This window comes from Cellulomonas sp. P2_B4 (assembly GCF_056404795.1).
In genome coordinates, this window is the sequence record NZ_JBFUDI010000001.1 from 112,649 (window position 1) to 337,454 (window position 224,806).

Consider the following 224,806-nt stretch of genomic DNA (forward strand, 5'->3'; position numbering starts at 1 on the left):
GGAGTGGATGACGTACCAGTCACCCAGCTGGCTGCGGAGCTGGGACTTGAACGTGGCGACGGGGTCCTCGTCGACGTCGGGCTCGGCCTCGTCCTCGTCGACCTCGAGCTCAGCGTCAGCCTCGACCTCGCCGTCGGCGTCGCTCTCGGTGGCGTCGACGAGATCGACACCCTCGGTGTCCCCGGCGGACGCCTCGACGGCCTCGACCGACGCGATGGCGTCGTCGAGCTCGATCTCGGCGCCCGTGGGCTCCTGCGACTCCTGCGACACGTGCAACCTGCCTTCTCTAGCGAGTGCGCCCCGGCGTGCCGGAGCGGTGAGCGCCCCACCGGAGCGGGGCGACTGAGGGACGAGCGGGCGTCAGCCGCCGAAGACCCAGAACGTGAGCTTGCCGACCGCCAGGTCCACCACGGTCACGAACGCCATGATCACCGCGACGAACACGAGCACGACGCTGGTGTAGGTGATCAGATCCGATCGCGTCGGCCGGACGACCTTCTTGAGCTCGCCCTTGACCTGACGGAAGAACAGAGCGATCCGGGCGAACAGTCCGGGACGCTCCTTGCCCTTCGCGGGCTTCGCCGGGCGCGCCGCCGAACCCTCGGCGTCGGACGCCGCAGCCGGTGCTGTTTCGCTCACGTCTGGCCCCTACGTCTCGTGGTGGTCGGGCTCCGTACGGAACCCGACGATCGGACGGGCCGACGCGTCGCGCCGGACCGACCGGCGGTCCTGCTCACCGCCCTGCCCCGGGAGGGGCCGAGCAGATGCGCAGGGTAGACAGGACTCGAACCTGCAACCTGCGGTTTTGGAGACCGCTGCGCTACCAATTGCGCCACTACCCTTCGGCGGCCTCGGCCTCCACGACGGTCCGTGCGCCCGAGGGCGCGCACCGACGGACACCACCCGCAGGGGGGTCCGTGCAGGCTCCCGGTGCACTGCTGCGCTGCAGTCGTTCTAGGCAGGCACAGCTCGCCGGGGCACGGCTCATCATGGCGGATGTCAACCGCCGGGGGTCCACTGTACGCGACGCGAGGGGCTGGGTCGAACTGCCCGATCCGTGAAATGTGTGGGCGCTCCCCCACGTGACCTCTGCCACTATGGGGGCCGTGAGCGAGCAGACGTCCTCCCCCCGTCCCCGCGTGTCCGCCCGACTGGCTGCGATCGCCGAGTCGGCGACGCTCGCGGTCGACGCCAAGGCCAAGGCCCTCAAGGCCGCCGGACGTCCGGTCATCGGCTTCGGCGCCGGTGAGCCCGACTTCCCGACGCCCGGGTACATCGTCGACGCGGCCATCGCGGCCGCGAAGGACCCGGTCAACCACCGCTACACGCCGGCCGCCGGGCTGCCCGCGATGCGCGAGGCGGTGGCGGCCAAGACGCTGCGCGACTCCGGCTACGAGGTCAAGCCGTCGCAGGTGCTCGTCACCAACGGCGGCAAGCAGGCCGTCTACCAGGCGTTCGCGGCGATCGTGGACCCGGGCGACGAGGTGCTGCTGCCCGCGCCGTACTGGACCACGTACCCCGAGGCCATCCGCCTCGCGGGCGGGGTGCCCGTCGAGGTCTTCGCCGGCGCCGACCAGGGCTACCTCGTCACGGTCGAGCAGCTCGAGGCCGCTCGCACCCCCAAGACCAAGGCGCTCCTGTTCTGCTCGCCCTCCAACCCCACCGGCGCGGTCTACTCCCCCGAGCAGACGGCGGCCATCGGACAGTGGGCGCTCGAGCACGGGATCTGGGTCATCACCGACGAGATCTACGAGCACCTGACGTACGACCACGCCGTGTTCACGCCCATCGTGCGCGTGGTGCCGGAGCTCGCCGACACGACGATCGTGCTGAACGGCGTCGCGAAGACCTACGCCATGACCGGCTGGCGCGTGGGCTGGATGATCGGCCCCGCCGACGTCATCACGGCCGCGACCAACCTGCAGTCGCACCTGACGTCCAACGTGGCCAACGTGTCGCAGCGCGCCGCGATCGCCGCGCTCACCGACGACCTGGCCGCCGTCGAGGAGATGCGGTACGCGTTCGACCGTCGTCGGCGCCTGATCGTGGAGATGCTCAGCGTCATCGACGGCTTCGAGGTCCCGGTCCCCCAGGGCGCGTTCTACGTGTACCCGTCGGTGCAGGGCGTGCTCGGCCGCACCATCCGCGGCGTCACGCCGACCACGTCGGCCGAGCTGGCCACCCTCATCCTCGAGGAGGCCGAGGTCGCGGTCGTCCCCGGCGAGGCCTTCGGGCCCAGCGGCTACCTGCGCCTGTCGTACGCCCTCGGCGACGACGACCTCGTCGAAGGCATCAGCCGCATCCAGGCGCTGCTCGCGTAGGGCCGGCCGGTCGCCGTGGACGCGCGCGGCCTGGACGCTCCGGCCGACGGGTGGATGTGGACCCAGCCGACGAACCACGGCTGACACACTGACCCCGTGCGAGACCTTGCCACCCTCCCCAAGGCCCACCTGCACCTCCACTTCACCGGGTCGATGCGGGTCTCGACGCTGGCTTCGCTGGCGCAGCAGCACGGCCTGCACCTGCCGGACGCGCTGCTCGACGACGACCCGCTGCGCGTGCCGGCCGACGAGCGCGGCTGGTTCCGGTTCCAGCGGCTCTACGACGCCGCACGGGCCTGCGTCCGGTCCGAGGCGGACATGCGTCGGATCGTCGACGAGGCCGCGGCCGACGACGCCTCGGAGGGCTCTGGCCGGCTCGAGATCCAGGTGGACCCGACCTCGTACGCACCGTTCGTCGGCGGCATCACGCCGGCGCTGGAGATCGTGATCGACGCCGCCCGCTCGGCATCGCTCGCCCACGGCATCGACATCGGGGTCATCGTCGCGGCATCCCGGATGCGGCACCCGCTCGACGCCCGGATCCTCGCGCGCCTCGCCGCGCACCACGCCGGCGACGGTCCCGGGCAGGTGGTCGGGTTCGGCCTGTCCAACGACGAGCGCCGCGGCGAGACCGCCGAGTTCGCGCACGCCTTCGGCATCGCCCGCGACGCCGGCCTGGCGTCCGTGCCGCACGGCGGCGAGCTGCTCGGGCCCGCGCACGTCGAGGCCGTCGTCGACCATCTGCTCCCCGACCGGCTCGGGCACGGCGTGCGGTCCGGCGAGGACCCCCGGGTGCTCGACCGGGTGGTGTCGTCCGGGATCGCGCTCGAGCTGTGCCCCGCGTCCAACGTCTCGCTCGGCGTCTACCCGACCGCCGCCGACGTGCCGCTGCGCGCGCTCGTCGAAGCCGGGGCGACGGTCGCTCTGGGCGCGGACGACCCCTTGCTGTTCCGGTCGCGTCTCGTCGACCAGTACGAGCTCGCACGGTCGGTGCACGGCTTCTCCGACGACGAGCTCGCCTCGCTGGCGCGTGCGTCGATCAACGCCAGCCGCGCGTCCTCGGCGGTCAAGGCCCGTCTGCTCGCCGGCGTCGACGGGTGGCTGGCCTCCTGAAGCGTGCGCGTGACCGCGAGGATGAGACTGTCCATCCACAGACCCAGGGGAGCCATCGATGACCACGCAGCTGGAGGTCGACGTCCGCTCAGAGGTGCCCGCGTTCGAGCAGATCCGGGAGCAGGTCGTCGCACACGTGGCCGCCGGGCGGATGGTGGCCGGGGACCGGTTGCCGACGATCCGCGCGCTGGCCACCGACCTCGGCCTCGCACCCGGCACCGTGGCCCGCGCGTTCCGCGAGCTGGAGGCCGAGGGGATCGTGGAGACACGTCGTCGTGCCGGGACCGTGATCGCGGCGGGGGCGTCGGTGCCCGCGGACGTCGCCCGGCGGGCGGCCGAGGTCTATGTCGCGGCGGTCCGCGCGGCCGGGCTCGCCGACGACGAGGCGCTCGACGTGGTGCGCGGTGCGCTGCTGGGCGAGGCGGCGTCCGAGCGGGTCTGAACGCGAGGGCGCTCGTCGAGATCGGCCTCTCGGCGCGAGATCGGCGGTGCGACCTGACGATCTCGCGGCGACAGGTCGATCTCGTGCCGCGTCAGGTGCCCGGCGGTGAGGCTAGAGGCTGACGCCGACCAGGACCGGCTCCGGCTCGAGGGTGAGGCCGAAGGTGGAGACCACGCCCGCGCGCACCTTGCGCGCGACCGCCAGCAGGTCCTCGGCCGTCGCGCTCCCCCGGTTCGTCAGGGCGAGCGTGTGCTTGGTCGAGACGGTCGCCGGGCCGGGGGCTCCGAAGCCGCGGGAGAAGCCCGCCTTCTCGATGAGCCAGGCGGCGCTCGTCTTGACCAGGCCGTCGCCGCCCGGGAAACGGGGAGCGTCGGACGGCAGGTCGTCGGCCTGCGACGGCGTGAGCAGCGGGTTGGTGAAGAACGAGCCTGCGCTCCAGGTGTCGTGGTCGGCGGGGTCCAGGACCATGCCCTTGCCGGCGCGCAGTCCCAGGACCGCCTCCCGGACCTCCGCGAGCGGCGCGCGCTGGCCCACCTCGATGCCCAGCGTCCGCGCGAGCTCGGGGTAGACGACCGGGCGGGACAGGTCGCCGGGGCGCAGCTGGAACGTCACGTCGAGCACCACGTACCGCGGGGTCGGCGACCAGGGCGCCTGCGGGTCGTCGGCCGAGGGTCCGTGCATCGACCGCTTGAGCAGGGAGGTGCGGTAGCCGAACGCGAGCGTCACCAGCGGGAGCGTCCGGACGCGAGCGCGGCCACGGTCCCAGACGCGGACGAGCGAGATGCTCTGGGACACCTCCTGGCCGTACGCGCCGACGTTCTGCACGGGCGTCGCACCGGTCGAGCCGGGGATGCCCGACAGCGCCTCGAGGCCGGTGAGCTCCTGCTCGACCGCGTACCGCACGACCTTGTCCCACGGGGTGCCGGCCGGGACGGTGAGCGTGGCGCCGGCGCACGCGGAGGCGTCGGGCACGTCGATGCCGGACCGGACGTCCCGCACGACGACCCCGTCGAAGCCCGCGTCCGCGACGAGCAGGTTGGATCCTCCGCCGACGACGAGCAGCGGCTCACCGTCCGCGTCCGCGGCGCGGACCGCGTCGAGCAGCTCGGCCTCGGTGGTCGTCTCGACGTACCGGGTCGCGGGCCCGCCGACGCGCAGGGTCGTGAGGTCCGCGAGCGTGGTCCCGCCGGCACGGACGGACGGCCACACGATCGTCGGGGGGACGCTCGCGGGGGAACAGTCGTCGGTGCTCAGCTCGATCTGCACACGTCCAGGTTAGTCCTGAGCCGCGACCTTCAAGGGCGCGGCGGCGCTCACGACGCACAGGCCGAGCACGATCGGCACGATCACGACGAGCAGCGCGTGCCGGTAGCCGACGTGCTGGGCGAGCAGCCCGATGAGCGGCGGGCCGGCGAGGAACGCGCTGTAGCCGATGGTCGCGACGACGCTGACCCGGGCCGGCGCGCGCTTGGGGTCGTCCGCCGCGGCGCTGAGGCCGACCGGGAACCCGAAGGCCGCACCGGCACCCCAGGCCACGACGCCGACGAGCGCGAGCCACAGCGGCCCGGCGAGCGCGAACACGACCAGGCCCACCAGGGACAGCAGGGCGCACAGCCGCAGGACGACGACGCGACCGCGCCGGTCGAGCAGCGCTCCCCCGAACCAGCGCATGGTCGTCATGGCCGCGACGAACACGCCGAACGCCAGCGCGCCGAGCGCCTCGGCGGTGCTGAAGCCGTCGACGACCGCGAGGCTGACCCAGTCGTTCGCCGAGCCCTCGGTGAGCCCGGCGGCCAGCACGATCAGCCCGATCAGCAGCGTGCGCGGCTCGAGCCATGCGGCGAGCGCCCCGCGCGCACCCTTCTCCGGTGCGTCCTCGTGCGCGACCGCGGCCTCGTCGGCCGGGGCCAGGAACCTGCGCACCGCGAAGCCGACGACGACCACGGACGCGATCACGGCGATCGGGACGTGCACGACCACGGGCACGTGCAGGGCGGCGAGGACCGCCGCGAGACCGGCCGCGGCGACCGTGCCGAACGAGAACCCCGCGTGGTACCGCGGCATGATCGTGCGCCCGAGGTGCTGCTCGACGGCAGCGCCCTCGAGGTTCATCGCGGCGTCCCAGACGCCGGTGCCGATGCCGAACAGGACGAGGCCGAACCCGACGACGAGCACCTGGCCGAGCGCCACCCCGACGGACGCGATGACGAGGCCGGTCGCGTTGAGCACCGCGAACGCGAACACGGTCCGGCGGGCACCGAGTCGTTCGACAACCATGCCCGACAGCGGCAGCGACACCAGCGACCCGACCGCGCCGACGAGCAGGAGGGCACCCATCTGCGCGGGCGAGAAGTCGAGGCCGTCGCGGATGGCGGGCAGGCGCGCCGCCCACGTCGCGAAGTTGAAGCCGTTGAGGAAGAAGACGACGAAGACCGCCACCGAGGCGCGCTCGACGAGGCGCGCGTGCGAGACCGTCACGGGTCGATCGTCCTGCACAGGTCCACTCACGGCACACGCACCAGGCGACGGCGACGTGTGCGCTGCGTCGGGACGACGTGGCGCGACGCCGCGACCGGGTCGGGGTCGGCGTCCGCGAGCATGGCGACCGGGAGCTGCTCGGGCTCGGTCGGCTCGCCCGGTGTCTCGGGAGCCACCCGAGCCGCCAGCACGACGCTGGCCACCATCGCGACCGTGATGAGCACGAGCGCGTGCCGGGCGCCCGTGGCGGCGGCCGCGATGCCCAGCAGCGGCGGCGCGGCGATCGAGGCGACGGACGCGAACGACGACACGACGGCGACGCGGCCGGCGGCGCGCATCGGGTCGTCCGACGCCGCCGCGATGCCGATGGGCACCGCGAGCGCTGCGCCGAAGCCCCACAGGACCACGCCGACCCCGGCGAGCACCAGCGTGGGCGCGAAGCCGAAGAGCAGCAGCCCGACGATGGCGACCGAGCCGGAGGTGCGCAGGACGACGACGCGACCGAACCGGTCGATCAGGCGCGTGCCGAGCAGGCGGACCAGCGTCATCGCGCCGACGAACACGCCGAGCATCGCGGCGCCGACGGCCTCAGGCTTCTCGAACCCGTCGACGACCGCGAGCGAGAGCCAGTCGTTCGCCGACCCCTCGGACAGGGCGGCAGCCATGACGACGACGCCGATCAGGAGCGTGCGCCGCTCCCGCCACGAGTCGAGCGACGAGGCGATCTTGCGACGACGCCCGGCGGCCACGGCCGACGCAACGGGACCGTCGGTCACAGGGACGGTCCCGTTGCGCGGACGGTCGCCGGGGGCGGCGTCGAGGACGACGCCCCGAAGCGAACCGAGCCGCCACGCGACCGCCACGGCCGCGATGACGGAGAACTGCAGCGCCACGGAGATGTCGTAGTGCGAGGCGAGCGCACCGATCGCGGATCCCGCGACGGCACCGATGGAGAACGCCGCGTGGAACTGCGGGATGACGGTGCGCCCCATCGCCCGCTCGATCCGGGCCGACTCGACGTTCAGCGGGACGTTGCCGAGCGCGATGGCCACGCCGTTGAGGAAGATGCCGACGCCGAGCAGCGGGACGGACCCGACCGTCGGGCCGACGCCCATGAGGACGTACCCGACCGCGAGCACCGCCGTCGACAGGAGCAGCGAGGTGCGGCTGCCGAACCGCTGCACGATCATCCCGGCGAACGTCACGGTCAGCAGCGCGCCCAGCGAGCCGATCAGGAGCATCAGCCCCAGCTCGCTGGTCGAGAGGTCCAGCAGGTCGCGGACGGTCGGGATCCGCGCGAGCCAGCTGGAGAAGATGATGCCGGTCAGACCGAACAGGCCCATGAGGAGCCAGCGGGCTCGACTCACGGCAGGGGGCAGCCCGGGGCGGGCGGGGTGACTCACGAAAGGCTCCGAGACGGTGGTGGGCGGTCTGTCCTGGTTCGACATCGAATCGATTCGACCTCGCGACGAACGGGCGGTCGAATCGATTTGAGGGACGCCGACATTCTGCGGGTACGCTTGCCGCTGCGTCAAACAGATTCGCGCTCTGCATGCCGGAAGACCTGCTGCAACGTCGCACCCCGGAGGTCCCGCCCTGTCCCCGTCCCGCCCCACGCTGGCCGACGTCGCTGCCGCGGCGGGGGTCTCGGTGTCGACGGCCTCGCTCGCGTTCTCCGGTGCCGGACCGATCGCGCCGACCACCCGGCAGAAGGTCCTGGACGCGGCCGTCCGGCTGGACTACTCCGGCCCGAACCCCCTGGGACAGCAGCTCCGTCGCGGCCGGTCGGGCATCGTCGGGGTCGTCGTCGGCGACTCCCTGGGCCGCTCGTTCCGCGACCCCGTCTCCATCCAGGTGCTCGACGGCCTGGTCAGCACGCTCGGCCCGCTCGACCTCGGCGTCCTGCTCATCCCCGGCTCGAGCGAGCCCACGGGCCCCGCGGTCGACCCGCTGATCGAGACCGCCGCCATGGACGTCGCGGTGCTCATGTGGGGCGGCACCACGGACGACCCCATGCTGAGCGCGCTGCGCCGGCGCGGGATCCCCGCGGTCATCGTCGAGGGCAAGAAGTCCGACGACGTGGCGTCCGTGGGCATCGACGACCGCGGCGGGATCCGGCAGGTGACCGAGCACCTCGTGGCCCTCGGCCACACCCGGATCGCCACCGTCACGCTGCCGTTCAACCGGCTGCGCAACGAGGGGCTCGTCGACGAGGACCGCATGGCCCACCTCGAGTGGGAGATCACGATCCGGCGGATGGCGGGCGTCACCGACGCGGGCGTCACCCCGGTCGCGATCTACGAGACCCCGGCGTCGCTGGTCGAGCACGGGCGTTCGGCGGGACTGGCGCTGCTCGCGGGCCCGGACCGGCCGACCGCGGTCGCCTGCCAGTCCGACCTGCTCGCGTCGGGCGTCGTGCTCGCCGCGCGCGAGCTGGGGCTGCGCGTCCCCGAGGATGTCTCCGTCAGCGGCTTCGACGGGCTCGACCTGCCCTGGCTGGGGCCCGACGTGCTGACGACCGTCAGCCAGCCGCTCGCCGAGAAGGGTGCGGCGATCGGGCACGCGGTGGAGGACCTGCTGGCCGGCGAGCCGGCCTCGTCGCGCGAGCTGCCCGTGCGGCTGCGGATCGGCACCACGAGCGGACCGGCCCCCGCGTAGTCACCAGCGTCGGCGGACCGTGGCCTTCGGGCCGGTCACCAGGCTCGCCGCGGGGACGTCCTCGGCCACGACGGCCCCGGCGGCGACCACCGCGTCCCGCCCGATGCTGACACCGGGCAGGATCGTCGCGCCTGCGCCGATCCACACGTTCTCCGCGACGTCGATGGGCGCACCCGTCAGGTAGAGCCGACGCTCGGCGGGGTCGACGGGATGGCCGCTGGTGATGAACGTGACCTTGGGTCCGACCATCGTTCCCGCGCCGAGCCGGATCCCCGCGTAGTCCAGGAACGTGCAGCCCTGGTTGACGAACACCCGCTCGGCGAGGTCCAGGTGCAGCCCGTGGTCGGTGTAGAAGGGCGGGTAGATCGTCACGCGGTCCGGCAGCGGCCGACCGAGGATCTGCTCCAGCAGCGCGGCCTTGCCCTGCTCGTCGTCAAACGGCAGGACGTTGAGCCGCGACGTGAGCTCGGTGACCTGCAGGACCCTCGCGGCCATGGCCGCGAACTCGGGGCCGTGGATGAGCATGAGGCGGTCGGCGGGCACCCCTAGAGCTTCACGACCGCCTGGGCCTTGCCCAGGACCCGGGCACCCTCGACGCTCACGGTCAGGTCGATGCGGGCCGTCCCTGCCTCGGGGTCCAGCGCTCCGACGACGGCGACGACCTCGATGGTCGCGGCTCCGGGGTCGGGGACCGGGACGGGGCGCGTGAAGCGCACCTGGTAGTCGACGACCTTGCCGGGGTCGCCGGCCCAGTCGGCGACGACGCTCGCCGCGGCGCCCATGGTCCACATGCCGTGCGCGATGACGTCGGGCAGGCCGACGGACGTGGCGACACGCGCGTTCCAGTGGATCGGGTTGAAGTCGCCGCTCGCGCCCGCGTAGCGGACCAGACGTGCGCGGTCGACGGTGACCTCGCGACGTGCGACCTCGGTGCCCACGACCAGCTCGCCGGTGTCGGTCATGACTCCTCCGGGCGGACGGCCAGGGTGGAGACGACGGTCGCGACGGCCGAACCGCCCTCGTCGGCGATCTCCGCACGTGTCGTGATCATGGCCAGCCCGGCGCGCACGGTGATGGCGTCGACGTGCAGCACCGTGACCAGCCGGTCACCCGCGTGGATGGGCCGGTGGTGGGTGAACCGCTCGTCGGCGTGCACGACGCGGCTGAAGTCGATGCCCGCGGCGGGGTCCTCGAACAGCTGCGCCTCGGCACGCTGGGCGACCACGACGGCGAACGTCGGGGGCGCGATCACGTCGGGGTAGCCCAGCGCGCGCGCCGCCGACGGATCCGTGTGGGCGGGGTGGGAGGAGCCGACGGCGTCGGCGAACTCCCGGAGCTTCTCGCGGCCTACCTCGTAGACCGCGTTCGGCGGGTACTCGCGTCCCGCGTAGCTCGTGTCGACCTGCATCTCGGGTTCAGAGAACCGAGATCAGCGGGTCTCGCGGTGCAGGGTGTGACGGTTGTCGCGGGGGCAGAACTTCTTCATCTCGAGACGGTCGGGGTCGTTCCGACGGTTCTTCTTCGTGATGTAGTTCCGCTCCTTGCACTCAGTGCACGCGAGCGTGATCTTCGGACGGACGTCCGAGCTCTTGCTGGCCATGGTCTTGCCACCTCTCGCACCCGTACGGGTACCGCGATCTCGTCATTGCGCGCCGGCCGACGCGCTGTTGTGTCACTTGGCGGTAGCGGGAGCGGGACTCGAACCCGCGACACCACGATTATGAGCCGTGTGCTCTAACCACCTGAGCTACCCCGCCACTGTCGATCTGTCCGACGAACGGGCCGCACGCAGATCTCCTACGCAGCAGCACTTCCTTCGAACACACCACAGAGCCCCGAAAGGGAATCGAACCCTTGACCTTCTCCTTACCATGGAGACGCTCTGCCGACTGAGCTATCGGGGCAGCGCGAGCAAGGTTACACGGGCCCTGGGCTGGTCGCGAAATCGGATCCAGCCGCCGGCACGCGCCGGCTGGTGAGCCGGCCCTGCACGCAGCAGCCCGGACCGGTGAAGGTCCGGGCTGCGTCCGTGGCGGGTGAGGGATTCGAACCCCCGTAGGCGTTGCCAGCTGATTTACAGTCAGCCCCCTTTGGCCACTCGGGTAACCCGCCAGGGTCGTGCCCGCCGTCCGACGTCCGTCCAGCCTCGACTGGCCGGCCGCGCGAGCAGCGTGCGGGTGGAAGGATAGCAACACCCGGGCAGTGCTAGCGAAACGGTCAGGCGCGCCCGCGTCCAGCAGTCGAGTCAGCAGGAGGAGTGTCATGGCGAGCGAAGCGTCGTTCGACGTCGTCAGCAAGGTCGACCGCCAGGAGGTGGACAACGCGCTGAACCAGGCCTCGAAGGAGATCGCCCAGCGGTACGACTTCAAGGGCGTCGGCGCATCGATCGCGTGGAGCGGCGAGAAGATCCTGATGATCGCGAACTCGTCGGAACGCGTCCTCGCCGTCCTGGACGTCTTCGAGACGAAGCTCATCCGCCGCGGCATCTCCCTCAAGTCGCTGGACACCGGGGGCGACGACGGCCCCGAGCCCAAGCCGTCCGGCAAGGAGTACCGGCTCGAGGCCCTCATCAAGGAAGGCCTCTCCAGCGAGACCGCCAAGAAGGTGGCCAAGATCATCCGCGACGAGGGCCCCAAGGGCATCAAGACGCAGATCCAGGGCGACGAGCTGCGCGTGACCGGCAAGAGTCGCGACGACCTGCAGAGCGTCATCGCGCTGCTCAAGGGCGCCGACGTCGACGCCGACCTGCAGTTCACGAACTACCGCTGAGGCGCGCCGCCGCGTCAGGACTGCGGCTGCGGACGTCACCCGGCAGGCCTGGTTGAGCGTCGTCTGCGGCTGAGCCGGCGCGCGAGAACAATCTGAACGACGTCATGGAACGGCTTGGCGTCCACCAGGTTGTTCTGGAGCGTGCCGGACCTCAGCCGGGAGGCCGGATCAGGAAGCTGACCTCCCAGTCCTCGCTGGTCTCGCCGTCCAGGGAGAGGCGCCACTCGTAGCGCTGGCCGGCCGTCAGGTTGATGCCGGGGCCGATCCCGAATGCGAGCGGGACGTCGATCGGGGTGCCGGCGGGGATGCCCGACGGGCGGCCCGCCTCGACGTTGCCCTCGATGCGCAGCGGACCGAGGCCGTTCACGCCGTTGACGAGCACCGGCTGGCCGTCGGCGTCGAGCAGCTCGACCACCAGGGCGCGGCTCGTGTTGGTCTCGTCCCAGCCGAACTGGAGCAGGATGATGATCGCGGCCGGCGGGGTCGGGCTGGTCGTCGTCGACCAGCCGAGGCCCAGCGCGTCGACCTTCCCCTCCGAGACCTTGGCGGCGTCGGCGAGCAGGAGCTTGGCCCTCACAGGACCGGGGACGTGCGGGACATCGGGGTTCTCCTGTCGGCGGTGCTCAGTAGCGGGTGATCCCGCCCTGCTGGTTGGCCTGGGCCTCCAGGCGGGCGATGCGGTCGGCCATCGGCGGGTGCGTCGCGAAGAGCTTGCCCATGCCGGCGCCCTTGAACGGGTTGGCGATCATCAGGTGCGACACGTCCACCAGCTCGCGGTCCTGCGGCAGCGGGCGGGCCTGGGTGCCCTGCTCGAGCTTGCGCAGCGCGGAGGCCAGGGCGAGCGGGTCGCCCGTCAGGGTGGCCCCGTCCTCGTCGGCGTCGTACTCGCGGGTGCGGCTGATGGCCAGCTGGACGAGCATCGCGGCGACCGGCGCGAGCAGCGCGAGGAGCAGGCCCGCGATCGGGTTGCCGCGGTCGCGGTCGTCGCCTCCCCCGCCGAAGAACAGGGCGAACTGCGCGAGCGACGTGATGACGCCCGCGACGGCGGCGGCCACCGACGAGGTGAGGATGTCGCGGTTGTAGACGTGCATGAGCTCGTGCCCGAGGACGCCGCGCAGCTCGCGCTCGTCGAGGAGGCCGAGGATGCCCTCGGTGCAGCACACCGCCGCGTTGGCGGGGTTGCGACCGGTCGCGAACGCGTTCGGGGCGGCCGTCGGCGAGATGTACAGGCGCGGCATCGGCTGGCGGGCCTGCGTCGAGAGCTCGCGCACGATGCGGTACATCGCCGGCGCCTCGAGCTCGCTGACCGGACGCGCCCTCATGGCACGGATCGCGATCTTGTCGGAGTTCCAGTAGCTGTACGCCGTCATCAGCAGGCCGAGGGCGGTGAACAGCACCAGGAACTTCGGTGTCCCGCCGCCCAGCAGCCATCCGATCCCCAGCAGGATCGCCCACATCGCGCCGAACAGCGCTGCGGTCTTCAACCCGTTGAAGTGCTGGTGGCCCATCGTCTCCCCGTCTCTCGTCTGCACCCCTGAAACGCTTACCGACGGGCAAGCGTTCCCGGACGCACGAAGGCCCCCGCGAACACGTCGCGGGGGCCTTCGTGGAGTGCTCAGTCCTGCGGCAGCGGCTGGCCCAGCGCGACGGCGACCATGTGGTCGCGCGGGACGAGCTTGATGCGCTCGCGCCCGTGCGGCTCGCCCAGCCCGCGCTCGTACGCGTCCAGGAGCTCCCAGCCGGTCCACTGGATGACGTCGACGCTGCGGCCGGTGAGGAAGTCGACGATCGCCGACGGGTCGCGGTCCGTGGCCGTGTAGAACGCGTCGCCGCCCGAGGCGACGTCCTCGCCGAGGTGGCGGATGGTCTCCGACGCGTCGGACTTGGTGTGCCCGATGAGGCCGACGGGGCCGCGCTTGATCCAGCCCGTCGCGTACACGCCCGGGAGGTGCTCGCCGTCGACGTCGACCACGCGACCCTCGCGGTTCGGGATCACGCCGGCGACGTCGTCGAACGGGATGTCCACGAGCGGCGACCCGAAGTACCCGACGGCGCGGTACACGGCGCCGACCGCCCAGTCCTGCGTCTGGCCGGTGCCGGTGACGTTGCCGTCGCCGTTCAGCGCGGTGCGCTCCGTGCGCAGCCCGACGACCCGGCCGTCCTCGCCGAGGATCTCGACGGGCTTGTGCAGGAAGTGCAGGTGGATGCGCCGGCTCGCGGTGTTCTCCTCCGGCTCCTTCAGCGTCCAGTCCGTGAGGGTCTTGACCACCTGCTTGGTCTGGTTCGAGGAGTGGATCGCGGCCATCGAGCCCTCGTCGAAGTCGAAGTCCTCGGGGTAGACGATGACGTCGACGTCCGGCACGTGGCCGAGCTCGCGCAGCTCCAGCGGGGAGAACTTGACCTGGGCCGGACCGCGGCGCGCGAACACGTGCACGTCGGTGACCGGGGAGGCCTTGAGGATCTCGTAGACGTTGCCCGGCAGCTCGGTGGGCAGCAGGTCGTCGGCGTGCTTGGCCAGGATGCGGGCCACGTCGAGCGCGACGTTGCCGGCCCCGAGCACGGCGACGTGCTGCGCCTCGAGCGGCCAGGTGCGCGCGACGTCCGGGTGGCCGTCGTACCAGGACACGAAGTCGGCGGCGCCGTAGGAGCCCTCGAGCTCGATGCCCGGGACCGGCAGCTCGGCGTCGCGGATGGAGCCGGTGGAGAAGATGACCGCGTCGTAGAACTGGCGCAGGTCGTCGAGCTTGAGGTCCGTGCCGTAGTCGACGTTGGCCAGCAGGCGGATGTCGCCGCGGCTCAGCACGTTCTGCAGCGCGACGATGATCTGCTTGATGCGGGGATGGTCGGGCGCGACGCCGTAGCGGACCAGGCCGAAAGGCGCGGGCAGGCGCTCGAAGAGGTCGATGCTGACGTCGAGGTCCGTCTTCGACAGGATGTCGGCGGCGTAGATGCCGGCCGGTCCTGCGCCGACGATGGCCACTCGCAGAGTGCTCACGGGCGCTGCTTGCCTTCCGATCTGGGGGGTGCCTGGCCAGTCCACAGTGCGAGAACATCGGCATCTGCAGGGCTGTGCAGGGGCCAGTCTAGGGCGCACGGTGAGGTCACCCTGAGTCGCCCGCCAGAATGCGGACAGGCCTGAGACGGCGTGTCGCGACGACGACCTAGGGTGGGCGGGTGCCGCAGCCCCCCTCCCGCCTCGACGGTCTCGGTCTCGCGGCGGGCGTCGGCGCCTACACCGCCTGGGGCATCCTGCCCCTCTACTTCCCGCTCCTTGAGCCCGCGACACCGGTCGAGATCATCGCCCACCGGGTCGTCTGGTCGCTGCTGTTCTGCATGATCCTGCTGTTCGCGACGCGCGGCTGGGCGGGCTTCTGGCGCGCCTTGCGGACGCGCCGGATCCTCGGGCTGCTCTCGATCGCGGCGGTCCTGCTGGCGATCAACTGGGTCACCTACGTCTTCGGCGTGCTGACCGACCGGGTCGTCGACGCGTCACTGGGGTACTTCATCAACCCGCTCGTCACCGTGACGCTGGCCGTCGTCGTGCTGCGCGAGCGCCTGAGGCTGGCCCAGTGGGTGGCGCTCGGCTTCGGCGCGGCCGCCGTCGTCGTCATCACCGTCGGGTACGGGCAGCTGCCGTGGATCGCGCTCGTCCTCGCGCTCTCGTTCGGGTTCTACGGCTTCATCAAGAACCGCGTCGGGCGCACCGTCGAGGCGATCCCGGGCCTGGCCGTCGAGACGCTCGTGCTCGGCCCGTTCGCGCTCGGCTACCTGCTCTGGCTGGGCTGGGCGGGCGACGGGACGTTCGCGGCACAGGGCGTCGGGCACGCGTTCGTCGTGGCGGCGGCGGGCATCATCACCTCCGTACCGCTGCTCCTGTTCGGCTCGGCCGCCCGGCGGCTGCCGCTGAGCATGATGGGGCTCCTGCAGTACATCGCGCCGACCCTGCAGTTCCTCATCGGCGTCGCGGTGCTGCACGAGGAGATGCCGCTGGCGCGGTGGTGCGGCTTCGCGCTCGTCTGGGTCGCCATCGTGATCCTCACGGTCGACGGCGTGCGCACCAGCCGCGCCAACCGGCTGGGGCGTCGGGCTATGGAGCAGGCCGTCGCATGAGGGCCGCGTCCACGACGATGACCGTCACGTTGTCCTTGCCGCCCGCGGCGAGCGCCGCAGCGACGAGCCGGTCCGCCGCGTCCTGAGGGTCGTCCTCGGCGCGCAGCTCGGCCTCGATCCGGGCGTCGGACAGCGGGTCCGTCAGGCCGTCCGAGCACACGAGCATGCGGTCGCCGGGACTCACGGGCAGCAGCCACACGTCCGGCTCGACCTCGCGCGCCCCGCCCCCGAGCACCCGCGTGACGACGTTGCGACGCGGGTGCCGCGGCGCGTCCTGCGCGGGCACCACCCCCGCGGCGACGAGCTCTGCGACCTCCGAGTGGTCGTGGGTGACCTGCTCCAGCACCGCCCCGGCCATCCGGTAGGTGCGCGAGTCCCCCACGTTCAGGACGAGCCAGCAGGGCACGTCGTCGTGCTCGGTGAGCACCACCCCGGTGGCCGTGGTGCCCGGGCGGCGACCCACACCCTTGGGAAGCCGGCGCACCGCGGCGTGGGCGTCGCGGACGATCCGGCGGGCGTCGTCGGGCTCGGGAGTCCCTTGGGCCAGTGCGCGCAGCACCTCGATCGCCGTCCGGCTGGCCACCTCGCCCCGGTCGTGACCGCCCATACCGTCCGCGACGAGGAACGCCCCGTCCTGCGTCCAGACCGAGTCCTCGTTGCGGGCGCGCTCGGCGCGTGCGGTGGCGACGCCCACCCGGAGGCGTACCCGGGCGTCGTTCATGGGGTGCCGACGAGCCGCGCGGTCGCAGGATTCATCGCGTCCTCGTCCCGCTCGCCGTTCATGGGGTGCCGACGAGCCGCGCGGTCCCACGGATCATCGCGTCCTCGTCCCGCTCGCAGGCATCGCGCGGGACCGCTCCCCGACCCCTGCGCCCGATCGTCGGCCAGCATAACGACGGCCGGTCGGCGGTGCACCGGAGCATCACGGTCCGGCTCCCTCGGCTCGGCCGAAAGGACCAGGCCACGGGCAACCGTTCGGCCGTTCGGCCGGAGGCGCCCCGCACTGCGCGGCCGATGTGACGGCCCACCACGCGTCGGGACGATCGGAGCCACCCACCTTGGAGGCTTCCGATGTTGTCGCAGACCTTGTTCCGCCTGGGCCGCACGGCGGCCCGCCGCCCCTGGGCCGTGATCTCGGCGTGGCTGGTGCTCGCCGTGCTCGTCGTCGGGGCGTCCAGCGCCTTCGGCGAGAAGCTCGAGGACTCGTTCCGCGTGCCCGGCCTCGACTCGCAGCAGGCCAACGACCTGCTCGAGTCCGCAGGGTCCGGCCAGGCGGGGCTCACGGCGCAGGTCGTGGTCACGCCGGCCGACGGCGGCTCGTTCGCCGACGACCCCGCGGCCCGGACCGCGCTCGCGCAGCTGCAGTCGGACGCCGCCGAGCTGCCGCACGTGCTGGGCACCACCGACCCGACGGCCGTGCTGGCCGGCTCGAGCCAGGAGTCCGGGGTGGTGTCCCCCGACGGACGCGTCGCGCTGCTGCGCATCCAGTACCCGACGATCGACCAGCTCTCCGCGGCAGACCTCGACAACCTCGAGGCTCTCGACGGCGGCCCGGACCTGCGCGTGGAGAAGGGCGGCGACCTCTACTTCGCCTACGAGGAGTCCGCCGGGAACGTCGGGGAGCTCGTCGGCATCCTCGCCGCGCTCGTCATCCTGTTCCTCGCGTTCGGGTCGTTCACGGCGGCGTTCCTGCCGATCGGCATGGCGGTTCTCGGGCTCGCGGTCGGGACCGGCGCGATGGCGCTGCTGGCCAACCTCATCGTCGTCCCCAGCTACGCGCCGGTGCTCGGGGCGATGGTCGGGCTCGGGGTCGGCATCGACTACGCGCTGTTCGTCACCACCCGGCACCGGGAGTACCTCGCGCGCGGGCTGGTGATGCAGGACTCGATCGCCCGGTCGATCGCGACGGCCGGACGGCCCGTCGTGTTCGCGGGCGGCATCGTCGTCGTGTCGATCCTCGGGCTGGCCGTCGCGGGGGTGCCGTTCATGACGGCGGGCGGGATCGCGATCTCGATGGTCGTGCTGATCATGGTCGTCGCGTCCGTGACCCTCCTGCCCGCCCTCCTCGCCCTCGCCGGGCGCCGCGTCGTCGGGCGTCGGCCCGTGCACGCCACGAGCCCGGGCTGGGCGCGCTGGACCCGGCACGTCACCCGGCACCCGCGCGTCTACCTGGTCGGCGTCGTCGCTCTGCTGCTCGCGCTCGCGGCACCCGTGCTGGGCCTGCGCGTCGGCATCCCCGACGACGGCGCGCTGCCGCCGAGCTTCACGCAGCGCCAGGCGTACGACCTGGTGGCCGAGGGCTTCGGGCCGGGCCGCAACGGTCCCCTCGTCGTGGCCGTCGCGCTCAACGGCGACGCCGCGTCCCTCGCTCCCCTGGCGTCCGCGATCGCCGACGACCCCGGGATCGCCGGCGTGGAGGCACCCGTCGTACGCGGCGACGTCGGCACGATCGTCGCCTACGCCACGACCGGACCGCAGGACGCGGCGACGACCGAGACGGTCGAGAGGCTGCGCCACGACGTGTTCCCCGCCGCCCTCGAGGGCAGCCCGGCGCGGGCGCACGTGGGCGGGCAGACTGCGAACTTCGCGGACGTCGGCGTCCGCGTCAACGACCGGCTGCCGGTGTTCGTCCTCGCCGTGCTCGGCATGTCGTTCCTGCTGCTCATGCTCGTGTTCCGCTCGGTGCTCGTCCCGCTCAAGGCCGTGCTGCTGAACCTCCTGAGCATCGGGGCGTCCTACGGCGTGATGGTCATGGTGTTCCAGTGGGGCTGGGGCGCCGACCTGATCGGCCTCGAGTCCACGGTGCCGATCGTGTCGTTCATCCCGATGTTCATGTTCGCCATCCTGTTCGGGCTCTCCATGGACTACGAGGTGTTCCTGCTCAGCCGGGTGCGCGAGGAGTACGTGTCCACGGGCTCGAACGACCAGGCCGTCGTCAACGGGGTGGCCAAGACCGGTCGGGTCATCACGTCGGCCGCGCTGATCATGGTCTGCGTGTTCCTGGCCTTCGTGCTCGGTGCGGACGCGGCGACCAAGATGTTCGGCGTCGGTCTGTCGACCGCGATCCTCATCGACGCCACCCTGGTCCGGATGGTGCTGGTGCCCGCGACCATGAAGCTGCTCGGCCGCGCCAACTGGTGGGTGCCGCGCTGGCTGGACCGGATCCTGCCGCGGGTGGACGTGGACGCCGAGGAGCGGCTGCCCGAGCCCAAGGTCCTCGTGCCGGCCTAGCCGGTGCCGTCGGTCGGGGCCGGCCAGTCCAGCTCCGACCGGCTGCGGATCTCGATCGTGCGCTTGCCGAACCGCACGATCCATCCCGCCTCGACCCTCGCCCTCTTCCCGGGGGCGAGGGAGAGCTCGGTGCCGTCGGGGCGCACCAGGACCGTCCCGTTGGTCGAGCCGCGGTCGACGACCCAGAGCCGGTTCCCCCGGCGCTCGCGGCCGAACGCCAGGTGGACGCGGGAGATCGAGCCGTCGGGGTCGTCGATCGCGACGAGGTGCGTCAGACCCGGCTCGTCGTCGGGGGCCCGGCCGACCAGGCCGTCACCCTCGACCTCGAGACGCATCCCCGTGTCGAACAGGAGCACCAGCCCGGGCGCGGTCACCCGAGCCGGGGGCTCGTCGGGCCGCAGCCGGGCGTGCTCCAGCTCGGGCAGGCCGGGGTCGGCGGGACGGATCTCGGGCTCGACCAGGCCGTCGGGCCGGCGCTTCGACGTGCCGCCGATCCGCGGCAGTCGGGGGATGCGTCGCGGCGACTTGGCGACGATCGAGATCGCCACGGTCGGGGGCGCCCCGATGATCGGTCCCGGTGCGACGGGTGTCGGCAGCCCGGAGACGAGCCGGTTGGGCACGTCGATCAGCGGGGCGTCCGATCCAGAGCCCGGCGCGGTGACCTTCGAGGGGCGCGGTCCGGGCGGACCCGTGATGACCTCGACCGGTTCCACGGCGGGCGATGCGGTGATCGGCTTCCAGGGCGCCGGACGGATGAGCCCGGGTGCCGTGGAGATGACCGGGCCGTCGCTCGCGGGAGCCTCCCGCGGCGGCGGTACGACCCCCGGGACCGGCCGCACCAGGCCGAGCACGGGCTGCGCGCCGAGCGCCCGCACGACGGCCGGCGCGGTGCCCGGGCCCTCGACGCCGGCCTCCCGCACGGAGCGCGCCCGCAGCACCAGCGTCCGGGCCGCCTTGTCGTGCCAGCCGCGGCGTGCGGGCGAGTGGTCCCAGGCGCCGGACGCGGCGACGACCCAGGCACCGACCAGTGCGACGAGCGCTCCGGCGACCTCCACCAGCACGCGCACCCCGATGGCCGGCAGACCGGCCGGCCGGTGCGTCCGCGAGCCCATCGTGCGGATCCCGGTCAGCCCGTTGCCCACCGTCGCACCCGTGCCCGCCTCGACGAGCCACTGCGTCAGGGCCGCGACGACCAGCAGGCCGGGGACCGCGAGAGCCGACGAGGTCCACGCGCCGGCGGCGTCCCGCGGACCGCCGGAGGCCACCGCGACCAGGTAGCCGAGGCCCACCGCGACCACGAGGACCAGGACGTCGATCGTGAAGGCCAGCACCCGCAGGCCGACGGGCGCCACCGTCTGCGGCGTGATCTCGGCGACCGCGTCGAGCACCGGCCGCACCGGGACCCGACGGGCGACCGGCCCGGGGGGCGCGCCGCACGCGGCACATCGCCTCGCGCCGGGCGCGAGCGACGCACCGCAGACCGCGCACGGTGTGCTCACGTCGGACCTCCCGGAGTCGGCCCCTCGGCGGGCCGCTGCCACATGGTGCCAGAACGCGCGCCGCGTGGATCAGGACGCGCGGTCGACCAGCGCATCCGCGAAGGAGACGAGCGCGTCCTTGACCGGTCCGTCGTCGAGCGCGTCGAGCTCGCGCACCGCGGACCGGGCCAGCGCCACCGCGCGCTCGCGCGTCTCGCCGACGACCGGGTGCACCCGCAGCGCCGCCACCGCACGGGCGAGGGCCTCGTCGTCGGTGAGGTCGGAGTCGAGCAGCGCGAGCACCTCGTGGTCCTGCGCGGTGGCCTCGGGCGAGGCGGCCCGGGCGCGGAGCAGCAGCGCGGGCATGGTGGGCACCCGCTCGCGCAGGTCGGTGCCCGGCGTCTTGCCCGTCGTCGCACCGTCGGAGGTCAGGTCGATGACGTCGTCGGCCAGCTGGAACGCGACGCCGATCTTCTCGCCGAAGGCGGTCACGATGGCCACGACGTCGGGGCGGCAGCCGGAGAACATCGCGCCGAACCGGGCCGACGTGGCGATCAGCGAGGCCGTCTTGTCGGCCAGCACCTGCAGGTAGTGCGCCACGTGGTCGTCGTCGGGACGCGGCCCGACGGTCTCGTGCAGCTGGCCCAGGCAGAGCCGCTCGAACGTGGCCGCCTGGATGCGCACGGCGTCCGGACCGAGCCCGGCGACCGTCGCGGACGCCCGGGCGAACAGCAGGTCGCCCGTGAGGATGGCCACCGAGTTGCCCCAGACCTCGTGCGCGGCGGGCGCACCGCGACGCAGCGGCGCGGAGTCCATGACGTCGTCGTGGTACAGCGTGGCCAGGTGCGTGAGCTCCACCACCACCGCGGCGTCGATGACCTCGAGCCGCGAGCCGTCACCGAGCTCGGCGGCCAGGAGCGTCAGGAGCGGGCGCAGCCGCTTGCCCCCGGCGTTGACGAGGTGGCGCGAGGCGTCGTCGGCCAGCGGGTCGACGTTGGTGACGGCGTCGCGCAGCCTCTCCTCGACGATCTCCAGCCGAGCGGACAGGCGCTCACCGAGCGCAGCATCGGCCAGCGGGAAGGCCGTCATCGAGGTCACGGCACGAACCTATCTTCCCGACGGCCCGTTCTTGGCAACGGGCCCAGCCGCCGGGAGCCTCTCGACGTCACGGCAGGAACGATGCCACGCCCTGGATCGCCTCGATGACCGGGGACGGCGCGATGCCCAGCCCGATCGTGATCAGCGCGCAGATCGCGATCGCGGCGACGGCCAGGCCCTCGGTCTTCACGACTGTCGTGGAGATCGTGGAGCGGGCCTCGACCCGCGTCTCGACGGCCACGGCCGAGTCACCGGCGATGCTCGACGTGCCCGACGCCGCGTAGACGTCGGCCGCCGGCTCGTCGTCGGCACCCGCGGGGCTGGTGAAGAACATCAGGACGATGATCCGCACGTAGAAGAACGCCGCCGCCGACGACGCGAGCACGCCGATGAGGGCGAGCGGCCACGCGCCAGCGTCGACCGCGGCCGAGAACACGCCGAACTTCCCGATGAAGCCCGCGGTCAGCGGGATGCCCGCGAACGAGAGCAGGAACAGGGCGAACGTCACGGCGAGCACCGGGTTGGTCCGCCCCAGGCCGGCCCACTGCGACAGGTGCGTGGCCTCGCCGAGGATCGGGCCGGGGGTGCCGTCGGCCGCCTTCCCCGTCCGCTCCCGCACGAGCCAGACGATGCCGAACGCACCGACCGTCGCCGCGCCGTAGACGAGCAGGTAGAACAGGACCGCGGTGATGCCGGCCTGGTTCAGGGCGATGATGCCGGTCAGGATGAAGCCGGAGTGCGCGATCGAGGAGTACCCGAGGATGCGCTTCATGTCGCTCTGCACCAGGGCGCCGACGGTGCCCACGACCATCGTGAGGATCGCGACCGTCCAGAGCACCACGCCGAGGTCCCAGCTCAGGCCCGGGAACACGGTGTAGACGATGCGCAGCAGCGCGCCGAACGCGGCGACCTTGGTGCACGCGCCCATGAAGCCGGTGATCGGGGTCGGGGCACCCTGGTAGACGTCGGGCGTCCAGGTGTGGAACGGCACCGCGCCGACCTTGAACAGCAGACCCGCGAGGATGAGCACGGCCCCGACGAGCAGCAGGCTCTCCATGCCGGTGGGCGTGCTGATGGCCTTCGCGATGTCCGAGTACCGCAGCGAGCCGCTGTATCCGTAGATCAGGGCGATGCCGAACAGGAACAGCGCGGACGCGAACGCACCGAGCAGGAAGTACTTCATCGACGCCTCCTGCGAGAGCAGGCGACGACGACGCGCCATGCCCGCCAGCAGGTACAGCGGCAGCGAGAGGACCTCGAGCGCGACGAAGAGCGTCAGCAGGTCGCCGGCGGCCGGGAATATCAGCATGCCGCCCGTGGCGAAGAGCACCAGCGGGTAGATCTCGGTCTGGCGGACGCCCTTGCGCCGGGCGACCTCCTCGTAGTCCGACCCGGGCACGGCCGCGGCGTTGGGCGCGAACGCGTCCTCGCCGGTCTCCGTACGGTCGGCGATGATCAGCAGCGAGACCACCGCGAGCAGCGCGATCGTTGCCCACAGGACCAGCGTCGGTCCGTCGACGAGCAGCGAGCCGCCGAGCACCGTCGTGCCGCCGGTGTCCTCCACGCCTGGCCACAGCAGCACCACGGCGACGAACGCGCCGATCGTGGCGGTCAGCGCCAGCGCGAGCTGCGTGGTCCGTCGTGCCCTGGCCGGGACGAACGCCTCGACGAGGACGCCGATGATCGCGGCGCCCAGCACGATGAGGACGGGGCTCAGGGCCCCCCAGTCGATCGTGGGTGGGGTGAACATCAGTTGCTCCCCTCATCGGCGGGGAGGTCGGACACGCCGACCTGCTCCAGGGTGACGGTCGCCGGCGGGCTGACCAGGTCGAGCGCCGGCCGCGGCACGAAGCCGAAGACCAGCATGAGCAGCAGCAGCGGCGCGATGGCCCAGCGCTCGCGCGAGCGCAGGTCCGGGGTGCCCTCGAGGTCGGCCGGGGCCGGACCGGTGAACACCCGCTGGTAGAGCCACAGGATGTAGATCGCGGCCAGCACCACGCCGACCGTCGAGACGATCGCCGCGGCCGGGTGCCGCGCGAACGTGCCCACGATGACCAGGAACTCGCTGATGAACGTGGACAGGCCCGGCAGCGACAGGACGCTGAGCCCGGCGACGAGGAAGAAGCCGGCGAACACCGGCACGATCTTCTGCAGGCCGCCGAACGCCGAGATCTCCTGCGAGCCGCGCCGCGCGACCAGGAACCCGGCGAGCAGGAACATCGCCCCGGTCGAGAGCCCGTGGTTGACCATGTAGAACGACGAGCCCGCGATCGACGTCGACGTGAACGCGAAGATGCCCAGCACGATGAAGCCGAAGTGCGACACCGACGTGTAGGCGATCAGCCGCATGATGTCCTTCTGGCCGATGGCCAGGGCGGCGCCGTAGATGATCGAGATGAGCGCCAGCACGATGATCACCGGGGCCGCCCACTGCGAGGCGTTCGGGAACAGCGGCAGGCACAGCGTGAGCATCCCGAAGGTGCCCACCTTGTCGAGCACGCCGACCAGCAGCGTCGACGTGCCCGCCGGCGCCTGCTGCGCCGCGTCGGGCAGCCAGGTGTGCACCGGGAACATCGGCGCCTTGATCGCGAAGGCCAGGAAGAACGCCAGGAACAGCAGCTTCTCGGTGGTGGGCGCGATGTCGAGGCCGGTGAGGTTGGCCGTCAGGAAGCCCTCCGGGCCGCCCGGTCCCTGCAGGTACAGCGCGATGACGGCGACGAGCATGATCAGGCCGCCGGCCAGCGAGTAGAGCAGGAACTTGACGGCCGCGAACCGTCGCAGCGCCCCGCCGAACATGCCGATCATGAAGTAGACCGGGATCAGCATGGCCTCGAACAGGACGTAGAACAGGAACACGTCCCGGGCCGAGAACACGGCGACGATGAACGCCTCGAGCAGCAGGACGAGCGCGAGGTAGCGGCGCAGCTTGTCGGTCGGGACCGTGAGCGAGCCCTGCTCTCGCCAGGCGGCCAGGATCACCAGCGGCACGAGCACGATCGACATGAGCACCAGCGCGAGGCCGACGCCGTCGACGCCGACGGCGTACGACACCCCGAGCGCGGGGATCCACGGCTGCTGCTCGTAGAGCTGGACGGTCTGCGAGGCGCCGGTGTCGAACGCGAGGAGCGCGCCGACGCCGAGGGCGAGCACGAGGAGCGACACGGCGAGCGTGATGGACCGCGTGTGCTTGCGGAGTCCGGCCGGGAGCGCCCAGAGCAGCACGGCGCCGAGCACCGGCACCACGATGAGGGCGGTCAGCCAGGGGAAGGAGGACGACATCGGTGTGAGCTCCATCAGTTCTGGATGACCAGGACGACGACGACGAGGGCGACGAGACCGAGCAGCATCGACGCGGCGTAGGACCGGACGTAGCCGGTCTGCACGCGGCGCGCGATCTCGCCCAGGCCGACCGTGACCCGACCGACGCTCGCCACGGTGCCGTCGATCGCGGTGCGGTCGACGTAGACGAGGGAGCGGGTCAGGGCCTGGCCCGGCTCGACCAGCAGGACGTCGTTCACGGTGTCCTGGTAGAGGTCGACACGGGCCGCGCGGGTCAGCGAGGTGCCGACCGGCGGGACCACGGGGACGTGCGAGGCGGCGTAGCGGCGGTAGGCGATGACGATGCCGACCGCGACGAGCGCGAGCGTGACGACCTTCAGCACGAGCGCGTTGACCACCGGATCGTCCTCGTGCGGGGCGCCGAGCACCGGCGAGAGCCAGTCGACGAACTTGCTGCCCGCGTTGAGGTACCAGCCCAGACCGACCGACCCGACGGCCAGCACGATCATCGGCCAGGTCATGAGCCTCGGGGACTCGTGCGGGTGCTGGTGCTCGCCGTCGGCCTTGTTCGTCCAGCGCTTCTCGCCCTCGAACGTCATGAAGAACAGGCGGGACATGTAGAACGCGGTGATCGCGGCGCCCAGGAGCGCCACCGACCCGAACACCCAGGCCCGCCAGGGCGCACCCTCCACGGGCACGAAGGCCGCCTCGATGATGTGGTCCTTGCTGAAGAAGCCGGAGAACGGCGGCACGCCCATGATCGCGAGCCAGCCGCACCCGAACGTGATGTACGTGATCTTCATGTACCGCGCCAGGCCGCCGAAGTGGCGCATGTTCACCTGGTCGTCCATGCCGTGCATGACGGAGCCGGCGCCGAGGAACATGCCGGCCTTGAAGAAGCCGTGCGTCAGCAGGTGGAAGATCGCGAACGCGTAGCCGACGGGACCGAGCCCGGCGGCCAGCACCATGTAGCCGATCTGCGACATCGTCGAGGCGGCGAGCGCCTTCTTGATGTCGTCCTTGGCGCAGCCGACGATCGCCCCGAAGACCAGCGTGATCGCACCGACGCAGACGACGACGAGCTGCGCGTCGGGGGCGGCGTTGAACAGCGGCGCGGACCGGACGATGAGGTAGACGCCCGCGGTCACCATGGTCGCGGCGTGGATGAGCGCCGACACCGGTGTCGGGCCGGCCATCGCGTCGCCGAGCCAGGACTGCAGCGGGAACTGCGCGGACTTACCGCAGGCGGCCAGCAGAAGCATGATCGCGATGCCGTTGAGCGTCGCCTGGCTGGTGCCGGGGGCGATCCCGTTCAGCACCTGGTCGAAGCTGACGCTGCCGAAGGTCGCAAACATCAGGCCCATCGCGATGATGAGCCCGAGGTCGCCGATGCGGTTGGCGACGAACGCCTTCTTCGCCGCCACCGCGTAGTCGAGCCGGTGGTTCCAGAAGCCGATCAGCAGGTACGACGCCAGACCGACGCCCTCCCAGCCGAAGAAGAGCAGCAGGTAGCTGTTGGCCAGCACGAGCGTGAGCATCGCGGCGATGAAGAGGTTGAGGTACGCGAAGAACCGGCGCCGGTCCGCGTCGTGCTCCATGTAGGCGACGGCGTAGACGTGGATGAGCGTCCCGACGAACGTCACCAGCAGCACGAACGTCATCGACAGCGGGTCGAGCCGCATCCCGGCGTTCAGGTGGAACGAGCCCGCATCGATCCAGGTGCCGAGGTCCACGTCGAAGACCCGCGAGTCCTCGGGCCGCTGGAGCATCTTGACGAAGACGATCGCGCCGACGACGAACGCGGCCGACGAGGCCAGCACGCCGAGCCAGTGGCCCCAGCGGTCCGTCCGCCGCCCGAGCAGCAGCAGCACGGCGGCGCTGAGCAGCGGGATGCCGACGAGCAGAGGTGCGACGAGCAGGATGCCCGCCTTCACGGTCTCGGTCGCCGGTCCGATCGTGTCTGATGGCAGGCTCGCCACCAGGGCTGTCAGGGTGTGCACGTCCCCGCCCCTCAGTTCTTCAACAGGTTGACGTCATCGACCGAGGCCGAGCGTCGGGTTCGGAAGATGGCCACGATGATGGACAGGCCCACGACGACCTCCGCGGCCGCGACGACCATCACGAAGAAGGCCATCACCTGCCCGGTGAGGTCCCCGTGGATGCGCGAGAACGTGACGAGCGTGAGGTTGGTGGCGTTGAGCATGAGCTCGACCCCCATGAACACGATGATCGCGTTGCGCCGCAGCAGGACGGTCGTCGCACCCAGCGAGAAGAGGATCGCCGCCAGCACGAGGTAGTTGGACAGGCTCACTGGTTGTCCTCCGTCGCTGCAGTGCCCGAGACGCTCTCGCTGGCGCCGAACGTCTTGCCCGCCACGACCGAACCACCCGCGAGCACGCGGTCGATGCGGGCCGCGAACTCCTCGGCGTCGGCCTCCTGACCGCGGATGCGCAGCACGCGCGGCACCGAGATGTCGAGCGGCTGCCCGTCCGGGCCGAGCGCCGGGACGTCCATGGCGTTGTGCCGGGCGTAGACACCGGGTGCGGGCAGAGGCGTGAGGATCGCACCGGCCGCCACGCGGGCGTCGGCCCGCTCCTTCTGGCCGAGACGCGGGGTGAGCCGCTGCCGGTGCGTGAGCACCAGCGCGCCGAGCGCCGCCGTGACCAGCAGGGCGCCGACCACCTCGAACGCGAACACGTACTGCCCGAACAGGATCGTCGCGATGCCCTTGGGGTTGTCGTTGACCGCGGCCGGCGTGAAGCCCTTCGGGCTGTAGACCGCGGTGACGACGACGCCCACCAGCACGCAGGCGAGACCGATGCCGGCCAGCAGCGCGATCCAGCGCTGCCCCCGGATCGTCTCCACCAGCGAGTCCGACCCGTCGACGCCGACGAGCATGAGGACGAACAGGAAGAGCATCATCACGGCGCCGGTGTAGACGACCACCTGCACCATCCCGAGGAACACCGCGCCCTGGGCGATGTACAGGATGGCCAGCGAGATCATGATCGTGATCACCAGCAGGGCGGCGTGCACGGCCTTCTTGACGACGAGCAGACCGATGCCGGCCAGCACCATGATCGGCGCGAGGCACCAGAACAGGACCGCCTCGCCGGTGGACGTCTTGCCCGTCTCGGCGAGGGCCTGGATCAGGGCCGCACTCGTCTGGCTCATCGGGTGCCCTGCCTCGTCGCGGCCGCGACCGTGGCGGCCATGACGGCGGCGGTCGGCCCCGGCACGTTGGCGGCCTCGAGACCGGCACCGCCGGGCAGCGTCGGGTCGTCGGGACGGTGCTCCTTGACCCACGCGACCTGCGCCGGCGTGGAGCCGGTGACCTCACCGCGGTAGTACTCGGTATCCGTGGTGCCCTCGACCATCGGGTGCGGCGCCTGCAGCATGCCGCTGCGCAGCGGCGCCAGCAGGTCCTGCTTCTCCCAGATCATGCCCGCGCGCGTCGGACCGGCGAGCTCGTACTCGTTGGTCATGGTCAGCGCCCGGGTGGGGCACGCCTCGATGCACAGGCCGCAGAAGATGCAGCGCAGGTAGTTGATCTGGTAGACGGAGCCGTACCGCTCGCCGGGCGAGTGCTGGGCCTCGGGCGTGTTGTCGCCGCCCTCGACGTAGATCGCGTCCGCGGGGCACGCCCAGGCGCACAGCTCGCAGCCGATGCACTTCTCGAGGCCGTCGGCGTACCGGTTCAGCTGGTGACGCCCGTGGTAGCGCGGCTTGGCCGGCACCTTCTCCGACGGGTACTGCTCGGTCACCGTCGGCCGGAACATGTTCGAGAGCGTCACGCCGAAACCGCCGACGGGCGCGAAGAAGTCCGAGACCGCGTTCCGCGGCTCGATCATCGACTGGTAGCCCTCGGGCCGGGCCACCTCGCCGGAAGGCTTGCGCGGAGCGACGGACTTCCCGGGCGCCGGTGCGGGCTTGCGGGCAGCGGGCTGCGCCGGCTTGCGGGCCGGCTGCTTGCCGGACCCTGCGGGTGTGGGCTTGGGCTTGTCAGCCACCGTTGACCCCTCCTTCGTCGCTCTCGTCGGCACTCGACGGGGCGGGCCTGTCCGCCACGGACACAGTTGCCTTGGCTGCGGCCATGCGCTGCTTGCGCGGCGACGGCGGCAGCACCTGACCGGGCAGGGGCGGCACGGGGTAGCCGCCCGCGTACGGGTCGTAGACCTCGGACGCCTTGGGTCCCTTGGGTGGATCGGGCTTCTTCTCGGGGATGAACGCCCAGATCAGCGCGCCGACCAGGACCACGACGGCGACCGCGATCAGCACCTTCTGCAGCGGGACGTCGGTGAACTGGTGCACGCCCTGGTAGACGCCGACGACCACGACGAACGCGAGCGCGGCGGGGATCAGGATCTTCCAGCCGATCTTCATGAACTGGTCGTACCGGAAGCGCAGCACCGAGCCGCGGACCCAGACGAAGAAGAACATGAAGATCCAGATCTTGGCGATGAACCACAGGATCGGCCACCAGCCCTCGTTGAGGGCGCCGCCCAGGAAGTTCTCCGGCACCGGCAGCCGCCAGCCGCCGAGGAACAGCGTCGTCGCGATCGCCGAGACGTTGAGCATGTTGATGTACTCCGCGAGGAAGAACCACGCGAACTTCATCGACGAGTACTCGGTCATGTAGCCCGAGACGAGCTCGCCCTCGGCCTCGGGGAGGTCGAACGGGAGCCGGTTGGTCTCGCCGACCATCGAGACGATGTAGATGACGAAGGCCGGGATCAGCGGGATGAACCACCAGAGCCGGTGCTGCGACTCGACGATCTGCGACGTCGACATCGACCCCGCGACGATGAACACCGTCACCAGCGACAGGCCCATCGCGAGCTCGTAGCTGATCACCTGGGCGGTCGAGCGGACCGAGCCCAGCAGCGGGTACGTCGAGCCGGAGGACCAGCCGCCGAGCACGATGCCGTACACGCCCACGGACGCGCACGCCAGGATGTAGAGCACGGCCACCGGGAAGTCGGTCAGCTGCAGAGGCGTCTCGATGCCGAACATGTCGACCATCGGCCCGAACGGGATGACCGCGAACACGAGCAGCGAGCAGAACACCGCGATCATCGGCGCGATGATGTAGACCATCTTGTCGGCGGCCTTGACGGTCATGTCCTCCTTGACCAGGAGCTTCATGGCGTCGGCCAGCGACTGGAGCAGGCCGAACGGGCCGTGCACGTTGGGTCCGGGCCGCTGCTGCATCCGGCCGACGACCTTGCGCTCGAACCAGATCGCGAACAGCACGCTGACCAGCAGGAACACGACGATCGCGACCGCCTTGATCAGGACGATCCACCAGGTGTCGTTGCTGAAGTTCGCGACGACGGGCGGGAGCGCGTCGGTGATCATGCGCTGGCCTCCTCGTTCTGCGGCTCGACCGCCCGCGGACCGGGTGCCAGGCGCACCACGTCCCCCGCGTCGGCGTGCAGGGTGTCTCGCACGGCGCTGCCGAGCGAGTTCGTCGGCAGCCAGACCACGTGGTCCGGCATGTCGGTGACGACGACCGGCAGCGTGATCGTGCCGGCGTCGGTGCCCACCGCGATCGAGCCGCCGTCGACGACGCCGACACCCTGCGCGGTGCCGAGCGAGATCCGCGCGACCGCCCGCTTGGCGGTGCCGGCCAGGAACGGCTCGCCCGACTGCAGCCGACCCGTGTCGAGCAGCTGGTGCCAGGTGGCGAGCACCGCGGTGCCCGGGCTGACGGCCGGCGGTTCGGCCGGAGCGACCGACGGGGCGGCGATGCGCGCACCGTCCCAGCCGCCCAGCTGGTCGAGCTCGGCGTGCACGGCCTCCAGCGACGGCAGGCCCAGGTCGGCGCCGAGGGCGTCGGCCAGCTGGTCGAGCACGCGGTGGTCGGCCAGCGCGTGCGACACGAGCGCCTGCGGGAACGGACGCGGGCGTCCCTCCCACGTGACGAACGTGCCGGACTTCTCGCTGGGCGGCGCGACCGGGAGGACCACGTCCGCGCGGTCGGTGACCTCCGAGCGACGCACCTCGAGCGAGACGAGGAACGGGATGACGTCCAGGGCCTCGCGGGCGATCGCCGGGTCGGGCAGGTCGCCCGGCTCGAGGCCGCCGACGACGAGCGCGCCGAGCAGGCCCGCACGAGCCGCGGCGATGATCTCGCCGGTCGAGCGGCCCTCCGCGGAGGGCAGGCTGTCGACGCCCCACACCGCGGCGAGGTCGACGCGGGCCGCGGAGTCCGCGACCGGCCGGCCGCCGGGCAGCAGCGTCGGGAGCAGACCCGCCTCGACGTTGGACCGCTCGCCGACACGACGCGGGATCCACGCCAGGCGGGCACCGGTGCGCTCGGCGAKCCGCAGGGCGGCCGAGTAGCCGCCGGGCACGCTCGCGAGCCGCTCACCCACCAGGATGAGCGCGCCGTCCGCACGGAGCCCGTCGAGGACCTCGTCGGCAAGCCCGTCCAGCACCTCGGCCTCGATGCCCGGGGCCGACGGGATGAGCGTGCCGCTCAGGCGCTGCAGGCCACGGCTCTCCAGGGCGGCGACCGACAGGACCGTGGTCTTGTGGTCCAGGACCGCGGAGCGCAGGCGCAGGAACGCGATCCCGGCCTCCTCCTCGAGCTCCAGGCCGACCAGCAGCACGGTGGGCGCCCGGTCCAGGTCCGCGAACGTGACCTCGAGCGTGCGGCCGGCCACGTGGTGACCGAGGAAGGCCTCCTCCTCGGCGGAGTGCGGGCGGGCCCGCCCGTCCACGTCGTTGGTGCCGAGCGCGACGCGGGCGAACTTGCCGTACGCGTAGGCGTCCTCGAGCGTCAGGCGACCGCCGGCCAGGACGGCCCAGCCGGTCGCGGGCTCGCGCGGGTCGGTCGGGTGGGCCGCCGCACGCAGACCCGCGGCGGCGGCGTCGAGCGCCTCGACCCAGCTGGCCGGCTCGAGCTCGCCGTCGGCGTTGCGCACGAGCGGGGTGGTGATGCGGTCCGGGGCCGACTGCCACGTGAACGCGAAGCGGTCCTTGTCGGTGATCCACTCCTGGTTGACGGTCGGGTCCTCGCCCGCGAGCCGCCGGAGCACGACGCCGCGGCGGTGGTCGACGCGGATGGCCGACCCCTGGGAGTCGTGCTCGCCGACGCCGGGCGTGCTCACCAGGTCGAACGGGCGCGAACGGAAGCGGTACGCCGCGCTGGTCAGGGCGCCGACCGGGCAGATCTGCACCGTGTTGCCCGAGAAGTAGCTGGCGAACGGCCGGCCGGAGGTGTCCTCGGCCGACGCGCCGATCGGCGTCTCCCCCTCGAACCCGAGGATCTGCGTGTCGAACCGGCCGATCTGCTGGTTGGCGCCGCGCTTCTGCAGGTCGATGAACACGTCGCCGGCGATCTCCTCGGAGAACCGCGTGCAGCGCTGGCACAGGATGCAGCGCTCCCGGTCCAGGAGCACCTGCGTCGAGATGGCGATCGGCTTGGGGAACGTGCGCTTGACGTCGACGAACCGGGTGCTCCCCCGGCCGTTGCTCATCGCCTGGTTCTGCAGGGGGCACTCGCCGCCCTTGTCGCAGACCGGGCAGTCGAGCGGGTGGTTGATGAGCAGCAGCTCCATGACGCCGTGCTGCGCCTTGTCGGCCTCGGCGGACGTGTGCTGCGTCTTGACCTGCATGCCGGGGCTGGCCTCGAGCGTGCAGGAGGCCTGGGGCTTGGGCATCTTGGACAGGGCACCGTCGCGACCGGGCGCCCACACCTCGACCAGGCACTGGCGGCACGCGCCGGCGGGCGCGAGCAGCGGGTGGTCGCAGAACCGCGGGATCTGGATGCCCAGCTCCTCGGCGGCGCGGATGACCAGCGTGCCCTTCGGCACCTCGGTCTCGATGCCGTCGATGGTGAAGGTGACCGTGGCGGCCGGTTCCGCGGGCTTCTCGGGGGGAGCCGACGGGACCAGCTTCGTGTTCGCGCCGGAGGACAGGATCGTCATGCGTGGACCCCCGCGAGGACGCCGGTCTGGCGCGGCGTGTAGGTGAACAGCGAGCTGTCCTCGGGCGGGAAGAGCACGTCGGCCGGCGTGTGCGTGCCGGCCTCGAACTCCTCCCGGAAGTACTGCACGGCCGACGTGATCGGGCTCGTCGCGCCGTCGCCCAGGGCGCAGAACGCGCGGCCCAGGATGTTGTCGCAGAGGTCGAGGAGCAGGTCGATGTCCGCCGACGTCCCCTGACCGGCCTCGATGCGCTGCAGCACCTGCGTGAGCCAGTAGGTGCCCTCACGGCACGGCGTGCACTTGCCGCAGGACTCGTGCTTGTAGAACTCCGTCCAGCGCGTCACCGCGCGGACCACCGAGGTGGTCTCGTCGAAGATCTGCAGCGCGCGCGTGCCGAGCATCGAGCCGGCCGCACCGACCGACTCGTAGTCCAGCGGCACGTCGAGGTGCTCGGCCGTGAAGATCGGCGTCGAGGACCCGCCGGGCGTCCAGAACTTCAGCTCGTGACCCTCGCGGACCCCGCCGGCCATCTCCAGCAGCTCGCGCAGCGTGATGCCGAGCGGCGCCTCGTACTGGCCGGGCCGCGTGACGTGGCCGGACAGCGAGAACAGCCCGTGGCCGGTCGACTTCTCCGTGCCCATCGACTTGAACCAGTCGGAGCCGCCGACGACGATGCCGGGCACCGACGCGATCGACTCCACGTTGTTCACCACCGTGGGGCGCGCGTACAGGCCGGCGACCGCGGGGAACGGGGGCTTGAGCCGCGGCTGGCCGCGCAGGCCCTCGAGCGAGTCGAGCAGCGCCGTCTCCTCGCCGCAGATGTACGCGCCCGCGCCCGCGTGCAGCGTGATCTCCAGGTTGTAGCCGGAGCCGAGGATGTCCGTGCCCAGGTAGCCGGCCGCGCGGGCCTCCTGGATCGCGTTCAGGAGCCGCCGGTACACGTGCAGGACCTCGCCGCGCACGTAGAGGAACGCGTGGTCGCAGCCGATCGCGTAGCTCGTGATGATCATGCCCTCGATCAGGTGTTGCGGGCTGGCCATCATGAGCGGGATGTCCTTGCAGGTCCCCGGCTCGGACTCGTCGGCGTTGACGACGAGGTAGCGGGGTCCGCCATCGGGCGCGGGCAGGAAGCCCCACTTCATGCCCGTCGGGAAGCCGGCGCCGCCACGGCCGCGCAGCCCGGAGTCCTTGACCATCGTGACGACGTCGGCCGCCTGCATCGTCAGGGCGCGACGCAGGCCCTTGTAGCCGCCCGCCGCCTCGTAGGTCGACAGGGCCCACGAGCGGTCGGCGTCCCACGTGTCCGTGAGGACCGGGGTCAGCGTGGTCGCCATCAGGACTCCTTCGCGTCGTCGGAGGTCTGCTTCTTCTGCTCGCCCGAGGGCGACACGTCGCCGGCCGTCGTCGCGGGCCGCTCGGCGCTCGACTGCTCGCCGCCGACCCTCGGCTGGCTGGGCGCCGCGGGAGCGGCGGAACCGCTGGCCTCGAGCGGCGGGGCCGTCCAGCCCTCGGCGCGGGCCAGCTCGATGCCGCGCAGCGTCGGGACGCCGGCGCCCACACCCTCGTCGGCGCGGCCGTCGTCGAACCCGGCGAGCACGCGGGACATCTCCCGGAAGGTCACCACCGTGTCGGCACCGCGGGTGGGGACCACGGGCTTGCCCGCGCTGATCGTGTCGACGAGGTCGCGCGCGGTGTCGGGGGTCTGGTTGTCGAAGAACTCCCAGTTGACCATCACGACCGGCGCGTAGTCGCAGGCCGCGTTGCACTCGACGCGCTCGAGGGTGATCCGGCCGTCGTCGGTGGTCTCGTCGTGCCCGACCCCGAGGTAGTCGGACAGCTCCTCCCAGATGGCGTCGCCGCCCATGACCGCGCAGAGCGTGTTGATGCAGACGCCGACCGTGTACTCGCCGTTGTGGTGGCGCTTGTACTGCGTGTAGAACGTCGCGACCGCGGACACCTCGGCCGTGGTCAGGCCCAGGTGCGACGCGCAGAACGCGATCCCGCGCGGGCTGACGTAGCCGTCCTCGGCCTGCACCAGGTGCAGCATCGGCAGCAGCGCGGAACGCGCCTGCGGGTAGCGGGCGACGATCAGGTCCGAGTCCGCGGTGAGGCGCGCGTGCGTCTCCGCGTCGTAGGACGTCCGGTGCGTCTGCCCGGGCGTCCGCCCAGCTTCCACCGACATCAGCGGTCCACCCCTCCGAGCACAGGGTCGAGGGACGCGACGGCGACGACGACGTCGGCCACCTGCCCGCCCTCGCACATGATCGACGTCGCCTGCAGGTTGTTGAACGACGGGTCCCGGAAGTGCGCCCGGTACGGCCGCGTGCCTCCGTCGGACACCAGGTGCACGCCCAGCTCGCCGCGCGGGTGCTCCACGGTCTGGAACACCTGCCCGGCCGGCACGCGGAAGCCCTCGGTGACCAGCTTGAAGTGGTGGATCAGGGCCTCCATCGAGGTGCCCATGATCTCGCGGATGTGGTCGAGCGAGTTGCCCATGCCGTCGGCGCCGATGGCCATCTGCGCAGGCCAGGCCACCTTCTTGTCCGCGACCATGACCGGGCCGGGGCCCATCTTCTGGAGGCGGTCGAGGGTCTGCTCGACGATCTTCATCGACTGGTAGCACTCCTCGACCCGGATGACGAGGCGGCCCCACGAGTCGCCGGTCTGCTCGACCGGCACGTCGAAGTCGTACGTCTCGTACCCGCAGTACGGGGTGGCCTTGCGCACGTCGTACGGCAGGCCCGCGCTGCGGAGCACCGGTCCCGTCATGCCGAGCGCCATGCAGCCCGACAGACCCAGGTAGCCGACGTTCTTGAGGCGCAGGTGCAGGATCGGGTTGGCCATCATCAGGTCTTCGAGCTGCTTGAAGAACTTGCGGACGACCACCAGCGACTCGCGGATCGTGTCGATCGCACCCGGGGGGATGTCCTGCGCGACGCCGCCGGGGCGGATGAACGCGTGGTTCATGCGCAGCCCGGTGATCAGCTCGAAGATCTTCAGGATCTCCTCGCGGGCGGTGAAGCCCACGGTCATGATCGTCGTCGCGCCGAGCTCGTTGCCGCCCGTGGCCAGGCAGACCAGGTGGCTCGTGATGCGGTTGAGCTCCATGAGCAGCACGCGGATGACCGTCGCCCGCTCGGGCACGTCGTCCGTGATGCCCAGCAGCTTCTCGACCGCCAGGCAGTACGCGGCCTCCTGGAAGAGCGGGGCCACGTAGTCCATGCGCGTGCAGAAGGTCACGCCCTGGGTCCAGGTGCGGAACTCCATGTTCTTCTCGATGCCGGTGTGCAGGTAGCCGATGCCCGCGCGGGCCTCGGTCACCGTCTCGCCGTCGATCTCGAGCATGAGCCGGAGCACGCCGTGGGTCGACGGGTGCTGCGGGCCCATGTTGACGACGATCCGCTCCTCGCCGAGGCGGGCGGCCTCCTCGGCGATGTCGGACCAGTCGCCGCCGGACGCCTCGAAGGAGGGGATGCCCTCGGTGTCGCCGTCGACGACCCGTGGGGTAGAGCGGGGTGCTGCAGTTCGGGCGTTGGGTGTGGTCATCGGTACGACCTCCGCTGGTCCGGGGGCGGCACGGTGGCGCCCTTGTACTCGACCGGGATGCCCCCGAGGGGGTAGTCCTTGCGCTGCGGGTGGCCCGGCCAGTCGTCGGGCATCTCGATGCGGGCCAGGGCGGGATGCCCGTCGAAGATGATCCCGAAGAAGTCGTAGGTCTCGCGCTCGTGCCAGTCGTTGGCCGGGTACACCGGGACCGTCGACGGGATGTGCGGGTCGTCGTCCGACACCGCGACCTCGAAGCGCAGGCGGCGCGAGTGCGTCACCGAGACCACGTGGTAGACCGCGTGCAGCTCGCGGCCGGCGTCGTGCGGGTAGTGCACGCCCGAGACGCCGAGGCTGAGCTCGAAGCGCAGGTCCTGGTCGTCGCGCAGCACCTGCGCCACCTCGACCACGTGCTCGCGCCGCACGTGCAGCGTGATCTCCTCGCGGTCGATCACGACGGACTCGACCGCGTTCGCGTAGCCCGTGCCGGACTCGTCGAGCACCTCGGTCAGGATGTCGACGGCCTCGTCGAACCAGCCGCCGTAGGGGCGCTCGCTCGGGCCGGGCAGCGCGATCGGGGCGACGAGGCCGCCGTAGCCCGACGTGTCGCCCGAGCCCGTCGTACCGAACATGCCCTTGCGGACCTCGACGATGTCGATCGGGGTGCGCGTGGTGTTCTGCGCGCCCGCCTCGAGGGCCGCCTCGGTCGTCGCCTGCGCCTCGGTGCCGGCGGCACCGGGCTTCACCGCGGCAGCGGCATCGTTCTTCTCGGTCACTTCAGCAGCCCCGTCATGTGCGACGTCGGCGTCGCGGCCAGCGCGGCGGCCTCGGCGGCGGCGGCCGCGTTCTTGCGGTTCACGCCGAGGGGCTCGTTCTCGATCTGCTCGTGCAGGGCCAGGATCGCGTTGATGAGCATCTCGGGCCGCGGCGGGCAGCCCGGCAGGTAGATGTCGACCGGGATGATGTGGTCGACGCCCTGCACGATCGCGTAGTTGTTGAACATGCCGCCGCTGCTGGCGCAGACCCCCATCGAGAGCACCCACTTGGGCTCCGACATCTGGTCGTAGACCTGGCGCACGACCGGTGCCATCTTCTGGCTCACGCGGCCGGCGACGATCATCAGGTCGGCCTGGCGCGGCGAGGCGCGGAAGACCTCCATGCCGAAGCGGGAGATGTCGAACCGGCTCGCGCCCGCGGCCATCATCTCGATGGCGCAACACGCGAGGCCGAACGTCACGGGCCACAGCGACGACTTGCGGAAGTAGCCGACGAGATCCTCGACCGTCGTGAGCAGGAAGCCTGACGGCGCCTCTTCGATCCCCATCTCACACCTCCGGATGTGCAGTGATAGCTGTGGTCATGACCGCTGTCAGTCCCACTCGAAGCCCCCGCGACGCCACTCGTAGACGAACGGGACCGTGATGATCAGCAGGAAGCCGATCATCGCGACGAGCCCGAACATCGCGAGCGTGCTGAAGCTGACGGCCCACGGGTAGAGGAACACCACCTCGATGTCGAAGACGATGAACGTCATCGCGACGAGGTAGTACTTGATCGGGAAGCGGCCGCCGCCGATGGCGTGCGGGGTGGGCTCGATGCCGCACTCGTACGCCTCGAGCTTGGCGCGGTTGTACCGCTTCGGGCCGAGCATGACGCTGGAGCCAACGCCACCGAGCGCCATGAGGGCAGCGATGCCCATCAGGAACAGCAGCGGCACGTACGGGTTGCTCATCGTGCGTCACTCCTCAACGGCGAGGTCGGTGCGGGGGGTCGGGTACAGCGTGGTGCGGTCAGGCTGCCGGTGCGAGCCGACTGAGTCCGGAGATGACCCGGTCGACCAGGTCACCGCCGCGGGGTTCGTAGCAGTCGGACAAGAGCTTGAGGACGAACTTCATGACGAGCGGCTGGGGCAGGCCGTACCGCGTGCACACCCGCATGATCTCCGGGTGCTCGATGAGCCGGACGAAGACCCGGCCGAGCGTGTAGTAGCCGCCGAGGTCATCCTTCATCCGGCGCTGGTAGGTGGCGAACGCGCGCTCCCGGCCGGCGGCGGTGCCCCGCGCCAGGCCCTGGGCGATCGCGTCGGCGGCGACCCGGCCCGCCTGCAGGCCGTACGCGATGCCCTCGCCGTTGAACGGGCTGATCATCCCGGCGGAGTCGCCGACGAGCATCAGGCCGTTGCCGTACAGCGGCCCGCGGTTGAACCCCATCGGGAGCGCCGCGCCACGGACCGGGCCGACCTGGTTGTCGGGCGTGAACTCCCACTCGGCCGGCGCGTTGGCCATCCACTTGGCGAAGAGCGCCTTGTAGTCGACCTTCGTCGCGGCCGCTGTGCTCGACACCGAGCCGAGGCCGACGTTGGCGGTGCCGTCGCCGAGGGCGAAGATCCAGCCGTAGCCGGGCATGAGGTTCGACCTGCGTGGCTCGCCGTCCCAGAGCTCGAGGTGGCTCTCCATCCACGCGTCGTCGTGCCGCGGGGTGCGGAAGTAGGTGCGGACCGCGACGCCCATCGGGCGGTCCATGCGCTTCTCCAGACCCATGCCGGTGGCGAGCCGTGCGGAGACGCCGTCGGCGGCGATGACGATCGGGGCGCGGTACTCCGCGGCGCCTTCGGCGGTCTTGGCGGTGACGCCCACGACGCGGCCTGAGCGCTCGTCCCGCACCGCGCCCGTGACGTTCGTGCGCTCCTGCAGCTTGGCGCCCGCGGAGCGCGCGTGGTCGGCGAGCGTGTGGTCCAGGGACATGCGCGACTTGGCCAGCCCGTACGACGGGTAGCTCGACAGCTCGGGCCACTCCAGCTCGAGCCGGTGCCCGCCGCCGATGACGCGCAGACCCTTGTTCCGGATCCACCCGTCCTGCTCGCGGATCGGCAGGCCCATGCGCACCATCTCGGCGACCGCGCGGGGCGTCAGGCCGTCGCCGCAGACCTTGTCGCGGGGGAACTCGGACTTCTCCAGGAGCAGCACGTCCAGGCCCGCGGAGGCGCAGTGAAACGCGGCGGCGGACCCTGCCGGGCCCGCGCCCACGACGATGACGTCTGCGTCATCGTGCGCTGCATCCACCACCAGTGACCCCACTTGTGACGTTGTTCACGTACTGATTCGGCGAGTGTAACCACGGCCAGAAACGCTGTCTGCGAAGGCTTGGCTTACTTGCGACGACAGGGTGCGGAACGGCCCTGATCTGCGCGGAAACTCGTGGTCGAACATCCCGCAGACGACGCCCCGCCGGTGCAGTTCGAGGCGTTGCGCACCCCATTGTTCACCCCGGCGGGCGACGAGTCCCGGCATTCGCTGATCGGGCTTCGCGCGGGACCCGCCGGCGCGGGTCTCCGGCACGGTCCCCGGTGGTCGTCGACCTCCTCGTGCCCTCGTCGCAGAGCGGCCGTGCGAATCTGCCGGCTGACCTGCGGGTGGGGGCGGCCGGGGCGGGCAGGAGTCCTCGCGCGGCCCGGCAGCGTCGGGACGGGCCGAACCGACGCGACCTGGCGCCACCTGGGACTGGAGTGGCCCGTGAGACGCCTGAGATGCCCCAGGAGTCACTCGAACACCACGCGTCCCAAGTGGCGCTAGGCAAGGCCGGATGGCGCCGCCGGGTGGGCGACCGGCGATGGCCGCCGAGGAAGTCCGTCGCCGGACGCGAGCGCGGCGCCTACTCCGGGCGGGTGGCGCGGTGGAGGGCGACGACGCCGCCGGTGAGGTTGCGGAACGCGACCTGGGTCCAGCCGGTGCCCTTGATGAGGCGGCCGAGGGCCGCCTGGTCAGGCCACGCGCGGATCGACTCGGCCAGGTAGACGTACGCGTCGGGCTCCTTGGACACGGCCCGCGCGACGGGCGGCAGGGCCCGCATGAGGTAGTTGGTGTAGACCGTGCGGAACGGCGCGAACGTGGGTCGCGAGAACTCGCAGACGACGAGCCGGCCACCGGGCTTGGTGACGCGGTAGAGCTCGTCCAGGGCGCCCTCGACGTCGGACACGTTGCGCAGCCCGAACGACATCGTCACCGCGTCGAAGGACTCGTCGGCGAACGGCAGGTGCAGCGCGTCCCCGGCCACGAACGCCAGGTCGGGCCGGCGCCGCTTGCCCACCTCGAGCATCCCGACGGACAGGTCGCACGCGATGACGCGCACGCCGGCGTCGGCCATGGGTTCCGACGAGGTCCCGGTGCCGGCGGCGAGGTCGAGGACCGTCTGGCCGGGCTGGGCGTCGACGGCCTTGATGGTGGCGCGCCGCCAGGCCCGGTCCTGCCCGAGCGACAGGACGTCGTTCGTGCGGTCGTATCGGGCGGCCACGGCGTCGAACATCACGGCGACGTCGTGCGGGTCCTTCTCGAGGCTGGCGCGCGGCATGGTCCCCATCGTCGCAGGTCCGCCGCGCCCGGGACGAACGCACGCACGGGGTCACACTGTGCTGAGCGCCACCTGAGGGTCGGCACGGCGTGCGCTCGGTGCAGGCTTACGCTGGCCCTGATGAGCCAGCAGCCCACCGCCCCGGGGTCCGCCGGGACCCCGGTCCCGCACCCCCTCGTGGTGCGCACCGTCGCTCTCGACGACCTGGCGCAGCAGCGGTCCGCCGCCGACCTGTTGGACCTCCTGCCCTCGACCGGGTCACCGCTCGCGTGGGTGCGCCGCGGCGACGGGCTGGTCGGCTGGGGCGAGACCTTGCGCGTCGAGGTCGCGGGACCGGACCGGTTCGCCGACGCGGAGCGGGCGTGGCAGAAGCTGCTCGCGCACGCGATCGTGCGCGACGAGGTGGGAGTCCCCGGGTCCGGACCGGTCGCGTTCGGCTCGTTCGCGTTCGACGACGACTCCCCGGCCGGCGGCGTGGTCGTCGTGCCCAGCGTCGTGGTCGGTCGTCGCGGGGGACGGACGTGGCTGACGAGCATCACGACCGGCGCCCGGATCGGCAGGGCACCCCGGCTCAGCGACGTGATCGGTCCGCGCGTGGCACCGACCGACCCCGGCATCGTGGCCTACTCCGACGACGAGGCCGGCGACTGGCGCGACATCGTGGCGCAGGGCATCGCGGCCATCCGTTCCGGTGCGGTGGAGAAGGTCGTCCTCGCCCGCGACGTGCACGCCGTCACCGAGCACCCCGTCGACGCGCGGTGGGCGCTCGAACGCCTCGCCGACGCGTACGAGTCCTGCTGGACGTTCAGCGTGGACGGCCTGGTCGGCGCGACCCCCGAGCTGCTGGTCCGCTCCGAGAAGGGGCTGGTCACCTCCCGCGTGCTGGCCGGCACGATCCGGCGCACCGGCGACGACAACGCCGACCTGGCCCGCGCCGCGATCCTCGCGCACTCCTCGAAGGACCTCGAGGAGCACGAGTACGCGGTGCAGTCGGTCGCGCACGCGCTCGACCCGTTCTGCTCGTCGACGAACGTCCCCGACGTGCCGTTCGTGCTGCACCTGCCGAACGTGCTGCACCTCGCGTCCGACGTCACGGGCGTCCTCGCACCGACCGAGGGCGCGCACCCTTCGTCGCTCGCGCTCGCCGCCGCGCTGCACCCGACGGCGGCCGTCTGCGGCACCCCGACGGTCGCCGCCCGCGAGCTGATCCGCGGTATCGAGGGCATGGACCGCGCCCGGTACGCCGGACCGGTGGGCTGGTTCGGGGCCGACGGCGACGGCGAGTGGGGCATCGCCCTGCGTTCGGCGCACATCGACTCCGACGACCCGCGACGCGTGCGACTGTTCGCGGGCTGCGGCATCGTCGCCGCGTCCGACCCGGCAGCCGAGCTCGCCGAGTCCGAGGCCAAGCTCGAGCCGATGCGCTACGCGCTCGGCCGCGACGCCTGAACCGCGCAAGCACGCCGACGGCGCCCGCTGACGGCGAGGGCCCCCACTGCACCGGGCGCCCTCGCTGCTGACGGGCGCCGTGGACGCCTGGGACCCCGACGAACGCCCAAGTCCCGGACCGCGGCGTGTGCGGTCCGGGACTGGTGGCGGTCCGTGTCGGACCGCGGTGGCGCGGCTCAGGGGGTGTGAGCCGCAGGAGGCTGACCGTCCGGGAAGGAGCCCGGGGCCGGCGGCCGGATCCCCGATGGGGGGGTGCGGGGACCGGCGGCCGCCGGCGGTCAGCGAGAGATCAGCCCTGCTGCTGGCTCTGGAACCACTTCCACAGCTCGTCGGGGCTCATGCCGTTCGGGAGGCCGTTGGCGCCGCCCTGGTCGCTGCCGTCGCCCTGCTGGCCCTGGTCGGGGGCCTGCTGGTCGGGCGCCTGCTGGCTGCCGTCACCCTGCTGGTCCGGCGCCTGCTGGCTGCCGTTGTCCGACGAGGCCGCCTGCTCCGGGCGGACCGCGAGCGTGACGTCGATGTCCGACGCCTTGCCGTCGCGGACGACCGTCAGCGTGACCTTGGTGTCGGCCGGGAGGGCCCGGACGTAGGCGGTGAGCGACTCGGCACCGGCGACGGCCTTGCCGTCGATCGCGACGATCGTGTCGTCGACCTTGATGTCACCCTTCGCGGCGGGCGAGCCGTCGCTCACCGACTTGACCACCGCGCCGCGGCGGGTCACGCCGTCGGCGGTGGCGGTGCCGTCGTCGAGCGTCACACCGAGGAAGGCGTGCTCGGCAGAGCCGTCCTCGACGAGCTGGGCGGCGATGTTCTTGACCAGGTCGACCGGGATGGCGAAGCCGAGACCGATCGAGCCCGACTCCTGCGACAGCGTCGCGATCGAGGAGTTGATCCCGATCACGCGGCCGGAGGCGTCGAACAGCGGGCCACCGGAGTTGCCGGGGTTGACCGCGGCGTCCACCTGGATGGCGTTGGTGACCGTGGTCTCCGTGCTGCCCTCGCCCGAGGTCGAGACCGGACGGTCGACCGCGGAGACGATGCCCGTGGTGACGGTGCTGGCCAGGCCGAGCGGGTTGCCGACGGCCATGACGGGCTGGCCGACGACGACCTTGGACGAGTCGCCGAACGCGGCGGCCTTGAGGTCCTTGGGCGGGTCGGTGAGCTTGATGACGGCCAGGTCGGTGGTCGGGTCGGTGCCGACGACGGTGGCCTTGAAGATGCGGCCGTCGTTCAGCGTGACCGAGATGCTGTCCTTGTCCGCGTCACCGACGACGTGGTTGTTGGTCACGATGTGACCGGCGTCGTCGACGACGACCCCGGAGCCCTCGGCGCCGGAGCTGCCGCCGCCGATGGTCACGGAGATGGCGACGACCGAGGCTTGGACGGCCTTGGAGACGGCCTCCCAGTCGGGGGCGTCGGACGTGGAGCCGGAGACCGGGACGGTGTCGTTGGTGTCCTGGCCGATGGTGGCGAGCGAGGCCGGACGACCGGCGGACGCGTCGTCGTCGTGCGACAGGCCGGTCACGACGCCGCCGGTGGCGACGGCAGCGACGATGGCTGCGGCGGCCGCGGCCGAGACGACAGGGATCCACGTGCGGCGCTTGCGCTGCGTCGGGACACCCGTCGGCGCCTGCGGGTTCTGCGGGGCCTGGGGGGCGTACTGGGCGGCGGGCACCTGGTACGGGGCGGCGGCCTGGTGCACGACGGGCTGCTCGATCTGCGCCTGGCGGATCTGCTGCTGGACGAGCGCCGGGTCCTGCACCGAGGCGCGCTGCGCGGCGTCCCACTGGGCGCGGCGGACGGCCTCGGCCTGCGCGGCGGCGGCGGCCTGGGCGGCGGCGGCGGCCTGGGCGGCCTCGTACGCGGCACGCTGGTCGGCCGGGGCGGCCGGGTGCGGCGGGGTGAACGGGTTGGTCGGGTGCCCCGCGGGGGCGACCGGCAGCGGCTGCGTCGCGTGGAGGGGCGGAAGCGGCTGGGTMGCGGCGACGGCGGGCTGGGCCGGGGCGACGGGCGCGATCGGCTGCGTCTGCTCGACGGGCGTGATCGGCTCGGTCGGCTGGTTCTGGGACTGGTCGCCAGCGTCGGCGCCCTGGTTCGGGGTCGTGGTCATGTCTGTGGCCTCCTTGGTATGCGACAACTACACAAGGCCGCGCTGGAGGCACCCTTCGCAGAACCTGGGAATTGTCTGCGAGTTTCGAATGGATCTGGGACTTCAGTCCTGCAACGCGTGGGAGACCGCGGCCGCGACCTCGCTGGCCAGCCGCTCGCCGAGGGCTCGTCGGCCCGTGCGGTCCACGCGGACCTCCACGACGCTCAGCCCTGGTCCCGGGGCGGCGAGGGCGGGCAGCAGTCCGTCGACGTCGCCCACGCGCGTGTGCCGCACCCCGTACCCCGCACAGAGGGCAGCGATGTCCGCGCCGTGCGGGGTGGCGAACACGCGCTCGAACGCGTCGGCGCGCTCGGGCTCGCCGGGTTCGAGCGTCGCGAAGATCGAGCCCCCGTCGTCGTTGGCGACGACGAGCTGCAGGTGCGCCGTCTGCTCGAGCGGCCCGCGCAGGAGCCCACCGACGTCGTGCAGGAAGGTGAGGTCGCCCAGGAGAGCGCGGACGCGGCGGTCGGGCAGGCCGAGGGCGACCCCGACCGCGGTGCTCACGGTGCCGTCGATGCCGGCCAGGCCGCGGTTGGCGACGACGACCGGGGGCGTCGACCAGCGGGCCACCAGGTCGAGGTCGCGCACGGGGTTCGACGACCCGATCACCAGCACGTCGCCGGGGGCGCTGACCTGGGCGACGGCGCGCGCGAGCGCCGGCCCGGTGACGCGGGTGCCGCTGCGCGACCGCGAACGCCGGGCGTCGTCGGCGGAGTCCAGAACGCCGTCGATGGCTGCGGCCGCGGCCTTGTCGGCGGTGTGCCACGCCTCGAGCCATCCCTCCGGCGCCCGCATCCGGCCGTTGCGCATCCGCGCCGGCGCGTCCAGGAGCACCTCGCTCGCGTTGCGGGTCGCGTCCGGCCAGTCGGCGCCCCGCTGACCGATGACGACGACCTCGACGTCGGACCGCCCGAGCAGCCGCTGCACGGGTCGGGACAGCGTGGGGCGGCCCACGACGACCGCACGTCGCACGGAGCCGCCGAGCAGCGGGTGCGCGAGCAGGTGCACGTAGGCCGCGATCGCGTTGGCGCCGCCGCGCGCACCGGAGGACGGCTCCGCGAGCAGCGGCCAGCCGTTCGCCTCGGCCAGCCGGCGCGCGAGCGGTCCGGCGTCGTCCCCGGCCACGACGACCGTCGGTGCCCCACCGCGACGGCCGCCGGCGGTCGGCTCGGCGGCGGGCGCGACCGTCGCGACCGGACGCGCCTGGACGTGGGTGAGCCCGACCGTGGACGGCTCGGGCCACTCCTGCCCGCCCGGCACGAGCGGCTCGCGGAACGCGACGTTCAGGTGGACGGGTCCGGGGTCGCCGCTGCGCGCACCGGTGGCCGCCGCGAGCGCGCGCGCGACGGTCCGGCGCAGGTCGCGCGCCTCGTCGCGAAGCCCCTCGGGTGCCGGCAGGTCCAGGCCGAGGCGGACGACGGGACCGAACAGACCGACCTGCTCGGTGGTCTGGTTGGCGCCCGTGCCGCGCAGCTCGTGCGGGCGGTCGGCGGTCAGGACGACGAGCGGCAGGCCGCTGTGGTGCGCCTCGAGGACGGCCGGGTGCAGGTTGGCGGCCGCGGTCCCGGAGGTGGTGACCACGACGACCGGGCGCGGCGGGACGGGAGCACCGTCGGGGCCGACCGCGGACGCGCGCACGAGGCCGAGGGCCACGAACGCGGCGGAGCGCTCGTCGATCCGGACGTGCAGCCGCAGCTCCGGTGCGCCCTCGGGACGGTCGGGCCGCGCGGCGTCGGCGAACGCGTACGCCAGCGGCGCGCTGCGGGAGCCCGGGGCGAGCACGACGTCCTCGACGCCCAGCGCCGCGAGCGCCTGGACGAGAACCCGGGCGGCGGAGGTTGCGGGATCAGCCCCGGCGCCCGTCGTGGTCACGCCTGCCATCATGCCCGAGCCTCGACGGCCCCGACCCGTCGGCGCCACCGTTCGGCCAGCTCGTCGTCGGCCGCGGACGCCTCGAGCAGGGCGGGGTCCGGCTCCGGGCGGCGGACCGGGATCGCGCCGTCGACCGGCAGGAGCGGTTCGGCGACGAGGTCGGCGGTGAACAGCTGCGCGGTCGCGAGCCCGCACGCGTACGGGAGCTCGGGCAGCGCGGCCGCGAGGGCGATCCCCGCGGCCAGCCCGACCGACGACTCCAGGGCGCTCGACACGACGACGGGCAGCCCGACAACCTCGGCGAGCTCCAGGCACGCCCGGACGCCGCCGAGCGGCTGCACCTTGAGCACCACCACGTCGGCGGCGTGCGCGCGGGCCACGGCCAGCGGGTCCTGCGCGCGCCGGATCGACTCGTCGGCGGCGATCGGCACGTGGGTGCGCCGGCGCAGGGCCGCGAGGTCGTCGACGGTCGGTACGGGCTGCTCGGCGTACTCGAGCCCGCCCGCGGCGCGGTCGAGCGCGAACAGCCGGGCGACGGCCGTGTCGACGTCCCACGCGGCGTTCGCGTCGATGCGGATCGCACCCGTCGGCCCGAGCGCGTCGCGCACGGCTTCGAGGCGGGCGATCTCGTCGGCCAGCGACTGGCCCGGCTCGGCGACCTTGACCTTGGCGGTCCGGCACCCGCCCGAGACGGTCACGAGGCGGTGCGCGGTGGCGGCGTCCACCGCCGGGATCGTGACGTTGACCGGGATGCTGTCGCGCACCGGCTCCGGGAACCCCACGTCAGCCGCCTCGCGCGCGGCCCGCCACCAGGCCAGGGACTCCTCGACGTCGTAGTCCCAGAACGGGCTGAACTCGCCCCAGCCCGCCTCCCCGCGGACCAGGACGCCGTCGCGGACCGTCAACCCGCGGAACCTGGTCCGCAGCGGGACGGCCCAGACGTGCAGGTCAGCGGGCATGCCTCAACCCTACGACCGCTCCCAGGCCGCCACGAGCAGGGCGTACGCGGTCGCCCGGACCGGGCGGTGCTCGGTCAGGGCACTCACCACGGCCCCGTCCACGATCGCGACGGTCACCGGGCCGCTGGTCGGTGCGCCGACGAGGGCCACGAGCCGCTCGACGGCGTCGTCCACCTCGCCTCGTCGGGCCGCGAACGCGCGGGCCAGTGCCGGGTCCCGCCCGGCGCCGAGCAGGTGCTCGTAGTGGCTGCGCACCTCGACGTCGTCGCCGGGCGGCAGGACGGCGTCGGCGACGAGAACGGCGGCGCGGTGCGGATCGTCGTCGACCGACTCCCCGCGGTGCTCCGCCGAGAGCGCGTGGGCGGCCCAGGCCTGCGCCAGCGCGCCACCCGCGGCCTCCGCGAGCTCGTCGAGACTCCCGAAGTAGTAGGTCGTGGCCGAGACCGAAGCGTCGGCCTCCTGCGCGACCCGGCGGTGGGTGAGCGCGCCGGGACCCTCGCGGAGCATGAGCGTCGCCGCGGCGCTCGCGAGGTCGGCCCGTCGGCGCGCGCCCTTGCCCGTCGTCCCGGCCGTCGTCGGCACCGTCATCAATGGCCCCCGCCCGAGAGGTTGAGCCCCACCACGCCGGCGACGATGAGGACGAGCGAGACGATCTTGAGCACGGACACGGACTCGCCCATGATCACGATCGCGAGGACCGCGGTCAGCGACGCGCCGATGCCGACCCAGACGCCGTAGGCGATGCCGACGGGCAGCGACTTGAGCGCCCAGGCGAGCCCGCCCATCGAGGCGACGAGCATGACGACGAAGAACACGCTCGGCCAGAGCTTGGTGAAGCCGTCGGACGCCTTGAGGCTCAGCGCCCAGCCTGCCTCGAGCATGCCGGACAGGATGAGAACGACCCAGGCCATGGTGATGCACCTCCGTGGGCCTGGCGTGGTCACAGGCCGCGAGCGTGTGCGCCGGGTGGCAGTCTCCGCCGTCGCGCCGCACGTTCTGGTACAAGTGTACCAAACAGTTAGGGTGGGTGCCGTGAACCTTCCGGCATCCGTCAGCGACACCTTCGACCCGACCCGGTGGCGGACCGTCGCGGGGTTCGATGACCTCACCGACCTGACCTACCACCGCGGCGTCGCGCGCGGGCCCGAGGGCGCCGAGGGCGACCTCCCCGTCGTCCGCGTCGCGTTCGACCGGCCCGAGGTGCGCAACGCGTTCCGGCCGCACACCGTCGACGAGCTCTACCGGGTCCTCGACCACGCGCGCACCACGTCGACCGTCGGGACCGTGCTCCTGACCGGCAACGGACCGGCACCGAAGGACGGCGTCTGGTCGTTCTGCTCCGGCGGCGACCAGCGCATCCGCGGCCGCGACGGCTACCGCTACGCCGAGGGCGAGACCTCCGAGGGCATCGACCCCGCACGCGCCGGCCGCCTGCACATCCTCGAGGTGCAGCGCCTGATCCGGACGATGCCCAAGGTCGTCGTGGCCCTGGTCAACGGCTGGGCCGCGGGCGGCGGGCACTCCCTGCACGTCGTCGCGGACCTGTCGATCGCGAGCCGCGAGCACGCCCGGTTCATGCAGACGGACGCGAACGTCGGGTCGTTCGACGGCGGGTACGGGTCAGCGCTGCTGGCCCGGCAGGTCGGCCAGAAGCGGGCCCGCGAGATCTTCTTCCTCGCCCGCGAGTACTCGGCCGAGCAGGCCCTGGCCTGGGGCGCGATCAACGACGTGGTCGCCCACGACGAGCTCGAGGAGGCCGGGCTCGAGTACGCACGGATCATCGCGACCAAGTCGCCGCAGGCCATCAGGATGCTGAAGTTCGCGTTCAACCTCGCCGACGACGGCCTGGCCGGCCAGCAGGTGTTCGCCGGCGAGGCCACGCGGCTGGCGTACATGACCGACGAGGCGGTCGAGGGGCGAGACGCGTTCCTCCAGCGCCGCGAGCCCGACTGGTCGGGCTTCCCGTACGCCTACTGACGCCACGTCCGAGCGAGCGGTCGCCGGGCGACCGGGGACTCGGGCGCAGGCGAGCGAGCGGTCGCCTGGGCGACCCGGGACTCGGCCGCGGCGGGTCAGTGACCGCTGACGGCCCAGCCGGCGAGGTCGACGACCGCGCCGAGGACGCCGGCCGCGGCCACGAGCAGGCCGACGAGGACGACGCCCGCGACGACGACCGCGCCCATCGACCGGACGTCGTGCTCGCGAGCCGAGGAGTGCGTGAGATCTGCCATGCCCCCAGGCTCGCCGCCGGGCAGGGGTCAGCACATCGGCCCGAGGTCGCGGACGGGAGGCCCCGGGGTCATCCCGCAGGCGGAGTCAGCTGGTGGCGACGGTCCCCGTGCCGAAGGGCACGAGCTCGACCCAGGTGTTCCCGGGGGCGAGCTCGGCGGGCGCACCGTTCTCGAGGAACACCCTCATCGGTGCCGCCTGGTTGTCCTTCTTCCAGGTCACCGGCACGATCTTGCCGCCGGTCGCGACGAACCCCTGGCCCGACCCGCTGAGCTCGTAGGTGGGCACCGGCACACCGCCCTGGGCCGCGTACCCGGTGGGTGGGTGACCGGCGACGATCGAGACGACGTTGACCGCCGACAGCCGGGCACCGCTGCGCGCGGAGGACGGCGTCGCACCCTCGGAGCGGAGCCAGGTGCCGCTGGCGGCGTCCCAGGTCCAGGTCGGGCTCGACGCGGGCGAGAGGTTGAACGACAGCGTGCCGGCCGGGGTCCCGACGAGGGCCGCGGCGGCGCGGTCGGCGCTCCGGGCGATGTCGAACTGCTCGGCGGGCGAGGCCTGGTGGTCGGCGTCCGCCTGGGCCCAGAACGTCGTCGGGGTGCCGTAGACGTTGTGCGGGGCCGCCCGGTCCTTGGTGCGGTACATGCCGGGGGCGCCGGCGTCGTGGCTGATCATCTGGATGCCGCTCTCGGCCACGAGCTGCAGGATGCCCGGCTGGCCGCCCGAGAACGCCAGCAGCCCGTGCATGGGCGCGAGGATCTGCGGGTCCATCGGGCGCACCGACCGGATCGGCCCGACCTCGGCGGGCACCTGCGAGTGGAACACCGCGACCAGCCGGGACACGTCGAACTCGACGATGGTCTCCCAGACCACGTCGGCCTGCTCGAGGCCGGACTGCGGCCGCGCGACCAGGGTGTTCTCGATCTTCACGGCGAGTGCGGGCCGGACGGCGGGATCGCCGGGGATCCCGGTCAGCGGCCAGCGCGCCACGACGACCGGGGCGGGTGCGGCGGCCTTGGCCGGCGGGATCGTCGGACGGACCGTCACGGTGGTCGGGCTGGGCGCCGGTTCCTCCGGTGCCGGCGAGCTGCACGCCATGAGCGCGAGCAGTGCGCCGAGCGCCACGCCGACCGAACCGATACGCGTCCTGGACCTCATCCGACTCCCCCTGTCGCCGCCGTGCTCATGCTCAGGTTGCCACGCGCGCACGGCGCGACGCGGGAGCACAGGCCGGGGTCAGCTCATCGTGACCGAACCCGTGCTCGAGGGCACCAGCTCGATCCAGGTCACGCCGGGGGCCAGGGTCGCGGGCGAGCCGTCGGGCGCCGTCAGCGTGAGCACCTCGCCGATCGAGTTCTTGGTCCAGGTCACGGCGACGAACTTGCCGCCGCTGGACAGCGTGCCCTCGCCGGTGCCCTCCATCACGGTCTCGGGTACCGGGTTGCCCGCCGGGTCGACCGTGCCGGAGTTCACCAGCCGGACCGAGAGGGTGACGACGTTCGTCGCGCCGAGCCGCGCCCCGGAACGGACGACCGCCGGGGTGGCGCCCTCGGAGCGCAGGTAGGTGCCCGAGCCCGCGTCCCACGACCAGGTGGGCTTGGCGTAGCCGGACAGCTTCACGCTGATGGTCCCGGCCGGCGCGCCCGTGGCGATCGCCGTCGCGGACTCGGGCCTCTTGGCGAAGACGAACTGGGCCGGCGGTGCGGCGCTGTGCTCGGCGTTGGCCTGGTCCCAGAACGTCTGCGGGGTGCCGTAGACGTTGTGCGGGGCCGGGGCCACGCCCTTCTTGCGGTAGAAGCCGGCCGCACCGGCGTCCATGCTGATCGTCTGGATCCCGGCGGCCTGCAGCGCGTTCACGAAGCCCGCCTGGCCGCCGGAGAACGCGATGAGGCCGTGCATGGGCGCGATGATCGCGGGGTCCATCGGACGCACGGAGCGGATCGGTCCGACCTCCGTGGGCACCTTCGAGTGGTAGACGGCGACGAACCGGCTGATGCCGCCCTCGACGACCTCTTCCCAGACGTTGTCCGCCTCGTCCAGGCCGGTCTGCGGGCGGGCCTCGCCGGAGTTCTCGATCTTCACGGCGAGCGCGGGGCGCACCGGCATGTCGGTGGCGGCGACACCGGTCAGCGGCCAGCGCGGCGGCACGACCGGCGCCGGCGGCGCGACCTTGGCGGGCTCGATGACGGCGCCCTGGGTGACGTCGGGGACCGGGGTGGGCGTGTCGGTCGACCCGCCGCTGCACGCGGCGAGGAGCGAGACCGTGCCCGCGAGCACGACGAGCAGCGCGGGCAGCCGGCGCGCGCGGATGGTGGCAGTGAACACGGGGAGCTCCTTCGGATCGGACCGCGGACACTCTACGGGCCAATTCCGGGCCGGTCCGGGACCCAGGGCCCACGGGCGGGGCGCCTAGGCTGGACCGGTGAGCCGCCCCCTGCGCGACGTCCCCGCGCGGGCCGATCTCCTGCTGCCGGCGCTCGCCGCGGCCCTCGACGGCTCCGGCCCCGCCGTGGGAACGGGCCCCGACGAGGTGTCCGACGAGGTCGCCCTGGTGGTCAGCACCTCGGGCTCGACGGGGGACCCGCGTGCCGTCCTGCTCTCGGCGGCCGCGCTGCGCGCCTCGGCCGCGGCCACCGCCGACCGCCTGGCCGGCCCGGGGCAGTGGCTCCTCGCGCTCCCGCTGCAGCACATCGCCGGGCTGCAGGTCCTGGTCCGCTCGGTGCTCGCCGGCACGTCGCCCGTCGTCGTCCCCGACGGACCGTTCCGTCCCCCCTCCTTCGTCGCGACGACCTCCAGGCTCGGCCCCGGCCCCCGCTACACCTCGCTCGTGCCGACACAGCTGGTCCGCCTCCTCGACGACGCCGCGGGCACCGACGCCCTGCGCACGTTCGACGCGGTCCTCGTCGGCGGGGCCGCGACCGGCGCCGACCTGCTCGGGCGGGCACGCGCGGCGGGTGTCCGGGTGGTCACCACGTACGGCATGTCCGAGACGTGCGGGGGCTGCGTGTACGACGGCGTCCCGCTGGACGGGGTCACCGTGCGGCTCGACGACGACGGTCGCGTGCTGGTGTCCGGCCCGGTGCTCGCGCTCGGCTATGCCGACGGCGTCCAGGAGCCGTTCGTGCACCTCGACGGCCGCCGCTGGATGCGCACCTCCGACCTCGGCACCTGGGTCGACGGCCGGCTGACGATCCTCGGCCGAGCCGACGACGTGCTGGTCAGCGGCGGCGCCAAGGTGTCGCCGCAGGCGGTCGAGGCGGCGCTCGAACCCCTGGGCGAGGTGGTCGTGGTCGGGCTGCCCGACGACGAGTGGGGGCAGGTGGTCGTCGCCGTCGTCGTGCCTCGTCCTGGCACCACCCCGACCCTCGCGCAGGCCCGCGCCGCGGTCACCGAACGCCTGGGCGCGGCCCACGCCCCGCGCCACCTCGTGGTCACGGGTTCGCTCCCGCTGCGCGGGCCGGGCAAGATCGACCGTCGAGCCGCACAGCAGCTCGCACACGAGCTGATCGAGAGGAACGACACGTGACCACTGCCAGCGACTGGGTGCAGGGCGCTCGACTGCGCACGCTGCCCGCCGCCGCCGCCCCGGTCCTGGTCGGCAGCGGCGCCGCGGCCCAGCTCGGCTCGTTCGACCTCGGGCGCGCCGCCCTGGCCCTGGGGGTGGCGCTGGCCCTGCAGGTGGGCGTCAACTACGCCAACGACTACTCCGACGGCATCCGCGGCACGGACGTGGACCGCGTCGGCCCGATGCGCCTGACCGCGTCGGGGACGGCCAGCCCCCGCTCGGTGAAGGCCGCGGCGTTCACCGCGTTCGGCGTCGCGGCGCTCCTCGGCCTCTGGCTCGTCTCGCTCACCGGCCAGTGGTGGCTGCTCGCCGTCGGCGCCGTCGCGATCCTGGCGGCGTGGGGGTACACGGGCGGTCGCCGGCCGTACGGCTACCGCGGGCTCGGCGAGGTCGGCGTCTTCACGTTCTTCGGGCTCGTCGCGGTGCTGGGCACCACCTACACGCAGGCCGACGAGCTGTCGTGGCCCGCGTGGGTCGGGGCGGTGGCCGTCGGCATGCTCGCGTGCGCGCTGCTCATGGCCAACAACCTGCGTGACGTGCCCACCGACGCGCTCGTCGGGAAGCGGACCCTGGCGGTGCGCCTGGGCGAGCACCGGTCCCGCCGCGTGTACGCCGCGCTCGTCGTGCTGCCCGTGCTGCTGGGCGGGATCGTCTGCGCGTTCGCCAACCCGTGGACGCTGATCGTCCTGCTGCTGCTCGCCCCGGCCGTCGCGCTGGCCGTGACGGTGCTGCTGGGCGCCCGCGGCCGGGCACTGGTCCCGGTGCTCATGTTCACCGGACTGCTCGAGCTGGCGTTCGGCGTCCTGCTGGGCGTCGGCCTCGCGCTCTAGGGCTCGCGCCGGGCGGCGTCGTCCGCCGCGTCCTCGACGAGCGCGTCCTCGTCCGGGCGCCGTCCCCGCTCCACCCGCGCCGCGATGTGCCGGGCGGCGGCGTCGCGCTGCCGGGTGAGCAGCACGTAGGAGAGGCCCCACGCCAGGACCGCCGCGACGATGGCCGCGAGCCAGGAGCGCATGCCGATCCACCACAGCGCGACGAAGCAGACGGCGAACAGCGCGAGGCGCAGGAGCGAGAAGACGACGACGGGCACGGGTACCAGGGTAGGCCGGTCCGGGCAGCGGCCCGCCCCAGGGCGTCTAGGCTGGTGCGATGCGCAACCTCGTCGCCCTGGCGCTCATCGGCCTGGCGATCTACTGCCTCTTCGACATCCTGCGCAGCAACCGGGACGAGCGGGTCGGGGTGCACCCGCTGCTCTGGATCGTGCTCGTGCTGTTCGTCCCGCTGCTCGGCTCCCTCGTGTGGCTGGGCGTCCGCTGGTCCCGTCGCACCGCCTACGCGGAGATCTCCGACGCACCGCCGGCCAAGCGCACCGAGCGCCTGCGCTCCCCCGCGCCCGACGACGACCCGGACTTCCTGCGCCGGCTCGACGAGGAGCGGCGTCGCAACGACGGGCCCCCGGCCACCAGCTGAACCCCTCAGCACACATCAGGTCGCGCGTCCTGGTTCGAGAGAGCGCTCCCTGGCGTTCGTGCTACGTCTTGACAGGCGAATTGTCCGGGTCAAGGGTGATCCCTCAGAGAGCGCTCCCTCGCGTTCTCCAGCCCGATCCCACCCTGTCAATGACGACCCTTGGGGGAAGCATGGCTCCCGTTCCGCACCCCGTTGCAGGTGGCCGCTCTGTCGGCCGCCTCCTGATCGCCACCCTGGCCGCGCTCGCCGTGGTCCTCGGGCTGGCGGCCGTCCGCGCCGACCAGGCGCACGCCCTCAGTCCCGGCGTCGTCGTCCTGTCCCAGGGCAAGCCGACGACCGCGTCCTCCACCGAGAACGGCGGGACGCCCGCCGGCGCCGCGACCGACGGGAACACCGGCACCCGCTGGTCCAGCTCGTCCGCCGACAACCAGTGGATCCAGGTGGACCTCGGCTCCACGCAGTCGTTCTTCGAGATCGACCTCACCTGGGAGGCCGCCTACGCCTCCGCGTACACGATCCAGGTCTCCGACAACGGCACGACGTGGACCACCGTGCGCAACGGCACGGCGACCTCGGCCGCCAAGCAGTCGCTCGCGATCAACGGCTCCGGTCGCTACGTGCGCCTGACCGGCACGCAGCGGGCAACCGGCTACGGCATCTCGCTGTTCGAGCTCGAGGTCCTGGGCACCACCACGCCGCCGGCCAACCCGGTCCTGCTGTCGAAGGGCAGGCCCACGACGGCCTCGTCCGCCGAGTCCGCCGGCACGCCCGCGAGCGCCGCCACCGACGGCAACCTCGGCACCCGCTGGTCGAGCGCCTTCTCGGTCCCGCAGTGGATCCAGGTCGACCTCGGGGCGCCCAGCGCGCTGAGCCGGATCGACCTCACGTGGGAGGCGGCATACGCCACCGCCTTCCAGATCCAGTCCTCGCAGGACGGTTCGGCGTGGACCACGCTGTCGTCGCAGACCGCGACGAGCAGCGCCAAGCAGTCGGTGCCGCTCTCGGGCACGGCTCGGTACGTGCGTCTGAACGCGACCGGACGAGCCACGGGCTACGGCGTCTCGCTGTGGGAGCTCGAGGTGTTCGGCACGACCGACGGCACCACGCCGCCCGTCGACCCCGGCACGCCAGTGCTGCTCAGCTACAAGAAGCCCGGGGCCGCGTCGTCCAGCCAGGACGACGGCACCTGCTACCAGTGCACCCCGGACAAGGCGCTCGACTACGACGCCGCCTCGCGCTGGGCGTCCGCCAACCCGGCCGGCTGGGTCGACCCGGGCTGGATCCAGGTCGACCTCGGCGCGACGGCGCACGTCTCGAAGGTCGTCCTGCAGTGGGACCCCGCGTACGCGACGGGCTACCAGGTGCAGGTCTCGGCCAACGGAACCGCGTGGACGACGATCTACACGACGACCACGGGCAAGGGCCTCAAGGAGACGCTGAACGTCTCCGGTGACGGCCGCTACGTGCGGCTCAACCTCACCAAGCGCAGCGGCCCCTACGGCTACTCGCTGTACGGCTTCGACGTCTACGGCACCGGCGGCAACCCCGTCCAGCCGCCCACGTCGAACGTCCCGCCGCCCAACTTCACGCGCCTCGCGTTCAGCGACGACTTCTCGGGTGCGGCCGGCAGCGCGCCGGACGCGTCGAAGTGGACGATCGACCCCGGCACCGGGCAGAACGGTGAGCAGCAGTACTACACGCCGACCGGCAACCTGAACATGGACGGTCAGGGCCACCTGGTCATCCAGGCGCGCAAGGAGACGGCGGGCGGCCGCAGCTACACGTCGGGTCGCATGAACACGACCAACAAGTTCATGTTCACCTACGGCCGCGTCGAGGCGCGGATCAAGGTGCCGACGGGCCAGGGCTACTGGCCGGCGTTCTGGATGATGGGCGCCGACTTCCTCACGGGCCGCCCGTGGCCGTACAACGGCGAGGTCGACATCATGGAGGTCCTCGGCAAGGACACCACGACGTCGTACTCGACGCTGCACGCCCCGGCGTACAACGGCGCCGGCGGCTACGGCGGCTCGTACAAGCTGCCCGACGGGTCGCCGCTGTCCAACGACTTCCACACCTGGGCGGCGGAGTGGGACGCGAGCGGCATCCGCTACTTCCTCGACAACCGCCTGGTGTTCACGGCCGACAAGGCCACCGTGGAGTCGACCCGAGGACCGTGGATCTACGACCACGACTTCTACATGATCCTCAACCTCGCGGTGGGCGGTGACTGGCCCGGTCCGGTCGACGCGACCACGCCGTTCCCCGCGCAGATGCTCGTGGACTACGTGCGGGTGTACCGCTGACGTCCTGCGGCGGGGCCGGTCACGGCCCCGCCGCAGCCAGTGCTAGGAATGGACCCATGACCAGCAGGCCGGGCCCCTCCACCATCGAGGAGGTGGCCCGTCGGGCCGGGGTCTCGCGCTCGACGGTGTCCCGGGTGCTCAACGGCGTCGCGACGGTCGACCCCAAGATGCGGCGCGCGGTCGACGAGGCCGTCCGGGTCACCGGCTACGTGCCCAACCTGGCGGCTCGGTCGCTGGTCACCCGTCGCACCAACTCGGTGGCCCTGGTGATCTCCGAGCCGGCCTCGGGGATCGCCGGCGCCGAGTTCCTGCAGCGGATCTTCTCCGACCCCTACTTCGGCCGCGTCACGGCCGGGGCCCAGCAGGTCCTGCGCGCCACGGGCGTCCACCTGGTCGTCGTCCCGGCCGACCGCGAGGCGCACGACTTCGTGCTCAGCTACCTGCGCCAGGGGCACGTCGACGGGGTGCTGTTCCTGTCGGGTGGCGACGAGACCGGGCTGCCGTCCGCGCTCTACGAGATGAACGTCCCCGTCGTGCTCTCCCACCAGCCCACGGCCGCGCTCCCCGTGAGCTGGGTGGACGCCGACCAGACGATCGGCGGGCGGCTGGCCGCGGAGCACCTCGCCCGCCTGGGCCGGCGTCGGGCAGTGGTGCTCGCCGGCCCGGCGGAGCTGGCAGCCGCACGCGAGCGGCTCACCGGGTTCCGGGAGGCGGCCGCCGCGCGGGGGATCGCCGTCACGGTGGTGCCCGGCGACTTCTCCGCCCGCAGCGGCACCGCGGGCGGGCGCACGATCCTGGCCGAGCACCCAGGCACCGACGCGGTCTTCGCGGCGAACGACCTGGTGGCGGAGGCCCTCGTGCGGGTGCTGGTGGACGCGGGCCGCCGGGTGCCGCAGGACGTCGCCGTCATCGGGTTCGACGACAGCACGACGGCCACCGACGCGGTCCCCGCCCTAACGACGGTCCGTCAGCCGGTGGAGGACATGGCCGGCGAGATGGCCCGCCTGCTCCTGGACCGCATCCGCACGCCGGACCAGCCTCCGCGCGGCGTCATGTTCACGCCGACCCTCGTCGCGCGAGAGACGGCCTGAGGGCTCAGAGCCCCGAGTACGAGTGCTTGCCGGTGACCACGAGGTTCACGACGGTGAAGTTCATGAGCACCACGGCATAGCCGACGAAGACGAAGTACGACGCCCGACGCCCGCTCCAGCCGCGCGTCGTCCGCGCGTGCAGGTAGGACGCGTAGACCACCCAGGCGACGAACGTGCCGACCTCCTTGGGGTCCCACCCCCAGTACCGGCCCCAGGCGTGCTCGGCCCAGACGGCCCCGCCGATGAGCGTGAAGGTCCACAGGACGAACGCGACGGCGTTGAGCCGGAAGGACATCGCCTCGAGGTCGCGGCCGCTGGGCACCTGCTCCAGCCAGCTGAACCGCCGACCCGTGAGCGTCGTCCGCACGCGGCCCGCGTTCTCGACGCGGCCCTCCTCGCGGTAGCTCTTGAGCACCTGGAGCACCGACGTGCCGAACGCGACCGTGAAGATGCCGGTCGCCGCGATCGCGACGCCGACGTGCAGCACGAGCCAGTAGCTCTGCAGGGCGGGCTGGACCTGGTCGGCCTGGATGTAGAACCAGTTCAGCGCGACGACGAGCGCCACGACCGACAGCCCCATGACGAGCACGGACAGGAACGCGATGATCCGGCGACGCTGGACGACCGCGAGGATCAGGGTGGCCCAGAACACCGCGACGAGCGTGAACTCGTACATGTTCGCGGTGGGCCAGCGGCCGGCCGCGATGCCCCGCAGCACGATGGCGCCGAGCAGGACCGCGATGCCGAGCCAGTGCGTCGAGCGGGCGATGCCCTCGGCGCGGACGGACCGCCCGGGTGCGCGCTGGTCGGCGGAGCCGGCGGCCGCGGAGACCGGGCCCCCACCCGCGGCGACGAGGGCCGGCTGGGCGACGCGCTGCGACCGGTCGGCGATGCGCGCGAGGTCCACCGAGTACGCGACGAGCGCCACGGTGAAGGCGGTGGCGGCGGCCCAGACGAGCAAGGTGCTCAGGTCACCGGTGTCCATGGTTTCCCTCTCGGTCGGAAGGTGTCGCCAGCGTCGCCGCGAGCACCCGGTCCAGCTCGGGCTGCAGCCCGACGTCGTCTCCGCGCGCGAGGCCCGCGGCGGTCACTACTGTACGGCCGGAGTCCTCGTCATGGCCGGGCGCGAACCTCAGCCAGACCCGGCGACGGGGCGCGAACAGCGAGGTCGCGAGCCCGGCGAACGCCAGCAGCGCGAACACCAGGACGAACACGAGCGCGGGGTCGTGCCGCAGGTCGAGCGCCACGAACCGCTTGATCCCGTTGAACGTCAGCGTGCCCAGTCCGTCGGGCAGCTCCACGGTCTCGCCGGGCTTCACCACGAGGATCACCGGGTCGCCGGACGCGTCCGTGACCTGCGTCATGCGGGCCTCGTCGAGCTCGTACACGTTCTGCGGGACCCCGGTGTCGAGCCCGAGGTTCCCCTTCCAGACGTTCAGCACGAGGATCGGGTCGTTCGGCTCCGGGAACTGCGAGACGTAGGCGGGCCCGTTGGGGGTCTGCACCGTCTTCTTCGTCGGCAGCAGGAACCCGATGAGGCCGATCTGGTCCTGCCCGTTCGTGACGTCCGGGACCTTGATGACGCCCTTGGACGTGTACACCTGGTCCTGCGGGAGGAACGGCGTCGGACCGTCGCTGACCACCGCGCCGGCGGCGTCGTGGATCGTGATGTCCGGCGCGTAGCCGTTGCCCTGCAGGTAGACCTTCGCGCCGCCCGCGTCGAGCGGGTGGTTGACCTTGATCGTCTTGGCCTGCGGATCCTCGCCGGGCTCCGTCAGGGTCACGTGGGCGGTGAAGTCGCGCGACGCGAGCGTCTGCGGGTCGAACCGGGACTCGAAGTCGTCGAGCTTGAGCGTGAACGGGACCAGGCTGCTCGGCGAGTACGCGGTGCCGCGCTCGAACGTGTCGTAGGCGCCCTGCGAGTTGGCGAAGCCGGAGCCCTGCACCACGATCATCTGCCCGCGGTAGTGCAGCACCTGGCCGGTGGCCACCGAGATGAGCAGGCCGACGAGGGCCAGGTGGAACACGAGGTTGCCGGTCTCGCGCAGGTACCCGCGCTCCCCCGCCACCGACCACGTGCCGTCGCCCTCGTCGCGCGCCTCGACCCGGTAGGTGGGCACGAACGGCAGCCAGCGCCAGCCGCTGCGCAGCACGGTGGTCGCCGTGCTCGACAGCGCCTGCGGGGTCTCGTCGGAAAGGCCCGTGCCCTGGGCCGGGAACCGCCCGAACCGGCGGGGCGCGCGCGGTGGCCGGCCCCGCACGCCCGCCAGGTGCACCTTGGTGCGCGGCAGGATGCAGCCGACCAGCGAGACGAACAGCAGCAGGTAGATCGCGCTGAACCAGACCGAGGAGTAGACGTTGAACGCGCCGAGGCGGTCGAGGACCGGGCCGAGCGTCGGGTGGTTCGTCAGGTAGGCGACGACCTTCTCGGGGCTCTGCGCGCGCTGCGGCCAGACGGTGCCGGGCACCGCCGCGACCGCGAGCAGCATGAGCAGCAGCAGGGCCACGCGCATGCTGGTGAGCTGCCGCCAGGCCCAGCGCAGCCAGCCGGTCAGGCCGATGCCCTGCACGACCGGCTTCTGCTCGGCCGGCTCGGTGGGCTCGGTGAAGACGTCGGAGATGCCCTCGGGGCGGTACTGGCTCACGTCACACCACCGGCACGAACGGGTCGTTGCCGGACACGAGCCCCTGCAGCCACGCAGCCCAATGGCCCCAGACGCCGGTCACGAGCGCGATGCCGAGCACGATGAGCATCCCGCCGCCGAGGCGCATGATCGCCAGGCGGTGCCGGCGCAGGAACGCCAGGGCCTTGGCGCTGCGCTCGACGCTGAACGCGACGAGGAGGAACGGCAGCCCGAGCCCCAGGCAGAACGCGACCGCCAGCACCCCGCCGCGGCCCGCGGTGCCGCCGTCGAGCGACAGGGCGATGATCGCGGCGAGCGTCGGGCCGATGCAGGGCGCCCAGCCGAGGCCGAACGTGATGCCCAGCAGCGGCGCGCCCCACAGGCCGGCGCGCGGGGCGAGGTGGACGCGGCGCTCGTTCTGCAGGAACGGGATGAACCCGAGGAACGCCAGGCCCATGACGATGACGACGACCCCGAGCACCCGCATGATCGTGTCCTGGTACTCCAGGAGGAACCCGCCGAGCGACCCCGCGAGCACGCCGAGCACCACGTACACGGCCGTGAACCCCGCGATGAACAGCGAGACGCCGAGCATCAGGCGGCTGCGCTGGGGCGTGGGCACCGGCGCGCCGATCGGGCGGCTCCCGGCGGCGCCGGTCATCCCCCCGAGGTAGCCCAGGTACGCCGGGACGAGCGGCAGGACGCACGGCGACGCGAACGAGACCAGCCCGGCGAGCAGCGCGACCGGGATCGCGAGCAGCAGCGACCCGGAGATGATCGCCTGGCCGAAGGCGTCACCGGCGTCCGCGACGACGCTCACGGGGGCGTCGCGGCCGGCTCGGCCACCAGCTCGTCGATCATCGAGCGCAGGGTCGAGGGGTCGACGACGCCCAGGATCCGGCCGGCCACCAGGCCGTTGCGGTCCAGCACGACCGTCGTCGGCACGGCGTTGATCGGGACGACCCCCTCGAGCGCGGCGACGGCAGAGCCGTCCTCGTCGTGGATGCTCGGGTAGGGCACGTCGTGGGCGGCCTGGAAGGCCTGCGCGGTGCCGGTGGCGTCGGTGTGGTTGATGCCGAGGACGTGCACGCCCTTCGAGGCGTAGTCGTCGGCGACGGCGGCCAGGTCCGGCGCCTCGGCGCGGCACGGCGGGCAGTTGGCGTACCAGGTGTTGAGCACGACGACGTCGCCGAGCCAGCTGGTGACGTCCTGCGTGGCGCCCTCGTAGTCGGTGCCGCTGAGCGTCACGGGGCCCTCGCGGTCGGCGGCGACCCAGGTGCGGGTGCTGCCGTCGCCGGACTGGTAGCCCTGCTGCGCGACGTCGCTGTCGTTGGTCGCGGGACCGCACCCCGCGAGGAGGAGCAGTCCCGCCGCCAGGGCGCCCGCGAGCCGTACGCGCACGTCAGGCCCCCGCGACGGTCTTGGTCCCGGGCAGCAGCGCGGCGGCGGGCTCGCTGTAGCCGATGCCGACGAGGGTGTCGCCCTCGTAGCGCAGGCTGGTCAGGGACGCGACGGAGCACTGACGCCGGCGGGGGTCGTGCCACAGGCGGCGGTTCTCGAGCGCGAGGCGCGTGACCCAGACCGGCAGCTGGTGGCTGACGAGCACGGCTTCGTGCCCGCGCGCGAGCACGAGCGCGTCCGCGACGGCACCGAGCATGCGCTCGACCTGCTCGGCGTACGGCTCGCCCCAGGACGGGCGGAACGGGTTGCGCAGGTACGGCCAGTGCTCGGGGTGGCGCAGCGAGCCGTCGCCGACCCCGAACTTCATGCCCTCGAAGTGGTTGCCCGCCTCGATGATGCGGGGCTCGGTCGAGAGGTCGACCCCGAACGCCTCGGCGATCGGGGTCGCCGTCTCCTGCGCGCGCTGCAGCGGCGAGGCGATGACGGCGACGACGTCGCGGCGCGGCGGAGGGGCGGCCGCGGTCGCGCCCTTGAGCCGGCGCTCACCCCCGGGGGCACCGCTCGCCGTGCCCGCGAGGTGCGCGGCGACCGTCTCGGCCATGGCGACGCCGCGCTCGGACAGGCGGTAGCCGGGCAGCCGGCCGTAGAGCACACCCTCGGGGTTGTGCACCTCGCCGTGCCTCATCAGGTGGATCGTGGTGGCGACCATGGGGTCAGTCTCGCAAACACTCCTGTGCACTCAGCACGCGTCGAGGCTCTCCACGGCGTGACACGCGCCACCCGTCAGGTGCAGGCGCACCGTCTCCATGGCGTCACCGAGTGCTGCGAACTGCTCCGGGGTGAGCACGTCGACCAGGTGGTCGCGCACCGACTGGACGTGCCCGGGGGCCGCCGCGACGAGCGTCTCCCACCCCTTGTCGGTCATCGTCGCGTTCACGCCGCGGGCGTCGGACTCGCACGGGACGCGGGCGACGAGGCCCGACTCCTCCATGCGGCGGATCGTGTGCGTGAGCCGGCTGCGGGAGTGCGCGACGTTGTCGGCGAGCTGCGCCATCCGCAGCGTGCGCCCGGGCGCCTCGGAGAGCCGCACGAGCACCTCGTACTCGTGCGTGGACAGGCCGGACTGCGCGTCGAGCTCGTGCTCGAGCGCTCCGAGCAGTCGGGCGACGCCCTGGCGGAACGAGCGCCAGTGCTCCTGCTGCTCTGCGGTCAGCCAGACGACGGTCTCAGCCGTCGCCGTCACAGGCTCTGTGCTCGTGCTCACAACACGCTTCCTCGTCTCGGGGTTGCAGGGGGAACGCAAGTGTAGTACAACTTTGAACTAACGGATTAGTTGATCGTTCAACATCTTGAGGAGCACGTCATGAGCGCCACCACCACGACCGCACTGCCCACGGGCCTGACCGCCGGCACCTGGGCCATCGACCTCTCCCACACCGAGGCGAGCTTCACCGTCCGCCACGCGGGCATCTCCAAGGTCCGCGGCACCGTCGCGGTGACCGAGGGCACCATCACGGTCGGCGAGCACCTCGAGGCCACCTCGGTCTCGGTCACGCTCGACCCCTCCACCGTGTCCACGGGCGACGCCAACCGCGACGGCCACCTCAAGAGCGGCGACTTCTTCGACGTCGAGCAGTTCGGCCTGTGGACCTTCGTCTCCACCGGCGTCCGCGAAGAGGGCAAGAAGCACGTCATCGTCGGCGACCTGACCATCCACGGCGTCACGCAGTCCGTCGAGCTCGACACCGAGTTCAACGGCACCGCGGTGGACCCGTTCGGCAACACGCGTGCGGGCTTCGAGGCCACCGTCGCGATCTCGCGCAAGGACTTCGGCCTGACCTGGAACGCGGCCCTCGAGGCCGGCGGCGTCCTGGTCGGCGACAAGGTCACCATCGCGCTCGACGTGTCGGCCATCAAGGGCTGACCTCCTCCCGCGCACGACGACAGCCGGTGTCCCCCTCGGGGGGCACCGGCTGTTCTCATGCCGAGTCCCCCAGGCCCGCGCGGCGGCGGTCGTGGAACGCGAGGATCTGCAGCTCGGAGGCGACGTCGACGGCGCGCAGGTCCACGTGGTCCGGCACCCGCAGCGCCCGCGGTGCGAACGTGAGGATCCCGACCACGCCGGCCTCCACCAGGGCGTCGCACACCGCCTGCGCACTGGCCGCCGGGGTCGCGATGATGCCGATGGTCGCGTCCGTGCTCCGGACCAGGTCCGCCAGGCCCTCCCAGGGCTGCACGACGAGCCCCGACACGGACGTGCCGACGACACCCGGGTCGGTGTCCACCAGCCCGACGACCGCGAAGCCGCGCTCCGCGAACACCGAGTAGCTGGCCAGCGCGTGCCCCAGGTTCCCGATGCCGACGATGACCACGCGCCGCTGCGTCGTCAGGCCCAGCACCACGCCGATCTGCTCGGACAGGTGCGCCACGTTGTACCCCACCCCCCGCCGACCGTAGGAGCCGAGGAACGACAGGTCCTTGCGCAGCTGGGCCGGGGTGACACCGGCCGCGCCCGCGAGCTCGTCCGACGAGGTCGTGACGACGCCCTCGAGCCCCTGCAGCGCCCGCAGGTACCCGGGCAGCCGCGCGACGGTCGCCGGCGGCACCTCCCGGGCAGCACCCGTCGCGCGGACTCTCGGCGTCGTCCGAGGCTCCGTCCGTTGCGTGTCCACATCGACCCCCGCGACAGCACTGTCGACCCGTCAGGGCCTGATCCTGTCCGTCAGGGTAGGGGTCAGGACGCGGCTGCCGTAAGGGTTCGCCGCAGACGCGCGGCATCGATCCGCCAGTACCCCTGCTGGACGCCGTCGACCTCGACCACCGGGATCAGCTCGCCCAGCTCGTCGACCAGGTCCCGGCCCTCGTACGGACCGGCCTCGATGTCGACCTCCGCCCACGCCGTCCCGGTCTCCTCGCACACCGCGCGGACCACCTCGCGGGCGTCGTCGCAGAGGTGGCAGCCGGTACGGCCGTAGAGGAGGACCCTCGTGTTCGCCATGCGTTCACGGTACCGACCTGGGTCGTGCGCACCGGCACAGGGTCCGTCGTTAGAGTGGAAGCGTGCGTCCGGCCCCCGAGAGCCCCGTCGCCCCGGCCCCCGTCCCGCGGGAGCCCGGGGCCAGCCCGGACGGACCACGCACCGGCGCGTTCTTCGACGTGGACAACACGATCATCCGCGGGGCGAGCGCGTTCCACCTGGCCAAGGGCCTGTACCTGCGGGGGTTCTTCCGCAAGCGCGACCTGCTGCGGTTCGGCCTGCACCAGTTCCGCTACCTGACGTTCGGCGAGAACAAGCAGCAGATCGACGAGGTCCGCCAGCGCGCGCTCGAGATCATGACCGGCCACTCGGTCGCCGAGGTCACAGCCATCGCCGAGGACGTCTACGACGAGGTCCTGCTGCTGCGCATCTACCCCGGCACCCAGAAGCTTCTCGACGAGCACATCGCGGCGGGCCACTCCGTCTGGCTCGTCACGGCCACCCCGCGCGAGATCGGCGACATCATCGCCCGGCGCCTCGGCGCGACCGGCGCCCTCGGCACCATCGCCGAGCACAAGGACGGCTACTACACCGGCCGCCTGGTCGGGGACATGCTCCACGGCCGCGCCAAGGCCGAGGCGGTCCGGGCGCTCGCGTCGAGCAACGGCATCGACCTGGCCGAGTCCTACGCCTACGGCGACTCCACCAACGACGTGCCGATCCTGTCCGAGGTCGGGTTCCCCTGCGCGATCAACCCGGACCGTCGTCTGCGTCGGCACGCCGCGCTCGTCGGCTGGCCCGTCCGCGAGTTCCGCACGCGGCGTCGCAACACCCGGCGCGGCACCGCCGTCGTCAGCGCCGCCGGCCTGGCCTGGGCGTTCGGGCTCGTCGCGCGCAACGTCCTGCGCACCTGGCGGGGGTCGCACGACTCATGATCGTCCGCCCCGCGCGTCCGCACGACGTCCCCCCGCTCTCCGCCCTCGCGGCCCTGACGTTCCCGCTCGCCTGCCCGCCGGGCTCCACGGCGCAGGACCAGCAGGCGTTCATCGACGCCGTGCTCTCCCCCGCGCAGTTCACGTCGTACCTGGCCGCGCCGGACCGTGCCGTCCTGGTGGCCGACGACGACGGTGAGCTCGTCGGCTACACGATGCTCGTCTTCACCGCGCCCACCGACCCGGAGGTCGTGGCATCCCTGACCCTCGTGCCGAGCGTCGAGCTGTCGAAGTGCTACGTCCACCCCTCGCACCACGGCGCGGGCATAGCGCACGCCCTCATGGCGTCGTCGCTCGACGTCGCCCGTGCTCGCGACGCCGCCGGCATGTGGCTCGGCGTCAACCAGCAGAACGGTCGGGCACGCGCGTTCTACGAGCGGTCCGGCTTCGCCGTCGTCGGCACCAAGCACTTCACGGTCGGTACCCGCGTCGAGGACGACTACGTCCTCGAGCGCGCCGTCTGAGCGCCGCCCACACCCTCGTCGCGCCACCCGGTCCACCGGCCACGCCGCCCGCACCCGTGCGCACCCCGCGCCGCCCGCCCCCGCCCTCGCCCTCGCCGTCGCCCTCCACCCGACGAGGTAGTGAGTTTCCGGCGACGTAGTGAGTCGCAACTGACGACCTCGTCGGAAACGCACTACCTCGCGCGAGTGAGGGGGCGCGCGGGAGCGAGGGCTGCCGGCGCGCGCGGGGGCGAGGGCTGCGGGGCGCGCGAGAGAGGGGCGGCGCGAGCGAAGGGGGCGGGCCTGCGCACCGGGTCGTGGCGCACCGTGTCCGGGCACAACAAAACGGGCCCGGCGTCGGCCGAGCCCGTCGTGCTGCGTCCTACGCCGGGTCGCCCCGGCGCGGGGTCACTTCTTGTTGCGGCGCTGGTGACGCGTCTTGCGAAGAAGCTTGCGGTGCTTCTTCTTGGCCATCCGCTTGCGGCGCTTCTTGATGACGGAACCCATGGGTCCTCACTTCGCTTCCGGGTGGAGGCCCGGCGGACGGGCCGTGCCTGCTGGTGGTCGATCGATGCGCGTGCAATGCCGGTGCAACCGAGTCGTCCACGCACGCAGAAAGTCCGAGGCTCTACCTTACGCGATCTTCAGGGCCCACCGCGACGCGCGGTCGAACTCAGGAGCTGCGACGGTCCTCGTCGGCGACAGGAGCCTCGACCGGGAGCGACGTGGCCAGGTAGTGGTCGAGGGCGTCCTGCGGGACGCGGAAGGACCGGCCGACGCGGACGCCGGGCATCTCGCCCGAGTGCAGCAGGCGGTAGACGGTCATCTTGGAGACGCGCATGATCTCGGCCACCTCGAGCACCGTCAGGTACCGGGTGCGGGCCGGCTGCTCGCTCATGCGGTCATGTCTCCTTCTAGGCCCTGCGACGTGCGCGGTCGCACGTCCACCGGAGGACGCCTGGTCAGCGTAGTGGCGCGTGGGACTGGAGTGAAAGGGGGGACGCGTGGGACTCGCTCGTGCAGCCCAGCGCCTCAGTCGTGCTCGGGATCGAGACCCAGGAGCGGGAAGACGGCCGCCCGGGTGGCGCGGATGGCGCGGTCGACGTCGTCGCCGGGGTCGTAGCCCGACGACCAGGGGCTGAACCGGGCGTCGCGGCCGTCCGTCATGACGTCCGGCCCCTGTCGGCCGTACCGCTCCTGGACGAGCGCGCGCCAGCTCGCCGGCACCACCGTGGCCGGGTCGATCGGCTGGTGGGTGGCGATGCCGAGCAGGTGGGTCCACGACCGCGGCACCACGTCGACGACGGCGTACCCGCCGCCGCCGAGCGCGACCCACCGACCGCCGGCAACCTCGTGCGCGAGCCCGTGCAGGATCTCCGCGGCCCGGCGCTGGCCGTCGAGGCTGACCCGAAGATGGGTCAGCGGGTCGAGCACGTGCGTGTCGCAGCCGTGCTGGGTGACCAGGACGTCGGGGGCGAACGCGCGCACGACCGCGGGGACCACGGCGTCGATCGCGCGCAGCCAGCCCGCGTCGCCCGTGCCGGAGGGCAGCGCGATGTTCACCGCCGTGCCCTCGGCGCCGCCCGTCTCACGCGGATGGCCCGTGCCCGGGAAGAGCGCCTGGCCCGTCTCGTGGATGGAGACCGTGAGCACGCGCGGCTCGTCCCAGAACACCTGCTGGACGCCGTCGCCGTGGTGCGCGTCGACGTCGACGTACGCGACCCGCTCGGCGCCCGCGTCGAGGAGGGCGCGGATCGCGACCGCGGCGTCGTTGTAGACGCAGAAGCCCGACGCGGCGGCGGGCATGGCGTGGTGCAGCCCGCCCGTGACGTTGACCGCGTGGACCGCGCGGCCCTCCCAGACGGCCAGCGCCGAGTCGACCGAGCCCTGCACGACGCGCGCCGTGGCCGCGTGCATGTCCGGGAAGATCGGGTCGTCCGTGGTGCCCAGCCCGCGGTCGAGGTCGACCACGCCGTCGGTCGCGGCCAGGTGCACCGCGGCGATGTAGGCGCGGTCGTGCACGGTCGCGAGCAGGTCGTCGGTGGCGACGGCCGCGTCGGCCAGCTCGACGTCGGGTGCGTCGAACAGGCCGAGGTCCTGGGCCAGCCGGATCGTCAGGTCCAGCCGCTCGGACGTCATCGGGTGCCCCTGCCCGAAGTCGTACGCGAGCATGTCCCGCGACCAGACCACGCGCACCGGACCGGTGAGGGGCTGCTCCGTCATGCGCCCACCGTCGCACCCGTCCGGGCCGGTGTCGATTCCGCCGGAGGCTGTGTCGGCTCGGTCCCGGCGGCGCGCGCGTGCCAGAGTGAGCCCGTTCGGGTGCGGAGCGGGAGGTTCGATGGCGCGGGGTGGACCCGGCGTGGCGTGGCGGGCGCGCGAGTACGTCGACCGCTCGGCTCGTCATTCCCCGGCTCGGCTCGCGCTCGGCGTGTTCGCGCTGGTCATCTCCATCTTCACGGTCCTGCTCTCGACGCCGTGGGCGACCGCGGGCGGTCGGCGCGCTCCGTTCGTCGACGCGTTCTTCACCGCGACCTCGGCCAGCACCGTCACGGGACTGGTGGTCGTCCCGACGGGCTCGTACTGGTCGACCACGGGCCAGGTCGTGATCCTCGTCGCGATCCAGGTGGGTGGCCTCGGCGTCATGACCCTGGCCTCGCTGCTCGGCATGGCCGTCTCGCGTCGCATCGGCCTGACGCAGCGGCTCCTCGTGTCGTCGGAGACCAAGGAGACCCGTCTCGGCGAGGTCGGCTCCCTGATCCGCACCGTCATCATCACGTCGCTGACGCTCGAGGCGTTCATCGCGGTCGTCCTGTTCCCGCGGTTCCTCATCTACGACGAGTCGGTGGGGCAGGCCGCGTGGCACTCGGTCTTCTACGCGATCTCGTCGTTCAACAACGCCGGCTTCATCCCGACGACGTACGGCCTGGACCCGTTCGTGTCCGACTGGTGGGTCCTGCTGCCGATCATCATCGGCGTGTTCATCGGCTCGCTCGGGTTCCCGGTGATCCTCAACGTCGCCCGGCACCTGCGCGAGCCGCGGCGCTGGAGCCTGCACTCCAAGCTCACGATCACGACGAGCCTCGCGCTGGTCGTCGTCGGGGCTCTCCTCATCGCCGCGTTCGAGTGGACCAACCCCGAGACCTTCAAGCCGTTGGACTTCAGCGGGACGACCCTCGCGGCGCTGTTCGCCGGGGTCATGCCACGCTCCGGCGGCTTCTCGACGGTCAACGTCGGCGACATGCACGAGGCCACCTGGCTGGTCAACGACGCCCTCATGTTCGTCGGTGGAGGCTCGGCCTCGACCGCCGGCGGCATCAAGGTGACCACGCTGGCCGTCATGCTCCTGGCGATCCTCGCCGAGGGGCGCGGCGACAAGGACGTCGAGGCGTACGGTCGGCGCATCCCGCGCGAGGCGCTCCAGGTCGCCATCGCGGTCACCATGGTCTCGGCGACGTTCGTGCTCGTCGCGTCGCTGCTCCTGCTCTCCATGACCAACCTCGCGCTCGACCAGGTGCTCTTCGAGGTGATCTCCGCGTTCGCGACCTGCGGGTTGTCCACCGGGATCACACCTGACCTGCCCGATCAGGCCAAGTACGTGCTCGCTGTGCTCATGTTCATCGGCCGAACGGGCACGATGACGCTTGCGGCCGCGCTCGCGCTGCGCAACCGTCGTCGGGTCATCCGGCTACCGGAAGAGAGGCCGATCATTGGCTGACAGATTCGGCGACCTGTCCAAGGGGTCGCAGAACGCACCGCGCGCGCCGAAGAAGGACTCGGGCGTGCTCGTCATCGGGCTCGGCCGGTTCGGGTCCGCCATCGCCGCGACCCTCGACCGGCTCGGGCAGGACGTCCTCGCCGTCGAGCGCAACCCCGAGCTCGTCGCGCAGTGGGCCGGCCGGATCGCGCTCGTCGAGGCGGACGCCGCCAACCCGGACGCGCTCGAGCAGCTCGGTGCCCGCGAGTTCCCGGTGGCCGTCGTCGGTGTCGGGTCCTACCTCGAGGCGTCCGTGCTCATCACGGGCAACCTCGTCGACATCGGGGTGCCGCAGATCTGGGCCAAGGCCGTCAGCAACGAGCACGCCCGCATCCTGCAGCGGATCGGCGCCCACCACGTGGTGCTGCCCGAGGCCGACGCCGGCGCACGCGTGGCCCACCTGGTGTCCGGCAAGCTGCTCGACTACATCGAGGTCGAGGACGGGTTCACCATCGTGAAGATGCGGCCGCCCAAGGAGACCCAGGGGTTCACGCTCGCGCAGTCCAAGGTGCGCGAGCGGTACGGCGTGACGGTGGTCGGCGTGAAGAGCCCCGGGCTCGACTTCGTCTACGCGACGCCGCAGACGCGCCTCTCGTCGAACGACCTGATCATCGTCTCGGGCCACGCCGACCTGCTGGAGCGCTTCGCCGCCCGGCCGTGACGGCCGCTCGTCCGGCCGGCTACTGCGTGGACTCGACGATCACCGCGCGCAGCCGCTCACAGACCGCCTGCTCGCCGGTGAGGTCCACCGCGCCCTCGGACGCACGGCCCCACAGCCAGAGGTCGAGGTCCCACGCGGTCCCGCTCACGGTCGCGGCGACGTCGCCGGCGTCCGCGACCAGCTCGGCGCACTCGTCGTCGTAGGTCTTGCCCGTCTTCGGCGACGTGCCCGTGAACCTGCCGAACGCGAGCACCCAGTCGCGGGTGGCGTCGGTCGCGCGCAGCCGCACCCGGGACCCGTCCGGCGTGAAGACGGCCCACGGCGGGAGGCCGCTGACCATCACGCCCCAGCATCTCGTCGACCCCGTCGGTCGCGAGGGTGACCCCGGGATCGCTCACCGCCAGACCGGCGGTCTGCTCGGCGTCCACCCGGTGCACCAGCGCCTCGTGCGCCTGCCGGCGGTACACCCAGCCGACCGTCCCGCCGGCGGGCGACCAGGACCAGCACGCATCGGCGGGGTCGTGGGCCGCGAGGGCGTCGAGCAGCGCGGTGGTGCGGGTCCGCAGGAACGGCACGAGCTCGGCGTCCGCGCGTCTCTCGGTCTCCTCGAGGTCGTCCGGTCCCGTGGGCGCCTGCGCGACGAGGCTCGACCAGAAGTCCTGCACCTCGCCGAGGTGGTAGGCGAGGTCGGCGACGTCCCACCCGTCGCACGCGGGAACGGCCGCGCCGGGACGCGCCGCGGCCATCGCGTCCGCCGCGCGCGCCGACTCCCGCGCGATCACGTCGGCGTAGTCCGCGGGCGTCAGCGCTGCGTCGGCTTCCGGTGGCTGGTCCATGCGGGCACGCTAGCGGCGGTCACCGACATGCACACCCGGTCCGCCCGATCTACGGTGACGCGTGCTCACCGATACGCTCCGCCGGCACGGTCCCGCGCTCGGGCTGGCCGCCCTGCTGGGGACCTCCGGCGCGATCCACCTGGTCCGGCCGCGCGTGTTCCACAGGCTCATCCCGCGCGTGCTCGGCGACCCCGGGCCATGGGTGCTGGGCAGCGGCGTGGTCGAGCTGGGGTGCGCCGCGACGCTCGTCGTCCCGCGCACCCGACGGGCCGGCGGGCTGGCCTCGGCGGTCCTGCTGGTCGGGGTGTTCCCGGGCAACGTCACGATGGCCGTGCGGTCGCCGCGACGCCTCACGACCCGGACCGCCGTGGCCTGGGCGCGCCTGCCGGTGCAGGTCCCGCTGGTCGCGTGGGCCTGGAGCGTCTACAGGGGTGCCGCGAGGTAGTGCTGGAGTGTCGGCGCGACCAGCTCGACGACGCGCTCCCTGGGCAGCGACGAGATCGGCTGCAGGTGGGCGACGTTGCGCGAGAAGAGGACGCCGGCCACGTGGGCCACCACGAGCGAGACCCGCAGCTCTCCGTCCGGGCCCGGCAACAGGCGCGCGACCTCGTCGTAGACCTCGCGTCCCACGTACCCCAGCAGGGCCTCGGCGTGCACCTCGCTCGAGCTCAGGCCCGCGAACGCGACCCGGATCGCCGCACCGCCGTCGGCCTCCCACAGCTCGAGGACCACCCGCAGCAGCCGCTCGCCGAGCCCGTCGATCCCGCCCGCGATCACCTGGGTGACGAGGTCCTCGGGGTCCACGTGGGCCGGGACCATCCCCGCGGCGAACAGCTCCGCCTTGTCCTGGAAGTAGTGCCGCACGAGCGCCGGGTCGACGTCCGCGCGGCGCGCGACCGATCGGATGCTGGCGCCGTCGTAGCCCCGCTCGGCGAACTCGTCGCGGGCGGCGGCCAGGATGGTGCTGCGCGTGTCGCCACCCGAAGGGCGTCGGCCGCGCGGGCGGACCGACTCCGCCGGACGGGCTTCGGACGTCGACATGCACCGAGCCTAGGACGGGTTCGTCAGGTCTTCACGACGAGTACTGGGCACCCAGCTCGCGCGACCGGTCCCGTGCCGCCTCGGCCGCCGCGACGATGCCTGCGCGCACGCCGCGGGCGTCGAGCACCTGGACCGCCGCGACGGTCGTCCCGCCCGGAGACGACACCCGCTCGCGCAGCACCGCCGGGTGGTCGCCGGACTGTGCCGCGAGCGCCGCGGAGCCCTCGACGGTGGCCACGGCGAGCCTCGTCGCGACGTCCCGACTGAGGCCGAGCAGCACGCCCGCCTCCGCCATCGCGTCGATCACGTAGAACGCGTACGCCGGCCCGGACCCCGAGATCGCGGTGACCGCGTCCAGGTCCTTCTCCTCCACCCGGAGCACCAGCCCGGTGGCGGCGAGCATCTTCTCGACGAGGACCAGGTGGCCGGCGCTCGCGTGGGTGCCGGCCGCGATCGCGCTGGCGCCCTTGCCGACGACCGCGGGGGTGTTCGGCATGACCCGGACCACGGGCGTGCCCTGGGCGAGCCTCTTCTCGTAGCTCGCGATCGGCAGGCCCGCGGCGACGCTGACCACGAGCGCACCGCCGCGCAGCACGGGCCGGATCTCGTCGAGCACCGACCCGACGACGTTCGGCTTCACCGCGATCAGGACCACGTCGGCGCGTCCGGCGGCCTGCGCGTTCGACGCGCCCGTCCGCACGCCGTAGGTCTTGGCCAGCTCGCCCGCGCGCTCGACGGCCCGCTCGGTGACCTCGACCTGAGCGGCGCCCCAACCCGCGGTGAGCAGCGCGCTGAGCAGGGTCTCCCCCATCACGCCGCCGCCCAGGACCGCGACCTGCGGGGTGCCCTGCTGGCTGGACTGCTCCGTCATCGTCGTCCTCCGTCCGTGCCGCGCCCGCGACGCGCAGAGCCTACCCAGCGGCCGTGCACGGGCGTCACGTCCGAGCAGATGTGGCCCTTGGGGCGCATCTGCTCGGACGTCGCGGGTCAGCCGCCCGCCGGGCCGCCGTCCGTGAAGCCTGCCGGTGGGCCACCGGCAGGGCCACCCTCGAACACGAAGCTCTGCGGGCCCTGGTCGTCTCCGCCCAGCCCGGACAGGCCGCCGTTCGACGAGGACGACGTGCCGGTGTCGATGGCCTGGTCGAGGTCGGCCAGCACCACCTCCTGGCCGAGCGAGAGGCCGTCGGTGATCTCCGTACGCTCGGCGCCGACCGCTCCGACCGTGACGGTGACGTCGGTCGGGGTGCCGTTCTTCAGCACCTGGACCGTCGTCGCGGTGCCGTCCACGTGGACCGCGGACGTGGGGACCGTGAGCACCTGGTCGGCGCCGGCGACCTGGATCCGGACCGTCGCCGACGCGCCGTCGTACAGCTGCACGTCGGTCGGGTCCACGGCCAGGACGACCGTGTAGGCCGGCTCGCTGGTCTGCGACGCGTCGAGGATCCCGATGCTGGAGACCGTGCCGGTGAGCGACGCGTCCGTGCTCGGTGTCGTGAGGGTCGCGCTCTGGCCGAGCTGGACGATGTCGATCTTGTTCAGCGGAACCGTCGTGGTGACCGTGTAGCCGTTGGTCCCGATGACCGTGACGACGGCCGTGGTCGACGACGCCTCGACCGAGTCGCCGGCGGCCAGCGAGACCGCCGCGACCGTGCCCGCGATCGGGCTGGTCAGCGTCGCGAACGGCAGCTTGCTCTGCGCGAGCGCGACGTTCGCCTCGGCCAGGTCGATCGCGGCCTGGTCGGCCAGGATCGTCGCCGCGGACGCGACGGCGGTCGAGCCGCTGGGACCGCTGCTCGCGGCAGGGGTCGTGGCCTGCGCCGACGGGGACGCCGAGGGCTTCGACTGGTCGGTCGGCGTGGACGCGTCCGTCGGCGTGGACGGGGTGGTCGGCGTGGTCGGGGTGTCGCCGGACGCCGACGAGGCGATCGCCTTCTGCAGCGCGACGACCGAGTCGTCGAGCGCCTTCGCCAGCGTCTGGAGAGCCTGCTGCTGGGCGTCCGTGGCAGTCTGCGCGTCGAGGGCGCCGGACAGCGCCGCCTGGCAGTCCGCGAGCGCCTGGGCGACGGCTGTCGTGTCGGGCGCGGTCGGGTCGGCAGGGTCGGCGGGATCGGCCGGGTCCGTGGGATCGGCCGGATCAGCGGGGTCCGACGCGTCCGCGGGGTCCGTCGCGTCGTCGTCGGATCCCGTGACGTCCGTGGGGACGACGGCCAGGAACGCCGCGCACGACGCCTGCGACGCCGTCACGCTGTCGCCGCTCGCGGCGAGCGCGTCGGCCGCGACCTGGTACTGGTCGAGCAGCGCCTGCTGGGCGTTCTGGACGTCCTCGACGGCCTTCGCCACGGCCGGGTCGGTCGCGTCGCCGCCGTGGTCGGTGTCCCCGGTCGGCGGGGTGGACGCGCTCGGCTCGGCCGACGGGGTCGACGAGCCGGTGTCGCCCGACGAGCCGGTGTCGCTGGTCGAGCCCGTGTCGCCGGCGGAGCTCGACGAGTCCGAGGAGTCCGAGCTCGACGACGACTGCGAGGCGAGGTCGTCGCTGAGCTGCTGCTGCGCCGTGGCCAGGTCGGCCTGCGCCTTGTCGACCGCGTCCTGCAAGGACTCGGTGTCCAGGGTCGCCAGCCTGTCACCGGCGGCGACCACCTGGCCGACGCTGACGTTCACGCTCGCGACCGTGCCGGAGACCGAGAACGACGCGTCGCGGCGCGTGGCCGAGGCGATCGTGCCGACCGAGTCGATGAGCTGCTCGACGCTGGACCTCTCGGCCGCGACTGTCCGGTACCGGGAGCCCTCGCCGCCGGTCACCGCGAGCGCGACCCCTCCGCCGGCCGCGACCAGCACGACCGCGCCGGCGGTGCCGAGCACGATGATCCGGCGACGGCGTGCCCGCCGCCGGGCCGCCAGGGACGGCCGGACCTCGGCGGTCTCGGGGGCGGAGCCGCGGTCACGCATCGGTGCCGCCCTGGCTGTCGTCGGAACCCTGCTGCCCGCCGGGACCGCCGCCGGTGAAGCCGCCGGGGCCGCCGTTCATGACGAACCCGGTGGTGCACGAGCCGTCGGTCGGCGCGGAGATGCTGACCGTCGTCGCGGTGACCTTGCCGCTGTCGTCGGCCTCGCCGCGCGCGGTGGCGCACTGACCGACGACGACCGCGGTCGCGTCCGCCGCCTGGGTGCGCGTGTACGCGGTGTCGGCCGAGACGGTGACGGTCCGGGAGGTCGTCGTGGTGTCGTCGGAACCCGGTCTCATCGAGACCGCGTCGAGCGTGATCGTCCCGCCGTCGACCGCGGTGACCTTGCCGCTCGCGCCGCCGCCGAACATCCGCAGCTGTCCGGGAGCACCCGAGGGCGCGCCCGACGGGGCCGTGCCGTCGGCGGGCGGGTTCGGCGCGTCGGTCGGTGCGCCGTCGGGAAGGTCGCCGCCCCCACCGCCGGGTCCGCCGCGGAAGTCGCCGCCCCCGAGGGTGCAGGTGCCGTCGTCGGCCGGCTCGGTGATCCGGATGCTCGTCGCGGCGATCGGCGACGAGGTGTCGGTGCCCGTCGAGCCGCCCGAAGAGCCGGACGACGTGCTCGGTGCCGCGGCTGCCACGACGCACGCACCGACCGAGACGTCCGAGAGCGTGCCGGCCACCTGGGCCGTGAACGTGGTGGTGTCCGTCCAGGTCACGGCGGTCTGGGAGTCGGTGCTGCGCAGCTGCATCACGCTCCCGGTGACGGAGGCGATCTCGCCGGACGCGCCGCCGCGGCCGGGGCCGCCGTCCTGCTGCTGCGCACGCGCAGGACCGTCGGTTGCGGCGGCGGACGGTGCCGCGGCAGCCGGCTCGGTGCCGCCGCTGCAGGCGCTCAGCACCAGGACGGTGGCCGCCGCGAGGGCGGGAAGCACCAGCGCGGTGCGACGTCGGGTGTTCATGGGAGCTCCTTGCTATTCCGCGCGCAGCGCGTCGATGGGGGCCAGTCGCGCGGCGCGCGTGGCGGGGTAGACGCCGAAGACGAGTCCGATGCCCATGGCGACCACCACGGCACCGGCCACCGCGGCGCCGGACACGACGACCGAGGTGTCGAGCAGGTCGGGCAGGACCTGGGCAGCGACGATGCCGAGCGCGGCGCCGAGGATCCCGCCGGAGAGGCCGAGCACCGTGGCCTCGACAAGGAACTGCCGCCGGATGGCCCACGGCGGGGCGCCGAGCGCCTTGCGCAGTCCGATCTCGCGGGTCCGCTCGGTGACCGAGACGAGCATGATGTTCATGACCCCGATCCCGCCGACGAGCAGCGACAGGGCCGCGATCCCGGTGAGCAGGACGGTGAGGGTCTTGTAGACCGCGGTCGCGGTGGACACCAGCGCGTCCTGGCTGTTGATCGTGAAGTCGGCGCTGTCGGCGCTGGTGATCCCGTGCAGGTTGAGCAGCAGGGTCTGCGCCTCCTGGTAGGCGGCGTTCAGCTGGTCGGTCGAGGCGGCCTGGACGTAGATCGTCGAGACCGCGTTGCGGCTCAGCCCGCCCGTCACGGTGTCCGCCGCGGTCGACATCGGGAGCACGGCGACGTCGTCGAGGTCGCTGTCCCCGGACGCGCCCTCGGCCTCGAGCACACCGACCACGCGGAGCTCCGTGCCGTTCACGGTGACGGTCTGCCCCACGACGCGCGTCGTGCCGAACAGCTCCTGCGCCGTCTCGGGTCCGAGCACGACGACCGCCGCGCGCTTCGCCTCGTCGTCGGCGGTGAAGAACGCGCCGCTCGCGACGGTCCGCCCGCGCACGTCGAGCCAGTCGGTCGTCGTGCCCGTGACCGTGGTGCTCCAGTTGGTGTCGTTGGCCTCCAGCGACGCGCTCGACGTCTTCTCGGCGGCGACGGCGCCGATGTCGGGCGCGTTCACCGACGACGCGAGCGCCTCGGCGTCTGCGGTGGTCAGCGTTGTCCGCGAGCCGAAGCCGCCGCGGACGCCGTCGGTCCCGGTGCTGCTGCCCGGCCGGACGATGAGCAGGTTGCTGCCGAGCTCGCTGATCTGCGCGCTGACGTCCTTCTGCGTGCCCAGACCCAGCCCGACCGTGAGGATCACCGCGGCGATCCCGATGAGAATGCCGAGCACGGTGAGGATCGAGCGCAGCGCGTGCGTGTGCACGGCGGCCCACCCGGTGCGGAAGGTCTCCATCCAGGTCATCGGGCACCGTCCAAGGTGCCGTCCGTGGTGATCTGACCGTCCATGACGCGCACCACCCGCTCGGCCCGCTCAGCCACGTCGGCCTCGTGCGTGATGAGCACGATGGTCCGGCCCTGCGCGTGCAGCTCGTCGAAGAGCCCGAGGATCTCGTGGGTCGACGACGAGTCGAGGTTGCCGGTCGGCTCGTCGGCGAGCAGCAGGGCGGGTTCGCCGACGAGGGCGCGGGCCACCGCGACGCGCTGCTGCTGGCCTCCCGACAGCTCGCCGGGCCGGTTGGCCAGGCGGTCGCCGAGGCCGACGCGCTCGAGGGCCGCGGTGGCCCTGCGGTGACGCTCGGAGCCGTGCACCCGGCCGTAGACCAGGGGCAGCTCGACGTTGCGCAGCGCCGACAGCGACGGCAGGAGGTTGAACTGCTGGAACACGAAGCCGATGCGGCGGTTGCGGATGTCGGCAAGGTCGATCTCGTCGAGCTCGCTCACGTCCTCGCCGGCCAGCCGGTACGAGCCGCGGCTCAGCGTGTCCAGGCAGCCGAGGATGTTCATCAGCGTCGACTTGCCGGACCCCGACGGGCCCATGACGGCCACGTACTCGCCCTGCTCGATCCGCAGGTCCACGCCCTTCAGCGCCTCGAACTCGATGCTCCCGGACGTGTACGTCTTGCCGACGTCCACGAGGTCGATGACCGGGAAGGTGTCGGTCGCCGTCGCCTCGTCGAAGAACGGCAGCGTCAGCTCAGCCATTCGCCGGACCGCCGCCCTGCTCGCTGAGCTGGGGGCCGACGACCGTGCCGCCACCGGGGTCGCCCTGGAAGAACTGGCCGCCGCCGGGCAGCTGCCCGCCCTGCTGCTGGTTGTCCCGCCCGGTCCCGCCGGTGCCCGGCGTGAACACCGCGAGCACGACCTCGTCGCCCTCGGCCAGGCCGTCGGTGATCTCGGTGAGGTTCCCGGACGTCTCGCCGACCGTCACGTCGACGGTCGTCGTCTTGCCGTCGGCATCCTGCACGTCGACCGTCGACTTCCCGTCGGTCGTGGTGACCGCCAGGCTCGGGACGGTGAGCACGTCGGTGCGGCGTTCGTAGATGAGCTTCACGTCCGCGGAGACCCCGTCGTGCAGGCCCTCCTGGTCGCCCGTCACCGCGACGGTCACCGGGTAGGCCGCGACGCCCGTGTCGCTGGTGGACAGCAGGCCGATCGCGCTGATCGTGCCGAAGACGGGCGTCGTATCTCCGTCGAGGGTGACCTCCGCCTGGTCACCGACCGCGACGAGCGCGATGTCGGCGTCCGAGACCGAGACCTCGACCTCCCAGCTGTCGGTCGAGACGATCGTGAACTGCGCGGCCGTGTCCCCGGTCGCGCCCTGACCCTGCGCCGACCCGACGACGTCCCCGACCTCGAGGGTGGCCGCGGTGAGCAGCCCGGCGACCGGCGCGACGAGCGTCGCCCCGTTCATCGCCGTCTGCGCGGTGTCGACGCCCGACTGCGCGACGTCGACCTGGGCCTGTGCGGCCGCGATCTGCGCGTTGCTCGACGTCGTCCCCGTGCCCGCGTCCTTGGCGTCCGAGAGCTTGGCCTGCGCGCTCGCCAGCGTCGCCTTGGCCTGTAGCAGGTCGGCCTGCAGCTCCAGCGTGTCGACCGTCGCGAGCGTCTGCCCGGCGGTGACCGTCTGCCCGACCGCGACCGGCACCGAGGTGACGGTCCCGCTCACCTCGAAGCTCACGTCCTGCTGCACGGACGGCGTCAGCGTCCCCGTGCCGCTGACCGACTTCTCCATGGTCGTCAGGCTCGCGGCGACCGTCCGGGTGATCTGCTGGGCCGTCGCCGCCGACGCATCCCGGATCCCGAACCACCAGACGGCCCCGCCGGCGAGCGCCACGACGACCACCAGCCCGAGCGTCCGCGTGAGCGGACTCGTACGCGTCCATACGCGCTGCATCTTGTTCCTCACGTCTGTGACCAGGCCGAACTGCCTGGGCCGAACGTAGGAACACCCCCTGGGCCACGCGTAGCACCGGCCTGTGGCTGACCTGTGAGAAGCACGCGACGTCCGCACTCGTCGGCGCCCTGGGGCACACGAGTGCGGACGCTCGGTGGAGCTTTACGACGAGGGGAGCAGCAGGCCGTCGCGGATCAGGCCTCGGGTCGACGGCAGGACGTCGGCGGCGACGGCGTCGGCGCCCACGTCGAGCAGGGCACCGAGGGCGGCGACGATCTGGCCGACCGACAGGTCGCCGTCGCACGCGCCGACGAACCCGGCGAGCGCGGTGCCCGCCTGGACGGCGCGGCCGAAGCCGCCTCCCTGGCGCAGCAGGACCACCTGCGGGTCGGCGTCGCCGGGCGTCAGGTAGCGCTCCTCGGTGACGTCCGGCGCGACGACCAGGTGCGAGGCCAGCAGGCCGTCGTCGTCGTGGAACTCGAGCCAGTCGTGAGCCTCGAGGGACGCGGCGATCGCCGGTCCGAGCGGCTGACGCACCGTGCCGGTGACCTCCTCGAGCCGGCGCAGCGACGGCGCCCCGGACAGCGGCCGGCGCAGCGTGAGGACGCCGAACCCGATCGCCTCGACGTCGCGGGACGCGAAGTCGTCGAGCCATGCCCCGTAGCGGGAGGCCCAGGCCGCGCGGTCGCGGTCGGGCGTCGTGCCGCCGTCGCGGATCCACGTCTCGGCGTACTGGGCGGGGTCCTGCAGCTCGCGCTGGATCACCCAGCCGTCGAGCCCGGACGCGTCCAGCCAGCTGCCCACGCGCTCGTGCCACTGCTCGCCGCGGCGGACCTCCCAGTTGCCCAGCAGCTGCGCGACGCCGCCCGGCGCCAGCACCGCACCGACGCCCTCGACCAGCTCCTGCACGATCGCGTCGCCGGCGCGGCCGCCGTCCCGGTACTCGTACGCGGGCATGCCGGGGGTGCGGGGCGTGATGACGAAGGGCGGGTTGCTGACGACGAGGTCGAAGCGCTCGTCGGCGACGGGCTCCAGCATCGAGCCCACGCGGAGCTCCAGGTCGACGCCCGCGAGCAGCGCGTTGAACCGCGCGAACTCCAGCGCGCGCAGGGAGATGTCGGTGCCGACGACCCGCCGGGAGTGGCGCGACGCGTGCAGCGCCTGGATGCCGCAGCCCGTCCCGAGGTCGAGGACGAGCCCGCGGGGGTCGCGGACCGTGACCTGGGCCAGCGTCGTCGAGGCGCCGCCGACGCCGAGCACGTGGTCGGTGCGCAGCGCGTGCCCGGTGGCCAGCTCGCCCAGGTCGGACGCGATCCACCAGTCGACCTCGCCGCGCCCGTCGACCGCCGCGTACGGGCGCAGGTCCACGAGCGCGCGCACCTGGTCGGCTCCCGTCTCGACGAGCCCGAGGGCGACCGCACCGTCGATGCCGAGCGTGGGGAACGCGGCGCCGATCAGCCGCGCCGGGACGACCGCGCCCAGCAGGAACGCGCGCACCAGCACCGCGACGGGCTCGTCGGAACCCGCGGTAGCGCGCAGCGCAGGGACGGGCTCCTCGCGGTGCAGGGCGTCGGCAGCGACCGCCCCGAGGACCTCCTCGACGCCGGCGACGCCGTAGCCGGAGGTGGTCAGGTCGCTGCGCAGCAGGTCGATCAGGGCGGGGTCGTGTTCCACGACGCCAGTGTCTCAGTGCAGGTCGACGACGATCGGCCGGTGGTCGCTGCCCGCCTCGACCGCCGGGCCGTCGGGCACGGACACCCCGGTGACGAGCACGTCGGGCGTCACGACGACGGCGTCGATCCGCTGCCGCGCACCCGCCGACGGGAACGTCGGGCCTGTCGGCACGGGTGCCGAGCCCAGGTGCGTGGCCAGCCGCGCCCACGCGGGGCCGTCGGGCTGCTCGTTGATGTCGCCGAGCACGACGGTCCGGCTCGTCGGCACGACGGTCGTCAGGATCCGGTCGAGGTGCGCGGCCCGCTCGGCCCGCACGAGCGAGAGGTGGACGACGACGACCGTGATCCCGTCGACGACCGCGACCGAGACGCCGCGCCGCGTCCGTCCCGGCCGCCACGACAGCCGGACCGCGCGACCGCCGTGCGCCGAACCGTCCCGCACCAGCAGCGCCGTCGTGCGGGCGCCCCGGCCGCTGACCACCGGGACCAGCCCGACCGCCGCCCCGAACCGGCGCATGCGACGCCGGCCGAACAGTCCGCGGGGCGGCTCCTGGACGGCGAGCACGTCGGGCTCCGCGGACCGGACGACGGACGCGGCCGCCTGGGCCGACATGTGCAACCCCTTGAGGTTGTAGGTCATGACCCTCATGCGCCGAGCAGTGCCAGCAGCCGGGCGAGCTCGACCAGGTCGCCGTCGGACAGGGCCGCGAACGCGGAGTCCTCGCCGAGCGCGCCCGCGGTCACGGTGCGCGTCGCCCGGCCCGCCGGCGTGAGCGTGACGACCTTCGAGCGCCGGTCCAGCGGGTCCTCCGACCGGTTCACCAGCCCGAGCGCACCGAGGCGCTCGACCAGCGTGGTGACGTTGGACCGGTCGCAGCGCATCGTCAGCGCGAGGTCCTTCATCGCGGGCGGGTCGGTCTCCGGGTCCAGGTTCCACAGGAGCTCGGCGAGCGGGGCGGTCAGCCGGCTCGGCCGCACGAGCTCGTCGACGTCGTTGCCCACCACGCGCGTGCACGCCGCGAACGCGACCGCCACCTCCCGCACCAGGTCGTTGCGCTGCACGCTGGACACCATAGCGACGCCCCCGGTCGCAGCAGCGGCCGGGGGCGTCACGTGCGGACCTCAGCGGGCGAGCAGCTTCTCCGCCTCGCGGGTCAGGTCGCCCTTGTCGTCGCGCGCCGCACGCAGGCGGGACGCGATGACGGCACCGAACGCGATGGCCGCGGCCACGGCCGCGATCCCGATGCGCAGCGCCGTGTTCGCGTCGTCGCCCACCGAGACGGCCACGACGGCCGGGGCGATGAGCAGCGCGACCAGGTTCATGACCTTGATCAGCGGGTTGATGGCCGGGCCGGCGGTGTCCTTGAACGGGTCGCCGACGGTGTCGCCGATGACCGCGGCCGCGTGGGCGTCGGAGCCCTTGCCGCCGAAGTTGCCGTCCTCGACGATCTTCTTCGCGTTGTCCCAGGCGCCGCCCGAGTTGGCGAGGAACACGGCCATGAGGACGCCGGCCGCGATGGCCCCACCGAGGAACCCGGCGAGCGGGCCGACGCCCAGACCGAAGCCGACGGCGATCGGCGCGAACGCCGCGAGGAGGCCCGGGGTGGACAGCTCGCGCAGCGAGTCGCGCGTGCAGATGTCGACGACGCGGCCGTACTCGGGGCGCTCCTCGTACGTCATGATCCCCGGGTGCTCGCGGAACTGGCGGCGGACCTCGAACACGATGGCACCGGCCGCGCGGGTGACCGCGTCGATGGCCAGGCCCGAGAAGAGGAACACCGTCGCGCCGCCGAGGATCACGCCGACGAGGGTGACCGGGCTGATGATCTGGTAGTTGAGCATCGCGGCCTGGAGGTCGCTGCCGACCGAGCCCGTGACGTCGCTGACGGCGGTCTGCACCGCATCCGCGTACGAGCCGAACAGCGCGGTCGCGGCGAGCACGGCCGTCGCGATCGCGATTCCCTTGGTGACGGCCTTGGTGGTGTTGCCCACGGCGTCGAGGTCCGTGAGGATCTGCGCGCCCTCGGGGGTGACGTCGCCCGACATCTCGGCGATGCCCTGCGCGTTGTCGCTCACCGGGCCGAACGTGTCCATCGCCACGATGACGCCGACGGTGGTCAGCAGGCCGCAGCCGGCCAGGGCGATGAGGAACAGGGCCAGGCCGATCGATCCGCCGGCCAGCAGGAAGACCCCGCAGATCGCGGCGGCGATGATGCCGGCGGTGTAGACGGCCGACTCGAAGCCGACGCCGATGCCCGACAGGACGACCGTGGCCGCGCCCGTGAGCGTGGTGCGCGCGACGTGGAGCGTCGGCTTGCTCGTCGTCCCGGTGAAGTAGCCCGTGACCCACAGGATGATGCCGGCCAGGACGACGCCGATGGCGACCGCGACCGACGCGATGAGACGCGGGTCGCCCGCGTGGTCGGCGAGGCCGGACGCGACGCCGTCGATCTCGGCGAACGTCGACGGCAGGTAGATGAACGCGGCGATCGCGGAGAGCAGGACGCCGACCAGCGCGGCGATGTAGAAGCCGCGGTTGATCGCGGTCAGGCCCGACTCGGCGCCGCGGACGCGCGTGATCGCCACACCGAGGACGGCGACGATCGCCCCCATCGCCGTGACGATGAGCGGGAACACGAGACCCTGCTCGCCGAACGCGGCCTTGCCCAGGATGAGCGCCGCGACGAGCGTCACGGCGTAGGACTCGAACAGGTCCGCCGCCATGCCGGCGCAGTCGCCGACGTTGTCGCCCACGTTGTCGGCGATCGTCGCCGCGTTGCGCGGGTCGTCCTCGGGGATGCCCTGCTCGACCTTGCCGACGAGGTCGGCGCCGACGTCCGCGGCCTTGGTGAAGATGCCGCCGCCGACGCGCATGAACATGGCGAGCAGCGCGGCACCGAAGCCGAAGCCCTCGAGGACCGCGGGCGCCTCGCCCTTGTAGATGAGGACGACCGCGGAGGCACCGAGCAGGCCCAGGCCCACCACGCTCATGCCCACGAAGCCGCCGGTCTTGAACGCGATGCGCGAACCCTCGGCACGCCCGCCCGGCTGGGACGCGGCCGCGGCGACCCGGACGTTCGCCCGCGTCGCGAGCCACATGCCCAGGTACCCGATCGTCGCCGAGAACACGGCGCCGACGAGGAAGAAGACGGACCGCCCGACCTTGACGCCGCCGTCGCCGGGGAGCAGGAAGAGCAGGGCGCACACGACGACCGCGAACAGCGCCAGGGTGCGGAACTGCCTGCTCAGGTAGGCCGAGGCCCCCTCCTGCACCGCCTTGGCGATGTCTTGCATCTTCTCGGTGCCCTCGCCCGCCGCGAGCACCTGGCGGCGTAGTACGACAGCGAAGATCAGTGACACGACGGCGATCGCCGCGATGACACCGACGATCGTGAGGCTCGTGGACCCGAGCTCGACCATGCATCCTCCTCGACACCGGCGCGGACCCCCCGGACCGCGGCCTGCCATCCAGCCCCGTTGCTGTGTGACCGGGCGAGTCTAGCCATGAGATGTGACCTGGATCGCACCACGACGCGTCCATCGTGTGACGGGCGCCCGAGCGCGGCGCGAACGGCGGGCGTTCACCTGATCGTGGGCGCGCTGCCACGGTGGCGTCCGGGTCGCAACCTGATCGTGATCGTGTCGCGCCCCTGTCGTGTCGATCCTGCGTCAGGGTGGCGCCATGGCCGGACGCGCCGGCACGAGGGGGCGATGCAGTGGGCAGCGAGTCGAGCACGGATCCGGAGCACGGGGGGCATCGCCGTCGCGTCGTCTGGACCACGGCGGGGATCACGACGGTTGCGCTCCTGCTCGCCGGTGTCGCCTACGCCGTCCAGCGCGAGAGCGCGGCGGCGCCCGTCGCGGAACCCACCGCGAGCCGGACGACGGCCCCCACGCCGACCCCGGCCGCGCCGCCCGCGGTCGTGCTTCCGACCGGCGACCCCGCGCTGCCGTTCGGGACGTGCGGGGCGCTGGCCGACGCCGCGCCCGCCGCCCCGGTCGAGACCATCGGCTTCTCCGCCGACCTGCGCCTCGACGCCTCGACCGTCACCGCCGGCGAGCCCCTCGGGCTGCAGACCCACTGGCAGGTGACGGGCGAAGCCGCGCCGCCCTACGTCTTCGTCCCCTCCGCCGGCCCGCGGCTCGCCGTGCTGCGTGACGGCGTCGTCGTCGCTGCCGGCGACCTGTACGAGGGCCGTGACATCGGCGACGACCTCATCTACCCGTACACGGACGCGGGCGTCGTGAACTACCGCGGAGCTCTCGACCTGGCCGTGTGCGACGACGGCACCTCGACGGCGGGCGCGCCCCTTCCTGCCGGTTCGTACTCGCTCGTCACCTGGGACGTGTTCACGACGGCGACCGAGGACGATGACGCGGCCCAGAAGCTGAACGCGGGCGAGATCACGATCGAGCAGGCCGCCGACCTCGCGGCCGCGACCGCTCGGACGTCGATCGGCGAGCCGGTGCTGTTCACCGTGACCGGCGAGGCGACGCAGGCGCGCGCCACGCCGTGGACCGACATCCCGCTCGTGCCGAGCCCGAACACCGCGTCGGTCCAGACCTGTGGCAAACCGGCGCCGGCCGCTCCGGCGACCTCGTGGATGTTCGAGCTGCAGGTCGTCCCCGGTCCGACGACGATCCCCGCCGGCAGCCCGTTGCGCGTCGACGGCACGTTGCGGTACTCGGGCCCCGACCGCGTCAGTGTCGGCGTCGCGTACACGGTGGACTACGTCGTCGTGCGCGACGGCGTCGTGGTCGGCTCCACGCTCCAGCCGATGGACGGGTGGATGAGCGGCGAGGACCTCGGCCACGGCGTCACGATGCCCGTCGCCGAGGAAAGCCCGCTCCTGGCGTGCGACGAGGAGTGGGGGGACTCGACCGGCGAGCCGCTACCCGCAGGCACCTACACCGTCTACCCGGCGCAGTACCTCGGCGGCATCCACCACAACGGCGTCTCGATGGCCAGCGACGACCTCGAGTGGCTCGAGGGGACGGTCTACGGCACACCGTTCGAGGTGACCCTCACGTGACCGGCGGCGGGGTGGCCGACCTCGGCGCCCCGTCCGCGACCGGACCGTGGAGCGTGGAGCTGCGGGAGATCACGCGCTGAGCGCGGCCTCGAGGGTGTCGTGGACGGTGAACACCTGCAGCAGCGCGGTGAGGCGCAGGACCTTGAGCAGCCGCTCGTTGTCGATCACGAGCTGCAGGGTGCCGCCCTGGGTCCRCACCTTCTTCAGGGTCCCGACGAGGACACCGAGGCCCGTCGAGTCCATGAACTGGACCGCCCGCAGGTCGATGACGAGGTCGGTGCGCTCCCGGCCCAGCACGTTCGAGAGCTCGTCGCGCAGGGCGTCGGCGGACGACACGTCGATCTCGCCGGCGACCTCGACGACGGTGCGGGGACCGACGTCCCGACTGGTCACGCGAATGTCCACGTATCCCTCCCTTGGAGGGCATTCAAACAGACTCACCCCACCGGCGTGACCGCGAGGTCGTCGAACCGCACCGCCGTGGCCGCCGCCGTCGAGCTCAGGTAGGTCTGCAGGTGGACCGCTCCCGCGCTCTGCAGGCCGGCGGTCGAGTCGGTCGCCGTGTACTGCCAGGTCGCGGGCTCGGGCGCCCCGACCTTCCACGCGCGGATCCGCAGCGTCGTCGGCGAGACGCCCTGCACCTGCACCCTGACCCGGAGCCGTTCGCCGCCCGCGAGCGTCAGGCCCGGCAGCGTCCCGCCGGACATCGCCGCGCCGCTGCGGTCGGTGTACAGCTGGACGCCACCGGTGCTCAGCAGCTTCACGCGGGCCCCGTAGACGGCCGTGCCGACCACGCGACCGGCGACGACCAGCTGGATCGTGCCCGTCGGGACGGCGTCGAGCCCCAGCGTGACCTGCGTGTCGGTGGACGTGGCCGCGACGCCCGCGAGCTTCGCGGTGACCGTGCCGCCCGGCGCCGGTGCCTCCAGGCCCACGCCGCCGCTCACCGAGAACCGCGTGTTGCCGCCGGTGAGCGTCCACGCGCCGCCCAGGTCGGCGCTCCCCCAGCCGCCCGTCACGGTGCGGCCGAACGCGTCGACGGCGAGCGCCGTCTGCACCGGTGGCGCGGTCACGGTCACCGGGCTGGTCGTCGTCGCGGACGCGCCGTCGTCGTCCGTCACCGTCAGGCCGACGGTGTAGGTGCCGGCCGCCGCGTACGTGTGGCTGGCGGCCGCCGTCGTGGCCGTCGCACCGTCGCCGAACGTCCAGGCGCGCGACACGATCGTGCCGTCCGGGTCGCTCGAGGTGGCCGAGTCCACCGCGACCGTCAGGTCCGTGGGTGTCGCGACGATCCGCGGCGTGGGCGCGACGTTGGCCGGCGGGGCCGTGACCGTCACGGGAGTCGTGGTGGTCGCCGACGCACCGTCGTCGTCCGTCACGGTCAGGCCGACGGTGTACGTCCCTGCCGCGGCGTACGTGTGGCTGGCGGCGGCCGTCGTGGCCGTCGCACCGTCGCCGAACGTCCAGGCGCGCGACACGATCGTGCCGTCCGGGTCGCTCGAGGTGGCCGAGTCCACCGCGACCGTCAGGTCCGTGGGTGTCGCGACGATCCGCGGCGTGGGCGCGACGTTGGCCGGCGGGGCCGTGACCGTGACGGGAGTCGTGGTGGTCGCCGACGCACCGTCGTCGTCCGTCACCGTCAGGCCCACGGTGTAGGTGCCTGCCGCGGCGTACGTGTGGTTCGCGGCGGGCGTCGTCGCGGTGGCGCCGTCGCCGAACGTCCAGGCGCGCGACACGATCGTGCCGTCCGGGTCGCTCGAGGTGCCCGAGTCCACGGCGACGCTCAGACCGGTCGGGGTCGCGACGATCCGCGGCGTGGGCGCGACGTTGGCCGGCGGCGGTGTGGTGCCGACGCCCGTCGCCAGGACGTCGTCGAACGACACGAGGAGCGCGCCGCCCGTGATCGCCGAGCCGATGTAGCTGGTGAGCCTGACTGCCCCGGGCACCTGCAGGCCCGCGGTGCCGTCGGTCGTCGTGTACTGCCAGGTGCTCGGCTCGGCGGCGCCGGCCTTCCAGGTGCGAGCGCGGATCGTCGTCGGACCGGTGCCCTCGACCTGCACGCGGACGCGCAGCCTCTCCCCGGGGGCCAGGACCAGGCCGGGGACCGTGTTGCCGACGAGGGCCGTCCCCGAGCGCATGAGGTGCAGCTGCACGATGCCGCCGGGCAGCTCCTTGATGCGCGCGCCGTAATCGGCGGTGCCGACGAGCCGGGCCGACGCCGTGAGGTAGAGCGCCGTGTCCGGCACCCGGTCGGTGCCGACCGTGAACGACAGGTCCGTGCTCGTCGACGAGACCCCCGCGAGCGCCGACGTCACCGTGTAGCCGGGCGGGATCGTCTCTCGGCCCACCCCCGACGCCACGGAGAACTTGGGATTGCCACCCGTGTGCGTCCACGCGCCGCCGACCTCTGCGGTGCCCCAGCCGCTGGCCACCGTACGGCCGAACCCGTCGCTGCCCAGCACGGTCGGTCCGGCGCCCGCCGCCGTGTACGACCAGGTAGGCCCGCGGGTGACCGTCGTGCCGTCGTCGACCGTCGCGTACCAGTCCACGACCGTGCCCAGGGGCAGGTCGGGTACGGCGACCGACGCCACCGCGCCCGCGGCCACGTTCGCGGTCCCGACGACCGGCAGCGGCGCGGGCGTGGTCATGTCGTACGGCACCGTGAACGCGCTGTCGGCGTCCGTCTCGAACTGGCCGAGGAACGGTGAGTACGTCGTCGCGCGGATCTGGTCCGCCGCCGGGTCGAACGTCAGGTACCGCAGCCAGCCGTTCCCGCCGCGGTCGCGGTCCTGGTAGTCGGTGAGCATCGACTGCACGGGCTTGCCGCACGCGTTGGTGTCGGTGCGCCGGGCCTCGGCCGTGACGTCGTCGGAGAAGTGCCCGTTCACGACGAGGAACACCGAGCAGCTCGGCTGGACGAGCTTGTTCCACAGGTCGACGCCGCTGTTGCCGCCGTCCAGACGCGCGACCTGGGTGGTCAGCTCGCCCGTCATCCAGATGTAGCTGTGGGTCGCGATGATCGCGCGCCGGTCCGGGTACGCCGCGAGCACGCGCTTGGCCCAGTCGACCACGTAGTCCGGTGCGTTGAACTCGAGGCTGAGCAGCAGGAAGTCCATGCCGTCCGCGCTGAACAGCGAGTAGCTGTCGAGGTTCTGCCGGTCGACGGGGTCGTCGCCGAACTGGTCCTGCCCGAGGTAGCCGCCGTAGGACGCGGTCGGCGAGTTCCACCCCGCGCTCGCGTACCGGCTGACCGGGAAGTACTGCTGGTAGAGCGGCGCCTCACCCGTCGTCAGGTTCATGTCGTGGTTGCCCGGCAGCACCGCGCTCGGGATGTTCGCGGCGTCGAGGATGCCCATGTACTGCGAGGCGCGCTGCCACTGCGTGACCGAGGTGTCGACGCCGACGATGTCGCCGAGATGAGCCACGAACACCGTGTTCAGCTGGTTCTTGGTGTCGGCGATCCACTGCGCCTGCTGCCGCATGATGTCCGTGTTCGCCGACGTGCTCACGTAGTTCTGCGTGTCCGGCATCAGCATCAACGTGAACGGCGCTCCGGCACCGGGGGTGCCCGCCGTGCGTGCTGCTGCGTGGAACGTGACGTCGACGCGCGCGTCGTCCGGGTCATTGGCCCGGACCTGCAGCTGACCACCGGTCGGGACGGTCGAGCCCGCGGCAGGCGCGACGAGCTGCGGCAGTCCCGGTGCGACGCCGCTCGCGGCGGCAGGGGAGACGAGTCCGACGACGAACGCGCCCACCGCGAGCGCGACGACACCCTTGCGAGCACGCATCGGTGGCTCCCCGGTGAGCGGGAGCGGACGCCGCGGCGCCGGCGGCCAGTCGTCCCGCTGCCGAGTTCACGCCCTCGGGGGAACCGTGTCAATATCTGACAAACCGGACACGGCAGGTTTCACCCTGCCGGGTGCGTGTCGGTGGGAGTCGCTACGGTCGCGGGCGTGACGTTGGAAGGGAAGGTCGCGCTCGTCGCCGGGGCGACGCGTGGTGCGGGTCGTGGGATCGCCGTGGCGCTCGGCGAGGCGGGCGCGACGGTGTACTGCACCGGGCGCAGCAGCGCGGCGCGCTCGTCGTCGTCCTCCGATTCGTCGTCCTCCTCTTCGTCGTTCTCATCTTCGTCGTACGACCGCTCCGAGACGATCGAGGAGACCGCCGCGCGGGTGTCGGCCGCGGGCGGGACGGGCATCCCGGTGCGGGTGGACCACGCGGTTCCCGACGAGGTCGCGGCGCTCGTGCAGCGGATCGACGCCGACCACGGGCGCCTCGACGTGCTGGTCAACGACGTGTGGGGCGGCGAGAACCTCATCGAGTGGGACGTGCCGGTCTGGGAGCACGACCTTGCGGGCGGCCTGCGGATGCTCGACAACGTGACGCGGACGCACCTCGTCACCAACCACTTCGCGCTCGCGCTGCTGTCGCGCGCCCCGGGCGGGCTCGTCGTCGAGATGACCGACGGGACGCGCGAGTACAACGAGGCGACCTATCGGGTCTCGTCGTTCTACGACCTGGCCAAGGCCGTCCCCGTGCGGCTCGCGTTCACGCTGGGCCACGAGCTCGCCCCGGTCGGCGGCACCGCGGTCGCCCTGACCCCGGGCTGGCTGCGCTCCGAGATGATGCTCGAGCACATGGGCGTGACCGAGGAGAACTGGCAGAACGCGTCCGACCGGCACTTCGCCGCGATCTCCGAGAGCCCGCTGTTCGTGGGACGGGCCGTCGCCGCGCTCGCCGCCGACCCGGACCTGCACCGCCACAACGGCGGCTCGTTCTCGTCGGGCGGGCTGGCCCAGGAGTACGGGTTCACCGACGTCGACGGCTCGCGGCCCGACTGCTGGCGCTACCTCGCGGAGGTGCAGGGGGCCGGTCTGCCCGCGGACGCGTCGGGGTACCGCTGACGGTCCGACCGGTTCTGGGGTTGTCGCGCCCTCAGCCGACGACGAACCGGACCGCCTCCCCGGGCCGCACCTGGGCGAGCAGGTCGATGGCTCGGTGGCGGACGACGGCGAGCACCGGGTAGCCGCCCGTCACCGGATGGTCGACGCCGAAGACGACGGGCTGACCGTCCGGCGGGATCTGCACGGCCCCGGGTACCAGCCCGGCGGACGGCAGCTCGGCCGAGTCGCGCCGCTGGACCGCCCGTCCCGCAAGGCGCAGCGCAACTCGGTTCGTCGCCGGCGTCACCGTGTACTCGTCTCCGCACAACACCGCGAGCCCGTCGTCGAACCAGTCGACCTGCGGGCCGGCGGTCACCGGCAGCACGACGTGGGTCGGCCACGGGCGCTCCGGGGCGAGCTCGACGAACGGCCACTCCTGCGGTGGCGCCCCGACCGGGAGCACGTCGCCGGCACGCAGCGGGGCCGGGCCGATGCCGGCCAGCTGGTCGGTGGACCTCGAGCCCAGGACCGGAGGCACGTCGATCCCGCCGCGCACCGCGACGTAGGACCGCAGTCCGTGCGGCGACGTGCCGACCCGGAGCTCGGCACCGGCGACCAGCTCGAGCACCGCGTTGTGCGCGACGGGCGTCCCGGCCACCCACACCGGTCCGGGCGCACCCGTGACCGCCACGGTCAGCGCGGTGGTGGCCCGGACCCGCAGCCCTCCGAGCAGCACCTCGAGGCCTGCGGCGCCCTCGTCGTTGGCGACGAGCCGGTTGCCGAGCCGCAGCGACCCCGCGTCGGCCGCACCCGATCGACCCACGCCGATGTGCGCCCAGCCCGGCCGGCCGAGGTCCTGGACGAGCGTGAGGACACCGGGGTCGAGGACCTCGATCATCGCGTCTCCACGAACCGGACCCGGGTGCCCGGCGGCAGGACCGCGGGCGGGTCGCGGTCGACGTCGAACAGCCTGGTGCTGCACGTCCCGAGCAGCCGCCAGCCGCCCGGGGTAGCCGCCGGGTAGACCGCGCTGAACTCGTCGGCGATCGCGACCGACCCGGCCGGGACCTTCTGCCGCGGGGACGCCAGCCGCGGGACGCGCAGCACCGGGTCGAGGCCGGTCAGATAGGCGAAGCCGGGCATGAAGCCGCCGAACGCGACCGTGTACTCCGCGCCGGTGTGGCGGGCGACGACCTCGGCGACCGACAGCCCGGTCAGCTCGGCGACACCGTCGAGGTCCTCGCCGTCGTAGGCGACCTCGAGCGTGACCAGCTCGCCCGCCTCGGACCTGGCGACGGCAGCCGTGCGGTGCGCCCACGCCTCGGCCACCACGGGCTCCAGCGCGACGGGGTCCGCGCCGGGGGCAACCCGCAGCAGGAGCGTGCGCGCCGCGGGAACCTGGTCGACGATCGTCGCGACGACCGCCGAGCGCCCTGCGCCGGGCGCCTCGCCCTCGTCGGCCTCCCTCTCGGGGACCACCGCCTCGCGGGCCGCACGGATCGCGTCATCCAGGGCCCGGACGGCCGTGAGGTCGGCGAGCTCGACGAGCACCGCGTCGTCACCGAACGGCACCACGCGGAACTCGTCGGGCTCGACGCCCACGGCCCCGCTCATGTCGTCGCGAAGGGCTGGACCACGACGCCGGACTCCTCCAGGGCGCGCCGGACCGACCGCGCGAGCACGACGGCGCCGGGGGTGTCGGAGTGGACGCACACGGACTCGGCGCGCACCTCGACGTCCGTGCCGTCGACGGAGGTCACCAGCCCCTCGTCGGCGATCCGGACCACCCGGGCCGCGACCTGCGCGGCATCGGTGACCAGCGCACCGTCCTGCGAGCGGGGCACGAGAGTCCCGTCGGCGCGGTAGCCGCGGTCGGCGAACGCCTCGGTCACGGTGCGCAGACCCCGCTGCTCCGCGAGCGCCAGCACCGCGGAGCCCGGCAGCCCGACGATCGGCAGGTCGACGGCCTCGACGACGGCGCGCGCGTGCCCCTCGTCGTGCACCACGGTGTTGTAGAGCGCGCCGTGGGGCTTCACGTAGGCGACCGTGGCGCCGACCGTGCGCGCGACGGCCTGCAGGGCGCCCAGCTGGTAGGCCACCTGCGCGCGCAGCACGTCCGGCGGCACGTCGAGGACACGGCGTCCGAAGTGCTCGCGGTCCAGGTAGGAGACGTGCGCACCGATCGACACGCCGCGGACCGCTGCGGCCCGGCAGACCGCCGCCATCACGCGCGCATCGCCAGCGTGGAACCCGCAGGCCACGTTCGCGCTGGTCACGACGTCAAGCAGCAGCGTGTCCAGACCGTCGACCCCCGGCGCCCACGGGTCGACGTCCTCTCCGAGGTCGCAGTTGAGGTCGATGCGGGCCGCCATGCTCCGATCCTGCCAGCGCGGGCGTCACCCGGTGCGAGGATGACCCGGTGGTGGGATCCGGCGAGCTGCTCGACGTCTTGCTCGCCGGGGGCCGACGAGCCGACCGGATGACCCACGTCCGGCACCTGCCTGCCCGGGAGGGCACCCAGGCGGACTGGCCCTCGTGGGCCGACGTCGACCTGGTGCGCGGGTACCGGGCGCTCGGCGTCGAGCGGCCGTGGACCCACCAGGCGACGGCGGCGGATGCGGCCTGGTCCGGCCGGCACACGGTCCTGGCGACGTCCACCGGCTCCGGCAAGTCCCTCGCGTTCTGGCTGCCCGCGCTCTCCCGCGTCCGCGCGGCCGCGGCCCGGTCGACGCTCGACCCTGGCCGGATCGAGTCGCTGGCCCGACGTGCCACCACCTTGTACCTCTGCCCGACCAAGGCCCTGGCCGCCGACCAGCTCGTCGCCCTCGACCGGCTGCTCGTCGCGTCGCGGACGCAGGACACCCGGATCGCGACCTGCGACGGCGACACCTCGCTCGAGGAGCGGCGCTGGGTGCAGGAGTACGCCGACGTCGTGCTCACCAACCCCGACTTCCTGCACTTCGCGCTCCTGCCGCAGCACCGGCGGTGGGCCCGGCTGCTCGGCTCGCTGCAGTTCGTGGTGCTCGACGAGTGCCACGCCTTCCGCGGCGTCTTCGGTGCGCACGTCGGGCTGGTCCTGCGACGGCTGCGGCGGCTGGCCGAGTCCTACGGCGCGACGCCGACGTTCCTGCTCGCGTCCGCGACGACCTCCGACCCGGCGGTCAGCGCCGCCCGGCTGATCGGCGTCGACCCGTCCGAGGTCACCGCCGTGACCACCGACGCCTCCCCCGCCGGTCGCAAGACGTTCGTGCTGTGGCAGCCCCCGGAGCTGCCCGGCGTCGCCTACCCCGTGTCCGACGACGACCCCTGGGCCACCGACCTGCCGCTGCCGGACCTGGCGCGCGCACCGGACGACCTCGGCCCGCCCAAGCCCGACGACGTCTGGGGGTCCTCGACGACGAGCGACCCGAGCGTCGCGCCCGGCGACCCAGGCGTGGGCTCCGCGGGTTCGGCGACCACCGCGCTGTCCGCGCTGGCCATCGCGCGCGAGGGCTCCGGGCCTGTCGGCACGGGCGAGCGCGTCGTCAGCGAACCCGCCGACCGGCCCCGCCGCACCGCGACCGCCGAGATCGCGGACCTGCTGGCCGACCTGACCATCGCGGGCGCGCGCACCCTCGCGTTCACGCGGTCGCGTCGCGGCGCCGAGTCCGTCGCGGCCTCGACCCGCGGACACCTCGAGGAGGTCGACCCGTCGCTCGGCCGCAAGGTGTCGGCGTACCGCGGCGGCTACCTGCCCGAGGAGCGGCGCGCGCTGGAGCACGCGATCCGCACGGGGTCGCTGCTCTCCCTGGCGACGACGAACGCCCTGGAGCTGGGCGTCGACATCTCGGGGCTCGACGCGGTGCTGATCGCGGGCTGGCCCGGCACGCGCGTCTCGCTGTGGCAGCAGGCGGGCCGCGCCGGGCGGGCCGGTGCGGACGGTCTGGTCGCCCTCGTCGCGCGCGAGGACCCGCTCGACACGTTCCTGGTGCACCACCCCGAGGCGATCTTCGACACCCCGGTCGAGGCCACGGTCTTCGACACGACCAACCCCTATGTCCTCGCTCCCCACCTCTGCGCCGCGGCCGCCGAGCTGCCGCTGCGGTTCGAGGAGCTGGACCGCTTCGGCCCGCGCACGTTCGAGCTGCTGGGCGAGCTGGTCGAGCGCGGTGCCCTGCGCCGGCGGCCGTCGGGCTGGTACTGGACGCGCAACGAGGTGGCCAGCCGGCTGACCGACCTGCGCGGCTCGGGCGGCGACCCCGTCCGGGTCGTGGAGTCCGTGACCGGCCGCCTGCTCGGCACGGTCGATGCGGGGTCCGCCGACTCGACCGTGCACACCGGCGCGGTCTACGTGCACCAGGGGCTGACCTTCGTCGTCGACGAGCTGCGCCTGGAGGACGGCGTCGCCCTGGTCACGCGGCGGGACGTCGACTACGGCACCTGGTCCCGGCACGCGACGAGCACCGAGATCCGCTCGGTCGACGCGCAGGTCCCGTGGGGACCGGTCACCTGGGGGTTCGGCGCGGTCGACGTCACCACCCAGGTCACCGGCTACCAGCGCAAACGCATCCCCGACCTGCAGATCCTCGGCAACGAGACGCTGGACCTGCCCGAGCGCACGCTGCGCACGACCGCCGTCTGGTGGACCGCGCCCGCCTCCGTCCTGGAGGCCGCCGGGGTCGACGCCGAGACAGCCCCGGGCGCCCTGCACGCCGCCGAGCACGCGTCGATCGGGCTCCTCCCGCTCCTCGCCACGTGTGACCGCTGGGACCTCGGCGGCCTGTCCACAGCACTGCACGCGGACACGGGCATGGCCACGGTCTTCGTGCACGACGGCTACCCCGGCGGTGCCGGCTTCGCGGAGCGCGGGTTCACCCTGGGCGCGACCTGGCTGAGGGCCACCCGCGACGCGATCGCCGCCTGCCGCTGCGTCTCGGGCTGCCCCGCGTGCGTCCAGTCGCCCAAGTGCGGCAATGCCAACAACCCGCTGGAGAAGGCCGCCGCCGTCCGCCTGCTCGACGCGGTCCTCGCCCACGCCCCCGCCTGAGCGTGCCGGTCGGCAGAAACCCGCCCGCCGATCGAGCKCCGGTCGTCAGCCACGCGCGGATGCCGGGCCGGCCCTGGCTTCGGCGGACGCGGCACCGACCTGCGTCGACACGACGACCCGCACGCGCACCACCCCGCCGCCCTCGTCCTCGCAGACCGCCAGCCGTCCGCCGTTGCGTGACGCGGTCTGGCCCGCGATACCGCACGGGTCCCCGGCCCCGAGCGGCAGGAGCCGCGACGCCGCCGCGAGCGCCGCGAGGTCGGCGGCCGCCTGAGCGCGTGCCCGTGCCGACTGTGCCGAGGCGAGCAGCCCGAGGAACGCGGCCATGACGATCACGACGCACACGAGCCCGATCAGGATCACGGTCCCCGACCCCTCGTCGTTCACGGACGGACGCCACGGCCGTCGAGCCCGGGGTCCGTGGCGGCCGCGAGCAACGGTCCGCCAGCGACGGAACGCGCTCACGGCTCGTCCCGCGCCACGGACGTCGACGACGCGCGCAGCGGGACGCCCCGCCAGGGACCGACGGCATCCGACACCGTGACGCTCGCCCAGCCGTCGGAGCGCGACACGCTCACCTCCGCACCTGCGCCGGCCACCCGGCGCGCGGTCGCCACGACCGCCGCATCGTCCTCACCGAGCGCCGCCGACCGCGCGCCGGCCCGCGCGCCGTCGGCGCACCTCGTCTGGGCGATCGCCGCCGACGACACCGCGAGCAGCGCGACGAGCACGAGCACCACGGCGGGCAGCCCGACCGCCAGCTCCGCCGTGACGCTCCCCCGATCTCGGGCGCCGGCGACGCGCCGGGCGAGGCGTCGACCCGTCACTGCCCCAGCGCCTGCCGGATGATCGCGAGCAGGAACCCCCGCACCTCGTTGCCGCGCAGGATCACCACCAGCAGCCCCGCGAACCCGACCGCCGCGAGCGTCGCGATCGCGTACTCGGCGGTCGCCATCCCCGCCTCGGCGAGCTCGTCGCCGACGTGCCGGCCACGGTCCCGCACGGTCGCGACGAAGGTCGGCAGGACGGCTCGTCGACGGCGCGCCGCGAGCCGGGGCTCGAGGAAGTGCACCGACCGGTCCGCCGACATCGGCTCCTGCCACGGCGGCGCCCCCCGCTCGGTGGTCCCGGCGGTCGCGTTCCCCTCGTCCTCTTTCATGGCCTTCACCTCTCCTTCGGGACGACGCCACTGCGGCGTCCCACCCAGCCTGCGGCGGTGCACGACCGCCGAACCGGCCCACCGACGATTGGTGCGCGCGACCGACACGGAGCGGGCTGTGGATGCGTCACCCGAACAGCCCGGTCGCGAGGCTGAGGACCATCGGCACCAGGCCGAGCAGGACGAACGCGGGCAGAAAGCAGAGCCCGAGCGGCAGGACGAGTCGCACGCCGAGCGCCCCGGCCGCGGCCCGGGCACGCGCGCGACGCCGACGACGGAGCTGGTCCGCGCGTGCGCGCAGCGCGGGTCCCGGCGCGGAGCCGCTGGTCCAGCTCGCCTCCAGAACGTCGGCGACGTGCTGGAGTGCCGGCGGCGACCCCGCCCACGCGGATCGCCAGGACGCCCCGAGCAGGAGCGACGCCGACGCCCGCGCGAGGCCCTCGCCGGACGGACCACCGACCGCCGAGCCGACGGCTTCCAGCGCGCGCGGCACCGACGCGCCGGTCGAGAGCGCGACCTCGACGAGGTCGAGGAGCAGCACCGGGTCCGACGCGACCGGCGCTGCGGCTGCCGTGCCCCGTGGCCGCGACGCGCGGACCGGTCGACGGCACCACCACGGGCTCGTCGCACCCAGGACCGCGAGGACCACGACAACACCGGTCATGCCGCCCGCCGCGGGATGACGCCGCCGGCCTGCCGACCTGGCGGCGCGTCGAGGCCACCCGGGCGCCGGCCCGTCGACGCTCCGGCGTCGCGTTCCGCACGCGCCAGCAGCGCCTTCGTCCACCACCGCCCGAGCAGCACCAGCCCGACACCGCACACGGCCGCCGCGGTCCCCACCCCGCCATCGAGCACCACCGCGACCGGGTCGGCGCCGAGCGCGACGCCCAGCAAGAGCCCGAGCAGGGGCAGCCACGCCAGGACCTGAGCGGTGGCGCGGGGACCGGCGAGCGCCGCTATCCGCTCGCCCTCGCACTCCTCGTCGGCCGCCAGTCCCACACCGACCCGGTCGAGGACCGCGGCGAGCGGGGCTCCGAGCTCGTCGGACAACCGCGCCGCTGCGGCGACGGCCGCTGCCCGCTGAACGTGGCCCGAAACCCGGCGCGAGACCGGTCCGGTCAGGTCGACGACGGACGGCACCCGGCCCACACGACGGCCCAGCGCCCGCGCCCAGGCCTCCGCGGGCGGGGCACCGGCCCGCAGGTGCGCAGCGGCCGCCGCCAGGACCGCGGACAGCTCGGGCGCGTCGAGCGACGACCGCCCTCGTCGCCTGCTCCCACGCCGCCTCGAGGGCGAGGCGACCACGCGACGCGGGACCCGCGAGCCGAGCACCAGGATCGCCGCGGCGACCGCGAGACCGGCCACGACCGTCATCGCAGCCCGAGCCGCTCCGCGAGCGCGGACCACCCCGGCCCGCGGACGCACGCTCCGCCGGGGTCCGCCCGGACGGCGTCGAGCACCTCCAGCGCGCCCGCGGACGACCGACGGACCACCCCGACCTCGGCCACGTGCCGCAGACCACGGTCGGCACCGGCCCGGCGCAGGTGCAGCACGGCGTCGACGGCGCTCGACGCCTGGGCGGCGACGGCGTCGCGGGACATGCCGGCCAGCGCTGCCAGGGCCTCCAGCCGCGCCGGCACGTCGGCCGCCGCGTTCGCGTGGAGGGTCGCGAAGCCGCCGTCGTGCCCGGTGTTCAGGGCGGCCAGCACCTCGCGGACCTCGGCGCCCCGGCACTCCCCGAGCACGATCCGGTCCGGCCGCATGCGCAGCGCGTTCCGGACGAGCTCGCTGAGCCCGACCGCACCGGCACCGTCGACGTTGGGCTGTCGCGCGACGAGCCGGACGAGGTGCGGGTGCCGCGGCTGCAGCTCACCGGCCTCCTCGATCACGACGATGCGCTCGTCGTCGGGGACCAGCGAGAGCAGTGCGGCGAGCAGCGTGGTCTTGCCCGAGCCGGTGCGGCCCGAGACCAGCACGTTCGCCCGCGCCGCGACGAGCGCGCGGACCACCGGGACCAGCGACGGCGCGAGCGTCCCCGAGAGGACCAGCTCGTCGACCGTGAAGGCCCGCGAGCGCACGACGCGCAGGCTCAGCAGCACCCCGCCACCGGCGACCGGCGGCAGGACGGCGTGCAGTCGGGTGCCGTCGGGCAGGCGCGCGTCGACCGCGGGCGCGGCGTCGTCGAGCCGTTGTCCTCCGGCGGCCGCGAGCCGGACGGCGAGAGCCCTGACGTCGTGCTCGGAGCCGAGGTCGAGCGGCACGTGGGCCAGCCGCCCGCACCGCTCGACCCAGACGTCCTGCGGACCGTTGACCAGGACGTCGGTCACGTCGGGATCCTCGAGCAGCGCCTGGAGCGGACCGGCGCCGAACAGCTCGCCGCGCACGTCTCGTGCCGTGGTGAGCAGCGCGCTCGACCCGAGCACCACGCCCGACGACCGCGCGGCCGCCTCGACCGCGACCTCGAGCGCCTCGCCGGTGCCGACCCTCGCGCGCACCCGATCCAGGAAGGCGGCATCGAGGCTCACAGGAGACCACCGACCAGCCGCGCGGCGGTCCGTGCCGTCCGCCCGCGCGGCGGGACGCCGTCGCCGCCCAGCCGTCGGTCGCGGGGCAGCGTGCCCAGCACCGGCAGCGCGACGGCCGAGGCGACCTCGGACGCCCCGAGCACCCCGGGCCCCCGGACGACCAGCCCGACGCCGGCTCCGTCGAGCATCGGCCGCATCGCCAGGACTCCCGCGACGGCGACGAGGTCTCGGGGCGCGACGACGAGCACCGCGTCGCACGCGGCCACCAACGACTCCCCTGCGACGACGTCGGAGCGATCCAGGTCCAGCACGACGGCACCGACCTCCGCGCAGAGCCCGTGCAGGACGTCGACGACCACCGCGGGCTCCGGAGGGCCGGGCCGGAACCGGTCGGCACTGAGCACCGCGCACGACCCCCACCGCGGCAGCAGCGCGACGACCTCCGCACCGGCCACGTCCCCGCGCGCGTCGCGCAGGTCCGGCCAGCGCATGCCGTCGACACCCTCGAGGCCGAGCAGCACGTCGATCCCGCCCGAGCCGCGGTCGAGGTCGACCAGCACGGTCGCGGTCCGCCGGGCTAGCTGGCGCGCGAGCGCGGCGGCGAGCGTCGAGGCACCCGCGCCTCCGCACGCTCCCACGACGCCGAGCACCAGTGCAGCCACGTCCACCCACTTCCGGCCGGACGGTCGCCGGCTCCGGCCCAGCCTGCGCCGACGAGGTGCGGCGGAGGCGGTGAAGGTGGCCCACCCACCCGGCGGCCGGGCTGTGGACGGCTCAGTCGGCCCCGTCGGCGCCGGTCATCCATCACGTGTCGGTGAGTCCCGTTAGGCTCGCGGGAGCACGCAGCCGCCGACCCCCGGAGCACCATGGACGACCAGCAGACGTCGCAGTCGGCTGTGCCCCGGACCGCCGCGTTCTTCGACCTCGACAAGACGATCATCGCGACGTCGTCGGCCACCGCGTTCTCCCGGCCGTTCCTGGCCGAGGGCCTGCTGACCCGGCGCGCGGTCATGCGCAGCGCCTACGCGCAGCTCCTCTACCTGGTGGGGGGTGCCGACGAGGACCAGACCGAGCGCCTGCGTGCCCAGCTGAGCCGGATGGTCACCGGGTGGGACGTCGCACAGGTCTCCTCGATCGTCGCCGAGACCCTGCACGAGTCGATCGACCCCTCGGTGTACCTGGAGGCGGTCGCGCTCATCGACGAGCACCACGCGGCCGGCCGGGACGTCGTGGTGGTGTCGGCGTCCGGCTCCGAGGTGGTGGAGCCGATCGCGGCCGCACTCGGCGCGGACCACGTGATCGCGACGCGCATGAACGTGGTCGACGGCCGGTACACCGGCGACATCGACTTCTACGCGTACGGCGAGAACAAGGCGTCCGCGATCGAGGCGCTCGCCGCCGAGCAGGGGTACGACCTGGCGGACTGCTACGCGTACTCCGACTCGATCACCGACGCGCCGATGCTGGGCGTGGTCGGCCACGCGTTCGCCGTGAACCCGGACCGTGCCCTGCGCCGGCTCGCCGCGGAGAACGACTGGGGCTCGCTCACGTTCGAGCGCCCGGTCCCGCTGTTCTCGTTCCCCCGCCCGCCGGCCCGCGTCATCACGTCGGGCGCCCTGGTCCTCGCGGCGGCGGCGGCACTCGTCGTCTGGCTCGTCCTGCGGCACCGTCGCACACGCCCCTGACGAACGACAGCGCCCCCGAGAGGGCGCCGTCGCCAACGATGACCGGAGGGTGATCATGCGTGCACCGTCGTCGGTCGCTACGGGACCAGCCCGGTCGACCTGCCCATAGGTGGGCTCTCCTGCGCGTGGGTGCCCTCGCGGGTCATGCTGTTGTGACTCCTTGCTACTCCGGTGTGCGACATATGGGAACCCCCACCGGTCCGACCGCAGGCCAGGACGGTCGGGCCGACGCATGCTGGGACAGCCGTCCGCTGGGTGGGACGAATTCGGCCTGCACCTGAGACGCGGCCGGACGTCCGGACGGACGTCGGGTCAGTCGTCCGGGAGGGACCCGGCGAGCACGCCGTCGGCCACCCGACGCGCCCGTGCGGCGCCCTCGACCGTGGCCAGCGAGCAGGCCTCGATCCAGGCCGCCACACCGGTGGGCGTCCCCGTCGCGAACCCCGCCGCCGCGCCGAGGTAGGGGTTCAGCGACCACGACTCGACGACCGATCCCGTCGGGTCCAGCCCGCGGGTCGTCGCGATCAGCCGGGCCGTCGCACGCGCGACGACGCCGTTGCCCGCGCGGAACGGCCGCAGCGTGAGCAGCTCGGCATGCACCACCGCGGCGACGACGAGCGCGGGCGCGTCCGACGAGCCCACCGTCGAGGCGAGCAGGTCCACCCGAGCGGCGAGCGCATCCCCCGCGAGCGCCGGCCCGAGCCCGGTCAGGTCCGCCGGTGGGAGGTCCCCGCGGAGCCGACCGACGTGCTCGTCCGGCAGCCACCCGCCGGTCGCGGCGGCATGCACCCGCGCGAGCAGCTGTCCGAACGGCGGCAGCGCGGCCGCTCCGCGAGCGCCGAGGGCCGGCATCAGCTCTTCCACGACGACCGTCGCGCGCAGCGCACCGGCCACGACGGGTTCGTCGTCGGAAGAACCCCCGGTGGCCAGCGAGCGCACGACGGCCAACGGGACGCGCGCACCCTCCAGGGCGGCCGACTCACGCGTCGAGCGCAGCCCGGCCTCGGCGCGCACCTCGCGCCAGCGCCGCCGGTAGGCCTCGTGCCAGCGCAGCTCCTCGCACGCGACGCGCGCACGCTCGACGGCGTCGCGGACTCCGGGCAGGTGCATCAGGGGCTCGAGGCTCACGCGCGCCACCCTACGAGCGGGAAAGCGACACAATGGCCGGATGGTGTCACCCAGCGTCTCCTCGTCCATCACGGCACGGCTGGAGGTGCAGGCCCGGCCGACGGCGGTCAGCGAGCTCACCACCGCCATCGAGAAGGCCGGCGGCATCGTCACGGCCCTCGACGTCACGGCCTCGGGCCACGAGCAGATGACGGTCGACGTCACCTGCGCGACGCGCGGCGAGCAGCACGCCTCGGAGATCGTCGACGCCCTGCGGGTCCTGACCGGCGTCGTCGTCGACCGCGTCAGCGACCGCACGTTCCTCATGCACCTCGGCGGCAAGCTGTCGATCGAGTCCAAGGTCCCGCTGCGCAACCGCGACGACCTCTCGATGGCGTACACGCCCGGCGTCGCGCGCGTCTGCGAGGCCATCGCGGCCCACCCCGAGGACGCCCGCCGCCTGACCATCAAGCGCAACACGATCGCCGTGGTCACTGACGGCACCGCGGTCCTCGGGCTCGGCAACATCGGCCCGCTCGCGTCGCTGCCGGTCATGGAGGGCAAGGCGGTGCTCTTCAAGCGGTTCGCGGGGATCGATGCCTTCCCGATCGCGCTCGACACCCAGGACGTGGACCAGATCGTCGAGACGATCTGCGCGATCGCCCCCGTGTTCGCCGGGATCAACCTCGAGGACTTCTCGGCGCCGCGGTGCTTCGAGATCGAGGCTCGCCTGCGCGAGCGCCTCGACATCCCAGTCTTCCACGACGACCAGCACGGCACGGCGATCGTCGTCGTCGCGGCCCTGACCAACGCGCTGAAGGTCGTCGGCAAGCAGCTCGACACCGTCCGCATCGTGCTCTCGGGCGCGGGCGCGGCGGGCACGGCGGTGCTCAAGCTCCTGCTCGCCGCGGGTGCGCGCGACGTCGTCGTCGCCGACATCGAGGGCGTCATCCGGCACGACCGCCCGGGCCTGGCCGAGTCGCTCGTGTGGACCGCGGCCGTCACCAACCCGCGCGGGATCACGGGCTCGATCCCGGACGCCCTGAAGGACGCCGACGTGTTCATCGGCGTCTCGGCGCCCGACGTCATCACCGGCGATGACGTCGCGACGATGGCCAAGGACTCGATCGTGTTCGCGCTCGCCAACCCCCGCCCCGAGGTCGACCCGGACGACGCGGCCCTGCACGCGGCCGTCGTCGGGACCGGCCGCTCGGACTTCGCCAACCAGATCAACAACGTGCTGGCGTTCCCGGGCGTCTTCCGCGGCCTGCTCGACTCGCAGTCGCACCGGATCACGGACCAGATGCTGCTCGCGGCCGCCTACGCGCTGGCCTCGGTGGTCACCGACGCCGAGCTCAACCCCACGTACATCGTGCCGAGCGTCTTCAACCCGGAGGTCACGACGAGGGTCGCCGCCGCGGTCTCGCGCGCCGCGGAGTACACGCCACCCGCCCAGGCGACCTACGCGATCTGATCCGGCTCGTCCCCGACGGCGTCAGGCCCAGGTGCCGCGCACGTACGGCGCCTGCCAGCCCGTCGCCGACGTGCCCTCGACGACGTCGGCCGAGCCCGGCTCGACGGGCAGCGCGCCGGTCGCGACCCCGAGCTCGTGCGCGGCGCGCAGTGGCCAGAACGGGTCGCGCAGACCCTCCCGGCCGAGCAGGACCGCGTCAGCGGACCCGTCCGCCAGCACAGCCTCGGCCTGCTGGGCGTCGGTGATCAGGCCGACCGCCGCGACGGGCAGCCCGGACGTCTCGCGCACCTCGCGGGCCGCGGGCACCTGGTAGCCGGGGCCGACGGGGATCGACGCCGGCGCGTTCCCGCCGGTGGACACGTCCACGAGGTCGACGCCGTGGGTGCCCAGCTCCTTGGCGACGAGGGCGACCTCGTCCACGGTCAGCCCGCCCTCGACCCAGTCCGTGGCGGAGAGCCGCACGAACAGGGGCTTGTCGGCCGGCCAGATCGCACGGACGGCGTCGGCCGTCTCGACGAGCAGGCGCGAGCGGTTCTCGAGCGGGCCGCCGTACTCGTCGGTGCGGTCGTTGGACAGCGGCGAGAGGAACTGGTGGAGCAGGTACCCGTGCGCCGCGTGCAGCTCGACGACGTCGAAGCCGGCGTGGTCGGCGCGCATGGCCGCGGCCGCGAAGGCCCTGGGGATCCCGGCGATCTGCTCGAGCGTCATCGCCCGCGGCGCCGCGTAGCCGGGGAACGCCGAGTCCGAGGGACCGACGGTCTGCCAGCCGCCCTCGCCCGACGGGACCGAGCCGCGCGGGCCGTCGAACCCGCGGTAGGTGGACGCCTTGCGACCGGCGTGCGCCAGCTGGACCCCGACCTTGGCGCCGCGTGCGTGCACGAAGTCGGTGATGCGTCGCCACTCCGCGATGTGCAGGTCGTGCCACAGGCCGGTGTCCTGCGGGGAGATCCGGCCCTCGGGGACCACGGCGGTCGCCTCGGCGATCACGAGCCCGAACCCACCCGAGGCCCGAGCCCCCAGATGGACCAGGTGCCAGTCGTTCGGGCTGCCGTTGGTCGCGGAGTACTGGCACATCGGCGCGAGCCAGGCGCGGTTGGCGAAGGTGATGCCCCGGATGGTGAGCGGGGTGAAGAGGTGGGTCACACCGCTGGGCAACCCTCGACCGCGCGACGCCATTCCCCGTGTCCACCAGGCGGGCAGCGCGCCGCACGCGCGGGGCCAGGTCCCGACCTCTGCGAGCAGCGCGCCGCACGGCGCGAGCCCCGACGCGGCAATACGGTGATCAGGACAGCGGCGCCTCTCGACGCCGCACCCGCGCCCTGCCCCGAGGAGCATGCATGAGCACCTCCGACCCCGACCGTCCGGCCGACGACACCACCCCTGCCCCCGTCGAGCGGAGCACCCCCGCCGACGAGACAGCGTCGACCCCCGGCACCCCCGCCGAGCCGGCGCCCGCGGCCCCCTCGGACCCCGAGCTCGTCCCGCCGACCGAGCCGGTCGCCGCCGAGCCGACCGTCGCCGAGCCGGTTGCCGAGCCGGTTGCCGAGCCGACCGTGGCCAAGCCCGCCGCGGCAGAGCCGGTGGTCGAGGAACCGACCACCGCGGAGCCCGTCGCCGCAGAGCCCGTCGCCACGGCGCCGGTCGTGGCAGCGCCCGTCGTCGGCGAGACCGCCGCGCCGGTCACCGAGCCCGTCAGCCTGGACACGGGCCGCCACGCGGTCGTCCGCCCGACCCCCGTCCCGCCCGACGACCCGACGCCGGACCCCGTCGTCGCGACGGCTCCGCGGACGGCCGCCACGCCTGTCGATCCGGAGGTCGCAGCGGTCGCCGCGGCGTCCGTCGCGAACGAACCGGCCACCGAGGCACCCGCCACCACGCCGGTCGCGGCCTACGGGGCCATCACACCGGAGCCCGAGGACGACGGACGCCTGTTCCCGGACCCGAACGCGCCGAGCAGCCCGTCGGCGGGCTCGCGCATCCTCGGGGTTCTGGTCGGCCTGATCCTGACGCCGATCGCGGTCGGGGTCCTGCTGCTGGGCGAGTCGCAGATCCTCGAGGCACAGGTCGACGGCTGGGACGCGACCACGTCGGTCTTCGGCATCGTGCTGGTCACGCTCGGCCTCCTGCTGCTCGGCTGCGTGCTGCTGCTGGGCGTCTGGACGGCGGCGGTCCCGATCACGGGCGGCGTGATCATCAGCGCGGTGGGCGCCGTGTATCTCTACGCCCCGTCGCTCGCCCGCGAGCAGACGCTGACGCTCCTCTCGTCGAAGGGCTGGGAGCTGACGATCAAGCAGGTGACCGTGTCGGCGACGTCCGGCATGGCGCTCGCGGCAGGCTTCCTGCTGCTGCTCGCCGGCCTCGTCATCGCGTCGGCCCGCAAGCGTGGCGTGCACCTCGGCGAGTTCCGCGAGCGTCACAAGGCCTGAGCAGCAGGTCCTGCGGGGTCCGGCTAGAGTTTCCGACCGGACCCCGGTCCACCTGCACCGACGTAGCTGCACAGGAAGGTGGTCTCCGTGACCGCGAACGAGCCCACCCACGAGCCCGGTCTCGAGAACCTGCTCACCGAGGAACGCCGTTTCCCGCCGAGCGCCGAGTTCGCCGCGCAGGCCAACGCGCAGCACGACCTGTACGCGTGGGCCAACGCCGACCGCCCGAGCTTCTGGGCGGACCAGGCCCGAGAGCTGCTCAGCTGGGAGAAGCCGTTCGAGGAGGTCCTCGACTGGTCCGGCGCTCCGTTCGCCCGGTGGTTCGCCGACGGCACCCTGAACGCGGCGTACAACGCGGTCGACCGGCACGTCGAGGCGGGCAACGGCGACCGGGTCGCCCTGCACTTCGAGGGTGAGGGCGGCGACATTCGCACGATCACCTACGCCGACCTGCAGCGCGAGGTGTCCAAGGCCGCCAACGCGTTCACCGCGCTCGGCGTGGGCACGGGCGACCGCGTCGCCATCTACCTCCCGCTGATCCCCGAGGCCGTCGTCACGATGCTCGCCTGCGCGCGCATCGGCGCACCGCACTCGGTCGTGTTCGGCGGCTTCTCGGCGGAGGCCCTGGCCAGCCGCATCAACGACGCCGAGGCCAAGCTCGTGGTCACCGCGGACGGCGGCTACCGCCGCGGCGCGGCCAGCGCGCTGAAGCCCGCGGTGGACGACGCGATCGCCAAGGGCACGCCGTCGGTGGAGCACGTCCTCGTCGTGAAGCGCACGAACCAGGACGTCACCTGGAACGACCGCGACGTCTGGTGGTCCGACGTCGTCGACACGGCCAGCGACCAGCACACGCCCGTCGCGGTGGAGGCCGAGCACCCGCTGTTCATCCTCTACACGTCGGGCACCACGGGGAAGCCGAAGGGCATCTTCCACACGACCGGCGGCTACCTGACGCAGGCGGCGTACACCCACCGCAACGTCTTCGACCTCAAGGCCGAGACGGACGTCTACTGGTGCACGGCCGACGTCGGCTGGATCACCGGCCACACCTACGTCGTCTACGGGCCCCTGATCAACGGCGCCACGCAGGTCATCTACGAGGGCACGCCCGACACCCCGCACCGCGGGCGCTGGTGGGAGATCATCGAGAAGTACAAGGTCACCATCCTGTACACCGCCCCCACAGCCATCCGTACGTGCATGAAGTGGGGCGAGGAGATCCCGGGCAAGTTCGACCTCTCGAGCCTGCGGGTGCTCGGGTCGGTGGGCGAGCCCATCAACCCCGAGGCGTGGATCTGGTACCGGCGTGTCATCGGTGGCGACAAGGCCCCGATCGTCGACACGTGGTGGCAGACCGAGACCGGCGCGATCATGATCAGCCCGCTGCCGGGCGTCACCGAGACCAAGCCGGGGAGCGCGCAGGTCGCGCTGCCGGGCATCGCGGCGGACGTCGTCGACGACGAGGCGCACTCCGTGCCGGACGGCTCGGGCGGCTACCTGGTGATCACCGAGCCGTGGCCCTCCATGCTGCGCGGCATCTGGGGCGACCCGGACCGCTACAAGGAGACCTACTGGTCGCGGTTCCAGAACCTCTACTTCGCGGGCGACGGCGCCAAGAAGGACGACGACGGCGACATCTGGCTGCTCGGCCGCGTGGACGACGTGATGAACGTGTCCGGCCACCGGCTGTCGACCACGGAGATCGAGTCCGCGCTGGTCAGCCACCCGTGGGTCGCGGAGGCGGCCGTCGTCGGCGCCAACGACGAGACCACGGGCCAGGCGGTCGTCGCGTTCGTCATCCTGCGCGGCGACGCCGCCGGCAAGGACCAGGAGGCGGACGCGGTCCAGACCGAGCTGCGCAACCACGTGGCCAAGGCGATCGGCCCGATCGCCAAGCCGCGCCAGATCCTCGTCGTCGCGGAGCTGCCCAAGACGCGCTCCGGCAAGATCATGCGCCGTCTGCTGCGCGACGTCGCCGAGAACCGTCAGGTGGGCGACGCGACGACCCTGGCGGACTCGTCGGTCATGGACCTGATCGCGCAGGGCTTGGCGGCGCCGGGGGCGAAGCAGGAGGACTGATCCGGAGCGAAGCGGAAGGTGGGGGCGCGCCAGCGCACCCGCCTGCAGCGCAGCGCAGGATCAGTGCGACCATCAAGCAGGAGGACTGATCCGGAGCGAAGCGGAAGGTGGGGGCGCGCCAGCGCACCCGCCTGCAGCGCAGCGCAGGATCAGTGCGACCATCAAGCAGGAGGACTGATCCGGAGCGAAGCGGAAGGTGGGGGCGCGCCAGCGCACCCGCCTGCAGCGCAGCGCAGGATCAGTCCGACCATCACGCAGGAGGACTGATCCGGAGCGCAGGATCAGTCCGACCATCAAGCAGGAGGACTGACCTCGCGGGCCTCGGCGGACGCCTCTGCGGCGGCGTTCGCCGGGCTCAGGGCCAGGGCCACGCAGCCGACGAGGGCGAGCGCGATGCCGAACGCGGCGGCCGGGTCCCAGCCGTCGCGGATCCGGTCGCCGAGCACCCAGATGCCGACGACCCCCGGCACCACGACCTCGAGCACGGAGACGACGGCGGCCGCGGTCCCCACGGACCCGCGCTCGAGGGCGCGCAGGTAGGCCAGGGCACCGGCGACGGCGCACAACGCGATCGCGACGGCCAACGGCTGGAAGATCGTCGCCCAGAACCCCTCCGACTCCGTCGCGGCGCGGGCGGCGATCGCGGCGCCCGAGTACCCGAGCCCGCCGATCACCGCGAGGACGACGGGCCGCCCGTTCCGGTAGAACACCACGAGCAGCACGACGAGCCCGGCCGAGGCCGCGATCAAGATCGCGACGAAGCCCCGCGGCGCCGGCACCGCGGGCTGCTCCCCACCCGCGAGCGACACGATCACCAGGGCGACGACGACCGCGACCACGGCGGCCACGTCGACGGGCCGCATGCGGGTGCCCAGCACGAACCGCGCCAGCACGACGACGACCACGAGCGACGCGGCGATGATGGCCTGCACGACGAACAGGGGCAGCTTGTCCAGCGCGACGAGCGAGAGCACCCAGGCGAGGCCGTCGACGACGAACGCGGCGATCACCAGAGGCTGCTTGATGACGGCGAGCCCGGCGGCGCGACGCGTGGCCACGGCCTGCATGATCGTGCTCACGCCGTAGGCGGTCGACGACACGATCGCCGCCAGCAGCGCCCAGATCACGCCGGCGCCCCGATGCTGCCCAGGAACCGGCCGATCACGGGGATCTCGGTGACGCCCTCGGCGCCGGCCAGGACGAGCGCCTGCGTCGCGACGAACTCGACGGAGTCGAGGAGCACGTACCGCGGCACCCAGCCCGGGTCGAACTTCTCGTTGAACGTGCTGAGGGTGCCCATCTGCGTCCCCTCCGACATCCTCTGCAGCAGCGGACGCGTGATGGCGTCGATCCGGGAGCCGGACTCCTCGCCCTCGAGCACCTCGCGCATCATCGCGAAGTTCAGGCCCAGACCCCGCTCACCGCGCCCGGCGAGCTCGGCGATCGTGGCGACGATGTTCGCGTCGATCAATCCGTTGGGCAGGCCCTCGACATCCGTGCGACGGCGCATCACGTCGAGCGACCAGCCGCCGATCGCCGTCGCCGGGACCCACTGGCAGAAGGCGTCCACCCGCCCCTCCGACGAACGCGTCACGGAGAGCATCAGCCCGGTGTCCTCCGGCTGGAACAGCCGCGACAGGGTCATCGAGAAGCCGCGCTCGACGTCGCCCTGCCGCGACTCCTCGCTCATCGACATGATCTCGGAGCGCAGCCGCGGGTCGAGCGCCGACGGGTCGTGGAACGTCGTCGTGTACCCGGCGCGCTCGATCCGGTTGACCGCCTGCCGCAGCGACTTGTGCGCGCGTCCTTCCAGGCTGAACGTCGGGCAGTCGACGATCGCCTCGTCACCCAGGTAGACGGTGCGCAGCCCGCTCGACTCGTAGGTGGGCAGCCAGTCCTGTGCCGCCCCGATCACGCTCACCGACCAGCCGAACTCCTGCGCGTAGCCGAGGAACTCCGCCCAGACGAGCACCCGCTCCTCGACCGGTCCGACGGGGTCGGGCGAGACGAGGCAGACCCCGGCGCGCACCGAGTGCGCGACCACCGACGACCCCGAGAAGAACCAGTCCTTGTCGTCGCGCAGCGCGAAGTAGTCGAGCGTGCCCGAGCCGTACCGCTGCACGACGAGCCGTGCCCGTTCGCGCTCGTCGTGGTGGTCGGCCGGGCTGAGTCGGACCGGCCGGCGGGGCGAGAGGAGCGACCAGAGCATGGCGACGACGAAGACGAGGGTGAGCACGAACGTGACGGGCTGGATGATCCCGGCGTAGCGCTCGACGTCGTCGGCGGACGCATCGGTGGCGACGAAGTACACGACCAGCCCGACGAAGAACACGACCACGAACACGACCGCCGCGACCGACCAGAGGACGGCTCGGCGCACGGCCCGCGCGGTCGGCAGGACCGGGAACGACCGCGCCTGCGTGGCCAGCCAGACGATCCCGGCGCCGAGCAGGAGCGCCGAGAAGACGTCGAGCCCCTTGGCGAGGTGGACCACGACGGAGACCGACAGCATCGCGAGCGTGGCGACCCACGCGAGCCGGTGCCCGCGGCGCAGCCCGCGCGCGGTGAGCATCAGGGCCAGCGAGACGATCACCAGGGTCGGGCGGGCGGTGTGCACGACGAGCCCCGGGACGGTGTCGCGGACGAGTCCCATGTCCTTCCACAAGGGGTGGACCGCCGCCGAGACGAGCCCCAGGATCGCCAGCACGAGCACGACCCGCGACGCCAGCACCCGGACGCGCACACGGCGTCGCTGCTCGTCCAGTGCCGTCCGCGCGACCCGCGGGACCAGCACGCTGCCCGCGGCCGTCATGGGTGCAGTCTGCCGAAGGACTCGTCGGGGTGCGAGGCTGTCGCGCATGCTGCAGGCCGACGACCAGCCAGGCGAACACCTGCCGCAGGACGTGCTGCGCGAGCTCGGCAGCGGCAGCGACTGGATCAGCTCGTGGTGGACCGTCGCCGTCGTCGGTGTCCTCGCGGCCCTCACGATCGCCTGGGCGGTGCGGCGGCGTCGGCGCGAGCGCCGCTCCTGGCCCCTGTGGATCTGCGCCGGCCTGGCCGTCCTGCTCGGGCTCGGCGTCGCGACCAACGCCTATGTCGGCTACATGCCCAACGTCGCCGCGGCCCGGGTGACGCTCGCCAGCTGGGGCATCGGGACGGTGCACGGGATGAAGCACGGCCACCCGTCGGAGCGGACGGGGAACGCCGACGAGGGCACGGTCGAGTCGGTCCACGTCGCCGCTCCGGCAGCCGACCGCATGCCGGGCGACTCGCTGACCTGGATCTACACGCCCCCGGGGTTCGACGACTCGGGAAAGACCCGCTACCCCGTCGTGTACCTCGTGCACGGCAGCCCGGGTGCGAGCGGCGACTGGTTCGCGGCCGGCGCGCTCCCGCACACGATGGACGTGCTGCTCGCGCACCGGCTGGTGCAGCCCATGATCGTCGTCGCGATGGACGTCAACGGCACCGGCCCGAGCGCGGTCGACACCGAGTGCCTGGACTCGACGACCGGGGGCTCGCAGGTGTCCACCTACATCAACGACACCGTGGTGCCGTGGGTGGACCGCACCTACCCGACGAAGGCCGACTGGAAGCACCGGACCGTCGGGGGCTTCTCGTCGGGCGGCTTCTGCGCTCTCGACCTGGGCCTGCAACCGCCGACCCAGTTCGGCGTGATCATGGCGATCGAGCCGTACGGCGACCCGGGCACGGGCGGGACGGCGATGCTCGCGACGAAGGCGGAGTGGGAGGAGCACGACCTCACGAAGCGCTCCAGGACCATGCCTCTGCCGCACGAGGTCGCGCTCTACGTCGCGCTGGCGAGCCTCGACCACGGCGCCCCGTCACACAACGGTCCCGAGATCGCCACGAACCTCGAGGGCCGCGGCGACACGACGCTCGTMATGACGTTCGAGGGTCAGCGACACACCTGGAACATGGCCCGCTCCGCGCTCCCGCACGGCCTGGTCTTCGCGTCGGCCCACATGCCACCGCCGACGTGACGCGTCAGCGCGACCAGAGCGTGCGCAGGTTGTGGACCGCCTCGCGGCCGGCGCGGTTGGCGCCGACGGTCGACGCGCTCGGGCCGTAGCCGACGAGCTGGATCCGCGGGTCCGCGACCACCTGCGTGCCGTCCATGACGATCCCGCCGCCCGGCGCGCGCAGGCGCAGCGGGATGAGGTGGTCCAGCGATGCCCGGAACCCTGTGCACCACAGCAGCGTGCGCGCCGCGACGAACGCTGGACCGTCCACCCAGCCGTCGGCGGGCGGCTCGTGCGGGTCCCACGTCACGCCGTCGGGGGTGATCCGGGAGAACATCGGCCGCGCCGTGAGGATGCCGGCCGTGATGCCCAGGCGGTACTCGGGCGTCAGGGGCAGGCCGGTGACCGAGACGATGCTCGACGGCGGCAGCCCGGCCCGGGTGCGGGCGTCCACCTGGGCGACCGCCTCGCGGCCCAGCTCGGGCGTGAACTGGACGTCGCGCCAGGCGGGCGGGCGCCGGGTGACCCAGGTGGTCGTCGTGACGCGGGAGAGCGCGAGGGTCAGCTGGACCGCGGATGTCCCGCCACCGATGACCACGACGTGCCCCTCGGAGAGGTCCTCGGGGAGCCGGAAGTCCCGGGCGTGCAGCTGGCGTCCGCCGAACGTCGCGACCCCTGGGTAGGTGGGCCAGAACGGCTTGCCCCAGGTGCCCGACGCGTTGATCAGCCCGCGGGCGCTCCACTCGACCACCTCGTCGGGACGCGTCACGCTCTGGCTGCGCACCAGCAGGCGGCCGTCGTCGGTCGACGACACGCGCGACACCCGCACGGGCCGCTGCACGCGCAGGTCGAACGCCTCCTCGTACTGCGCGAAGTAGTACGGGACCGCGAACGCCGCGGGCTCGGACGGGTCGGGCGCGACGAGCGGCATCCCCGGCAGGTCGTGCACGCCGTGCGCGTCGGCCATGGTCAGGCCGGGCCATCGGTACTGCCACGCACCGCCCGCCTGGGGCGCGTCGTCGAGGACGACGAACGTCTCCTCGGCGCTCGCCCAGCCGGGCTCGCCGACGGCGACGAGGCCGCTCTTGCGCAGGTGGTACGCCGCGGAGAGGCCGGCCTGTCCGGCACCGATCACCACGACGGTCACCTCGACCGGCCCGGAGGGCGCGGACGTCCGGGCGCGCCGGGACCGGCGGGTCTCCGGGGGGCTCTGGGACGGGTCCATGGCCCGCCCAACCTACCCGCTCGCCCCGGACGACCCCGAGCGGATCCGACCCCCTTCACCGGAACGCGCGCAATTGTTGGACAGCCGTCCGGTTCCACCCGTGGTGGGATGGCCTCATGGTCGACACGTCCACGCAGGTCGTCGTCACGGCGACAGCCGGTCCCCTGTCCACGACGGCCGCCGACGACGTCCGTGCCCTCGCGCACCGCGCCGCCGGTGCCGACGGCGTCGCCCCGCTCTCGGAGCAGCCCCTGCTGTGGCTCACCGAGCCGGAGGCGCCCGCGGTCCACCTCAAGGCCGCGCTGGGCGACGTGCTCGTCGGCTACGCACAGCTCGACGTCGGGTCGCAGACCAGCGTCAAGGCCGAGCTCGTGGTCGACCCGGCCCACCGCCGCTCCGGCGTCGGCAGGGCGCTGCTGGCCCGGGCCCGGGCCGAGGCCGAGGTCGTCGACGAGCGCGAGCTGCGGGTGTGGGCGCACGGCGACCTGCCTGCCGCCCGGGCGTTCGCGCGGGCGGCCGGGATGGCAGTCGTGCGCGAGCTGCTGCAGATGCGCCTCGACCTCACGGCGCGGCCGCAGCAGGAGACCGCGCTCCCGCCGGGCGTGACGGTGCGCGCGTTCCGGCCGGGTGCCGACGAGGACGCCTGGCGCCGCGTCAACTCGCGCGCGTTCTCGCACCACCCCGAGCAGGGCCGCATGACCTCGGCGGACCTGCGGGCACGCGAGGCCGAGGACTGGTTCGACCCCGAGGGCTTCCTGCTCGCGGAGCGCGACGGCCAGCTGCTCGGCTCGGTGTGGACCAAGGTGCACCCGGCGGGCGAGCACGGTCCGGGCCGCGTGGGCGAGATCTACGTCGTGGGTGTGGACCCGGACGCCCAGGGCCTCGGCCTCGGTCGCGCTCTCACGGCGCTCGGCCTGGACCACCTGACCAGCGGCGGGCTGACGGCGGCGATCCTCTACACCGGCGCCGAGAACACCGTGGCGGTGCACACCTACGAGCGCGCGGGCTTCGTCGCGGCCGGCGTTGATGTGATGTTCGGCTCCGATACCAAGAGTTCACCGAGGGATGTCACGATGGGCGCATGACGGACCTCACCGCCCTCGACCCTGACCTCGCGGCCCATATCGCGGAGCATGTGCGCCCGGCCGCGGTGACCGAGGTCGAGGACGTCGAGCTGGAGCTCGAGCCGCTGCCCGACGACCGTTTCCTGGACCGTGAGCTGTCCTGGCTGGCGTTCAACCAGCGGGTGCTGGAGCTGGCCGAGGACCCCGATCTGCCCCTGCTCGAGCGGGTGCGCTTCCTGGCGATCTTCGCCTCGAACCTCGACGAGTTCTTCATGGTCCGCGTGGCCGGCCTCAAGCGCCGCATCGCCACGGGCATCGCGGTCACGGCGGCGTCCGGGGCGTCCCCGCGCCAGGTCCTCGAGGCGATCAGCGAGGAGGCGCACCGGCTGATGTCCCGGCACGCGGCGGTGTTCGCGGACCAGGTCCAGCCCGCGCTCGCCGACGAGGGCATCACCCTGGTGCGCTGGAGCGACCTGGGCGAGTCGGAGCAGGACCGGCTGCGCAAGTTCTTCCGCCGGCAGATCTTCCCGGTCCTGACGCCGCTGGCCGTCGACCCCGCGCACCCGTTCCCGTACATCTCGGGGCTGTCGCTCAACCTCGCCGTGGTGGTGTCCAACCCCTCGACCGGCAAGGAGCACTTCGCCCGCGTCAAGGTGCCGCCGCTGCTGCCCCGATTCATCGCGGTCGACGCCTCCGGCCGGCCCAGCGCCCCGGACGTGCAGGCCGCCTCGCTGGAGCGCGGCCCGGTCAGCTTCGTGCCCGTCGAGGACGTCATCTCCGAGCACCTCGAGCAGCTGTTCCCCGGCATGGTCGTGCAGGAGCACCACACGTTCCGCGTGACCCGCAACGAGGACGTGGAGGTCGAGGAGGACGACGCCGAGAACCTCCTCAAGGCCATGGAGAAGGAGCTGCTGCGCCGCCGCTTCGGCCCGCCGGTCCGCCTCGAGATCGCCGACGGCATCAGCCCGCGCATCCGCAGCCTGCTCATCCGCGAGCTCGGGGTCGACGAGGAAGAGGTCTACGAGCTGCCCGCGCCGCTCGACCACACCGGCCTGCACCTCATCGCCGACCTGGACCGCGCCCCGTTGCAGTACCCGCGGTTCGTCGCATCGACCCCGCGCCAGCTGGCCGAGGTGGAGAGCGCGACACCGGCGGACATGTTCGCCAAGATCCGCGAGCGCGACATCCTGCTGCACCACCCGTACGACTCGTTCAGCACCTCGGTGCAGCAGTTCCTGCAGCAGGCGGCCGCCGACCCGCAGGTGCTCGCCATCAAGCAGACCCTCTACCGCACCTCGGGCGACTCCCCCATCGTCGACGCCCTCATCGACGCCGCCGAGGCCGGCAAGCAGGTCCTGGCGCTGGTCGAGATCAAGGCGCGTTTCGACGAGCAGAACAACATCTCGTGGGCCCGCAAGCTCGAGCAGGCGGGCGTCCACGTCGTGTACGGCATCGTCGGCCTCAAGACCCACTGCAAGCTGTCGCTCGTGGTCCGCCAGGAGTCCGACGGCCTGCGTCGCTACTGCCACATCGGCACCGGCAACTACAACCCGAAGACCGCGCGCCTGTACACCGACCTCGGGCTGCTCACCAGCGACCCCGAGGTCGGCCAGGACCTCACGCGGCTGTTCAACCAGCTGTCCGGGTACGCGCCGAAGTCGAGGTTCCACCGCCTGCTCGTCGCGCCGCGCTCGGTGCGCAACGGCCTGATCGAGCGCATCGACCGCGAGGCCGCCGCCGCGCGCGAGGGCCAGCCGGCGTGGATCAAGATCAAGGTCAACTCGATGGTCGACGAGGCCACGATCGACGCCCTCTACCGTGCGTCGCAGGCCGGAGTGCCCGTCGACCTCGTGATCCGCGGCATCTGCGCGCTGCGTCCGGGAGTCCCCGGACTGTCGGAGACCATCCGGGTCCGCTCCATCCTCGGGCGCTTTCTCGAGCACTCGCGCATCTTCGCGTTCGCGTCCTCCGTGAAGCCCGAGGACGCGACCTTCGAGGGGCCGGAGGTCTACATCGGATCCGCGGACCTCATGCACCGCAACCTCGACCGTCGCGTCGAGGCGCTCGTCCGGATCGCCGACCCCGACCAGGTCAGCGAGCTCATCGAGCTGCTCGACGAGTCGATGGACGACGGCACCGCGTCGTGGCACCTCGACTCGAACGGTGCCTGGGAGCGTCACTACGTCGGCGCCGACGGCCCCCTCGTGGACCTGCAGGCGGCCCTGATCAGCCGGCAGCGCCGCAAGCACGGCAAGGGCCGGTGAGCCCCACGCAGGCGCCGGTCATCGTCGAGGCGGCCGGCGCGATCGTCTGGCGCGTGCGTCTGGAGAAGCTCCAGGTCGCCATGGTGCACCGCCCGCGGTACGGCGACTGGTCCTGGCCCAAGGGCAAGGTCGACCCGGGCGAGACCATCCTCGGGGCCGCGACGCGTGAGGTGGCCGAGGAGACCGGCCACGACGTCGTCCTCGGCGTGCCGCTGCCCGGCCTCGAGTACGGCCTGTCGGACGGCCGCCGCAAGCGCGTGCACTACTGGGCGGCCCAGGTGGCCGGCCGACCGGACGCCGCTGCCCTGCGCGCGCGCCCGCCGGTGCCCCCGGTGAGCCCGAAGGAGATCGACCAGCTGCGCTGGTTCGACGCCGACGTGGCGTTCAAGCGGCTCACCCGGCCCGACGACCAGGAACCGCTCGACGACCTGGTCGAGGCGTACGCGAAGGACCGTCTGGACACGCGCGCGCTGGTGGTCGCGCGGCACGGGACGGCCCGGCGCCGCGCGGACTGGAAGGGCACCGAGCTCGACCGCCCCCTCACGCCCGAGGGCCACCGGCAGGCGAACGCCCTGACCCCGATCCTGTCGACGTTCGGCGTCGGTCGCGTGGTGACCAGCGCGTGGGCCCGGTGCGTCAGCACGATGGCGCCCTACGCCGCGGCCGCACAGGTGGTGCCCGAGGTGTCGGCCATCCTCACCGAGACGTCGCACCACTCGTCGCCGGCCAAGGTCGCGGCCGAGGTGCTGAGCCTGCTCGAGGCGCACGCCGACGTGGTCCTGTGCACCCACCGGCCGGTGCTGCCGACGGTCGTCGACGTGCTCGCGCAGCACGCGGGCCGRCAGATCGCCGACGCGCTGCCGCACGCCGACCCGTTCCTGCACCCCGCCCAGGTCCTGGTCGCGCACGTCGCGCAGACGCCCAAGGGGCCCCGCGTCGTGGCGACCGAGACGCACCGGCCGCACGAGGTCTAGCGGGCGCCGAGGCCCAGCAGGATCGGGTTGAGGATCCAGTAGACGATCGCGGCGACGAGGGCCGCAGCCGGGATGGTCAGCACCCACGCGTAGGCGATGTTCTTGGCCACGCCCCAGCGGACCGCCGACACCCGCTTGGTGGCACCGACGCCCATGATCGCCGAGGTGATCGTGTGGGTCGTCGAGACGGGGGCGTGGAACCAGTAGGCGCTGCCGTACAGGACCAGCGACGCGACCGACTCGGCGACGAAGCCGCGGGCCGGGTCGAGCTCGATGATCTTGCGCCCGAGCGTGCGCATGATGCGCCAGCCGCCCGAGTAGGTGCCCAGCGAGATCGCCGTCGCGGCGGAGAGCTTGACCCACAGCGGGATCGAGTCGCCCTCGTGGAACCCGCCGGCGACGAGCGCCAGGACGATGATGCCCATGGTCTTCTGCGCGTCCTGCAGGCCGTGGCCGAGGGCCATCGCCGCGGCGGACGCGGTCTGCGCGAGCCGGAACCGGCGCTGCGTGCGGGCCGGCGCCCGATTCCGCACGATCCAGAGCAGCAGGACCATGAGCAGGAACGCGCCGAGGAAGCCGATGATCGGGGAGAAGACCATGGGCAGGACCACCCGGTCCCAGATCTCGCTCCAGTGCACGGTCACGCTGGCGGCGATGCCGACGCCGGTCAGGGCGCCGATGATCGCGTGCGTCGACGAGGACGGCAGGCCCAGGCGCCAGGTGATGAGGTTCCACGCGATGGCACCGACGAGGGCGGACAGCACGATGATCAGCCCCTCCTCGGGGCTGACGTTGTCGATGCTGATGATGTCCTCGGCGATCGTCGTCGCCACGTTGGTGCCGAGCAGGGCGCCGAGGAGGTTGAAGAACGCCGCCATGAGCAGCGCGACGCGCGGGGTGAGCGCGCGCGTGGAGACCGAGGTCGCGATGGCGTTGGCGGCGTCGTGGAAACCGTTGGTGTAGTCGAAGCCGAGCGCGAACACCACGACGATGATGACGAGCGCGATCTCCACCGCGGTCAGGACTCCTTGAGCGCGATGGTCTCGACGGTGTTCGCCACCTTCTCGAACGCGTCGGCCGCGTCCTCCAGCCGCTCGACGATCTCCTTGATCTTCATGAGCTGGATCGGGTCGGTGATCTCGTCGAACATCTGGGCAAGCAGCTTGCGGTGGATCTTGTCGGCCTGGTTCTCGAGGCGGTTGACCTCGACCCAGTACTCGGACAGAGAGTCCATCGAGCGCAGGCGCGGCATGGCCTCGGCGGTCAGCTCGGCGGCGCGCTGGAGCACCTGGACCTGGTCGGACACGCGGGCCGGCAGGTCGTCCACCTTGTAGAGGACGATCAGGTCGGCCGCTTCCTCCATGAAGTCCATGCAGTCGTCGAGGCTCGACGCGAGCGTGTAGATGTCGTCACGGTCGAACGGAGTGACGAACGTCGAGTTCAGGCGGCGCATGATCAGGTGCGTCGCCTCGTCGGCCTCGTGCTCCGCGTCCGCGATGCGCTTGCCGATCTCCTTGCGGGTCGACCGGTCGGCACCGAGCATCTCGCCGAGCAGGTTCGCACCGGTGACGAGATGGGTCGCCTGAGCGGCGAAGAGGTCGAAGAACGTGGTGTCGCGCGGGGTCAGGCGCAGGCGCACAGCAGGCTCCGTGGAGGGGGGAGGAGGACGGGGATCAGGCTAGGTCACGGCCGGTCGAATGCCTAACGCGCGGCAGCGCGCGCATGGACACATAGTGACAGGCCGGTAACGGCCGCGGATCACCCGCGCGGCGTACACGGCATCGCGCACCAGCGCACTCCGGGTGCGACGACGCCGGGCCGCGGAGCGCCTCTCGGCGCGGGGCCGCTCGAAGCGGCTTGAGATGGAGCCCGGGGCTACCGCGACCCGACGTCGCTGCCCATTCTAGTCCCGACCTCGTTCGACCAGGCCTACTCGAGCTTGTCCGCACGCCACAGCGCGGCAGCCCGGGACAGCTCCTCAGCCGTCCGGACGAGGGATGCCGCACCGCGCGTCAGCCGGACCGCACCGGTCGGGTCCACGTCGTCGAGGTGGTCGGCGTCGAACGCGGCCCCCGTCGCGAGGACCTGGCAGAAGGCCGCCGCCCGCTCGAGCGCGACCGCAAGATCACCCGTGTAGACACCCGAGAGCACCGCGTCGGCGACCGCCCGCACGTCGTTCGGCCCGGGCGCGTCCGCGACCCCGGCGACCGCGTCGTGCACCGGCGCCGCGGCGACCCCCAGCCGGTAGCGGTCCGCGATGGTCTCCGGGTCGCGACGCACCCACTCGCGCAGCACGTAGAGCCGCCACAGCGCACCCGGCAACGTCTCGGCGGGGCTGTCGGACCACAGCGCGGCGACGACGTCGAGCCCCTCGGTCTCCACGAGCGAGACCAGCCGCGCCACCACCTCGGGATCCGCGTTGGCCCGGCCCTGGTGCACCAGGGCCGCCGCCGTGGTGTGCGCCGCGTCGTTGCGCACGGCGGGGTCGTACCCGCCCGGCAGCTCGTCGGCCGCGGCCGGGTCCAGCATCGCTGGCCGACGGGGGCGCCGTGCGCCGGGTGTCGCGTCCATCGCACGATCTTGCACCGCGTTCGCACCGACGGCCAGCAGGTCGGCGCGTCGCCGACCTCGTGCCGACGACGTGCGGAGGGACCGCCTGAGGTCCAAGGTGGGTTGCAGGTCCGGGGAGCGCCCCGGCGACACGGAGGTCAGGGAACATGTCGCACGCGTCAACGCCGCCGCCGGGCTCAGCCGACGTCCCGGACAGCCCCTACAAGAACAAGGCGATCGGCCTGGCCGTCGCGGCCGCGGTCGGCGGGTTCCTGTTCGGGTTCGACAGCTCGGTCATCAACGGCGCCGTCGACGCCATCCAGGACCAGTTCGAGATCGGCTCGACCCTGACCGGGTTCGTCGTCGCGGTCGCCCTCCTCGGCTGCGCGTTCGGCGCCTGGCTCGGCGGCAAGCTCGCCGACAAGTTCGGCCGCACGCGCGTGATGCTGGTCGGCGCGATCCTGTTCTTCGTCTCCTCGATCCTGTCCGGCCTGGCGTTCGGCGTCTGGGACCTGATCCTGTGGCGCATCCTGGCGGGCATCGGCATCGGCATCGCGTCCGTCATCGCCCCGGCCTACATCGCCGAGATCGCGCCGGCGGCCATGCGCGGCCGGCTGGGCTCGCTCCAGCAGCTCGCGATCACCCTCGGTATCTTCGCCGCGCTGCTGTCCGACCAGCTGCTGCAGGGCGTGGCCGGCGGCGCGTCGGAGACGCTCTGGCTCGGGCTCGAGGCCTGGCGCTGGATGTTCATGGTCGCGGCCATCCCGGCGGCCGTGTACGGCTACCTCGCCCTGCGCATCCCCGAGTCGCCGCGCTACCTGATCGCCACCGGCCGGCGCGACGAGGCCAAGGAGGTCCTGGCGACGACGCTCGGCGCGGATGCCGACGTCGAGGACCACGTCGTCCAGATCGAGAACACGATCGCCACCGACAAGAAGCTCGAGGCCCAGGCGAGCCTGAAGGGTCCGCGGTTCGGCCTGCTGCCGGTGGTGTGGATCGGCATCCTGCTGTCGGTCTTCCAGCAGTTCGTCGGCATCAACGTGATCTTCTACTACTCGACGACCCTGTGGCAGGCGGTCGGCTTCGACGAGAGCCAGTCGTTCATGGTCTCGACGATCACCTCGGTCACCAACGTGCTGGTGACGTTCATCGCGATCGCGCTCATCGACAAGATCGGCCGACGGCCGCTCCTGCTCACCGGTTCCATCGGCATGGCGGTGACCCTCGGCATCATGTCCCTGGCGTTCACGCAGTCGACGGGCTCCGGCGAGAACGTCACGCTGCCCGACCCGTGGGGTGTCATCGCCCTGATCGCCGCCAACCTGTTCGTCGTCTTCTTCGGTGCCACGTGGGGTCCGCTGGTCTGGGTGCTGCTGGGCGAGATGTTCCCCAACCGCATCCGCGCCGCCGCCCTCGGGGTGGCCGCCGCCGCGCAGTGGATAGCGAACTTCCTCATCACGGTCACGTTCCCGCCGCTGCTCGACACGTTCGGGGCATCGATCCCGTACCTGATGTATGCGATATTCGCTGCGCTGTCCTTCCTGTTCACCTTGTGGAAGGTGCCCGAGACCAAGGGTGTCGAGCTGGAGGACATGGAGGGCGTCAAGGTCGACCGCTCCAGGCGAGGTTCGGCCGCATCCCCCTGACGAGGATGCGATCCGCCGCCGGGGCGGCGCGCGACGGCGCGGTGGGGAGCTGTCTCCCCCACCGCGCCGTTCGCGTCTGACGACGGGAATGGATCGACGATTCAGTTGCTTGAAGCAAGTGTTAATGTACAGTTGTGTTGAGCAACCACTTGAGCTGAGGAGCGCCATGACGCCCGTCCTGCCCGACAGCGCGCAGCAGAGGCTGCTGCGGTCGATCGAGTCGTTCAGCCGTGCGCTGCGCGAGTCGGCGGTCGCGCTGTCCCGGGACCTGGGCTGCACGCGCGGCACGCTGGCGATCATCCGGATCCTCGAGGCCCGCGGCTCGGTGCAGGTGGGCGAGATCGCCCACCTCATGCGCGTCGACATCTCGGTGGCCAGCCGCCAGGTCAGCCAGCTCGTCGACGAGGGCCTCGTCGAGCGGGCCGTCGACGACGAGGACCGGCGCGTCCGGACGGTGCGCCTCTCCCCCGCCGGCCGCGCGCTGGCCGACGACGTGCGCGAGCAGCTCGACACGCACCTCGAGGAGATCTTCGGCGACTGGTCGCCGGCCGAGTTCACCGCCACCACCGACGCCCTCGACCGCCTGGCCGCGACGCTCACCACGCCGCTGCGGCACGACGCCCCGGGGCCCGTGCTCACGCCGGCCTGACGCGCCACACACCTGAAGAACAGATCACGACCTGCCGACGACGCCAGGTCCCAGTCGCAGAGAAAGAAGCAAGAACCGTGTCCACCACCACGCCAGAAACCACCTCGACGGCGGAGCACGAGACCGTGCGCGACACCCCGCCGACCATGACCCGTCGCGAGGTGCTCGAGTCGCTCTCGGGCATCCTGCTCGGGATGTTCGTGTCGATCCTCGCGACGAGCGTCGTCTCCTCGTCGCTCCCCCGGATCATCTCGGACCTCGAGGGCTCCCAGTCCGCGTTCACCTGGGTGGTCACGGCCACCCTGCTGACCACGACGATCAGCACGCCGATCTGGGGCAAGCTCGCCGACCTCGTCGACCGCAAGCTGCTCATCCAGCTGGCGCTCGCCATCTCGGTGATCTCCTCCGCGCTCGCAGGCCTCTCCCACGGCGTCGGCATGCTCATCGGCATGCGCGCCCTGCAGGGCATCGGTGCCGGCGGCCTGACCGCGCTCGGCACGGTCCTCATCGCCGACATCATCAGCCCGCGCGAGCGCGGCAAGTACATGGGCCTCATGGGCGCCGTGATGGGCCTCGGTATGGTCGGCGGCCCGCTGCTCGGCGGCGTCATCACCGACGGCCCCGGCTGGCGCTGGAACTTCTTCGTCGGCCTGCCGGTCGCGATGGCCGCGATCGTCGTGCTGCAGCGCACCCTGCACCTGCCGAAGCGCGTCAAGCGTGCCGTGAAGATCGACTACCTGGGCGCGACGCTCCTCTCGATCGGCATCGCGCTGCTGCTGCTCTGGATCACGTTCGCGGACAACTCGTTCGCGTGGGCCTCGTGGCAGACCGCCGCGATGGTCGGCGGCGCGATCCTCGCCCTCGGGCTGGCCATCTGGACCGAGACCCGGGCCGACGAGCCGATCATCCCGCTGCACCTGTTCAAGAACCGCACGCTGGTCATGGCCGTCATCGCGAGCATCTCGGTGGGCGTCGCCCTGTTCGGCACCTCGGTCTTCCTGAGCCAGTACATGCAGCTGGCCCGCGACAAGACCCCGACCCAGTCCGGTCTGCTCACCATCCCGATGATCGTCGGGCTGCTGGTCTCCTCGACCGTCTCCGGCCAGATCATCAGCCGCACGGGCCGCTACAAGGGCTTCATGATCGCCGGCGCGATCCTGCTCACCGGTGGCATGGCGCTCATGGGCACCATCGAGTACGACACCAGCTTCACGCTCGTCGGCGCCTACCTGGTGATCATCGGCCTCGGCGTGGGCATGCTCATGCAGAACCTGGTGCTCGCCGTGCAGAACACGCTGGACATCAAGGAGGTCGGCACCGGCACCGCGACCGTGGCGTTCTTCCGGACCCTCGGCGGCGCGCTCGGCGTCTCCGTGCTCGGCGCGGTCCTGGGCAACAAGGTCGCGAGCCTGCTCGTCAGCGGCCTGGCCTCCGCGGGCATCGACCCGTCGCTCATGGGCAGCGGCGACGCCCTGCCCGACCTGTCCACCCTCCCGGACAACATCCGGGTGATCGTCGAGCAGTCGTTCGGCAGCGCCATCGCGGAGCTGTTCCTGGTCGCGGCGCCGATCGCCCTGGTCTCGCTGATCGCGGTGCTGTTCCTCAAGGAGGTGCCGCTCGGCAACCGCTCCGGCATCGAGCAGCTGCTCGAGGAGGGCCAGATGCTCGCCCCGGCCACGGCCGCTGCCACGGCCGCAGCGGACGCCACCTCCTCCACCGACGAGGACGGGACGGGCAAGACGCTCGACGAGGAGCTCGACGAGCTCACCGAGAACGTCTCGGGTCGCGCCAGACGGTGACGTAGGGAAAGGTTTCGGCACGCGCCGCCCTCGGTCCCCTCCGACCGGGGACGGCGCGTGTCAGCTTCTGCGCTCCCGCGCGGCCGCGAGGTCCGCGTTCAACCGGGAGATGTGGCCGGCGAACGAGCCGATGTCGTCGTCGTTCCAGTCGCGCAGCGCGTCGCGGAAGAACTCCCGACGAGCCCCCTGGGCGGTCTCGAACCGCTGCCGGCCCTCGTCGGTGAGGTCCAGCAGCTGGCCGCGGTAGTCGTCGGGGTCCGGTCGGCGGGACACGAGCCCGAGGTCACCGAGACGGGCGAGCTGGCGCGACATGGTGCCGCGGCCGACGCCGATGTTGGCGGCCAGGTCGCTGGCCCGCACGCCGGGGCTCGCCGCGATCATCGCCAGCAAGGAGTACGCGGCCGGCTCGAGGTCGGGGTGGACCTGCTTCGAGATGGTGGCCGACGAGGCCTGGGCGCGACGCAGCAGCAGACCCATCTCGCGCTCGAGCTGCCGGAACTGTTCGTCGACCACGGCCCCATCCTCGCGGACCGGACGGAGAATTAACCCACCGGCACGTGCGCGGTTCGAGGCGTTTCACCTGTTCAGCGGCGATCCATGGGTGCCAGCACCCAGTCCGAGCCGTGAGACGTGGTCAGCGGGACCAGGTGGCGCGCTGCCGGGCCACGTGCGCGATCGCGGCGACGCGGTGCAGGTCGAGCCGTTCGGGCATCCGCCGGAACGCCGTCTGCACGTCCTGCCGGGACATCACGACGGTCTCGCACTGCGGGGTGCCCTCGCGGATCTCGAGGTCGCCGTGGACCACGACGACGCCGCGGACGTTGATGTCGGCGCATCCGGCCGCGAGCAGCAGCCCGCGGACGCGACCCGCCTCGAGCTTCGCATCCCGCAGGTAGGGCATCGAGCGGCCGTCGACCTCGAGGCTGCGACCGTCGACGACGACCGACTGGCCGGGGTGCCGGCGCTCCGCGACCGTGAAGGCGCCGCCGGGACCGATCAGGAGGTGCTCGACGAGCGTGCCCTGGCGGCCCAGCGGCACGTCGTGGATGACCTGCCAGCCCTCGTCGGTGAGGCGCTCGAGCCGCGTCCGCACGGAGCTGCCGCGCTCGGCCCGGATGCCGGCCAGGTCGATGGTGTCCCAGTCGTCACCGCCCAGCCACGCCTGCAGCGCAGCGTCGTCGGCGGCGTCCAGGGCGCCGATGCCCGGCGTGGCCACCGGGAGGGCGAGCTCGGTGACGTCCGCGCGCAGGTAGGCCTGTGCGGCGCGACGCAGCCCGAGCTCGAGGATCGGGTCGTCGGCGACGACCTCGCCGGACTGCAGGTCGACCGAGCCGACCCTCCGCCCGGTCTCCTGCGTGACGAAGAGACGGTCAGCGCCGTAGCGCCGCCATCTCCGCACGGTCAGGACATCTTCCACGAATGCATTATCGGCACTACAGGTGTCGGACTTCAGCATTGTCGACCATCCGGACGTCACTCGGACGGGGTGTCGCGACGGCACGCCGTGCTCTTCCCCGTCCGTGTCACGAGCATCAGGTCGTCAGGCGCTCGGCTCGAACGTCAGGCTCACCGAGTTCATGCAGAACCGGTCGCCGGTGGGCGTCTGCGGGGCGTCGTCGAACACGTGCCCCAGGTGCGAGCCGCACCGCGCGCAGCGGACCTCGGTGCGCACCATGCCCAGCGTGCGGTCGGTGATCAGCTCCACCTTGTCGCCCGCCAGGGGCGAGAAGAAGCTGGGCCAGCCGCAGTGCGAGTCGAACTTGGTGTCGGAGCGGAACAGCTCGTTGTCGCACGCGCGACACCGGTAGACGCCCTCCCGCTTCTCGTCCAGCAGCGCCCCCGTCCACGGCCGCTCGGTCCCCGCCTTGCGCAGGACGGCGAACTCTCTCGGCTCGAGCTCCAGGGCCCACTGCTCGTCGGTCTTGGTCACCTCGTACGTCATCGGACTTCCTCCCAGAATCGATTGCGTCCTGTGCAACCACGCGTCCCCCGCAGGAGTTCCCGACGCGCCCGGGCGGTGCCCTGACCTGGGTAGTTCGTGATTCTTCCCACAGTTCCGCATACTCTCGGCCAAGCGGACGCAGCACTGCGCTCGCCACTGGAGGACGCCTGTGCCCGGAGCCACCCGCCGCCGCTGGTCGCTGACGCGCTACTTCGCGGTCGTCAGCATCGTGGCCATGGCCGTGCTCGGGATCGCCCTCGTGTGGGTGACCTGGACCGTCATGAGCAACCAGGCGGTCCGCGACGGGATGGACGCGGCGGAGTCCGTCCAGACGTACGCGACGGCCACGGTCCCCATCGACTCGTTCGTGGTCCCGGACGTGCTGACGCCCGAGCAGGCCGCCGCCGTCAAGGTCGCCACGGCCGGGTTCGCCGACAACCTGATCGAGCTGCGGCTGTGGGCGCAGGACGGCTCGCTGATGTACAGCTCGGCCACGCGCACCACGACCGCCTTCCCGGCGGGCGACAGGCTGGACAGGGTGATGAGCACCGGCGCGTCCGACGCGCGGATCATCACGGACGTGCGCGGCGTCAGCCTGAGCTCCGACGAGACCACGCAGAAGGCCGTCCTCGACGTCTACGTCCCGGTCCACGTGAACGAGACGATGACCCGCGGCTCGACCCTGTCACCCATGCCTCGCCAGAGCGAGATCATCGGCGCCGCCGAGGTCATGCTGGACCACACGGCAGCCACGAGGGCGCTCTCGGACGCTGTCCGGACGGTCGCGATCGTCGTCGTGCTCGGCCTGTTGCTGCTGTGGATCCTGCTGTTCCGTACGGTCTTCACCACGTCCCGGCGCCTGCAGGCCACGGCCCTCGAGAACGCGCGGCTGGCGCTCCTGGACTCCCTGACCGGCCTGCCGAACCGCCGCATGCTCGCCGAGCGGATGCGGCGCACCATCCTCGAGGCCGAGGAGACCGGGAGCCGGGTCGGGCTCATGCTGCTGGACATCGACCGGTTCAAGGACATCAACGACTCCCTCGGCCACGACCGAGGCGACGAGCTGCTCGAGCAGGTGGCCGAGCGGCTGCGCGGGGCCCTGCGCGACGACGACATCGTGGCGCGGCTGGGCGGCGACGAGTTCGCGATCCTGCTGCCCGACGTCCGCTCCGTCGCGAACGCCGAGCGGCTCGCCCGCCGCGTCCGAGGGCTGTTCGTGCCGCCCTTCATGCTGGGCGAGCTGCCGCTGCACGTCGACACCTCGGTCGGCGTCGCCTGCCTGCCGGACCACGCGGGCGACGCGTCGTCGCTCATGCGGACCGCGGACGTCGCCATGTACGCGGCCAAGCACCACCGCACCGGCGTCTCGGTGTACTCCTCGGACGAGGACGACTCCTCGCCTGCCCGCCTGGTGCTGCTCGGCGACCTGCACCGCGCGCTGAGCCCGGCCGAGGGCGAGCCGCGCGAGCTGCGCATGCACTACCAGCCGAAGATCGAGCTCTCGACGGGGCGCACGATCGGTCTCGAGGCGCTCATGCGGTGGGTGCACCCGACCCGCGGCCTGCTGCCGCCGAACGTGTTCATCCCGCTCGCCGAGCAGTCCGGGCTCATCCACGACGTCACGCGGTACGTGCTCATCGAGTGCATCACGCAGCTCGCGGCCTGGCGCGCCGAGGGCCGCGCGACCCCGGTCGCGGTGAACCTGTCCGCGCACGACGTCACCACGTCGGCCGTCGTCGACCTGATCGAGCAGCTTCTCGACGAGCACGGCGTGCCCGCGGACCTGCTCGAGGTCGAGATCACCGAGACCGCGCTGGTGTCGGACCCGTCGCGCGTCGTCCCCGTGCTGGAACGGCTGAGCGCGCTGGGCGTCCGGGTGGCCATCGACGACTTCGGCATCGGCAACACGTCGATCTCCCAGCTGCGCGACCTGCCCGTGGACGAGCTGAAGATCGACCGGCTCTTCGTCTCGGACCTCGGTGCCGGCGGGCGTGAGGGTTCGGACGTGCTGGTGCAGGCCATGGTCGACCTGGCCCACTCGTTCGACCTGCAGGTGGTCGCCGAGGGCGTCGAGGACGCCGCCACGGCGGCGATCCTGCTACGCCTCGGTGTCGACCAGGCGCAGGGGTTCCTGTACTCGAAGGCCGTGCCTGCCGACGACCTGCCCCTGGTCAGCGCCGTCCCCCGACCGCGCCGCGGCCGGAGCAGCAGAGCGCACGCGGCGGCCACGATCGTGCAGGAGGAACGGCCCGTCCGACACGCCCGTCCACCGCGTCCACCCCGCCCTGACGCCACGAACGGGTGATAATTCGTCGTTGCACTCAAGTTCGGCCCCACGGTGCCGATGGGAGAGTCTCGCACTATGCCCTCTGGAGGGTGCTCTGATGATGGACGACCTGCTCCACGAGATGATCGACCCGGCACCGGCCCCGCGTGATCTGGCCCGTCGCCGTCGGCTGTGGACCACCGTGATCATCGTCGGGCTCGCGGTCATCGGAGCGACCACACTGACGACGTCGGCGCTCTTCACCGACGACGACGCGACGTCGGCCTCCATCCGGACCGGCAACATCGACCTCGTCGTGGGTCAGACGGTGCCGTTCGCCGTCATCCCCGAGGGCCTGGCCCCCGGCGACTCCACCTTCGTGCCGCTGACGGTGTCGAACGCGGGCTCGCTCCAGCTCCGGTACTCGATCTCGTACTCGGGGACGCCGGGTGCGGGCACGGGGACCGGAGACCTCAGCAACATCCTCGAGCTCAGCATGTTCCAGGTCGACGAGGCCGCGTGCAACGTCGCCGGCACCACCGGCCTGACACCGATCAACAACACGCAGGCTCCTGTGACCAACTGGCCCACCGCCGCCAACCCCGCCCCGCTCGTCGGCGTGCCGGGCGCGCGTCCCGCGGACGGCAACGACCGGACTCTCCCGGGCGGGAACACGACCGAGAGCCTGTGCGCCCGCGTCTTCCTCCCCCTTGCGGCCGGCAACGAGTACCAGGACACGTCCGTCACGCTGGACCTCCTCTTCAACGCCGAGCAGACCGCCAACAACCCCTGACCTGCAGATGACCGCTACGAGCGGGAGCCGCCACACTCCCCTGGTCGACCGCCGTGCTCCACGGACCCCCGGCCGGTCGGCCCTGCGTCGACGCCAGCCGGTCTGGCGGCGGGCTCTGTCGATCGTGCTCTGGGCGATCATCGCCGTGTGCGGGCTCGCCTACGCGGTGTCGTTGGCGGTGCCGCTGTGGTTCCAGGTGCACGACCAGCGCCTGCTCGTGGTGACGTCCGGCTCGATGTCGCCGAAGTTCGACGCCGGTGACGCCGTCGTGCTGCGGGCGATCACCGACGAGTCGGACCTGAAGGTGAACCAGGTCGTCTCCTTCTGGCCGGTCGGGTCCGAGGAACTGGTCACGCACCGGATCGTGGCCCTCCAGCGGATCCCCCAGACGGTCCTGGACCCGACGACCGGTCGCCAGGTGCCCGACGTCGACTCCGCCGGGAAGCAGAAGATCCGGTCGTTCGTCATCACCAAGGGCGACGCGAACCCGGAGCCGGACGTCGACGCCACGCCGGTCGAACGCGTCCGCGGGGTGGTGCTCGCCGTCCATCCCGGGTGGGGATGGGTGCTCGACTGGGCAGGATCGAACGTCGGACGCGCCGTGATGCTCGTCCCTCCGCTGCTCGCTCTCGCTACGCTCGAGCTGCTCTCGGTCCACGACCGTCGCCGCTCCGGCCGCGGTCGCCCTGTCGAGAGCGCCGGCGACAGGAGGGTGGATGAGCTCCTCCTCGACTGACGACCCGCGCCCCTTCCTGTCAGCGGACCGCGGGTCGATCCTGCGCCTCGTCGTGGTGATCGCCCTGGGCGTCGCCGCCCTGGTCGGTCCCCTCGTGGCATCGACCTCCGCACGGTTCACGGAGCAGCAGGAGGTCGGTGTGGTGATCTCGGTCCCGCCCACACCGACCCCGAGCGTCACGCCCTAGGACCGGAGCCCGCGCGCCGCGAGCAGCACCGCGTCCGGGTCGTACACGAGCGACAGCGTCTGCAACCGGCGGGCGACCTCGGCCGGGAAGACGCGAGCCGCCCAGACCGGGCCGGACGTGTCGGTGAAGTTCGGCAGACCCCCGTCGGTGGCCCACGGCGCGAGCCCGCTGTGCAGGCGGGCGCTGTCGCTGACCACGGACTGCGCGATCTCCGGGATCAGCACGCCGAGCGAGAACACGGAGAACCCGGCGTCGCGGTACGCGAAGGCGCTCGGCACGCCGCGGTCGTCGCGGACCTTCCCGCCCAGCTGGCGCACCTCGACCATGGCGAGGGCCGTCGGGGCGGCGGGTCCGGCGAGCTCGATCAGCCGCTCGGCGGCCTCGGGCCCGAAGGTCGACAGGAGGCTGTGCTCCTCGTGCAGCGGCATCGGGTCGATCGGGTCGGTGTGCACGTCACCCAGCTCGGCGTAGGGCATGACCCGCACGGTGTCGATCAGCGGCTCGGCCACCGACCGCAGCGCCTGGATCATCTGGGCGCCCTGGGACGGGTCGCCGGTCCAGGCGAACCGCACCGAGACGGTCGTCCGTCCGCGCAAGGGCTCCGGGAACATCGGCAGGTCGGGCAGGCGCATCACCGCGAACGACGTGGTCCCCGCCTCCGGGAGCAGGGTCGACCACACGCTCCAGGTCCGGATCACGGACGGGACCGACGCGGCGTCGAACCAGAGCGCGCCCGCGTACAGGGTCGCCTGCTCGACGAGGTCGATCTCGACGGCGGTCACGATCCCGAGCGCACCCTTGCCGCCGCGCAGCCCCCAGAAGAGGTCCGCGTTCTCGGTGGCGGTGGCCCGACGGATCACGCCGTCGCCGGTCACCACGTCGAACGCGCGGACGGTGTCGGAGGCCAGGCCGTGGGTGCGGGCGACCGGGCCGATGCCGCCACCGGTCAGGTAGCCGACCACGCCGACGTCGGGCGACGAACCCGCCAGGCCCGCGAGCCCGTGCGGTGCGCACGCCTCGAGCACGGCCTGCCACTTCACGCCGGCGCCGATCCGGGCCCAACGCTCGTCGGCGTGCACCGTGACCTCGTCGAGCGCGACGGTGCTGACCAGGATCGCGTCCTGCATCGTCTCGGTGGCGCCGTGCCCGGTGCCCTGGACGGCGACCCGCACACCCGCGGTCGCGGCGACGCGCAGGGCGTGGCTCACGTCGTGGGCGTCGCGGACGGCCACGACCCCGGCCGGCGCGATCGCCTTGACGAGATTGGAGGTCCGGGTCAGGGCCGCGTACTCGTCGGTGCCCGGCAGGTGCACCGGGATCCCGGTGTCGACGAGGGTCGTGAGGGCGGCTGCCGGAGAGGGACGGTAGTCCGAGCCGACCGGCGAGCTGAGGATGGTCATCGTTCGAGTTCCTTCAGAGTGTCCGGCGCGGGTCTGCCCGCGCTCCTTGTCCGCGCCAGTGGGCGCACGGGCAAGAAGGGCACGCTTCCGAACGTCTGATACATCCCGAGATGTCCGAAGCTACGGACGAGTAGCCAGTCGGGTGCTGCCACCTACCCCGGCGGCATCGCCGGGAGGTCGATCGTGAACGTGGTGCCCTCGCCGACCAGGCTCGCGATCGACAGGCTGCCGCCGTGGGCGTCCACCACCGCCTTGGTGATGGACAGACCCAGCCCGACGCCGGGGATCGCCCGCCGGGTGGCCGTCGACGCCCGGAAGAACCTCGTGGTGAGCGACTCGAGCTCGTCGGGCGGGATGCCGATCCCGCTGTCCGCGATGGTGATCCGCGCACCGGTCCCGCTCGGGGCGGCCGTCACGCGGATCGCACCACCGGCGGGCGTGAACTTGATCGCGTTCGAGACGAGGTTGTCGACCGCCTGGGCGAGCCGGACGGGGTCCGCCTGGACGACGGTCTTCTCGATCACCGCCTCCAGCGCGACGCGCGCACCCTCGGCCGCCGGGGTGGCCGACGCGACGGACGCACGCACGATGTCGGCGACGTCCAGCGTCTGCGGGGAGATCGAGAACCGCCCCGCGTCGACCTGCGCCGTGAGCAGCAGGTCGCCGACGAGCCGGAGCTGGCGGCGGGCGTTGCGGTCGATGACGGTCAGGTACTCGCGCTGCTCGTCGGTGAGCGGGTCGGTGCCGTCGGTCAGCAGCTCGAGGTAGCCGAGCACCGAGGTCAGCGGCGTGCGCAGCTCGTGGCTCACCAGGCTGACGAACTCGTCCTGCAGGCGCGCGGCCTCGCGCTCGGCCGTCACGTCGGTGGCGACGACGACGTAGCCGGCGATCGTGCCGTCGACCTCCTCCCGACGTGTGACCGCGAGACGCACGGTGAGCGTCGACCCGTCCCGGCGCACGTACGTCCAGTCGCGCACCTCGGGGCGGCCGGCCATCGCGGCGGCGACGAGCGTGTCGAACAGGACCCGAGGGTTGTCGATCCCCTCGGTGTCGTCGAAGAGATCGCGGCGACGCGCGTCGAGCTCGGACTGCAGGTGGAAGGACGTGAGCCGGACCTGGCCGACGACCTCACCTTGCGCGTACCCGAGCAGCCGCTCGGCGCCCGGGTTGAACACCTCGACGATGCCGTCGGCGTTGGTGGCGATGATCGCCTGCTCGGTCGCGGAGTCGATCACCGAGATCAACTGGTCGCGGGCCGCACGGCGAGCGTCGGCGACGCGCGCGAGCTCGACCGCGTCGTTGCGGGCGCGATCCAGCAGTCCCGCTTGCTGCTTCTGCAGGCGCTCCAGCATGGCCGTCCGCGCACGCAGACGATCGGTGGTCTCGTGCACGGTCACGGCGATCACGCACGCGGCGAGCGACACGAAGAGGCTCCGGATCACCGTGTCCCGGGTGATCGGCACCGAGGGGTCGAGGAGAGGTGGTGCGAAGATCACCGCCGCGACGCCCACGGTGCCGATCACGACACCGCGGCGACCGCGCTGGGAGGCCAGGGCGATCACCGGGAAGAACACGATCGTCGTGAACAGCGAGCCGATTCCCCCGGTCCCGGCCCGGAGGATGCCGACCGCTGCGATCTGGATGACGGCGAGGAGGTCCGGCGCACTCTCGGGCCACTTGGTCCACGGCAGCAGCCGGGCGGCGAGCGCCTGTGCGATGACGAGGACGGTCGCGACCAGCACGTACTCGGGGATCGGGACCGGGATCCATGGCGAGAGGATCAGCAGGATCGCGACGAGGTAGAGCGCCAGGAACGGCAGCTGTCGTTCGATCACCGAGGCGTCAGGTCGGAGCAGGCGGTGCACCGTCGCGGCCCAGCGCGTCTGGTTCACGCGGTCGGTGGACCGACGGCCGGTCCCGGCGCGCGCGGTTCCCAGCCGACGGTCCTTCTGGAACCGCCGTTCGATGCCGTCCCAGGGCGGCTCCGCGGGAGGCTCGGTCACCGAGCCGCCAGCGCCGCGGTCAGCGCCTGCTGCACGCCCTCGCCGGTGAACGGCTTGGGCAGCCAGGCGTCGACGACCGGGTAGTCGTCCGTGTCGAGCACGGAGGTGACCACCACGGCGAGCGCGGGACGCAGGTCGCGCAGCTCTCCGATCAGCTCCGCACCGCTCATCCCCGGCAGCCGCAGGTCCACGAACGCGGCGTCCACCGAGAGGTTGTCGTGGTCGGCGAGCGCGTCCTCGGCCGTGGCCACCGCGACCACCTCGCACCCGAGGCGGCGCAGGTGCCGCACGAGCAGCGCCAGCTCGTCCGGCTCGTCGTCGACGACCAGGACGCGCGTCACGGGAACTGTCCGTGCAGCAGGAGGACGACCACGGTGCACGCCGCCGCCACCAGGCCGACGACCACCAGCAGCCGGCGCTCGTACCGCCTGTTCGTCTCGATCTCGTCGCTGAGCGCCTCGTCCGTGAGGGTGGCCCACCGTTCCTCGTCGGAACTCCTCCCACCACCCGCGGCGCTCATCCCACCACCCGCGGCGCTCATCCCACCACCCGCGGCGCTCATCCCACCACCCGCCCTGTCTTCTCCGTCTTGTCCCACACTGCCGCAGCCCCCCGCCACTGTTTGACGTACGCGTCCAGGGTGATGGCGCAGAGCACCGGCCCGAAACCCACAAGGTAGAGCAGCGGGAGCGCCAACGGCTTGAGGACGCGGGTCCGCTCGAGCTGTTTGACCACCCACGCCAGCACCATCGCGATCACCGACCAGGCGTAGAGCGTGAGCGTCCACACCTCGCGGCCGACCGGCGTCATCTCCCAGCCGAACAGCTCGGGCAGCCGGACCTCCAGCAGGTCGGGGAACCACGCGGCGACCATGACGACCAGCGCGCCGACGCCGGGGAAGGCGATCCCCTGCAGCCACGAGCGCCGCGCGGTCTCCCGGTCCAGCATCATCGTCGTGACCGTGATGAAGACGTAGGCGCAGACGGCCACCCACCACAGCGTCTGGAACGCGGCGGTCGCGGTGACCTCGGCGACGAAGTAGAGGCCGACGAGCCCGACGGCGGCGAGGATCATCGCGACCGGCAGGAGGTAGATGGCGAACCAGATGATGCCGAAGTCGAGCCGGCCGAGGCCGTGCGCGCGACGCGGGCGGAACCAGACGCGGCGGAACGTCCGCGTGATCTGCACGTTGCCGCGGGCCCAGCGCACGCGCTGCTTCCACAGGGCGGTGATCGAGTCCGGCTCCTCGGCCAGCACGACCGCTGCAGGCTCGAAGACGACGCGGCGACCGGCCAGCTGCGTGAGGAACGTCGTGTAGGTGTCCTCGGCGAGCGTGCTCGTGTCCACCTGCCCGCCCACGGCCTCCAGGTTGGTGCGCGAGTGCAGCTGTGCACCCCCCGCGAGGCAGGCCATGGCGCCCATGACGTTCTGCGCGCGACGTGCGGCGGCCTGCGCGGTCACGTACTCGTAGCCGATGAAGCGCGCGACGCTCCCCGGGCGGTCGCTGCCCTCGCGGATGAAGGCGGTGACGGCGCCGACGTTCTCGTCGGCCAGGTGCCGGGTCATGCGGCGCAGGGAGTCAGGACGGTAGATGACGTCGGCGTCCATGATCAGCAGCGCCTGCATCCAGTCGTCGGCCAGCGCCGCCCGGATCCCGTGGTTGAGCGTGTGCGCCTTGCCCTGACCGCCCTGCTCGCGGCGCAGGTGCACGATCCGGCCGTCGTACTGCTCCGCCTTGGCGCGCACCACGTCGGGGGTGTCGTCGGTGCTCGCATCGTCGACGACGAACACCTTGAGGCGGTCCGGCGGGTACTCCAGGCGCATCAGCCGGTCGAGCGACGCCGACAGCACCGCCCCCTCGTTCCACGCCGGGACGATGACGACGACCCTCGGCAGGTGCGGCGCGGCCCGGCGCAGGTGGTTGCGGAAGGCGTGCACCGGCACCAGCAGGTACTGGTACAGCCCCGCGAGGACGGGGATCGCGCCGATGCCGACGAAGGCCGCGAGGACCGCGACGAGGACGTCGCGCCACGGGCTCGTCACGACGTGCGCACCCAGTCGTACGCGCCCACGTCCGCCTCGGTGTGGGCGTCGGTCGACGGCACGAGCTCGACGCCCGCGGCCCGCCACCGCGTGGCCACCCGCGCTCCCGGGCACTGCCACTTCTCGTTGACCTCGACGAGGGTGCCCGTGGCGATCGCGACGTCCGCGAGCGCGTCGATCAGCTCGTCGGGCACGTCGTCCTCGCTGAGGCCGATCTTGGGCAGCACCGAGAACGGGTGCGCGAGCTGGGCCGGGCCGACCCGCTGCATCGCCCGCATCGTGGCCGCGACCAGCATCTCGATGACGTCGGCGGGATCGAGGCCGCCGAGGATCCGCTCGAGGGTGGCGCGCGGGCTCCACGGCCCCAGCGGCCCGGGGAACTGGTGGTCGGCGAGCAGGATGCGGTCGGGCCCGCCGGGCTCGCCGATCGACGCGAGCACCTGCGGCGGGGCGTCGACGGTGCCGTCCGCGTCGAGGATCTTGGCCTCGACGCCGGTGAGCACGGTGATGCTCTCGATCCGCGGGAGTGCGCGGACGGCGGCCAGGAACTCCGGCACGTAGGTCGTGGACTCGCGCACGTGGTCGACCATCCGGATCACGCGCAGGCCCGCACGGTCGGCGGCCGTGAGGTTCTCGGCCGGGGTGCTGACGGCGTCGTCGGAGAACGTCGAGTGGACGTGATGGTCCTCGTCGGGGCCTGGAACCCTCCTGCTCATCGGGGCTTCAGGACCTCGTCGACCGGCAGGAACACGTCCTCGAGGTAGCGGACGTTGGCGATCTCCTGGAAGTCGACGTGCGCCGGGACCGGCCTCCCGAGGACCGCGTCGAGGGTCAGCGACGGCATGTCGACGCCCGCGGCGATGGTCAGCGGCATCGCGCCCGGGAACCGCGGGTTCACCTCGAGCAGCGCGGGCACGCCGGCGGCGTCGTACTTGAGCTGGACGTTGGCGACCGTGGTCAGCCCCACCGCCCGGGCGACCGACGACGCGGTCTCGATGAGGGCGTCGTCGTGCACCGTGACGCCCGCGACCGCGACGCCGGAGTCCACCCGCAGGCGGGCGCGCGGGACGGCCGCGATCACGTTGCCCTCCAGGTCGGCCAGCACGTCGACGGAGAACTCGTCGCCCGGGAGCATCTCCTGGACGATCAGGTCCTCCTCGTCGTGCACGGCGTCGAGCTCGGCCTGCGAGCCGACGGTCCGCACGCCGCGCGAGCCGGCCCCGCGCCGCGGCTTGACGATCACCGGGAAGTCCCAGCCGCTCGTCGCCTCCACGGTGCCGAGCAGCTCGGTGCGGGGCACCCGGACGGTGCGGTCGCAGGCGCGTGCCAGCGCCAGCTTGTCGAGGCACGTCTCGAGGGTGCGCAGCGACGGGGAGGCCAGGATCGCCCCGCCCAGGTCGTCGCGCACCGCCGCCAGCAGCGGCAGCTCGACGTCCACCGTCGGGAAGAGCACGTCGATCCTGTCGTCGACGCACAGCTGCCGGACCACGTCGACGAACTCCGGCGCCCGGCCCGCCGGGACCAGCCGCCGGTAGGGCGCGTCGACCAGGTAGATCGCGCTGGCCCAGCGGTCCATGTCCGCCGCGAACACCTCGACGTCCCCGCGGCGCAGCAGCGACCGGATGACCGCGACGCCCGCAGGTCCGCCGGCGCCGGTCACCAGGACCCTCATGCCGTCGCCCCGTGCTCGTCGGCCTGCGCCTCGACGGACGCGGCCGCGACCAGCCCCGCGCCACCGCGGAGCATCGCGGCCGCGCGGATGGTCTCCAGCGGTTCGGCGAACGCCCCCGTGCCGAACCGCGACCAGTACCGGGCGGTCGCGCGCACGAGCTCGGGGTCCATGTAGTCGCGGTGGGCCTGGGACGTGAACGCCTCGAGCATGCGCAGCTTGGTGTCGACGAACCCGTCGACCGGGACGAACCGCGTGGGCCGGAAGTCGATCGTGGACGACGGGCTCTGGAAGCACGCGAGCGAGGGGACCCGGCGGGCGGCGACCTCGACGGCCTGCCGCACGGCGCGGTGGTCCTGGTGGCGGTCGTGCTCGCTGTGCGTGTAGACGATGGTCGGCTGCACCTCGCGGATCGTCTCCTCGATCGTCGTGATGAGCCCGTCGGCCGGGTCCAGGCGGGTGTCCTCGAAGTCGTGCAGGTACAGGCGGGCGCCGATGATCGCGGCGGACGCGAGGGCCTCGTGCCGACGGGCCTGGACGTCGCCCCCGACGGAGCCGCTGGACAGGGTGAGGATCACGACCGTGTCGCCGGCCGCGCGGTGCGAGGCGAGCGTCGCGCCGACGCCGATCTCGACGTCGTCCGGGTGCGCCCCGACCGCGAGGACCACGTCGTGCGGGTCCTGGGCCGCCCGCTTCTGGCGCCCCTGCGCCGCGAGCGCGGAGATGCGCTCCAGCAGCGTCGCGGCGGCGACAGGCTTGACCAGGAACTCGTCCGCGTCGCGCCGCAGCGCGTCGACCGCGTAGTCCACGCTCGCGAAGGCGGTCATCACCGCGACCGGCGTGCCGGCGGCCCGCGAGCGCAGCTCGTCGAGAAGCTCCAGACCGCTCATGCCCGGCATCTGGATGTCGGTGAGCACCACGTCGAACTGCGTCCTGGCGACCTCCGCGAGCGCGGACATCGGCTCGTGCACGACGGTGACGGCCATGCCACCGCGGCGTTCGAGCACGGTGCGCACGTACTGCGCGGTGTCCACGTCGTCTTCTACGACGAGCACCTTGATCTGGTCGTCTGCCACTCGAGCTGCCCCTCCGTCGCCGGTCGGTCTGTCCCCACGCTATAGGTCTGCGTCGCCTGCCACCGCCCGGGGAATAGGCGTGGCGGGTCCCCTGTTGGATCGGCTAGTACATGCAAACGCATGAACATTTGATCCATCTGTGAGGCGAGAGAGATGCAGTTCGGGATCTTCACCGTCGGCGATGTCACCACCGATCCGACGACCGGCCGGACGCCGGACGACACGGAGCGGGTGCGCAACATGCTCACCATCGCCCAGCACGCGGACGCCGCGGGGCTGGACGTGTTCGCGACCGGCGAGCACCACAACCCGCCGTTCGTCCCCTCGTCGCCCACCACGATGCTCGGCTACCTCGCGGGCACGACGAAGAACATCGTCCTGTCCACCGCGACCACCCTGATCACGACCAACGACCCCGTCCGGCTGGCCGAGGAGTACGCGATGCTCCAGGTCATCTCCGACGGTCGGATGGACCTCATGATGGGTCGCGGCAACACCGGCCCGGTCTACCCGTGGTTCGGTCAGGACATCCGCCAGGGCATCCCGCTGGCCATCGAGAACTACGCGCTGCTGCGCCGCCTCTGGGAGGAGGACGTCGTCGACTGGCAGGGCAAGTTCCGCGGTCCGCTCCAGGGATTTACATCGACCCCGCGTCCGCTCGACGGTGTCCCGCCGTTCGTCTGGCACGGCTCGATCCGCAGCCCCGAGATCGCCGAGCAGGCCGCGTACTACGGTGACGGCTTCCTGCACAACGCGATCTTCTGGCCGCTCGAGCACGCCGCGCAGATGGTGAACTTCTACCGCCAGCGCTACGAGCACTACGGGCACGGGCAGGCCGACCAGGCGATCGTCGGGCTCGGTGGGCAGGTGTTCATGCGCAAGAACTCGCAGGACGCCGTGCGCGAGTTCCGTCCGTACTTCGACAACGCGCCCGTCTACGGGCACGGCCCGGCCCTCGAGGACTTCATGCGCGACACCCCGCTGACCGTGGGCAGCCCGCAGGAGGTCATCGACCGGTACGGGAAGTTCCGCGACCAGGTCGGGCACTACCAGCGTCAGATGTTCCTCATGGACCACGCGGGTCTCCCGCTGAAGACCGTGCTGGAGCAGATCGACATCCTGGCGACGGAGGTCGTCCCGGTGCTGCGCGCCGAGGCCGAGTCCGCCCGTCCCGCGCACGTGCCGGCGAACCCGCCCTCGCACGCCTCGCGTGTCGCCGCGGCGCGAGCTGCGGGTACCGTGCACGAGCAGGTCGTTGCCGAGGACACCTTCACGGGTCTCCGGGCCGAGGACTCGCTGCAGTCATGACTAGTTTCGGGAAAGGCATCACGATGAGCGACCGCTCCATCGTCGTCATCTCCGCCGGGCTCTCCCAGCCCTCGTCGACGCGGCTGCTGGCCGACCGGCTCGCCGACGCGACCGTCACGGAGCTCGCTGCCCGCGGCATCACCGCGCACGTCGAGACCGTGGAGCTGCGCGACGTCGCCCACGAGGTGGTCAACATGACCCTCTCCGGCTTCGCGTCCGGACCGCTCAAGGACGTCATCGAGAAGGTCACGGCGGCCGACGGCGTCATCGCCGTCACGCCGATCTTCTCGGCCTCCTACTCCGGGCTGTTCAAGTCGTTCATCGACATCCTCGACAAGGACGCGCTCGTCGGGCGGCCCGTGCTCGTCGGCGCGACCGGCGGCACCGGGCGGCACTCGCTCGCGCTCGAGTACGCGCTGCGACCGCTGTTCGCCTACCTGCGGGCCGACGTCGCCGGCACCGCCGTGTTCGCGGCCACCGACGACTGGGCCGACGGGGGCGGCGACGACGTCAACCCGCTGCCGAACCGCATCCGTCGCGCCGGCCGCGAGCTGGCCGAGATGGTCGCGGACCGCGAGCCGTCCGCGCCGGTCGGCCTCTACGACGCGGTGCCGTCGTTCGAGGACCTGCTCGGGGGGCACTGACCCACCGGCGACGAGTACAGCAACGAGGGCGGGAAGCCGTGGCTTCCCGCCCTCGTCCTCTTCGTGCCCGTGCACCCGGGCCGGTCGTGCCCCGGCCGTGCACAGGCGTTGGGGGGCGCTGCTCTTCCGTCGTGGCTCTGTCTTGGCTGCTGCGGGCTGTCCCGGCTACTGCGGGCCGAGCGTGAACGCCGTGCCCGTGGGGGCCGTCTCGACGTCGAGGCGCTGGTCGGCCAGCGTCAGGGACGCCTCCGGGTCGACGTACACGCGACTCGTCCCGTCCGTGACCACATCATCGCCCGGGAACGCTTCCGGCACGAGCGCAAGCTCGAACTCGCCCGTGTCCTGCTGGGCGATGCGGAGGCCGCCGGTCTCGTCGGGAAGTCCGGCCTTGCTGGTCAGGGTGTGGACGGCGGTTCGTGCGCTGTCGGTCAGGGTGAGCATGCTGCTCTCCTTCGATCGGCGTTTCTTGCGTGCCCGTCCACCGTGCGCAGGTCTTGGCGACGACGGCAAATCGAGTCCCGCTGAGCGAGACCCGGGCTGTCCAACGGTCGCGCGCCCGCGCGATCGGCCCTAACCTCCGCACCATGCCGCTCCCGCTGTGGATCACACGCGTGAACCGGCGGGTCACCAACCCGCTGCTCGGTCTGCTCTCCGACGAGATCCCGCCCTTCGCGACGCTGCACCACGAAGGCCGGTCGAGCGGCCGCCGTTTCCACACGCCGTTGATGGCGTTCCCCTCCGGCTCCGGGCGCATCACGATCGCGCTGACCTACGGGCCGCGCGTGCAGTGGCTGCGCAACATCGAGGCGGGTCGTCCGGCCAGGCTCGTGCGTCGTCGCACGGTGCTGGTCCTGTCCGACCCGGTGCGGCTGCGCGGGGCCGAGGGTGCGCGGCTGGTGCCCGCCTGGACGCGCGGGGCCCTGCGGTTGCTCGGCACCGACGAGTTCGTTTCGCTGCGGGCCGACGATCCGTACGATCGCCCTAGGTCGTGATCGGGCGGAGGAGGTGGCACGGTGCCGCGTGAGGGCTTTCCGGCCTCGACGGTCGACGAATACCTCGACGCCGTCCCCGCGGCACAAGGTGCGGCCCTGCGGGTGGTGCGGGACCGTTTGGTCGCGGCCGTGCCCGACGCCGGGCAGACCATCTCCTACCAGGTCCCGACGATCACCTACCGGGGCGTCGGGCTCGTCGCGCTGTCCGTCGCGAAGGCGCACTGCAGCCTGCACCTGATGAGCCCTCCGCTCGCGCGGTCGCTGGCCGGGACGCTGCCCGAGGGGAAGCTGTCCGGCGCGACGCTGCAGTTCCCCGACGACGCGCCCCTGAGCGACGAGACGGTCCGCCGGATCTCCGCGCTGCGGATGGCCGAGGTCGACGAGCGCCTCGACGCGCGATGACCGACCCTCCCTCGTCGTCGGCACCCCATCCCTCTCCGCTGCGCACCGCCTCCGCGCCGCACGGGGTCCACCTGGGCGGACGCCTTCGGCGGGCCATGCGCGTGCTGACCGAGCCGCCGCCGCCCGGTGTCATCGCGGAGCCCGGCGAGCTGCCGACCGTGCCCGCGGACCTGGTCCCGCTGCTGCGCGAGCTGGGCGCGGCGCTGCTCTCGTCGGGACAGTCCGTCATGGACACCGAGCAGCAGATCGGGGACATCGCGCAGGCGTACGGCGCCGACCAGGTGCGCACCCTGGTCCTGCCGACCGGCGTGTTCATCCACGTCGAGACCGCCCAGGGGCCCGAGAGCGACTTCACCGGCCCCGACACCGAGCAGACCCTGCCGCTGCACCAGATCGGCGCGGTCGACCGGCTGGTCCGCGACCTGACCACCGGGACCGCGGACCTCGGCGAGTCGCGCGTCCGGCTCCGGCAGATCCTCGCCACGCCCCCGCACTACGGGCCGCTCGCGGTCGTGCTCGGCCACGCGCTGCTGACGGTCGGGTTCGGGCTGATCCTCTACCCGGCGGTGAACGCGCTGCCCGCGTACGTCGTGATGGGGGCCCTCGTCGGCCTCCTGCGCCTGCTCGCCGACCGCTGGCCCACCCTGTCCACCGCCCTGCCCGTCGTCGCCGCCTTCCTCGTCAGTGTCGCGACGATCACCGTCGTCGCCCCCTTGCTGGACACCGACCCCATCCGCCTGCTCGCTCCACCGCTGGTCAGTTTCCTGCCCGGTGCCGTGCTGACCGTGGCCGCCATGGAGCTGACCAGCAACCAGGTCATCGCGGGCGCCTCCCGGCTCGTCTACGGGATCGCCCAGCTCCTGCTGCTCGGGTTCGGGGTCGTCGCCGCCGTCACGGTCGCCGGACCGTTCTCCACCGAGAGCACCTCGTCCCTGCTCGGCTCGTGGGCCGCGTGGGTCGGGGTGCTGTTCGTCGCCGTCGGGCACCGGTACTTCTCGTCGCCACCGCGGGGATCGTTCTGGTGGCTGCTCCTCGCCCTGTACGCGGCGTTCGCCGCCCAGACCCTCGGCCTGCTCCTGCTGTCGCCGCAGCTGTCGGGGTTCGTCGGCGGCCTCGTGCTCGTGCCCGTCTCGCAGGCCATCCAGCGTGCGCGCACCGGCCCGCCGGCCATCGTGACCATGCTGCCCGCGTTCTGGCTGCTGCTGCCCGGAGCCCTCGGGTTCCGCGGGGTGTCCGAGCTGGCGACCGGCGTCGACGCGGGGGTCACCGACATCATCGACACCGTGCTGGCGCTCTTCTCCATCGCGCTCGGCGTCATCGTCGGCACCGCCCTGACCCGCGACGCCCGCCGCGTCGGCCGCGCTGTCGTACGCGCGGTGAATCCGGCCCCGTAACGCTTGGCCCCGCAGTCCGCTCACACCATCCCGCGCCTGCTCCCGACGATCCCCGACGACACCGTCGTCCCCGCCCAGCGCTCCGTGTCCGTGCACCCCTCCGCGCAGTGCATGCCGCAGGTCGGGCACACCCAGAGCGTGTGGTGCCGGTCCACCGTGCACCCGCAGGTCACGAACCGCTCCGACGGCCGCCCCGGGCCGCTCGTCGTCCACCGGTGCCCCGCGGGGCACCCGGGAGGCGGCACCCGCACCCACCCCCGAGGCGTGCGCTGCCACTTCGACCAGTCGATCTCCCGGACCACGGTGCACTGAGCCCGATCTCTTGCGACGCACCCGGTTGTCCACAGATCACATCCGCGGCCGGTCGCGTGTCGGTGGTCGATCGTACACTTGTTCGAACGGATCGATCCGGCGAACAGGAGGCGCGACGAATGAGCACGACACGACCCGACGCGTCCGACCCGGCGTCCGCCTCCGACCCTGGGTTCACGTCGGCGTCCAGCCCCGCGTCCGGGTCCAGCCCGGCCTCCGCTTCGAACTCCTCGGCTGCGCCCGATCCCACGTCTGCGGAGTCCACCTCGACGGCCGGGCCAGCGGCCACGACCGCCGGGGTCGGKCTGCCGGAGTTCCCGGTGCCGGGTGCTTCTCTCCTGGACCTGGCGGCCCTATTGGATGGTGTGCAGGTCGCCGATCTGCCYTCGGGTGCGGTGATCGGGGTGGTCCAAGGCTTCGAGCAGCTGATCCGCGCGGCGCAGGCGGCCCAGGCGGTCGCGATCCATGAGCTGGAGGTCCGCCGCCCCGTGCATCCGTCTCCGGTGCCGGATGAGCTGGCGTGTGCGTTGGTGATCACGCGGCGCTCGGCGGAGATGCTGGTCGTGCGAGCAGCCCTGGCCTGCACCCACCCGGCGGTCCTGGACGCCTGGGCCGCGGGCCGGGTGGATGCGCGCAAGGTCGACGTCCTGATGGGCGAGGTGATGGTCGCGAACCCGTCGGGGCGTGACGCGGTCCTGACCGTCGGGTTGGCGGCGGCGGAGCGGATGACGGGCCCGCAGCTGGTCCGGCATGTGCGCGCCGCGGTGATCGCCACCGACCCCGATGCCGCCCAGGAACGCCTGGTCGCGGCGCGGGAGGACCGGGCGGTGTCGTTGACGGCGTCGGTGGATGGGATGGCGTGGCTGTCCGCGTACCTGCCCGCACCCGAGGCGGTCATGGCCTTCACCGTGCTGGACGCCCTAGCCGGGACCACCCGCATCGACGGGGACGACCGCACGGTCGACCAGCGCCGCGCCGACGCGTTCGCCGACGTGTTCACCTCGATCGTGGACCGGCAGGCGACCCCGGACGGGACCCCGCTACCGCGCCGCCACGGCCACGCGATCACCATCGGCGTCACCATCGCCGCAACGACTCTGGCCGGGCTGGACGACCAGCCCGGGTTCCTGGGCTCCTACGGGCCGATCCCCGCGGCGATGGCTCGTGAGCTGGCTCAGGACGGGACCTGGCGGCGTCTGCTGACCGACCCCACCGGGCTGGTCATCGACACCGGCACGGTCAGCTACCGGCCGGGTGCGGACCTGACCCGGACGATCATCGCCCGGGACGTGACCTGCACGTTCCCCGGATGCCGACAACCCGCCACCCGCTGCGACCTCGACCACATCACCCCCTACAACCCCACCTGACCCGGCGCCGACCAGACCCACGCCGACAACTTGCATGCCCTGTGCCGCCACCATCACCAGGCCAAGACCAAGAAACACTGGAACGTGCACCGCAACCCCACCACCGGGGTCACCTGGTGGACCAGCCCCGACGGCATCACCTACGCCCGACACCCCACACCCCTCCTCATCGACCCCGACACCCTCACCTGCCCACCACCCGGACGACGACGACGCCAAACCCACCAGGACGACGACGAGCGCCCACCCTTCTAGACGACGAACGTCCACCCTTCTGACGACGACCACCCTCTAGACGACGAACGCCCACGCTTCTAGACGGCGACGAACGTCCATCGTCCTCAGGGAGAGCAGCGCTAGGCGCCGGTCGGGGGCAGTCTCGGCTGCGTCGTCGTGCTGCCTGCGGAAGGGTGGGCGCATGGAGCAACGGGTTGCCGCGTATGCCGTGATCGTCGAGGCCGGGAAGGTTCTGCTGCCGCACTGGAACGAGTCCGGGCACTCGGCCTGGACGCTTCCCGGCGGCGGTATCGACTGGGGCGAAGATCCGGCAGACGCGGCGGTCAGAGAGGTGCTCGAGGAGACCGGGTTCGTCGCGGTTCTCGACGAGCTCCTCGGGATCGACTCGCTGGTCATCCCCGCCGAGGAGCGCTTCGAGCCGGGACGCGGACCGGCCCACGCGATCCGCATCGTGTACCGCGCGCACGTCGTCGGCGGCGAGCTGCGCGACGAGCCGGACGGTTCGACGGACAAGGCGGCGTGGTTCGAGCTGGCGGAGGTGGACGACCTCGAGCGGGTCGAGCTGGTGGACACCGGGTTGCGGTGGGCGGGGTACCCAGGGTGACGATGTGGCCGGCCGAGTGGATTTATCTGACTCCGCGTCAGATAGACTCGTGGCATGCACCTCGTCTACGAACTGATCGTCGTCCTGCACCTCCTCGGCTGGGCGATCGTCCTCGGCGGCAGCCTGGTGAGCCTGCGCGAGCCGCGGATCGCACCCGGCGTGCTGCACGGCATGCTCACCGCGCTGGTCACCGGGATCATCCTGGCCGGGCTCGCCTCGGCTGACGGCTGGACCGACCACGAGCCCAGCAGCACCAAGCTCGCGGTCAAGCTCGTGATCGCGATCATCGCGACCGTCCTCGTCGTCCGCGGCGTGCGCAAGCCCGCGGTCGTGACCCGCGGATACCTCGGTGCCATCGTCGGGCTCGTCGTGGTGAACGTGGGCATCGCCGTCATCTGGCACTGACCACCTGGCGTTGGCGATCTGGCACAGGCGGTCTGGCACAGGCGATCTGGCACTGACGATGTGGCACTGACCATCTGGCACTGGCCCTCTCGCACGACCATCTGGCACTGACGCGCCGGGCCGCCGGTCCCGGTCTGATCTAGGGTTCCCGCCGTGGGAACCCTCGGAGAAGTCCTGGTCGGACTGGCGATCCTGGTCGGCCTGGTCGGGGTCGTCGTGCAGATCCTGCCCGGGCTGTTCCTCGTCGCGGCCGCCGTGATCGTCTGGGGGATCGTCACGGGCGGCCCGGTCGGCTGGACCGTCGTCGCGGTCGCGGTGCTGGCCACGGGGCTGGCGTTCGTCGGGGAGTACCTGCTCGCTGGCAGGCACCTCAAGCGAGCCGGAGTGCCGTTCTCGACGATGGTCGTGGGCGGGCTGCTGGGCATCGTCGGGTTCTTCGTGATCCCTGTCGTGGGCCTGGTCATCGGTTTCGTCGTCGGCGTCTTCCTGGCCGAGTGGCTGCGCTCGCGTGACCACCGGACGGCGTGGCGGTCGACGGTCGCGGCACTGCAGGCGACGGGCCTGACGATCCTCGTCGAGCTGGCCGGGGCGCTGATCACCACCGCCGCGTGGATCGTCGGGCTGCTCGCGTCCTGAGTCCCGCCGCGTCCACAGGCGGCCGTCGATGTGGGCGGCGACGCCTACTCTTGGAGGGCCATGACCTCGCTCTTCGACAGCCTCTCGCTCTCCGTCCCCGGCGTGCCCTCGCGGCCGCCCAAGGACGCGTCCGCCGTCCTCCCGTCGGGCCTCGCGCCGCGCGGCACCGAGGAGGACTCCGAGGCCGAGGCGGAGGAGAGGCGGGCTCGTCGGCAGGCCAAGGCCGACGCCCTCGTCGACGGGCTCAACCCGCAGCAGCGCGAGGCCGTGCTGCACCAGGGCGGTCCGCTGCTGATCGTCGCGGGTGCCGGCTCGGGCAAGACGCGCGTGCTCACGCACCGCATCGCGTACCTCATGGCCACGCGTCGGGCGCGGGCGGGCGAGATCCTCGCGATCACGTTCACCAACAAGGCCGCCGCCGAGATGCGGGAGCGGGTCGAGCAGCTGGTCGGGCCGGCCGCGGGCCGCATGTGGGTGTCCACGTTCCACTCCGCGTGCGTGCGGATCCTGCGCCGCGAGGCCGGCACGCTCGGGCTGCGGTCCAGCTTCTCGATCTACGACTCGGCGGACTCGCAGCGTCTGCTGACGCTCGTCGCGCGCGAGCTCGACCTGGACCCCAAGCGCTACCCGGCCAAGGCTCTGGCCAACAAGATCTCCAACCTCAAGGACGAGCTGGTCGACCCCGAGACGTTCGCGGCGACCAACGGCCACGGCGCCACCAACGACTTCGACGCGGCGCTCGCGCAGGTCTACACGCGCTACCAGGCGCGGCTCAAGCAGGCGCACGCGCTCGACTTCGACGACCTGATCATGTCCACGGTGCACCTGCTCCAGGCCTACCCGGCCGTGGCGGAGCACTACCGGCGGCGGTTCCGGCACGTGCTGGTCGACGAGTACCAGGACACGAACCACGCGCAGTACGTGCTGGTGCGGGAGCTGGTCGGCACGGGCACAGCCGACGAGGAGGTGCCGCAGGGTGAGCTGACCGTCGTCGGCGACGCGGACCAGTCGATCTACGCGTTCCGCGGCGCCTCGATCCGGAACATCCTCGAGTTCGAGCACGACTACCCGGACGCCCGGACCATCCTGCTCGAGCAGAACTACCGCTCCACGCAGAACATCCTCTCGGCTGCGAACGCCGTGATCAGCCGCAACCCCGGCCGCGCCGGGAAGCGCCTGTGGACCGACTCGGGTGCTGGTGCGCAGATCGTCGCCTACGTCGCGGACACAGAGCACGAGGAGGCGCGGTTCGTCGCCGAGGAGATCGACCGGCTCGGCGACTCCGACAGCGTTCGGCCCGGCGACGTCGCGATCTTCTACCGCGCCAACGCGCAGTCCCGGGCGCTGGAGGAGGTGCTCGTCCGTGTCGGGCTGCCCTACAAGGTGGTCGGCGGCACGCGGTTCTACGAGCGCAAGGAGATCAAGGACGCGATCGCCTACCTGCGGGCGATCGCCAACCCCGACGACGACGTCAACCTGCGCCGCATCCTCAACGTGCCCAAGCGCGGGCTGGGGGACCGGTCCGAGGCGATGGTCGCGGGGTTCGCGGAGCGTGAGCGCATCTCGTTCGGGGCGGCGCTGGAGCGTCTCGACGAGGTCCCGGGACTGGGCACCCGCGCGATCGTCGGGCTCGGCTCCTTCGCGGAGATGATGTCCGAGCTGCGCTCGCTGGCCGCGGAGGCGGGTCCCGCCGAGGTGCTCGGTGCCGTGCTCGACCGGTCGGGCTACCTGGCCGAGCTGCGCGGGAGCGACGACCCGCAGGACGCCTCCCGGGTGGAGAACCTGGCCGAGCTGCACGCCGTCGCGGCCGAGTTCTCGCAGAGCGACCCCGAGGGCGACCTGGCCGACTTCCTCGAGCGCGTCTCGCTGGTGGCCGACTCCGACCAGATCCCGACGCCCGACGAGGCGGACCCGGACGCCCCGGCCCGCCCCGACCCGGGCGTGATCACCCTGATGACCCTGCACACCGCCAAGGGCCTGGAGTTCCCGGTGGTGTTCCTGACGGGTATGGAGGACGGGACGTTCCCCCACCTGCGCTCGCTGTCCGACTCCGACCAGCTCGAGGAGGAGCGGCGGCTGGCGTACGTCGGCCTGACCCGCGCCCGGGAGCGGCTGTACATCTCGCGCGCCGCCGTCCGCACCGCGTGGGGCGTGCCCAACGAGTTCCCGCCCAGCCGATTCCTCGACGACCTTCCCGACGAGCTGATCGACTGGCGCCGGCGCGAGTCGTCGACCTCACAGCTGCGCGGCGGGTGGGGCTCCGGCTACGGGACGAGCGGCGGCTACCGCAACCAGTCCTCGGGCGGCGGGTACCGCAAGGCCCCGGTCCGCGACGACCGTCCGGCGCTGCCCTCGACTGGCGCGACCTTCGGCTCTGCGACGCCGCGTCCCGATGCGGCGATCCCGCAGCTGGCGATCGGCGACCGGGTCACGCACGACTCCTACGGCCTCGGCACCGTGATCGCGATCGAGGGCGCCGGTCCCAACGCCGTGGCCAAGGTCGACTTCGGCACCGACGGGACCAAGCGCCTGCTGCTGCGGTTCTCGCCGGTCACCAAGCTCTGAGCCAGGGCCAGAGCCAGAGCCAGAGCCAGAGCCAGAGCCTGCACCAGAGCCGGAGCCAGAGCCAGGGCCTGAGAATGCGCTAGACGTACCGGTGCAGCTCGACGGCCTGCTCGTAGGTCAGGGTCGGGATCTGACGGCGGATCTCGGTGATGCCGGCGGACTCGCCGTGCTCGACGCGCGCCGTGTGGACCTTCTCGACGTCGAGCGCGGCCCGCGCCTCGTCGAGCGGCCCGGGACGGCGGCGGGTGCGTCGCCGGTCGCCGCCGGCCGTCAGCGCCCAGGCGGCCAGCAGGACCGCGACCAGGATCACCACGGTGGTGACCGTCGCCGGCAGGTTGTCGGTCGAGACGTACACCAGGAAGGCGAGCGCGAGCACGCCGATCCCGAGCACGGTCAGCATGGTCCGGCGGCCGTTCGACCGACCTCGTCGCGCCCCGGGGACGTCCTGTGCCATCACGAGCCGAGCGTACGTCCCCGGCCTGGGCGGTCCGGTCCGTCGTCGCGCCGCGGCGGGCGGGTACCCGACGGCGGACGCGGCGGGCGGAGCGTCCCCGACGACGGCAGGAAGATCACGACCGGCCGACCGGGGTCTGCGACCAGGCGACGGCGACGGCCTGGCGGACGTCGTCGTCGGCGAGGCCGAGCGAGTCCAGCGCGCCGGCGGCCCGCGGGTCGTCGAGGCGGACGGCCGCGAGCAGCAGGTGCCCGGTGTCGATCCGCTTGTGCTTGAGCCGGACGGCCTCCCGCAGCGAGAGCTCGAGCATCTTGCGGGCGGCGACGTCGAGCGGCTTGCGGCCGCTGGTGCGCCCCGTGGCGACGACGTCGTCGAGCGCGCCGGGCCCGAACTCGGCCTCGACCTGCGCGCGGACGGCGTCGAGGTCGATGCCCACTCCCGCCAGGGCGTCGGCGTCGAGGCCGTCGGACGCCAGGGCGTCGACCGCGGCGCGCAGACTGGTCCTGTCGACGCCGAGCTGCGCGAGCGCCCGGGCCGCGACCGTGTCGGGTGTGCGGACGGTGCCGAGCAGGAGGTGCTCCGCACCGATGCGGTCGGCGCTCGGCGCGTCCTCGACCGCGTAGGTCACGGCCTCGCGGGCGTCGCTCGCGAATCTCTCGAACATCAGCTGAACCTCTTCCCGTACTTCTTGTGGACCGCCTGACGTGACACCGCGAGCTCCGCGGCGACCTCCTGCCACGACCAGCCGAGCTCGCGGGCGCGTTGCACGTGCAGCGCCTCGAGCCGGTCGGCCAGCGCACGCAGGGCGCGCACCGCGCGCAACCCCTCGGCCGGCTCGGACGCCCCCGCCGCAGCGGTCATGAGTTCCTCGGACATGACTGTCAACCTACGTTGACAGTGGGGATGTGTCAACCTAAGTTGACGCCGTGGTGCGAATTCCGCATGAACGTCGCGCACGCCACATCTCTCGACGTCGAGGGATCTCCCCCCGGCCGCTACCATCGACCGGGGCGTTTCGGCCGTACCGAGGCCGTCGAGCGCCGGTGATGAGAGGACCCAGACCAGGTGGACCTGTTCGAGTACCAGGCACGTGACATCTTCGAGAAGCACGGCGTACCCGTGCTGGGTGGCGTCGTCGCCACGACCACCGAGGAGGCTCGCGCTGGCGCTGAGCAGCTCCTGGGCGGCCAGCCCGGCGTCGTCGTCGTCAAGGCCCAGGTCAAGGTCGGCGGCCGCGGCAAGGCGGGCGGCGTCAAGCTGGCGCGCTCCGCGGACGAGGCGGCCGAGAAGGCCGACGAGATCCTCGGCATGGACATCAAGGGCCACACGGTCCACCGCGTGATGATCGCGGCCGGCGCCAAGATCGCCACCGAGTTCTACTTCTCCCTCCTGCTGGACCGCGCCGAGCGCCGCTACCTCGCGATGTGCTCGGTCGAGGGCGGCATGGAGATCGAGCAGCTCGCCGTCGAGCGCCCCGAGGCGCTCGCGAAGGTCGCCGTCGACCCCCGCACGGGCATCGACCAGGCCAAGGCCGACGAGATCGTCGCCGCCGCGGGCTTCACGCCCGAGCTGGCCCCGAAGGTCGCCGCGGTCCTGCAGACGCTGTGGACCGTCTACAAGAGCGAGGACGCCACGCTGGTCGAGGTGAACCCGCTGGTCCTGACCGAGGACGGCGACATCGTCGCGCTCGACGGCAAGGTCACGCTCGACGAGAACGCCGGCTTCCGCCACCCGGAGCACGAGGCGCTCGAGGACACGGCCGAGACAGACCCGCTCGAGACCCGCGCCAAGGCGGCGGACCTCAACTACGTCAAGCTGGACGGCGAGGTCGGCATCATCGGCAACGGCGCGGGGCTCGTCATGAGCACCCTGGACGTCGTCGCGTACGCCGGTGAGAAGCACGGCGGCGTCAAGCCCGCCAACTTCCTCGACATCGGCGGCGGCGCGAACGCCCAGATCATGGCCGCCGGCCTGGACATCATCCTCACGGACCCGCAGGTCAAGTCGGTGTTCGTCAACGTCTTCGGCGGGATCACCGCCTGCGACGAGGTGGCCAAGGGCATCGTCGCCGCGCTCGAGATCCTCGGCGACGAGGCGTCCAAGCCGCTCGTCGTGCGCCTCGACGGCAACAACGTGATCGAGGGTCGTCAGATCCTCGCGGAGGCCGGCCACCCGCTGGTCACGCTCGCAGAGACCATGGACGGCGGCGCCGACAAGGCAGCCGAGTTCGCCAACGCCTGACGCGCCTGAACTAGAGAGAAGCTGACACACACCATGGCGATCTTCCTGACCGAGGCATCCAAGGTCATCGTCCAGGGCATGACGGGGGCCGAGGGCCAGAAGCACACGACCCGCATGCTCGCGTCCGGCACGTCCGTCGTCGGCGGCGTGAACCCGCGCAAGGCCGGCACGTCCGTCGCCTTCGGTGACGTCGAGGTCCCGGTGTACGGCACCGTGGCCGAGGCCGTCTCCGCCACCGGCGCCGACGTCTCCGTGATCTTCGTCCCGCCGGCCCACACCAAGGCCGCGGTCGTCGAGGCGATCGAGGCCGGCGTGCCGCTCGTCGTCATCATCACCGAGGGCGTCCCGGTGGCCGACACCGCCGAGTTCTTCGCGCTGGCGCAGGAGAAGGGCGTGCGGCTCATCGGCCCCAACTGCCCCGGCCTGATCAGCCCCGGAAAGTCGAACGTCGGCATCATCCCCGCCGACATCACCGGCCCGGGCCGCGTCGGCCTGGTGTCCAAGTCGGGCACCCTGACCTACCAGATGATGTACGAGCTGCGGGACTTCGGGTTCTCGACGGCCATCGGCATCGGCGGCGACCCGATCATCGGCACCACGCACATCGACGCCCTCGAGGCGTTCGAGGCGGACCCCGAGACCGAGGTCATCGTCATGATCGGTGAGATCGGTGGCGACGCCGAGGAGCGGGCCGCCGCCTACATCAAGGAGCACGTGACCAAGCCGGTCGTCGGCTACGTCGCGGGCTTCACCGCCCCCGAGGGCAAGACGATGGGCCACGCCGGCGCCATCGTGAGCGGCTCGTCGGGCACCGCGCAGGCCAAGAAGGAGGCCCTCGAGGCCGCCGGCGTCAAGGTCGGCAAGACGCCGTCCGAGACCGCGGCGCTCGCGCGCCAGCTGCTGGCCTGACCTTCTCGACGACGAGGCGCCGACCCTGCGGGGTCGGCGCCTCTTTCGTCTCGACGCGCCGCGCGGCGTTCGTCGTCCCGAGGCGAACGGCAGCGACCATGGCACGGTGAGTGCCACCCGCAGCGTCCTGGACCGCACCCGCCCGCGGTCCCGCGGGCGACGCCGACCGGACCGCACCGACCAGTTCTTCAGCAGCGCGCTCGACGGCGCGCCGCGCTGGGTCGCCGGCGTCCTCGCGGCGCTGCAGGCCGCGCTGCTGTCGTTCCTCGTGCTGGTGCTCCCGTCGATCGCCGCCTACGTGGCGACGTCCGCCGACCCGTCCAACGACGGGGTCGGCTGGATCCGCTCCGTCGGGGTCGGGACGTCCGTCTGGCTGCTCGGGCACGGCGTCCCCGTGGCCGTAGGGTCGTTCACCGTGACGATCGTGCCCCTCGGCGTCACGGCCCTCGCCCTGTTCACCTGCTACGCCTCGGCTCGTCGCTCGGGCCTGGCCACCTGGCCCGGCTACGGGGCCGGTGTTGCCGCCTACGTCCTCGTCACGCTCGTCGCCGCGCTGCTCGTGCACGTCCAGGGCCTCGGGATCGCCCGTGCCGTGGTCGGGGGAGCGGCCGTGTCCGGGATCGGGCTGGGCGCCGGGCTGCTCGCCCGACCCGAGGCGCCCGCCTGGCGCGAGCTCAGCCGCCCCGTGTGGACGCGCGTGCCGACCGCGATGCGGACCGGTTCGGCCGCGGGACTCCTTGCGCTGGCCCTGCTCGTCGCGGTTGCCGCGGCGGTCGCGACGCTCTGGGTCGTCGCGGGGCGCGCGACCATCAGCGACGTCGTGCGCGGCCTCGGTCTCGACGCGATCGGCGGCATCGTGCTGGCGATCGCCGAGCTCGCCTTCGTGCCCAACCTCGTCGTCTGGGCGACCGCATGGCTCACGGGCGACGGGTTCTCGGTCGGCTCCGGCACGCAGTTCGCACCGGACGCAGTCGTCGGTGGGCCGCTGCCCGCGGTGCCGATGCTCGGGGCCCTGCCGACCCCGGACGTCGCCGGACCGGCCACGAGCATCGTGCCGCTCGTCCTCGTGGGGATCGGCGCCGTCGTCGGCCTCTACGTCCACCGCCGGCTGCGGGCGACGCGCTGGTGGGAGGTGCTCGCCGCGACCGGCACGGCGGCGCTCACGCTGGCCGTCCTGCTCGCCGTCCTGGTCGCCGTCGCGAGCGGCAGCGTCGGACCCGGGCGCCTCGCGCACGTGGGCGCCAACGGAGCGCTCGTCGGGCTGCTGGCGGGCGCGGCGGTACTGCTCGGTGCCGTGCTCGTCGCCGTGCCCGGTGATCCTCTGGTGCGCAGCCAGGTGCGTCGGCTGGTCACCCGGGCGCCTCGCGAAGCCGACGACGCCTGACCGTCAGGCGTTCAGGCCGAGCCGCTCGCGCTGCTCCTTCAGGGCCTTCTGGTACTCCGCCTCGCACGTGGTCTGCGCGGACACGGTGAGTGCCCCGTCGAGGCACGTCTGCCGGTCCAGCTCGGCCCGCAGGGCGAACAGGGGCGAGGCCATGGCCATCGACCACAGGAACGCGACGACCAGGCCCGCGGTGAGCATGATCGGCAGGCTGCCGCGCACCCGCGCGCGACCGGCGACGATGAGCGCCCACACACCGATGCCGATGGCGGCGAGCCCGAGCACCGCGGCGATCAGGGAGAACGGCAGCCGCAGGAGGCTGACCAGCACGGACGCCAGCACCGTCAGCGCGAAGAGCCGAGCGATGCGCCCGGCCCGGGCGGCGCCCTCGGTGTCCGTCGGTGCGGGGGCCGGGGCCGGTGCCGGCGGTCCCTGCTGCCACACCTGTGGCGGGTACGGGGGATAGTGCTGCGGGCGCTGGTCCTGCACGGGCGCACCCGACTGCTCGCCGTCCGGCTGGCGGGGGCGGTCCTCGGGGGGCGCGTACGGGTTGCTCACCTCTGCATTCTCGCCCACGAACCCCCGCGCGCGGGCACGCATCCCGGCCCAGCCTGCCGCCCGGGCGGTGCGCCCGGCACGGGTAGGGTCGGCGCGTGGTTCAGCATCCGACACCCTCCACCCGTGACACCGGCCGCCTCGTCGTCATGGTGTCCGGCACGGGTTCCAACCTGGCAGCCCTGCTCGAGGCGCACGGCGATCCCGCCTACGGCGCGCGTGTCGTCGCCGTCGTCGCCGACCGCCGCGGGATCCGGGCGCTCGACATCGCGGCCGAGGCGGGCATCCCGACCGCGGTCGTGTCGGTCAAGGACTTCGACGACCGCGCGGCCTGGGACGCGGCGATCGCCGAGACCGTGGCTGTGTTCCACCCGGACCTGATCGTGCTCGCCGGGTTCATGAAGCTGTTCGGGACGACGTTCCTCGAGCGCTTCGGCGGTCGGATCATCAACACGCACCCCGCCCTGCTTCCGGCCTTCCCGGGCGCGCACGGTGTGCGGGACGCGCTCGAGTACGGCGCCAAGGTCACCGGCTGCACGGTGATGGTCGTCGACGAGGGCGTCGACACCGGCCCGATCCTGGCGCAGGCGACGGTCGCGGTGGAGCCCGACGACGACGAGTCGTCGCTGCACGAGCGGATCAAGGTCGTCGAGCGGGCGCTGCTCGTCGACTGGGTCGGACGGATCGCGCGCGGCGGTCTGACGGTCGAGGGGCGCCACGCCACCGTCGGCTAGACTCGGTCCTGGTCGTGACTGGCGCAGGTGGGTTCAACCACCGGGAAGCGGCCGCAGTGCCCCCGCCACGCACCGCCCGCCTGGGTGCATGGGTCCGCCTCACCGACCCAACCCTCCGGGAGCTGCCGTGACTTCTGTCCGCCCTGTGCGCCGTGCCCTCGTCTCCGTCTACGACAAGACCGGCCTGACCGGCCTGGCGAGCGCCCTGCACGCCGCCGGCGTCGAGATCGTCTCCACCGGGTCCACCGCCGCGACCATCGCCGCCACCGGCGTCCCGGTCACGCGCGTCGAGGACCTCACCGGGTTCCCCGAGTGCCTGGACGGCCGGGTCAAGACGCTGCACCCGCGCGTGCACGCCGGCGTCCTGGCCGACACGCGCCTGCCCGAGCACCTGCGTCAGCTGGACGAGCTCGGCATCGCGCCGTTCGAGCTGGTCGTCGTGAACCTCTACCCGTTCACCGCCACCGTGGCCTCCGGCGCGTCGCCCGACGAGTGCGTCGAGCAGATCGACATCGGCGGGCCGTCCATGGTGCGCGCGGCCGCGAAGAACCACCCGAGCGTGGCCGTCGTCGTCGACCCCGCCCGGTACGACGAGGTGGTCGAGGCCGTGAACGCGGGCGGGTTCACGCTCGAGGCGCGCCGCCTGCTCGCCGCCGACGCGTTCGCGCACACGGCCGCCTACGACACGGCGGTCGCGAGCTGGTTCGCCTCGAGCTACGCCCCCGACGGCGACAGCGGCTTCCCGAAGTTCGCGGGCAGCACCTGGGACCGCGGCGAGGTCCTGCGCTACGGCGAGAACCCCCACCAGCATGCAGCCCTGTACCTCTCGCCGACCGGCGCGGCCGGGCGCGGGCTCGCGGGCGCCGAGCAGCTGCACGGCAAGGCCATGAGCTACAACAACTACGTCGACGCCGACGCCGCGTGGCGCGCCGCGCACGACCACGACGGCCCGACGGTCGCCATCATCAAGCACGCCAACCCGTGCGGCATCGCGACCGGCACGGACGTCGCCGACGCGCACGCCAAGGCCCACGCGTGCGACCCAGTCTCCGCGTTCGGCGGCGTCATCGCGACGAACCGCACCCTCACCGCGGCCGCGGCCGAGCAGATCGCGCCGGTCTTCACCGAGGTCGTCGTCGCCCCGGACTTCGAGCCCGAGGCGGTCGAGATCCTCAGCCGGAAGAAGAACATCCGCCTGCTGCGGGTCACGGGTCTCGACGAGGCGACGCACACCACCGAGCTGCGTCCGGTGACGGGCGGGATGCTCGTGCAGCAGATCGACCGGATCGACGCGCCCGGCGACGACCCCGCCGGCTGGACGCTCGCCGCCGGTGCGGCCGCCGACGAGGCGACCCTCGCCGACCTCGTCTTCGCCTGGCGCGCGGTGCGCGCCGTGAAGTCGAACGCGATCCTGCTGGCGAACGACGGAGCGTCGGTCGGCGTCGGCATGGGCCAGGTCAACCGGGTGGACTCGTGCGGGCTCGCCGTCGCGCGCGCCAACACCGGCGACGTCGAGCGGGCGCGTGGCGCGGTCGCGGCCTCCGACGCGTTCTTCCCGTTCGCCGACGGCGCGCAGGTGCTCATCGACGCGGGCGTCCGCGCGATCGTGCAGCCCGGTGGTTCGGTGCGCGACGAGGAGGTCGTCGCGGCGGCGCAGGCGGCCGGCGTGACCCTCTACCTCACGGGCACGCGGCACTTCGCGCACTGACGCGTCGCGCTAGCGCAGCGCGTCCCGCAGCGTGACGCTCGTGTCGCGCACGCGGACCCGGTCGAGCGTGGGCAGCCCGGCGGCGGTGAACAGCCGCCGGGCCGCCCCGACGTCGCGCGGTCGGTCGACGGTCAGGATCGCGCTGACCTCGTCGGACCCGGGGCGGAACCACAGGGCGCCCCAGCCCTCGCCGCCCGCGGGGTCGCCGCGCAGCACCACTTCGTCGTCGACGTGCCGGACGCCGAAGAGCGCCAGCTCGTGGCCGAGCTGCGTGGAGAAGACGTAGGGCGCGGCGTCGACGACGGGCGCGCCCGTGCCGAGCAGGTCCGCGACGAGGTCCGTCGGGCCGCGCAGGGCACCGTCCCAGTGGCCGCCGGGCACCCAGCCGTGCCGCGGTGACCGGCGTAGCGCGACGTCCCCGACCGCGCGGACGCGCCGCGGTGCGCCGAGCACGGCGTGGCGCTCGTCGACGCGCAGCGACCCGTCCGGCTCTTGGGGGAGCGCGGGCCCGAGCCACGCCGTCGTGGGGCGTGCGCCGATCGCGGCGAGCACGACGTCGGCCGGGACCAGCGTCCCGTCGGCCAGCGCGACGCCGTTCGTGCCGACCTCGACCACGTGGGAACCTCGTCGCAGGTGGATGCCCGCGGCGGCGTACCAGGGTGCGGTCAGCGCGCCGACGACCGGCCCCAGCGCCGCGCCGAGCGGGTCGCCCGTCGCCTCCAGCACCGTGACCTCGACGCCCGCCGCCGCCGCGACGGTCGCCACCTCCGCGCCGATCCACCCGGCCCCGATGACGACCAGCCGGGTGCCCGGCGTCAGCGCGTCGCGCAGCACGGCCGCGTCGGCCGCGGTGTGCAGCGTCAGCGCGGCCTCCCACCCGGGCGGTCGCACGGCGTGCGCACCGGTCGCCAGCACCACCGCGTCGGCGCTCCGCGACCCGTCGTCCGCCTCGACCTCGACGCCCTCGTCGGTGATGCGCAGGCCGCGCGCCGGGGTGCTCAGGTGCACCTCGTCGGCGAGGGCGAGCAGGTCGACGCCGATCTCGTCGCTCAGCCAGATGGGGGTCGGTCGGTCGAGCAGGTGCTTGGACAGCGGGGGCCGGTCGTATGGCGCGACCGGTTCCGCGCCGAGCACCGCGACGTGTCCGCCGAAGCCCTGCTCGCGCAGCTCGGCGACGGTCCGGGTGGCCGCGAGCCCGCCGCCGACCACGAGCACGGAGCGCAGCGGGTGGGTCGTGGATTCCGGGTCGCTCACCCGGCAACGGTAGTCTCCGGACGGGAGGCGGATCGATGGTGCACGAGCGGACGAGCGGTGGTGCGGGGCTTCGCCCTGCCATCCCGCCGCGTGCCGCGGCCCCGGCGCCCGAGCCCGCACCCGAGCCGGTGCCGGACCCGCAGCCCGAGCCGCCCGCCCTCACCGGACCGATCCCGGTCGAGGAGGCGCAGCTCGATCCGCGCGCCATCGCCCGCGCGTCGCTGGCCGCAGGGCGCAACGCCTCGCTCTGGTGGGTGAGTGCCGGGATCCTCGTGGCGGTCGTGGTCTCGCTCGTCGTCGGGACCCGGGCCGGCTCGGTCGTGCTCGCCGCGATGGTCACGGCCTGCGCGATCGTGCGGTGGGTCGCTCCGGTGCCCCCGGTAGTGCTGTCGGTGCGCAGCCGGTGGCTCGACGTCTCCGTGCTCTTCGCGCTCGCGTTCGGCCTCGGCGGGCTGGCGGCGATCCTGCCCGACGGCTGGGTCTGACCCTCCGCCCGCAGCCGTGACGCACGAGAGCCCGGGACCTCAGCGGTCCCGGGCTCTCGTCGTGGAACGGGGTGTCAGCGCTCGGTGACGATCAGCGTGTCCTCGGTGGTGATGTACGCGTCGTCCTCCTCGAGGAGGTTGTCCTCCTCGGGCGGCTCGGCCGCGAACGCCCGGTAGACCAGGCCGGCGAGGCCGGCACCCACGACGGGGGCGACGATGAAGACCCACAGCTGCTTCCACGCCCAGCTGTCGGAGAAGACGGCAGCGGCGAACGAGCGGGCCGGGTTGAGCGACGCGTTCGTGATCGGGATGGCGACCAGGATCAGCACCGCGAGGGCGAGGCCGATGGCCAGCGGCGCCGAGACGTTGGACGCGCGTCGGTCGGTGGCACCCAGGATGACGCCGACGAACAGGGCGGTGACGACGATCTCGACGAGCAGCGCGGAGACCAGCGTGAACTCGACCTGGCCCTGCGAGGCGACGGAGAGCGGGGAGTGCTCGGCGAAGCCGTTGGCGACACCCGAGAAGAAGGACTTCTTCGTGGCGTCGGCGCCCTGGGCGAGCAGGCCCGGGAGCTTGTCGGGGATCGTCGTGAACAGCACCGCGGCGGCAGCGGTCGCGCCGATGAGCTGGGCGAGCCAGTAGGGCAGCACGTCCTTCCACGGCGTGCGGCCGGCGATCGCGGCACCGATGGTCACGGCCGGGTTGAAGTGGCCGCCCGAGATGTGCCCGACGGCGATCGCACCCGCGAGGACCGCGAGACCGAACGCCAGGCCGACGGCCAGCGCGCTGCTGATGCCGCTGACGCTCAGGTAGAGCGCGACGCCCAGGCCCGCGATCACGAGCAGGAACGTGCCGAACGCCTCGGCGCCGAGCTTCGCGAACAGGCTGGGCCCGGTCACGACGACGGAGCCGGCGGGGACGTAGAGGGCGTCGTACTCCTCGTACTGCTCAGGAGCCTCGGGAGCGGCTTCGGGAGCGGCGGCCTCGGGAGCGGCTGCGGGGGCCGCGGGCTCGGGCGTGCTCTCGACGCTCGTCTCGGCGGGCTCGGGCTCAGGCAGGGCGTTGGCCTTGTCTGCGTTGTCCTGTGACATGTCGTTCCTGTCGTGAGAATCCGGAGATGTTGGGCAGGTGCGCGCGGAGCGTGCCACGCCCGCCTGTGCGGACGCACGGCTGGCCGATGCCTGCCCCGTGGGGCCAGCATGCCAGTCGGGGCACGCGTGGGTCACGGTGCGCGCCGATGCGCGTTCCTGATCGGTTCTGCGAGCTTTCTCCCGATCCGCATCCGGACGCGCCTGACGCAAGTCTCTCGATGTCGAGTAATCTTGCCCTCGGATCCGCGCCGGCACTGTGTCTCGTGCCGTGCCCCCACCCGTCCACAGCACAGGAGATCCCCCGCATGGCGAAGATCAAGGTTGTCGGCCCGGTCGTCGAGCTCGACGGCGACGAGATGACGCGCATCATCTGGCAGTTCATCAAGGACCGCCTGATCCACCCGTACCTCGACGTCGACCTGCGGTACTACGACCTCTCGATCCAGAACCGCGACGCCACGGACGACCAGGTCACCATCGACGCCGCCAACGCCATCAAGGAGCACGGCGTCGGCGTCAAGTGCGCGACGATCACGCCCGACGAGGCGCGCGTCGAGGAGTTCGGCCTGAAGAAGATGTGGGTGTCGCCCAACGGCACGATCCGCAACATCCTCGGCGGCGTCGTCTTCCGCGAGCCCATCATCATCAGCAACATCCCGCGCCTGGTCCCGGGCTGGAACAAGCCGATCATCATCGGCCGTCACGCGTTCGGCGACCAGTACCGCGCCACCAACTTCAAGGTGCCCGGCGCCGGCACGCTGACCATGACCTACACGCCCGCGGACGGCTCCGAGCCGATCACGCAGCAGGTCGTCACGTACCCCGACGGCGGCGGCGTCGCCATGGGCATGTACAACTTCAACGACTCGATCCGCGACTTCGCGCGGGCCTCGTTCGCCTACGGCCTGCAGCGCAACTACCCGGTGTACCTGTCGACGAAGAACACGATCCTCAAGGCCTACGACGGCTCGTTCAAGGACATCTTCCAGGAGGTGTTCGACGCCGAGTACGCCGAGAAGTTCGCAGCCGCCGGCCTGACCTACGAGCACCGCCTCATCGACGACATGGTCGCCGCGGCCATGAAGTGGGAGGGCGGCTACGTCTGGGCCTGCAAGAACTACGACGGTGACGTGCAGTCGGACACGGTCGCGCAGGGCTTCGGCTCGCTCGGCCTGATGACCTCTGTGCTCATGACGCCCGACGGCCAGACGGTCGAGGCCGAGGCGGCCCACGGCACCGTGACGCGCCACTTCCGCCAGCACCAGGCCGGCAAGCCGACGTCGACCAACCCGATCGCGTCGATCTACGCCTGGACCGGTGGCCTGAAGCACCGCGGCAAGCTGGACGGCACGCCCGAGGTCACGCAGTTCGCCGAGACGCTCGAGCAGGTCGTCGTCGAGACCGTCGAGTCGGGCGCCATGACCAAGGACCTCGCGGCTCTCGTCGGCCCCGACCAGGCCTGGCAGACCACGGAGGAGTTCCTCGCGACGCTCGACGCCAACCTGGCGGCCAAGCTCGCCTGAGCAGGGCTTCTCCCGGCGGCGTCCACCCCTGTCGGGTGGGCGCCGTCGGTCGTTCCCGGGGTAGCGTGAGGGCGCCGCCGTCGCCGATCGAAGGAGCCTGTTCCGTGGTCAGCTCGCCCGTCATCGTGACCGTCACCGGAGCTGCCGGGCAGATCGGCTACGCGCTCCTCTTCCGGATCGCCTCGGGCCAGCTGCTCGGCCCGGACGTGCCCGTGCGCCTGCGCCTGCTGGAGATCCCGCAGGCGGTCAAGGCGGCCGAGGGCACCGCGATGGAGCTCGACGACTGCGCGTTCGCCACGCTGGACGGCGTCGAGATCTACGACGACGCGACCGCGGCGTTCGACGGGGTCAACGTGGCCCTGCTGGTGGGAGCCCGGCCGCGGACCGCGGGCATGGAGCGCGGCGACCTGCTCTCCGCCAACGGCGGCATCTTCAAGCCGCAGGGCGAGGCCATCAACGCCGGCGCTGCCTCCGACGTGCGGGTTCTCGTCGTCGGCAACCCGGCCAACACCAACGCGTTCATCGCGGCCTCGCACGCGCCCGACGTGCCCAGCGACCGCTTCACGGCGATGACCCGCCTGGACCACAACCGGGCCGTCGCCCAGCTGGCGAACAAGACGCGCTCGCGGGTGTCCGACATCTCGCGGCTGACCATCTGGGGCAACCACTCCGCGACGCAGTACCCGGACCTGTCGCACGCGACGGTCGGTGGCCGTGCCGCGCTCGAGGTGCTCGACGACGAGGTGTGGGTGCGGGACACGTTCATCCCGACCGTCGCCAAGCGCGGCGCGGCGATCATCGAGGCCCGTGGAGCCTCGTCCGCGGCGTCGGCGGCGAACGCGGCGATCGACCACGTCTACTCGTGGGTCAACGGCACGCCCGCCGGCGACTGGACGTCGGCGGGCATCGTCTCGGACGGCTCGTACGGCGTGCCCGAGGGGCTGATCTCGTCGTTCCCGGTCACCTCCGAGGGCGGCGAGTGGCGGATCGTGCCCGACCTCGCGATCGACGAGTTCTCCCGCGGGAAGATCGACGCGTCGGTCGCCGAGCTGGTCGAGGAGCGGGACGCGGTCCGGGCGCTCGGCCTGATCTGACGTGTGGGCGCAGGACGTCCCGGTCCCGCGCAAGGGCACGAGCGTGCCCGCGTTCCTCGGCTGGACGGTGCTCGGTGCCTGCATCGGCGCGGGGTTCGGGCTCCCCGCGGTGGTCGGCCTGGTCGTCGGCATCGCCGCCGTGCTGCTGGCGGGCGTCCTCGTCGCGCGGCAGGGTCTGCTGCCGGCGCAGTGGGGACTCCTCACCGGCCTGAGCGCGCTGCCCTTCTCGCTCGCCTGGAAGAACCGGAACTGGCCGGACGCCGCCTGCACGGCCGTCGGGCCGACGTCGTGCAGCACGTCGATGTCGCCGGTGCCGTTCCTGCTGGTCGCGGTGGTGCTCGTCGTCCTCGGCGTGCTGCTGTTCGCGCGCATGCGGCGCGCGCCCCGGCTCATCGACCCGCCGAGGCGGTGACGTGCGCGTCGCCGTGCGGGTGAGGCCGGGCGCGTCGAGGACCTCCGTCGGCGGGACGTACGGCGACCGGCTCGTGGTCGCGGTGACCGCGCGCGCGGTCGACGGAGCGGCCACGCAGGCGACCCTCGCGGCGCTGGCGACGGCGCTCGGGGTGCGGCCGCGCCACGTGCGCCTGGTCTCGGGAGCGACGAGCCGGGACAAGCTCGTCGAGGTCGACGACGCCGCGGCGCCCGACCTCGACGCCCGCCTCGTTCGGCTGTATCACACATAATGTGAACAATGCAGTACGTGACTGGTTGATACCGCTCACCGTCGCAGCGCTGAACCTCGTCGTGCTGGTCCCGGTCCTGCGCTCGGTCCGACGCGAGACGCCCGCCTAGAGCCCGTCCAGCACGGAGCGCACCGCGGCCGCGAGGGCCGCGGGGTTGTCGTGCTGCACGAAGTGCCCGCTGCCCGGGAGCACGGCGACCTCGACGACGAGGTGGTCGTGCAGGGCCGCCGCGGCCGTGTGCCGCAGGGGAGGGGAGTCCTGGCCGACGGTGACCAGGACGCGACCGTTGCCGTCGACCAGCGGTGCCGGCTCGAACCGGCGGAACATCGCGAGGTCGCGCTCGACGGCGTCCGGGTCGGCCGGCGCCATCGTCGGCTCCCACGAGGGCCCGTAGAGCGCCGAGCCGAACCCGGCGACGCCCCCGGACGCCCAGCCCGCCACGACGTGGTCCAGCAGGCCGGGCGCCAGAGACCCGACCGCCGGTTCATGCAGCACGGCGCCCGCCAGGTGCGAGGATGCACACGCGAGCGCGAGTCCGAGCGTCGCACCACCGCTCACCCCCACGACGACCGCCCCGTCGGCGACCGGCGCCAGGGCGGCGAGCTCGACCGCGAGGTCGCCGCTGGAAGGGCGGTCCGGAACGACCAGCTCGACGTCCGGGAGCCACGGGCGCAGGCGGTCCCAGACGCGGGCTGTGGTGGCGGCGCCGTGGACCAGGAGAACGCGAGTCATGGCGCGAAGCGTAGGCCGTGAAATCGCGCCAAATCGTGCTCCGCCGGACACGAGAGCGTTACGTGTCCCGTCCGATTCGGAAACATCGCGCTCCTAGCCTCCAGGCATGGATACAGCCACGGATACATTGCTGGATACGGGACGTGCGCGTCCCGGATCGCGGCCATGACCTCGGACGCCGTCGCCCGCGCCGAAAGCCGCGTCGGGAAGCCCACGGCACTCCTGGAGGTGCGCAGCCTCACCAAGCGCTTCGGCGAGGTGCTGGCGAACTCGGACGTGGACCTCACGGTCATGCCCGGCACGGTGCACGGCCTCATCGGTGAGAACGGGGCTGGGAAGAGCACGCTCCTGAAGATGATCTACGGCGTCTACACCCCGGACGAGGGACGGATGTTCGTCGACGGGAACCTGGTCGCCCCCGGCAACCCCGCCGACGCCCGCGGCCTCGGGATCGGCATGGTGTTCCAGGACCTGCGGCTCGTCCCGGCGCTCACCGTCGCGGAGAACATCGCGCTGGCCCTGCCCGACGGTCCGACGCTCAAGCTCAAGACGCTGTCCGCCAAGATCGAGGCGGCGTCCCGGGAGTTCGGCCTGGCGGTGGACCCGACCGCGAAGGTGCGGCACCTGTCCATCGGCGAGCGGCAGCGGGCGGAGATCCTCAAGGTCCTCATGACGGGGGCGCGGCTCGTGATCCTCGACGAGCCCACCAGCGTCCTGGCCCCGCAGGAGGTCGAGGCCCTGCTCACGGTCGTCGCCTCGCTGCGCGACCAGGGCCTGGGCATCGTGCTGGTGACCCACAAGCTCAACGAGGTCCGCGCGATCGCGGACCAGGTGACCGTCCTGCGGGGCGGCCAGGCCGTCCTGACGTCGGCCGACCCGAAGGAGTTCTCCGACGAGGAGCTCGTCGAGGCGATGGTCGGCCGTCGCGTGCCGCCGCTGTCCCGGGAACGGGAGCCGGTGCCGCCGAGCGAGCGCGCGGTGCTGGAGCTGCAGGGCGCCACGGCGCTCGGCGATCGCGGGCACGTCGCGCTCAAGGGCGTCGACCTCGAGGTCCACCCGGGCGAGCTCGTCGGCGTCGCGGGCGTGGCCGGGAGCGGTCAGAAGGAGCTGTGCGAGGTGGCCCTCGGGCTGCGGCCGGTCTCGGCCGGCTCGGTGCGCGTGGGCGACTCGCCCGCGTCGGGGCTGGGGCCGTCCGAGGCCATCGCCGCCGGCGCGGTCGCGATCCCCGAAGACCCGGTCGCGGACGCGGTCGTGCCCGGGCTGTCGGTCCTCGAGCACATGGTGCTCGACGGGCGCGAGGTGCCGCGGCGCGGGTTCGGGATCGACTGGCCCGCGGTCGAGACGAGGACCACCGCCCTCGACGAGCGCGTCGGCCTGCACATGGCGCCCAAGAAGCGCACGCTCGCCTCCCTGTCCGGCGGCAACATCCAGCGCGTGCTCCTGACGCGAGAGCTGGGCCAGGACGCCACGCTCGTCGTCGCGGCGTACCCCAGCCGGGGCCTCGACGTGGCCAACACGCGCCGCACGCAGGAGGTGCTGCTCGAGCACCGCGCCCGCGGCGCCGCCGTCCTGATGGTCTCCGAGGACCTGGACGAGCTCATCTCGGTGGCCGACCGGATCGCGGTCATGCACGACGGGCACCTGGTGGGCGTCATCGACACCGCCGGCGCCGACCGGATGTCGATCGGCCGACTCATGCTCGGAGGTGTCGCATGACGCAGGAGACGCAGGGTGTCGACGAGACCGCAGCGGTCGCCGCGGCCATCGTCGCGGCCGCGGTCCCGGCGGAACCACCGACCGACCGAGGGCCGAGGGTCAGCGCAGGCTGGTCGACGGCGTTCCGCTGGCTGGTCGCGGTGCTCGCGGGCCTGATCCTGTTCAGCGCCTTCGTGCTCGCCAACGGCGCCGACCCGATCGCGGTCTACGCCGACATCTGGAACTCGACCCTGACCCAGTCCGGGCAGTTCCAGCAGATCATCCTGCGCGCGGCGCCCATCGCGCTCGCGGGCCTCGCGGTCGTCGTGCCGGCCCGCGCGGGACTGGTGAACGTCGGTGGCGAGGGGCAGCTGATCATCGGCGGAATCGGCGCGGCCGCCGCCGCCCTGTGGCTCACGCCGCTCATGTCCCCGTGGGTCGTCGTGATCGCGATGATGGTCAGCGCGATGATCGCCGGCGCGCTGTGGGCCGGGATCGCCGCCGCGATGCGGCTCGTCGTGAAGGTCAACGAGGCCGTCACGACGATGCTCCTCAACTACGTCGCGCTCTACGCGATGCTCTTCCTCATCCTGGGCCCCTGGAAGGACCCGGCGGCGCTCGGGCAGTCCACGAGCGTCGAGCTGAACGACGCCGCCAAGCTGCCCGTGATCGCCGGCACCCAGATCCACATCGGCGTGATCATGGCGGTCATCGCGGCGTTCGCGGTCTGGTTCGCCCTGACCCGCACCACCTGGGGCTTCCGCCTCTCGGTGGTCGGTGGCAACGGTGAGGCGGCACGACGTGCCGGCATGCCGGTGGTCACCCTGATCCTCACCGCGCTGCTCATCGGTGGCGCGCTGGCCGGGCTGGCGGGCTTCGTGCAGTTCGCGGGCATGGAGTACAAGCTGCGGCCGACGTTCGGCCTGACCATCGGCTACGTCGCGTTCCTGGCCAGCTGGCTGTCGCGGCACAAGCCCTTGCCCCTGCTGCTGGCCTCGGTCGTGCTCGCCGCGATCGCGGTCTCCGGCAACAGCCTGCAGATCGGTTCGGGCCTGCCGGCCGCCAGCGTCAACATCCTCATGGGCCTCCTGCTCGTCGCCGTCCTCGGCTGGACGAGCCCGCGAAAGGCGACGTCATGATCATCGACCTCCTCGCCGGAGCCGTCCGCGGCGGTACCTCCATCATGTACGCGGGCCTCGGGGAGACCATCTCCGAGCGCGCAGGCATCATCAACCTGGGTACCGAGGGCTCGATGCTCCTCGGGGCGCTGGGCGGCTACGCCGTCACCGCACAGACCGGCAACCCGTGGATCGGGGTGCTCGGCGGCGCGCTCGCGGGGGCGCTGCTGAGCCTCGTGCACGCCGTCCTCGTCGTGAGCCGCGGGGCCAACCAGTTCGCCAGCGGCCTGACGCTGTACTTCCTGGCGCTCGGCATCACCGCCCTGTTCGGCGTCGACTACGTGAGCCGGCAGATCAACTCGTTCACGCCGTACGCGATCCCGGGCCTGTCCGACATCCCGGGGATCGGGCCGATCCTGTTCGACCACGACCCGCTGGTCTACATCGCGTTCGTCGCGGCACCTGCCATCTGGTGGGTGCTGTTCCGGACCCGGGTCGGCCTGCTGATCCGGACCGCCGGCGAGCGCTCGGAGGCGCTCGGCGTCAACGGCTACAGCGTGAAGTCGGTGCGCTACTGGTCGACGATCGCGGGCGGCGCGCTGGCCGGGATCGGCGGTGCGCACATCTCGATCGCCTACGCCAACAGCTGGTTCGAGAACATGATCGCCGGCCGCGGGTTCATCGCGGTGGCCCTGGTGATCTTCGCGATGTGGAACCCGATCCGCATCATGGCGGGCGCCTACCTGTTCGGCATCGCGCTCTCGCTCGCGTCCGTGCTCCAGACGGCCGGCTACGCCGTGAACCAGTTCGCGCTGGCCGCCGTCCCCTTCGTCCTGACGCTCGTCGTCCTGGCAGTCCTGGGCAAGCGCACCATGCTCGCCGCCCCGGACGAGCTCTCCAAGGTGTTCGACAACAGTCGCACCGCTTGACCCTGCTCCGACCCTCCACCCACCCAGCCCGCCCCCGCGGGCGACCGGAAGGATCATCCATGCGGATTCGACGTTCAGCAGGTGCCCTGATCGCAGCGGCGGTGGTGGCAGTCCTCGCGGCCTGCAGCCCGGCCGTCTCCACCGACGACAGCGGCGGCTCGTCGGCGGCCCCGGCGTCCGACTCGGCCCCCGGCAAGGACGCGACCACGGTCGGCGTGATCGCGGTGGGCCCGAAGGACGACTTCGGCTACAACCAGGCGGTCTACCAGGGCGTCGAGGCGCTCCGGAAGAACTTCCCCGACATCAAGGTGCTCGACGCCTACAACATCCCCGAGGACGACACCGCCGCCACGACGATGGAGAGCATGATCGCGCAGGGCGCGACCATCATCTTCGCGACGAGCTACGGCCACCTCGACGCCGCCAAGCAGGTCGCGGCCGCGCACCCCGACGTCGTCGTCGTCCACCAGGGCGGTCTCCTCGACCCGGTCCCCGGGAACATGGGCACGTACTTCGGCAGCGTCTACGAGCCGGTGTACCTGGCGGGCATCGCCGCGGGCGCCGCCACCAAGACCGGCAAGCTCGGCTACATCTACGCCATCCCGATCCCGCAGACGCTGGCCAACATCAACGCGTTCACGCTGGGCGCCCAGTCCGTGCGGCCCGACGTCGAGGTCACGGCCGTCTCGACGACCAGCTGGTGCGACCCGGCCACGCAGGCGGACCGCGTGCAGTCGCTGCTCGGCTCCGGCGTCGACGTGGTCACGCAGCACCAGGACTGCACCAAGACGATCATCGAGGCCACCGAGGACGCCGGCGCGTACACCGTCGGCTACCACGCGGACGCGTCGTCGCTGGCCCCCAAGGGCTGGCTGACGGGTTCCGAGTGGAACTGGGGCCCGCTCTACACGGACATCGTGACCACCGCGATCGCCGGTGACTTCACGGGCAGCGAGTACAACGCGAACTACCGCGCCAACATGGCGAGCGGCGAGAACCCGTTCGTCGCGTCGAAGTTCGGTCCGAGCGTCACCGACGAGACGAAGGCCCTGATCGCCGACGCCGCCGCGAAGATCCAGGCGGGTGGCAGCCCGTTCACGGGTCCGATCACCGCGCAGGACGGGACGGTCAAGGTGGAGGCCGGCGTGACCCCGCCGATCGAGACCATCGAGCAGATGGACTACTTCGTCAAGGGCGTCACCGGCACCATCTCCTGACCACCGCCCCGGGGCCGGCCGCACGGTCGGCCCCGGGGCTCACTCTCCTACCTCGAGGGGAACCATGAGCCCGTACGTGAACGCCACGACGCCGTACCCGTGGCCCTACGACGGTGACCTCGGCGGCGCGCAGACCGCGCTGCTGGTCGTCCTGACCGCGGACGCGGGGCCTGCCGCCACGGCGATCGCGCCGCAGCTCGACGCGCTCGCCGACGCCGTCCGAGCCGCCGGTGGAACGGTGGTCGTCGTCCGCACGACCGCGCCGCCGCCCGGGGGATCGCGCCTCCGAGTGCCCCTGACGGCCTCCACCGAGCTCCTCGACATCGCCCCGGACATCGACATGGTGGCCGGGGGCATCGACGGCTACTACGCCAGCGACCTCGACATCGTCCTGCGCACCGGCCGCTACCGGCGGCTGATCCTCGCCGGCGTCGGCCTGGAGACCTGCGTCCACTCGACGATGCGTGACGCCAACGACCGCGGCTACGAGTGCCTGCTCGTGGTCGACGCCTGCGTGCCGGTGGACCCGGCCCTCACCGACGCCTCGGTGTCCAGCATCGAGATGTCGGGCGGCATCTTCGGCGCGGTCGGCCTGACGGCCGACGTCGTCGCCGCCCTGACCCCTGTTCACGCGCTCACCCCTGGAGACCTGAGATGACCACCGACCAGCTCGCCACCTCGACGGACACCTCCGTGGGACCGGTGTTCGGCCCGGTCGACGCCGAGCCCTACCCCTGGCCGTACGACGGCAGCTTCTCGCCGTCGACGACCGCGATCATCAACATCGACTGGCAGCAGGACTTCTGCGGACCGGGCGGCTACGTCGACGCCATGGGCTACGACCTCAACCTCACGCGCGCGGGCTTGGCGCCCACCGCGGCGATGCTCGAGGTGGCCCGTGAGCTGGGCTTCCACATCATCCACACGCGCGAGGGACACCGTCCGGACCTGTCCGACCTGCCGGCGAACAAGCTGTGGCGGTCGCGACGGATCAACGCGGGCATCGGCGACTCGGGCCCGTGCGGCCGGATCCTGACGCGCGGCGAGCCGGGCTGGGAGATCGTGCCGGAGGTCGCACCGCTGCCCGGCGAGGTCATCATCGACAAGCCCGGCAAGGGGTCGTTCTACGCCACCGACCTGGACCTGATCCTGCGGTCCAAGGGGGTCACGCACATCATCCTGACGGGCATCACCACGGACGTCTGCGTGCACACGACCATGCGCGACGCCAACGACCGCGGCTACGAGTGCCTGCTGCTGTCCGACTGCACGGGCGCCACCGACTACGGCAACTACCTGGCCGCGCTCAACATGGTCAAGATGCAGGGCGGGGTGTTCGGCGCGGTGGCCGACTCGGCCGCGCTGCTGGCCTCGCTGAGCTCGCCGCTCTAGCCCTCGATCGACCCCGCAGGCCGGTCTCCTCGCACGAGGAGGCCGGCCAGCGTCGTGTGCAGGGCCTCGCGCTGCGTCGCGTCGAGGCCGGCCAGGAGCTCGTCGTCCTGCTCCGCCGCGAGCGCCACGGCCTGGGCGAGCAGCGTGCGTCCGGCCGGCGTGAGCTCGAGCGTGTGCCGACGACGGTTCGCCGGGTCGACCACGCGGTGCAGGGCGCCGAGCTTCTCCAGGTCGTCGACCATCGGCACGATCGCGCTCGGGACGAGCCCCAGGGCCTCGCCGATCTCTCGCTGCGAGGCGTCCGGCGCGGCGTCGACGGCGACGAGCAGCCCGACGTGCCTCGGCCGCAGCCCGAGCGGCGCGACGCGCCCGGCGAAGTCCGCCGTCATCGCCTGGCCGACCTTGCTCAGCAGGAATCCGGTCGTCGGGAACCTCTCCACGTGACCACCCTACAAGCGCCGCACTATTCACCTCGTCAACGATCGACGGGGGGCTGAGCGGCGGGTGAGCGGACGTCTGCGCGCCCGGTACCTGCGGTTCCGCACGAATTGCCCGCAACGGTTGCTGCAAGTTACTGCAAGCGGATACCGTCTGCGCATCACCCGGCACAGCCCGCGCACAGAGACGTCCGCGGGAAGACGAAGGAGTCGCGAATGTCGCCTGCGGACGCCCCCCGACACGCCGATCGCTGGCGTCGCCCGATCGCCGCCCTGACCGCGCTGGCGGTCACCGGCCTCGGGCTGGTGACCGCGGCCGTCGTCGCGACCCCCGCCGCAGCGGCCGAACGGACCGCCGCCCTGGTCGGTGACCTGCAGAGCGAGCTCGGGTGCCCGGGGGACTGGCAGCCGGACTGCCCGCAGACCGAGCTGGCACCGACGGACGTCGCGGGCCGGTACTCCGCGGAGCTCACGGTCCCCGCGGGGACGTACTCGTACAAGGTCGCGATGAACGACGCCTGGGACGAGTCCTACGGCGGCGACGGCGGCAGCGGCAACACGCCGCTCGTGCTGGCCGGCCCGTCGACGATCCGCTTCACGTACGACGACACCACCCACCGCACGGCCCTGACCCCGGTGAGCCTGGCGGACGGCTACACGCCGGCCGACGACGCGATCGTCGCGAACCCGGTGCGGGACCCCGGTGCGGCCCAGCAGTTCTACTTCGTGATGACCGACCGGTTCGCCGACGGGGACGCGACGAACGACACCGGCGGGCTGACCGGCGACCGCCTGACCACCGGGTTCGACCCGACGGACAAGGGCTTCTACGAGGGCGGCGACCTGGCGGGCCTGCACAGCAGGCTGGACTACATCCAGGGGCTCGGCAGCACGGCCATCTGGCTGACGCCGTCGTTCAAGAACCGGCCGGTCCAGGGTACGGGCGCCGACGCATCGGCCGGGTACCACGGCTACTGGATCACCGACTTCACGCAGATCGACCCGCACCTGGGCACCAACGCCGAGCTCGAGTCGCTGATCGCCGACGCCCACGCGCGCGGCATCAAGGTCTACTTCGACATCATCGCCAACCACACCGCCGACGTCATCGACTACGCGCAGCAGACGTACGGCTACGTCGACCAGGCGACGAGCCCGTACAAGGACGCGGCCGGCAACGCCTTCGACCCGCACACCTACGCGGGCACCGACACGTTCCCGACGATGGACCCGGCGACGAGCTTCCCGTACACGCCGGTGATCAAGCCGGAGGACGCCCACGTCAAGGTCCCGGACTGGCTGAACGACCCGACGCTCTACCACAACCGCGGAAACTCGACCTACACCGGGGAGTCGACGACGTACGGCGACTTCTCGGGTCTGGACGACCTCATGACCGAGAACCCGGCGGTCGTGAACGGCTTCGTCGACGTCTACGACCAGTGGGTCGACCTCGGTGTCGACGGCTTCCGCATCGACACCGCCAAGCACGTCAACTTCGAGTTCTGGCAGAAGTTCACGACGGCCGTCCGCGACCACGCGACCTCCGTCGGCAACCCGGACTTCTTCATGTTCGGCGAGGTCTACGACGCCGACCCGGCCAAGCTCTCGCCCTACCTGCGCAAGAGCGACATGAACGCCGTGCTCGACTTCACGTTCCAGTCGGCGGCGTCGAACTACGCGAAGGGCTTCTCGGCGGCCGGCCTGCACGCGCTGTACGCGGGCGACGACATGTACACGACCCCGACGACGAACGCGCAGGCGCTGCCCACGTTCCTCGGTAACCACGACATGGGCCGCATCGGCTACATGGTCAAGGACGGGACCACGCCCGAGCAGCGCTCGGCGCTCGCCCACGACCTCATGTACCTGACGCGCGGCCAGCCGGTCGTCTACTACGGCGACGAGCAGGGCTTCGAGGGCGCGGGCACGCTCAACGGGACCGACAAGGACGCCCGCCAGTCGCTGTTCGCCACGCAGGTGCCGGAGTACGCGAACCAGCAGCTGCTGGACGGGACGACCGCCGGATCGGTGGACCGCTACGACACCGACTCGGTGCTCTACCAGCACATCGCGTCGCTGGCCGCCCTGCGGGCCGGGAGCAAGGCCCTGACCGACGGCGCCCAGATCGAGCGCTACGCCGACGGGTCCGTGTACGCGTTCTCCCGCGTCGACGCGACCGAGAAGATCGAGCACCTCGTCGCCCTGAACAACGGCACGACGCCGGCCACGGTGACCGTCGACACGCTGACGCCCGGTGCCACCTTCGCCCCGCTGTACGGGACGAGCGCGACCGCGACGGCGGCCGCCGACGGCACCGTGAGCCTGACGATCCCCGCGTTGAGCGCGGTCGTCCTCAAGGCCGGCACGACGGTCGGGGCGCCGGCGACGGCAGGCCCGGTGGTGCTCAGCACCCCCGCGCCCGGGTCCGCCCTCACGGGTCTCGTCCCGGTCACCGCTGACGTGGCGACCGACGTGTGGAGCCAGACCTCGTTCGCCTACCGGATCCTCGGCGACGACACCTGGACGCCGCTGGGCACCTCGGAGTCGACGGCCCCGCGCGTATACGCGGACGTCAGCGGGCTCCCGGCCGGTGCCCTGGTCGAGTACCGCGCGGTCACGGTCGACGCGGCGGGCCACAAGAGCGCCGCGTCCACCTACGCGAGCGTCGGCAACGCGGTCGACGGCGTCGCACCGCCCACCGAGCCGGGTGACCTGCTCGTGACGGTCCCCGGCAGCCACAACGCCGAGATGGGCTGCCCGGGCGACTGGCAGCCGGACTGCCTGGCGGCGAAGCTCACCAAGCGGGCCGACGGGATCTACTCGGGCACGTTCACGCTGCCGGCCGGGACCTACGACTACAAGGTCGCGATCGGCGGCAGCTGGGACGAGAACTACGGTGCCGGCGGCGTCGCGGGCGGTGACAACGTGACCTACACCGTCGCCGCCGACGGACCCGTGACGTTCTACTACGACCCGACGACCCACTGGTTCACCTCGACGGCGCAGGGCCCGATCCTGACCGTCCCCGGGTCCGACAACAGCGAGCTCGGCTGCTCGGCCGACTGGGCGCCGGACTGCATGAAGACCTGGCTGCAGGACCCCGACGGCGACGGCACCTACACGTTCGTCGCCCCCGACCTGCCCGCGGGCGCCTACGAGGTCAAGGTGGCGCACAACCTGTCGTGGGACGAGAACTACGGCGCCGGGGGAGTGCCCGGCGGCGCGAACGTCCCGTTCACCGCACCCGGCGGCAAGCCCGTGACGTTCACGTACGTGCTCGCCACGCACGTGCTCTCGATCGAGGTCACCGACCCGCCGCTGCCGGGCACCGGCGTGGACCGGGCGCAGTGGGTCGACGCGTCGACGATCGCGTTCCCGAACGAGTGGGTGCCGGACGGCACCGACCCGGCGACGCTCGGCTGGCGCCTGTACGGGTCGCCGACCAAGCAGCCCGTGGTCGCTGACGGCGCCGTGACCGGCGACGACGGGTCGCCCGTGACGCTCACCTTCGTGCCGGGCGGACTGTCGAGCGCACAGCTCGGACGCTTCCCGGCGCTCGCGACCGGCTACCTCGCGCTGCACGTCGAGGCGTCGTCGCAGCGCGTGCAGGACCTGCTGCGCGGAGCCCTGCTCGTCACCCAGAGCGACGGTGAGACGGTGCAGGCCGCGACCGGGGTGCAGATCCCGGGCGTCCTGGACGACCTCTACGCCGCGAAGGCCGCCAAGCGCGCGCTCGGCACCACGTGGTCCCGCGGCGTCCCGTCGCTCGCCCTGTGGGCACCGACCGCGCAGGACGTCGACCTCCTGGTCTGGACCGGTGCCGGGGATCCCACCCGGGTCGCGGCCCAGCGGCAGAAGGACGGCTCCTGGACGGTCGCCGGCAAGAAGGCGTGGGCCGGCAAGCAGTTCCTCTGGGAGGTCACGGTCTACGCACCGACGACCGACGCCGTCGAGGTCAACCAGGTCACCGACCCGTACTCGGTCGCGCTCACGCTCAACTCGACGCGCTCGGTGCTGGTCGACCTCGCCGACAAGGCCTTCCGGCCGAGCCAGTGGGAGAAGGCGAAGCAGCCGGTCGTCCGGCCCGTCGACCAGACGATCTACGAGCTGCACGTGCGTGACTTCTCGATCAACGACCTCACGGTCCCGGCCGCCCAGCGCGGCACGTACCTGGCGTTCGCGGGCAACGGCGCCGGTCGCCAGCACCTGCGGTCGCTGGAGAAGTCGGGCCTGACGACGATCCACCTGCTCCCGACGTTCGACATCGCGTCGATCCAGGAGGACCGCACGCTGCAGACCACTCCGGACTGCGACCTGGCCGCGCTGCCGCCGGACTCCGACCAGCAGCAGGCGTGCGTCACGGCGCAGGCGTCGACGGACGGCTTCAACTGGGGCTACGACCCGCTGCACTGGCAGGCGCCCGAGGGCTCCTACGCGGTGCACCAGGACGGCGGCGGCCGCGTGGCGGACTTCCGGACCATGGTCGGCGCCCTGCACTCCGACGGTCTGCAGGTGGTGCTCGACCAGGTGTTCAACCACACCACGGCGAGCGGGCAGGCTCCTCAGTCGATCCTCGACCGGGTGGTGCCCGGCTACTACCAGCGGCTGAACGCCGTCGGGAACGTCGAGACGTCCACCTGCTGCCAGAACGTGGCGACCGAGCACGCGATGGCGAACAAGCTCATGGTCGACTCGGTGGTCACGTGGGCCCGCGACTACAAGGTCGACGGGTTCCGGTTCGACCTCATGGGGCACCACTCGGTGGACACCATGAAGGCGGTCCGCAAGGCGCTCGACAAGCTGACGCCGCGCAAGGACGGCGTCGACGGGTCGAACGTCTACCTCTACGGCGAGGGCTGGAACTTCGGCGAGGTCGCGAACAACGCGCTCTTCACGCAGGCCACCCAGGGCCAGCTGGGCGGCACGGGCATCGGGACGTTCTCCGACCGACTCCGTGACGCCGTCCGCGGCGGCGGACCGTTCGACACCGACCCGCGCATCCAGGGCTTCGGCTCGGGCGGCGGGACGGACCCGAACGGCAGCGCTGTCAACGGCACGGACGCCGACCAGGCGGCCCGAGCCGCGCACGACGCCGACCTGGTCCGGCTGGGCATGGCGGGCAACCTGCGGGACTTCGCCTTCGAGACGAGCTCCGGGACGGTCCAGACCGGCGCCCAGATCGACTACAACGGGCAGCCGGCGGGCTACGCCGACTCCCCGGAAGAGGTCATCACGTACGTCGATGCCCACGACAACGAGACCCTGTGGGACTCGCTGACGTACAAGCTGCCCACCGACACGGCGATGGCGGACCGCGTCCGGATGAACACCGTCTCGCTGGCCACCACGGCCCTCGCGCAGACGCCGTCGTTCTGGCACGCGGGCGCCGACCTGCTGCGGAGCAAGTCGCTCGACCGCAACAGCTACGACTCGGGTGACTGGTTCAACTCGCTCGACCTGTCCGGCAAGGACAACGGCTTCGGCCGCGGTCTGCCGCCCAAGGCCGACAACGAGGCGAAGTGGCCTCTGCAGGGGACGCTGCTGGCCGACCCGGCTCTCAAGCCGACGCCGGCCGACATCGCGGACGCCTCGGCGGCGGCCGACGACCTGCTCCGGCTGCGCTTCTCGACACCGCTGTTCCGGCTCGGCTCGGCGTCGCTCATCGAGCAGAAGGTGGCGTTCCCTGGCTCCGGCCCGGACGCCGATCCCGGCGTCGTCGTCATGACGATCGACGACACACCCCGCTGGGACCGGTCTGCGAGGCGGTGGACCACGGACGTGGACAAGAAGCTCGACGGTGTCCTCGTCGTCGTGAACGCCTCCGACGAGGCGACGACGCAGTCCGTGCCCACGCTCGCCGGGCACCGGCTGACGCTCTCGCCGGTGCAGGCGCGGGGGAGCGACCCCGTCGTCCGCACCACCACCTGGGACAAGGCGTCGGGCACGGTCACCGTGCCGGCCCGCACGGTCGCGGTCCTCGTGGAGAAGGCGGGCGGCAGGTCCTGACACAAGGCGAAGGGCCCGCGACCGTGATGGTCGCGGGCCCTTCGGCTGTGCGGATGGGGAAGAGCGTCAGCCCTTGACCGAGCCGGACATCAGACCGCCGATGAAGTACTTGCCCAGGAGCACGTACACGAGCAGCGTCGGCAGCGAGGCCAGCAGGGCGCCGGCCATCGACACGCCGTAGTTGGTGAGCAGGGCACCGTTCGCGAGGTTGTTCAGCGCGAGGGTGACCGGGCCGTTCTGGCTGGAGGAGAAGAACACCGCGAAGAGGAAGTCGTTCCAGGCCGAGGTGAACTGCCAGATGAGGACGACCACGAAGCTCGGGATCGAGATCGGGAGCACGACCGACCAGTACGTCCGCAGCATCCCGGCACCGTCCATGCGGGAGGCCTCGATGAGCTCCTCCGGCACGGACATGTAGTAGTTGCGGAAGATCAGGGTCGTGATCGGCAGACCGTAGATCACGTGCAGGATGATCAGCGACGGGATGCCCGACGGGACACCGATGCCGTTCATCAGCTGCAGCAGCGGGATCATCACGGCCTGGTAGGGGATGAACATGCCGAAGAGGATCAGCGTGAAGACCAGGTCGGCGCCCTTGAAGCGCCAGCGCGCCAGGACGAACCCGTTCATCGAGCCGAGCATCGAGGAGATGATCGCGGCCGGGAGCACCATCGAGAGCGTGCGGAAGATCGAGGGCGACAGGGCCGTCCACGCCGCGCTCCAGTTCTCCATGGTCCAGAGCTGCGGCAGGTTCCAGGCGCGCGCCGGGGTGGCGTCGCCCTGCCCCTTGAAGCTGGTGACCAGCAGCACGTAGACGGGGATCAGCACGATGATCACGAAGAAGATCAGCAGCGCGTACTTCAGGGTGCGACCGGTGGAGAACCGGCCGCCCGGTGCGCGCTCCGGGTTCGGAGCCTTGCCGAGGGGAGCGATCAGCTCGTCGGCTGCGACGGTCGTCATGAGGTCTTCTCCGTCCGGTTGAGGTGCACCAGGTACGGGACGATCAGCACCGCCACGATCACCAGCAGGATCACGCCGACGGCCGCGGCGTCGGAGTAGTTGAAGCTCGACTTGAAGACGTACATGTCGATCGACGGCACCTTGGTCTGGTAGTTCGCCGGCTTGGAGATCGACATGATCAGGTCGAAGGACTTCATGGACATGTGGCCGATGATGATGATCGCCGACAGCGCCACGGGGCTGAGCTGCGGGAAGATCACGTGGCGGTACATCTGCCAGGTGGACGAGCCGTCCACCTTCGCGGCCTCGCGCAGCTCCTCCGGGACGCCGCGGAAGCCGGCGAGGAACAGCGCCATGACGTAGCCGGACAGCTGCCAGATCGCGGGGATGGCGATGGCGGCGATACCGACGCTCACGTTGTTCCACCAGTTGTTCTGGAGGAACGGCAGCCCGATCATCTGGAACAGGCGGTTCAGGCCCGAGGCCGACTCACCCTGGTTGGAGTTCAGCAGCCAGCGCCACACGACACCCGAGGCGACGAACGAGACCGCCATCGGGAAGAGGTAGATGGAGCGGAACACGCCCTCGAACTTCACCGGGCGGTCCAGCAGCCACGCCCAGACGAACCCGAAGACCATCGTCCCGACGAGGAAGACGACCGTGTAGAGCGCCAGGTTCTTCAGGGAGTGCTGGAAGCTGTCCGACGAGAGCAGGTCACCGTAGTTGGTGAGGCCGACGAAGCCGGACGGCTCGCGGCCCGTCGTCTGCGCAGCGGTGTGGATGTCCTTGGTCGACGTGACCCCGTTGAGGAAGAGGAGGCCGTAGACGAAGACGGCCAACAGGATCAGGGACGGCGAGATGAGCAAGAGGGGCGGGCCCCACTTGCGGATCTGACGGGGCACGAGTGCCTCCAGTGGTTCGGAACGAGCGTGTGGACGGGCCGGGAGGTCGTCGCCGGCCCGGGTACTACTCGGCAGACGCGCCGAGACGGTCCCGCCCCGGCCCTGTTGCCAGGACCGGGACGGGACCGGATCTCAGTGCACGTGCGTGATCAGCGGATCGTCAGATCAGCTGTTCGCGGCGGCGGCGTCGGCGAGCTCGGACTGGAAGCCCGCAACGTCGGACGCACCGGTCGTGAACTTGGACGTGGCGTCGCTGATCGCGTTCGACCAGGCGGCCGGGGCAGCGGCACCGTGCGCCAGCGAGGAGACGATGGTGTCCTCACCGAACGACTTGATGGCCGACTGCTGGTACGCGGAGAAGTCAGCCGGGTCGGCGTCCGTGCGGGCCGGGATGGAACCCTTGGCCTTGTTGAACGCGACCTGGCCCTCGAGCGAGCCGATCGTCTCGAGCCAGTTCTTCGCGCCACCGGGGTGCGGGGCACCGACGGGGAGCGTGAAGGAGTCGGCCAGGAAGTCGAACACGCCGTCCGTGCCGGGGACCGGGAAGTAGACGTAGTCGGCCGGGGAAGCCTTGCCGGCCTCCTCGAACGCGGCCACGGCCCAGTCGCCCATGACGTTGAACGCGGCGTTGCCGTCGATGACCTGCTGCGTGGCGTCCGGCCAGTCGAGGCCGTCACGGTCGGTGTTCGTGTAGCTGATCAGCTTGCCGAAGTCCTCGAGCGCCTTGCCGACCTCGGGGCTGGTCCAGTCGGTCGACCCGTCCCACAGGCCGGAGTAGCCGTCGGCACCCAGGTCGGAGAGGAGGATCGTCTCGAGCAGGTTGACCTGGGTCCAGGTCGTGGCGACCGAGAGCGGCGTGCGGCCGGTCTTCTCCTTGACGGCGTCCAGCGCGACGAACCAGTCGTCGAGCGTGGCGTACGTCGCGGCCGGGTCGAGGCCCGCGTCCGTGAGGAGCTGGGTGTTGGCCCAGACGACGTTGGCACGGTGGATGTTCGACGGGATCGAGTAGATCTTGCCGTCGACCGTCAGGCGGTCCACGAGGTCCGCCGGGAAGGCGTCGCGCAGGCCGAACTCGTCGTACAGCGCCGAGACGTCCTCGACCTGGCCGGCGTTGATGTAGTCGGTCAGCTCCGCGCCCGCGTGGGCCTGGAACGTGTCCGGCGGGTCGTTCGCCTGGAGGCGCGACTGCAGCAGGTCCTTGGCGGCCGAACCGGCGCCACCAGCAACCGCACCGTTGACGAACTCGGTCTCCGGGTGCTGCTCGTTGAACACGCTGACGAGCGCGTCGAGGCCGAGCTTCTCGGAGCCGCTGGCCCACCAGGTGAAGACCTCGACCTGGTCGGCGCCCTCGGCACCGGCGCTCGCGCCGTCCGAGGAGTTGTCGCCGCTGTCACCGTTGCTGCAAGCAGCCAGCGCGAGGCTGGCAACCGCGATACCGGCGGCGACCGCTGTGATCCTGCGTCCTGTACGCATCTGTCTCCTACGCCTTCTTTGCCGTGGATAGGGGGGTGCTGCTGGACGAGGGACCCGAGGGTCCCGCGGCCCGGAGTTCGCCATCCGATGCGGGAGCGTTCGGGTGGCGTTCGGACGGAGGCTCGGCAGTGCGCCTCGTCCGATCCGCGTCACATCTCATCGTCGGAGAGGCCTTGAAGTCAAGAAATGAACGAATGCGTCGCCAAATCGTGATCTGGGCTTCATCTCGCGCAGCCACCGGCTGCGACCTCGGCGTTCACACCCCGGGGTGACAAGGTCGGACCTGCAGGTTCACCCGTCCAGCCGCAGGTGAACGGGCAAGTCGTGCTCAATGCCCTGTTCTACGCATATCGGACCGGGTGAGGTCCGAGCCGCGCACGAGTCCGCTCAGATACGCGTGTGTATCCTGCGCGCGTGGGCAATGACCGGGTCACTCCGGGCTCCCAGACTTCACTGCGTGAAGCCAACAGGGCGCGGATCGTCAGCGCCGTCCAGCAGCGTGGCTCGCTCACGCAGGTCGAGCTGGCCGGCGTCACTGGCCTGTCCCCAGCCACCGTGTCGAACATCGTCAAGGAGCTGACGAGCGCCGGCGTCCTGCACACCGCGCCCACCTCGCGCTCGGGTCGTCGGGCCCAGCAGGTCACGCTCGCCCGCAACCTCGGCCTCGTCGCCGGGATGCACTTCGGGACCCGCTCGCTGCGGGTGGCTCTGTCCGACGTGGCCCACCGGATCGTCGCCGAGCAGCGGATGCCGCTGCCGCCCGACCACCGCGCTGACCAGGGGCTCGAGCGCGCCGCACTGCTGCTGACCGAGATGGTCGACTCGGTCGACGCGTCCCTCTCGGAGGTGCTGGCGATAGGCGTCGGCGTGCCCGCTCCCGTCGACGTGCGCACCGGCCGGATCTCCTCGATCGGCATGCTGCGTGGGTGGGACGGCGCCGCGGTCCCGGACCTGCTGGGCAAGCGGCTCGGGCTGCCCGTCTACGTGGACAACGACGCGAACCTGGGGGCGCTCGCCGAGGTCCGGCTGGGTGCCGCGCGCGGGCGGGCGGACGTCGTCTACATCCACGCGTCGCACGGCGTCGGCGGTGGACTGGTGCTCAACGGCGAGGTGTTCCACGGCCGCGCGGGCGGGGCCGGCGAGATCGGGCACTCGACCGTCGACGACAACGGGCCGGTCTGCCGTTGTGGCAACCGCGGGTGCCTCGAGATGTACGTCGGGGCGCCGATACTTCTGGACATGCTGCGCCCGAGCCACGGGAACCTGACGCTGCGCGGAGCGATCGCGCGCGCCGAGGCCGGCGACGCCGGGTGCCGACGCGTCATCGCCGACGCCGGGCACCACCTGGGTGTCGTCGCCGCGGGCGTGAGCAACCTGTTCGACCCCGAGCTCGTGGTCATCGGCGGTGAGCTCGCGGACGCCGGCGAGCTGCTGCTGGAGCCGATCCGTGCCGTCATGGCGCAGCGCAGGATCCCGAGCACGGCCGGCCCGATCCCGGTCGTCGGAGCCGAGCTCGGCGCTGCGGCGGAGGTGCGCGGAGCCCTCGCGATCGCGCTCGACAGGGTGACCATCGGTGCGCCCGGGACGGTGCTCGCATGAGTGCTCGCGCAAGGCTGCGACGCAAGGTGGTGGCGCTGGTCCTCGCCGCGCTGTCGCTCGCCCTGGTCTCGTGCGTCCCCGCCAGCACGCCGCACGCCGAGATGGCCATCGCCCTGCTCCTGCCGGAGTCCAAGACCGCGCGGTACGAGGCCGTCGACCGGCCCTCCTTCGAGGGTCTGGTGGCGCGCCGGTGCGCGGAGTGCAAGGTGCTCTACGCCAACGCCGACCAGGACGCCGCGCTCCAGCAGCAGCAGGCCGAGGCGGTGCTGACCCAGGGGGCCGGCGTGATCGTCCTGGACGCGGTCGACGCCGACGCCGCGGTCGGCATCGTCGCGGAGGCCAACCGCCGGGGCGTGCCCGTGATCGCCTACGACCGGTTCATCGCGAACGCCGGCATCGACTACTACGTGTCCTTCGACAGCCGTCGGATCGGCCAGCTCCAGGGTGAGGCCCTGGCACGTGCGCTCGCCCTCGAGGGGATGAGTCCGGAGAACCCCAAGGGAGTGCTGATGGTGAACGGCGCGGCCACGGACCCCAACTCCGCGCAGCTGGAGAGCGGTGCCAGGGGCGCGTTCGAGGGGCTGCCGATCACGGTGCTCGCGGAGTACGACACCCCCGACTGGAGCCCGGACAAGGCGCAGGAGTGGGTGACCGGGCAGCTGACGGAGTTCTCCGGGCAGGTCGATGCGGTGCTCGCCGCGAACGACGGCACCGCGGGCGGAGCCATCTCGGCGATGCGCGCGGCCGGTCTGAACCCGATCCCGCCCGTCACCGGTCAGGATGCCGAGCTCACCGCGATGCAGCGGATCGTCACGGGCGACCAGGTGATGACCGTCTACAAGGCCATCAACGAGCAGGCGCGCACGGCCGCCGAGCTCGCGGTCCGGGTGCTGCGCGGCGAGTCGCCCATGACCACGTCGCGGGTGCAGGGCGTGCCGGCCCTGATCCTCGAGCCCGTGTCCGTCAACATCGGCAACCTTCGCCGCGTCATCATCGACGGCGGCGTCTACACGACCGAGGAGATCTGCGTGCAGCCCTATACCGAGGCGTGCGCCCAGGCCGGACTGTTCGACGAGAGGGGTGCCCGGTGAACGACGTCCTCGCCGGCCCCGACGGTGCCGTGAATCACGGCTCCGCGACCCCCGTGCTCTCGCTGCGCGGCGTCTCCAAGAGCTACGGCGCGGTGCGTGCGCTCGTCGACATCGACTTCGAGGTGCGCGCCCACGAGGTCGTCGCCGTGATCGGCGACAACGGCGCGGGAAAGTCGACCCTCGTCGGAACGCTGACCGGAGCGCTCGCGCCCGACAGCGGCGAGGTGGTCGTCGACGGACGACCCGTGACGCTGTCCGACCCTGCCGTCGCCCGCGGCTACGGGATCGCCGCCGTGTTCCAGGACCTCGCCCTCTGCCAGAACCTCGACGTCGTCGAGAACCTCTACCTCGGGCACGAGGTCGAGCGCGGGTTGCTGCTCGACGAGGTCGCGATGGAGAAGCACGCCTGGGAGCTGCTCAACCAGCTCGCCGCGCGCGTCCCGTCCGTGCGGGTGCCCGTCGCCGCGCTCTCGGGAGGCCAGCGCCAGGCGGTCGCGATCGCCCGGTCGCTGCTCGGCGACCCACGCGTGATCGTCCTCGACGAGCCGACCGCCGCGCTCGGGCTGCGGCAGACCGCGGAGTTCCTCACGCTGGTCGAGCGCCTGCGCGAGCGCGGCCACGGCGTGGTCCTGACCAGCCACTCGCTCGCCGACGTGCAGGCCGTCGCCGACCGGATCGTGGTGCTGCGCCTCGGCCGGACCAACGGGGAGTTCGACGCCGCCAAGACCAGCTACGAAGAGCTGCTCGCCGCCGTCACGGGAATCCGGAGCGAACGATGAGCGCCCTGAGCACCATGAGCGCCCTGCCCGAGGAGCAGCCGAGCATCTGGGCGTCCTCGTGGCAGCGCCTGCGCACGGGCGACGCGGGCGTGCTGCCCATCAGCGCCGTGCTCGTCATCATCTGGCTGGTCTTCCAGGTGCTGAACCCGCACTTCCTGTCCAGCGACAACATGGTCAACATCACGCAGCAGTCCGCGTCGACCGGCGTCATCGCGCTCGGCGTCGTGCTCACGCTGCACATCGGCCAGATCGACCTCTCCGTCGGCGCGGTCTCCGGGCTCGCCGCGGCCGTCGTCGCCGTCTGCTCGGTCCAGCTGGGCTGGGCCTTCCCGCTCGCGTTCGCGGCGTCGCTGGCCGTCGGTGTCGTCGTCGGCTCGATCTACGCCGCGCTGCAGACGAGGCTCGCCGTTCCCAGCTTCGTGTTCACGCTGGCCGGCCTGCTCGTGGTCACCGGCCTGCAGATCCGGGTGCTCGGCCCGACCGGCTCGGTCAACGTGCCTTTCGAGTCCCCGCTCGTCGAGTTCTGCCAGACGGCGTTCCTCGACCCGGCGCTGTCCTGGGCGCTCGTGCTGCTGGTCGTCGCCGGCTACTCGGCCGGGCGCCTGATGGACCGGACGCGTCGCGCGCGCGCAGAGCTGCCGGTCAGCTCGGCGTTCGAGCTCGTCACGCGGGTGGCGGTCCTCGCGGTCGTCCTGTCGATCTCGGTGGCCTACCTGAACACCAACCGCGGCGTCGGGGCGGTGTTCGCGCTGTTCGTCGGCCTGGTCGCCGTCGTCGACCTGCTGCTGCGCCGCACCCGCTGGGGCCGCTCCGTGCGGGCCGTCGGCGGCGACGTCGAGGCGGCCCGCAAGGCCGGCGTGCCCGTGCGCCGGGTCTTCTTCACGGTGTTCGTCCTCTGCTCGACGTTCGCGGCGCTCGGCGGCGTGCTCGCCGTGGGCCGTCTGGCCGCCGCCAACCAGGGCACCGGCGCGAGCGACACCAACCTCACGGCCATCGCCGCGGCGATCATCGGCGGGACGAGCCTGTTCGGCGGGCGCGGCTCGGCGTGGTCCGCGCTCGTCGGCATCCTGGTCATCCAGTCGATCGCGACCGGGCTGACCCTGCTCAACCTCGACACCTCGGCCCGGCTCGTCGTCACCGGCCTCGTGCTCGCGCTCGCGGTCACCATCGACGCGCTGCAGGCCCGGGCCCGGGAGAGCTACCGCGCCGTCTCGACGTAGCCCTCGCTACTTGAAGACGATGGTCCGGTGGCCGTCGAGCAGGACGCGGTGCTCGGCGTGCCAGCGCACGGCGCGTGCCAGAGCACGGCGCTCGACGTCCTGACCCAGTGCGACGAGGTCCTCGACGGCCCGCGAGTGGTCGACGCGCTCGACGTCCTGCTCGATGATCGGGCCCTCGTCGAGGTCGCCCGTCACGTAGTGCGCGGTCGCGCCGATCAGCTTGACCCCGCGGTCGTGGGCCTGCGCGTAGGGGCGGGCGCCCTTGAACGACGGCAGGAACGAGTGGTGGATGTTGATCACGCGGCCCTGCAGTCGTCGGCACAGGTCGTCGGACAGGATCTGCATGTACCGCGCGAGCACGACGAGCTCGACGTCGAGCTCATCGACGAGTTCCAGCAGCCGGGACTCGGCCTGCGCCTTCGTCGCGGAGGTGACCGGGACGTGGTGGAACGGGATGCCGTAGAAGCTCGCGAGCGGTTCGAGCGCGGTGTGGTTGGAGACGACCGCGACGAGGTCGACCGGCAGGTTCTCCGACCGCTGCCGGAACGCCAGGTCGTTGAGGCAGTGCGCCGCGGTGGAGCCCATGACGAGCGTGCGGACGGGGCGCCCGACGACGTCGAGGGACCACTGCATGCCGAACTGCTCGCCCAGCCGGGACAGTGCCGCCGTCAGGGTGTCGCGCGGCGTGGACGCCGTGACCTGCACGCGCATGAAGAAGAGCCCCGACAGCGGGTCGCCGAACTGCTGTGACTCGGTGATGTTGCCGCCGTGCTCGGCGAGCAGGCCGGCGACGGCGTGCACGATGCCCGGCCGGTCGGGGCAGGACAGCGAGAGCACCCAGTGGGTCGGTTCGATCGTGGCGGAGGACACGAGGTCCGAGAGTAGTGGTCGCGGTGATCGGCTGACACGATGGCGTCATGACGACCGCCGACCTCGACATCCGTTCGGTGACCCTCGACGACGCCGGGGAGCTGCTGACGCTCCGTCGGGCCGCCTTCGTGACCGAGGCCCAGCAGTACGGTGACCCGCACATCCCGCCGCTGACGCAGACCCTCGAGGAGCTCCAGGCGGACCTGGAGGCCGAGGGTGTCATCACGCTCGGCGGCTGGTACGGGCACCGGCTCGTCGGCTCGATCCGCGTGCTCATCGAGGGCTCGAAGGCGACGCTCGGCCGGTTCGCGGTGGCCCCTGACCTGCAGGGACAGGGTTTCGGCACGCAGATGCTCATGGCGATCCTGCCGTTCCTGCCCGACGGCATCGAGGAGGTCTGGGTGTTCACCGGCCGCGACTCGGTGCAGAACATCGCGCTCTACGCGAAGCACGGCTACGAGCACCAGCACGACCAGACCGCCGGCGACCTGACGTACGCGTACCTGCGCAAGCTGCTGGGTGACGGATCCGAGGCCTGACGGCTCAAGTGAGGTCGTCCGCGGACCGATGTCCGTTCTGTGACGGAAGCGCACCAGCAGGGGGCAGGCGCGGCGGCAGGGGTCGACGACCCTGACCGGGCCGACCTCGTCTACGCCTGGGCGAAGGCTGCGGACCAGGTCGACGAGCTCGACCTGGCCGCCACCCTCATCGCGCACGCCGGGCACCCCGCGACCGCGACGGCCACCCGTCGGGCGGGACTCGCGTACCTGAGCGGTGACGCCGCGCTCGTCCTGACGATCCTCGCCGAGATCGGCGCGAGCGAGGTCCCGTCGGACGGCCCGCGGTCGATGAACCACGTCCTCGTGCTCGGCGCCCAGGCGATCGAGGGCGACCAGGCGGCGTTCGCGACCCTGGTCGGGCTCGGGGCCCTCCTACCCGTCGACCACCGCCCGTGGTACCTGTACATCCTGGGCGTCGCCGCCGAGCGGACCGGCCAGCGAGCAGTCGCCGCCGACGCCTGGCGGGCGCTGTTCGTCGACCACGGCGTGCGTACGACCTACGTCGTCGGTCGGTTCGCCAGCAGCTGGATCGCGACGCGGAACCGCGTGGTCGACCCGATCGAGCGAGTCGCACAGGCGGCCCACGCCGTGCGGTCGGCGACACCGCGACCGTGGCACGACACGTATGCGCTCGAGCGCGCGGTCGAGGCTCTGGAGGCGAGCGACGACAGGGCAGGCGCGATGCTGCTGGTGGGCGCCGTTGCCCGTACCAGCCCGCGCTCGGCGCAGCTCGACGACCTCTCCCGGCGGACGCGGCCGGTCGTCCGCACCGCGCCCGCTCTGCTTCCCTGGGTCGGCGCGACGGTGCTCACCCTGCTGCTCGGCCTCGTCGGTCTGGCGGCCGGGGTCCTCGGGATCGCTCTCCTGCGCGGACGCTGGCGGGTCGTGCCCGACCTGTCGCCGACGGACGAGCGCACGTGGTTCGCCCTCGATCGGTTGCCCCTCGACGACGAGCAGCGACGGCTGCAGAGTGCCGACTCGCAGTTCAAGGGCCTCGCCGTCCTGTTCGCGCTGCTCGGCCTCGTCCTGGGCGCGGTCGCCGCGGCAGGGATCGCCGCCGTCGTCGCCGACGCCTGGCCGGGAGCACCCCTCGTCCTGGTCGCAGGATGGTGGCTCGCACCCGTGCTCGCCCTGCCTCTGCTCGGCGTCAAGCTCGGCCGCCGGCTGATCAGGCTCTCGGACGCGAGGGTCCTGCGCCGTCGGGAGGCAGACGCCGACCGTGCCCGGCTCGTCGACACCGCCGCCTGCGGCTGCTGGGAGCGCAGCGTCCACGTCGGCCCGTACGCCGTCGCCTATGCGGCACACCACCTGCGCCCCGCCGCGCCGGTCGTGTCGGCGACGTGGCGGCCCGTCGTGCTGGAGTGCCCCCTGTCCGGCCTGCGCTGGCTGTCGACCGCCTCCGCGTCCGGCGTCTCCATGCTGCTGCTGCGGGGGACCCCGCCGCAGGCCATCGCCGAGCCCGAGCCGCTGCCGGTCGGCACGGGCGGCTATCTCTGAGACACGTCGACGGCCCCGTCGAGCCGTTGCTAGTCTGTGCGGCGTCGCGACTGGCGAAACGGGTGGGTCACCACCGGGGAGCGACGTAGCAGCAGCAGACCATGGGTCGGACGCCTGGGCCCCCGGTCACCCCACCGGTCCGACTACCGAGTGCGCGGTGACACCGTGCGCGCTGACTGCCAGGGAGTGCCATGAGCAACACCCCGATCCTCGACCAGAACATCTCCGAGCTCGACCCCGAGATCGCCGCCGTCCTCGACGGTGAGCTGGCCCGCCAGCAGGGCACCCTCGAGATGATCGCGTCGGAGAACTTCGTGCCCCGCGCGGTCCTGCAGGCGCAGGGCTCCGTGCTGACCAACAAGTACGCCGAGGGCTACCCGGGACGCCGCTACTACGGCGGCTGCGAGCAGGTCGACATCGCGGAGAACATCGCGATCGACCGCGCCAAGTCGCTGTTCGGCGCCGAGCACGCGAACGTCCAGCCGCACTCGGGCGCCACGGCCAACGCCGCCGTCCTGCACGCGCTGATCAACGCGGGCGACAAGATCCTCGGCCTCGAGCTGGCCCACGGCGGCCACCTCACGCACGGCATGAAGATCAACTTCTCCGGCAAGCTCTACCAGGTCGGCGCCTACGGCGTGGACCCGGACACCTTCCTCGTCGACATGGACGCCGTTCGGGCCAAGGCACTCGAGCAGCGCCCCGACGTGATCATCGGCGGCTGGTCGGCCTACCCGCGTCACCTCGACTTCGCGGCCTTCCGGTCCATCGCCGACGAGGTCGGCGCCAAGCTCTGGGTCGACATGGCCCACTTCGCCGGCCTGGTGGCCGCGGGCCTGCACCCGAGCCCCGTCCCGCACTCCGACGTGGTGTCCAGCACGGTGCACAAGACGATCGGCGGCCCCCGCTCGGGCTTCATCCTGAGCCGCGAGGAGTACGCCAAGAAGATCGACTCGGCCGTCTTCCCCGGTCAGCAGGGCGGTCCGCTCATGCACGTGATCGCCGCCAAGGCCGTCGCGTTCAAGGTCGCCGCCACCGACGAGTTCAAGGACCGTCAGCAGCGCACGCTCGACGGCGCCCGCATCATCGCCGAGCGCCTGTCCGCACCCGACGTGACCAAGGCCGGCGTCTCGGTCCTCACCGGCGGCACCGACGTGCACCTGGTGCTCGTGGACCTGCGGCACTCGGACCTGGACGGCCAGCAGGCCGAGGACCTCCTGCACTCGGCCGGCATCACGGTCAACCGCAACGCGGTGCCCTTCGACCCGCGCCCCCCGCGCGTCACGTCGGGCCTGCGCATCGGCACGCCGGCGCTCGCGTCGCGCGGCTTCGGCGACGCCGAGTTCACCGAGGTCGCGGACATCATCGCGACCGCCCTGATCGACGGCGCGTCGACGGACCTCGACGCGCTCAAGGCCCGCGTGCTGAAGCTCACGGACGGCTTCCCGCTCTACGACGGACTGCAGCAGTACTGATGACGGCCCAGCTTCTCGACGGCACCGCCACCGCGAAGCGGATCAAGGCCGAGCTGACCGAGCGGGTGGCCGCACTGGCCACCCGCGGGGTCACGCCCGGCCTGGGCACGCTCCTGGTCGGCGACGACCCGGGTTCGCAGTGGTACGTGGCCGGCAAGCACAAGGACTGCGCCGAGGTGGGCATCGCCTCGATCCGCGAGGACCTGCCCGCCACGGCCACGCAGGACGAGATCGAGGCGGCGGTCCGACGGCTGAACGAGGACCCGGCCTGCACCGGGTTCATCGTCCAGCTGCCGCTGCCGAAGGGCATCGACACCAACCGCGTGCTCGAGCTCGTCGACCCCGACAAGGACGCGGACGGCCTGCATCCGACGAACCTCGGGCGCCTGGTGCTGCGCGTCAACGAGCCCGTCACCTCGCCGCTGCCGTGCACGCCGCGCGGGATCATCGACCTGATCCTGCGGCACGACATCGACCTGCGTGGTGCGGACGTCGTCGTCGTGGGACGCGGCGTCACCGTCGGCCGCTCGATCGGGCTGCTGCTCACTCGTCGCGAGATCAACGCGACCGTGACGCTCACGCACACGGGTACCGACGACCTCGCGGAGCACACGCGGCACGCCGACGTGATCGTCGCGGCGGCCGGTGTCCCCGGGATCATCACGGCGGAGATCGTCAAGCCCGGCGCGGTCGTCATCGACGTCGGCGTCTCGCGGACCGTGGACCCGGAGACCGGCAAGAGCCGTGTCGTCGGCGACGTGGACCCGAACGTGCGGGAGGTGGCGTCGTGGGTGTCGCCCAACCCGGGTGGCGTGGGTCCCATGACGCGCGCGATGCTGTTGAGCAACGTCGTCGACACCGCCGAACGGCTGCTCGGAGCCTGAGACCCTCGGGAGTGCCCCGGGTCGGCCGGGGCGCTTCCGAAGGAGTCCGTCATGGGCATCGTCCGTCCGCACCTGTGGTTCGACGACCAGGCCGAGGACGCGGCCAACTTCTACGTCTCCGTCATCCCGAACACCTCGATCCTGTCGGTGGTGCGGGCCCCCGCCGGTACGCCCGGGGTGGCCGAGGGGGCGGCGTTCATCGTGGAGCTCACCCTCGACGGCATGCCTGTCACGCTCCTCAACGGGGGTCCGGTGCTGAAGCTCGACGACGCGTTCTCGTTCGTGCTCGAGTGCCAGACGCAGGCCGAGATCGACCACTACTGGGACGCGCTGCTGGCCGACGGCGGCGTGGAGTCGCAGTGCGGCTGGCTGAAGGACCGGTTCGGGCTGTCGTGGCAGGTCACGCCCGCGGGCCTGGACCGGTGGATGGCCGCTGACGCCGACCCGGAGGGCACCGCGCGCGTGATGGCGGCGCTGCTGCCGATGGTCAAGCTGGACATGGACGCGCTCGAGGCCGCCTACCGGGGCTGATGCAGGATGGTCGGGTGCTGACCATCGCCTCTGTCAACGTCAACGGGATCCGCGCGGCCTACAAGCGCGGCATGGGCGCCTGGTTGGAGGCGCGCAGGCCGGACGTGGTGCTCCTGCAGGAGGTCCGGGCGTCCGACGAGATCCTGGCCGACCACCTGCCGCCGGGGGAGTGGCACCTGGCGCACGAGGCGAGCGAGACGGCCGGCCGGGCCGGGGTCGCGATCGCGTCCCGGCTGCCGATGTCCGCCGTGCGGATCGGGCTGAAGACGGGCGTGACCAGCGACTCGGGCCGCTGGGTCGAGGCCGACCTGACTATGCCGCCCCACGAGGGCGCGCCGGGCCGGACCATCACGGTCGTCTCGACGTACCTGCACTCCGCCACGGCGGGGCAGCCGTCGATGGACGAGAAGTACGCGTTCCTCGACCATGTCACCGCGCGGCTGGCCGACATCGCCGAGGGCGGTGGGTACGCGGTCGTCGCGGGGGACATCAACATCGCGCACCGCGAGGTGGACCTCAAGAACTGGAAGGGCAACCTCAAGCACGCGGGCTTCCTGCCGCGCGAGCGGGCGTACCTCGACCGCTGGTTCGACGACCTGGGCTGGCACGACATGGGCCGCGAGCTCGGCGGGGAGGGCCCCGGGCCGTTCACGTGGTGGTCCTGGCGCGGCCAGGCGTTCGACAACGACGCCGGCTGGCGCATCGACTACCAGCTGGCGACCCCCGACCTCGCGGACGCGGCGGTGACGGCGACCGTCGACCGGGCGGCCACGTACGCCGAGCGGTTCAGCGACCACGCGCCCGTGGTGGTCGAGTACGACGTCTGACCGACGAGCGTGTGACCTGCGTCGTCGGGCGGTACGTTGGCGGCACAGGGGTCGACGAACGGAGCCGCATGACGCGTCGGCGCTCGGCCGGGCCGGTGGCGGCGCTCGTGTCCGCGCTGCTGGTGCTCGTCGGCCTCGTGCTGGTGCCGGCCTCCGCGGCACGCGCCGACTTCGCGTCGCAGTGCGCGTCCCCGGACCGGGTGGTCAGCGCCACGGACCCCGCGATCACTGTCGCGTCGGGCGAGGTGGTCCTGCTGGCGGCCGACTTCACCGGTGGTGTCAACGCGCTCCCTCGGGGCGGGACGCTCTGCGTGGCACCGGGCGCCACCCTCACGGGCTTCTACATGAACAACGCCGAGGGGGCGATCGTCGTGGCGGCCGGCGGCGCCCTCGACCTCCCCTCCGTCGTCGTCGCGGCGGGGTTCTCGCTCGAGCTCGAGGGGGCGGCGCAGTTCGACGGCCTCGGCGCCAACGGCAGCGTCGACGTGCACGTCCACCCCGGAGGCGAGCTCGTCGTCGGCAGCTCGCTGTCGCCCGGCGGCGGAGCGTTCCGGAACGAGGGCACGTTCGAGGTCCAGGGCGCACTGAACGTGAACTCCACGGTGCGCGTCGAGAACAGCGGCTCGCTGGACGTCGCCGGCTCCGCGAACCTCGACGGCACGCTCGACAACTCCGGCGTCGCGACGTTCGGATCCACGGTCACGATCAACGGGTCCGGGTCGCTGCAGAACACCTGCACGTTGAGCACGGCCGCGAGCCTGGTCAACAACGCCTCCGGCTCGGAGAACGCGGGGATCGTGACGGCGACCGGGAGCTTCCTCAACAACGGCACCTGGCGTCAGTCGAGCGGCGGCGTGCTGACCGCCGCGACCCTGACGGACGACGGCGTGGTCGGCGGCTTCGGCGGCTACCAGTTCTCCGGTCACACGAGCGTCCAGGGCGCCTTCGTCGGGGACTCGGCGACCGATCCCGTCCGGGTGCAGTCCGTCGCGCCACCGGGGCAGATCTTCGACGTGCAGACCGGCACGGTCCAGAACGTGCTCCGCGCGACCGTCGATGCGGGTGGCAGCCCGGCGGGCTGCGCGGTCCCCGACGGCCCCATCGCCGACGTCGTCTCGTTCAAGACCGGCCCGGCCAAGGCGCTCCAGGGCGACACCGTGGTGTACGAGATCGTCGTGGCGAACCGTGGCCCCGACGCGGCGGCCGACGTCACGGTGAGCGACCCGCTGCCTGCGGGCTTCGTGCTCGACCCTGCGTCGACGATCGGAACCGTGGTCGGCGGCGCCCTGACCTGGCACTTCGCGACGCTGCCGGCTGGACCCACGCTGTCGCTCAAGTACTCGGGCGTCGTCACGGCGCCGCCGGGCTCCACGCTGGTCAACGTCGTCAGCAGCACGTCGACCACGACGGACCCGTCGCCGTCCAACAACGACGGCAGTGCCCAGTCGAGCCGGGTGAGCACGGAGGTCGTCGGCGCCGTGCCGCCTCCGAACACCCTGCCGGTCGCCCAGGACCTGGTCCGGGACACGACCACCGCCGCGCTCGTGCTCGGGACCGTGACGGCGAGCGACCCCGACGCCGGGCAGGTGCTCACCTTCACGCTGCAGGTGCCGCCGACGGACGGTGCCGTCGACCTCGGTCCGAGCGGCGAGTTCCAGTACCGGTCGGACTCCGACTTCGCCGGCGTGGACACGTTCACCTACCAGGTCTGCGACAACGGGTCCGCGCCAGGCTGTGACGAGGGGCTCGTGACGATCAACGTCCGGCCGCGCGCCGTCGACGACCTCGCGGAGTCGTTCCCCGGCGTCCCGGTGACCGTGCCGGTGGTGGCCAACGACACCGACGGCGCCCCGCTCGACACGACCCCGGTGACCCCGCCGACGAACGGGACGGTGACGCTCGACCCCGCAACCGGTGCGGCGACGTACACGTCGTCCGCCGGCTTCACGGGCGTGGACACGTTCGAGTACCGGATCTGCTCGCCGAGCGAACCGACGTTCTGCGACACCGCGCTCGTCACGGTCACCGTCGTGGCCCGCAACGACCCGCCGACGATCGCCCCGCTCCTGATGCGCACGACGACCGACGTCCCCGTGACCGACGACCTGGTGGTGGCAGACCCCGACGCCGATACGGTCACGACGTACTCCGGCATCCCCCCACGGAGCGGGACCGAGGTCGTCGAGCCCGACGGGTCGACCACGTACTCGCCGAGGTCGGCGTTCGCCGGGCGTGACCAGTACGGCGTGTTCGCCTGCGACGACGGTGTCCCGCGGCTCTGCGCGACGGCGCGCGTCGACGTCGAGGTGCTGCCGGTCGCTCTGCCCGACAGCGCGCAGACCACCGCGGGGACCGCCGTCCCGGTGGACGTCTCCCCGAACGACGCGGGCCTCGTCGGGCCGCCGGCACTGGCGTCGCCGCCCTCGAACGGGACGGCGACGTTCGGCGGGACGGTCGCCCGCTACCTCCCCAGCGCCGGGTTCGTCGGCACCGACAGCTTCACCTACACGATCTGCGCGACGACGGCTGCGGACCTCTGCGCGACGACGACGGTCACCGTCGTCGTGAGTGCCGTCGTCGTGACGCCCGGGCCGACGCCGCCGCCCGTGACGCAGGTTCCCGGCCCGGCACCTGGTCCGGGCCCCGGTTCGGGCGCGATCGCGGCCACCGGGGCGGAGCCGGTCCCCATGCTCCTGCTCGCTCTCGCGCTCCTGCTCGGCGGTGGCGCGCTCGTCCGGGTGGCGCGTCGTCGCGCGTAGCGGGCACCGGGCTCGGTGGTCGAGCCGGACCTCCGCGCGGAGCACCCGACCCGCTCCGTGCGGAGGACGCGCCCGGCTCCCCGCCGTGGCTACCGTGGTCGGATGACCGAGCCCCTGCCCCGAGGCGGACCACCCGCCTGGGGAGCCGGTCCACCGTGGGGCCCCTGGTCGGGAGAGCGCCCGCGCGCCGCCTGGCTCGCGCTGCCGGTCACCGCCCTCGCGGTCGTCACGGTCATGGGCTGCGTGTTCGTCGGGTTCTGGCACACGCACGCGCGGCCGTTCGACCTCGGCGCGGTGGCCCTGCTGCTGCTGGCACCCGCGTCGATCCTGCTGGTGACGCGGCGGCGCGGTCCGTGGGCGGTCGTCGGGGGCGTCCTCGCCGTCCTGGGCCCGGTGTCGTACCTCGCCCTGGGCTACCCGCCGGGTCCGGCGGTCGTCCCGCTCGGGTTCGTCGTCGTGGCGGCCGGCGCGACGAGGCAGCGGGCCCTGTCGATCGCCGCGGCGGCCGCGGGAGCGGTCGGGGTCGGGGTGGTCGCGCTGGGCACCGGGGCGCCGACCGCCGTGTACGCGTGGTTCACCGCGATCGGGCTCGGCGTCGCCGTGGGCATCGGCGAAGGGGCTCGCGAGCGTCGCGAGCGGATGCGCGCGCTCCGCGTGGCGCGCGAGTCGCGCGAGGAGGCCGTGGCTGCGGCCGAGCGGCTGCGGATCGCCCGCGAGCTGCACGACGTGCTGGCTCACTCGCTGTCCGCGATCACCGTGCAGGCGGGCGTCGGGCTGCACCTCATGGACCGCGAGCCCGAGCAGGCGCGCAAGGCTCTCGGCGCCATCCGGGACACCAGCAGGGACGCGCTGGACGAGGTGCGCGAGGTCCTCGGGATCCTGCGCGCGCAGGGCGAGGCGCCCCGCGAGCCGGCGGCGGCGCGCGATCTCGGCGGGCTGCTCGACCTGGTGCGGATGGCGCGCGACGACGGCCTGGCGGTGGACGACGAGGGGGTCGCGCAGGCCGTCGGTGCGTCCCTGGAGGTGGTCCCGGAGGCCGTCGTGGTCGTCGTGCACCGCGCGCTGCAGGAGGCGCTGACCAACGTGCGACGCCACTCGACGTCGACGTCCGTGCTGGTCAGGCTCGTCGTCGGGCCGGGATCGGTGGCGCTCGACGTCCGCGACTATGGTGATGTACAAGAGCCGGTGGCCGAAGGGTACGGACTGCGCGGCATGCGCGAGCGCGTCGAGGCGATCGGCGGGGCGCTGGCCGTCGACAGCGCCGCCGGGTTCCACGTGCACGTCGAGATCCCGTGGGCGCAACGATGATCCGGGTCCTGCTCGCCGACGACCAGGCGCTCGTGCGCGGCGGCTTCCGCGCGCTCATCGACGCGGAGCCCGACCTGACCGTGGTCGGCGAGGCGGCCACCGGCGACGAGGCCGTGCAGCTGGCCACCCAGCTCCTGCCCGACGTGGTCCTCATGGACATCCGGATGCCCGGGAGCGACGGGCTGGCGGCCACCCGGCGCATCGTGCAGGACCCGCGGGCGGGTGGTGTCCGGGTGGTCGTCGTGACGACGTTCGAGCTCGACGAGTACGTCGCGGAGGCGATCCGCGCGGGCGCGTCCGGGTTCCTGGTGAAGGACACCGAGCCGGCGGACCTGCTGCGGGCGGTGCGCGTGGTCGCGGCGGGCGACGCGCTGCTCTCGCCGACGGTCACGCGACGCCTGCTGGCCACCGTCGCCCGGGCGACCCGCGAGGTCGTCGAGGTGCCCGGGATGAGCGACCTGACCCCGCGCGAGCGTGAGGTGGTCGTGCTCGTCGCCGAGGGGCTGTCGAACGACGAGATCGGCGCTCGGATGTATCTGTCGCCGCTCACCGTCAAGACGCACGTGCTCCGGGCGATGTCCAAGGTGGGCGCGCGCGACCGGGCGCAGCTGGTCGTCGCCGCGTACGAGTCCGGCGTGGTGCGGCCCGGCTGGGCGTAGGAGGTCCGTTCGCAGCACCCACGACGGTCCGCCTGGACGACGACGGGTGCCGGTGCCGCGAGCGATCGTGGTGGTGCGGTCGAACGACGGCCGCCCACACGACCCGGAGGTCATCATGTTCAGCTCGCTCGCCACGCTGGCGACACACCCCGTCGGCTGGGGCTGGGGCTGGGGTCCCGGACCCTGGTTCCTCATCTTCCCGCTGTTCTGGTTCGGCGTGATCTCCCTGTTCCTCGTGCTCGGCGGTCGTCGTCGGCGCACGTACTGGGCCGAGAACGGCGGGTGGGGTCCGCGCAGCGGGTACCAGCAGGGCGGCACGCAGAGCGCCCGCGCGGTCCTCGCGGAGCGGTACGCCCGCGGCGAGATCGACGAGGCCGAGTACCGCGCCCGTCTCGAGGTCCTGCTGGCGACCGGTCCTCAGCCGCAGGGCTGACGCGCAGCGTCCGAGCAGATGCGGGTCAGGGCCTACATCTGCTCGGACGGTGCGGGTTCCGGTACGGGTGCCGCGGGGAGGTCGCGCATGCCGAGCAGCGGGGAGATCAGCACCGGCAGCACGGACAGCGCGGTGATCGCGACCGCGACCCAGAGCGTCGGGACGACGCCGAGGTGGGTGCCCAGCCAGCCGCCCAGCACCCCGCCGATCGGGATGGTGCCCCACACGATGAACCGGACCGACGCGTTCATCCGGCCGAGCAGGGCCGGTGGGCAGACGCGCTGTCGGAAGCTCACCTGCGCGACGTTGTAGAGCACGATCGCGAACGAGAAGGTCACGCCACCGACGATGAGCACCACGGACGGCGGGAACGGCAGCACGAACGCCAAGGGGGTCAGCGCGGCGGCGGGCACCGCGGCGAGCATCGACAGCGGCACGAGCCGTGCCTCGCCGACCCACCGGGCGAGCCGGCCGGCGACGACCGCGCCGACCAGGCCGCCGACCGCGGACGCCGACACGACCGTGCCCCAGGCGGCGGTCCCGAGGTCGAGGACGCGCAGCGCGTAGATGACCAGGACCGCGGTCTGGATCGAGTTGGCGAAGTTGCCGAGGCCGGTGGTCGCGACGATCCGCCGCAGGATCGGCTGGTGCACGACGAACGAGAGCCCCTCGGCGATCTCGGTGCGCAGCGGGCGGTGGGTGTCGGGGTGCGGGGGAGTCTCGACGTGCCGGATGCGCCACACCGCGAACGCGGAGGTCACGTACATCACGACGTTCACGGCGATGAGGGCGGGTGCCGTGATGACCTTGAGCAGCAGCCCGCCGACCGCGGGGGCGGCGACGGCTGCGACCGACTGCGTGGCCTGCAGCTTGGAGTTGCCCTCGACGATGTGGTCGAGGCCGACCAGCCCCGGCACGTAGCTCTGGTGCGAGACGTCGAAGAACACGGACGCGACGCTGATCACCAGCCCCGCGCCGATGAGCAGCGGGATCGAGGCGTGGCCCGTCATCGCCGCGACGACGACCACGGTCAGCACGGCCGCCCGGGCCAGGTCCGAGGCGAGCAGCACCCGGCGCTTGCGCATCCGGTCCACCCAGGCGCCCGCGGGCAGGCCGATCACCAGGAACGCCGCGGTCTCGGCGGCGGTCAGCAACCCCATCTGCCACTCGGTCGCGTCGAGCGACTGCACGGCGTAGACGGGCAGGGCGAGCCCGGTCAGCTGCGCGCCGAACTGCCCCAGGGCGTCGCCCGTCCACAGTCGGCGGAAGTCGGGGTGGTGCACGAGGGACTGGCTCACGGACCCAGGATCGGCAACTGATTGGGAAAAGTCAATCAGTGTGCGAGGATCGTCCCGTGACGGAGAACGAGGCGGAGGTCGACGCCGACGCACGCGCGCTGGCCAGCACGCTGCGCCTGCGGATCCTGCGCCTGTGCCTCGACGAGCCGATGACCAACAGGGAGATCGCGGCACGCCTCGACCGCAACCCGGCGACGATCCTGCACCACGTCCGCACGCTCGCCGACCGCGGCTTCCTGGCCGCCCAGCCGGCGCGCCGCGGCACCCGGGGGTCGCGCGAGGTGCCGTACCTCGCCACCCGGAAGTCGTGGCGGACGCCGGACGCCCTCAAGTCGTCGCGGGTGCTCATCGACACGTTCCTCGAGGAGGTCGCCCTCGTCGACCCGGGCGAGATCGTGGCCACCCGGCTCGGCCTGCGGCTCGACGAGGCGGGGCACACCGAGCTCGTCGACCGGGTGCAGGCCCTGTTCGAGGAGTTCGCGAGCCGCCCGCCGACGCCGGACGGGACGGCCTACTCGGTCTTCTACGCCCTGCACGAGGACGTGACCCGCAACGAGGCCACCGGCTGATCAGTACCGGATGGCGTCGATCACCCTCACCCGCACGGCGAAGCTCGCGGGGATGATCCCCGCCAGCGCACCGACCGCCGTCGCGCAGAGCATGCCCACCACCGCGGCCGAGACCGGGAACGGGGGCATGTCCTGGATCCCGCCGCCGAACAGCTTCTCCACCGGGATGTTCTTGACGATCGCCACCGACAGCGTCACCCCGACGAGCCCGGCGACGAACGTCGCGACGACCGACTCGAGCAGCACCCCGAAGAACACGCGGCCCGAGGTCGCACCGAACGATCGCCGGATGCCGATCTCGCGGATCCGGTAGCGCACGGTCACCAGGGCGATGTTCACCAGCCCGAGCCCGCCCAGGAGCAGGGCCATGCCGCCGATGCCGATGCCCACCCACTTCGCCGCCCGGTCGAGACCGCCGTTGCCGTAGTCGTTGTCCTGGACGTCGACCTGCCAGCCGGGCGCGACGGTCTGCATGTCCTGCTTGATGCGGGCCGTCAGGTCGCGCGCCTGGTCGGTGGGCACCCAGAGGTACATGGTCGGGACCTGCTGGTTCATCGACGCCTGCATCGACCCGGCGGCCGGGGCGGCGCCGCCCGACTGGATGCCGGAGCCGTCGTCGCCGATCCACCGGTGGTACTGGTCGTACAGGACCATCGCGGTCGGTTCGGCGCCCGGCCAGTCGTCGGCCAGCACCCCGACGATCGTGGCGGTCACCGGGGCGCGGTCGCCCATCTCGACGGTGGGGTGGCTGGACAGGTCCGCGACGCCGATGGCCGTGAGGAACGACTGGTTCACGACGAGGGTCGGCCCGAAGGCCGTCTCGTCGGTCTCCGTGAACCAGCGCCCGGTCGTCGGCACGATGCGGTTGATGGTGCCGAGGTCGGTGTCGACGGTGCGGATCTGGACGGCCCGCTTGCCGTCCGCCATCCGCATCGGCACCTGGAGCCACGCGTCCCGGCTCGCGTAGGTGATCGAGTAGCGGTCGAGCAGCTCACCGAACGCGTCGTCCCAGTCGGTCGGCGCGGCGGCCGCCTGGTCCACCGGGTAGGCGCTGACCATGAGCGTCACCAGGCGCCCGTTCTGGCGGTCGGTCTGCTCCTGGGTGGCCTGCTTGAGGATCGCGATGACGGCCGTGACGCTCGTGATCGCCGTGACGGCGCACGCGACGCCGATCAGCGCGAGCAGCACCCGCAGCTTGTGGATCCGCAGCTCGTCCCAGGCCTCGACGATCGCCCCGACGATGCCCGTCATGCGTGGAGCCCGCCCTCGGCACGCGGGAGGGCCGGATCCGGCAGCCGGCGCTCGACCGCCTTCGACCGGTTCGCGACGACGTCGCCGACCCAGTCGGAGTCGGTGTCCAGCCGGATGGGCACGAGGACCCCGTCGCTGAGCCGGAACTGCCGCTCGGCGCGGGAGGCGACGGCGAGGTCGTGCGTGATGGTGACGAGCGCGGCGCCGGTCTGGGACGCGATCTCGTCGAGCAGGTCCATGACCGAGCCGCCCGTCTCCACGTCCAGCGCGCCGGTGGGCTCGTCGGCGAGGATCACACGCGGTCCCCGCACGAGCGCGCGGGCGATGGCCACGCGCTGCTGCTCGCCGCCGGAGAGCTTGTCGGGCATGGTGTCGACGCGGTCGCCCAGGCCCACGCGCTCGAGCATCTGCGTGGCCAGTCGCCGGCGGTTCCAGAACTGCTTCCCCCGGGCGTACATCAGGGGAGCGGCGACGTTCTCCAGCGCGGTCCGGCCCGGCAGGAGGTTGAACTGCTGGAAGACGAACCCGAAGTCCCGCCCGCGTCGTCGGGTGCGCGTGCGGTTCGAGAGCCGTCCGATGGGCACGCCCTCGAGCAGGTACTCGCCCGTGGTCGGCGCGTCCAGCAGGCCGAGGATGTTGAGGAGCGTCGACTTGCCGGTGCCGGAACGTCCGACCACGGCCACGTGCTCGCCCGCGTCGACCGAGACGGTGACCCCCTGCAGGATGTGCAGCATCCGGTCGTCGGGAAGCCGGACGGACCGCGTCACGTCCGTGAGCTCGAGGAGGCTCATCCGCCGCACACCGCCGGGTCGTAGCTCAGGTTGCAGTCCACCGGGAGGCCCGCTCCGCCCGGCACGGGGATGAACTGGAGCACGGTGTCACCCGCGGCCAGACCGTCGGTGACCTGCACGACCTTGCCGTCGGTCAGCCCGAGCGTGACGGCCTTCTTCTCGTTCTCGCCGTCCGTGCCGACGAGCCACACGTTGCCGGTCTGGACCGTGCCCTGCACGGCCGAGATCGGGACGACGACGGCGCCCTCGACCGATCCGTTCGTGATCTCCACCGTCGCGCCGAGCCCGGCGAAGGCCGTGACGCCGGCGGGGATGGCGCAGGAGACGGTGCCGCTGGACGACGGCGCCCCCGTCCCGGCCTGGTCGGGGTCGCCGGTCGTGGTCGCGGGGGCGGCCCCGACCCGCAGGCCCGTGCAGTCGAAGGGGGCCGGGCCGCCGTTGAGCGTGACGCTGGCCTGCGTCGGCGCCCCGACCAGGCGGTACTGCTGGTCGGGGGTCAGCGTGCCGCTCACCGACAGCGTGCCCGGGGCGACGGTCGCGACCTGGACGCCGACCGAGACCTCCTGGTCCTTGAGCGTCGGCAGCGTCAGCGTGCCCGCGACCGGCGACTTCACGACGACGGTCTCGACCTTGGGCTTGCGCTCGGTCGTCGTCGTCTCGCCGGTCTCGGAGTTGGTCGTCACGACCGGGTCCTGCGGGGTCTCCTTGCGGATCTCCAGGACGGGCGTGCCGACCGCGACGACGGCGCCGTCGGTGGTGAGGAGCCTGCTGACCTTCCCGGCGAGCGTGGCCTTGACCACGACGGCCGGGTCCGCCACCACGGAGGCCTGGATGGTGACGGCGTTCGTCACGGTGGCCGTCTCCACCTGCACCGTGGGCTCCGCCGACGCGCCGGTGGGCTGCAGCGAGGTGTCCACACCACCGACGTCCGCACCCGTGAAGGCGATCTTCACGAGGGCGACGGCGATCACCGCCCAGATGACCAGGCGGATGATCGGGAAGACGATCCGGCGGGTGACTCCCACGGTAGGACTCCTCGCGTCGAGTGGCTCGTGCGTGCGCGTCGGGGTCTGCCCCCGGGTCGGTGCTGGTGGAACGCTGGCTGACCGTAGCGAGGTCCACCGGGGCGTCGGATCCGTCCCGGGGATGATCTCGTCGACAACCGCGCGACAGACACTACTGCGCGATGCGCGATACCGCGCACGACACGCCACCCGCTCGCGTGGCGCCGGCCTCAGGCTGCGGGGGCCTGCGCAGTCGCGACGAGGAACGCGGGAGCGCGCAGCCCGGCGTCGGCGAAGGCGTCCGCCACGGCCTGCGCCACCTGGCCGACGGCGTCGGCCGTGACGAGGGCGATCGCGGAGCCGCCGAAGCCGCCCCCGGTCATCCGCGCGCCGAGAGCGCCGGCCTGCACGGCGGTGCTGACCACGAGGTCGAGCTCGCGGCAGGACACCTCGTAGTCGTCCCGCAGCGAGGCGTGCGACGCGTTCATGAGCGGGCCGACCTCACCGACCTCGCCCGAGTCGAGGAGGGCGACGAACCAGGTCACGCGGTCGATCTCGGTCACGACGTGCCGGACGCGGCGCACCTGGACCTCGTCGTCGAGCTTGTCCAGCGCCCACTCCAGGCCGCGCGGGTCGGTGGTGATCTCGCGCAACGTCTCGACGCCGAGGTGGGCCGCCGCGGCCTCGCAGGACGCGCGGCGGGCGGCGTACTGGCCGTCCACGAGCGCGTGCTCCGCGCGGGTGTCGACGACGAGCAGCGCGAGCCCCTGCGCGGCGAGGTCGAACGGCACGTGCCGCACGGAGCCGTCGAGGCAGTCGAGCAGCAGCGCGTGGCCGGCCCGGGCCCGCAGCGACGCCGCCTGGTCCATGCCGCCGGTCGGGGCGCCCGCGATCTCGTTCTCGGCGCGCACGCAGAGCTCCGCGAGCCGCGCGCGGCCGGCGTCGTCGTCGGCACCGGCCAGGCCGAGCCCGAACACGGCGTCGAGCGCGACCGCGACCGAGGCCTCCAGCGACGCGGACGACGAGAGCCCGGCGCCGTACGGGACGCACGAGTCGACGGCGACGTCGAAGCCGCCGACCGCGAGGCCGGCCTCTCGCATCGCCCACGCGACGCCGACGACGTAGCCGATCCAGCCCTCCACGGTGCCCGGTGCCACGTCGCCGAGCGCGACCTCGCGGTGCCCGGAGGGCTCCTGCGCGGACACGAGCCGGACCACGTCGTCGTCGCGACGCCGCAGGGCGACGTACGCGCGGTGGGGGAGCGCGATGGGCAGGCACAGGCCGCCGTTGTAGTCGGTGTGCTCGCCGATCAGGTTGACCCGGCCGGGAGCCGACCAGGTGCCGTCGGGCGCACCGTCACCGAACCGTGCCTCGAAGAGGCTCCTGGCTCGCTCGGCGCCCTGCTCGGGCGTCCACGGCTCGACCCAGGTCACGACTGCGTTCACGCGATCTCCTGCAGGCGGGCGGCGATCCGCTCGGGGGTCGTGTCGCTGATCCAGGCGCCGACGCCCGACTCGACGCCCGCGAGGTACTTGAGCTTGCCGGGCGCGCGCAGCACCGAGAACAGCTGCAGGTGCAGACGGGAGACGTCGCGGCCGTCGCCGACGGGCGCCTGGTGCCAGCCGGAGATGTACGGCAGCGGGATCGCCTCGCCGTCGGGACCCACGAAGAACCGGTCGAGCCGCTGCAGCAGCGACAGGTACACGGACGCCAGGTCCTCGCGCTCGTCGTCCGTGAGCGACGGGAGGTCGGGAACGTCTCGACGAGGGGCCAGGTGCACCTCGACGGGCCAGCGCGCGGCGAACGGCACGTAGGCCACCCAGTGCTCCGACTCGATGACGATGCGCTCGCCGTGCTCGAGCTCGGCGTCCAGCACGTCCCGTCCGAGCAGGCGGCCGGTGCGCGAGTGGTAGGCGCGGGCCTCCGTGAGCATCGCCTGGGTGCGCGGGGTGACGTACGGGAACGCGTAGATCTGCCCGTGCGGGTGGTGCAGCGTGACGCCGATCTCCTTGCCGCGATTCTCGAAGATGAACACCTGCTCGATGCCGGGCAGGGCGTTGAGCGCCGCGGTCCGCTGCGTCCACGCCTCGACGATCGTGCGCATGCGCCGCGGTCCGACGGTGCTCAGGGACGCGGTCGGGTCCGACGAGAAGCAGATGACCTCGCAGCGGCCGGCGGCCGGGCGCACGGTCCACAGCGGCTCGTGCGAGCGCAGGGTGGGAGCGTCGGGCACGCCGGGAACGGCGAGCAGCGACGGGAACCGGTTCTCGAACACGACGACGTCGTAGTCCTCCGCCGGGATCTCGCCGTCCTGGTAGACCGCCCCGGGCTTGGCGGGGGCCAGCGGGTTGGCGTCGGCCGGCGGGAGGAACGTGCGGTTCATCCGGTGGGCCGCCATGGGGATCCACTCGCCTGTCAGCGGGTCGCGACGCAGCTCGGGCCCCGTGACGGGGGTCGCGACACCGTCGGGACCGACGACCGGCGCGAAGCGGTCCGGCAGCGGCCTCGGGTCGTCGAGGCGACGGGTCTTCGTGCCGGAGACGTACGGCTCGCTGTCGTCGAAGTAGAGCAGCTCACGACCATCGGCGAGGCGGGTGGGGGTCAGGCGGACGGGCAGGGTGCGCGCGTCGGGCATCGTCACGTAGTGGCTCCAGGGTGCGGGGCGGTCGGGGAGCTGTGGGGTCCCACGGTGACGAGGCGGAGCTGGGTGGCTCCTCCCGTCAGCTGCCGACGGGCGTCGGAGGGAAGGGAGTCGTCGCTGATCACGGTGTCCACGTCGTCGAGCGGGACGATGCGGGCCAGGCCCACCGCACCCCACTTCGTGTGGTCCGCCAGGACGGTGGTGACCGCGGCGCACGACATGAGCGCGCGGTCGGTGGCGGCTTCCGCCAGGTTCGGGGTGGTCAGGCCCGCGGCGTCGAAGCCGTGCACGCCGAGATACGTGCGGTCGACGCGCAGGCTGGCCAGCGTGGCGTCCGCGACGGGACCGACGAGGGCGTCCGACGGCGTGCGCACGCCACCCGTGAGGATGACCTGCACGCCCGTGGCACTGTGCAGCACGTCCGCGATCCGCAGGCCGTTGGTCACGACCGTGAGCGGCCGCAGCGTGGGGTCCGAGGCGATGAGCTCGGCCAGGAGGTACGTCGTGGTGCCGGCGGACAGGGCGATGGCCTGCCCGGGCTCGATCGTGCCGAGCGCCGCCTGCGCGATGACGGTCTTCTCGGCACTGGCCCAGCCGCGCTTGGCGTCGAAGCCTGGTTCGTCGGTGGGCCGACCGGGTGCGTCGGGCGCGACGGCACCGCCGTGGACGCGACGGACGAGGCCGGCGCGGGCGAGCTCGGCGATGTCCCGACGGACCGTCATGTCCGAGACGTCGAGGCTCTCTACCAGGTCCGCTACGCGGGCAGCCCCGTGTGCACGGACGGCAGCAAGGATGCGCTCCTGGCGCTGACTGGCGAGCATATGAACATCGTCACACAGGTTCGAACAGACTCCAACGAGCATTCCGAGTACGTCACCGGACGAGCGGGTGATTTTTCACCGCGTAGCCGGAGACAACCCCAGTGACCGCCCTGCCAGGCCACGACGTCGTGCTGCAAGGGACCGCGCCACGCCGCGCAGGACCTCCGCCGCCGGCGAGTCTGGTTCGGACAGTACCACCGGGTAACCCCCGTCTCCGGCCTCCCTCAGACGCACGTCCAGCGGGACCTGTCCGAGCAGGGGGACGTCGCTGCCGGTGAGGGTCGAGAGGTTGTCCGCGACGCGCTGTCCGCCGCCTGACCCGAACAGCTCGAGCCGCGACCCGTCGGGCTGGGCCAGCCAGGACATGTTCTCCACCACGCCGACCACGTTCTGCCGGGTCTGCAGGGCGATCGAGCCCGYGCGCTCGGCCACCTCGGCGGCCGCGAGCTGCGGGGTGGTGACCACCACGAGCTCCGAGCTCGGCAGCAGCTGGGCCACGGAGATGGCGATGTCGCCGGTGCCGGGCGGAAGGTCGAGCAGGAGCACGTCGAGGTCGCCCCAGAACACGTCCGCCAGGAACTGCTGGAGCGCACGGTGCAGCATCGGTCCGCGCCAGACGACCGGCTGTCCCGCCGGGACGAACATGCCGATGGAGACCACCGACACCCCGAACGCCTCGGGCGGGAGGAGCATGTCGTCGACGCGGGTGGGCTGGCGCGTCACGCCGAGCATCCGGGGGATCGAGAAGCCGTAGATGTCGGCGTCGACGATGCCGACCTTCAGGCCGTCGGCCGCCATCGCGACCGCCAGGTTGGCCGTGACCGAGGACTTGCCGACGCCGCCCTTGCCGGACGCGATCGCGAAGACCTTGGTGAGCGACTGCGGCTGCGCGAACGGGATGACCGGCTCCCCGCCCGGGCCGCGCAGGAGGGTGCGCAGGTCGGCCCGCTGCTCCGCGGACATCACGCCGAACACGACGTCCACCGTGCCGACGCCGTCGACGGTCGCCGTCGCCGTGGTCACGTCCCTGGTCAGGGTGTCCTTGAGCGGGCAGCCGGGCGTGGTCAGGTCGATGCCGACGCGCACGTGAGCGGCGCCCGGCCGGCCGCCGGCCAGCTCGATCGACCGGACCATGCCCAGGTCGGTGATCGGCCGCTTGATCTCCGGGTCCAGCACGCCGGCCAGGGCGGCACGGATCGCGTCGGTCAGCGGGTCGGTCAGATCGGGCATGTCTCCATCGTAGGTGGCGCGGCTCGGCGTCCCGGCCGCGCTACGGGCGCTGGGCGCGACGCCCCTTCTTCGGTTCCTTGGGCGACGAGTCCGCCTCGGGGTCCTTGTCGCCGTCGCGCTCGGCCGCCATGTCCTCGAGCAGCGCGCGCAGCTCCGAGCGGACGAAGTCGCGGGTGGCCACCTCGGACAGCGCGATGCGCAGCGCGGCCATCTCCCGGGCGAGGAACTCGGTGTCGGCCAGGTTGCGCTCGGAGCGCTGGCGGTCCTGCTCGGCCTGCACGCGGTCGCGGTCGGTCTGCCGGTTCTGCGCCAGCAGGATGAGGGGCGCGGCGTAGGACGCCTGCAGCGACAGGACGAGGGTCAGCGCGGTGAACCCGCGGGCGGCGGAGTCGAACTGCGGCCGGTCGGGGCCGATGTCGACGTTCCACAGGATCCAGGCGATGCAGAAGATGCTCAGCCAGATGATGAACCGCGGCGTGCCCAGGAACCGCGCGATGCTCTCCGAGATCTTGCCCGAGGCGTCCTCGTCGATCTGCGGGCGGCGGATCAGGACGCGGCGCGTGGACCGTGGGGTGTCGAGACGCTCAGGCACGCGACACCCCCAGCTGGCCCTCGTCGTCGGTCTCGCGCCAGTCCTCGGGCAGCAGGTGGTCGAGGACGTCGTCGACCGAGACCACGCCGAGCAGGCGCTTCTCGGCGTCGACGACCGGCAGCGCGAGCAGGTTGTACGTCGCCAGCTGGCGGGTCACCGCGAGCAGCGGGGCGTCCACGGGCAGGGCGTCGATGTCGGTGTCGATGATCGAGCCGATCGACTCGTGCGGCGGTTCGCGCAGCAGCCGCTGAAGGTGCACGACGCCGATGAACCGGCCCGTCGGAGTCTCGAGCGGGGGGCGCGCGACGAACACCATGGACGCGAGCGCGGGCGTGAGGTCCTGCCGGCGGACGTGCGCGAGGGCGGCCGCGATCGGCGTCTCCGGGCCCAGGATCACGGGCTCGGTGGTCATCAGCCCGCCCGCGGTGTTGTCCTCGTACGCCAGCAGGCGCCGGACGTCCTTGGCCTCCTCGGGCTCCATCAGCTCGAGCAGCTCGGCCTGCTGGTCGTCCGGCAGCTCGTTGAGCAGGTCGGCGGCGTCGTCGGGCTGCATGGCCTCCAGGACGTCGGCGGCGCGCGTGCGAGCAAGGCCCTGCAGGATGCCGACCTGGTCGTCCTCGGGCAGCTCCTCGAGCACGTCGGCGAGCCGCTCGTTGTCCAGCGCGCTGGCCACCTCGAGGCGTCGGGTCAGGCCGAGGTCGTGCAGCACGTCCGCGAGGTCGGCGGGCTTGAGGTCCTCGTACTGCGCGAGCATCAGCTCGGCGCCCTGGGCCGCGGTCGCCTGGGCGAGCCCCGTGACCTCGTCGATGGAGATGAGCAGCGTCTCGCCGCGGCGGCGCAGGATGCCCGGCCGACCCGAGGGACGGCGCCGGACGAAGAGCTTGGAGATCACCCAGTCGCCGTTGCGCTGCAGCTCGATCGCCACGTCCTCGATGCTCGCGACACCGGTCCCGTCGACGAACTCGACCGTCCGGTCCAGCAGCTCACCGACCGCGAGGGTCTCGAACGCGCGCTGCTCGAAACGGCGCATGTTCACCAGGCCGGTCGAGATGACCTGCCCGGAGTCGATCGACGTCACGCGGGTCAGCGGCAGGAACACGCGGCGCCGGCTGCCGACCTCGACGACGAGGCCGACGGCTCTGGGCGCACCCTTGGGGCGCACCAGCACGACGACGTCGCGCACCCGTCCCACCTGGTCTCCGAGGGGGTCGAACACGCTCGTCCCGGCAAGGCGCGCGACGAAGACCCTGGTCCCGACGCTGCTCACGCCGGTCAGCCTAGACCGCGCCCCCGGGCACGCCCGACACCGACGCCGGGTGTTCGGCCGACGGCCACCGGGTGGTCTCCCGGACGACCGCTGGGAGAGGATGACGGCATGTCGTACTCCGGCTCGGCCCGCGCACCCCGCAACCCGACGCAACCGCAGGGTGAGACCGTGGCCGCCTACGGCACCTACCTCGAGGCGCAGCGCGCCGTCGCGCACCTCGCGGACAAGGACTTCCCGGTGCAGCTCGTCACGATCGTCGGCACCGACCTGCGGATGGTCGAGCGCGTCACGGGCCGGCTGTCCTACCCGCGGGCCGCCCTCGGCGGCTTCCTCACCGGCGCGTGGCTCGGTCTGTTCGTCGGGCTGCTGCTCACGCTCTTCTCGACGGACGGGACGAGCACCCCGATCGTGTCGGCGATCCTCATCGGCGGCGCGTTCGGGATGCTCTTCTCGGTCGTCACCTACTCGGTCACGCGTCGGCGCCGCGACTTCACGTCGACCAGCCAGATCGTCGCGTCGTCGTACGCGGTGCTGTGCCGGGCGGAGCAGGCGAACAAGGCTCGCAACCTGCTGCGCGAGATCGGCGGCGTGCAGTCCGGCTGGCCGGCGCGTCCCGTCGTCGCTCCGGCGGTCACCACCACATCGTCGACGGGTCCGTCGGCTGCGTACCCGCCTGCCGAGCCCGTGGCGCCGCCGGTCGAGGACGAGCCGACCGCACCACCCGCTCCGCCGAGCGGACAGCCTTCGCCGCCGCCCGCGCCCTGACCCGCGCGGCCCGACGCTCCGCCGACGTGGGCGCAGGGTCGATCGTGGGCGCGTCGGGCAGGGCGCTGCGCATGTCGTGGTGCGCGATCCTCGAGAACAGCAGAGCGGACAGTCCTTCCATCGTGCGCCTCCCGGTGCTCGCGGGACGCGGATCGTCCCGGCGCAGGGGTGACGCGCGACGCGCGGTCGGCTCGACTACTCGCTGCGAAGTCCTGCCATCCAGGCCTCGACCGCGTCGGGGTCGCGGGGGAGCGCCGCGGACAGGTTCTCGTTGCCGTTCGCGGTGATGAGCACGTCGTCCTCGATCCGCACCCCGATGCCGCGGTACTCCTGGGGCACCAGCAGGTCGTCGGACTTGAAGTAGAGGCCCGGCTCGATGGTGAACACCATGCCCGGCTCCAGCACGCCGTCGAGGTAGAGCTCGGCCCGCGCCTGCGCGCAGTCGTGCACGTCGAGGCCGAGGTGGTGGCTGGTGCCGTGCACCATCCAGCGGCGGTGGTGCTGGTTCTCGGGCAGCAGCGACTCCTCGGCGGAGACCGGGAGCAGGCCCCACTCCGAGAGGCGCTCGGCGATCACGCGCATCGCGGCGGCGTGCACGTCGCGGAACTTGGCGCCCGGGACGGCGGCCTCGAACCCCGCGTCGGCGGCGTCCAGCACGGCCTGGTAGACCCGTCGCTGCACCTCGGTGAAGGTGCCGTCGATCGGCAGCGTCCGCGTGATGTCGGCGGTGTACAGGGAGTCGACCTCGACGCCCGCGTCGATGAGCACCAGCTCGCCCTCGCGCACCTGGCCGTCGTTGTCGGTCCAGTGCAGCGTCGTCGCGTGCTCGCCCGCGGCGGCGATCGTCTCGTAGCCGACCGCGTTGCCCTCCTGGCGTGCGTGCCCGACGAACGTCCCCTCGATCACGCGCTCGCCGCGCTGGTGCGCGATGGCGGCCGGCAGCGTCCGCACGACCTTCTCGAAGCCCTCGATGGTCGTCGCGACGGCCAGCCGCATCTGCTCGACCTCGTGCGCGTCCTTGACCAGCCGCAGCTCGGAGAGGGCCTCGGCCAGCACCTCGTCGCGGACACCGGCCTGCTCCGCCGCTCGGATGTCTTCGACGACCGCCTCGATGGCCTCGTCGACGTCGGGGACGATGCGCAGCTGGACGCCGTCCTCGCCGACGTCCTTGGCGAGCGCGTCGCGCAGGTCGTCGATGTGGGCGGTCCGCACGCCCGTGAGCGTCTCGATGTCCTCGAGGGTCGGACGCGCGCCCACCCAGAACTCGCCGTAGCGGCTGTCCGAGAAGAACTCCTCGGTGTCGCGCCCGGCCAGGGGGCGGATGTAGAGGACGGCCTCGTGCCCGCTGCCGTCGTCGCCCGAGCCGTCCTCGACCGGGTGCAGCACGAGCACCGCGTCGGGCTCCTGCTCCACGCCAAGGCCGGTCAGGTGCGCGAAGGCGGAGTGCGGACGGAACCGGTAGTCGGTGTCGTTGGAGCGGACCTTGAACGTGCCGGCGGGGATCACCAGGCGCTCGCCGGGGAACCGGCTCGAGATCTCGGAGCGCCGGGCGGCGGTCGAGTCCGCCGCGGGGCCGCGCGTCACCGTCGAGGCGGGTCGCTCACCCCAGCCCGAGGTGATGAAGCGGAGGAACTCCGCGGACGACGGCCGCTGCGACCTGTTGGTACCGCGGTCCGCCAGGGGCTGTTCGGTGGAGGTCTCCTCGCTCATGGGCCACATCCTCCCACCGCAGACCCACCGCTACCGTGGGGGTCGTGCGCATCGACCTCCACACCCACTCGACCGCGTCCGACGGCAAGGACGCTCCCGCGGAGGTGATCGCCGCCGCGGCCGCTGCCGGGCTCGACGTCGTCGCGCTGACGGACCACGACACCACGGCCGGCTGGGACGAGGCGTCGGACTCCGCCCGGCGGCACGGGATCGACCTCGTGCTCGGGACCGAGGTCTCCGCCCGCGCGCACGGCATCAGCATCCACCTGCTGTCCTACCTGCAGGACCCCACCGACCGCGCGCTGACCGTGGAGCTCGACAGGACCCGCGAGGCGCGCGTGAGCCGGGCGCGGGCGATCGTCGAGCTGCTCGCCGAGGACTTCCCGATCACCTGGGAGGACGTCGTGGAGCAGTCGCAGGACGCCGTCGTCCTCGGCCGTCCGCACATCGCCGACGCCCTCGTCGCGCTCGGGATCGTGCCCGACCGGGACGCCGCGTTCGCCCGCCTGCTGCGCGCCGACGGCCCGTACCACGTGCCGCACTACGCCCCCGCCGGGGTAGACGCGGTGCGCGCGATCCGCGCCTCGGGCGGGGTGCCCGTCTTCGCGCACCCCGGTGCGGACGCCCGCGGCGAGGTGGTCCCGGACGCGGTGTTCGACGCGCTCGCGGCCGCAGGGCTGGCCGGCCTCGAGGTCGACCACCGCGACCACAGCCCCGCGCAGCGCGCCCGCCTCACCGCGATCGCGCAACGGCTCGAACTGTTCGTGACCGGGTCCAGCGACTACCACGGGTCCGGCAAGGTCAACCGGCTCGGGGAGAACCTGACCGACCCGTCCGTCCTGTCGCAGATCGAGGACCTGGGCACGACGAAGGTCGTCCGCCCGTGAGCAGCGTGATCGACCTCCAGCTGTTCGGGTCGGTGTTCATCACGCTGTTCGTGATCATGGACCCGCCCGGTACCGTGCCGATCTTCCTCGGCCTGACCGCGGCGATGACCCGCGCGCAGCGCAACCGCGCCGCGCGGCAGGCCGTTCTCGTCGCGCTCGGCGTGATCGTGGCGTTCGCGCTGTTCGGGCAGAAGCTGCTCGACTACCTGCACATCACCCTGCCCGCCCTGCAGGCCTCCGGCGGCCTCCTGCTCCTGCTCGTCGCCATGGAGCTGCTCACCGGGAAGATGGAGCAGCCGCAGCCCGCCGGGGACGGCAAGGTCAACGTCGCGCTCGTCCCGCTGGGCACCCCGCTGCTGGCCGGGCCCGGCGCGATCGTCGCGACCATGGTGTTCGTGCAGCAGTCCGACCAGACCGCCGCCGACTGGGTCGCGATCGCGCTGGGCGTCCTCGCCGTGCACGTCTGCCTCTACCTGGCCATGCGCTTCGCCAACGTGATCCACCGCGTGCTCGGCGACGGCGGCACCATCCTGGTCACCCGGATCGCCGGCCTGCTGCTCGCCGCGATCGCCGTCCAGCTCATCGCGAACGCGGTGGAGGCCTTCATCAAGGCCGCGTAGGTCCCTGGGCGACGGCGCCCGGGCGGCGCGACGGCGCCCCCTGGACCGGGCGCCGTCGCGGCTGCGGGGCGCCGTCGGGCGACGACGAAAAGGGCACGCACTCGGTGGGGAGTGCGTGCCCTTTCGTGGTGCTGGTGTCAGGCGTCCGTCGAGGGAGCCGGTGCGGCGCTCTCCGTACCTGTGCCGGTGCTCGCGCCCGTGCTCGCGCCGCTGCGCGTGCGACGACGGTTGCGGCTGCGGCGTGCTCCGGTGCTCGTGCCCGGCTCGCCGCTCGGGCCGTCGGCCGTGATGTTCGCTGCCGCATCGGGAGCCGACGTGTTCGTCGTCGAGCCCTCGCCGCCCTGCCCGCGACCGCGGCCGCCGCGACGGCGGCTGCGGCCTTCGCGCGACTCGCTGCTCTCGGCGGCCGTGCCCTCGGACGCGTGCGGGGCGCTGCTGCGCGGAGCAGACGAGCCGGAGCCACCCGAGCGCGGTGCGCCGGAGCCACCCTGGCGGGAGCCGCCGGAGCGCTGGTCGGGACGGGCGCCACCGCTCGCCTTGCTGTGCTTGCCGGTCTCGCCCAGGTCCTCGAGCTTCTCGGCGCCGAGGCCCTCGCGGGTCTGCTGCGCCTTGGGCAGGCGGCCCTTGGTGCCCTCGGGGATGTCGAGGTCGGTGAACAGGTGGGCCGAGCTGGAGTACGTCTCGACCGGCTCGGGGATGCCCAGGCCGAGCGCCTTGTCGATCAGGCCCCAGCGGGGGATGTCGTCCCAGTCGACGAACGTGACGGCCGTGCCCTTGGCGCCCGCGCGGCCGGTGCGGCCGGTGCGGTGCAGGTAGGTCTTCTCGTCCTCGGGGCACTGGTAGTTGATGACGTGCGTGACGGCCTCGACGTCGATGCCGCGGGCGGCCACGTCGGTGGCGACCAGCACGTCGACCTTGCCGTGGCGGAACGCGCGCAGCGCCTGCTCGCGGGCACCCTGGCCGAGGTCGCCGTGCAGCGCGCCGGCGGCGAAGCCGCGCTCGATGAGGTCGTCGGCCACCTTGGCGGCAGTGCGCTTGGTGCGCGCGAAGACGATCGTCAGGCCGCGGCCGCGGGCCTGGAGGATGCGGGCGAGGAGCTCGACCTTGTCCAGGGCGTGCGCGCGGTAGACGACCTGCTTGATGTTCTTGACCGTCTGGCCGTCGTCGTCGGGGTCCGCGGCACGGATGTGAGTCGGCTGCGTCATGTAGCGGCGGGCCATCGCGACCACGGCGCCCGGCATGGTGGCCGAGAAGAGCATGGTGTGGCGGCTGGCCGGGGTGGCGCTGAGCAGCGTCTCGACGTCGGGCAGGAAGCCCAGGTCGAGCATCTCGTCGGCCTCGTCGAGCACGACAGCCTTGACCCGCGAGAGGTCGAGGTGACGCTGCTTGAGCAGGTCGATCATGCGGCCCGGGGTGCCGACGACCACGTCGACGCCCGCGTTGAGCGCGGCGATCTGCGGCTCGTACGCGCGGCCGCCGTAGACCTGAAGAACGCGGACCGCGCGGCGCGAGCTCATCGTCGCGAGGTCGCCGGCCACCTGCACCGCGAGCTCACGGGTGGGGACGACGACGAGGGCCTGCGGCTTGCCGGGCTCGGCCAGCTGCTCGTAGCCCTCCTCGCCGGGGGCGATCACGCGGTGCAGCATCGGGACGCCGAAGCCGAGGGTCTTGCCGGTGCCGGTCTTGGCCTGGCCGATGATGTCGTGGCCGGACAGCGCCACGGGCAGGGTCATCGCCTGGATCGGGAACGGGTGGGTGATCCCGGCGTCGGCGAGCGCCTGCACGATCTCGGGGCGCACGTCGAAGTCCGCGAAGGAGGCCTCGACGGCCTGCACGGAGGACCAGGTGTTCTTGAGGGGCCGCGTCATCGGCTCGGCCAGGGCTGAGATCTGGTCGGGCGTGTCGCCGGGCGTGGTCGGGTTGGTGTCGGTCGTCGTCACGAAGGCTCTTCACTGCGAAGGGTGGTGACCCGCGCGCTGCCGGGATGGCGACAGACCGGCAGAAGTTCGACGGATGTCCGTCGGCGTCTCGTCGGATCGTTCCCGGGCGACAGCGGAGCTCACCACGCGATGTGGCCGGCAGCCGATCGTGAAAGGCGACTCGCGAGCGTCTTCCGGCCGAGGCCGGGGCTGAGCGAGGTGGGTCAGACTCAGGTGAACGAGACGACCGGGCAACCGAATTACCGTGCCAGTCTATCTGACGGGTCCACGCCCCGGGCCCACGTCGCACCGACCCGCCGCACGCCCACGCGTGTCGTCCACGACCGGACTACGATCCTCGGATGACCACCACCCCCTCGCGACCGGACAGCGCCGCCCTGCGCAGCGACGGGACGAGTGCGCTGGAGCAGGCGGACGCGATCGAGCTGCTCGGCCTCGTCGCCCAGCTCGAGCACGTCGCCTTCGGGCGGCTCGCCGCCGACGCGGCCCTCGCGCCGACCATCGAGCAGCGGCTCGAGCTCAGCAGGTTCGCCGCCGGAGCCGTCGAGCGCCGGGACCGGATCCTGGCCCGCATCGTCGAGATCGGTGGCGACCCCGTCGAGGCCGTGCGGCAGTACGACCACGTGCTCGACGACTTCGACGCCCGCACCCAGCCCAGCACCTGGTGGGAGCGGCTGCTCAAGGCCTACGTCGGGTACGGCGTGGCCGACGACTTCTGCCGGCTGGCCGCCGAGGGGCTCGACGAGGGGTCGCGCGCGATCGTCCTCGAGGTCCTCGACGACGCCTCGCACGCCGAGCTGGCCGTCGCCGAGCTCGACGCGGCCGGTTCCGCGGACGGTGTGCTGACCGCGCGGCTGGCCCTGTGGGGTCGGCGGCTGGTCGGCGAGGCGCTCGGTGTGGTGCAGCGGCTGCTCGTCCAGCGCCCCGCCCTGGTGCGGCTCGTCGCGCTCGGCTCGGCGCGGACCCCGGCCGAAGGCGGGCCGGCCGACGGCGCACCGACGAAGCTCTTCAGCGAGCTCACCGCGCAGCACACCCGCCGCATGGCGCGGCTCGGGCTCACCGCCTGACCCCTTCTCGCGGACGCACGAGAGCCCCGGACGTCTCGTCGTCCGGGGCTCTCGTCCTGCGGGTCAGCTGTTGGCGAAGCCGACGCGGCCCTTCTGCTCCGAGCCGATCTCGACGTATCCCAGGCTCGCGACCGGCACGATGATCCGGCGACCGCGAACGTCCGTGAGCTCGAGCGTCGGCCGACCGCTGAGTGCCGCCGCGACGACCGCGCCGATCTCGTCGGCCGTCTGGTCCGACTCGAGGCTGATCTCGCGGGGTGAGTTCTGCACGCCGATGGTGATCTCCACCGTCATCTCTTCCACGTCCTTACTCAAGCGGTCCGTTGCCCTTCGACCGATGGGCCGGGGCACATCGTCCGATCCTAGGCGTCCTCGTAGACGAAGTCGGGCCGGATCAGCGCCGACACCCCGCCCCAGGCCAGCTGCGTGACGAGCTCGACGGTGCGTTCGGGCGCCACGTCGTCGGGCTTGCGGAGGCGATGCGTCGCGGCGCCCTGCGCCATCGCGATCAGCGAGACGGCCAGCAGACCTGCGTCCTCGAGCGACAGGGCTGTGACCTCGGACAACACGGTCGTGATGCGCAGGGCCGCCTGCGAGGAGGCGTGCTCGACGCGGGCGCGCACGTCGGCGTCGTGCGTGACGTCGGACTCGAAGAGCAGCACGGACGCCTCTCCTGCGCCCTCGACGAACATGACGTACGCGCGCACGATCGCCGCGATGACGTCGCGCCCGTCGCCCCTGCGGACCGGTCCCTGCTCGATCCCGGCGACGGCCGCGTCGACCGCGACGAGCAGGTCGGTGCCGCGCAGGTCGACGACGGCGAGGTAGAGGTCGAGCTTGGACGGGAAGTGGCGGTACAGCACCGGCTTGCTGACCTCGGCGCGCTCGGCGATGTCGTCCATGGAGACGTGGTGGTAGCCCTCGGTGGAGAAGAGCTCCTGGGCGATGCGGAGCACCTGCGCACGGCGCTCGTCTCGAGCCATCCGCGGACTGCGCGGACGAGGGGTGGAATCGTCTGTCCCGGCCGTCATCCCGTGATGGTAGCGACGTGATGTGTCAACGATGCGACGATGTGCGGTGTGACAATCCCCGGCAAAAGCCGGAAAGCCGACAGCACGAGGCGCCCGCACCGGCCGCCGCGCCACCGTGGTGTGCCTCTGCACCGTCGCGGCGCCCTCGTCCTGGCCGTCGCGCTCGGGCTCGTCGCAGGCGCCGGGAGCGCGTTCGCGGCGTCGAACGATCCTCGCGCGGCCGGGCTCTTCGGGGTGCCGACGAGCACCGCGACGACCGCGGCCGACGAACTCGGAGCCGTGACGCCGGACGGCGACCTGCTCGACCGGACCGGGCTGCAGAGCCGCACCGCCGGGGACCGGCCGTTCGGCGTGCCCGACCCGGTCGTGGCGCCCTCGTCGGCCCCGCCGGTCGTGGACCCCGTGCCGAGCGTGACGGCCCTGCCGCCGGGCCTGACGGCCGCGGACGTCTCCGCGGGTCTGCTCTCGGCGGTGGTGCCCGAGGTCGCGGAGGGCACGTTCGTCGTCGTCCCCGGCAGCGACCCGGGACCGGGTGTCGGTGCGGTACGGACCGTGCGCGTCGAGGTGGAGGCCGGGCTGGCGGTGGACGGGTCCGCGTTCGCCGCGACCGTCATGGCCACGCTCAACGATCCGCGCGGCTGGGGCGGGGACGGGTCGATGTCGTTCGCGCGCACCGACGGCGACGCCGAGCTGCGCGTGCTGCTCGCCTCGCCCGAGACGGTCGACGACCTCTGCGCCCCGCTGCGGACGGACGGCGAGGTCTCCTGCGGTCGGGCCGGGCACGCGGCGCTCAACCTGCGGCGGTGGGTGGAGGCGACGCAGGAGTACGCCGCCGACAAGACCCTCTACCGCCAGTACCTGGTGAACCACGAGGTCGGGCACCTCCTCGGGCACCAGCACGAGCGCTGCGGGGGTCCCGGGCAGATCGCACCGGTCATGCAGCAGCAGTCCTACAAGGTCGCTCCGTGCGTGCCGAACGCGTGGCCGTTTCCCTGAGCGTCCACTAGTTCTTCGGCCGATCCACCGTTCGTCGCGGGTCCTGCACGAGCCTGTCGGTGGCTCGTGATGGACTCGTCTGCGTGACCACCGCGACGCCTGCCCTGCGCCTCGTGCGCCCGGCGTTCGCCGACGTCCCGTCCTCCGGGCCGGGGTCGCTGGTCCAGCTCGACGCCGACCAGGCCGCCGTCGTGGCGGCCGTCGCCCGCGGGGCCGATCCGGCGCTCCTGGTGCTCGGTGCACCGGGCACCGGCAAGACCACGGTGGCGGTCGAGGCCGTCGTCGCGGCGGTCGACGCCGGGCTCGACCCGCACGACGTCCTCGTGGTCGCCGCGAGCCGGCGCGCGGCGGCCGACCTGCGCGACCGGCTCTCGGCCCGCCTGCGTGCGACGTCCGGACGCCCGCTGGTGCAGACCGCCGCGGCGGCCGCGTTCTCCGTGCTGCGGGCGCGCGCCTCGCTCCTCGGGGAGCCACCCCCCACGCTGGTCTCCGGCGCCGAGCAGGACCTGATGCTGGGCGAGCTGCTGGCCGGGCACGCGGCCGGTGACGGCGTCCCGCTCGCGTGGCCCGCCGAGGTGCGGCCCGACGTCCTCGGGCTGCGCCCGTTCCGCGACGAGCTGCGCGACCTGCTGATGCGCGCCGCCGAGCGCGGGGTGCGGCCCGCGGACCTCGCCGACCTCGGCGACCTGCACCGGCGGCCGTCGTGGGTGAGCGCGGCGCGGCTCTACGAGGAGTACCTGGACATCGTCGAGCTGCGCACCGGGACGCCGGACCTGGGCGCGCGGCTCGACCCGGCGGTCGTCGTCGAGGAGGCCGCGCAGGCGCTCGTCACCTGGGAGGACGAGGTCCCCGGGGCGGTCCGGCCGCGCTGGAGCCTGGTCGTGGTGGACGACTATCAGGAGAGCACCTCGGCGACCGCCCGGTTCGTGGGGGCGCTCGCCGACGACCGCGCCCGCGTGGTCCTGCTGGCCGACCCCGATGCCGCGGTGCAGACCTTCCGCGGTGCCACGCCGTCCCTGGTCGGTCGCGCGGTCGTCACTGGATCGGGCCCCGGGGAGCTCGGCGCGCGCACCACCACCCTGCGGACCGTCTGGCGCCACGACGGCCCGATGCGGCGGGTGGTCGAGCGGATCACCGAGCGCATCGGGACGGTCGGCGTCGTCCGGCACCGGCTGGCGACCGCGGTGGGTCAGGCGGGCACCGGCGCGCGCGTCGCGCTGCTGCCGAGCACCGCGCAGGAGGCGGCCTACGTCGCGCACGCGCTGCGCACCGCCCACATCGAGCAGAACGTGCCGTGGGCGCAGATGGCGGTCGTCGCACCGACCGGCGCGCAGGTCACGACGCTGCGGCGCGCGCTCGCCGGGGCGGCGGTGCCCGTGAGCGTGCTCGGCAGCGACGTCCCCCTGCGGGATGAGCCGGCCGTCGCGCCGCTCCTGGACGCCATGCGTGTGTGCGTCGGAGCCGTGGAGCTGGACGCGGGCACCGCCGCGCGCCTGGCGTGCTCGCCGCTCGGCGGGCTGGACGCGGTCGGGCTGCGACGCGTACGCCGCGCCCTGCGAGCGCACGAGATCGCCTCCGGCGGCGGCCGGGCCAGCGACGTGCTCCTGGTGGAGGCGCTCGGCGGCCAGACCGCCGACGAGCTGCCGCTCGCGGCCCGCCAGCTCGTGCGCCTCGCCCGGGTCCTCGACGCCGGCAGAGCGGCGGCCGCGCGTGCCGACGCCGACGCGCAGACCGTCCTGTGGGCGCTGTGGGCCGCCGCCGACCAGGCCGAGAGCTGGCGCAGGTCGGCGCTCGCCGGCGGCGCGGCGGGGGAGCGGGCCGATCGCGACCTCGACGCGGTGCTCGCGGTCTTCCGCGCGGCCGAGACGTTCGTGGACCGGATGCCGCGCTCGACCCCGGCGGCGTTCGTCGACTGGCTCCAGGCGCAGGACCTGCCGTCCGACTCGCTCGCCGCACGCGCCCGGCGGGCCGCCGTTCAGGTGCTCACGCCGGCCGGTGCTGCCGGCCGGGAGTGGGAGGTCGTCGTCGTCGCCGGGGTGCAGGACGGCACCTGGCCGGACCTGCGCCTGCGCGACTCCCTGCTCGGCGCGCAGGCGCTGGTGGACATCGTCGCCGGTCGCGCCGGCGCGGTCTCCGACCCGGGCCGCGAGGCCGCCGAGGCACGGCAGGCGGTGCTGGCCGACGAGCTGCGGACGTTCGCCGTCGCCTGCTCGCGCGCCCGCACGTCCCTGCTCGTGACGGCGGTCGACGACGTCGACCACCAGCCGTCGCTGTTCGTCGAGCTGGTCGAGCCGAACGACGAGGACGTCGACCCGCGACGGACGAGCGCGCCGGCGCCGCTGGACCTGCGCGGCCTGGTCGCCCAGCTGCGCGCCCACCTCGAACAGGCCGCCCTCGACGGTGTCGACCCCGACCCGGCGGCGGCGCGGACCCTGGCCCGGCTGGCCGCCGAGGGTGTCGCGGGTGCAGACCCCGGGGAGTGGCTGGGACTCGCCGCCCCGTCGAGCGACGCCCCGCTGTGGGCGCAGGACGAACGGGTGCCGGTCTCGCCGTCCAAGGTCGAGACCGCGCAACGATGTGCGCTGCGCTGGGCCCTGGAGGCTGCGGGCGGCACCGCGTCGGCGAGCGGTGGGCAGAACCTCGGCACGCTGCTGCACGCGATCGCGCAGGAGCACCCGCAGGGCACGCACGCGGAGCTCTCGGCCGCGCTCGACCGCCGCTGGGGCGAGCTCGGCCTGGGCACGGGCTGGCCGGCGATGGCGACGCGTCGCCGCGCGGACGCGATGGTCCAGCGCCTGGCGGGCTACCTGCGCACCGCGGGCGAGCCCCTGCTGGTCGAGGGCGCGTTCTCCCTCGAGACGGACCGGGCCACCCTGCGCGGCAGTGTCGACCGCGTCGAGCAGGCCGACGACGGCGCGGTGCGGGTTGTCGACCTGAAGACCGGCGCGAGCCCGCCGAGCGTGGCCAAGGCGGTCGAGAACCCGCAGCTCGGCGCCTACCAGCTCGCGGTGGACGCCGGAGCGTTCGCGGACCTGCCTCACGGGGCGACGAGCGGCGGCGCGCAGCTGGTCTACCTGGGCACGGGCGTCTCGGCCACCACCCGTGTGCAGCCGGCCCTCGGCCCGGAGACCGACGGGCCCAGCTGGGCGCGCGTCATGGTGGACCAGGTCGCGGACAAGATGGCCGCCTCCACGTTCGAGGCGACCGCGAACGACCTCTGCGACCGGTGCCCGGTCCGCCGCTCGTGCCCGGTGCGCGGCGAGGGCGGACAGGTGGTCGCATGACGAGCGTCCTGACGGAGCAGCCCGTGCCGCACCCGCACCCGGCCCCGGTCCTGTCCGCCGCCCAGATCGCGGAGCTCGTCGGCCAGCCTGCGCCGACCGACGAGCAGCGCCGCATCATCGAGGCGCCGCTGGCCCCGTCCCTCGTGGTCGCGGGAGCGGGGTCGGGCAAGACGGAGACGATGGCGGCCCGCGTGGTCTGGCTGCTGGCCAACGGCGTGGTGCAGCCCGACCAGGTGCTCGGCCTCACGTTCACGCGCAAGGCCGCCGGCGAGCTGGCCGAGCGGGTGCGCAAGCGCCTGCGGACGCTCTCGCGCGCTGCGGCGGCCCAGGGGGTCGAGCTGGCGGACGTCGGCTCGGGGGACGCCCTCGTGGGCCTGGCCCGGCCGACGATCTCCACCTACAACTCCTACGCGGCCTCGCTGGTCGCCGACCACGCCCTGCGGCTCGGCCTGGACCCGTCGGCCCGCCTGCTCGGCGAGGCCGCCCAGTGGCAGCTGGCCGCCGACGTGGTCGAGGCGTGGGGCGACGACCTCGACACGGACGCGGCGACCTCGACGGTCATCGAGGCGGTGCTCACGCTCTCGGGTGCCCTCGACGAGCACCTGCTCGAGCCATCCGCGGCGCGCGACGGCATCGAGGACATCATCGAGGCGCTGCTCGCGACGCCCGCCGGGACGCCGGCGCGCGAGCCCTACGCCGAGATCAAGAAGCTGCTCCGGTCGCTGGGCGAGCGCGTCCGCGTGGTCGAGCTCGTCGCGGAGTACCGCCGACGCAAGCGCGCCGCCGACGCCATCGACTTCGGCGACCAGGTGGCGCTCGCGGCACGGCTGGCCCTCGACGTCCCGGAGGTCGGCGCCGGTGAGCGCACCCGGTTCCGGGTGGTGCTGCTGGACGAGTACCAGGACACCTCGTACGCCCAGCTGACCCTGCTCGGAGCGCTGTTCGGCGACGGCCACCCGGTGACCGCCGTCGGCGACCCGCACCAGTCGATCTACGGCTGGCGGGGCGCCAGCGCGGGCGGCCTCGAGGGCTTCCCGACGCAGTTCCCGCAGGTCCACGACGACGGGTCCCGCACCCCGGCCGACGTCCACCAGCTCTCGACGTCGTGGCGCAACGACGCCCGCATCCTCGCTGCCGCGAACCACGTCGCGGGTCCGCTGCGCGCGGCAAGCACGCGGGTCGAGGTGCCGGTGCTCACGTCGAGGCCGGGAGCGGGCGACGGTCGGGTGCACGGGTACGTGGCCGCGACGGTCGAGGACGAGGCGAGCGCGGTCGCGACGTTCGTCGCCGAGCGGTGGCGGCCGGCCGTGAACGGCGCGGGACGCGTGAGCGCCGCGGTGCTGTGCCGCAAGCGGTCGCAGTTCGAGCCGCTGCGTCGCGCGCTGCGGGCCCGTGGCCTGCCGGTCGAGGTCGTCGGGCTCGGCGGGCTCCTGTCCGCCCCCGAGGTGGTGGACCTGGTCGCCGTGCTGCAGGCCGCGCACGACCCGTCGCGCGGCGACGCCCTCATGCGCCTGCTCACGGGTGCGCGCACCGCGCTGGGCGCGTCCGACCTGCACGCCCTGGCGGCCTGGGCCGGCGAGCTCGCCGCCCGGCACACGGGGGTGTCGCGGTCGGAACGCGTCACGACCGGCGACACCCCGGCGGTCGACGGGTCGGTCGTCGTCGAGGCCGACGCGGTGGACGAGCGCAGCATCGTCGACGCGCTGGACGCGATCGGGGAGCTGCCGGCCGCCGGGTGGACGAGCCGTAGCGGGCGGACGCTCAGCGCGACCGGCCGGGCGCGGCTGGTCGAGCTCGCAGCACTGCTCCGGGTCGTGCGGTCGCACACCTACCTGTCGGTGCCCGAGCTCGTCGCCGAGGCCGAGCGGCTGCTGGGGCTGGACATCGAGGTCGCCGCCCGCGCGGGCACGACTCCGGGCCGCGCCAGGGCCCAGCTCGACGCGTTCCGCGACGTCGCCGCCGACTTCGCGCGCTCGGCCGACCACCCCAACCTCGGGGGCTTCCTCGCGTGGCTGGAGGCGGCCGAGGCGAAGGAGCACGGGCTGGACATGCCCGTCGCGGAGCCCGACCCGGACGCGGTCCAGCTGATCACGGTGCACGCGGCCAAGGGGCTCGAGTGGGACGTCGTCGCGGTCGCGGGACTGGTGGACGGCGGCCTGCCCGCGACGGCGACGCAGGGCAAGGAGGGCCCGAAGGACTCCGCCTGGCTGACCGGGCTCGGCTCGCTGCCGTACCCGCTGCGCGGCGACCGCCACGACCTGCCGACCTTCGACCTCACGGGCGCGGCCGACCCGAAGGACCTCGAGGAGCGTCGCAAGGACTTCGTGCTCCGCGCCGGCGACCACCAGGTGGCCGAGGAGCGGCGGCTCGCCTACGTCGCCCTGACGCGCGCGCGCACCGACCTCTTCCTCACCGCGGCGTGGTGGGGCGACGGGTCGCGCCCGCGCAAGGTGTCGACGTTCCTGCACGAGCTGGCGGAGGCCGGGCTGGTCGAGCTCGACGCGTGGGAGAGCGCGCCGCTCGACGGCGAGGAGAACCCGCGGGGCGCTCTCGTGCTGACGGCCACGTGGCCCGCGGACCCGTTCGCGACCGACGGGGTGTCGGTGCGGCGCGCGCACGTGGAGGGCGCCGCGCAACGCGTCCGGGAGGCGATGCAGGTCCCCGACGAACCGTCGCCCGAGGCGAGCGCGGGCCACCCGTGGGAGCTGCTCGCGACGCGGCTGCTGGTCGAGCAGGAGCGCGTCCGCAGGCCGTCCGGCGAGGTCGAGCTGCCCGCGCACCTGTCGGCGTCGGCGCTCGTCCGGCTCGAGACCGACGCGGCCGAGTTCGCACGGCACCTGCGTCGGCCGGTGCCGGCGGAGCCGTCCAGCCAGGCTCGCCGCGGCACGCGGTTCCACGCGTGGGTCGAGAGCTGGTACGGCTCGGCGGCGCTCGTCGACGTCGACTCGCTGCCCGGCGCGGACGACGAGAGCGCGACGACCGACCTCGACGAGCAGGCGCTGCAGGAGGCGTTCCAGGCGTCCGAGTGGGCCAACAGGTCGCCGATCGCGATCGAGGTGGACGTCGAGACGCCCGTGGACGGCTACGTGCTGCGGTCGCGGATCGACGCGGTGTTCGCCGACCCCGCCGCTGACCGGCCCGGCGGTGTCGTCGTGGTCGACTGGAAGACCGGCGCCCCGCCGCGGGACGACGAGGCGCGTGCAGCCCGCGAGGTGCAGCTGGCCGTCTACCGGCTGGCGTGGTCGCGGTGGACCGGCATCCCGCTCGACCGGGTGCGCGCAGCCTTCTGCTACGTCGGCTCGGGCGCGACGGTCTACCCGGAACGGCTGCTCGACGAGGCGGAGATCACCGCGCTCCTGAGGTCGGCGACGACGCGCGAGGTGCCCCTCGCCCCGCGCCCCTCCCGCGCCGCGGCGCCGGGCACGAACCGCGCCGGTCGTCGCGACAACGCCCCCGCACACGCCCGGTCGGGGTGGACGGGCGGCAAGACGCGTCGACCCACGAACCAGCCGACGCTGGACCTCGACGGGCTCGTGGGCGACGGTCCCGACCGCTGACCGCGGCCGCCACCTGCGGGCTCAGCCGACCGGGGCCGCGAGGATCTCCCGCGCGGTGACCGGCTCCCGACCCAGCAGGGTGCGGAGCAGCGGGTCCACGCCGGCGAA

The 224,806-nt window shown here is 72.6% G+C and carries 210 protein-coding genes, 4 tRNA genes, 1 pseudogene and 2 riboswitches (2 of these 217 cut by a window edge); of the genes and pseudogenes, 88 read left to right on the forward strand and 127 right to left on the reverse strand.

Features of this window, described 5'->3' with window-relative positions; translation table 11 throughout:
• The 3 genes from nusG to AC1DZC_RS00590 all read right to left on the reverse strand — a co-directional run.
• Positions 1-270 carry the start of a transcription termination/antitermination protein NusG gene (gene nusG, locus AC1DZC_RS00580; protein WP_477041881.1) on the reverse strand. 531 nt of this gene lie to the left of the window's left edge, so only the first 270 of its 801 coding nucleotides appear in the window; the start codon lies at positions 268-270; the stop codon falls past the left edge of the window.
• A 90-nt stretch (positions 271-360) separates the two neighbouring features.
• Positions 361-639 (reverse strand): preprotein translocase subunit SecE, encoded by a 279-nt coding sequence (gene secE, locus AC1DZC_RS00585; protein ID WP_477040179.1) that lies wholly within the window; start codon positions 637-639, stop codon positions 361-363.
• 130 nt (positions 640-769) lie between these two features.
• Positions 770-842 (reverse strand) — tRNA-Trp (locus AC1DZC_RS00590).
• A 255-nt stretch (positions 843-1,097) separates the two neighbouring features.
• Here AC1DZC_RS00590 and AC1DZC_RS00595 point away from each other — a divergent pair.
• The 3 genes from AC1DZC_RS00595 to AC1DZC_RS00605 all read left to right on the forward strand — a co-directional run bounded on the left by AC1DZC_RS00595 (position 1,098) and on the right by AC1DZC_RS00605 (position 3,876).
• Complete coding sequence (locus tag AC1DZC_RS00595) at positions 1,098-2,321, forward strand: pyridoxal phosphate-dependent aminotransferase (protein WP_477040282.1); 1,224 nt, start codon at positions 1,098-1,100, stop codon at positions 2,319-2,321.
• 96 nt (positions 2,322-2,417) lie between these two features.
• Positions 2,418-3,434: an adenosine deaminase gene (locus AC1DZC_RS00600; RefSeq protein ID WP_477041882.1), complete on the forward strand. Its 1,017-nt coding sequence runs from the start codon at positions 2,418-2,420 to the stop codon at positions 3,432-3,434.
• Between the two features lie 58 nt (positions 3,435-3,492).
• Positions 3,493-3,876: a GntR family transcriptional regulator gene (locus tag AC1DZC_RS00605; RefSeq protein ID WP_477041883.1), complete on the forward strand. Its 384-nt coding sequence runs from the start codon at positions 3,493-3,495 to the stop codon at positions 3,874-3,876.
• Positions 3,877-3,987: 111 nt separating this feature from the next.
• Here AC1DZC_RS00605 and AC1DZC_RS00610 read toward each other — a convergent pair whose 3' ends face one another.
• The 3 genes from AC1DZC_RS00610 to AC1DZC_RS00620 all read right to left on the reverse strand — a co-directional run bounded on the left by AC1DZC_RS00610 (position 3,988) and on the right by AC1DZC_RS00620 (position 7,757).
• A complete protein-coding gene (locus tag AC1DZC_RS00610) occupies positions 3,988-5,085 on the reverse strand; it encodes a UDP-N-acetylmuramate dehydrogenase (RefSeq protein WP_477042123.1) in 1,098 nt (365 codons plus the stop codon).
• Positions 5,086-5,151: 66 nt separating this feature from the next.
• Positions 5,152-6,354: an MFS transporter gene (locus tag AC1DZC_RS00615; protein WP_477040176.1), complete on the reverse strand. Its 1,203-nt coding sequence runs from the start codon at positions 6,352-6,354 to the stop codon at positions 5,152-5,154.
• A 26-nt stretch (positions 6,355-6,380) separates the two neighbouring features.
• Positions 6,381-7,757 carry an MFS transporter gene (locus AC1DZC_RS00620; protein ID WP_477041884.1) on the reverse strand — a complete coding sequence of 459 codons (1,377 nt, stop codon included), beginning with the start codon at positions 7,755-7,757 and terminating at the stop codon, positions 6,381-6,383.
• Positions 7,758-7,950: 193 nt separating this feature from the next.
• Here AC1DZC_RS00620 and AC1DZC_RS00625 point away from each other — a divergent pair, with 193 nt between their 5' ends.
• A complete protein-coding gene (locus AC1DZC_RS00625) occupies positions 7,951-9,012 on the forward strand; it encodes a LacI family DNA-binding transcriptional regulator (protein WP_477042124.1) in 1,062 nt (353 codons plus the stop codon).
• Here AC1DZC_RS00625 and AC1DZC_RS00630 read toward each other — a convergent pair whose 3' ends face one another.
• The 7 genes from AC1DZC_RS00630 to AC1DZC_RS00660 form a co-directional block, all read right to left on the reverse strand.
• Entirely contained in the window at positions 9,013-9,555 is a 543-nt protein-coding gene (locus AC1DZC_RS00630) for a DapH/DapD/GlmU-related protein (RefSeq protein WP_477041885.1), read from the reverse strand.
• Positions 9,556-9,557: 2 nt separating this feature from the next.
• Complete coding sequence (locus AC1DZC_RS00635; RefSeq protein ID WP_477040173.1) at positions 9,558-9,974, reverse strand: MaoC family dehydratase; 417 nt, start codon at positions 9,972-9,974, stop codon at positions 9,558-9,560.
• A complete protein-coding gene (locus AC1DZC_RS00640) occupies positions 9,971-10,420 on the reverse strand; it encodes an FAS1-like dehydratase domain-containing protein (protein WP_477041886.1) in 450 nt (149 codons plus the stop codon). The genes AC1DZC_RS00635 and AC1DZC_RS00640 overlap by 4 nt, the downstream gene beginning before the upstream one ends.
• 21 nt (positions 10,421-10,441) lie before the next feature.
• Positions 10,442-10,612: a 50S ribosomal protein L33 gene (rpmG, locus tag AC1DZC_RS00645; RefSeq protein WP_029290226.1), complete on the reverse strand. Its 171-nt coding sequence runs from the start codon at positions 10,610-10,612 to the stop codon at positions 10,442-10,444.
• A gap of 83 nt (positions 10,613-10,695) precedes the next feature.
• Positions 10,696-10,769: transfer RNA gene (locus tag AC1DZC_RS00650), tRNA-Met, on the reverse strand.
• Between the two features lie 74 nt (positions 10,770-10,843).
• Positions 10,844-10,916 (reverse strand) — tRNA-Thr (locus AC1DZC_RS00655).
• Positions 10,917-11,042: 126 nt separating this feature from the next.
• Positions 11,043-11,124, reverse strand: a tRNA-Tyr gene (locus AC1DZC_RS00660).
• Positions 11,125-11,274: 150 nt separating this feature from the next.
• On the opposite strand from AC1DZC_RS00660, the gene AC1DZC_RS00665 reads away from it, so the two are divergent.
• On the forward strand, positions 11,275-11,781 hold the full coding sequence (locus AC1DZC_RS00665) for a YajQ family cyclic di-GMP-binding protein (protein WP_477040171.1): 507 nt from the start codon (positions 11,275-11,277) through the stop codon (positions 11,779-11,781).
• A gap of 151 nt (positions 11,782-11,932) precedes the next feature.
• Here the strand turns inward: AC1DZC_RS00665 and AC1DZC_RS00670 are convergent, their stop codons facing one another.
• The 3 genes from AC1DZC_RS00670 to AC1DZC_RS00680 all read right to left on the reverse strand — a co-directional run bounded on the left by AC1DZC_RS00670 (position 11,933) and on the right by AC1DZC_RS00680 (position 14,776).
• The gene (locus AC1DZC_RS00670; protein ID WP_477041887.1) at positions 11,933-12,358 is read right to left on the reverse strand and encodes a DUF6941 family protein; all 426 of its coding nucleotides are present in this window, start codon (positions 12,356-12,358) and stop codon (positions 11,933-11,935) included.
• A gap of 46 nt (positions 12,359-12,404) precedes the next feature.
• On the reverse strand, positions 12,405-13,289 hold the full coding sequence (htpX, locus tag AC1DZC_RS00675) for a zinc metalloprotease HtpX (protein ID WP_477040279.1): 885 nt from the start codon (positions 13,287-13,289) through the stop codon (positions 12,405-12,407).
• A 107-nt stretch (positions 13,290-13,396) separates the two neighbouring features.
• Entirely contained in the window at positions 13,397-14,776 is a 1,380-nt protein-coding gene (locus AC1DZC_RS00680; RefSeq protein ID WP_477040169.1) for an FAD-dependent oxidoreductase, read from the reverse strand.
• A 179-nt stretch (positions 14,777-14,955) separates the two neighbouring features.
• On the opposite strand from AC1DZC_RS00680, the gene rarD reads away from it, so the two are divergent.
• Entirely contained in the window at positions 14,956-15,891 is a 936-nt protein-coding gene (gene rarD / locus AC1DZC_RS00685; protein ID WP_477041888.1) for an EamA family transporter RarD, read from the forward strand.
• On the opposite strand, the gene AC1DZC_RS00690 is transcribed toward rarD, so the two are convergent.
• On the reverse strand, positions 15,869-16,612 hold the full coding sequence (locus AC1DZC_RS00690) for a PP2C family protein-serine/threonine phosphatase (protein WP_477041889.1): 744 nt from the start codon (positions 16,610-16,612) through the stop codon (positions 15,869-15,871). The genes rarD and AC1DZC_RS00690 overlap by 23 nt on opposite strands.
• 350 nt (positions 16,613-16,962) lie before the next feature.
• Between AC1DZC_RS00690 and AC1DZC_RS00695 the strand changes: the two genes are divergently transcribed.
• The gene (locus AC1DZC_RS00695; protein ID WP_477041890.1) at positions 16,963-19,122 is read left to right on the forward strand and encodes an MMPL family transporter; all 2,160 of its coding nucleotides are present in this window, start codon (positions 16,963-16,965) and stop codon (positions 19,120-19,122) included.
• Here AC1DZC_RS00695 and AC1DZC_RS00700 read toward each other — a convergent pair.
• The 18 genes from AC1DZC_RS00700 to AC1DZC_RS00785 form a co-directional block, all read right to left on the reverse strand.
• Positions 19,119-20,621 (reverse strand): RDD family protein, encoded by a 1,503-nt coding sequence (locus tag AC1DZC_RS00700; protein ID WP_477041891.1) that lies wholly within the window; start codon positions 20,619-20,621, stop codon positions 19,119-19,121. The two genes, AC1DZC_RS00695 and AC1DZC_RS00700, sit on opposite strands and share 4 nt — an antisense overlap.
• A gap of 69 nt (positions 20,622-20,690) precedes the next feature.
• A complete protein-coding gene (locus AC1DZC_RS00705) occupies positions 20,691-21,689 on the reverse strand; it encodes a polyprenyl synthetase family protein (protein WP_477040278.1) in 999 nt (332 codons plus the stop codon).
• 76 nt (positions 21,690-21,765) lie between these two features.
• Positions 21,766-23,448 carry an NADH-quinone oxidoreductase subunit NuoN gene (gene nuoN, locus AC1DZC_RS00710; protein WP_477041892.1) on the reverse strand — a complete coding sequence of 561 codons (1,683 nt, stop codon included), beginning with the start codon at positions 23,446-23,448 and terminating at the stop codon, positions 21,766-21,768.
• Positions 23,448-24,977, reverse strand: a complete 1,530-nt coding sequence (locus tag AC1DZC_RS00715) for an NADH-quinone oxidoreductase subunit M (RefSeq protein ID WP_477042125.1) — start codon at positions 24,975-24,977, stop codon at positions 23,448-23,450. Before AC1DZC_RS00715 ends, nuoN begins: the two co-directional genes overlap by 1 nt.
• Before the next feature lie 14 nt (positions 24,978-24,991).
• Positions 24,992-26,977: an NADH-quinone oxidoreductase subunit L gene (gene nuoL / locus AC1DZC_RS00720; RefSeq protein WP_477040163.1), complete on the reverse strand. Its 1,986-nt coding sequence runs from the start codon at positions 26,975-26,977 to the stop codon at positions 24,992-24,994.
• Between the two features lie 11 nt (positions 26,978-26,988).
• Complete coding sequence (nuoK, locus tag AC1DZC_RS00725) at positions 26,989-27,288, reverse strand: NADH-quinone oxidoreductase subunit NuoK (RefSeq protein ID WP_477040162.1); 300 nt, start codon at positions 27,286-27,288, stop codon at positions 26,989-26,991.
• Complete coding sequence (locus tag AC1DZC_RS00730; RefSeq protein ID WP_477040161.1) at positions 27,285-28,151, reverse strand: NADH-quinone oxidoreductase subunit J; 867 nt, start codon at positions 28,149-28,151, stop codon at positions 27,285-27,287. Before AC1DZC_RS00730 ends, nuoK begins: the two co-directional genes overlap by 4 nt.
• Positions 28,148-28,828 (reverse strand): NADH-quinone oxidoreductase subunit NuoI, encoded by a 681-nt coding sequence (gene nuoI, locus AC1DZC_RS00735; RefSeq protein WP_477040276.1) that lies wholly within the window; start codon positions 28,826-28,828, stop codon positions 28,148-28,150. The genes AC1DZC_RS00730 and nuoI overlap by 4 nt, the downstream gene beginning before the upstream one ends.
• A gap of 151 nt (positions 28,829-28,979) precedes the next feature.
• Positions 28,980-30,335, reverse strand: coding sequence for an NADH-quinone oxidoreductase subunit NuoH (gene nuoH / locus AC1DZC_RS00740; protein WP_477041893.1), 1,356 nt, complete (start codon positions 30,333-30,335; stop codon positions 28,980-28,982).
• Complete coding sequence (locus AC1DZC_RS00745; protein ID WP_477041894.1) at positions 30,332-32,911, reverse strand: NADH-quinone oxidoreductase subunit G; 2,580 nt, start codon at positions 32,909-32,911, stop codon at positions 30,332-30,334. The genes nuoH and AC1DZC_RS00745 overlap by 4 nt, the downstream gene beginning before the upstream one ends.
• Positions 32,908-34,245 carry an NADH-quinone oxidoreductase subunit NuoF gene (nuoF, locus tag AC1DZC_RS00750; RefSeq protein ID WP_477040158.1) on the reverse strand — a complete coding sequence of 446 codons (1,338 nt, stop codon included), beginning with the start codon at positions 34,243-34,245 and terminating at the stop codon, positions 32,908-32,910. The genes AC1DZC_RS00745 and nuoF overlap by 4 nt, the downstream gene beginning before the upstream one ends.
• Complete coding sequence (gene nuoE / locus AC1DZC_RS00755) at positions 34,245-35,093, reverse strand: NADH-quinone oxidoreductase subunit NuoE (protein ID WP_477041895.1); 849 nt, start codon at positions 35,091-35,093, stop codon at positions 34,245-34,247. The genes nuoF and nuoE overlap by 1 nt, the downstream gene beginning before the upstream one ends.
• Positions 35,093-36,457, reverse strand: coding sequence for an NADH-quinone oxidoreductase subunit D (locus tag AC1DZC_RS00760; protein WP_477040156.1), 1,365 nt, complete (start codon positions 36,455-36,457; stop codon positions 35,093-35,095). Before AC1DZC_RS00760 ends, nuoE begins: the two co-directional genes overlap by 1 nt.
• The gene (locus AC1DZC_RS00765; RefSeq protein WP_477041896.1) at positions 36,454-37,230 is read right to left on the reverse strand and encodes an NADH-quinone oxidoreductase subunit C; all 777 of its coding nucleotides are present in this window, start codon (positions 37,228-37,230) and stop codon (positions 36,454-36,456) included. The genes AC1DZC_RS00760 and AC1DZC_RS00765 overlap by 4 nt, the downstream gene beginning before the upstream one ends.
• On the reverse strand, positions 37,227-37,778 hold the full coding sequence (locus AC1DZC_RS00770; protein WP_477040154.1) for a NuoB/complex I 20 kDa subunit family protein: 552 nt from the start codon (positions 37,776-37,778) through the stop codon (positions 37,227-37,229). The genes AC1DZC_RS00765 and AC1DZC_RS00770 overlap by 4 nt, the downstream gene beginning before the upstream one ends.
• Before the next feature lie 45 nt (positions 37,779-37,823).
• Entirely contained in the window at positions 37,824-38,186 is a 363-nt protein-coding gene (locus AC1DZC_RS00775; RefSeq protein ID WP_477040153.1) for an NADH-quinone oxidoreductase subunit A, read from the reverse strand.
• 58 nt (positions 38,187-38,244) lie between these two features.
• Complete coding sequence (locus tag AC1DZC_RS00780; RefSeq protein WP_477042126.1) at positions 38,245-39,516, reverse strand: geranylgeranyl reductase family protein; 1,272 nt, start codon at positions 39,514-39,516, stop codon at positions 38,245-38,247.
• Positions 39,517-40,105: 589 nt separating this feature from the next.
• Positions 40,106-40,801: a demethylmenaquinone methyltransferase gene (locus tag AC1DZC_RS00785; RefSeq protein WP_477040151.1), complete on the reverse strand. Its 696-nt coding sequence runs from the start codon at positions 40,799-40,801 to the stop codon at positions 40,106-40,108.
• Positions 40,802-40,921: 120 nt separating this feature from the next.
• Here AC1DZC_RS00785 and AC1DZC_RS00790 point away from each other — a divergent pair, with 120 nt between their 5' ends.
• A complete protein-coding gene (locus tag AC1DZC_RS00790; RefSeq protein WP_477041897.1) occupies positions 40,922-42,250 on the forward strand; it encodes an isochorismate synthase in 1,329 nt (442 codons plus the stop codon).
• 289 nt (positions 42,251-42,539) lie between these two features.
• On the opposite strand, the gene AC1DZC_RS00795 is transcribed toward AC1DZC_RS00790, so the two are convergent.
• From AC1DZC_RS00795 to AC1DZC_RS00815, 5 genes are all read right to left on the reverse strand, one after another.
• Positions 42,540-44,357, reverse strand: coding sequence for a S1C family serine protease (locus AC1DZC_RS00795; RefSeq protein WP_477041898.1), 1,818 nt, complete (start codon positions 44,355-44,357; stop codon positions 42,540-42,542).
• Positions 44,358-44,459: 102 nt separating this feature from the next.
• Positions 44,460-46,277, reverse strand: coding sequence for a 2-succinyl-5-enolpyruvyl-6-hydroxy-3-cyclohexene-1-carboxylic-acid synthase (gene menD, locus AC1DZC_RS00800; protein ID WP_477042127.1), 1,818 nt, complete (start codon positions 46,275-46,277; stop codon positions 44,460-44,462).
• Entirely contained in the window at positions 46,277-47,227 is a 951-nt protein-coding gene (locus AC1DZC_RS00805) for an o-succinylbenzoate synthase (protein ID WP_477041899.1), read from the reverse strand. Before AC1DZC_RS00805 ends, menD begins: the two co-directional genes overlap by 1 nt.
• Before the next feature lie 9 nt (positions 47,228-47,236).
• Positions 47,237-47,815: a TetR/AcrR family transcriptional regulator gene (locus AC1DZC_RS00810; RefSeq protein ID WP_477041900.1), complete on the reverse strand. Its 579-nt coding sequence runs from the start codon at positions 47,813-47,815 to the stop codon at positions 47,237-47,239.
• The gene (locus AC1DZC_RS00815) at positions 47,815-48,138 is read right to left on the reverse strand and encodes a DMT family transporter (protein ID WP_477041901.1); all 324 of its coding nucleotides are present in this window, start codon (positions 48,136-48,138) and stop codon (positions 47,815-47,817) included. The genes AC1DZC_RS00810 and AC1DZC_RS00815 overlap by 1 nt, the downstream gene beginning before the upstream one ends.
• 121 nt (positions 48,139-48,259) lie before the next feature.
• Here AC1DZC_RS00815 and AC1DZC_RS00820 point away from each other — a divergent pair, with 121 nt between their 5' ends.
• The gene (locus AC1DZC_RS00820; RefSeq protein ID WP_477041902.1) at positions 48,260-49,204 is read left to right on the forward strand and encodes a 1,4-dihydroxy-2-naphthoyl-CoA synthase; all 945 of its coding nucleotides are present in this window, start codon (positions 48,260-48,262) and stop codon (positions 49,202-49,204) included.
• Positions 49,205-49,299: 95 nt separating this feature from the next.
• On the opposite strand, the gene AC1DZC_RS00825 is transcribed toward AC1DZC_RS00820, so the two are convergent.
• The 3 genes from AC1DZC_RS00825 to AC1DZC_RS00835 form a co-directional block, all read right to left on the reverse strand.
• Positions 49,300-49,458: a hypothetical protein gene (locus tag AC1DZC_RS00825; RefSeq protein WP_477040524.1), complete on the reverse strand. Its 159-nt coding sequence runs from the start codon at positions 49,456-49,458 to the stop codon at positions 49,300-49,302.
• 85 nt (positions 49,459-49,543) lie between these two features.
• Positions 49,544-50,614, reverse strand: coding sequence for a DUF3048 domain-containing protein (locus AC1DZC_RS00830; RefSeq protein WP_477041903.1), 1,071 nt, complete (start codon positions 50,612-50,614; stop codon positions 49,544-49,546).
• A 78-nt stretch (positions 50,615-50,692) separates the two neighbouring features.
• Positions 50,693-51,781: a DUF3048 domain-containing protein gene (locus AC1DZC_RS00835; protein ID WP_477041904.1), complete on the reverse strand. Its 1,089-nt coding sequence runs from the start codon at positions 51,779-51,781 to the stop codon at positions 50,693-50,695.
• A gap of 97 nt (positions 51,782-51,878) precedes the next feature.
• Here AC1DZC_RS00835 and menE point away from each other — a divergent pair, with 97 nt between their 5' ends.
• Entirely contained in the window at positions 51,879-52,982 is a 1,104-nt protein-coding gene (gene menE / locus AC1DZC_RS00840; RefSeq protein ID WP_477041905.1) for an o-succinylbenzoate--CoA ligase, read from the forward strand.
• Positions 52,979-53,851 (forward strand): 1,4-dihydroxy-2-naphthoate polyprenyltransferase, encoded by an 873-nt coding sequence (locus AC1DZC_RS00845; RefSeq protein WP_477040520.1) that lies wholly within the window; start codon positions 52,979-52,981, stop codon positions 53,849-53,851. Before menE ends, AC1DZC_RS00845 begins: the two co-directional genes overlap by 4 nt.
• Here AC1DZC_RS00845 and AC1DZC_RS00850 read toward each other — a convergent pair.
• On the reverse strand, positions 53,848-54,108 hold the full coding sequence (locus AC1DZC_RS00850) for a DUF4229 domain-containing protein (RefSeq protein ID WP_477041906.1): 261 nt from the start codon (positions 54,106-54,108) through the stop codon (positions 53,848-53,850). The genes AC1DZC_RS00845 and AC1DZC_RS00850 overlap by 4 nt on opposite strands.
• Positions 54,109-54,167: 59 nt before the next feature.
• Here AC1DZC_RS00850 and AC1DZC_RS00855 point away from each other — a divergent pair, with 59 nt between their 5' ends.
• From AC1DZC_RS00855 to AC1DZC_RS00865, 3 genes are all read left to right on the forward strand, one after another.
• Positions 54,168-54,488 (forward strand): PLDc N-terminal domain-containing protein, encoded by a 321-nt coding sequence (locus AC1DZC_RS00855; RefSeq protein WP_477040518.1) that lies wholly within the window; start codon positions 54,168-54,170, stop codon positions 54,486-54,488.
• A gap of 170 nt (positions 54,489-54,658) precedes the next feature.
• Positions 54,659-56,794, forward strand: coding sequence for a discoidin domain-containing protein (locus AC1DZC_RS00860; protein WP_477041907.1), 2,136 nt, complete (start codon positions 54,659-54,661; stop codon positions 56,792-56,794).
• Positions 56,795-56,850: 56 nt separating this feature from the next.
• Positions 56,851-57,885, forward strand: a complete 1,035-nt coding sequence (locus AC1DZC_RS00865; RefSeq protein WP_477041908.1) for a LacI family DNA-binding transcriptional regulator — start codon at positions 56,851-56,853, stop codon at positions 57,883-57,885.
• A gap of 4 nt (positions 57,886-57,889) precedes the next feature.
• Here the strand turns inward: AC1DZC_RS00865 and ccsB are convergent, their stop codons facing one another.
• From ccsB to AC1DZC_RS00895, 6 genes are read right to left on the reverse strand one after another with little or no spacing between them, the layout of a single operon-like run.
• Positions 57,890-58,870: a c-type cytochrome biogenesis protein CcsB gene (gene ccsB, locus AC1DZC_RS00870; RefSeq protein ID WP_477041909.1), complete on the reverse strand. Its 981-nt coding sequence runs from the start codon at positions 58,868-58,870 to the stop codon at positions 57,890-57,892.
• The gene (gene resB / locus AC1DZC_RS00875; RefSeq protein ID WP_477041910.1) at positions 58,857-60,530 is read right to left on the reverse strand and encodes a cytochrome c biogenesis protein ResB; all 1,674 of its coding nucleotides are present in this window, start codon (positions 60,528-60,530) and stop codon (positions 58,857-58,859) included. Before resB ends, ccsB begins: the two co-directional genes overlap by 14 nt.
• Position 60,531: 1 nt before the next feature.
• The gene (locus tag AC1DZC_RS00880; protein ID WP_477041911.1) at positions 60,532-61,329 is read right to left on the reverse strand and encodes a cytochrome c biogenesis CcdA family protein; all 798 of its coding nucleotides are present in this window, start codon (positions 61,327-61,329) and stop codon (positions 60,532-60,534) included.
• Positions 61,326-61,910 carry a TlpA family protein disulfide reductase gene (locus AC1DZC_RS00885; protein WP_477041912.1) on the reverse strand — a complete coding sequence of 195 codons (585 nt, stop codon included), beginning with the start codon at positions 61,908-61,910 and terminating at the stop codon, positions 61,326-61,328. The genes AC1DZC_RS00880 and AC1DZC_RS00885 overlap by 4 nt, the downstream gene beginning before the upstream one ends.
• 1 nt (position 61,911) lies before the next feature.
• On the reverse strand, positions 61,912-62,619 hold the full coding sequence (locus AC1DZC_RS00890) for a histidine phosphatase family protein (RefSeq protein WP_477041913.1): 708 nt from the start codon (positions 62,617-62,619) through the stop codon (positions 61,912-61,914).
• A 30-nt stretch (positions 62,620-62,649) separates the two neighbouring features.
• The gene (locus AC1DZC_RS00895) at positions 62,650-63,174 is read right to left on the reverse strand and encodes a MarR family winged helix-turn-helix transcriptional regulator (protein ID WP_477040510.1); all 525 of its coding nucleotides are present in this window, start codon (positions 63,172-63,174) and stop codon (positions 62,650-62,652) included.
• Positions 63,175-63,273: 99 nt separating this feature from the next.
• On the opposite strand from AC1DZC_RS00895, the gene AC1DZC_RS00900 reads away from it, so the two are divergent.
• Positions 63,274-63,834 (forward strand): YceI family protein, encoded by a 561-nt coding sequence (locus tag AC1DZC_RS00900; RefSeq protein ID WP_477040509.1) that lies wholly within the window; start codon positions 63,274-63,276, stop codon positions 63,832-63,834.
• A 55-nt stretch (positions 63,835-63,889) separates the two neighbouring features.
• On the opposite strand, the gene AC1DZC_RS00905 is transcribed toward AC1DZC_RS00900, so the two are convergent.
• Both AC1DZC_RS00905 and AC1DZC_RS00910 read right to left on the reverse strand, forming a co-directional pair.
• Positions 63,890-64,516, reverse strand: coding sequence for a redox-sensing transcriptional repressor Rex (locus AC1DZC_RS00905; RefSeq protein ID WP_477040508.1), 627 nt, complete (start codon positions 64,514-64,516; stop codon positions 63,890-63,892).
• Between the two features lie 128 nt (positions 64,517-64,644).
• Positions 64,645-64,908 (reverse strand): glutaredoxin family protein, encoded by a 264-nt coding sequence (locus AC1DZC_RS00910; protein WP_477040507.1) that lies wholly within the window; start codon positions 64,906-64,908, stop codon positions 64,645-64,647.
• Positions 64,909-64,970: 62 nt separating this feature from the next.
• On the opposite strand from AC1DZC_RS00910, the gene AC1DZC_RS00915 reads away from it, so the two are divergent.
• Both AC1DZC_RS00915 and AC1DZC_RS00920 read left to right on the forward strand, forming a co-directional pair.
• On the forward strand, positions 64,971-65,822 hold the full coding sequence (locus AC1DZC_RS00915; protein WP_477040506.1) for an HAD family hydrolase: 852 nt from the start codon (positions 64,971-64,973) through the stop codon (positions 65,820-65,822).
• Positions 65,819-66,343, forward strand: a complete 525-nt coding sequence (locus AC1DZC_RS00920; protein ID WP_477041914.1) for an N-acetyltransferase family protein — start codon at positions 65,819-65,821, stop codon at positions 66,341-66,343. The genes AC1DZC_RS00915 and AC1DZC_RS00920 overlap by 4 nt, the downstream gene beginning before the upstream one ends.
• 387 nt (positions 66,344-66,730) lie before the next feature.
• Here the strand turns inward: AC1DZC_RS00920 and AC1DZC_RS00925 are convergent, their stop codons facing one another.
• The 3 genes from AC1DZC_RS00925 to AC1DZC_RS00935 form a co-directional block, all read right to left on the reverse strand.
• Complete coding sequence (locus tag AC1DZC_RS00925) at positions 66,731-66,829, reverse strand: 30S ribosomal protein bS22 (protein ID WP_003792170.1); 99 nt, start codon at positions 66,827-66,829, stop codon at positions 66,731-66,733.
• Between the two features lie 166 nt (positions 66,830-66,995).
• Positions 66,996-67,220: a helix-turn-helix domain-containing protein gene (locus AC1DZC_RS00930; protein WP_477040504.1), complete on the reverse strand. Its 225-nt coding sequence runs from the start codon at positions 67,218-67,220 to the stop codon at positions 66,996-66,998.
• A 134-nt stretch (positions 67,221-67,354) separates the two neighbouring features.
• Positions 67,355-68,545, reverse strand: coding sequence for an acetoin utilization protein AcuC (locus tag AC1DZC_RS00935; protein WP_477041915.1), 1,191 nt, complete (start codon positions 68,543-68,545; stop codon positions 67,355-67,357).
• Between the two features lie 118 nt (positions 68,546-68,663).
• On the opposite strand from AC1DZC_RS00935, the gene AC1DZC_RS00940 reads away from it, so the two are divergent.
• Entirely contained in the window at positions 68,664-70,040 is a 1,377-nt protein-coding gene (locus AC1DZC_RS00940) for a TrkH family potassium uptake protein (RefSeq protein ID WP_477040502.1), read from the forward strand.
• Positions 70,033-70,740, forward strand: coding sequence for a potassium channel family protein (locus tag AC1DZC_RS00945; protein ID WP_477040501.1), 708 nt, complete (start codon positions 70,033-70,035; stop codon positions 70,738-70,740). Before AC1DZC_RS00940 ends, AC1DZC_RS00945 begins: the two co-directional genes overlap by 8 nt.
• A 19-nt stretch (positions 70,741-70,759) precedes the next feature.
• Here the strand turns inward: AC1DZC_RS00945 and AC1DZC_RS00950 are convergent, their stop codons facing one another.
• Both AC1DZC_RS00950 and AC1DZC_RS00955 read right to left on the reverse strand, forming a co-directional pair.
• Positions 70,760-71,080: a hypothetical protein gene (locus AC1DZC_RS00950; protein ID WP_477042128.1), complete on the reverse strand. Its 321-nt coding sequence runs from the start codon at positions 71,078-71,080 to the stop codon at positions 70,760-70,762.
• 10 nt (positions 71,081-71,090) lie between these two features.
• A pseudogene (locus AC1DZC_RS00955) lies at positions 71,091-71,576 on the reverse strand (maleylpyruvate isomerase N-terminal domain-containing protein); the annotation flags it as partial.
• Between the two features lie 61 nt (positions 71,577-71,637).
• Between AC1DZC_RS00955 and AC1DZC_RS00960 the strand changes: the two are divergent.
• Positions 71,638-72,021, forward strand: a complete 384-nt coding sequence (locus tag AC1DZC_RS00960; RefSeq protein WP_477041916.1) for a DoxX family protein — start codon at positions 71,638-71,640, stop codon at positions 72,019-72,021.
• Here AC1DZC_RS00960 and AC1DZC_RS00965 read toward each other — a convergent pair.
• The 11 genes from AC1DZC_RS00965 to AC1DZC_RS01015 all read right to left on the reverse strand — a co-directional run bounded on the left by AC1DZC_RS00965 (position 72,000) and on the right by AC1DZC_RS01015 (position 84,788).
• Positions 72,000-72,617: a TetR/AcrR family transcriptional regulator gene (locus tag AC1DZC_RS00965; RefSeq protein WP_477041917.1), complete on the reverse strand. Its 618-nt coding sequence runs from the start codon at positions 72,615-72,617 to the stop codon at positions 72,000-72,002. The two genes, AC1DZC_RS00960 and AC1DZC_RS00965, sit on opposite strands and share 22 nt — an antisense overlap.
• A gap of 31 nt (positions 72,618-72,648) precedes the next feature.
• Complete coding sequence (gene proC / locus AC1DZC_RS00970) at positions 72,649-73,488, reverse strand: pyrroline-5-carboxylate reductase (RefSeq protein WP_477041918.1); 840 nt, start codon at positions 73,486-73,488, stop codon at positions 72,649-72,651.
• A 116-nt stretch (positions 73,489-73,604) separates the two neighbouring features.
• The gene (locus tag AC1DZC_RS00975; protein WP_477041919.1) at positions 73,605-75,563 is read right to left on the reverse strand and encodes a hypothetical protein; all 1,959 of its coding nucleotides are present in this window, start codon (positions 75,561-75,563) and stop codon (positions 73,605-73,607) included.
• Entirely contained in the window at positions 75,556-76,518 is a 963-nt protein-coding gene (locus tag AC1DZC_RS00980) for a hypothetical protein (RefSeq protein ID WP_477041920.1), read from the reverse strand. The genes AC1DZC_RS00975 and AC1DZC_RS00980 overlap by 8 nt, the downstream gene beginning before the upstream one ends.
• Positions 76,519-76,530: 12 nt before the next feature.
• Positions 76,531-77,763 carry an ABC transporter permease gene (locus AC1DZC_RS00985; protein WP_477041921.1) on the reverse strand — a complete coding sequence of 411 codons (1,233 nt, stop codon included), beginning with the start codon at positions 77,761-77,763 and terminating at the stop codon, positions 76,531-76,533.
• Positions 77,760-78,503: an ABC transporter ATP-binding protein gene (locus AC1DZC_RS00990; RefSeq protein WP_477041922.1), complete on the reverse strand. Its 744-nt coding sequence runs from the start codon at positions 78,501-78,503 to the stop codon at positions 77,760-77,762. The genes AC1DZC_RS00985 and AC1DZC_RS00990 overlap by 4 nt, the downstream gene beginning before the upstream one ends.
• Positions 78,496-79,695 carry an efflux RND transporter periplasmic adaptor subunit gene (locus AC1DZC_RS00995; protein WP_477041923.1) on the reverse strand — a complete coding sequence of 400 codons (1,200 nt, stop codon included), beginning with the start codon at positions 79,693-79,695 and terminating at the stop codon, positions 78,496-78,498. Before AC1DZC_RS00995 ends, AC1DZC_RS00990 begins: the two co-directional genes overlap by 8 nt.
• A 162-nt stretch (positions 79,696-79,857) precedes the next feature.
• On the reverse strand, positions 79,858-81,369 hold the full coding sequence (locus AC1DZC_RS01000) for a DUF7059 domain-containing protein (protein WP_477041924.1): 1,512 nt from the start codon (positions 81,367-81,369) through the stop codon (positions 79,858-79,860).
• A gap of 12 nt (positions 81,370-81,381) precedes the next feature.
• The gene (locus AC1DZC_RS01005; RefSeq protein WP_477041925.1) at positions 81,382-82,017 is read right to left on the reverse strand and encodes an endonuclease/exonuclease/phosphatase family protein; all 636 of its coding nucleotides are present in this window, start codon (positions 82,015-82,017) and stop codon (positions 81,382-81,384) included.
• Positions 82,014-82,430, reverse strand: coding sequence for a MarR family winged helix-turn-helix transcriptional regulator (locus tag AC1DZC_RS01010; protein WP_477040489.1), 417 nt, complete (start codon positions 82,428-82,430; stop codon positions 82,014-82,016). The genes AC1DZC_RS01005 and AC1DZC_RS01010 overlap by 4 nt, the downstream gene beginning before the upstream one ends.
• 60 nt (positions 82,431-82,490) lie before the next feature.
• Positions 82,491-84,788, reverse strand: a complete 2,298-nt coding sequence (locus AC1DZC_RS01015; protein ID WP_477040488.1) for a sodium-translocating pyrophosphatase — start codon at positions 84,786-84,788, stop codon at positions 82,491-82,493.
• Between the two features lie 296 nt (positions 84,789-85,084).
• On the opposite strand from AC1DZC_RS01015, the gene AC1DZC_RS01020 reads away from it, so the two are divergent.
• Positions 85,085-86,401 carry a hypothetical protein gene (locus AC1DZC_RS01020; RefSeq protein WP_477041926.1) on the forward strand — a complete coding sequence of 439 codons (1,317 nt, stop codon included), beginning with the start codon at positions 85,085-85,087 and terminating at the stop codon, positions 86,399-86,401.
• A gap of 69 nt (positions 86,402-86,470) precedes the next feature.
• Here the strand turns inward: AC1DZC_RS01020 and AC1DZC_RS01025 are convergent, their stop codons facing one another.
• Both AC1DZC_RS01025 and AC1DZC_RS01030 read right to left on the reverse strand, forming a co-directional pair.
• On the reverse strand, positions 86,471-86,794 hold the full coding sequence (locus AC1DZC_RS01025) for an STAS domain-containing protein (protein ID WP_477041927.1): 324 nt from the start codon (positions 86,792-86,794) through the stop codon (positions 86,471-86,473).
• 44 nt (positions 86,795-86,838) lie between these two features.
• Entirely contained in the window at positions 86,839-90,189 is a 3,351-nt protein-coding gene (locus AC1DZC_RS01030) for a PKD domain-containing protein (protein ID WP_477041928.1), read from the reverse strand.
• 165 nt (positions 90,190-90,354) lie between these two features.
• Here AC1DZC_RS01030 and AC1DZC_RS01035 point away from each other — a divergent pair, with 165 nt between their 5' ends.
• Positions 90,355-91,305 carry an SDR family oxidoreductase gene (locus AC1DZC_RS01035; RefSeq protein WP_477041929.1) on the forward strand — a complete coding sequence of 317 codons (951 nt, stop codon included), beginning with the start codon at positions 90,355-90,357 and terminating at the stop codon, positions 91,303-91,305.
• Positions 91,306-91,336: 31 nt separating this feature from the next.
• Here the strand turns inward: AC1DZC_RS01035 and AC1DZC_RS01040 are convergent, their stop codons facing one another.
• The 3 genes from AC1DZC_RS01040 to AC1DZC_RS01050 are packed head-to-tail and all read right to left on the reverse strand — an operon-like array spanning position 91,337 to position 93,656.
• On the reverse strand, positions 91,337-92,182 hold the full coding sequence (locus AC1DZC_RS01040) for a 5-oxoprolinase subunit C family protein (protein ID WP_477041930.1): 846 nt from the start codon (positions 92,180-92,182) through the stop codon (positions 91,337-91,339).
• Complete coding sequence (locus AC1DZC_RS01045; protein WP_477041931.1) at positions 92,179-92,898, reverse strand: 5-oxoprolinase subunit B family protein; 720 nt, start codon at positions 92,896-92,898, stop codon at positions 92,179-92,181. Before AC1DZC_RS01045 ends, AC1DZC_RS01040 begins: the two co-directional genes overlap by 4 nt.
• Positions 92,895-93,656, reverse strand: coding sequence for a LamB/YcsF family protein (locus AC1DZC_RS01050; RefSeq protein WP_477041932.1), 762 nt, complete (start codon positions 93,654-93,656; stop codon positions 92,895-92,897). Before AC1DZC_RS01050 ends, AC1DZC_RS01045 begins: the two co-directional genes overlap by 4 nt.
• Before the next feature lie 107 nt (positions 93,657-93,763).
• Here AC1DZC_RS01050 and AC1DZC_RS01055 point away from each other — a divergent pair, with 107 nt between their 5' ends.
• Positions 93,764-96,310, forward strand: coding sequence for a DEAD/DEAH box helicase (locus AC1DZC_RS01055; RefSeq protein ID WP_477042129.1), 2,547 nt, complete (start codon positions 93,764-93,766; stop codon positions 96,308-96,310).
• A 45-nt stretch (positions 96,311-96,355) separates the two neighbouring features.
• Here AC1DZC_RS01055 and AC1DZC_RS01060 read toward each other — a convergent pair whose 3' ends face one another.
• From AC1DZC_RS01060 to AC1DZC_RS01090, 7 genes are all read right to left on the reverse strand, one after another.
• The gene (locus tag AC1DZC_RS01060) at positions 96,356-96,697 is read right to left on the reverse strand and encodes an Rv3654c family TadE-like protein (protein ID WP_477041933.1); all 342 of its coding nucleotides are present in this window, start codon (positions 96,695-96,697) and stop codon (positions 96,356-96,358) included.
• Positions 96,698-96,771: 74 nt separating this feature from the next.
• On the reverse strand, positions 96,772-97,137 hold the full coding sequence (locus AC1DZC_RS01065) for a TadE family type IV pilus minor pilin (RefSeq protein ID WP_477041934.1): 366 nt from the start codon (positions 97,135-97,137) through the stop codon (positions 96,772-96,774).
• Positions 97,134-97,469, reverse strand: coding sequence for a DUF4244 domain-containing protein (locus tag AC1DZC_RS01070; RefSeq protein ID WP_477041935.1), 336 nt, complete (start codon positions 97,467-97,469; stop codon positions 97,134-97,136). The genes AC1DZC_RS01065 and AC1DZC_RS01070 overlap by 4 nt, the downstream gene beginning before the upstream one ends.
• A 127-nt stretch (positions 97,470-97,596) precedes the next feature.
• Positions 97,597-98,133, reverse strand: coding sequence for a type II secretion system F family protein (locus AC1DZC_RS01075; RefSeq protein WP_477041936.1), 537 nt, complete (start codon positions 98,131-98,133; stop codon positions 97,597-97,599).
• Positions 98,130-98,843 carry a type II secretion system F family protein gene (locus AC1DZC_RS01080; RefSeq protein WP_477041937.1) on the reverse strand — a complete coding sequence of 238 codons (714 nt, stop codon included), beginning with the start codon at positions 98,841-98,843 and terminating at the stop codon, positions 98,130-98,132. The genes AC1DZC_RS01075 and AC1DZC_RS01080 overlap by 4 nt, the downstream gene beginning before the upstream one ends.
• On the reverse strand, positions 98,840-99,994 hold the full coding sequence (locus AC1DZC_RS01085; protein WP_477041938.1) for a TadA family conjugal transfer-associated ATPase: 1,155 nt from the start codon (positions 99,992-99,994) through the stop codon (positions 98,840-98,842). The genes AC1DZC_RS01080 and AC1DZC_RS01085 overlap by 4 nt, the downstream gene beginning before the upstream one ends.
• On the reverse strand, positions 99,991-100,656 hold the full coding sequence (locus AC1DZC_RS01090) for a CpaE-like family protein (RefSeq protein WP_477041939.1): 666 nt from the start codon (positions 100,654-100,656) through the stop codon (positions 99,991-99,993). The genes AC1DZC_RS01085 and AC1DZC_RS01090 overlap by 4 nt, the downstream gene beginning before the upstream one ends.
• A 204-nt stretch (positions 100,657-100,860) precedes the next feature.
• Between AC1DZC_RS01090 and AC1DZC_RS01095 the strand changes: the two genes are divergently transcribed.
• A complete protein-coding gene (locus AC1DZC_RS01095; protein ID WP_477041940.1) occupies positions 100,861-101,679 on the forward strand; it encodes an HAD family hydrolase in 819 nt (272 codons plus the stop codon).
• Positions 101,680-101,991: 312 nt separating this feature from the next.
• Here AC1DZC_RS01095 and AC1DZC_RS01100 read toward each other — a convergent pair whose 3' ends face one another.
• On the reverse strand, positions 101,992-102,807 hold the full coding sequence (locus tag AC1DZC_RS01100; protein WP_477041941.1) for a Fic family protein: 816 nt from the start codon (positions 102,805-102,807) through the stop codon (positions 101,992-101,994).
• A gap of 40 nt (positions 102,808-102,847) precedes the next feature.
• On the opposite strand from AC1DZC_RS01100, the gene AC1DZC_RS01105 reads away from it, so the two are divergent.
• The gene (locus tag AC1DZC_RS01105) at positions 102,848-104,260 is read left to right on the forward strand and encodes an NAD-dependent malic enzyme (protein ID WP_477040471.1); all 1,413 of its coding nucleotides are present in this window, start codon (positions 102,848-102,850) and stop codon (positions 104,258-104,260) included.
• Between the two features lie 21 nt (positions 104,261-104,281).
• Here the strand turns inward: AC1DZC_RS01105 and AC1DZC_RS01110 are convergent, their stop codons facing one another.
• Positions 104,282-105,403 carry an NADH:flavin oxidoreductase/NADH oxidase gene (locus AC1DZC_RS01110; RefSeq protein WP_477041942.1) on the reverse strand — a complete coding sequence of 374 codons (1,122 nt, stop codon included), beginning with the start codon at positions 105,401-105,403 and terminating at the stop codon, positions 104,282-104,284.
• A gap of 194 nt (positions 105,404-105,597) precedes the next feature.
• Here AC1DZC_RS01110 and AC1DZC_RS01115 point away from each other — a divergent pair, with 194 nt between their 5' ends.
• Positions 105,598-106,686, forward strand: coding sequence for a hypothetical protein (locus tag AC1DZC_RS01115; RefSeq protein ID WP_477041943.1), 1,089 nt, complete (start codon positions 105,598-105,600; stop codon positions 106,684-106,686).
• 87 nt (positions 106,687-106,773) lie between these two features.
• Entirely contained in the window at positions 106,774-108,768 is a 1,995-nt protein-coding gene (acs, locus tag AC1DZC_RS01120) for an acetate--CoA ligase (RefSeq protein WP_477041944.1), read from the forward strand.
• Positions 108,769-109,061: 293 nt separating this feature from the next.
• On the opposite strand, the gene AC1DZC_RS01125 is transcribed toward acs, so the two are convergent.
• Both AC1DZC_RS01125 and AC1DZC_RS01130 read right to left on the reverse strand, forming a co-directional pair.
• Complete coding sequence (locus AC1DZC_RS01125; protein WP_477041945.1) at positions 109,062-109,895, reverse strand: hypothetical protein; 834 nt, start codon at positions 109,893-109,895, stop codon at positions 109,062-109,064.
• Positions 109,892-111,580 carry a bifunctional lysylphosphatidylglycerol flippase/synthetase MprF gene (locus tag AC1DZC_RS01130; protein WP_477041946.1) on the reverse strand — a complete coding sequence of 563 codons (1,689 nt, stop codon included), beginning with the start codon at positions 111,578-111,580 and terminating at the stop codon, positions 109,892-109,894. The genes AC1DZC_RS01125 and AC1DZC_RS01130 overlap by 4 nt, the downstream gene beginning before the upstream one ends.
• Positions 111,581-111,626: 46 nt before the next feature.
• Between AC1DZC_RS01130 and AC1DZC_RS01135 the strand changes: the two genes are divergently transcribed.
• Entirely contained in the window at positions 111,627-112,772 is a 1,146-nt protein-coding gene (locus AC1DZC_RS01135) for an alpha/beta hydrolase (protein WP_477041947.1), read from the forward strand.
• A 4-nt stretch (positions 112,773-112,776) separates the two neighbouring features.
• On the opposite strand, the gene AC1DZC_RS01140 is transcribed toward AC1DZC_RS01135, so the two are convergent.
• Positions 112,777-113,976, reverse strand: coding sequence for an FAD-dependent oxidoreductase (locus AC1DZC_RS01140; RefSeq protein WP_477041948.1), 1,200 nt, complete (start codon positions 113,974-113,976; stop codon positions 112,777-112,779).
• A gap of 116 nt (positions 113,977-114,092) precedes the next feature.
• Here AC1DZC_RS01140 and mshD point away from each other — a divergent pair, with 116 nt between their 5' ends.
• The 3 genes from mshD to AC1DZC_RS01155 are packed head-to-tail and all read left to right on the forward strand — an operon-like array spanning position 114,093 to position 118,278.
• Positions 114,093-115,061 carry a mycothiol synthase gene (gene mshD, locus AC1DZC_RS01145; RefSeq protein WP_477041949.1) on the forward strand — a complete coding sequence of 323 codons (969 nt, stop codon included), beginning with the start codon at positions 114,093-114,095 and terminating at the stop codon, positions 115,059-115,061.
• Complete coding sequence (locus AC1DZC_RS01150) at positions 115,058-117,304, forward strand: RNA degradosome polyphosphate kinase (protein WP_477041950.1); 2,247 nt, start codon at positions 115,058-115,060, stop codon at positions 117,302-117,304. Before mshD ends, AC1DZC_RS01150 begins: the two co-directional genes overlap by 4 nt.
• Positions 117,301-118,278, forward strand: coding sequence for an NUDIX hydrolase (locus AC1DZC_RS01155; protein WP_477040461.1), 978 nt, complete (start codon positions 117,301-117,303; stop codon positions 118,276-118,278). The genes AC1DZC_RS01150 and AC1DZC_RS01155 overlap by 4 nt, the downstream gene beginning before the upstream one ends.
• Here AC1DZC_RS01155 and AC1DZC_RS01160 read toward each other — a convergent pair.
• From AC1DZC_RS01160 to AC1DZC_RS01170, 3 genes are all read right to left on the reverse strand, one after another.
• Positions 118,275-119,291, reverse strand: coding sequence for an inorganic phosphate transporter (locus tag AC1DZC_RS01160; protein WP_477040460.1), 1,017 nt, complete (start codon positions 119,289-119,291; stop codon positions 118,275-118,277). The two genes, AC1DZC_RS01155 and AC1DZC_RS01160, sit on opposite strands and share 4 nt — an antisense overlap.
• 5 nt (positions 119,292-119,296) lie before the next feature.
• Entirely contained in the window at positions 119,297-119,917 is a 621-nt protein-coding gene (locus tag AC1DZC_RS01165) for a DUF47 domain-containing protein (protein WP_477040459.1), read from the reverse strand.
• Positions 119,918-120,207: 290 nt separating this feature from the next.
• On the reverse strand, positions 120,208-120,807 hold the full coding sequence (locus AC1DZC_RS01170; RefSeq protein ID WP_477040531.1) for a hypothetical protein: 600 nt from the start codon (positions 120,805-120,807) through the stop codon (positions 120,208-120,210).
• A 188-nt stretch (positions 120,808-120,995) separates the two neighbouring features.
• Between AC1DZC_RS01170 and AC1DZC_RS01175 the strand changes: the two genes are divergently transcribed.
• The 3 genes from AC1DZC_RS01175 to AC1DZC_RS01185 all read left to right on the forward strand — a co-directional run bounded on the left by AC1DZC_RS01175 (position 120,996) and on the right by AC1DZC_RS01185 (position 124,922).
• On the forward strand, positions 120,996-122,474 hold the full coding sequence (locus tag AC1DZC_RS01175) for a sugar porter family MFS transporter (protein ID WP_477040458.1): 1,479 nt from the start codon (positions 120,996-120,998) through the stop codon (positions 122,472-122,474).
• A 166-nt stretch (positions 122,475-122,640) separates the two neighbouring features.
• Entirely contained in the window at positions 122,641-123,123 is a 483-nt protein-coding gene (locus AC1DZC_RS01180; RefSeq protein ID WP_477041951.1) for a MarR family winged helix-turn-helix transcriptional regulator, read from the forward strand.
• A gap of 146 nt (positions 123,124-123,269) precedes the next feature.
• Positions 123,270-124,922, forward strand: coding sequence for an MDR family MFS transporter (locus AC1DZC_RS01185; protein ID WP_477042130.1), 1,653 nt, complete (start codon positions 123,270-123,272; stop codon positions 124,920-124,922).
• 60 nt (positions 124,923-124,982) lie between these two features.
• On the opposite strand, the gene AC1DZC_RS01190 is transcribed toward AC1DZC_RS01185, so the two are convergent.
• The 3 genes from AC1DZC_RS01190 to msrB all read right to left on the reverse strand — a co-directional run bounded on the left by AC1DZC_RS01190 (position 124,983) and on the right by msrB (position 126,864).
• Positions 124,983-125,435: a MarR family winged helix-turn-helix transcriptional regulator gene (locus AC1DZC_RS01190; RefSeq protein ID WP_477040456.1), complete on the reverse strand. Its 453-nt coding sequence runs from the start codon at positions 125,433-125,435 to the stop codon at positions 124,983-124,985.
• A gap of 121 nt (positions 125,436-125,556) precedes the next feature.
• Entirely contained in the window at positions 125,557-126,339 is a 783-nt protein-coding gene (locus AC1DZC_RS01195; RefSeq protein ID WP_477040455.1) for a nuclease-related domain-containing protein, read from the reverse strand.
• Between the two features lie 123 nt (positions 126,340-126,462).
• Complete coding sequence (gene msrB, locus AC1DZC_RS01200) at positions 126,463-126,864, reverse strand: peptide-methionine (R)-S-oxide reductase MsrB (RefSeq protein WP_477040454.1); 402 nt, start codon at positions 126,862-126,864, stop codon at positions 126,463-126,465.
• Positions 126,865-127,033: 169 nt separating this feature from the next.
• Here msrB and AC1DZC_RS01205 point away from each other — a divergent pair, with 169 nt between their 5' ends.
• The 4 genes from AC1DZC_RS01205 to AC1DZC_RS01220 all read left to right on the forward strand — a co-directional run bounded on the left by AC1DZC_RS01205 (position 127,034) and on the right by AC1DZC_RS01220 (position 130,846).
• Complete coding sequence (locus tag AC1DZC_RS01205) at positions 127,034-129,169, forward strand: putative bifunctional diguanylate cyclase/phosphodiesterase (RefSeq protein ID WP_477040453.1); 2,136 nt, start codon at positions 127,034-127,036, stop codon at positions 129,167-129,169.
• A 79-nt stretch (positions 129,170-129,248) separates the two neighbouring features.
• On the forward strand, positions 129,249-129,923 hold the full coding sequence (locus AC1DZC_RS01210; protein ID WP_477040452.1) for a TasA family protein: 675 nt from the start codon (positions 129,249-129,251) through the stop codon (positions 129,921-129,923).
• Positions 129,924-130,047: 124 nt separating this feature from the next.
• Positions 130,048-130,659 (forward strand): signal peptidase I, encoded by a 612-nt coding sequence (locus AC1DZC_RS01215; protein WP_477040451.1) that lies wholly within the window; start codon positions 130,048-130,050, stop codon positions 130,657-130,659.
• Complete coding sequence (locus tag AC1DZC_RS01220; RefSeq protein ID WP_477040450.1) at positions 130,640-130,846, forward strand: hypothetical protein; 207 nt, start codon at positions 130,640-130,642, stop codon at positions 130,844-130,846. Before AC1DZC_RS01215 ends, AC1DZC_RS01220 begins: the two co-directional genes overlap by 20 nt.
• Here AC1DZC_RS01220 and AC1DZC_RS01225 read toward each other — a convergent pair.
• The 8 genes from AC1DZC_RS01225 to AC1DZC_RS01260 all read right to left on the reverse strand — a co-directional run bounded on the left by AC1DZC_RS01225 (position 130,843) and on the right by AC1DZC_RS01260 (position 139,037).
• A complete protein-coding gene (locus AC1DZC_RS01225; protein ID WP_477041952.1) occupies positions 130,843-132,246 on the reverse strand; it encodes an FAD-binding oxidoreductase in 1,404 nt (467 codons plus the stop codon). The two genes, AC1DZC_RS01220 and AC1DZC_RS01225, sit on opposite strands and share 4 nt — an antisense overlap.
• A gap of 152 nt (positions 132,247-132,398) precedes the next feature.
• Positions 132,399-134,249, reverse strand: a complete 1,851-nt coding sequence (locus AC1DZC_RS01230) for a sensor histidine kinase (protein WP_477041953.1) — start codon at positions 134,247-134,249, stop codon at positions 132,399-132,401.
• Positions 134,246-134,590 carry a response regulator gene (locus AC1DZC_RS01235; RefSeq protein ID WP_477040447.1) on the reverse strand — a complete coding sequence of 115 codons (345 nt, stop codon included), beginning with the start codon at positions 134,588-134,590 and terminating at the stop codon, positions 134,246-134,248. The genes AC1DZC_RS01230 and AC1DZC_RS01235 overlap by 4 nt, the downstream gene beginning before the upstream one ends.
• Entirely contained in the window at positions 134,587-134,811 is a 225-nt protein-coding gene (locus AC1DZC_RS01240; RefSeq protein ID WP_477041954.1) for a hypothetical protein, read from the reverse strand. The genes AC1DZC_RS01235 and AC1DZC_RS01240 overlap by 4 nt, the downstream gene beginning before the upstream one ends.
• Positions 134,808-136,292, reverse strand: a complete 1,485-nt coding sequence (locus tag AC1DZC_RS01245; protein WP_477041955.1) for a glycosyltransferase family 2 protein — start codon at positions 136,290-136,292, stop codon at positions 134,808-134,810. The genes AC1DZC_RS01240 and AC1DZC_RS01245 overlap by 4 nt, the downstream gene beginning before the upstream one ends.
• On the reverse strand, positions 136,289-137,008 hold the full coding sequence (locus AC1DZC_RS01250) for a PHP domain-containing protein (RefSeq protein ID WP_477041956.1): 720 nt from the start codon (positions 137,006-137,008) through the stop codon (positions 136,289-136,291). The genes AC1DZC_RS01245 and AC1DZC_RS01250 overlap by 4 nt, the downstream gene beginning before the upstream one ends.
• The gene (locus AC1DZC_RS01255; protein ID WP_477041957.1) at positions 137,005-137,964 is read right to left on the reverse strand and encodes an ATP-grasp domain-containing protein; all 960 of its coding nucleotides are present in this window, start codon (positions 137,962-137,964) and stop codon (positions 137,005-137,007) included. Before AC1DZC_RS01255 ends, AC1DZC_RS01250 begins: the two co-directional genes overlap by 4 nt.
• Positions 137,961-139,037: a PIG-L deacetylase family protein gene (locus AC1DZC_RS01260; protein ID WP_477041958.1), complete on the reverse strand. Its 1,077-nt coding sequence runs from the start codon at positions 139,035-139,037 to the stop codon at positions 137,961-137,963. Before AC1DZC_RS01260 ends, AC1DZC_RS01255 begins: the two co-directional genes overlap by 4 nt.
• A gap of 153 nt (positions 139,038-139,190) precedes the next feature.
• On the opposite strand from AC1DZC_RS01260, the gene AC1DZC_RS01265 reads away from it, so the two are divergent.
• Both AC1DZC_RS01265 and AC1DZC_RS01270 read left to right on the forward strand, forming a co-directional pair.
• Positions 139,191-140,345, forward strand: coding sequence for an LLM class flavin-dependent oxidoreductase (locus tag AC1DZC_RS01265; protein WP_477041959.1), 1,155 nt, complete (start codon positions 139,191-139,193; stop codon positions 140,343-140,345).
• Between the two features lie 23 nt (positions 140,346-140,368).
• Positions 140,369-140,989 (forward strand): FMN reductase, encoded by a 621-nt coding sequence (locus AC1DZC_RS01270; RefSeq protein ID WP_477040440.1) that lies wholly within the window; start codon positions 140,369-140,371, stop codon positions 140,987-140,989.
• Between the two features lie 165 nt (positions 140,990-141,154).
• Here the strand turns inward: AC1DZC_RS01270 and AC1DZC_RS01275 are convergent, their stop codons facing one another.
• A complete protein-coding gene (locus tag AC1DZC_RS01275; protein WP_477040439.1) occupies positions 141,155-141,430 on the reverse strand; it encodes an adhesin in 276 nt (91 codons plus the stop codon).
• Positions 141,431-141,573: 143 nt separating this feature from the next.
• Between AC1DZC_RS01275 and AC1DZC_RS01280 the strand changes: the two genes are divergently transcribed.
• The 9 genes from AC1DZC_RS01280 (at position 141,574) to pcrA (ending at position 149,906) form a co-directional block, all read left to right on the forward strand.
• Positions 141,574-141,981 (forward strand): PNPOx family protein, encoded by a 408-nt coding sequence (locus AC1DZC_RS01280; protein WP_477041960.1) that lies wholly within the window; start codon positions 141,574-141,576, stop codon positions 141,979-141,981.
• Positions 141,982-142,002: 21 nt separating this feature from the next.
• Positions 142,003-142,383: an iron chaperone gene (locus AC1DZC_RS01285; RefSeq protein ID WP_477041961.1), complete on the forward strand. Its 381-nt coding sequence runs from the start codon at positions 142,003-142,005 to the stop codon at positions 142,381-142,383.
• Complete coding sequence (locus AC1DZC_RS01290; protein ID WP_477040436.1) at positions 142,380-143,777, forward strand: threonine/serine exporter family protein; 1,398 nt, start codon at positions 142,380-142,382, stop codon at positions 143,775-143,777. Before AC1DZC_RS01285 ends, AC1DZC_RS01290 begins: the two co-directional genes overlap by 4 nt.
• A gap of 3 nt (positions 143,778-143,780) precedes the next feature.
• Positions 143,781-144,089, forward strand: a complete 309-nt coding sequence (locus AC1DZC_RS01295) for a hypothetical protein (RefSeq protein WP_477040435.1) — start codon at positions 143,781-143,783, stop codon at positions 144,087-144,089.
• Positions 144,090-144,208: 119 nt separating this feature from the next.
• Positions 144,209-145,459, forward strand: coding sequence for a DUF222 domain-containing protein (locus tag AC1DZC_RS01300; RefSeq protein WP_477041962.1), 1,251 nt, complete (start codon positions 144,209-144,211; stop codon positions 145,457-145,459).
• A gap of 418 nt (positions 145,460-145,877) precedes the next feature.
• On the forward strand, positions 145,878-146,300 hold the full coding sequence (locus AC1DZC_RS01305; RefSeq protein ID WP_477041963.1) for an NUDIX hydrolase: 423 nt from the start codon (positions 145,878-145,880) through the stop codon (positions 146,298-146,300).
• Positions 146,301-146,354: 54 nt separating this feature from the next.
• Complete coding sequence (locus AC1DZC_RS01310; RefSeq protein ID WP_477038104.1) at positions 146,355-146,705, forward strand: hypothetical protein; 351 nt, start codon at positions 146,355-146,357, stop codon at positions 146,703-146,705.
• Positions 146,706-146,858: 153 nt separating this feature from the next.
• Positions 146,859-147,341 (forward strand): DUF456 domain-containing protein, encoded by a 483-nt coding sequence (locus tag AC1DZC_RS01315; protein WP_477038105.1) that lies wholly within the window; start codon positions 146,859-146,861, stop codon positions 147,339-147,341.
• Between the two features lie 60 nt (positions 147,342-147,401).
• Entirely contained in the window at positions 147,402-149,906 is a 2,505-nt protein-coding gene (gene pcrA, locus AC1DZC_RS01320; RefSeq protein WP_477041964.1) for a DNA helicase PcrA, read from the forward strand.
• A gap of 79 nt (positions 149,907-149,985) precedes the next feature.
• Here pcrA and AC1DZC_RS01325 read toward each other — a convergent pair whose 3' ends face one another.
• From AC1DZC_RS01325 to AC1DZC_RS01335, 3 genes are all read right to left on the reverse strand, one after another.
• Positions 149,986-150,363 carry a hypothetical protein gene (locus tag AC1DZC_RS01325; RefSeq protein WP_477038107.1) on the reverse strand — a complete coding sequence of 126 codons (378 nt, stop codon included), beginning with the start codon at positions 150,361-150,363 and terminating at the stop codon, positions 149,986-149,988.
• A gap of 112 nt (positions 150,364-150,475) precedes the next feature.
• Positions 150,476-151,024 carry a Clp protease N-terminal domain-containing protein gene (locus AC1DZC_RS01330; RefSeq protein WP_477041965.1) on the reverse strand — a complete coding sequence of 183 codons (549 nt, stop codon included), beginning with the start codon at positions 151,022-151,024 and terminating at the stop codon, positions 150,476-150,478.
• Positions 151,024-151,236, reverse strand: coding sequence for an RNA polymerase subunit sigma-70 (locus tag AC1DZC_RS01335; RefSeq protein WP_477038109.1), 213 nt, complete (start codon positions 151,234-151,236; stop codon positions 151,024-151,026). The genes AC1DZC_RS01330 and AC1DZC_RS01335 overlap by 1 nt, the downstream gene beginning before the upstream one ends.
• Before the next feature lie 189 nt (positions 151,237-151,425).
• Between AC1DZC_RS01335 and sucC the strand changes: the two genes are divergently transcribed.
• The 3 genes from sucC (at position 151,426) to AC1DZC_RS01350 (ending at position 154,894) form a co-directional block, all read left to right on the forward strand.
• Complete coding sequence (gene sucC / locus AC1DZC_RS01340; protein WP_477038110.1) at positions 151,426-152,601, forward strand: ADP-forming succinate--CoA ligase subunit beta; 1,176 nt, start codon at positions 151,426-151,428, stop codon at positions 152,599-152,601.
• Positions 152,602-152,634: 33 nt separating this feature from the next.
• Entirely contained in the window at positions 152,635-153,510 is an 876-nt protein-coding gene (gene sucD, locus AC1DZC_RS01345) for a succinate--CoA ligase subunit alpha (RefSeq protein WP_477038111.1), read from the forward strand.
• Positions 153,511-153,616: 106 nt separating this feature from the next.
• Positions 153,617-154,894 carry a cell division protein PerM gene (locus tag AC1DZC_RS01350; RefSeq protein ID WP_477041966.1) on the forward strand — a complete coding sequence of 426 codons (1,278 nt, stop codon included), beginning with the start codon at positions 153,617-153,619 and terminating at the stop codon, positions 154,892-154,894.
• Between the two features lie 3 nt (positions 154,895-154,897).
• Here the strand turns inward: AC1DZC_RS01350 and AC1DZC_RS01355 are convergent, their stop codons facing one another.
• Entirely contained in the window at positions 154,898-155,449 is a 552-nt protein-coding gene (locus AC1DZC_RS01355) for a hypothetical protein (RefSeq protein ID WP_477041967.1), read from the reverse strand.
• A 146-nt stretch (positions 155,450-155,595) separates the two neighbouring features.
• On the opposite strand from AC1DZC_RS01355, the gene purN reads away from it, so the two are divergent.
• Together purN and purH are read left to right on the forward strand one after the other, a co-directional pair.
• Positions 155,596-156,180 (forward strand): phosphoribosylglycinamide formyltransferase, encoded by a 585-nt coding sequence (gene purN, locus AC1DZC_RS01360; protein WP_477038254.1) that lies wholly within the window; start codon positions 155,596-155,598, stop codon positions 156,178-156,180.
• A 4-nt stretch (positions 156,181-156,184) separates the two neighbouring features.
• Positions 156,185-156,273, forward strand: a riboswitch (ZMP/ZTP riboswitch).
• Positions 156,269-157,888 carry a bifunctional phosphoribosylaminoimidazolecarboxamide formyltransferase/IMP cyclohydrolase gene (gene purH / locus AC1DZC_RS01365; protein ID WP_477038114.1) on the forward strand — a complete coding sequence of 540 codons (1,620 nt, stop codon included), beginning with the start codon at positions 156,269-156,271 and terminating at the stop codon, positions 157,886-157,888. Its footprint overlaps the riboswitch before it by 5 nt.
• 9 nt (positions 157,889-157,897) lie before the next feature.
• Here the strand turns inward: purH and AC1DZC_RS01370 are convergent, their stop codons facing one another.
• Complete coding sequence (locus AC1DZC_RS01370; RefSeq protein WP_477041968.1) at positions 157,898-159,142, reverse strand: NAD(P)/FAD-dependent oxidoreductase; 1,245 nt, start codon at positions 159,140-159,142, stop codon at positions 157,898-157,900.
• A gap of 35 nt (positions 159,143-159,177) precedes the next feature.
• On the opposite strand from AC1DZC_RS01370, the gene AC1DZC_RS01375 reads away from it, so the two are divergent.
• Positions 159,178-159,627, forward strand: a complete 450-nt coding sequence (locus AC1DZC_RS01375; protein ID WP_477038116.1) for a DUF3017 domain-containing protein — start codon at positions 159,178-159,180, stop codon at positions 159,625-159,627.
• Between the two features lie 74 nt (positions 159,628-159,701).
• On the opposite strand, the gene AC1DZC_RS01380 is transcribed toward AC1DZC_RS01375, so the two are convergent.
• A complete protein-coding gene (locus AC1DZC_RS01380) occupies positions 159,702-160,721 on the reverse strand; it encodes an MIP family channel protein (protein ID WP_477038117.1) in 1,020 nt (339 codons plus the stop codon).
• A 305-nt stretch (positions 160,722-161,026) separates the two neighbouring features.
• Between AC1DZC_RS01380 and AC1DZC_RS01385 the strand changes: the two genes are divergently transcribed.
• From AC1DZC_RS01385 to AC1DZC_RS01400, 4 genes are all read left to right on the forward strand, one after another.
• Positions 161,027-162,244: an NADP-dependent isocitrate dehydrogenase gene (locus AC1DZC_RS01385; RefSeq protein ID WP_477038118.1), complete on the forward strand. Its 1,218-nt coding sequence runs from the start codon at positions 161,027-161,029 to the stop codon at positions 162,242-162,244.
• Between the two features lie 104 nt (positions 162,245-162,348).
• Positions 162,349-163,338 carry a malate dehydrogenase gene (locus AC1DZC_RS01390; RefSeq protein ID WP_477041969.1) on the forward strand — a complete coding sequence of 330 codons (990 nt, stop codon included), beginning with the start codon at positions 162,349-162,351 and terminating at the stop codon, positions 163,336-163,338.
• A 1-nt stretch (position 163,339) separates the two neighbouring features.
• Positions 163,340-163,750 (forward strand): hypothetical protein, encoded by a 411-nt coding sequence (locus tag AC1DZC_RS01395; RefSeq protein ID WP_477041970.1) that lies wholly within the window; start codon positions 163,340-163,342, stop codon positions 163,748-163,750.
• A 1-nt stretch (position 163,751) separates the two neighbouring features.
• Entirely contained in the window at positions 163,752-164,021 is a 270-nt protein-coding gene (locus AC1DZC_RS01400) for a DUF167 domain-containing protein (protein WP_477041971.1), read from the forward strand.
• 105 nt (positions 164,022-164,126) lie between these two features.
• Here AC1DZC_RS01400 and AC1DZC_RS01405 read toward each other — a convergent pair whose 3' ends face one another.
• On the reverse strand, positions 164,127-164,753 hold the full coding sequence (locus tag AC1DZC_RS01405; protein ID WP_477041972.1) for an alpha/beta fold hydrolase: 627 nt from the start codon (positions 164,751-164,753) through the stop codon (positions 164,127-164,129).
• Between the two features lie 165 nt (positions 164,754-164,918).
• Between AC1DZC_RS01405 and AC1DZC_RS01410 the strand changes: the two genes are divergently transcribed.
• The 6 genes from AC1DZC_RS01410 (at position 164,919) to biuH (ending at position 171,104) form a co-directional block, all read left to right on the forward strand.
• Positions 164,919-166,469, forward strand: a complete 1,551-nt coding sequence (locus AC1DZC_RS01410) for an ABC transporter ATP-binding protein (RefSeq protein ID WP_477038123.1) — start codon at positions 164,919-164,921, stop codon at positions 166,467-166,469.
• Complete coding sequence (locus tag AC1DZC_RS01415) at positions 166,466-167,587, forward strand: ABC transporter permease (RefSeq protein WP_477041973.1); 1,122 nt, start codon at positions 166,466-166,468, stop codon at positions 167,585-167,587. The genes AC1DZC_RS01410 and AC1DZC_RS01415 overlap by 4 nt, the downstream gene beginning before the upstream one ends.
• Positions 167,584-168,495: an ABC transporter permease gene (locus AC1DZC_RS01420; protein ID WP_477038125.1), complete on the forward strand. Its 912-nt coding sequence runs from the start codon at positions 167,584-167,586 to the stop codon at positions 168,493-168,495. The genes AC1DZC_RS01415 and AC1DZC_RS01420 overlap by 4 nt, the downstream gene beginning before the upstream one ends.
• A gap of 59 nt (positions 168,496-168,554) precedes the next feature.
• Positions 168,555-169,712, forward strand: coding sequence for a BMP family ABC transporter substrate-binding protein (locus AC1DZC_RS01425; protein WP_477041974.1), 1,158 nt, complete (start codon positions 168,555-168,557; stop codon positions 169,710-169,712).
• 64 nt (positions 169,713-169,776) lie between these two features.
• Positions 169,777-170,370, forward strand: a complete 594-nt coding sequence (locus tag AC1DZC_RS01430) for a cysteine hydrolase family protein (protein WP_477038127.1) — start codon at positions 169,777-169,779, stop codon at positions 170,368-170,370.
• Positions 170,367-171,104, forward strand: a complete 738-nt coding sequence (gene biuH, locus AC1DZC_RS01435; RefSeq protein ID WP_477038128.1) for a biuret amidohydrolase — start codon at positions 170,367-170,369, stop codon at positions 171,102-171,104. The genes AC1DZC_RS01430 and biuH overlap by 4 nt, the downstream gene beginning before the upstream one ends.
• Here biuH and AC1DZC_RS01440 read toward each other — a convergent pair.
• The gene (locus tag AC1DZC_RS01440; protein WP_477041975.1) at positions 171,101-171,544 is read right to left on the reverse strand and encodes a MarR family winged helix-turn-helix transcriptional regulator; all 444 of its coding nucleotides are present in this window, start codon (positions 171,542-171,544) and stop codon (positions 171,101-171,103) included. The two genes, biuH and AC1DZC_RS01440, sit on opposite strands and share 4 nt — an antisense overlap.
• A gap of 213 nt (positions 171,545-171,757) precedes the next feature.
• On the opposite strand from AC1DZC_RS01440, the gene pulA reads away from it, so the two are divergent.
• Positions 171,758-177,550 (forward strand): pullulanase-type alpha-1,6-glucosidase, encoded by a 5,793-nt coding sequence (pulA, locus tag AC1DZC_RS01445; RefSeq protein ID WP_477041976.1) that lies wholly within the window; start codon positions 171,758-171,760, stop codon positions 177,548-177,550.
• 66 nt (positions 177,551-177,616) lie between these two features.
• On the opposite strand, the gene AC1DZC_RS01450 is transcribed toward pulA, so the two are convergent.
• The 3 genes from AC1DZC_RS01450 to AC1DZC_RS01460 form a co-directional block, all read right to left on the reverse strand.
• A complete protein-coding gene (locus AC1DZC_RS01450) occupies positions 177,617-178,510 on the reverse strand; it encodes a carbohydrate ABC transporter permease (protein WP_477038131.1) in 894 nt (297 codons plus the stop codon).
• Positions 178,507-179,412: a carbohydrate ABC transporter permease gene (locus AC1DZC_RS01455; RefSeq protein ID WP_477038132.1), complete on the reverse strand. Its 906-nt coding sequence runs from the start codon at positions 179,410-179,412 to the stop codon at positions 178,507-178,509. The genes AC1DZC_RS01450 and AC1DZC_RS01455 overlap by 4 nt, the downstream gene beginning before the upstream one ends.
• 165 nt (positions 179,413-179,577) lie before the next feature.
• Positions 179,578-180,885, reverse strand: a complete 1,308-nt coding sequence (locus AC1DZC_RS01460) for an ABC transporter substrate-binding protein (RefSeq protein WP_477038133.1) — start codon at positions 180,883-180,885, stop codon at positions 179,578-179,580.
• 414 nt (positions 180,886-181,299) lie between these two features.
• On the opposite strand from AC1DZC_RS01460, the gene AC1DZC_RS01465 reads away from it, so the two are divergent.
• Genes AC1DZC_RS01465 through AC1DZC_RS01480 form a run of 4 tightly spaced genes read left to right on the forward strand, consistent with a single transcriptional unit; the run spans position 181,300 to position 185,574 of the window.
• Positions 181,300-182,484: an ROK family transcriptional regulator gene (locus tag AC1DZC_RS01465; protein WP_477038134.1), complete on the forward strand. Its 1,185-nt coding sequence runs from the start codon at positions 181,300-181,302 to the stop codon at positions 182,482-182,484.
• Entirely contained in the window at positions 182,481-183,575 is a 1,095-nt protein-coding gene (locus tag AC1DZC_RS01470) for a substrate-binding domain-containing protein (RefSeq protein WP_477038135.1), read from the forward strand. The genes AC1DZC_RS01465 and AC1DZC_RS01470 overlap by 4 nt, the downstream gene beginning before the upstream one ends.
• On the forward strand, positions 183,572-184,354 hold the full coding sequence (locus AC1DZC_RS01475; RefSeq protein ID WP_477041977.1) for an ATP-binding cassette domain-containing protein: 783 nt from the start codon (positions 183,572-183,574) through the stop codon (positions 184,352-184,354). Before AC1DZC_RS01470 ends, AC1DZC_RS01475 begins: the two co-directional genes overlap by 4 nt.
• Complete coding sequence (locus tag AC1DZC_RS01480) at positions 184,351-185,574, forward strand: sugar ABC transporter permease (protein ID WP_477041978.1); 1,224 nt, start codon at positions 184,351-184,353, stop codon at positions 185,572-185,574. Before AC1DZC_RS01475 ends, AC1DZC_RS01480 begins: the two co-directional genes overlap by 4 nt.
• Positions 185,575-185,580: 6 nt before the next feature.
• On the opposite strand, the gene purU is transcribed toward AC1DZC_RS01480, so the two are convergent.
• A complete protein-coding gene (gene purU, locus AC1DZC_RS01485) occupies positions 185,581-186,444 on the reverse strand; it encodes a formyltetrahydrofolate deformylase (RefSeq protein WP_477038139.1) in 864 nt (287 codons plus the stop codon).
• Positions 186,445-186,491: 47 nt separating this feature from the next.
• Between purU and AC1DZC_RS01490 the strand changes: the two genes are divergently transcribed.
• The 10 genes from AC1DZC_RS01490 to AC1DZC_RS01535 all read left to right on the forward strand — a co-directional run bounded on the left by AC1DZC_RS01490 (position 186,492) and on the right by AC1DZC_RS01535 (position 197,377).
• Positions 186,492-186,983: a GNAT family N-acetyltransferase gene (locus AC1DZC_RS01490; protein ID WP_477038140.1), complete on the forward strand. Its 492-nt coding sequence runs from the start codon at positions 186,492-186,494 to the stop codon at positions 186,981-186,983.
• A 39-nt stretch (positions 186,984-187,022) separates the two neighbouring features.
• Positions 187,023-188,501: a hypothetical protein gene (locus AC1DZC_RS01495; RefSeq protein WP_477041979.1), complete on the forward strand. Its 1,479-nt coding sequence runs from the start codon at positions 187,023-187,025 to the stop codon at positions 188,499-188,501.
• A 36-nt stretch (positions 188,502-188,537) separates the two neighbouring features.
• Positions 188,538-188,628, forward strand: a riboswitch (ZMP/ZTP riboswitch).
• A gap of 64 nt (positions 188,629-188,692) precedes the next feature.
• Positions 188,693-189,976 carry a serine hydroxymethyltransferase gene (gene glyA, locus AC1DZC_RS01500; protein WP_477041980.1) on the forward strand — a complete coding sequence of 428 codons (1,284 nt, stop codon included), beginning with the start codon at positions 188,693-188,695 and terminating at the stop codon, positions 189,974-189,976.
• On the forward strand, positions 189,976-190,860 hold the full coding sequence (locus tag AC1DZC_RS01505) for a bifunctional methylenetetrahydrofolate dehydrogenase/methenyltetrahydrofolate cyclohydrolase (protein WP_477041981.1): 885 nt from the start codon (positions 189,976-189,978) through the stop codon (positions 190,858-190,860). The genes glyA and AC1DZC_RS01505 overlap by 1 nt, the downstream gene beginning before the upstream one ends.
• A gap of 51 nt (positions 190,861-190,911) precedes the next feature.
• Entirely contained in the window at positions 190,912-191,391 is a 480-nt protein-coding gene (locus AC1DZC_RS01510; protein WP_477041982.1) for a VOC family protein, read from the forward strand.
• A gap of 14 nt (positions 191,392-191,405) precedes the next feature.
• Positions 191,406-192,218, forward strand: coding sequence for an exodeoxyribonuclease III (locus AC1DZC_RS01515; protein WP_477041983.1), 813 nt, complete (start codon positions 191,406-191,408; stop codon positions 192,216-192,218).
• A gap of 68 nt (positions 192,219-192,286) precedes the next feature.
• Positions 192,287-194,977 carry an Ig-like domain-containing protein gene (locus AC1DZC_RS01520; RefSeq protein WP_477041984.1) on the forward strand — a complete coding sequence of 897 codons (2,691 nt, stop codon included), beginning with the start codon at positions 192,287-192,289 and terminating at the stop codon, positions 194,975-194,977.
• 102 nt (positions 194,978-195,079) lie between these two features.
• Positions 195,080-196,285, forward strand: a complete 1,206-nt coding sequence (locus AC1DZC_RS01525; protein ID WP_477041985.1) for a sensor histidine kinase — start codon at positions 195,080-195,082, stop codon at positions 196,283-196,285.
• Positions 196,282-196,944 carry a response regulator gene (locus AC1DZC_RS01530; protein ID WP_477042131.1) on the forward strand — a complete coding sequence of 221 codons (663 nt, stop codon included), beginning with the start codon at positions 196,282-196,284 and terminating at the stop codon, positions 196,942-196,944. The genes AC1DZC_RS01525 and AC1DZC_RS01530 overlap by 4 nt, the downstream gene beginning before the upstream one ends.
• Before the next feature lie 115 nt (positions 196,945-197,059).
• Complete coding sequence (locus AC1DZC_RS01535) at positions 197,060-197,377, forward strand: SHOCT domain-containing protein (protein ID WP_477041986.1); 318 nt, start codon at positions 197,060-197,062, stop codon at positions 197,375-197,377.
• A 32-nt stretch (positions 197,378-197,409) separates the two neighbouring features.
• Here the strand turns inward: AC1DZC_RS01535 and AC1DZC_RS01540 are convergent, their stop codons facing one another.
• A complete protein-coding gene (locus AC1DZC_RS01540) occupies positions 197,410-198,675 on the reverse strand; it encodes an MFS transporter (RefSeq protein WP_477041987.1) in 1,266 nt (421 codons plus the stop codon).
• 56 nt (positions 198,676-198,731) lie between these two features.
• Here AC1DZC_RS01540 and AC1DZC_RS01545 point away from each other — a divergent pair, with 56 nt between their 5' ends.
• On the forward strand, positions 198,732-199,244 hold the full coding sequence (locus AC1DZC_RS01545; RefSeq protein ID WP_477041988.1) for a helix-turn-helix domain-containing protein: 513 nt from the start codon (positions 198,732-198,734) through the stop codon (positions 199,242-199,244).
• Here the strand turns inward: AC1DZC_RS01545 and AC1DZC_RS01550 are convergent, their stop codons facing one another.
• From AC1DZC_RS01550 to AC1DZC_RS01590, 9 genes are all read right to left on the reverse strand, one after another.
• Positions 199,245-200,495 (reverse strand): ABC transporter permease, encoded by a 1,251-nt coding sequence (locus tag AC1DZC_RS01550; protein WP_477041989.1) that lies wholly within the window; start codon positions 200,493-200,495, stop codon positions 199,245-199,247.
• The gene (locus AC1DZC_RS01555; RefSeq protein WP_477041990.1) at positions 200,492-201,286 is read right to left on the reverse strand and encodes an ABC transporter ATP-binding protein; all 795 of its coding nucleotides are present in this window, start codon (positions 201,284-201,286) and stop codon (positions 200,492-200,494) included. The genes AC1DZC_RS01550 and AC1DZC_RS01555 overlap by 4 nt, the downstream gene beginning before the upstream one ends.
• Complete coding sequence (locus AC1DZC_RS01560) at positions 201,283-202,311, reverse strand: permuted SH3 domain-containing protein (protein WP_477041991.1); 1,029 nt, start codon at positions 202,309-202,311, stop codon at positions 201,283-201,285. Before AC1DZC_RS01560 ends, AC1DZC_RS01555 begins: the two co-directional genes overlap by 4 nt.
• 209 nt (positions 202,312-202,520) lie before the next feature.
• Positions 202,521-203,735: a galactokinase gene (galK, locus tag AC1DZC_RS01565; protein ID WP_477041992.1), complete on the reverse strand. Its 1,215-nt coding sequence runs from the start codon at positions 203,733-203,735 to the stop codon at positions 202,521-202,523.
• Positions 203,732-204,925, reverse strand: coding sequence for a galactose-1-phosphate uridylyltransferase (galT, locus tag AC1DZC_RS01570; RefSeq protein ID WP_477038256.1), 1,194 nt, complete (start codon positions 204,923-204,925; stop codon positions 203,732-203,734). Before galT ends, galK begins: the two co-directional genes overlap by 4 nt.
• 2 nt (positions 204,926-204,927) lie before the next feature.
• On the reverse strand, positions 204,928-205,752 hold the full coding sequence (locus AC1DZC_RS01575) for a DeoR/GlpR family DNA-binding transcription regulator (RefSeq protein WP_477038155.1): 825 nt from the start codon (positions 205,750-205,752) through the stop codon (positions 204,928-204,930).
• A 75-nt stretch (positions 205,753-205,827) separates the two neighbouring features.
• Entirely contained in the window at positions 205,828-206,982 is a 1,155-nt protein-coding gene (locus tag AC1DZC_RS01580; protein WP_477041993.1) for an Mrp/NBP35 family ATP-binding protein, read from the reverse strand.
• 40 nt (positions 206,983-207,022) lie between these two features.
• Positions 207,023-207,574, reverse strand: a complete 552-nt coding sequence (locus AC1DZC_RS01585) for a DUF1003 domain-containing protein (protein WP_477041994.1) — start codon at positions 207,572-207,574, stop codon at positions 207,023-207,025.
• Positions 207,567-208,841: a magnesium transporter MgtE N-terminal domain-containing protein gene (locus AC1DZC_RS01590; protein WP_477038158.1), complete on the reverse strand. Its 1,275-nt coding sequence runs from the start codon at positions 208,839-208,841 to the stop codon at positions 207,567-207,569. Before AC1DZC_RS01590 ends, AC1DZC_RS01585 begins: the two co-directional genes overlap by 8 nt.
• A 108-nt stretch (positions 208,842-208,949) precedes the next feature.
• Between AC1DZC_RS01590 and AC1DZC_RS01595 the strand changes: the two genes are divergently transcribed.
• Positions 208,950-209,606 (forward strand): YflT domain-containing protein, encoded by a 657-nt coding sequence (locus tag AC1DZC_RS01595; RefSeq protein ID WP_477041995.1) that lies wholly within the window; start codon positions 208,950-208,952, stop codon positions 209,604-209,606.
• 195 nt (positions 209,607-209,801) lie between these two features.
• Here AC1DZC_RS01595 and AC1DZC_RS01600 read toward each other — a convergent pair whose 3' ends face one another.
• Positions 209,802-211,316 (reverse strand): aminopeptidase P family protein, encoded by a 1,515-nt coding sequence (locus tag AC1DZC_RS01600; protein WP_477041996.1) that lies wholly within the window; start codon positions 211,314-211,316, stop codon positions 209,802-209,804.
• Positions 211,317-211,360: 44 nt separating this feature from the next.
• On the opposite strand from AC1DZC_RS01600, the gene AC1DZC_RS01605 reads away from it, so the two are divergent.
• Together AC1DZC_RS01605 and AC1DZC_RS01610 are read left to right on the forward strand one after the other, a co-directional pair.
• Positions 211,361-212,203: a PHP domain-containing protein gene (locus tag AC1DZC_RS01605; protein WP_477041997.1), complete on the forward strand. Its 843-nt coding sequence runs from the start codon at positions 211,361-211,363 to the stop codon at positions 212,201-212,203.
• A complete protein-coding gene (locus tag AC1DZC_RS01610; protein ID WP_477038162.1) occupies positions 212,200-212,823 on the forward strand; it encodes a MarC family protein in 624 nt (207 codons plus the stop codon). Before AC1DZC_RS01605 ends, AC1DZC_RS01610 begins: the two co-directional genes overlap by 4 nt.
• A 137-nt stretch (positions 212,824-212,960) precedes the next feature.
• On the opposite strand, the gene AC1DZC_RS01615 is transcribed toward AC1DZC_RS01610, so the two are convergent.
• Positions 212,961-214,691 (reverse strand): DEAD/DEAH box helicase, encoded by a 1,731-nt coding sequence (locus AC1DZC_RS01615; protein ID WP_477042132.1) that lies wholly within the window; start codon positions 214,689-214,691, stop codon positions 212,961-212,963.
• Between the two features lie 413 nt (positions 214,692-215,104).
• Between AC1DZC_RS01615 and AC1DZC_RS01620 the strand changes: the two genes are divergently transcribed.
• Positions 215,105-215,830, forward strand: a complete 726-nt coding sequence (locus tag AC1DZC_RS01620) for a ferritin-like fold-containing protein (protein WP_477038164.1) — start codon at positions 215,105-215,107, stop codon at positions 215,828-215,830.
• 63 nt (positions 215,831-215,893) lie between these two features.
• Here AC1DZC_RS01620 and AC1DZC_RS01625 read toward each other — a convergent pair whose 3' ends face one another.
• The gene (locus AC1DZC_RS01625; RefSeq protein WP_477042133.1) at positions 215,894-216,124 is read right to left on the reverse strand and encodes a DUF3107 domain-containing protein; all 231 of its coding nucleotides are present in this window, start codon (positions 216,122-216,124) and stop codon (positions 215,894-215,896) included.
• 68 nt (positions 216,125-216,192) lie between these two features.
• The gene (locus AC1DZC_RS01630; protein ID WP_477038165.1) at positions 216,193-216,813 is read right to left on the reverse strand and encodes a TetR/AcrR family transcriptional regulator; all 621 of its coding nucleotides are present in this window, start codon (positions 216,811-216,813) and stop codon (positions 216,193-216,195) included.
• A gap of 168 nt (positions 216,814-216,981) precedes the next feature.
• Between AC1DZC_RS01630 and AC1DZC_RS01635 the strand changes: the two genes are divergently transcribed.
• The 3 genes from AC1DZC_RS01635 (at position 216,982) to AC1DZC_RS01645 (ending at position 224,698) form a co-directional block, all read left to right on the forward strand.
• Positions 216,982-217,857: a DUF3152 domain-containing protein gene (locus AC1DZC_RS01635; protein ID WP_477041998.1), complete on the forward strand. Its 876-nt coding sequence runs from the start codon at positions 216,982-216,984 to the stop codon at positions 217,855-217,857.
• A gap of 83 nt (positions 217,858-217,940) precedes the next feature.
• Positions 217,941-221,141: a PD-(D/E)XK nuclease family protein gene (locus tag AC1DZC_RS01640; protein ID WP_477041999.1), complete on the forward strand. Its 3,201-nt coding sequence runs from the start codon at positions 217,941-217,943 to the stop codon at positions 221,139-221,141.
• On the forward strand, positions 221,138-224,698 hold the full coding sequence (locus tag AC1DZC_RS01645; protein ID WP_477042000.1) for an ATP-dependent helicase: 3,561 nt from the start codon (positions 221,138-221,140) through the stop codon (positions 224,696-224,698). Before AC1DZC_RS01640 ends, AC1DZC_RS01645 begins: the two co-directional genes overlap by 4 nt.
• Before the next feature lie 21 nt (positions 224,699-224,719).
• Here AC1DZC_RS01645 and AC1DZC_RS01650 read toward each other — a convergent pair whose 3' ends face one another.
• A protein-coding gene (locus AC1DZC_RS01650; RefSeq protein WP_477042001.1) for an NmrA family NAD(P)-binding protein crosses the window boundary here: on the reverse strand, positions 224,720-224,806 show its 3' end. The gene runs 768 nt beyond the window's last position; the window shows 87 of its 855 coding nt (coding positions 769-855); the start codon falls outside the window, past its right edge; it ends in the stop codon at positions 224,720-224,722.

What these genes read in the sequence shown, in the direction of transcription:
- AC1DZC_RS01275 (WP_477040439.1), bottom strand. Translation starts at nt 141,430, where the DNA reads ATGCTCACCCTGACCGACAGCGCACGAACCGCCGTCCACACCCTGACC.
- AC1DZC_RS01130 (WP_477041946.1), bottom strand. Translation starts at nt 111,580, where the DNA reads ATGACGGCCGCGGGCAGCGTGCTGGTCCCGCGGGTCGCGCGGACGGCA.
- glyA (WP_477041980.1), top strand. Translation starts at nt 188,693, where the DNA reads ATGAGCAACACCCCGATCCTCGACCAGAACATCTCCGAGCTCGACCCC.
- AC1DZC_RS01030 (WP_477041928.1), bottom strand. Translation starts at nt 90,189, where the DNA reads ATGCGTGCTCGCAAGGGTGTCGTCGCGCTCGCGGTGGGCGCGTTCGTC.
- AC1DZC_RS01290 (WP_477040436.1), top strand. Translation starts at nt 142,380, where the DNA reads ATGACCGACCCTCCCTCGTCGTCGGCACCCCATCCCTCTCCGCTGCGC.
- AC1DZC_RS01105 (WP_477040471.1), top strand. Translation starts at nt 102,848, where the DNA reads ATGGTGTCACCCAGCGTCTCCTCGTCCATCACGGCACGGCTGGAGGTG.
- AC1DZC_RS01225 (WP_477041952.1), bottom strand. Translation starts at nt 132,246, where the DNA reads ATGACCATCCTCAGCTCGCCGGTCGGCTCGGACTACCGTCCCTCTCCG.
- nuoE (WP_477041895.1), bottom strand. Translation starts at nt 35,093, where the DNA reads ATGTCGGTGGAAGCTGGGCGGACGCCCGGGCAGACGCACCGGACGTCC.
- AC1DZC_RS00935 (WP_477041915.1), bottom strand. Translation starts at nt 68,545, where the DNA reads ATGACGGAGCAGCCCCTCACCGGTCCGGTGCGCGTGGTCTGGTCGCGG.
- AC1DZC_RS01380 (WP_477038117.1), bottom strand. Translation starts at nt 160,721, where the DNA reads ATGTCACAGGACAACGCAGACAAGGCCAACGCCCTGCCTGAGCCCGAG.
- AC1DZC_RS00950 (WP_477042128.1), bottom strand. Translation starts at nt 71,080, where the DNA reads ATGGTCAGCGGCCTCCCGCCGTGGGCCGTCTTCACGCCGGACGGGTCC.
- AC1DZC_RS01175 (WP_477040458.1), top strand. Translation starts at nt 120,996, where the DNA reads ATGTCGCACGCGTCAACGCCGCCGCCGGGCTCAGCCGACGTCCCGGAC.
- AC1DZC_RS01600 (WP_477041996.1), bottom strand. Translation starts at nt 211,316, where the DNA reads ATGAGCGAGGAGACCTCCACCGAACAGCCCCTGGCGGACCGCGGTACC.
- AC1DZC_RS01280 (WP_477041960.1), top strand. Translation starts at nt 141,574, where the DNA reads ATGCCGCTCCCGCTGTGGATCACACGCGTGAACCGGCGGGTCACCAAC.
- AC1DZC_RS00965 (WP_477041917.1), bottom strand. Translation starts at nt 72,617, where the DNA reads ATGTCGACGTCCGAAGCCCGTCCGGCGGAGTCGGTCCGCCCGCGCGGC.
- AC1DZC_RS00825 (WP_477040524.1), bottom strand. Translation starts at nt 49,458, where the DNA reads ATGGCAGATCTCACGCACTCCTCGGCTCGCGAGCACGACGTCCGGTCG.
- AC1DZC_RS01070 (WP_477041935.1), bottom strand. Translation starts at nt 97,469, where the DNA reads ATGAAAGAGGACGAGGGGAACGCGACCGCCGGGACCACCGAGCGGGGG.
- AC1DZC_RS00940 (WP_477040502.1), top strand. Translation starts at nt 68,664, where the DNA reads ATGGCGCGGGGTGGACCCGGCGTGGCGTGGCGGGCGCGCGAGTACGTC.
- menD (WP_477042127.1), bottom strand. Translation starts at nt 46,277, where the DNA reads ATGGCAGGCGTGACCACGACGGGCGCCGGGGCTGATCCCGCAACCTCC.
- msrB (WP_477040454.1), bottom strand. Translation starts at nt 126,864, where the DNA reads ATGACGTACGAGGTGACCAAGACCGACGAGCAGTGGGCCCTGGAGCTC.
- htpX (WP_477040279.1), bottom strand. Translation starts at nt 13,289, where the DNA reads ATGGGCCACCAGCACTTCAACGGGTTGAAGACCGCAGCGCTGTTCGGC.
- AC1DZC_RS00990 (WP_477041922.1), bottom strand. Translation starts at nt 78,503, where the DNA reads ATGGCTGAGCTGACGCTGCCGTTCTTCGACGAGGCGACGGCGACCGAC.
- proC (WP_477041918.1), bottom strand. Translation starts at nt 73,488, where the DNA reads ATGACGGAGCAGTCCAGCCAGCAGGGCACCCCGCAGGTCGCGGTCCTG.
- AC1DZC_RS00985 (WP_477041921.1), bottom strand. Translation starts at nt 77,763, where the DNA reads ATGACCTGGATGGAGACCTTCCGCACCGGGTGGGCCGCCGTGCACACG.
- AC1DZC_RS01615 (WP_477042132.1), bottom strand. Translation starts at nt 214,691, where the DNA reads ATGACGCGGCCCCTCAAGAACACCTGGTCCTCCGTGCAGGCCGTCGAG.
- AC1DZC_RS00810 (WP_477041900.1), bottom strand. Translation starts at nt 47,815, where the DNA reads ATGACGGTGCCGACGACGGCCGGGACGACGGGCAAGGGCGCGCGCCGA.
- AC1DZC_RS01265 (WP_477041959.1), top strand. Translation starts at nt 139,191, where the DNA reads ATGCAGTTCGGGATCTTCACCGTCGGCGATGTCACCACCGATCCGACG.
- AC1DZC_RS00975 (WP_477041919.1), bottom strand. Translation starts at nt 75,563, where the DNA reads ATGCGTGACCGCGGCTCCGCCCCCGAGACCGCCGAGGTCCGGCCGTCC.
- AC1DZC_RS01170 (WP_477040531.1), bottom strand. Translation starts at nt 120,807, where the DNA reads ATGCTGGACCCGGCCGCGGCCGACGAGCTGCCGGGCGGGTACGACCCC.
- AC1DZC_RS01410 (WP_477038123.1), top strand. Translation starts at nt 164,919, where the DNA reads ATGACCTCGGACGCCGTCGCCCGCGCCGAAAGCCGCGTCGGGAAGCCC.
- AC1DZC_RS00860 (WP_477041907.1), top strand. Translation starts at nt 54,659, where the DNA reads ATGGCTCCCGTTCCGCACCCCGTTGCAGGTGGCCGCTCTGTCGGCCGC.
- AC1DZC_RS01040 (WP_477041930.1), bottom strand. Translation starts at nt 92,182, where the DNA reads ATGATCGAGGTCCTCGACCCCGGTGTCCTCACGCTCGTCCAGGACCTC.
- AC1DZC_RS01150 (WP_477041950.1), top strand. Translation starts at nt 115,058, where the DNA reads ATGACGGACCTCACCGCCCTCGACCCTGACCTCGCGGCCCATATCGCG.
- purN (WP_477038254.1), top strand. Translation starts at nt 155,596, where the DNA reads ATGGTGTCCGGCACGGGTTCCAACCTGGCAGCCCTGCTCGAGGCGCAC.
- AC1DZC_RS01645 (WP_477042000.1), top strand. Translation starts at nt 221,138, where the DNA reads ATGACGAGCGTCCTGACGGAGCAGCCCGTGCCGCACCCGCACCCGGCC.
- AC1DZC_RS00640 (WP_477041886.1), bottom strand. Translation starts at nt 10,420, where the DNA reads ATGCAGGTCGACACGAGCTACGCGGGACGCGAGTACCCGCCGAACGCG.
- AC1DZC_RS01330 (WP_477041965.1), bottom strand. Translation starts at nt 151,024, where the DNA reads ATGTTCGAGAGATTCGCGAGCGACGCCCGCGAGGCCGTGACCTACGCG.
- AC1DZC_RS01210 (WP_477040452.1), top strand. Translation starts at nt 129,249, where the DNA reads ATGATGGACGACCTGCTCCACGAGATGATCGACCCGGCACCGGCCCCG.
- AC1DZC_RS00925 (WP_003792170.1), bottom strand. Translation starts at nt 66,829, where the DNA reads ATGGGTTCCGTCATCAAGAAGCGCCGCAAGCGGATGGCCAAGAAGAAG.
- sucD (WP_477038111.1), top strand. Translation starts at nt 152,635, where the DNA reads ATGGCGATCTTCCTGACCGAGGCATCCAAGGTCATCGTCCAGGGCATG.
- AC1DZC_RS01625 (WP_477042133.1), bottom strand. Translation starts at nt 216,124, where the DNA reads ATGACGGTGGAGATCACCATCGGCGTGCAGAACTCACCCCGCGAGATC.
- AC1DZC_RS00605 (WP_477041883.1), top strand. Translation starts at nt 3,493, where the DNA reads ATGACCACGCAGCTGGAGGTCGACGTCCGCTCAGAGGTGCCCGCGTTC.
- nuoH (WP_477041893.1), bottom strand. Translation starts at nt 30,335, where the DNA reads ATGATCACCGACGCGCTCCCGCCCGTCGTCGCGAACTTCAGCAACGAC.
- AC1DZC_RS01385 (WP_477038118.1), top strand. Translation starts at nt 161,027, where the DNA reads ATGGCGAAGATCAAGGTTGTCGGCCCGGTCGTCGAGCTCGACGGCGAC.
- AC1DZC_RS01550 (WP_477041989.1), bottom strand. Translation starts at nt 200,495, where the DNA reads ATGACGGGCATCGTCGGGGCGATCGTCGAGGCCTGGGACGAGCTGCGG.
- AC1DZC_RS00705 (WP_477040278.1), bottom strand. Translation starts at nt 21,689, where the DNA reads ATGACGGCCTTCCCGCTGGCCGATGCTGCGCTCGGTGAGCGCCTGTCC.
- AC1DZC_RS00760 (WP_477040156.1), bottom strand. Translation starts at nt 36,457, where the DNA reads ATGACCACACCCAACGCCCGAACTGCAGCACCCCGCTCTACCCCACGG.
- AC1DZC_RS00815 (WP_477041901.1), bottom strand. Translation starts at nt 48,138, where the DNA reads ATGGCCTGGGTCGTTCTCATCCTGTCCGGCATGCTCGAGGCAGGCTGG.
- AC1DZC_RS01620 (WP_477038164.1), top strand. Translation starts at nt 215,105, where the DNA reads ATGACCACCACCCCCTCGCGACCGGACAGCGCCGCCCTGCGCAGCGAC.
- biuH (WP_477038128.1), top strand. Translation starts at nt 170,367, where the DNA reads ATGACCACCGACCAGCTCGCCACCTCGACGGACACCTCCGTGGGACCG.
- AC1DZC_RS01055 (WP_477042129.1), top strand. Translation starts at nt 93,764, where the DNA reads ATGACCCACGTCCGGCACCTGCCTGCCCGGGAGGGCACCCAGGCGGAC.
- AC1DZC_RS01140 (WP_477041948.1), bottom strand. Translation starts at nt 113,976, where the DNA reads ATGGACCCGTCCCAGAGCCCCCCGGAGACCCGCCGGTCCCGGCGCGCC.
- AC1DZC_RS01505 (WP_477041981.1), top strand. Translation starts at nt 189,976, where the DNA reads ATGACGGCCCAGCTTCTCGACGGCACCGCCACCGCGAAGCGGATCAAG.
- AC1DZC_RS00770 (WP_477040154.1), bottom strand. Translation starts at nt 37,778, where the DNA reads ATGGGGATCGAAGAGGCGCCGTCAGGCTTCCTGCTCACGACGGTCGAG.
- AC1DZC_RS00900 (WP_477040509.1), top strand. Translation starts at nt 63,274, where the DNA reads ATGAGCGCCACCACCACGACCGCACTGCCCACGGGCCTGACCGCCGGC.
- AC1DZC_RS00635 (WP_477040173.1), bottom strand. Translation starts at nt 9,974, where the DNA reads ATGACCGACACCGGCGAGCTGGTCGTGGGCACCGAGGTCGCACGTCGC.
- pcrA (WP_477041964.1), top strand. Translation starts at nt 147,402, where the DNA reads ATGACCTCGCTCTTCGACAGCCTCTCGCTCTCCGTCCCCGGCGTGCCC.
- rpmG (WP_029290226.1), bottom strand. Translation starts at nt 10,612, where the DNA reads ATGGCCAGCAAGAGCTCGGACGTCCGTCCGAAGATCACGCTCGCGTGC.
- AC1DZC_RS00665 (WP_477040171.1), top strand. Translation starts at nt 11,275, where the DNA reads ATGGCGAGCGAAGCGTCGTTCGACGTCGTCAGCAAGGTCGACCGCCAG.
- AC1DZC_RS01250 (WP_477041956.1), bottom strand. Translation starts at nt 137,008, where the DNA reads ATGAGCAGGAGGGTTCCAGGCCCCGACGAGGACCATCACGTCCACTCG.
- AC1DZC_RS01115 (WP_477041943.1), top strand. Translation starts at nt 105,598, where the DNA reads ATGAGCACCTCCGACCCCGACCGTCCGGCCGACGACACCACCCCTGCC.
- AC1DZC_RS00930 (WP_477040504.1), bottom strand. Translation starts at nt 67,220, where the DNA reads ATGAGCGAGCAGCCGGCCCGCACCCGGTACCTGACGGTGCTCGAGGTG.
- AC1DZC_RS01595 (WP_477041995.1), top strand. Translation starts at nt 208,950, where the DNA reads ATGTCGTACTCCGGCTCGGCCCGCGCACCCCGCAACCCGACGCAACCG.
- AC1DZC_RS01080 (WP_477041937.1), bottom strand. Translation starts at nt 98,843, where the DNA reads ATGACGGTCGTGGCCGGTCTCGCGGTCGCCGCGGCGATCCTGGTGCTC.
- AC1DZC_RS01630 (WP_477038165.1), bottom strand. Translation starts at nt 216,813, where the DNA reads ATGGCTCGAGACGAGCGCCGTGCGCAGGTGCTCCGCATCGCCCAGGAG.
- AC1DZC_RS01270 (WP_477040440.1), top strand. Translation starts at nt 140,369, where the DNA reads ATGAGCGACCGCTCCATCGTCGTCATCTCCGCCGGGCTCTCCCAGCCC.
- ccsB (WP_477041909.1), bottom strand. Translation starts at nt 58,870, where the DNA reads ATGGACACCGGTGACCTGAGCACCTTGCTCGTCTGGGCCGCCGCCACC.
- AC1DZC_RS01575 (WP_477038155.1), bottom strand. Translation starts at nt 205,752, where the DNA reads ATGCTCGCCAGTCAGCGCCAGGAGCGCATCCTTGCTGCCGTCCGTGCA.
- AC1DZC_RS01075 (WP_477041936.1), bottom strand. Translation starts at nt 98,133, where the DNA reads ATGACCGGTGTTGTCGTGGTCCTCGCGGTCCTGGGTGCGACGAGCCCG.
- AC1DZC_RS01480 (WP_477041978.1), top strand. Translation starts at nt 184,351, where the DNA reads ATGAGCGCCCTGAGCACCATGAGCGCCCTGCCCGAGGAGCAGCCGAGC.
- AC1DZC_RS00830 (WP_477041903.1), bottom strand. Translation starts at nt 50,614, where the DNA reads ATGAGGTCCAGGACGCGTATCGGTTCGGTCGGCGTGGCGCTCGGCGCA.
- AC1DZC_RS01405 (WP_477041972.1), bottom strand. Translation starts at nt 164,753, where the DNA reads ATGACTCGCGTTCTCCTGGTCCACGGCGCCGCCACCACAGCCCGCGTC.
- AC1DZC_RS00695 (WP_477041890.1), top strand. Translation starts at nt 16,963, where the DNA reads ATGTTGTCGCAGACCTTGTTCCGCCTGGGCCGCACGGCGGCCCGCCGC.
- AC1DZC_RS00730 (WP_477040161.1), bottom strand. Translation starts at nt 28,151, where the DNA reads ATGAGCCAGACGAGTGCGGCCCTGATCCAGGCCCTCGCCGAGACGGGC.
- AC1DZC_RS00865 (WP_477041908.1), top strand. Translation starts at nt 56,851, where the DNA reads ATGACCAGCAGGCCGGGCCCCTCCACCATCGAGGAGGTGGCCCGTCGG.
- AC1DZC_RS00910 (WP_477040507.1), bottom strand. Translation starts at nt 64,908, where the DNA reads ATGGCGAACACGAGGGTCCTCCTCTACGGCCGTACCGGCTGCCACCTC.
- AC1DZC_RS01005 (WP_477041925.1), bottom strand. Translation starts at nt 82,017, where the DNA reads ATGAGGGTCATGACCTACAACCTCAAGGGGTTGCACATGTCGGCCCAG.
- AC1DZC_RS01520 (WP_477041984.1), top strand. Translation starts at nt 192,287, where the DNA reads ATGACGCGTCGGCGCTCGGCCGGGCCGGTGGCGGCGCTCGTGTCCGCG.
- AC1DZC_RS00855 (WP_477040518.1), top strand. Translation starts at nt 54,168, where the DNA reads ATGCGCAACCTCGTCGCCCTGGCGCTCATCGGCCTGGCGATCTACTGC.
- pulA (WP_477041976.1), top strand. Translation starts at nt 171,758, where the DNA reads ATGTCGCCTGCGGACGCCCCCCGACACGCCGATCGCTGGCGTCGCCCG.
- AC1DZC_RS01430 (WP_477038127.1), top strand. Translation starts at nt 169,777, where the DNA reads ATGAGCCCGTACGTGAACGCCACGACGCCGTACCCGTGGCCCTACGAC.
- AC1DZC_RS01555 (WP_477041990.1), bottom strand. Translation starts at nt 201,286, where the DNA reads ATGAGCCTCCTCGAGCTCACGGACGTGACGCGGTCCGTCCGGCTTCCC.
- AC1DZC_RS01335 (WP_477038109.1), bottom strand. Translation starts at nt 151,236, where the DNA reads ATGTCCGAGGAACTCATGACCGCTGCGGCGGGGGCGTCCGAGCCGGCC.
- AC1DZC_RS01255 (WP_477041957.1), bottom strand. Translation starts at nt 137,964, where the DNA reads ATGAGGGTCCTGGTGACCGGCGCCGGCGGACCTGCGGGCGTCGCGGTC.
- nuoI (WP_477040276.1), bottom strand. Translation starts at nt 28,828, where the DNA reads ATGATCGAGCCGCGGAACGCGGTCTCGGACTTCTTCGCGCCCGTCGGC.
- AC1DZC_RS01220 (WP_477040450.1), top strand. Translation starts at nt 130,640, where the DNA reads ATGAGCTCCTCCTCGACTGACGACCCGCGCCCCTTCCTGTCAGCGGAC.
- AC1DZC_RS01420 (WP_477038125.1), top strand. Translation starts at nt 167,584, where the DNA reads ATGATCATCGACCTCCTCGCCGGAGCCGTCCGCGGCGGTACCTCCATC.
- AC1DZC_RS01460 (WP_477038133.1), bottom strand. Translation starts at nt 180,885, where the DNA reads ATGCGTACAGGACGCAGGATCACAGCGGTCGCCGCCGGTATCGCGGTT.
- AC1DZC_RS00715 (WP_477042125.1), bottom strand. Translation starts at nt 24,977, where the DNA reads ATGTCGTCCTCCTTCCCCTGGCTGACCGCCCTCATCGTGGTGCCGGTG.
- AC1DZC_RS01045 (WP_477041931.1), bottom strand. Translation starts at nt 92,898, where the DNA reads ATGAGCGGGGCCGTGGGCGTCGAGCCCGACGAGTTCCGCGTGGTGCCG.
- AC1DZC_RS00920 (WP_477041914.1), top strand. Translation starts at nt 65,819, where the DNA reads ATGATCGTCCGCCCCGCGCGTCCGCACGACGTCCCCCCGCTCTCCGCC.
- nuoN (WP_477041892.1), bottom strand. Translation starts at nt 23,448, where the DNA reads ATGTTCACCCCACCCACGATCGACTGGGGGGCCCTGAGCCCCGTCCTC.
- AC1DZC_RS00980 (WP_477041920.1), bottom strand. Translation starts at nt 76,518, where the DNA reads ATGAACACCCGACGTCGCACCGCGCTGGTGCTTCCCGCCCTCGCGGCG.
- AC1DZC_RS01490 (WP_477038140.1), top strand. Translation starts at nt 186,492, where the DNA reads ATGACGACCGCCGACCTCGACATCCGTTCGGTGACCCTCGACGACGCC.
- AC1DZC_RS01185 (WP_477042130.1), top strand. Translation starts at nt 123,270, where the DNA reads ATGACCCGTCGCGAGGTGCTCGAGTCGCTCTCGGGCATCCTGCTCGGG.
- nuoF (WP_477040158.1), bottom strand. Translation starts at nt 34,245, where the DNA reads ATGGCGACCACGCTGACCCCGGTCCTCACGGACACGTGGGACGCCGAC.
- AC1DZC_RS01050 (WP_477041932.1), bottom strand. Translation starts at nt 93,656, where the DNA reads ATGGCGGCCCGCATCGACCTCAACTGCGACCTCGGAGAGGACGTCGAC.
- AC1DZC_RS01535 (WP_477041986.1), top strand. Translation starts at nt 197,060, where the DNA reads ATGTTCAGCTCGCTCGCCACGCTGGCGACACACCCCGTCGGCTGGGGC.
- AC1DZC_RS00595 (WP_477040282.1), top strand. Translation starts at nt 1,098, where the DNA reads ATGGGGGCCGTGAGCGAGCAGACGTCCTCCCCCCGTCCCCGCGTGTCC.
- AC1DZC_RS00790 (WP_477041897.1), top strand. Translation starts at nt 40,922, where the DNA reads ATGAGCCAGCAGCCCACCGCCCCGGGGTCCGCCGGGACCCCGGTCCCG.
- AC1DZC_RS01015 (WP_477040488.1), bottom strand. Translation starts at nt 84,788, where the DNA reads ATGGTCGAGCTCGGGTCCACGAGCCTCACGATCGTCGGTGTCATCGCG.
- AC1DZC_RS01180 (WP_477041951.1), top strand. Translation starts at nt 122,641, where the DNA reads ATGACGCCCGTCCTGCCCGACAGCGCGCAGCAGAGGCTGCTGCGGTCG.
- AC1DZC_RS00785 (WP_477040151.1), bottom strand. Translation starts at nt 40,801, where the DNA reads ATGCCGCGCGCCAGCCTCGAGAAGGACCCGCACGACGTCGCCGTGATG.
- AC1DZC_RS00890 (WP_477041913.1), bottom strand. Translation starts at nt 62,619, where the DNA reads ATGGTCGCCACCACGATCCACCTGATGAGGCACGGCGAGGTGCACAAC.
- AC1DZC_RS00995 (WP_477041923.1), bottom strand. Translation starts at nt 79,695, where the DNA reads ATGCAGCGCGTATGGACGCGTACGAGTCCGCTCACGCGGACGCTCGGG.
- AC1DZC_RS00690 (WP_477041889.1), bottom strand. Translation starts at nt 16,612, where the DNA reads ATGAACGACGCCCGGGTACGCCTCCGGGTGGGCGTCGCCACCGCACGC.
- galT (WP_477038256.1), bottom strand. Translation starts at nt 204,925, where the DNA reads ATGCCCGACGCGCGCACCCTGCCCGTCCGCCTGACCCCCACCCGCCTC.
- AC1DZC_RS01450 (WP_477038131.1), bottom strand. Translation starts at nt 178,510, where the DNA reads ATGACGACCGTCGCAGCCGACGAGCTGATCGCTCCCCTCGGCAAGGCT.
- AC1DZC_RS01415 (WP_477041973.1), top strand. Translation starts at nt 166,466, where the DNA reads ATGACGCAGGAGACGCAGGGTGTCGACGAGACCGCAGCGGTCGCCGCG.
- AC1DZC_RS00775 (WP_477040153.1), bottom strand. Translation starts at nt 38,186, where the DNA reads ATGAGCAACCCGTACGTGCCGCTGCTGTTCCTGATGGGCATCGCTGCC.
- AC1DZC_RS01510 (WP_477041982.1), top strand. Translation starts at nt 190,912, where the DNA reads ATGGGCATCGTCCGTCCGCACCTGTGGTTCGACGACCAGGCCGAGGAC.
- AC1DZC_RS01310 (WP_477038104.1), top strand. Translation starts at nt 146,355, where the DNA reads ATGCACCTCGTCTACGAACTGATCGTCGTCCTGCACCTCCTCGGCTGG.
- AC1DZC_RS01425 (WP_477041974.1), top strand. Translation starts at nt 168,555, where the DNA reads ATGCGGATTCGACGTTCAGCAGGTGCCCTGATCGCAGCGGCGGTGGTG.
- AC1DZC_RS00805 (WP_477041899.1), bottom strand. Translation starts at nt 47,227, where the DNA reads ATGCCCGCTGACCTGCACGTCTGGGCCGTCCCGCTGCGGACCAGGTTC.
- AC1DZC_RS01525 (WP_477041985.1), top strand. Translation starts at nt 195,080, where the DNA reads ATGACCGAGCCCCTGCCCCGAGGCGGACCACCCGCCTGGGGAGCCGGT.
- purH (WP_477038114.1), top strand. Translation starts at nt 156,269, where the DNA reads ATGGGTCCGCCTCACCGACCCAACCCTCCGGGAGCTGCCGTGACTTCT.
- AC1DZC_RS01375 (WP_477038116.1), top strand. Translation starts at nt 159,178, where the DNA reads ATGGTGCACGAGCGGACGAGCGGTGGTGCGGGGCTTCGCCCTGCCATC.
- AC1DZC_RS01305 (WP_477041963.1), top strand. Translation starts at nt 145,878, where the DNA reads ATGGAGCAACGGGTTGCCGCGTATGCCGTGATCGTCGAGGCCGGGAAG.
- AC1DZC_RS01095 (WP_477041940.1), top strand. Translation starts at nt 100,861, where the DNA reads ATGGACGACCAGCAGACGTCGCAGTCGGCTGTGCCCCGGACCGCCGCG.
- AC1DZC_RS01470 (WP_477038135.1), top strand. Translation starts at nt 182,481, where the DNA reads ATGAGTGCTCGCGCAAGGCTGCGACGCAAGGTGGTGGCGCTGGTCCTC.
- AC1DZC_RS01240 (WP_477041954.1), bottom strand. Translation starts at nt 134,811, where the DNA reads ATGAGCGCCGCGGGTGGTGGGATGAGCGCCGCGGGTGGTGGGATGAGC.
- AC1DZC_RS01530 (WP_477042131.1), top strand. Translation starts at nt 196,282, where the DNA reads ATGATCCGGGTCCTGCTCGCCGACGACCAGGCGCTCGTGCGCGGCGGC.
- mshD (WP_477041949.1), top strand. Translation starts at nt 114,093, where the DNA reads ATGGTCGACACGTCCACGCAGGTCGTCGTCACGGCGACAGCCGGTCCC.